Origin of the sequence: Rhizobium sp. Rhizsp82 (assembly GCF_047325115.1) — a bacterium.
GTDB lineage: Bacteria > Pseudomonadota > Alphaproteobacteria > Rhizobiales > Rhizobiaceae > Rhizobium.
Genome location: NZ_CP168570.1, coordinates 7,501 through 230,537 on the forward strand (window position 1 = coordinate 7,501; position 223,037 = coordinate 230,537).

Here is a 223,037-nt window from a genome sequence, read left to right on the forward strand (position 1 = left end):
GACCGCGCCAAGCCCGCCGCCGACAATGGCGGCAAGCGGGTGACCCTGCCCCGCGCGCTCTCCAAGCTCGGCTTCTGCTCGCGGACCCAGGCCGAACGGCTGATCGCCGAGGGCCGCGTCCTCGTTGATGGCCGCAAGATCACCGATGCCAGCGCCTGGGTGGATATCGCCACCGCGAAGATCTCGGTCGATGGCACGGCGATCGCCGCCGAGGACAAGATCTATCTGATGCTGAACAAGCCGCGCGGCCTGGTGACCACCCGTCACGACCCCGAGGGGCGCCCGACAGTCTATGACTGCCTAAAGGATTTCGACGTTCCGCACCTGTCGCCGGTCGGCCGCCTCGACAAGGCGAGCGAGGGCCTGCTGCTTTTTACCAATGACACCAAGTTCGCCCAGACCCTGCTCGATCCGATCACCCATGTCGCCAAGACCTATCATGTACAGGTCAACAGGATCATGGATGCAGAGCTGCTCGCCGAAATGACTTACGGCGTGCGCCACGACGGCGAGCTCCTGAAGGCGACCTCAGCGCGGCTGCTGCGCAACGGCGACCGCAATTCCTGGATCGAGGTCGAACTCGACGAGGGCCGCAACCGGCAAATCCGCCGCATGCTCGAAGCCCTCGATACCGAATGCCTGCGGCTGGTGCGCGTGGCGATCGGTGGCCTGGAACTCGGCGAACTGCCGAAGGGCGCCGTCCGCGCGCTCACAGAGACGGAGCTCCGCGATCTCAAGCGGCGCACCGGCATGGAAAAGACAAGACGGGATTGAACGGCATATGGAGATCGCTCCCCACGACTTCTGGCAGGAACTCCACCCGCCCGGCACCTACGAGACGGCTGGCGATTTCACGCATTTCTTTGTCGCCGAACTGGATGACGGCCGCCAGCTGCGCCTGCCGATCCGCGTTCTCGCCGATGGCGAACACGCTTTGGCATCGCTGATCGTCAACCAGGCGAGCTTTGCCGTTCTCGATGCGCTGGCGACAGCGCTTGCTGCCAGGCTGCAGCAGTTCAAGCCGGACGTGATCGCCGGTCTGCCGACGCTCGGCCTGACGCTTGCCGCCGCGGTTGCCCAGAAGCTCGGCCATATCAGATATGTGCCGCTCGGCACCTCGCGCAAATTCTGGTACCGCGACGACCTCTCGGTCGCGCTTTCCTCGATCACCACGCCGGACCAGCAGAAGCGTCTCTATATAGACCCGCGCATGCTGCCGCTGCTCGAAGGGCGCCGTGTCGCACTTGTCGACGACGTCATTTCCAGCGGCACGTCGATCGTCTCGGGCCTCGGCCTGCTCGATCAGTGCGGCATCGAACCGGTTGCGATCGGCGCCGCCATGCTGCAATCCGGGCGCTGGCGCGGCAAGCTCGCCGCCGCCGGTGGCCAGTGGCTGGACCGCACCACCGGCGTTTTCGCCACCCCGATCCTCGAAAAGACCGCGGAAGGCCGCTGGCGCGCACCGGCGCCATGAGCGCTGATGGCGGTCGGCTTCAAGCTGAGGATTGTGCGATCTTTCTTCCGCCTCTCTCTATACAGCCGCCGAGACGCCGCTACATTCGGCTGACGGTTGCAACGCGAGCCTGCCCATGAATGTCGAGCAAGCCTCCCTGCTGGTTCTCCTCGCGGCGATGCTCATCCTGTTTTCCCTCGATCGCTTCCGGATCGAGGTGGTGGCGATCGGCGGCCTTCTCGCCGGTTTCCTGCTGAAGCTCTATCCCGCCGACGCGGTCTTTTCCGGCTTCGCCAGCCCCGTCGTCATCACCGTCGTCGAAATCCTGCTGATCGTGCAGGTGCTGGCGCAGGCGAAGTTCTTCGATGGACTGGCGCAGCGGTTTCAATCGGCGAAATGGTCAAACCTCACTGTCATCGCCTCGCTGGCATCGATCACCGGCTTCATCTCCGTCTTCATGAACAATATCGGCGCCTTCGCCATCGTGCTGCCGGCAACGCTGAGGGTCGGCACCGTGCTGCAGATCCCGCGCCGCCAGCTGGTGATCCCGATCTCATTCGCCGCCCTGCTCGGCGGGCTGGTGTCGCTGATCGGAACGCCCGCCAACCTGCTCGTCTCCGACGCGCTGACAAAGGCAACAGGTCAAGGCTTCCGCTTCTTCGACTTCGCCTATGCCGGCCTGCCAGTCGCGGCAGCCGGCATCCTCTTGATCTCCTTCCTCGTCACCCGCCTGTTCCCTGAAGCAGACGAGGAAATTTCCGGCCCGGCGCCCGCCGCCCGCCGCATCGTCGCCGAGCGCGAGATCCCGTTCTCCTCGCCGCTGATCGGAACACGCCTGTCGGACTGTGCTGACAGTTTCGGGCTGCAGCCGCATGCGCTGATCCGCGACGGCAGCTTCGTGTTCGGCAGTCTCGCCAAATCGGTGATCGAACCCGGCGACACCCTGCTTGCCGAAGGCGCCGACAGCGTGTTTTCCGATCTCGAAGCCGGCGGCGCTCTACTGGCGCCCGCGCATCCGAACGGGTTGCAGACCGATTTCGCCCGCATCGAGGCCGTCGTCATGCCGGAGAGCACGCTGATCGGCTCGCGTATCCGCTCGCTCGAAGTCTTCCGCAATCGGGGCATCGCCGTCACCGCGATCTCCATGCGCTCGCCGCGCATCGAAGGCCGCTTCGAGGATCTGCAGCTGTCGATCGGCGATATCCTGGTGCTCGAAGGCACCCGCGATGCGATCGCCGAGGCGCTGGACGAATGCGAATGCCTGCCGCTTGCGACCCAGCCATCGGCGGGCAGCTCGAAAGGCTCATGGTATCCTTTCGCGATCTTCGCGGCCGGTGTGCTGCTCCCGGCCTTCGGCGTCCTGAGACCCGAGATCGCCTTCGCCATCGTCGTCTTTGCGCTCGCCGTCACCCGGTTCCTGAACATCCGCCAGGCGATGGCCGACATCAACTGGCCGATCGTCATCATGCTTGCGGCGATGATCCCGATCGGCACCGCCGTTCAGACGACGGGAACCGCCGAAGTCGTGGCGCGATGGCTGAGCCTCGTGGTGCCGATCTCGATGCCGCTCGCCGGAATGGCGGTGCTGCTCTTCGTCGCCATGGCGCTGACGCCCTTCGTCAACAATGCGACGGTGGCGATCGTGCTCAGCCCGATCGCTATCGAATTCGCAGAAGCCGCGCATCATCCGCCGGCAGCCTACCTGATCGTCGTCGCGGCCGGCGCCTCGCTCGATTTCCTGACGCCCTTCGGCCACCACAACAATACGCTCGCCATGAGCATCGGCAGCTACAGGGTTTCGGATTTCCTGCGCGCCGGTGGCCCGCTGGCGCTGCTTGGATATATAATGACAGTGCTGATTGTCGCGGCCGTCTGGCTTTGAACGCCATTTGCTTGACATCGCCCGCAATGAAACTAGAGCAGGGATAAACCTCTCCCACAAAGGAATGCTGAGCCCGTGCGAATCCTATCCGAAGCCCATTTCCCCGAATTGCCGAACTACTACCGCGGCAAGGTACGCGAGAATTACGATCTTCCGGATGGCAGCCGCATCATCATCAGCACCGACCGCCTCAGCGCTTTCGACCGTATCCTCACCTGCATTCCCTACAAGGGCCAGGTACTGACGCAGACCGCCCGCTACTGGTTCGAGGCGACCAAAGATATCTGCCCGAACCACGTCATCGCCTATCCCGATCCGAATGTCGTCGTCGGCAAGCGTCTCGACATCCTGCCGGTTGAAGTGGTCGTGCGCGGCTATCTCGCCGGCACCACGGGAACCTCGATCCTCACCCTTTATAAGAAGGGCGAGCGCCAGATGTACGGCATCACGCTGCCCGACGGCATGCGCGACAACCAGATCCTGCCGACGCCGATCATCACCCCGACCAGCAAGGAATTCGACGGCGGTCACGACGCGCCGCTGACGCCGGCCGAGATCACCGGCCGCGGACTGCTGACGCAGGAGCAGTGGGACACGCTCTCGAAATACGCGCTGGCGCTTTTCGCCCGCGGCCAGGAAATGGCGGCCAAGCGCGGCCTCATCCTCGTCGACACCAAATATGAGTTCGGCACCGATGCCGACGGCAACATCATTCTCGCCGACGAGATCCATACGCCAGACAGCAGCCGCTACTGGCTGGCCGACAGCTATCAGGCCGCCTTCGAAAGCGGCGGACGCCCCGTCAGCTTCGACAAGGATTTCGTCCGCGCCTGGGTCGCCGATCGCTGCGATCCCTATAAGGACGAGATCCCGGAAATCCCGGCCGACCTGATCGAGCAGACCTCCGCCGTCTATATCAAGGCGTTCGAGGCCATCACCGGCCAGGCCTTCATTGCCGATGACAGCGGCGAAACGCCTCTTGCCCGTGTGCGCCAGAATCTTGCGCCCTATTTCGCCTGACGATCGCCCGGCCGTACCCGCATTGCGTTTTGCACGCTTGCGGGCGCGGCCGCAGTCGCGTTAGCATTTCGGGAAATAAGGGGATGCCGGCAAAGACCGGCAGAGGGCTGAATGGCACGCAGGCCGAGACGGAAGGCCGAGGAAACGAGAGCCGACATCCTGTCGATGGCGGAGATCCTGTTTCGTCAACGCGGCTATGTGGCCGTGTCGATCGCCGATATCGCGACCGCGCTCGGCATGTCCCCCGCCAATATCTTCAAGCATTTTCATTCCAAGACGGCGCTGGTCGATGCCATCGCCGAAATTCACCTTGGCGCGGCGACCGAGCGCTTCGGCGCCGTCGATGGCGATCTGCCGGCCAAGGAGCAGCTGCAGCGCTTCGTCCTGCGCCTGCTCGATTCCCATCTACAGGACATCCAGGATAACCCCTATATCTTCGAAATGGTGCTGACGACGATCCAGGCCAAGCTCGATGCCGGCACCCGCTACCGGGAGCGGATCGAACATCGTCTGGAGCAGATCATCCGGCAGGGTGTCGCCGCCGGAAGCTATAAATGCAGCGATACCGGCCATGCCGCGGTCACCGTCGCCGACGTGCTGGCCTGCGTGCTCCATCCCGTGCTGATTGCCCGCGACGACAGGGACACGCTCGTTCACAAAGCACACGACATCGTCAGCTTTGTTGATGCCGCACTGCAAAATAGCGCTTGATAAGTGACGATTGCTGAATTACGTCACTTCAGAAAGCTTTTCTTAAATTCGGATGATGGCGTTTGATCCGGATCGCGTAGCGTCTTCCATGGCGCGTCCGGCTGTTTCCGGCTGATCCTTCATATGCCAACCGCACCAGGGAATTCAGAATGATACGGCGTGCTCTCCTCCTCTCCACGGCTCTGGTCTTCGGCGGCTTCCTGGTCGCCTGCAGCGACAGCGGCAACAAGCAGGCGGGCGCAGCAGGCGCTGGTGCCGGTGCTGCCCAGCAGGCCGCACCCGTCGGCGTCGTCGCTCTGACCAAGGACAATTATCCTGTTACGACGATCCTTCCGGGCCGCGCCGAAGCCTATCAGACGGCCGATATCCGCCCGCAGGTCAGCGGCATCATCCGCGAGATCACCTTCCGCGAAGGCGGTGAAGTGAAGAAGGGCGACGTGCTCTACCAGATCGAGGACGCGCCTTATGCCGCCGCGGTCGAACAGGCCAAGGCCGCGATCGCCAAGGCTGAGGCGAGCGTCCCGAGCGCCCAGAGCAATTTCGACCGCTACCAGCGCCTCGTCGGCAGCGGCGCGACGCAGATCGAATACGAAACCGCCAAGACGACGCTGCTGCAGGCTCAGGCGGAAGTCGAATCCGCCCGCGCGGCTCTCGCCTCGGCACAGATCGATCTTGATCACACCAAGATCCTCGCCCCCTTCGATGGCATCATCGACCAGACCGCCTACAATATCGGTAACGTCGTCGCCGCCAACCAGACGACGGCGCTGACGACGGTGCGCCAGCTCGACCCGATCTACATCTCGCTGACGGAATCGAGCACCAACCTGCTGCGTATTCGCGATGCCATGGCCGCTGGCGACATCAAGGACAAGGCGAATGTTGCCTTCCGGCTGATCCTCGAGAACGGCAAGGAATACAATCAGCAGGGCAAGCTCGACATGTCGAAGCAGATCGTCAGCGAGACGACCGGCACCTTCATCATCCGCGTGCTGTTCCCGAACCCCGATCGCGTCATCCTGCCCGGCATGTATGTCCGCGCCACGGTCGGGCTCGGCTCCGAGGACGCCTACGCGCTGCCGCAGCTGGCGACCAGCCGCGACGCCAACGGCCGCCTGACGGCGCAGTTCATTTCCGGCGACGGCAAGGTCGAGACGCGCGTCTTCGAAAATGCGACGCCCTCGAACAATTCGTGGCTCGTAAACCAGGGCGTCAGGGACGGCGACCAGCTGATCGTCAGCGGTCTGCAATCGATCGCGCCCGGCATGCCGGTGAAGCCGGTTCCCATGAAAATCAATGAAAACGGTGTGGTCGTGGCTGCCGAACAGCCTGCGGCCGGTGACGCTCAGAAGCCCGCCGCGAAGTAAGTCGCGACGACTCTCACAGTGATCCAAGCCGCACAGGAATAAAACTGATGGCCAAGTTCTTCATCCGACGCCCGATCTTTGCGTGGGTCATCGCGATCACCATCATGCTCGCGGGTCTGCTCGGCATCTACACACTGTCGATTTCGCAATATCCGGATATCGCTCCGACCACGGTGCGCATCAACGCCACCTATCGCGGCGCCAGCGCCGAAACCGTCGAGAAATCGGTGACGACGATCATCGAAAAGGGCATGACCGGTCTCGACGACCTGACCTACATGACCTCGACCTCGTCGACCGGTTCGGCCAGCATCTCGCTGACCTTTGGCAACAGCGTCGATGCCGACATCGCGCAGGTTCAGGTGCAGAACAAGCTGCAGCTGGTGCAGTCGCAGCTGCCGGGAGACGTCATCGACGCCGGCATCAGTGTCACCCGCTCGACGTCGAGCATCCTGCTCGTGGGATCGCTGGTCTCGACCGACGGCAAGCGCTCGTCCGTCGATCTCGGCAACATCATCTCGAACTCGATCGAAGATCAGGTGCAGCGCCTCGAAGGCGTCGGCAGCATCAACATCTTCGGCTCCGGCTACGCCATGCGCGTCTGGCTCGATCCCTACAAGCTGCAGAAGTTCCAGCTGACGCCAAGCGACGTCACTTCGGCGATCGAGGCGCAGAACACCCAGGTCTCCGTCGGCTCGCTCGGCGCCCAGCCGACGACGCAGGGCCAGCAGCTGAACGTGACGATCACCGCCCAGAGCCAGCTGACCACGGTCGACGACTTCGAGCACATCATCCTGAAGGTCGAGAAGGACGGTTCGACGGTGCGCCTCAGCGACGTCGCCCGCATCGAGATCGGCCAGGAAAGCTATGGCGGCGCCTCGCGCTATAACGGCCAACCGTCTTCCGGCTTCGCCGTCAACCTAGCGATCGGCGCCAACGCTATCGATACCGCCGAGCGCGTCCGCGCCTCGCTGGATACGATCGGCCGCTCGCTGCCTGAAGGCGTCGAGATCACCTATCCCTACGACACCACGCCCTTCGTCGAGCTGTCGATCGAGAAGGTCATCCACACGCTCATCGAGGCGATCGTGCTGGTCTTCGTCGTGCTCCTGATCTTCCTGCAGAACCTGCGCGCCACGCTGATCCCGACGATCGCCGTGCCCGTCGTGCTGCTCGGAACGTTCGGCATCCTCGCGGCGGCCGGCTATTCGATCAACACGCTGACGATGTTCGCCATGGTTCTGGCGATCGGCCTGCTCGTCGACGACGCCATCGTCGTCGTCGAAAACGTCGAGCGCATCATGTCTGAAGAGAAGCTCTCGCCGCTCGAAGCGACCGAGAAGTCGATGGGCGAAATCACCGGCGCCATCGTCGGCATCGCGCTCGTCCTGACCGCCGTCTTCATTCCGATGGCCTTCTTCGGCGGCTCGACCGGTATCATCTACCGTCAGTTCTCGATCACCATCGTCTCGGCGATGCTGCTCTCGGCGCTCGTCGCCATCGTGCTGACGCCAGCGCTCTGCGCCACGATGCTGAAGCCCGTCGACGGTCATAAGAAGAACCGCATCGGCGACTGGTTCAACCGCAACTTCACCCGCTCGACCAACGGCTATGTCCGCAGCATCGGCTATCTCCTGAAGCGGCCGATCCGCGTCATGCTCGTCTTCCTGCTGATCGGTGCCGGCTGCGCCTATCTCTTCGCACGCCTGCCGAGTTCCTTCCTGCCGCAGGAAGACCAGGGCGTGCTGCTGACCATCGTCACGACGCCGCCGGGCTCGACGACCCAGCAGACCCAGGCCGTCGTCGAGAAGGTCGAGAACTATTATCGTGAGAACGAGAAGGACGCAGTCGATTCCGTCTTCGGCGCCCTCGGCTTCGGCTTCAACGGCTCCGGCCAGAACAGCGCGATCGTCTTCACCAAGCTCAAGGACTTCTCGCTGCGTACCGACCCGAACCTGCATGCGCAGGCCGTCGTCAACCGCGCGCTGAAGAACTTCTTCGCCATCCGCGAAGCCCAAGTCTTCGCCCTCCTGCCGCCGGCCATTCAGGGCCTCGGCGTCTCGAGCGGCTTCTCGATGTATCTCGTCGATACCGGCGGCCACGGCACGCAGGCGCTCGACGCCGCCTCCAAGCGGCTGATCCAGATGGGCAACAGCAGCGGCAAGGTCGTGGCTCTGCGCTCCAACAACAAGGAAGTCGAGCCGCAGATGAAGATCATCGTCGATCAGGAAAAGATCGGTGCCATGGGCGTCGATATCGCCTCGGTCAATTCAATGCTGTCGATCATTTTCACCGGCCGCGACGTCAACGACTTCACGCTGAACGGCGAGATCAAGCCCGTCTACGTGCAGGGCGACGCGCCGTTCCGCATGCAGCCCAGCGATCTCGATCACTGGTATGCCCGCAATACGGCCGGCGAAATGGTCCCCTTCTCCGCCTTCACCAAGACGGAATGGGCGCAGGGCGCGCCGTCGCTCGCCCGCTTCAACGCCACCAGCGCCATCCCGCTCGACGGCGCCTCGGCGCCGGGCGTCAGCTCGGGTGACGCGATGAACGAGATGGAAGCGCTGACGGCGCAGCTCGGCGGCGGCTATACGGTGGCATGGCAGGGCATCTCCTACCAGGAGCGGCTCTCCGGCTCGCAGGCGCCGATGCTCTACGCGATCTCGGTCCTCGTCGTCTTCCTCTGCCTTGCAGCGCTCTATGAAAGCTGGTCGATCCCGTTCTCGGTCATCATGGCCGTGCCGGTCGGCGTGCTCGGCGCACTTGCGGCGGCAACGCTCTTCGGCCAGGCGAACGATGTCTATTTCAAGGTCGGCCTGCTCACGACAATAGGATTGGCGGCGAAGAACGCGATTCTCATCGTCGAGTTCGCCAAGGACCGCATGGAGACCGGGATGGGCCTTTTAGAGGCGACTCTCGAAGCGGCAAGGCTGCGCCTGCGCCCGATCATCATGACCTCGCTCGCCTTCATCCTCGGCGTCGTGCCGCTGGCGATCGCGACCGGCGCAGGCTCGGCAGCGCAGAATGCCATCGGTATCGGCGTTCTCGGCGGCATGCTGGCGGCGACCGCACTCGGGATCTTCTTCGTTCCGTCCTTCTTCGTGGTCATCCGCCGGGTGTTTTCGCGGCGCAAAAATGAGGCGGGAGTGTGATAAAAATACACTGCCCGAACGCCAGACTCATTGCTACATTGCGGCCGACTGCTTCGGCATGGTGTATCTCGTTGGCACGGAGCGCGGCCGATTGCGAAGCATGATGCTTCGGACAAGAAATTTAGGACTTGGTCGAGTTACAGGAAGAACATTGCATGGTATCTCTTCGTTATGCCACACCGGCGTTGATGCTTTTGTTGGCGGGCTGCGTAAGCGGCCCGGATCATGTACCGCCGGAAATGCCTTTGCCTGCGAAGTTTGGCGAAGGCGGGGTCAAGAGCAATGGTGATGTTGCGACCGCCCAGTGGTGGACGGCCTACCGCGACCAGCAGCTGAACTCGCTGGTCTCCCAGGGTATCGGCCAGAACCTCGACGTTCTGCAGGCCCTCGAGCGCATCAATTCGGCTGAAGCCCAGGTCACCGTTGCCGGTGCCGGCGCCCTGCCGAGCCTCGTCGTCGGTGCCTCGCACACCGTCAGCGGCCAGATGGGCAACCTGCGCAACACGCGCGGCGCCACCAACACCACGGCCGGCGAAGCCAATGTCTCCTGGCTGCTCGACCTCTTCGGCGAATACCGCCGTTCGAAGGAAAGCGCGCTGGCATCGCTGGATTCGGCTTACGCCACCGCCGACGTCGCAAAGCTGACCTTCCTCCAGGATCTGGTCAACAGCTACATCGACGCCCGCTACTATCAGGAGCGCATCGAACTCTCCAAGGGCGATCTGAAGTCTCGCCGCGAGACCTTCGATCTCACCAAGTTCCAGCTCGAAGCCGGTGCCGCCTCGCGCCTCGACGTCGTCCAGGCCGAAGGTCTGGTCCAGGCGACCCAGGCCGAAATCCCCGGCCTCGAAACCAGCTTCCGCGTTTCTGCGCACCACATCGCCACCCTGCTTGGCCTGCCGGCATCGTCGCTGATGGCCGAACTGCAGAAGGGCTCGCGCCAGCCGGTCTTCCGTGGCGGCCTGCAGGCCGGTATTCCGGCTGACCTGATCCGCAACCGTCCCGATATCCGCAAGGCCGAACGCGATCTCGCCGCCGCCACCGCCAATATCGGCGTTGCAGAAGCACAGCTCTATCCGTCGATCTCGCTGTCCGGCTCGATCTCGCCCTCCTACGTCCGCCCGGTTGGCGGCAATGGCGGCCTGACCACCTGGTCCTTCGGCCCGACGCTGAACCTGCCGATCTTCGACGGCGGCCGTCTGCGCGCCAATGTCGACATCACCAAGTCGGATGCCAAGGCTGCCTATCTCGCCTGGAAGTCGGCTGTTCTGAGCGCCGTCGAGCAGGTCGAGAACGCGCTGTCGGCCGTTCGCCGCGATGCCCAGACGGTGGAAGCCCTGCGTGCCCAGGTCAAGACGACCCAGGAATCGCTGGAACTGTCGACCGCCAGCTACAAGGACGGCGCATCCTCGCTGCTCGACGTTCTCGACTCACAGCGCAACGTCTCGACCGCCCAGGCAAGCCTGGCCGCTGCCGTCCAGCAGATGGCCAAGGACTATGTCTCGCTCAACGTCGCCATCGGCGGTGGCTATGCGCCCGCAGGGGCAAAGCCGGCTGCTGTAGCAAAGGTTGAGACCGTTTCGGTCAAGAAGAAGTAACGGTCGCTCCAAACGATCCGAGAAAAGCCCCGCTTTCGCGGGGCTTTTTTTATGTTCGCAACCTCTAATCCAGTGCGGAAAACCCGCATTGCGCTAAGATTCGATTCGACAACGCCACATGCTTCCTGTACACGCTGATTAAACGATTAATCAAACCGCACGGCAAACCATGGCTTCGTCACGCCCGGGACCGAATTTGAGCAGGATCGCGACGGCGCTCGGCGTCTCCGTAGCGACCGTTTCGAATGCCTTGTCGGGCAAGGGCCGCGTTTCCGAACAGCTGGCGGAAAAGATCCGCGAACATGCAGCCGAGCTCGGCTATATCCCCAGCCAGGCAGGCCGTGCGCTGCGCACCGGCCGCAGCGGTGTCCTTGGCCTCGTCCTGCCCGATATCGCCAACCCGCTCTTTCCGAAGATCGCCCAGGCCATCGAATTTGCGGCAAAGTCCGCCGATTACGGCGTGCTGATTGCCGACTCCCGCGGCGACGTGACGGCGCAGACCGAAGCGATCAACCGGCTGATCGAGCGCGGCGTCGACGGCATGGTCGTGGTGCCGCGCCGCGCCACACGCATTTCCGCCTCCAGCTGCCCGGTCGCCGTCATCGATACGGCATCGACCCCCGGCAATACCGTCGCCGCCGACCACTGGCAGGGCGGCCAGCAGATCGCCGCCCATCTCGCGAGCCTCGGCCACAAGCGGGTGCTCATCATCGGCAACAATCCGGAATCGAACGTCCAGAACGACCGCGCCGGCGGCATCCGCTCGGGCCTGACCGCAGGGATGAGCTCGGAAACGCTGTGGATCGAGAAGCTCGAGCAGACATCGGGAAGCGGCTGCCGGCTCGGCCTCGCCAAGAAGGCCGCCGAGGGCTTCACCGCCTTCGCCGCCCTCTCCGACCTTCAGGCGCTGCGCGCACTGACCGAGCTGCAACAGGACGGCATCAATGTTCCCACCGATGTCAGCGTCACCGGTTTCGATGATCTCATCTGGTCGCCGGTCGTCACCCCGGCGTTGACCACTGCGCGCATGGACATGGACCGGATCGCCGAGATCGCCATTTCAGCCCTGCTGAAGGTGATCATGGAGAACGGCACCCGCGAGGGGATCATCGTGACTGCGGAAACCGATCGGGTGCCCATGCAACTGATCGTCCGCCAATCCTCCGGGCCTGTGAGCCCGGCAAAACAAAACCTGACAGATGGAGAACTCCTGACATGAAGACCCTCATCGCATCGGTAGCGCTGCTGGCGCTCTCCCCGCTCGCCGCCTCGGCGCAGGAGCGTACGCTGACGATCTCCGTCTATGCCTTCGCTCAGGACGACTTCAAGACGATCGTCTACGGTCCCTTCGAGAAGCAGTGCGGCTGCAAGCTGGTCGTCGAGACCGGCAACAGCGTCGAGCGCCTCGCCAAGATGGAAGCCAACAAGGCAAATCCGGTCGTCGATATGGCCGTCGTTTCGATGGCCGACGCGCTCTCTGCCACCCGCAAGGATCTGATCGAGAAGATCGACATCTCCAAGCTCACCAATTTCGCCAAGCTCTACGACATCGCCAAGGATCCGAACGGCGACGGCATGAGCGTCGGCTACACTTTCTATGCCACCTCGATCGCCTACCGCTCCGACAAGATGAAGATCGAGTCCTGGGCTGATCTCCTGAAGCCGGAATATGTCGGCCACGTCGCCTTCCCGAACGTCACGACCAACCAGGGCCCGCCGGCGCTCTTCATGCTTGGCCAGGCGCTCGGCAAGGATACGCCCGACCTGAAGGGCGCCATCGAAGCCGTCGGCGAGAAGAAGGACGACATCGTCACCTTCTACGAAAAGTCCTCGCAGCTCGTGCAGCTGATGCAGCAGGAAGAGATCTGGGCAGCCCCGATCGGCCGCTTCTCCTGGGCGGGCTTCACCAAGCTCGACGTTCCCGTTGCCTGGGCAACCCCGAAGGAAGGCCAGACCGGCGGCATGAACGTCATGATCCTGACCAAGGGTTCCAAGAACCAGGATCTGGCGCTGCAGTTCATGGATTTCTGGCTCTCCACCGACATCCAGACCAAGCTCGCCGAAAAGCTCGTCGACAGCCCCGCCAACAAGGAAGTGAAGCTGTCGGAAGCCGCCGCCAACAATCTCACCTATGGCGAAGAAACGGCCAAGAGCCTGAAGCTCATTCCCTCGGCCGTGGCGCTCGACAACCGCGACACCTGGCTGAAGGCATGGAACAACACCGTCGGCCAGTAAGCCATCCATCGCCGGTCCCGGCCTGCCGGGACCGTTTCCTTCCCGCCTGAGAAAAGGCTCCCGATGTTTCAGAACCGAGCAGAAGCTTTGGCGCTTGCGCTGCCGGCGGCGATCTTCGCCGCCGTGGTCTTCCTGCTGCCCGTCGCCATTCTTCTCTCCGAAGGCTTTCATGCCGATGGCGCCTGGACGCTATCGGCCTATACCGGCTTCTTCTCCGAGCAGCTGAACCGCACGGTCTTCATCCGCACCTTCAAGCTCGGGCTCGAAGTCACCGCCGTCTCCGCCATCATCGGCTATGCCGCGGCCTTTGCGATCGTCAACCTGCCGCCGAAGGGCAAGGGCCGGATGATCGGCCTCGTCACGCTGCCGCTGATGATCTCGCCGGTCGCCCGCACCTATGCCTGGATCGTCATCCTCGGCCGCACCGGCATCGTCAACCAGGCGATCACCGGCCTCGGCTTCAGCGACGAGCCGCTGCGCCTGCTGTTCACCGAGACCGCCGTCTTCATCGGCCTCCTGCAGCTTTTCCTGCCCCTGATGATCCTGTCGCTGATCAGCGCGCTCGAGAACATGCCGAAGGATGCGATCCCGGCAGCCCGCGTGCTCGGCGCCAACTGGTTCCAGGTGTTCTGGAAGGTGATCCTGCCGCTGACCAAGGAAGGTCTCGTCGTTGGCGGCACCCTCGTCTTCACCGGCTCGCTGACCGCCTATATCACCCCCGCCGTCCTCGGCGGCTCCAAGGTGCTGATGCTGGAAACCCTGCTCTACCAGCAGGTGTCCGTCTCCAACAATTTCGTCTCGGCCAGCGTCATTGCCTTCATGCTGATCGTCATGAGCTTTGCCGCCAACATCCTCTTGAAACGCCTGGCGACCGCGAGGAACAAGCGATGACATCCCGCCTCTTCCCGCCCATCGTCCTCGGATTGCTCCTGACCTTCCTGATCGGCCCGTTCCTGATCATCATCGCCGCCTCGCTTTCGGCTGGCGATACGCTGGCCTTCCCGCCGCAGGGCCTGTCGCTGAAATGGGTCGCCAAGGTCTTCACCATCGACAGCTTCCGCGAGAGCTTCGCCATGTCGATGTTCCTCGCCGTCTTTGGCACGCTGTCGGCGCTCATCCTCGGCATTCCCGCCGCCTACGCCCTGTCGCGCTACAAGCTGCCTTTCGGCGAGACGGTGCGCACCATCGTTTCCCTGCCGATCATCGTCCCTGGCATCATCGTCGGCCTGGCGCTGCTGCGCTATCTCGTCGTGCCCTTCGGCTTCAACATCACGCTGGCGCTGTTCTTCGCCCACACCGCACTCGTGCTGCCCTATGCCGTGCGCGTCGTCTCGGCGAGCCTCAACAACCTGCGCTCGGATATCGAGGAAGCGGCCGTGCTGCTCGGCTCCTCGCGCACCGGCGCCTTCTTCCGTGTCGTCATGCCGAATATCCGCGGCGGCATTCTCGCCGCCTTCATCCTCGGTTTCGTTACCAGCTTCAATCAGGTGCCGGTCTCGCTGTTCCTTTCCGGCCCCGGTGTCCGCACCTTACCGATCGACATGCTGGGCTACATGGAAACCACCTACGATCCGTCGATCGCAGCGCTCTCCTCGCTGCTCGCCTTCCTGTCCATCGGCATCGTCTTCCTTGCCGAACGCTTCCTGGGATTCTCGCGTTATGTCTGATGCCTATCTTCAACTCGACAAGCTGACGCTGGCCTACGGCGATACGGTCGCGGTGAAGGACCTCGACCTCACGATCGAAAAGGGCGAACTCGTCGCCCTGCTCGGCCCCTCCGGCTGCGGCAAGACGACGACGATGCGCTCGATCGCCGGCCTGCTGACGCCCGCCGCCGGCCGCATCAATCTCGACGGCGACGACATCACCCGCGTTTCGGCCAACAAGCGCAATGTCGGCCTGGTCTTCCAGTCCTACGCCCTCTTCCCGCATCTGACCGTCTACGAAAACGTCGCCTTCGGCCTGCGCCTCAAGAGCGTCTCCGGTCAGGATCTCGACAAGCGGGTCACCTCCGGCCTGAAATCGGTCGGCCTTTCGAGCTTCGCCAGCCGCAAGCCCGCCGAACTCTCGGGCGGGCAGCAGCAGCGCGTGGCGCTCGCCCGCTCGATGGTGATGGAGCCGAAAGTGCTGCTGCTCGACGAGCCGCTGTCGAACCTCGACGCCCGCCTGCGCCTCGAAATGCGCGCCGAACTGCAGCGCGTCCAGAAGGAGACAGGCGTGACGATGATCTTCGTCACCCACGATCAGGTGGAAGCGCTGGCACTTGCCGACCGGATCGTCGTGATGCTGAACGGCGGCATCGAGCAGATCGGCACGCCTGAAGATATCTACAACCGCCCCGTCTCCGCCTTCGTCGCCGATTTCGTCGGCTTCGAGAACGTCTTCAAGCTCGAAAGCGGCAAGCTCGTTACACCAAACGGTCCAGTCGATTTGCCGGCTCCTGCGCCTCAGGCGGCAGGGCTGGCCTGGCGGCCGCGCACGGTCATCCTTGGTTCCGGTCCTTTCCAGGGAACTGTGCGCGGCACCTCCTATGCCGGCAACACGCGGGAATACCTGCTGGACACGCCGCTCGGGCCGATCAAGGCGGAGGTCGATGCAGGCCCCGCGGCCCATGCGATCGGCACCGCACTTTCCTTCGACCTGCCGCTCGCCGCGGCAGCCAGCCTCTCGCGTTTCGGGTGATATGATGGGTGTCTGGATCGATACCGACATGGGCTTTGACGATATCGCCGCCATTCTGGTGGTGGCGCAGTCGAAGCTTGACATAGACGGCATTTCGCTGGTCTTCGGCAACACGCCGCTGCCGCAGGTGAAGGTCAATGCAGCAGGCGCCGCACAGGCCTTCGGCTGGACTTTCCCCATCCACAGCGGCCGCGCCAATCCCGTGATCGGCAAGATCGAGACGGCCCAGGCGATCCTCGGCGATACCGGCATCCCGACGGCAGGCCGCACGCTGCCGCAAGGAGCGGCGCTGCCCGATAGCGACGCTTTCCTCGCCCTCTGCCGCTGGCTCGAAACGGATGGCCCGCATCGCATTCTGGCGCTCGGACCGCTGACCAATATCGCCGCTCTCGCGCTGGCCCGCCCCGATCTCGCCGCCCGCATCACCGAACTCACCTGGATGGGTGGCGGGGTAACGATCGGCAATCACACGGCCTCCGCCGAGTTCAACGCCCTTGCAGATCCCGAAGCGCTGGCAATCGTCATCAGCCACGGCCTGCCGCTGAAGATGATCGATCTCGATCTCTGCCGCAAAGTCCTGGCCCGCCCGGATGACGTCACGCCGATCCGGCAGGCAGGCGGCGCCAGCGCGGCGCTGATCGCCGACATGCTGGCGGGCTATATCGATATCGGCGTCAGCCGCGGCCGCGCCGCCATGGCGATCTACGATCCTTCGGCGGCCGTCGCGTTCGTGGCGCCGGAGCTCGTGACCTTCCGCGCCGCGCGCATCGATGTCGAGCTTGCCGGCCAGTTGACCCGCGGCCGCACTGTCGTCGAGACCCGCGCCACCCATGCCGCGCCCAATACCGAATTTGCCACGGATATCGACGTCAAAGCCGCGCGTGCCCTCATCCTAGGCGCGCTCGCAAGCGAGGCCGGCAGATGAGCTCTCCATTGCGACCGGAACCGGCCGATCTCAACGATCCCCAGCTGCGCGCCCGCGCCGTGGCCGCCGCCCGCGGCGACCTGCCGTTCGACGTGCTGATCACAGGCGGAAAGCTGCTCGACGCGGTCACCGGCCTGATCCGCGAAGCCGATATCGGTCTCACGGGACCGTTGATCTCCAGCGTCCACGCACCGGGAACCCGCGCCGACACGCTTGAGATGATCGACGCCACAGGTGCCGTCATCACGCCGGGCCTGATCGACACGCATATGCATGTCGAGAGCTCGATGGTGACGCCTGCCGAATATGCCCGGGCAGTGCTGCCGCGCGGCGTAACGACGATCCTCTGGGATCCGCATGAATTCGGCAATGTCCACGGCCTCGACGGCGTGCGCTGGGCGATCGAAGCATCGTCGGGCCTGCCGCTCCGGATGATCCTGCTGGCGCCCTCCTGCGTCCCCTCCGCACCCGGCCTCGAACGCGCCGGTGCGGATTTCGATGCATCCGTTATCACCGAAATGCTGCGCTCGCCCGCCGTCGGCGGCGTTGCGGAAGTCATGAACATGCGCGGCGTCATCGAAGGCGATACGCGCATGACGGCGATCGTCAATGCCGGTCTCGCATCCGGCAAGCTCGTCTGCGGCCATGCGCGCGGCCTCGAAGGCGCCGATCTCAACGCCTTCATGGCCTCCGGCATCACTTCCGACCACGAGCTGACCTCTGGCGCCGACCTCCTGCAGAAGCTTGCCGCCGGAATGACCATCGAGCTGCGCGGCTCGCATGATCACCTGCTGCGTGAATTCGTCGAAGCGCTCGATGGCATCGGCCACCTGCCGCCGACCGTGACGCTCTGCACCGACGACGTTTTCCCCGACGAACTGCTCGATGGCGGTGGCCTCGATGACGTGATCCGCCGCCTCGTGCGCTACGGTATGAAGCCGGAATGGGCGCTGCGCGCCGCCACCTTCAACGCCGCCCAGCGCCTGAAGCGCAGCGATCTCGGCCTCATCGCCGCCGGACGCCGCGCCGATATCGTGCTCTTCGACGATCTCACCGATTTCAGGGCCCGGCTTGTCATTGCCAACGGCCGCACGATCGCGCAGGACGGTGCGATGACCGTGCCGCTGAAGCCGCTCGACACCGCGCCGCTGATGAACTCGGTCAAGCTTCCAGCGCTCGGCGAAGACGATTTCAAGGTCCGCTCCGAGGGCAACCGCGTCCGCGTCGCCACCATCGACCGCCCGCGCTTCACGCAATGGGGCGAAGCGGAAACCGCCGTCGAGCATGGCTTCGTCGTGCCGCCTTCGGGCAGCACGATGATCTCCGTCGCCCACCGGCATGGCCTCGCCGCCCCCCGCCCGCGCACCGGCTTCCTGACCGGCTGGGGCGAATGGCACGGCGCCTTCTGCACGACCGTTTCGCATGACAGCCACAACCTCACCGTTTTCGGCGGCAACACCGCCGACATGGCGGCCGCCGCGAATGCGGTGATTGCAGCCGGCGGCGGCATGGCGGTCGCCAGGGATGGCGTCATTCTGGCGCTGTTGCCGCTGCCGCTCTCAGGATTGGTGACCGAGGCCTCGCTTGCCGAGACGGCAAAGGGTTTCCGCGATATCCGCCAGGCGATGGAAAAGATCGTCACCTGGCAGCCGCCCTACCTCGTCTTCAAGGCCTGCTTCGGCGCGACGCTCGCCTGCAATATCGGCCCGCATCAGACGGATATGGGGATTGCCGATGTGCTGACGGGGAAGGTGCTGGAGACGCCGGTGCTGGAGATATTGTCGTAGGGATTGCTTGGAGGATGTAGCCCCCTCATCCGCCCTTCGGGCACCTTCTCCCCGAGGGGAGAAGGGAAAACCGGAGCGGGCCGCACGTCCCTTCTCCCCAGCGGGGAGAAGGTGCCGGCAGGCGGATGAGGGGGCCACACTCACTGCTCTCGCCCACACGCGACCTAAGCCGCCAATTCCCGCTCCACCAGCTTCACCCAATAGGCCGCCCCAAACCCGAGCGCGCCGTCATTGAAATCATAAGCCGTATTGTGGTGCAGCGCCCCATCCACGGCCGGCCCGTTCCCGAGCCACACATAGCACCCCGGCGCATTCTGCCCGAAGAAGGCGAAGTCATCCCCCGCCGTCGAGGGCGGAAAGCTGGTGCGGACCTTCGCGCCGAACACTTCGCCAGCAGCGCCAAGCGCCCGCGCCGTCGCATCGGCATCGTTGACCACAGGCGGAATACGCCGCTCGAAACCGTAGTCGGCTGATATCCCGAACATCTGCGCGGTGCCCTGCGCCAGTCGGCCGATCTCTTCTTCCAGCTGATCGCGCACTTCGGGCGAATAGGCCCGCGCCGTGCCGCCGATCTCGACGGTATCGGGGATGACGTTCAGCGCCTTCGGATCCCCCGCCTGCAGCGAGCAGGCGCTGACGACGGCCGGCTGCAGCGGATCGACGACGCGGCCGACGATGGTCTGCAGCGAGGCGAGGAAGGTGCCCGCCGCGGTGATCGGGTCGCGCCCGAGATGCGGCTTGGCGCCATGCGTGCCGGTGCCGCGGAAGGTGACACGCCAGCTGTCCGATGAGGCAAGCTGCGGCCCCTCGACGACGGCGATCTCATCGACATCGAGCCCCGGCATGTTGTGCAGGCCATAGACGGCATCGCAGGGGAAGAGCTTGAACAGCCCCTCCTCGACCATCCGCCGCGCGCCGCCGCGTCCCTCTTCGGCCGGCTGGAAGATGAAATGCACCGTGCCCGAAAAGCCCTTGGTTTCAGCCAGATAGCGCGCGGCACCGAGCAGCATCGAAGTGTGGCCGTCATGGCCGCACGCGTGCATCTTGCCCTGAACCGTTGACTTGTACGGCCGCTCGGCAATCTCGGGCATCGCCAGCGCATCGATATCCGCCCTGAGGCCGATGCTGCGCGTACCATTGCCGACCTGCAGTGTGCCGACGACGCCGGTGGTGCCAAGCCCGCGATGAACCTTGATACCGGCCTCCTCCAGCAGCTTGGCGACGATGCCGCTGGTGCGCTCCTCTTCGAAGCCGAGCTCGGGATGCGCGTGAAGATCACGGCGAAGCGAGGTGAGGAAGGGTAGATCGTTCTTGATCCGGGCGGGAATGGTCATGAACCGGGATGTCCTGTGCATGCGAAAACGGGCGCCAGAACGGCGCCCGTCTCAGGTATCCCTTTGTTCTACAAAGAGGCAGTGAGTTCAACCCCTCACGTTTCCTCGACGAAGACCTCCTCGCGCTTCTTCTTCACGCTCGGCAGGAAGACGATGATGAGAACGGCAAGCGCGATGGCGAGCAGCGTGGCGCTGATCGGCCGGGTGACGAAGGTCGTCGGATCGCCGCGCGAGAGGATCATTGCGCGCCGCAGGTTCTCTTCGAGCAACGGCCCGAGCACGAAGCCGAGCAGCAGCGGCGCCGGCTCGCAGCGCAGCTTCGCCAGCACGTAACCGATCAGGCCGAAGAAGGCGACGGCATAGAGGTCGTAGACGTTGGAATTGACGCTGTAGACCCCGATCGAGCAGAAGGCCATGATGACGGGGAAGAGCACGTAATAGGGCACCATCAGCAGCTTCACCCAGAGGCCGATCAGCGGCAGGTTCAGGATGACGAGCATCAGGTTGCCGATCCACATCGAGGCGATGATGCCCCAGAACAGCGCCGGCTGTTCGGTCGCGACATTCGGCCCGGGCACGATGCCCTGGATGATCATCGCGCCGACCATCAGCGCCATGACCGGGTTGGCCGGAATGCCGAGGGTCAGGAGCGGAATGAACGAGGTCTGTGCGCCTGCATTGTTGGCCGATTCAGGACCGGCAACGCCTGCGACCGCACCATGCCCGAATTCCTCCGGCTTCTTCGACGAACGCTTCTCCACCGTATAGGAGGCGAAGGATGCGAGGATCGCGCCGCCGCCCGGCAGGATGCCGAGCGCCGAGCCGATCGCCGTGCCGCGAAGGACCGGCGCGATCATCTCCTTGAATTCCTGCTTCGAAGGCAGCAGGCCGGTCACCTTGTTCATCAGCACCGTGCGCGTCGACTCGCCTTCGAGATTGCGCAGGATTTCGGCGACGCCGAAGACACCGACGGCAAGCGCCACAAAGTTCAGCCCGTCGGCATATTCGCGGATGCCGAGCGTGAAGCGCGGCGTACCGGTATAGATATCGGTGCCGACGAGGCCGAGCAGCAGGCCGAGCGCCACCATCGCCAGCGCCTTGATGACCGAGCCATGCGCCAGCGCAATCGACGAGACCAGACCGACGATCATCAGCGAGAAATATTCCGGCGCGCCGAACTTCAGGGCGATCTCGGTCAGCGGCGGCGCGAAGATGGCGACGAGAAAGGTGGAAACCGTTCCTGCGAAGAACGAGCCGAGTGCTGCGATCGCAAGTGCCGCCCCGGCCCTCCCCTTGCGGGCCATCTGGTAGCCGTCGATGGCTGTCACCGCCGAGGAGGACTCACCCGGCATATTGATCAGGATCGCCGTCGTCGAGCCGCCATATTGCGCGCCGTAATAGATGCCGGCGAGCATGATCAGCGAGGAGACCGGCTCCAGCTGGAAGGTGATCGGCAGCAGCATGGCGATCGTCGCCGTGGCGCCGATGCCGGGGAGAACGCCGATCAGCGTGCCGAGAAGGACGCCGATGAGGCAGAAGAGCAGGTTTGCGGGCGTCGCCGCCGTTGCGAAACCGAGCGCGAGATTGCTGAAAAGTTCCATCGCCGTCTCCTTAGAACCGGGTCCACGGACCGAAGCGCTCGAACGGCAGGCCGAGGCCATAGCTGAACACCGCAACCGAGAACACCGTGAGCCCAAGCGACAGGATCAGCGCGTAGAAGACATTCATCTTCTGCGAGGCGAAACAGGCGACGAAGGCGGCGAGGAACAGCGACGGCGCAAAGCCGAGGCCGCGAACCGTGAGCCCAAACAGGATGGGTGCCGGAAGAATGAAGAGCATCCCGCGCCAGGCAAAGGGATCGATCGGCTCGCCCTCGACGCGCAGCGCCTGGATGAAGACGATACCGCCGAGGATGACCAGCACCACCGATAGCACCAGCGGAAAATAGCCTGGCCCCATGCGCAGCGCGGTGCCGAGTTCGAGCGTGAAGGACTGATAGGCGAAGAATGCGCCGGTCGCGACCAGAAGCGCGCCGCAGATCGCATTGGTGGTGTCGAATGTGACAGATTTCATGGTGTCTCCGTGGGGTTGGAGAGAGTTGGCGTCGAAGCGGGTAACCCCCCTCATCCGCCCTGACGGGCACCTTCTCCCCAAGGGGAGAAGGGAAGCCGCGTCCCCTCTCCCCAGCGGGGAGAGGGTTAGGGTGAGGGGGCTCCGCACTCGACGTTGGCGGCCAATCAGTCGGCGTATTCGCCGGCAGCCTCGATCACCGGCTTCCAGCGGGCGATTTCGGTCTCGAGCTTGGTCTTCAGCGCAGCCGGCGTCGCGTCGGCATCCGGCGACGGCGCGGTGCCGAGTTCGGCGAAGCGCTTGACGACGTTCTCGTCCTTCAGCGCCACCTGCAGCGACTTCGACAGGCGCTCGTTGATTTCGGCAGGCGTGCCCTTCGGGGTGTAGACGCCGTGCCAGATACCGACCTCGAAGCCCGGCAGACCGCCTTCGACAGCGGTCGGAACGTCCTTCAGAACGTCGAGGCGCTTCGGCGAGGTCACGGCGTAGGCCTTGATCGTGCCGCCCTGAATCTGCTTCGTGGTATTGGTGGTCTGGTCGCACATGATATCGACCTGGCCGCCGAGCAGATCCGTCATCGCCGGACCGGTGCCCTTGTAGGGAACGGTCGTCAGCGGCGTCTGGATGGCGCTCATGAACATCATGCCGCAGAGATGCGAGGCAGCGCCGATACCGGCATTGGCGTAGGTAACCTTGTCCTTGTTCGCCTTGACGTATTCGACGAGGCTCTTGAGGTCTGCCGGTTCGAAATCCTTGCGGGCAACGATCGTCATCGGAACGTCGGTGACGAGGCCGACATATTCGAAGGCGTTCAACGTGTCATAGGCGAGCTTGCGGTAGAGCGTGGCAGACGTTGCCATGCCGATGTGATGCAGCAGGATCGTGTAGCCATCCGGATCGGCAGCGGCAACGCGACCGGCGCCGAGCGTGCCGCCGGCACCTCCGACGTTTTCGACCACGATCTGCTGGCCTAGGTCCTTCGACATGGATTCGGCGACGAGGCGCGCGACGGTATCCGTCGGGCCGCCTGCTGCGAACGGCACGACCATGGTGATGGTGCGTTCAGGATAGCCCTGTGCGGATGCACCGGCGGCGAAAAGAGAGACGGCAGCGGCCGCCGTCATGCCAAGCATGGCCTTGAAGAGTTTCATCGTTTTCCTCCCTGATGAAAACAGGCTCCGCCGGCGCTTCCCATGCGCCGGTGAGATGCGGCCATTAACAGGTGGTAAACGCGCGGGCCGCAATCGGCCGGGCATGCCGCGAGGCATAGATTTCGCCTGCGTGCGCTGCAGCATGGGTCGATTTGGAAACAAAGGCGGATAGCGATGGGTGGAAATCCACCCATTCGGCCTATTCGGAAACCAGCAGCTTCTTGTCGAGCCCGTATTTCTGCATCTTCTCGTACAGCGTCTTGCGCGAAATCTGCAGCGACTCGTAGACCGGCTTGAGACTGCCGCCATGGGCAACCAGCGCGCTGGCGATGACGCCGCGCTCGAATTCCGCGACACGATCGGCGAGCCCCGTCGCCTCGCCATTCGGCCGCTCGCCGCCATCGAGACCAAGCACGAAACGGTCGGCGGCGTTGCGCAGTTCACGCACATTGCCCGGCCAGTCACGTTGGGCGATATCGGAGATCAGATCCGGCGAAACCGGCATGTCGTCCCGCCCGTATCGCGCGGCCGCCTCGCGCGCCAGCTGGAGAAAGAGCAGCGGAATATCCGGCCGCCGCTGCGCCAGCGCTGGCACATGCAGTGTCGCGACATTCAGCCGGTAGAAGAGATCGGCGCGGAAACGTCCGGCGGCAACCTCCTCCTCCAAGTCCACCTTGCTGGTAGCGATGAAGCGCACGTCGAGCGGCACGATCTCGTTGGAGCCGAGGCGCGAGATCACCCGCTCCTGCAGCACGCGCAGAAACTTCGCCTGCAGATCGAAGGGCATCGAGCCGATCTCGTCCAGCAGGATTGTCCCGCCGCGGCCATGTTCGAACTTGCCGTAGCGTGGGCGCACGGCGCCCGGAAAGGCGCCCGCCTCGTGGCCGAAAAGCTCGCTCTCGATCAGGTTTGCGGGAAGTGCGGCGCAATTGATGGCGATGAACGGGCGGCTTGCCCGCGCGCTGATATCGTGCAGCGCCCGCGCCACCACTTCCTTGCCGGCACCGGTCTCGCCGACGATCAGCGTATCGGCATCGCTCGCCCCGATCGCCCGGATGCGATAGCGCAGGTCGACCATCACCTGCGTGCGGCCCGGCAGCCGCGCCTCGATATCGTCTCGCTTGCCCGCAACCGCCTTCAGCAGCCGGTTTTCGAGCACGAGGCCGCGCCGCTCGAAGGCGCGCTTGATGACGCCCGCCAGCATCTGCGGCGTGAACGGCTTCTCGATGAAATCATAGGCGCCCTCGCGCATCGCCTTCACGGCGAGCTGCACGTCGCCATGGCCGGTGACGAGAATGACGGGCACTTCGGCATCGATCTCGCGGATCCGGCTCATCAGCGTCATGCCGTCGGTGCCGGGCATGCGGATATCGCTGACGACGACGCCCGGAAAGCTGTAGCCGATCAGCTCCAGCACATGATCGGCATTGGAGAAGGTCTCGACGCTGAAGCCCGAGAGTTCCAGCGCCTGCGCTGTCGAGCGGCGCAGTTCCTCCTCGTCGTCAACGAGCAGGATCTTCTGTTCACTCATTCCGCCGCCTCCGGCATGGCGCCTGCGGCCGATTGCAGCTCGATGCGGAACTCCGCCCCGCCATCCGGGTGATTGGCGACGGTCAGGCTGCCGCCGAAATCCTTGATGATGTTGTAGGAGATCGAAAGACCGAGGCCGAGCCCCTTGCCGACGCCCTTCGTCGTGAAGAACGGATCGAAGATGCGCTCGGCAATCGCCGCCGGCACGCCTGGGCCGAAGTCGCGAACCGTCAGCAAGACCCTGCCCGCTTCCTCCGAGGCCCGCACCTCGATGCGCCTGTCCTCCAGCCCCTCGACGGCATCGGCAGCATTCGAGATGACATTGACCAGCACCTGCTGCAGACGCACGGAACCGGCCCGCACGACAGGCGGATGCAGGCCGAGATCGAGCCGCAGATCGGCGTCAGCCGCCTTCAGCCTCCAGGCGATGATTTCCAGCGTATCGCGGATCGCCTCGTCGAGCGGCACCGGGCCGAGCTTCTCGTTGGGCTTGCGGGCAAAGTTGCGCAGATGCTTGCTGATCGACGCCATTCGGTCGATCAGCCCGCCGATCCGGCGGATATTGTCCTGCGCCTCGTCCGTGCGCCCGCGATCGAGCAGAACGGTGGCGCTATCGGTATAGGTTTTTGCGGCCGCCAGCGGCTGGTTGAATTCGTGAGAAAGTGCCGCCGACATCTGGCCGAGACCGGCGAGCTTGCCCGCCTGGATGAGATCCGCCTGCGTCTGGCGCAGCTGCTTTTCCGTCAGCCGGCGCTCGGCGATTTCCTCCTCGATGCGGCTGTTGACGCGAGCAAGATCGGCGGTGCGCTCCTCGACGCGCCGCTCCAGCTCGTTGCGCGCTTCGGCCTGCAGATGCATGCGCTCGTTCAGCCGCATGCGCCGCTGGCGCAGCACCGCGAAGGCGAGCCCGGCAATGCAGAGAAACAGAAAGACCGCGGCAAGCGCCGTGCGCGCCTGCGCCCGGACGGAGCCGGTGTCGAGCAACACGTTGACCGTCCAGTCCTCGGCCGTCATGTAGCTGGAGAGCACCAGATACTCCTTCTGCACGCCCTCCTCGACCAGCCCCATCAGATTGTGATCCTCGAAGCGGCTGCGGCTCAGCGGCAATGCAGCGAGCGTCGCATTGGCATAGCGCCGCGATGCCTCGGTGCGTTGCAGGCGATCGGTGGTCAGCGGCAGGATGCTGTTATAGAGCCATTCCGGCTTGCCGGACATGAAGATGATGCCCTCGGGGTCGGAGACGAAAATCCGGTATTCGCCGCCCGTCCACGAGGATTCGATCATATCGATATCGACCTTGAAGACGATCACCCCGCGGATGTCATCGCCCACCCTGATCGGCGAACCGAAATAATAGCCGCGCTTCAGCGATGTCGTGCCGAGCGCGTAGAAACGCGATTGCTTGCCGGCGATCGCCTCCTGGAAATAGGGCCGGTAGCTGAAATTCTCGCCGACGAAACTATCCGGCAGATCGAAATTGCTGGCCGCGATCGTCTCGCCGTCGGGGGTGATCACGTAGATGTCGGAGGATTTCAGGAGATGGTTGATCTCCTTGAGATAGAGGTTGGCGGCATCCCGCAACCCCTTGTCTTCGGGATGGGCGACCAGTTCCTTGATGTCGTCGTGATCGGCAATCAGCGCCGGCAGCGCCTCATAGCGGTTGAGATGGCCGCTGAGCGCCGAGACTGCGAGGCGCAGCGCCGTTCCCGCCTGGGCCGAAGCCTCGCCCATATAGGCGCGCGTCGCCACCGATCCGCCGTAGTAGAAAAAGGCGAATACGACGAAAGGCACTGAAAACAGCGCGAATATAAGCCTGTGCCTCTGAGACAGCGGCGGCTCCTCCCATTCTGCCTCCCTCCCCAGGAAGGCATCCCCGACAGCCTGATTGTAATGAGCACGGAGGAGGATTCCAAGAGGCGCGGCTGCCTTGACAGCTGCGGCTCCAGATTGTCCTATCGCTGCACTGCGAGAGGACGAGTGCCATGACCGACCAGCAGACCCCGGACGACAGCAAATTGACCGCCTCCAAGCGCCGCTGGGCCGCCGAAGGCAAGTTCCTGACCGGCCGCGTCGCCCGCCCGGAAACCGACCGCCTGCCGCCCGGCCAGCATCTGGTGAAGAACTGGCCGGTGCTCGATCTCGGTCAGCAGCCGTCGATTGCGCTCGACACATGGAAGCTGGAGGTCCGTGGCCTGGTGGAAACGCCGCTGACGCTTTCCTGGCGCGACTTCCAGGCGCTGGAGCAGAGCACCTTCGTCTCCGACATCCACTGCGTCACGACATGGTCGCGCTATGACAACAAATGGAAGGGCGTCGCGACGCGCGACCTGCTCGACCGCGCCATGCCCAAGGCGGAAGCAAACTATGTCATGCTGACGAGCTACGACGGCTACACGACCAACCTGCCGCTCGCCGATTTCGCCGCCGAAGACGCGATCCTCGCGACCGCCTGGGAAGGCCAGCCGCTGACGGCCGATCACGGCGGCCCGATGCGCCTCATCGTCCCGCATCTCTATTTCTGGAAAAGCGCCAAATGGCTGCGCCGCATCGACCTGATGCCCGCTGACCGGGCGGGCTTCTGGGAGATGAACGGCTATCACATGTTCGGCGATCCCTGGCGGGAACAGCGCTATTCCGAAGACTGAACCTTCAGCCACCGGCGCCCGGCAAGGAAGACGCCGAAGATTACGGCGAAAAACCCGGTCAGCGACGCCATGCTCGCCGTATGCAGCGGTATCTCGCTCCAGCGCGGCCGGATGATATCGGCCGTATTGAACGCCTCGCCGCTGAAGCGGCAGGTGATCAGCGATAGCCCGCGCCTGATCATATCGGCATCGGCCTCGGAGACGATCGCACTCGCCGCTTCGGCCTCCCGCGGCATCTCCCGCAGGGACATCAGCACCGCCTTGGTTGCCGCCAGATAGGCATGGGCGCATTCGTTGAACGGACTTTCCTCATCCGTCACGCTGCCGGGCATGCGGCCCCAGAAACAGTAGGAATATTGGATCTGCGCATAATTCAGCACCCGGCGGAACGGCTCATCGGTATCGGTGGCGGTGGATGCAAGCGCGATGATCCGGTCACGATAATCGGCCATCACGGCCATTTCGCCGTGGGAGATTTCGGGGACGGGGATGCCGGTATGGTTGGCAGCGGACGTGCGGCTGTGGGCCATGGCGGATGGCGCGACGGCAGACAGGGCAATAACGCAGATTGCAGAACGAAGAAGCGCGTTCATTCGCGGCACTCTCAACCCCTTATCAGGTCGGTTGCTTTTATTCGGGAACTATAGCGGCCACCGGAACCCGGAGCCCCCTCACCCTACCCTCTCCCCGCTGGGGAGAGGGGAAGTCGAAGCTAGAGGCGCCCCCGAGTTCCCTTCTCCCCAGCGGGGAGAAGGTGGCCCGTAGGGTCGGATGAGGGGGCCACGGGTGCGGCGTCTTCCCGATATCCCGAGGGGCTCTCCCCTCACCGAATATTCACCGAAACGCCGGACGCCCAACAGCACCCTGCGAGGCCAACCGCTTCTCGGCCAGCATCCCGAAGACGACGGCCAGCACCGACCAGAGCACGACATGCATGCCGAGCGAGGTGATGCGGAAGCGCCAGAGGACGATGGCCGAATAGTTTTCCGGCACCTCGTTGATCGGCGGCAGCAGGTACTGCACGAGGCCGATGAAGACGATGTAGGCAATGCCGGCGATGATCGCGCCGTTCCAGATGCCGAAGCGGTGAGCAAGGCTGCGCGCAAAGGCGATCGCCGCGATCAGCGCCGCGACGGAGACGACGATCATCAGGAAGAACAGCTCGGTGCGAACGCCGATCGTATCGCCATTGCCGACAGCCGGCGGATTGGCCGGGTACTTGATGCCGGGAACGAGGATGATGGCGACGAAGGCGGCAAGCGCGATGACGGCAGCGGTGCCGCGGGCGCTGAGCGTGCTGAACCGGCCATGCACGAAGGCAAAGGTCAGCGCGAAGAGACCGCCAACGGCGACGCCATAGGCCATGGCGCCGGTGAAGAGACCGATGCCGGCCTGCGTGGCGCGGCTGACGATCTCGGGCTCTGCGGCCTCGCCGGCTGCCTGTGCCGCGGCTTCCTCGAAAGCGATCGCCTGGTCGACGAGCGGCTCACCGAAGAAATGGGCGAAGACAAACACCAGGACGCCAGCAATCGCCCCCGCGATCATGCCGCGAAGTAGAAGGTTTCCAACCATGTCAGTCGTCCTTTAGTGGCAGGGGAAGCCGAGAAGGTGGCGGGCGTCATGCACGAATTCGTGGACGTAGCCGCCGGAGAACAGCGCCATGGCGCCCTCTTCCGTGCCGACGAAATAGATGGCGATGATCATCAGCAGGCCGCCGAAGATCGCCCAGGGCAGGATCTCGCCAACCGGAATCGGCTGCGGTGCTGCGATAGGCTTGAAAGTGATGTCAGACATGTATTCCTCCTGGAATGACGCGTTCAGTCGAAAGGATGTTGCGGCAAGGTCTGACTTCCAGTTCGCTTTCGCATCCTGGTCACAGTGGCGCGACCGCGCCGGATTTACACCGGCTTCCAAACCCGCAACGTGACCGTTATATCTCTAGGCTTCGAACTGTCAACGAAACTTCATCTGCCGAAGAGGCAGCCCGGAGGCTCTCCTGTGCATACCCGGCTGACCTGGATCTGCCACGGCCCGACAAGCGCCAACCGCGAAGGCCGTTTTCCGCTGAACGAGCCGCTCGAACAGAGCGCCGTCGCTGATACCGCAGCTCTCGCGGAGAGGCTTCAGCGTGCCGATCACGTCAAAAGCAGCCCGGCGCTCGCCGCGCTGCAGACCGCCGAAATCCTGAACCTGACGGCCGCAGCCGATCCAAAGCTCGCCGACATGGATTACGGCCGCTGGAAGGGCCGCCCGCTTGCCGACCTGCAGGCCAAGGAGCCGGATGCGCTGATCCAGTGGATGACCGATCCGGACGCCGCCCCGCATGGCGGCGAGAGCCTGTCGAAACTTCAGGCCCGCATTGCCGGCTGGATGGAGGAACAGCAGACATTCGACGGCCATATCGTCGCCATCGCCAACGCCACCGTTATCCGGGCCGCGATCCTGCATGTGATGAAGGCGCCATCGAGCTCTTTCTGGCTGGCGGATATCGAGCCGCTTGCCCTGCTGCGGATGAGTTTCGACGGCCGTCGATGGGCGCTGCGCTTCAGCCGCTGATTGCAGCAAGCGTCTGTTTTCACCGCATAATTTAGATAAGCCTTACGCAAGCAAGTTGCGCCATACCTATTGAACCCGGCATGCCGGGCTCTAAGTGCATGCCCCGTGGAGACCAACCATGACGTATGATTGGAGTGGGGAGCGGACGCGGCGTGTGCGCCTTCTGAAGGTGGCAACCGCCATTGTTCTCATAGCTATCGTCATCGGCATTCCGCTGCTGATGCGCTGAACGAAGGGCGAGCAGGATGACTGCTCGCCTTTTCTCGTTATTGCTGCGGAATCTGGATCACCGCGAAGAACAGGCCAAGCTGGCGGATCGCGTGGGCGAAGCCGTCATAATCGACGGGCTTGGTGATATAGACATTGGCGCCGAGATCGTAGCAGCGCTGGATTTCGCGCTCGTCATCGGTGGTCGTCAGGATGACGACAGGCATGCGCTTGGTATGCTCGTTGTTCTTGATCTGCTCGAGAATATCGATGCCCGACGTATCCGGCAGATTGAGATCGAGCAGCATCAGCAGATAGCGGTCCTTGCTGACAGTGCCGCTGCGGTCGGGGCCGAGGATGAAGTCGAGTGCGCTCTTGCCGTTGGTGAAGGGCACGATCTCGTTGTTGACGCCGGCCCGGCGCACGTTCTTCTCGATGAGGCGGGCATGCCCCTCGTCGTCCTCGATCATGACGATCGTGACTTCCTGGCCTGTGGCTTTCATGACTCTGTACCCTTTACGATGGTGGTGAGATCCGACGGCAGAAGCAGCGTGAAGGTGCTGCCGGTGCCCTCTGTCGAAGCGACAGTAATGTCACCTCCCAAATTTCGTATTAACGATCGCACATATGCGAGGCCGATGCCTTCACCCGGCTGATCCTGTTCGCCGGCGCGGCGGAAGAGTTCGAAAACGCGCTCGCGATCGGCAACTGCGATGCCGCGGCCATTGTCCTCGACATCAATCCTGATCCGGCCCTTGCCGGCCGGCATGGCCCGCACGGCGATCCTGACAGGACGGCCAAGATAGCGGTATTTGACCGCGTTGTCGAAAAGGTTGCCGAAGATCTGGTCCAGCGAGAAGCGGTCGGTGATCAGTCCGGGAACGCGGATATCCATCTCCACCTCCCCATCGGCCTCGGCGACCTGATGATGCACGTTCGCCGCAGCCGTCTCGAGCATGGCCTTGAGGTCGATCCTCTCCGGCACCAGCTTGCGGCGTCCGTCGCGGGAAATCTTCAGGATGGCGTTGATCAGCGAATCCATCTTGCGGGTCGACGAGCGGATGAAGCTCATCGCCTCCGGCAGGTCTTCCTCGACTGCGAGGCGCGCTTCCTTGATCTCGTCCTCGCTCGGCTTCTTCTCGTCAGCCATGACATAGGCCGTGACCGCCGTCAGGCTGGCTTCGAGCTCGCTGAGGAAGCCCATGATATTGACGAGCGGTGCCCTGAGATCGTGGGTGACGATATAGGCGAAGCGCTGGATTTCCTGGTTGGCCTGCATCAGGTCTTCGGTGCGCTCGTTGACGCGCTCCTCCAGGCCGAAATTCAGCGATTGCAGCTCCTCGCGCGCCCGCGACAGGTCGCGCACGTGCTGGACGATAATGAGGATTGCCCCGCCGACGACGATGGCAATCGCCAATGCGCCGCCGATCGTCACCCATTGCAGGTTGCTTGCCGCTTTGAGCTGTTCGCCGACGATTACCCGAAGGCGGTCATCGGTCTGGCTGATGAAGCCGACGAGAACGCCGCGGGCGTCGTCCATCAGCGCCTTGCCGCTATCGTTGCGCACGATCGCCAGCGCTTCCTGCATCCGGCCGGCCTTGGCGAGCGCGACCGTATTGTCGATCTCCGCCATCTTGCCATCGACCGCCTGATCCAGCACCGGCAGCCGCTCGGCATAGTCAGGATAGTTCTGCAGCACGTCTGCCAGCCGCTTGCGCCGCTCGGGCAAATTCTTCACCGCTTGAAAGTAGGGTGCCAGATAACTCTCGTCATTGGTCAGCAGAAAGCCGCGCTGCCCGGTTTCGGCATCCTGGAGCGCGGTCAGCAGATCGACCGAACCGGTGCGGATGCGGCGCATCTCGGCAACCGTATCGGAATAGATGCGGTTCGCGCTCGTCAGCCAGAGCGACGTTCCGACGATACCGGCCAGAAGCAGCACGCCGAGCCCGAGCATGAAAAGCGTCGAGCGGACAAAGACGGCGTTGGAAGAGGACATGAGGATTCTCTGAAAAGGATTTTCTTAAATACAAGTGACGGAAAAGATCCCTGCGATCAACCCAATGACCGCGGGGAACCACACGATCCCACGACTATAAATGGGATTTGCGTCAATGCTTGGTCGGCTCGCCGGGAACCGAGCTTCGCGTCACCGACACCGGATCGCTGGCCGGAAAGCTGTCCTCCAGCCCTTGGTCGAGCTGCTCTTCGAGCGCCGCGCGATCACCGGAAGCACGCGCGCTGCGATGTACGCTCATCTCGCCGCCTTCGCTCGCGTCGGCTGAGGCCATGGCGCTCATCAGCGACTGCGCCTTCATAATGGCGTTCTGCCGGTTTAGCCCTTCTTCGCCGCGCATCTGTACCGAAACGACGGCGCCGTCATCGCTGACGAATTCCACGGTAAACCCGTCCTTGCCGCCTCTCGCGGCAATGATCTGCGTGCCAACGACCTGCATCAGCCTTCCTCCATTTTCATCTCTTCATGATTTGAAACGGGGCTGCCGCCGCTTGGTTCCCGCTCAGTTGCGCGCCTGCGGCAGATAGGAAATCTTCAGTTCCAGCTGTAGGCTGACGATCGGCAGCCGCTCGGAATTCTGAACCTCGATCGACAACCGCCGCTCCGGCGCCGACGGCAACCCATCGAGCGCCATCTCCGCCAGCACATGCTTGGCCTCCTCGATCGCCGAAAACAGATCCGGAAATTCGAACGGCAGATCGGCCGCAGCCGTGCCGTCATTGTCTTGCGTCTTGAAATAAAAAGCGGACATCAGTTCCCACTCGCCTTTTGATGCATAAAGCGGGAAGTGCACTAATGGTTTCAATGCACACGGAAAAACTTGGGAGGGAGGTCAGGCGACGGCGATCTTTTCGGGATGCGAACGCGGAGCCGGATCGACATAGGCGCCCGGCTCGTTGACCGAGCGGTCGAGCAGTTTGCGGACAAGGCCGCCTGCCGCGGCCTCCGCCCCTTCGCGGCTGTAGAAATTGCCGCGCACCTGGATCGAGGCGGCAAGCAGCCGCATGAAGGCGGTGAGCAGGAGCGGCGACGGCGCCACCGGCCGGCTCCAGAACGCATCGAGCGGCTGGCGATCCGTCAGGCCATCGATGTCATAGACGGTCGAGCCCAGCACCTTGACCGGCCTGCCTGCCTGCAGCGCGTTCAGCGCCGCCGTGGAATTGACGGTCACCAGCCCGCTGCAGCCACGGATGAGCAAATCGAGATTTTGAGTTGTCGCCGCCAAGCCATTGCAAGATTCCTTTTGGAATCCTGCAAAGCACAATGAGCGCCCTACAACAAGCTGACCGTGCAATCAGATCCCAAAAAAATCACAGCTGCGTTATCTGTGCCATAAACCAGTAATTGCTTGGATAGACACACACAAGCTGGCCGGAAAATATCTACAAATTGAGTTAAAGGCGCTTTAAAACCCGCAGAGCGTGCGAAACCGTACGGAGATTGCAGCAAACAATCACTACCCGTTTTCAACGAACATTTCAGACTTCGATGATATTGCTATGTCTTATCAGGGGTGAGGAAATGTGAATGCCGGGGTTCTTTCGCAGCCGTGCCGGACGGCAGTGTCTATCGGTCATGATGCTCGGGGGCGTCCTCTGGCTCCTCGGAATCCTGTTGGAATTCGGCGATGGCCTCTCGGCCTTCGTGCAGATGTTCGATGATTACGGCGCCGAAAAGCTTGTGCTTGCCTTCGTCATCGCCGGCGCGATGAGCTTCATCTATTCGATCCTGCGCATTGCCGATCTTCGCCGCGAGATGGAGCTGCGCGCCGCCGCGCAGTTCAAGGCCGACTGGACCGCCACCCACGATCACCTGACCAAACTGCCGAACCGCTATGCCTTCGAGCGCAAGAAGCTCGCCCGCCCGGACGCTTCCGACGAGGAGCATAACGCGGCAGCTCGCAACGTCACGGTCTTCTCGGTCGATCTCGACGGCTTCAAGAAGGTCAATGATCTCGTCGGCCACAAGGGCGGCGATATCCTGCTGATCGAGGTGGCCAGACGCATCTGTTCGCTCGGCAATGCCGATTGCGTCTATCGCTTCGGCGGCGACGAGTTCGTCATCATCGGCGCCGGCATGACCGAGGAGCGCGAGAAGCATTTCGCCCGCGTGCTGATCCAGGCCGTCACAAGACCGATCAGCATCGAAGGCTTTGCCGTCGAAGTCGGCGCCAGTGTCGGCTACGAGCGCTGGACCGAAGGCAGCGAGCCGCTCGAAAATGCCGCCCACCGCGCCGATCTGGCGATGTATGAGGCGAAGTCACGCGGCCCGAACCATGCGCTCGCCTTCGAGGCATCGATGCAGGACAAGGTCGCCGAGCGCGCCTCTCTGGAGACGAAGCTGCGCGCCGCCATCCAGCAGAAGGCCATCCGCCCCTTCTACCAGCCGCTGATCGATCTAAAGACCGGCGATATCTGCGGCTTCGAGGCACTGGCCCGCTGGACCGACGATACCGGCGTCAATATCCCTCCCCCCGTCTTCATCGGCATTGCCGAGGAAACCGGAATGATCACCGAGCTCTTCGAGAACTTGCTGTCGCAGGCCTGCCGCGACGCGCTCGGCTGGCACGCCCATATCGTCCTCTCCTTCAATATCTCTCCGGTGCAGATGGAAGATCGGCTGCTCGCCTCGCGCATCCTGAAAGTGCTCGCGGCCTCCGGCCTGCCGCCTGAAAGGCTCGAGATCGAGATCACCGAGAATGCCCTCATCCAGGACCCGGCGATCGCCGCCGTCATCCTCGACGAGCTGCATGCGGCAGGCGTCCAGATCGCCCTCGACGATTTCGGCACCGGCTATTCCAGCCTTGCCCAGCTCGCCCGCTACCGCTTCGACAAGATCAAGATCGACAAGAGCTTCGTCGCCACCTACCAGGAAGACGAGCGCCAGGAAAAGATCGTCCGCGCCATGCTCGGCCTCGGCCACAGCCTGAATATCAAGACGACCGCAGAAGGCATCGAGGAACACAGCCAGCTCGGCTACCTGACGCGGCTCGGCTGCGACATCGGCCAGGGCTACCTGTTCGGCAAGGCAATGCCCGCGGATGAGGCTGCGACGTTTATCGAAGAGCGGATGCAGACGCTGTCGGCGGCGGGTTGAATCACTCGCCCTCAGGCCTATCTCGACTGGCATGGCGCTTGGAATAGCAATCGGCACCGCCATCGGGGCGGCAACCGGATCGATCCTCTTCGAAGATACCGCAATCGGCATCGCGCTTGGCGCTGCTGCCGGAGGCTTTATGCGAAGAGGCCGATAGGTAGACATAGCGAAACCGGTCGGTGCCAGCCGTCAATTCCAATAGCGTCTTTGATTGGAGAAAAATGGTAGCGGGGGGCGGAATTGAACCGCCGACCTCAGGGTTATGAATCCTGCGCTCTCACCAACTGAGCTACCCAGCCACAACTCGAACAAGCCATTCGCAAAGCGCTCGGCCCGTCGGTGAGCGGGTTATTAAGAGCGTCTCGGCTTTGTGTCAAGCACATGAAGGAGAAAAAGGCTGCACCGCAGCATCGCCTTTCCCAAGAAATTTATGCAGCCACCGGCTGGCTCAGAAGTGCCTTCAGCGAGGCCTCGGCGGCGGGCTCACGTTCGGAGCGCTCGATGAAGCCGCCGCCGAAAACGCGGGCGTCGTCGCCGGGCGCGGAATAGAGCGCGCAGGCCTGGCCGGGCGCGATGCCGGCTTCGCCGACGGTCAGATCGACATAGATGCCCGAGGCGTCGGCACGCAGAACGGCGGGCTCCGGCACGCGGGTGGAACGCACCTTGGCATAACAGGCAAAGCCTTCGCCGGAGGCCGCCTGGAGAAGCTCCTCATCGCCCAGCCAGTTGACGTCGCGCAGATAGACGCGGTGCGTTTCCAGCGCTTCCTTGGGGCCGACGATGACGCGGCGCGAGCGGGCGTCGAGATAAACCACATAGAGCGGCTCGCCGGTGGCAACGCCGATGCCGCGGCGCTGGCCGATCGTGTAATGCAGGATGCCGTCATGCTGGCCGAGCACGCGACCGTCGAGATGGACGATCTCGCCGGCCAGCGCCGCATTCGGCTTCAGCTTGTTGATGACATCGGAATACTTGCCCTGCGGCACGAAACAGATGTCCTGGCTGTCGGCCTTCTTGGCAACGACGAGGCCCATCTCTTCGGCGAGCTTGCGGGTTTCGGCCTTCGGCAGGCCGCCGAGCGGGAAGCGCAGATAATCGATCTGCTCCTGCGTCGTCGCAAACAGGAAGTAGCTCTGGTCACGATCGGCATCGGCCGGGCGGTAAAGCGCGCGGCGGCCGGGATTGCCGGGCGCCGGATTGGGCCGCGAGCGGATATAGTGGCCGGTCGCCAGCGCATCGGCGCCGAGTTCCTTGGCGGTCTCGAGCAGATCGGCGAACTTGACCGTCTGGTTGCAGGAGACGCAGGGGATCGGCGTCTCGCCGGCGACATAGCTTTCCATGAACGGATTGATGACCGTGTCGCGGAAGCGCTTTTCGTAATCGAGCACATAATGCGGAATGCCGAGCGTCTCGCAGACACGGCGCGCATCGTCGATATCCTGACCCGCGCAGCAGGAACCGGCGCGGTGGACGGCAGCGCCATGATCGTAGAGCTGCAGGGTGATGCCGAGCACATCGTAGCCCTGGTGTTTCAAAATCCCGGCCACGACGGAACTGTCCACGCCGCCGGACATGGCGACGACGACACGGGTGTCTTCGGGCTTCTTGTCAAAATCCAGTGTGTTCACGAGGTACTGCCAACTCTGCGCTCAGGAAATTCGATTGTAGCGATCCGTGCCTTGCCCTGCAAATGCCGCGGATTGCGCTGCGCCCGCGGGGTCGGCCGCCGGTCTTTCATTGGCGCTGGATATAGAAAGGAACGCCCCGTCACGCAAGGGGCGCGTAGAACGGCCTCACTCCGCCGCCTCCCTGCGCGGCACACCGTTGCCGCCATCCATCACCGCCCTCACCTGCGGCAGCGCATGCGGATAGTCCTGCTGGATGAAATCGATCAGCTTCTCGCGGATCTCGCAGCGCAGGTCGAAGGTACGGCCGGAATTGGAGGCCGATGCCAGGATGCGAATCTCCATCACGCTCTCCTTGAAATCGGTGACGGCGACATTGACCACCCGCTTGTCCCAGAGTTTCGAGGCGGCAAGGATCTCCTCCACCTTCCTGCGGATGACCGGCACCGGCACGCTGTAATCAAGATAAAGCATGACATTGCCGATCAGCGAGGCGCTCTCGCGGGTCCAGTTCTGGAACGGGTTCTCGATGAAATAGCTGAGCGGCAGGATCAGCCGCCGCCAGTCCCAGATCTTCACGACGACATAGGTGGAAGTGATCTCCTCGACATTGCCCCACTCGCCCTCGACCAGCAGCGCATCGTCAATGCGGATCGGCTGGGTGATCGCCAGCTGGATACCGGCAAACAGGTTCTTCAGCACCGGCTGCAGCGCCAGACCAACGACGATACCGGCGACACCGGCCGAAGCCAGCAGGCTGACGCCATATTGCTTGACCGCATCGAAGGTCATCAGGCAGGAGGCGATCGCCACCATGACGATCAGGAGGTCGGCGATCCGCTCGATGATGCGTGACTGCGTCACGTGCTTGCGGGCAAGGAGATTATCCTCGGCATCCAGCTTGAAGCGCCGGAGATAGACGGTCATCCAGATATGCTTGGCGGTCCGCGCCATCGCCGCAACGAGAATGATGAAGCCGATCAGCAGGATGTGGCGCAGCGTCGAGGCCTGGTATTCCGTCAGTGGCGAGACGGTGGCGGCAAAGGACAGCGCCGCGGTCAGGATCGCCAGCCGCGCCACCCGCTCCAGCCGCGACACAAGGGAGCGCCAGAAGAGATCCCGCTCGGCAACGATGCGTGTCAGCAGGCGGAAGGCGAGCCGGTGGATGAAGAGCGCCAGCGCCACGACGACGGCGAAGATGACGGTGCTTGCCAGCCAGTCCGGAAGCCAGAAGCCTTGGGCGCGAATTTCGTTCACAAGGTCGGTCATGCCCCGGGAGCTAGGGTGCAGCGCAGCATAGAAAAGAGCCGGAGATCAAAAAGACTGCTCCGGCTCCGTCCGGCCATTCAGTTGTCGAGGCAGGGATCTGCGAACAGGAAGCCCTTCAGCGCGCCCGACAGCGTCTTCAGGCTGACGACGATCCAGATCATCGCAAGAGCTGCAACGAGCGCTGCGCCAAGCCAGGTCAGCAGCGGAAAAGTGAGAAGCTGGCCAAGGCGCAGTGTAGCGACCGCATAGACCCCGATCGGAAAGGTAAAAGCCCACCAGCCGAGATTGAAAGGCAGTTGGCCGCCGCGGGCATGGCTTGCGGTGGTCGCAATGGCAATCGCCAGCCACCAGAGCCCGTAGCCCCAGAGAAGCACGGCACCGAGCAGGCTTGCACCGGCCATGGCCGAGGCGATGTCGCCGAGCCCTCTTGCCGCCAGCACGCCGCCGCTATTGGCGGCAAAAAGCGCGAGGCCGAAGGCGCCGGTGCCGATCGGGCCGAGAGCGAGAAACCCGGTCGCACCCATGCTGGCCGGCGGCAGCTTGTGCAGCGCCATGCGCAGGAAGAGGATGACGAGGATACCGAGCGCCAGCGGCACCGAGCATGCCCAGAGCACATAGCTGGTAAACAGCATGGTGAACTGCGCGCCATCCCCCGCAAGATGCGGGATCAGCAGCGCACCGCTGCCCGCGGTGACCTCCGAGGCAACGACCGGCAGCAGCCAGACGCCGGTCATCTCATGGATTGCGTGCTGCTGGCGCGTGAACATCGCAAAGGGGACCGAGAGGCCAGCGAGCACTGCCAGCACCGCATCGAGCCACCAGAGCGCTTGCGCGATCTCGATCGCCGTATCGCCCATCAGCGGCACGCCGAAGATGACGAAGCCGTTGATGATGGTGGCAAGCCCCATCGGAATGCAGCCGAAGAACATCGACAGAACCGGATGATTGAGGACGCGCCGGGCATCCGCGGGGTAGAGAATCCATTTCGCGGCATAGATCGCGGTCAGCGCCGCAAAGAGCAGGATGTTCAGGATCCAGAGCGCCTCGCCCACGCTGTAGAGCACGGGGACTGACGGAAACTGCGCCAGGCAGACGCCAAGGATCCCGGTGCCCATCGTCGCCGCAAACCAGTTGGGGGTGAAATGGCGGATGATCCGCAGGCCTTCGCCGGAGATACCGTCGGTTTCGATTTTCGTGAGAATGGTCATGCCGCTTGCCTCGTCTTTCTGGCATCACGAATAAACGTCTCAATTAATCGCTTCCAACGAATTGTAATTGTCATTTCATTCGATAAAATCGAACATATGACCTTGGAACAGCTCCGCATCTTCGTCGAAGTCGCCGCCCGCCAGCATGTGACGCGGGCCGCCGAACATCTGAACATGACCCAATCGGCCGTCAGCGCCGCGATCACCGCCCTAGAGACACGCCACGGCGTGACACTGTTCGATCGCGTCGGCCGCTCGATCGTTCTCAACCAGACCGGCCAGTTGTTCCTGAAAGAAGCGCAGCAGGTGCTGGCGAGCGCCCGGGCGGCGGAAGCGGCGCTGATGGATCTCTCGGGCCTGATGCATGGCGAGCTGTCGATCGCCACCAGCCAGACGGTCGCCGCCCATTGGCTGGGCCCGAAGCTCGCGGCCTATCGCAGCCGCTATCCCGGCATCAGGCTCAATGTCGGCATCGGCAACACGGCGGACACCGCCGATGCGGTGATGAACGGCAAGGCGGAGATCGGGCTGATCGAGTGGCGGGAGGAGAGGCGCGGCGTTTCGGCCCGGCAGGTAGCGATCGACGAGATGATCGTCATCGTCGGCCACGACCACCCCTGGGCAGATGGCAAGCCGCGCCGTGTGGAGGATTTCAGACAGACGTCCTGGGTGGTGCGCGAAGCCGGATCCGGCACGCGCCACGCCTTCGAGAGCATGATCGAGGCCAAGGGCATGACGCTTGCGGCGCTCGACGTGGCGCTGATGCTGCCCGCCAACGAGCCGATCATCGGCGCCGTCGAGGCGGGTTTGGGCGCGACGCTGATGTCGCGCAGCATCGCCGCGCCGTTTCTGAAGAGCGGATCGATCGCCGAAGTGGCGGTAACGCCGCTGCCGCGGCCATTCTTCCTGCTGCGGCATGAGGAGCGCTATCGCAGCAAGGCGGCGGATGCCTTCGATGCGATGATCTCAACCGTGGGCGGCGCGCTTTAGCGGCGCTTCGGCATCGATCAGCCGCTCGGCCTCGCGCTGCGGCATCGGCTTGCCGAGCAGATAGCCCTGCACCTCGGCAAAACCTTCCTGGCGCAACCTGTCCAGCTGCTCCTCGGTCTCGATGCCTTCGGCCAGCGTCACCGCGTTGAAGCCGGAGCCGATACCGGCGACGGCGCGGATGATGGCGAGATTGCCCGGATCGCTCTCCATGCCGGCAACGAAGCTGCGGTCGAGCTTGATCTTGTCGAAGGCGAAGGCGCGCAGATAGCTGAACGAGGAATAGCCGGTGCCGAAATCGTCGATGGCGATGCGGATGCCGAGTTCCTTCAGCGCCCTAAGCAGCGGCAGGCTCTGCTCGACGTCGGCGAGGAAGACGGATTCGGTGATCTCGATTTCCAGCCGCTGCGGCTGCAGGCCGCTGTCGCTGAGCGCCGAGACGACCGTTGCCAGCAGCGTGTTGTGGCGGAACTGGCAGACCGAGAGATTGACGGCGATCTTCAGATGCTCCGGCCAGGACGCAGCGGCCCGGCAGGCCTCGCGCAGTACCCACTCGCCGATCGGCACGATCAGCCCGGTATCCTCGGCAATCGGGATGAATTCCATCGGCGCCACGAGCCCGCGGACCGGATGGCGCCAGCGGATCAGCGCCTCGAACCCGGCAAGACGCCCGGTCGCGGCCTGGACGATCGGCTGGTAGTACAGCTCGAACTGATCCTTCTCCAGCGCGTCGCGCAGCTCCGCCGTCAGCTGGTGGCGCCGTTCCGCCTCCAGCCGCATCTCGGCCTCGTAGAAGCGATAGGTCGAGCGGCCGCTTTCCTTGGCGGCGTAAAGCGCCAGGTCGGCATGGCGCATCAGCACATCGGCATCGCCCGCCTGCTGCGGCGCGAGCGCCACGCCGATCGAGCAGGTCACATGCTCGTTGCTGCCATCGAGATCGAAGGGGGCGCTCAGAACGGCAAGCAGCTGCTCGGCAAACCGCTTGGTGCGGCCGCAATCGCCGCCCTTGAGTACAACGGCAAATTCATCACCGCCGAGCCGGGCGACGAGATCCCCATCCTCGACCAGCATCTGCAGCCGCTTCGCCACCTGGCAGAGCAGAGCATCGCCGGCCGCATGCCCCTTGCTGTCGTTGATGAGCTTGAAATGATCGACATCGAGATAAAGCAGCGCCACTGGCGCCTCGGCAGTGGCCGCAACCGCGTGGCTCTCGATGAAATCCGCGAAGGCAGCGCGGTTCGGCAGCCCGGTCAGCGCGTCATGCATGGCGAGATGCGCGAGCTTCGCCTCGAAAGCGCGCTCCTCGGTCACGTCCTGCGAGATGCCAAGCAGATAACGCCGCGCCCTGCCCTCCGCCGCCGGCAGCGCCAGCTTCACCGTCTTCAGCAGGCGGTGCCCGCCGCCGCGCTTCGGCACCGTTTCTTCGAAGGTCACGGTGATATCTTCGTCCAGCACTTGCCGGTCCTGCTCGCGGAAGAAGCCGGTCTTGTCGCGGAACACCATGCGATCGGTCTTGCCGACGATCTCGCGGCCCGGCATTTCGGCGATCGCCGCGCTCTGCCGGTTGAACAGCACGTAACGGCCGTCGTCTTCCATATCCTTGACGAAGACGCCGACCGGCAGGTTGTCGACGATGCTGTCGAGCAGCGAGCGGGTATCGGTGACCTGCCGCCGCGCGGCATTCACCTCGGTGCGGTCCTGAACGATGGCGAGAATGGCATCGCCGCCGTCGAACCGCACCTCGCGGCCATAGGTCAGAACCTCGAATGCCTCGCCGGTCGCCTTCAGATGCGTCCAGCGCTCGGCGCGCTCGATATCGGTACGCCCCTGAACGGCAGTCATCATCCGCTCGCGCTCGGCCGGCGGGCGGATGTCGAGCACGGTCATTTTCCGGAACTGCTCGGCCGAATAGCCGTAGAGATCATGGGCGGCATTGTTGACGATGAGGAAGCGCAGCGTCCGGGGATCATAGACCCACATCGGTGACGGATGGGTTTCGAACAACGACCGGAAGTCGTCGTTCGGAACTTGAAATTCATCGGTCTTCGTCGTGGTGGGGGCCATGAAGTCTTTTCGGATACAAACAGCGGACCGCGATGTTGTAACGAAAAAAGCTAAATAAAATCAAAATGATAGGATGCATAAACTTTGTGCGATCGCTTATTTAATAAGCAGCCTCGGATAGATTTATGCCGCCGGATCGCGCAAAAGATGCATAGAGGAAGTTCGATCTCTACGCCGCTTGGCACCCGGTCAATGTTGGTGATGCGTGCACTGGCCATGATCGGCAAGGATCTCGATCACCCGGCACTGATCGACGCGGCCGTGCCCGCAGCCCTCGACCATGACCTCGAGCTCCGCCTTCAGCGCCGTCAGGCTGCGGATGCGCTGCTCGACCTCCGCCAGCCGCGCCTTGGCAATCGCATCGGCGGAGGCGCAGGATTGATGCGGATCGTCCTGCAGCGTCAGCAGCGTCCTGATCGCATCGACCTCGAAGCCGAGTTCGCGCGCGTGGCGGATGAAGGCGAGGCGCCTGACGTCCTCGGGCTCATAGGAGCGCTGGTTGCCTTCGCTGCGAACTGGCGCGGCAAGCAACCCGATGCCCTCGTAGTACCGGATGGTCGGCACCTTGACGCCGCTCTGGCGCGCAGCATCTCCGATAGTGATTTTTTTCATGATCGCCTCTTGCACCTCTAGTCGCTAGAGGATGTAGGAAGAATACCGGTAGATGACAAGGAACCGGATCATGGCTGAAACATCCCAGGCAAAATACCGCGTCGGCGGCATGGATTGCGCCTCCTGCGCATCGAAGATCGACACGGCCGTTCGCCGCGTTCCCGGCGTCGAAGATGTTTCCGTATCCGTCACCGCGGGCACGATGACTGTCAGCCACGACGGCAGCAGCGATCTCGGCGCCATCGAGAAGCGGGTAACGGGGCTCGGCTATTCCGTCGTCCCCATGCCGCTCGGCAAGCAGAGCGCCCCTGCCCCGTCATCTCCCGCGCATCACGATCATGACCACGCCGGGCACGATCACGCCCACCATGACCACGACCACGCGGAAATCGAAGGGCTGCACGGCCACGACCATGCGCAGATGGATGGCCCATGGTGGAAAAGCCGGAAGGGCCAGCTCACCATCCTGTCCGGCATCGCTTTCGCGGTCGCCTATGCGGCCGGCCATCTCCTGCCACAGATCTCTGCCTATGCCTTCACTGTCGCCATGCTGATCGGCCTTATCCCGATCGCGCGGCGCGCGGTCATGGCAGCGCTTGCCGGCACGCCCTTCTCGATCGAGATGCTGATGACCATCGCCGCCGTCGGCGCCGTCATCATCAATGCCGCCGAAGAAGCCGCGGCCGTCGTCTTCCTCTTCCTCGTCGGTGAATTGCTCGAAGGTGTCGCGGCGGGCCGCGCCCGCGCCAGCATCCAGTCGCTGACGACGCTGGTCCCGAAGAGCGCATTGCTGGAGGAAAACGGCGCGACGCGCGAAGTTCCCGCCGAAGCGCTTGCCGTCGGCTCGATCATTCTCGTGCGCCCCGGCGATCGCATCTCCGCCGACGGCACCATCGTCTCCGGCGAAAGCGCCATCGATGAATCGCCGGTGACTGGCGAAAGCGTTCCCGTTCGCAAGGGACCCGACGATACGGTCTTCGCCGGCACCGTGAATGGCGACACGGCGCTCCGCATCCGCGTCACCGCAGCGGCCGCCGACAACACCATCGCGCGTGTCGTCAAGCTCGTCGAGGAAGCCCAGGAATCCAAGGCGCCGACGGAGCGCTTCATCGACCGTTTCTCGCGCTATTACACGCCTGGTGTCGTCGCTGTCGCCGCCCTCGTCGCCATCCTGCCGCCGCTCGTTGCCGGTGGTTCCTGGAGCGAATGGGTCTACAAGGGCCTCGCCATCCTGCTGATCGGCTGCCCCTGCGCGCTCGTTATCTCCACCCCCGCCGCCATCGCCGCCTCGCTCTCCTCTGGCGCCCGCCGCGGCCTGCTGCTGAAGGGTGGTGCGGTTCTGGAAGGTCTCGGCAAGATCACCGCCGTGGCGCTCGACAAGACCGGCACGCTGACTGAGGGAAAGCCGAAGGTCACAGACATCCTCGCCTTCGGCAGCTTCACCGGGGCGCAGGTCCTCTCGCGCGCCGCAGTGCTGGAGCGCAGCTCCAGCCACCCGCTGGCGCTGGCGATCCTCAACCGCGCGGCGGCAGACAAGGTGCCGGTGCCCCCGGCATTCGAAGTCGCCGCCATTGCCGGCAAGGGCATGACTGGCCGCGTCGGAGGCGAGCAGCTCGATCTCTTCTCTCCCGCCGCAGTCCGCGAACAACTGAGCCCGGAACAGGACAGCGCGATCCAGGCGCTGAACGATCAAGGCAAGACGGTCTCGATCCTGCTCGTCAACGGCGCGATCGCCGGCGTTATCGCCATGCGCGACGAGCCGCGCGACGATGCGGCAGCCGGGCTGAAGGCGCTGACGGCGCGTGGCGTCAAGGTGGTGATGCTGACCGGCGACAATGCCCGCACCGCAAAGGCGATCGGCGAGCAGCTCGGCATCGAGGTACGCGCCGAGCTGATGCCTGAAGACAAGCAGCGGATCGTCGGCGAACTGAAGCGCGAAGGCTTCACCGTCGCCAAGGTCGGCGACGGCATCAACGACGCCCCTGCCCTTGCGGCTGCCGATATCGGCATCGCCATGGGCGGCGGCACCGATGTGGCGCTGGAAACCGCCGATGCCGCGATCCTCCACGGTCGCGTCGGCGATGTCGCCGCCATGATCGCGCTCTCGCAGCGGACGATGCGCAACATCTTCCAGAACATCACCATTGCCCTCGGCCTGAAGGCCGTGTTCCTGGTCACCACGATCATCGGCATCACCGGCCTCTGGCCCGCGATCCTCGCCGACACCGGCGCGACGGTTCTGGTAACAATCAACGCGCTGCGTCTGTTGCGCCCGGCGCGTTGAAAAATCCGCACTCGCGGAACATTTTGGCCTGTCGCGCATTCACGCTCGCGGGCGGACTGCGCCCTGGCGATTTCAGCGGGAGGACACCATGGATCGCAAAAGTCTTATGGCATTGCTGGGCATTCTGGCCGTTGCGGGCTACCAGAACCGCGACAACATAACGGCGACGCTGCGCGAGATGACCGGCGGCGGGCAGCCGCAGGGCTCCGGGGCGCAACCCGGCGGCGCGGCTCCACAGGCCGATGGCGGCCTCGGTGGCCTGCTCGGCGGCATTCTCGGCGGCGGGGATAGTGGCGGTGCAGCACAATCCGGCGGCCTTGGTGGATTGGGCGGCCTGCTTGGCGGTCTCGCCAGCACCGGCCTTGGCGATCTGCTCAAGGGCAATTCCGCCGGCGGCATCCTGAGCGGCGGTCTTGGCGGGCTGCTCGATCACTTCCAGCAGAACGGCTTCGGCGACACGGCAAACTCCTGGGTTTCCTCGGGAGAGAACAAGCCGATCGACAACGGCCAGCTCTCCCAGGCGCTCGGCCCCGACATTCTGGACGAGCTCGCCAAGGCGACCGGCCTGAACAAGGACGACCTCCTCGCCCGGCTTTCGAAGACATTGCCGCAGGCCGTCGATGGGCTGACGCCGCAGGGCCGCGTGCCTGACGCGGGAAGCATCAGCGCCTGATCCCCAATCGCACGAAAAAGCCCGGCGCAGTCTCCCGCGCCGGGCTTTTCTATGTCTTCCTGGGAGGAAAATCAGTCGACTGCGAAGACCAGCGGCTTTGCCTGGCGGATCGCCGCATTGGCCGTCAGCTTCGCCAGAACTTCATCGCTCAGCGGACCATCGACATAGAGCAGCGCGATGGCATCGCCGCCCTGCTTGTCACGGCCGAGCTGGAAATTGGCGATGTTGACGCCGGCAGAGCCGAGCGTCGTGCCGATGAAGCCGATCATACCAGGGACGTCGGTATTGGTGATGTAGACCATGTGCGAACCGACATCGGCGTCGAGGTTGATGCCCTTGATCTGGATGAAGCGCGGCTTGCCATCCGAGAAGACGGTACCGGCAATCGAGCGCGTCATCGTGTCGGTCTTCACCGTCAGCTTGATATAACCGTCATAGACGCCGGTCTTGTCGCGCTTGACTTCGGAAAGGACGATGCCCTTTTCCTTGATCATGACGGGAGCCGAAACCATGTTCACGTCGGCAACCTGACTGCGGATCAGGCCGGCCAGCGTCGCAGAGGTGAGTGCCCGGGTGTTCATGCCGGCGGTGACGCCGTCATAGAGGATCTCGATTTCCTTGATCGGCTCGTCGGTGACCTGGCCGACAAAGGCGCCGAGAACGTCGGCGAGCTTGATGAACGGCTTGAGGATCGGCGCTTCTTCAGCGGTGATCGAGGGCATGTTGATGGCGTTCGAAACCGCACCCTTGACGAGGTAATCCGACATCTGCTCGGCAACCTGCAGAGCGACGTTTTCCTGCGCTTCCGTGGTCGAGGCGCCGAGATGCGGCGTGCAGACGACGTTCGGCAGGCCGAAGAGCGGGCTTTCCTTGGCTGGCTCGACTTCGAAGACGTCGAAACCGGCACCGGCAACGTGACCGGACTTGATGGCCTCAGCGAGTGCAGCTTCGTCGACGAGGCCGCCACGGGCGCAGTTGATGATGCGCACGCCGGGCTTGGTCTTGGCGAGATTTTCCTTGCCGAGAATGCCGCGGGTCTTGTCGGTCATCGGCACGTGCAGGGTGATGAAATCGGCCTGGGCCAGCAGCTCGTCGAGCTCGACCTTGGTGACGCCCATTTCCTGGGCGCGTTCGGCCGAGAGGAAGGGGTCATAGGCGAGGACATGCATGCCGAGGCCAATCGCCTTCTTGCAGACGATGCCACCGATATTGCCGGCGCCGATAACGCCGAGCGTCTTGCCGGTGATTTCGACACCCATGAACTTCGACTTTTCCCACTTGCCGGCCTGCGTCGAGGCATCGGCCTGCGGCAGCTGGCGGGCAACGGCAAACATCAGCGCGATGGCGTGTTCGGCCGTGGTGATCGAGTTGCCGAAAGGCGTGTTCATGACGATGATACCGCGGCGCGATGCAGCCGGGATATCAACATTGTCGACGCCGATGCCGGCGCGGCCGATGACCTTCAGGTTGGTCGCCGAAGCGATCAGCTTTTCGGTCGCCTTGGTGGCCGAACGGATGGCAAGACCATCATAGTTGCCGATGATTTCGGCGAGCTTGTCCTTGTCCTTGCCGAGCTGCGGCTGGAAATCGACTTCGACGCCGCGGTCACGGAAAATCTGGACGGCGGTTTCCGACAGTTCGTCGGATACGAGAACGCGAGGTGCCATTGGGGGCTTCCTTCAAAAAGTTCAGCGATGGATGAAATCAGGGATGCTGGGCTCCGCCATCAAGACGGAGCCTTATGCGATCAGCTCAGGCAGCAGCCTGGGAAAGCGTAGCTTTCTGCGTTTCGAAGGCCCAGGAGAGCCACGGCATCAGCTTCTGCATGTCGGATGCCTCGATCGTCGCACCGGCCCATATGCGCAGGCCCGACGGGGCATCGCGGTAGGCGCCGATATCATAGGCGACGCCTTCCTTTTCGAGGAGAGCGACGAGACCCTTGGCGAAATTCGCCTGGCCGTCCGCGTCGAGAGCGACGACATCCTTGTCGACGATCTTCAGGCAGATGGAGGTGTTGGAAGCCGTCTCGGCCTTGACCGCCAGGTTGGCGATCCAGTCATTGGCAGCGATGAAATCGGCGATGACCTTGGTATTGGCATCGGCACGCGCCATCAGCGCCTTCAGGCCTCCGAGCTTCTGAGCCCAGAGCAGCGCATCGATATAGTCCTCGACGCAGAGCATCGACGGCGTGTTGATCGTCTCGCCGGTGAAGATGCCCTCGATCAGCTTGCCGCCCGAGGTCATGCGGAAGATCTTCGGCAGCGGCCAGGCCGGCGCATAGGTCGTCAGGCGCTCGACGGCGCGCGGCGACAGGATGATGACGCCATGAGCGCCCTCGCCGCCGAGAACCTTCTGCCAGGAGAAGGTGACGACATCGAGCTTGGCGAAGTCCATGTCCTGGGCAAATGCCGAGGAGGTCGCGTCGCAGATCGTCAGGCCCTTGCGGTCGGCAGGAATGAAATCGGCGTTCGGAACGCGAACGCCCGAGGTGGTGCCGTTCCAGGTGAAGACAACGTCGCGGTCGAAATCGATGGTCGAGAGATCGGGCAGCTCGCCGTAACCGGCTTCGATCTTGCGCACGTCCTTCAGCTTCAGCTGCTTGACGACATCGGTGACCCAGCCGGCGCCAAAGCTTTCCCAGGCGACCATGTCGACGCCGCGCTCGCCGAGCAGCGACCAGAGCGCCATTTCGACGGCGCCGGTATCGGAGGCAGGAACGATGCCGATGCGGTAGTCCGCGGGCACTTCCAGAATTTCACGGGTAAGATCGATGGCCTGCTTCAGCTTCGTCTTGCCGACTTTCGCACGGTGCGAGCGGCCGAGAGGCGCGTCGGAGAGAGCATCGAGCGACCAACCGGGGCGCTTCGAGCAAGGGCCAGAAGAAAAATGGGTGTTATTCGGACGTACGTCCGGCTTTGCGGTGGCAGTGGCCATATGTATACCCTTCCAGGTAATTAGCCTCTCGTTGGGGAGAGGTGTCCCGCCGCCGTAGATACAGACGTCGCCCGTCATGGTCAACGGAGAAGTGTCGCAGCCTGAGGATTTTTTGACGCAGGCGCGACGGATGGCCACAAACGCAAAAAGCCGCCCGAAGGCGGCTTTCGCAAATCAGTCTCGATCCGATTACTTGTAAACCGGCTGCTGCAGCGGGATCGCCGGAGCGGGTTCATAGGCAACGGGCTCCTGGCAACCGCCGAAGAGGTAACGGGCACCGGCGCGGACTTCGTGGACGTTGAAGCCCTTGTCACGGCCCGGGCCGCCGTTTTCAGCGTAGCCGAACATGCTGCCGCCGTTGACATGCAGGAAGCGGTAGCCGAGGTCGGCCTTGACGTTGCAGCTGACGTCGATGGAGGTACCGGCCATCAGAGCGTAGCTGAAGCGCCAGTTGCCCTTGCCGTTATGCGTAACTTCGTCATCGCAACCGCCGCCGTCGTCCTGGCAGGCGACGTTGCGGAGGTTGTTCCACTTGACGTAGGAGCCACCGATACCGGCACCGGCGTAAGGCGTGAAGATGCCGTAGGTGCCGAGATCGACATAGGCGTTGGCCATCAGGTTCCAGGCGCTCAGCGACGAACGATCGCTCGACGTGCAAGGCTCGAGCGGCGAGCCGCACTCGCCCGTGGTCGAACCGTGGAAGTCAGCCTTGGTCAGGTAATCCAGCGTCAGATCGGTGCGCAGGTAGTTGTTGACCTGGTAACCGACACCGCCGCCGACGGTGAAGCTGTCGCGAAGATCGGCGCTGGTGAAATCAACTTCGTTGTCATTGCTGCCTTGGAAATAGCGGGCGCCGCGCAGATCGGTGAAGCCGTAGCCGACGTCACCGCGCAGATACCAGCCGGTCGTTTCCGTGACCGTGACTTCCGGCGGCATTTCCGGGACCGGCTCGACAGGAGCGAGATCGGCCGCCAGTGCATTCGATGTCATCAGCAGTGCGGCGAAGATGCCGGCCAAGCTTCTTTTCATGATCCACTCCAAAGAAGTTACATTGGCCCGGCACGCGCCTGCCAATCTGATACGCTTTGCATGGATAATGAACGGGAAACGTTAAAACCCGCTTAACTACGAATATTTACCGTGTTTCTTCAGAGATCGCTCACCATAGTCAGTGGCGCAAAGAAAAAGCCGGCGCTGAAAGCACCGGCTTCATGATTGGCTGGAACGTTAGTCTTAAGCCGCGCTGCGCACGTTCGAGATCGTGCCGATCAGGTCGTTGACGATGCGCTCGATCTGGGCGCGGTCGTCGCCTTCGGCCATCACGCGGATCAGCGGTTCGGTGCCGGAGGGGCGGATGACGAGGCGGCCGTTCTTGGCGAGCTCGGCTTCGGCATCGGCGATCGCCTTCTGCACCTGGATATCCTCGAGCGGCTTGCCGCCGGAGATGCGGACATTGCGCAGCAGCTGCGGCACCGGCTCGAACCGGCGGCAGATCTCGCTGACCGTCTTGCCGGTGCGCTTCACGGCCGCCAGGATCTGCAGGGCAGCCACGAGACCGTCGCCCGTCGTGCCGTAGTCGGACATGACGATATGGCCGGACTGTTCGCCGCCAACATTGTAATTGTGCTGGCGCATATGCTCGACGACATAGCGGTCGCCGACCTTGGTGCGGGCAAGGTTCATGCCTTTGTCTTCCAGGAAACGTTCCAGGCCGAGATTGGACATCACGGTGGCGACGATGCCATTGCCGCGCAGCTGCTGGCTGTCGGCCCAGCTTTCGGCGATGACGGCCATCAGCTGGTCGCCGTCGACGATTGCGCCGTTTTCATCGACGATGATCACGCGGTCCGCATCGCCATCGAGCGCGATGCCTATATCGGCGCGCACTTCATCGACCTTCTTCTGCAGGGCGACCGGGCTCGTCGAACCGCAATTGAGATTGATGTTCGTACCGTTCGGTTCGTTGCCGATCGTCACGACATCGGCGCCGAGTTCCCAGAGCGCGGCCGGAGCGACCTTGTAGGCGGCGCCATTGGCGCAGTCGATGGCGATCCTCAGGCCCTGTAGCGTCACGTCGCGCGGCAGCGTGCGCTTGGCATGCTCGATATAGCGGTCGTGAACGCCGTCGATGCGTTTGGCGCGGCCGATATCGTCAGACTTGGCAAGTTGGCCGGACAGGTCCTTCTCGAGCAGCTCTTCGATCTGCTGCTCGATGTCGTCGGAAAGCTTGTAGCCGTCAGGGCCGAAGAGCTTGATGCCGTTGTCTTCGTAAGGGTTGTGCGAGGCGGAGATCATCACGCCGATATCGGCGCGCAGCGAGCGCGTCAGCATGGCGACAGCGGGAGTCGGGATCGGGCCGAGAACGAAGGCGTCGATGCCGGCGGCGGTGAAGCCTGCGACCATCGCGTTCTCCAGCATGTAACCGGAAAGGCGGGTGTCCTTGCCGATGACGACGCGGTGGCGGTGGCTGCCGCGGCGGAAGATGGTGCCGACTGCGATGCCGACCCGCATCGCCAGATCCGGTGTCATCGGGAAGATGTTCGACTGGCCGCGAATGCCGTCCGTGCCGAAGTAACGTCTTTTCATATGTACCCCTATGCTTCCGGCGCGCCAAGAAGACGGCGCCATGTGCCAAGCAATTCCCGGCTGCGGGAACGAATCAAATCGCTCGAAATCCACTGATGCAGCCTGCTCATGATAGCGGCATGCCACAAAACGCAGGCGCCATCACGTCAATTACGACGAAAACCGATTATATCGCGTTACTGCACAGAAAAGGCCGGATTTCCTGGGGAAACCCGGCCTCTCTTAAGCTTAGTCCGTTGTACTTTCGGTCAATGCGGCTGCGGCTCGAGGCCACCTTCGGCCTCATCGCCCTTGGACGCCGGACGGGCGCCAGCCTTCGGAACAGCCGAACCACGGCTCGGCGGCGTATCGTCGCCAAGATCGCGCGCCGGCTTTTCGCCGCGGATAAGCGCCTTGATCTCTTCGCCGGTCAGCGTTTCGTATTCCAGCAGGCCCTCGGCAATCGCGACGAATTCGTCGTGGTTGTCGGTCAGGATCTGGCGGGCCTCGGTATAGGCGTCTTCGATCAGGCGGCGCACTTCGCTGTCGATCTTCTGGGCCGTCGCTTCGGAGACGTTCTTCGACTGCGAAACCGAATGGCCGAGGAAGACTTCCTGCTGGTTTTCACCATAGGCGACCTGGCCGAGCACGTCGGAGAAGCCCCACTGGGTGACCATGGCGCGGGCAAGCTTGGTGGCCTGCTCGATATCGGAGGACGCACCCGAGGTGATGTTCTCCTTGCCAAAGGTCAGTTCCTCAGCGATACGGCCGCCCATCATGATGACGAGACGCGAGACCATCCACTTATAGCTCATCGAGTAGCGGTCGCCCTCGGGAAGCTGCATGACCATGCCGAGAGCACGGCCGCGCGGGATGATCGTTGCCTTGTGCAGCGGATCGGCGACGGCAACCTTGAGCGCCGTGATCGCGTGACCGGCTTCGTGATAGGCCGTGAGCTTCTTTTCCGCCTCGGTCATCGCCGAAGAGCGGCGCTCGGCGCCCATCATGATCTTGTCCTTGGCGTCTTCGAATTCCTGCATGGTGACGACGCGCTTGTTGCGGCGTGCGGCCATCAGGGCAGCTTCGTTGACGAGGTTCATCAGGTCGGCACCCGAGAAACCGGGCGTACCGCGCGCCAGCGTCTTCAGATCGACATTCGGAGCCAGAGGAACATTGCGCGCATGAACCTTCAGGATACGTTCGCGGCCGACGATATCGGGGTTCGGAACCACGACCTGGCGGTCGAAACGGCCCGGACGCAGCAGCGCGGGATCGAGAACGTCAGGACGGTTGGTCGCAGCGATCAGGATGATGCCTTCATTGGCTTCGAAGCCGTCCATCTCGACGAGGAGCTGGTTGAGCGTCTGTTCGCGTTCATCGTTACCGCCACCGAGACCGGCGCCACGATGGCGGCCGACGGCGTCGATTTCGTCGATGAAGATGATGCAGGGCGCATTCTTCTTGGCCTGCTCGAACATGTCGCGGACACGGCTTGCACCGACGCCGACGAACATTTCGACGAAGTCGGAACCCGAGATCGTGAAGAACGGCACATTGGCTTCGCCCGCAACGGAGCGCGCCAGCAGCGTCTTACCGGTACCGGGAGGGCCGACGAGCAGAACGCCGCGCGGGATCTTGCCGCCGAGACGCTGGAACTTCTGCGGGTCACGCAGGAATTCGACGATTTCCTCAAGGTCCTGCTTGGCTTCGTCGACGCCAGCGACGTCTTCGAAAGTCACGCGGCCATGCGCTTCGGTCAGAAGCTTGGCCTTGGACTTGCCGAAGCCCATCGCGCCGCGCGAGCCACCCTGCATCTGGCGCATGAAGAACAGCCAGACGCCGAGGATCAAGAGCATCGGCAGCAGCGTGCCGAGATAGCTCAGGAAGCCGGAAGAGCCGTCGGTTTCCGGACGTGCCGAAACCAGGACGTTCTTGGTCTGCAGGCGGTCCAGCAGGCTGTCGTCGATTACAGGCGAATAGGTCTGGAAGGTGGTGCCATTTTCAACATAGCTTCCGGAGACACGGTTGCCCGTGACCACGACTTCCTTGACACGGCCCGCATCCACCTCACGCAGGAACTGCGAATAAGGGATTTCGCGCGAGCTGGTCTGTGCCGGCGTCGTCTGGAACATGCTGAAAAGGGCGATCAGCAGAAGCGCTATGATCGCCCACAAGGCGAAATTACGTAAGTTAGGGTTCATTGAACTCCCCAGCACTGGAACAGCCGCCGTTTGGCGGCCGTCTTATTTGAACTCTAACATAGGGTTGCGCTGTGCCGTTGCCAAGGCGATCCCCTGCGTCAGGTGGTTTTTCCGTCAATAAGTCCTAAAGGCAGCGTTGGATAGGGGCGTGTTCCAAATGCCGCCGTCAGGCGCCCGGCGAAAATGAAGTCGAATCGTGTCAAAAAGCGGTCGAACGGCGCAAAATACGGTTCGAGCGCCACGGTGCCCAAAAATGCTCCGGACACATTTGCGTCATCCGCTGGAAAGATCGCCGGCTGGGCGGCAAGGGCACGCTTCAACGCCGATTTCGGCAGGCGGCTTTCGGAGGGCGTTTCGGCAGCGATACCGCCGCTTTTTTCGATCCTGATCGGGAAGCTCGCGCCGTTGACGACGCGGAACCGCCCATCCCAGATGCCGCTCGCGCCGGGAGACAGAGAGAGTGGCAAGATGCCGCGGTCTTCGCGGCTGAGATAGAGGCCATCACGGCGCTTGTCGAAGACGACGCGGCCTGCCGTCACCCTCCCCGGCTCGCCGGTCCCAAGGAAAGTCAGAAGCCGCTGCAGCGACTGAGCCCCCATTGCGAAAGACTGCCCGCCGAAGACAGCGCCGAGACGGCCGAGTGCATAGGCGAATGCCGGATTACCGGCCGCGATGCCTTCGATTGCGATACGCCCGAGACCTGGGGCGCAAAGAGTGAAATGCTCCGTCAGCCAATCCGCCGCCGCATCTGCGAGCGCTGCGCGGCCTTCCGGCTGCGGCAATTGGCGAGCCACAGCATCGGCAGGCATCGCCGCCCGCGTTTGAACCCGCTCATACTTCATGTCGTCATTGCTGGGATCATCCGACCAGCCGACACCGCGAGACGTGAGAAAACGTCGGATATCGCCCCGCGTGCTCGCAAGCAGCGGCCGGGCGATCCAGATGGAGCGGGCGAACAGCACCGCATCAGCAATGCCCGTATCTAGGTCGCCGGCGGAACCGCGCTTGCCGCGCATGATCAGGGTTTCCCGCTGATCGTCGAGCGTATGGGCCGTGACGATGAGATCGGCGCCGAACTCGGCAGCGGTTTCGGCGAGCAGCGCATACCGCGCCTCGCGGGCGGCAGCCATGATGCCGGATTTCGGCTTGGCGCCACGCCAGACCAAGATCCGGTGCGGAATGGAGAGCGATTGGCAGAGAGCTGCGACATCGCGCGCCTCATCCGCCGATCCGGCGCGCAGATCGTGATCGACCGTTGCGGCGCAGAGGGAGAATTTCGAATGGAGATCGGCTTTGACGGCTTCAGCGAGCGCGACGAGAAGCCCGGTGGAATCGCTGCCCCCTGAAATCGCGACGAGAATGCGCGCGGGTTCGGCAAGCGATTGGAGAAAGCGGCTGACCGCTGCCTCGGGCGACAGGGGGATTTCCGGAGACAAGCCGGAAACCCTTAGCAGGCGAGACGCTTCTGTTCGCTCGCGACCTTGCTTATGACAGCGCGCGAAGCCTTCGGATAACGGCGGGTCACTTCCTTGAGCGTTGCGCAGGCCGTGTCGGTGTTATCAAGAGCGGCAAGCGACATGCCGAGCTTCAGAAGCATTTCCGGCGCCTTCTCGGAAGAACCGTATTTCTGATGCGCGTTCAGGAAGGTCTTGGCGGCCTCGTTGAACTTGCCCTGCGAATAAAGCGCTTCGCCAAGCCAGAAGTTGGCGTCGGCAGCGCGGGCGCTGCCTGGGTACTGGGCGATATACTGCGTGAATTCCTGTTCGGCCGTCGCATAGTCGCCGGAGAGAACATGGCCGTAAGCGGCCTTGTACTGGTCGTTCTCGCTGCCGAGCGATGCCGTCTGCTGCGACGAGGTACCGGCGCCCGGAGGCGGCAGCGGCGCAGAGCCGACTTCAGCGCCCGGATTGACCGTCCCGCCGACCGGGTTGCCGTTCTGGTCGAAATCCATCGAGCCGAGCTGCTGCGGCGGCTGGCCGAGACCGCTGTTCGACGGCACGTCGTTGGAGGGAGCCGTTTCGGCTCCCTGCGGTGCTTGGATGATCGTCGCGACATCATCGCCGCCCTGCCCCTGCGAACCGGCCTGCGCCTGGTTCGTCGATGCGGGAGGAACGTCTGCCTCGCTCTTCTTGGTGCCCTTGGTGCTGCCGCCCATCGAGCCGCCGCCACCACCGCCACCACCGCCCTTTTCGAGCTGCTGGAAGCGGAACTCGTTGTCTTCCTGCGTCTTGCGAAGCGATTCCTGCATCTGCAGGATCTGGTAGCTCATCTCTTCGATGCGGCCGTTCAGCTGACGCAGCTGGTCTTCGAGCTGCTGCACACGCATTTCCGTGCCGCTGCTCTGCACGTTGACGACAGGCGGCATCTGCGCCTGGGTCTGCGCGGGCTTGCCGCCAAGATTCAGACCGAGAAACGATGCGGAGTAAGCCGCTCGCTCGGTTCCCGTCACAGCCGCGAGGCAGAGCACCCCTGCCACGACATATTTCTTCATAGGTATCGTCCTGTCCCAGTGATTCTTCGCGCCCCGATGGCACGAACAGGAGATTTTGCCAATTGCTTTCAAAAAGCAACGGAGTCTGGCCAAAGTGTGTTCAAAAAGAAAAGGCGGCCCGCGAACGGACCGCCTTTCCAAAATGTAATGCGATATCCGCAGATTACATGCCAGCGCCGCCGAGAACGGTAACGGCGCGGCGGTTCTGCGACCAGCAGGAAATGTCGTCGCAGACGGCGACCGGACGTTCCTTGCCGTAGGAGATCGTCTTCATCCGCTGAGCCGGGACGCCGCGCGAAGCGAGGTAGTCCTTGGTGGCAGCCGCACGGCGCGCGCCGAGAGCAAGGTTGTATTCGCGGGTACCGCGTTCGTCGGCATGGCCTTCGACGGTGATCGCGTAGTTCGGGTAGCGGGCGAGCCACTGAGCCTGACGGTCGAGCGTCTGGGCAGCGTCTGCACGGATCGAGGTGGAGTCGGTATCGAAGAAGATACGGTCGCCGACGTTGACGGTGAAGTCCTGAGCCGAACCCGGGGTCGCCGCACCGGCGCCGAGGCCGAGATCGCCGGCGCTGTTGGCCATGTTCTTCTTGTTGGCGCAGCCAGCGAGAGCCAGACCAGCAACGAGAGCGATCATGACGGGATTGCGGGCGAGATTCTGCATGCGGCTCATAGCCGGGGTATGAATGCGGCTCATGGCCGGGTCTCCTTGCGACTTCATCAGGGTTGCCGGACTGTAACCGTACTCGGTTAACCGCCGCTCAATAAGTATGGTTAACGATTTACTGATTTGTCCCTACATTGCCCATTTTCAGGACTTTGCGGCGACATGAAGGCGTATTCCAGGCTCTCCACTACTCAAGCAGCGGCGACCATGCCGGGTCGGAAGCGTAGGTCGGAGTCTTGATGAGCTGCTCGTTGTAGCCCGTCAGGTCGATCGAATAGAGCTGCGGACCACCGGCACCCGCCGCCTGGCGGAAGAACATGATGACGCGGCCGTTCGGTGCCCAGGTCGGGCCTTCGTTGTGGAAGCCCGTCGTCAGGATACGCTCGCCCGAACCGTCCGGCTTCATCACGCCGATCGAGAACTTGCCGCCCGACTGCTTGGTGAAGGCGATGAGATCGCCACGCGGAGACCAGACCGGCGTCGAGTAGTTGCCGTCGCCGAAGGAGATGCGCGTCTGGCCGGAGCCGTCGGCATTCATCACGTAGATCTGCTGATGGCCGCCGCGGTCGCTTTCGAAGACGATGCGGTTGCCGTCAGGCGAATAGGACGGGGACGTATCGATCGCCGCCGTCGAGGTCAGGCGGGTCGTCGTGCGCGAACGCAGGTCCATCGTATAGATGTTGGCGTTGCCTTCCTGCTGCAGGCTCATGACGACCTTCTGGCCATCTGGCGAGAAGCGCGGCGAAAACGTCATGCCCGGGAAGTTGCCGACCACTTCGCGCTGTCCGGTCTCCAGCTGCAGCAGGTAGACGCGCGGCTGCTGGTTGGCGAACGACATGTAGGTCACTTCCTGGCGGTTCGGCGAGAAGCGCGGCGTCAAAACGAGGTCGCTGCCATCGGTCAGGGTGCGGACGTTGAAGCCGTCCTGGTCCATGATGGCGAGCTGGCGCTTGCGCTGCTGCTTCGTGCCGGATTCCGAGACGAAGACGACGCGGGTGTCGAAATAGCCTTCTTCGCCGGTGATCTGCTTGTAGATCGCGTCAGCGATGATGTGGGCGACGCGGCGCCAGTTTTCCGGCTGCGTGTAGAACTGCTGGCCGGTCATCTGCTGGCCGGCAAAGGTGTCCCAGAGGCGGAACTCGGCGCGAAGGCGGCCATCGGCCTCCTGCGTGACGCGACCGGTGACCAGTGCCTGCGCATTGATGACCTTCCAGTCCTCGAAGCGCGGAGCGGCATCGGGGTTCGAAATCTTCTCGATGAAGGCGTTCTTGTTGACGGGCGCGAAAAGGCCCGAGCGCTGCAGGTCGGCGGCAATCACCTGAGACACCTGGGCGCCCATGTCGCCCTGCAGGAAGTCGGTGACGGCGATCGGCAGCGGCTGAACGTTGCCCTTGTTGATGTTAATTTCGACGAGCGCGTTCGCAGGCGTCGTAAACGCACCCGCGGTGACGAGACCCGCCACCATCATCAAGGCGCGGAGAAGGGAAGACTTTCTCATATGACAGAGGCCTTTCAGCATTTAAATCCCTAGATCGCTGGGATCGAAGTTCACGACGACTTCGTTCCAGGCATCGTATTTATCTTTTGGAAGAGTGGAGAACGGCGCGGACTTCATGATCGCGCGATAGGCACCGCCTTCGAGAGCGCGGCGGGTCGCATCGTTGTCGCCACCGGTCGCCTCGACTTCGGGCTGGCCGATGATGTTGCCGTCTTCATCAAGCTTCATGTGCACCTTGATGCGCACTTCATTCATGCCTTCCATGCCCGGAATGACATTCCAGTTGCCGGCAATCGCGCTCTTCAGCGCATCCATTTCGCTCATCGACAGCTTCGAAGCACCCTGGGTAGCCTTCTTGGCGCCGAGCGAGGCTTCCTGCGTCGAGCGCTTGGTGCCGCCGGCGGAAGGATCGGTCTTGTTCAGGAGGGCGGCGATATCGTCGGCATTGAAGTCGCTCTTCATCGACGAAGCGGACTTGGCCACTTCGCGCTTCTGATCGTCCTTCTTCTTGTCGGTCGGCTTTTCAGCCGTCTTCGGCTGGTCCTGAGGCTTTTCCGGCGGCTTCTCGGCCTGCTTTTCCTCAGGCGGTTTCACCTGCGGCTTGGCAACCGGGGTCGGCACCTTGTCCGGCAGCGCTTCGGCGTCGGGCTTCGGCGCTTCCTCCGGCTTTGCTTCCTCGACCGGCTTTTCCTCCGGCTTCGGCGGCGTCGGCGCGACGTCAGGCTTGGTCTGCGGAATGGAAGCGACTTCCTTCGGCTGTCCGACCTCGGTCTCTTCCTTGTTGACTTCCTTCACCTCGTTCGGGATCGGATCGATCTTCTGCGCCGGCTTCTCGCTGGAATTGGCGGCAGCCGCATCCGTATTGCTCGGCTTGGCGTTCGGAACCGGAGGTGTCTTGAGGTCGACCTTGTTGTCGCCGACATTCTCGCCCTGGTCGGGCGTCGGCGGACGCGTCGTCGGCTTCGGCGCCGACGTTTCCTTCATCGGCGCCTTCTTGTCGCCCTGCTGCATCTGGGTGATCGATTCGACCGGCACCAGATCGACCGGCATCGCTTCGAAATCATCGACCTTGAAATGCTCGGGCGAGCCGATGCTGACCAGTGCCGCAGCGAGCACCAGTCCATGCAGAACAGCAGATGTGACGACGCTGGTCTTCATCTTGCTTTCTACTGGTCCTTCTTCTGCTGCGTGACGAGGCCGATATTCTTGAAGCCCGCACCCTGGATGCGTGCCATCACGTCGGCGATCACGCCGTAGGGCGCAGTTGCATCACCGCGCACGAAAATGCGCTCGTTGTAGCCGGTCGTGGCAATCGCTTCGAGTTTCGCAGCAACCTCGTCGACCGGGATCGGCGTTTCCTGAAGATAGACTTCGCCGCTGTTCTTGACCGAAATCGTGATCGGCTGCGTCTCGGAATTCAGTGCCTTCGCCTGCGTTTCCGGCAGGTCGATCGGCACACCAACCGTCATCATCGGTGCTGCGACCATGAAGATGATCAGCAACACGAGCATGACGTCGACAAGCGGCGTCACGTTGATTTCGGAAATTACGTTCTTGTTCCGGCCACCGCGGCGGCGGCGTCCGCCACCGCTTCCGGAATTGCCTCCAACAGCCATACCCATGGTCGTTACCCCGCCGTTCCGTTACTGCGCGGCCTGGCGCGGCTGCAGCTTCTCGTCGATCTGGCGCGAAAGGATGGCGGAGAATTCGTCCGCAAAGCCTTCCATGCGCGCCGAGAGCTTGCCGGCATCGGCGGAGAACTTGTTGTAGGCGATAACCGCCGGAATAGCGGCGACAAGGCCGATGGCGGTTGCGAGAAGCGCTTCGGCGATACCGGGAGCGACGACCGCGAGATTGGTGGATTTCGAACCGGCGATAGCCTGGAACGAGGTCATGATACCGACGACGGTACCGAACAGACCGATGAACGGACCGGCCGAGCCGATCGTCGCCAGCGAACCGAGACGGGCCGAGAGGCCTTCGGATTCGCGCGACAGCGTGACGTCCATGGCACGGTCGATACGCATCTGCAGACCGATCGGCGACCGGGCGCCGCGCTCGAAGGACTTCTTCCACTCGCGCATGGCCGCAACGAAGATCGCCGCGAGACCGGTATTGTTGCGCTCGGACAGCGTCCTGTAGAGCTCTTCCAGCGACTGGCCCGACCAGAACACCTGTTCGAACTTGTCGAACTGGCGACGGGCGCGGCCATAGGCCAGATATTTGTCGATGACGATCGCCCAGGTCCAGACCGAGGCTGCCAGCAACCCGAGCATGACCAGTTTTACGACGATGCCTGCCTGCATGAACAGCGACCAGAGGCTGACGTCGGCCGTTGCTGCTGCCAATCCTGCTTGTTCCATTGATCCAAAATCCCCGAATCCAAACGCCCGGTGCTTGACCGGGCGGCACAAAAAGTGATCTCGCAAGAAATGTCTGGCGACCGCCGCCTTAAGCCCTGGTCAAGCTCGAAGCTTTTCTTCCGCCTTCCTTGCCGTCAAATTTGGTCAAAGGAAGGCGTGCACCGCACAAACTCTGACTTTCAGAGTAAGACACTATTATGGTTAATAGTTCGTTAGTGTCCGAGTGCGGCGGCAAGCTTATTAAAGCTGATGTTTTTCTAGCCGGTTTTAACCTGATTCAACGGTTCCGGCGGCGGAGCACCGCGCATTTCCTGCAGCGCGGCAATTCCTTCACATGAAACTCATGTTTTTGCAAGGGCGCAATTCCGGCTTTTAAGCTGCCGGAATGCCCTGCTTTGCGGCTATTCCGTCTCGATCAGCATCTGCTTCGCCAATGCTTCCGGCAGACGGCGCGGGCGGCCCTTGGCGTTGATGACGGCGATGATGACCTTGGCGGCGATCAGCGGCGTTTCGCCGCGGCGGATTTCCTGCGACAGAACCATCTTCGCACCACCGGCTTTTTCGGTCCGCGTCACGATGGTCAGGATATCGTCCATCCGCGCCGGCGTCTTGAAGTCGATTTCCATGCGGTGGACGACGAAGACCAGCCCTTCCTCATCCGCGGTGATCAGCTCGCGCTGCTCGACGCCGAGGCAACGCAGGTAGTCGGTGCGGCCACGCTCGAGGAAATGCAGGTAGCGGGCGTGATAGACCAAGCCTGAGAAATCGGTGTCCTCGTAATAGACGCGCTGGATGAGCCGATGGCCCTCCTCCGTCAGCGCCCCGGCAATCAGAAAACCGTCTTCCACCATCATCGTCTCCAAATGGGCATGCCTCTTTGCCGCGGCCGCAGCAGCGGCCGGAGGCATTGAACAATCGTCATAATCTCTAAGTATTCCCGATAGTGGATGAGCACGCAGGAGGCAATGCGATGAAAATTGCAGTGATGGGCGGAGACGGATTCATTGGTTGGCCCACCTCGCTGCATCTCTCCGACGCGGGCCACGACATCCACATCCTCGACAATCTCTCGCGGCGGTGGATCGACACCGAACTCGGCGTGCAATCGCTGACCCCGATGGACTCCATTCAGGAGCGCACCCGTATCTGGCATGCCGAGACCGGCCGGCGCATCCATTTCAATCTCATCGACCTCTCGAAAGACTACGAGCTCCTGAAGAAATGGCTCGGCGAGAACCGCCCTGACGCCATCATCCATTTCGCCGAACAGCGCGCCGCGCCCTATTCGATGAAGAGCGACCGCCACAAGAACTACACCGTCAACAACAATGTCAGCGCCACCCATAACCTGTTGAATGCCATGGTCGAGCTGCAGCTCGATGCGCATCTGATCCATCTCGGCACGATGGGTGTCTATGGCTATTCGACGGTGGGCGCGGCAATTCCCGAGGGATATCTCTCCGTGGGCATCGAGACCTCGGCGGGCGAGACCGCAAGCCAGGAAATCCTCTACCCGTCCAATCCCGGCTCGATCTATCACATGACCAAGTGCCTGGATCAGCTGCTCTTCCAGTTCTACGCCAAGAACGATGCGCTCCGGATCACCGACCTGCATCAGGGCATCGTCTGGGGCACCCATACCGAGCAGACCCGCCGCCACCCGCAGCTGATCAACCGTTTCGACTATGACGGCGACTACGGCACCGTGCTGAACCGCTTCCTGATCCAGGCGGCGATCGGCTATCCCCTAACCGTCCACGGCACCGGTGGCCAAACCCGCGCCTTCATCCACATCCAGGATTCGGTCCGCTGCATCGAGCTAGCCCTGAAGAACCCGCCGGCGCGAGGATCCCGCGTCGAGATCTTCAATCAGATGACAGAGACCCACCGCGTGCGCGACCTCGCCGAGATGATCGCCAGGATGAGCGGCTCCGAAATCATCCGGCTGCCGAACCCGCGCAAGGAAGCGCCGGAAAACGAGCTCATCGTGAAAAACGAGAAGTTCCGCGCGCTCGGCCTCGACCCGATCACGCTCGAGGCCGGATTGCTGACCGAGATCGTCGACGTCGCCCGGAAATTCGCCTACCGCGTCGACCGCTCCCGGGTACCCGCAGTGTCAGCCTGGACGAAGGATATTGCCGCGACGATCAATCATGATCCCGAGGGTAAGCGGTTGAAGTCGGTGTCGTGACGGAGACGCTTGTGCTGCGCGGCCTCACCCTACACCTACAGAACGCCCGGCGGGGCCCGGAGCCCCCTCACCCTGCCCTCTCCCCGCGGGGGAGAGGGGGCGTCGGCGCAAGCTGCGGTGTTCCCTTCTCCCCCGCGGGGAGAAGGTGGCCCGAAGGGCCGGTTGAGGGGGCCACACGGCACACCGTCTCTTTCGTTTGCCCTGCAGCCACAGTAGCAGTCGAGCATCCTCGCAAGGCGTCGACCTCATGACCCAACCCGCGCGTCACGCCTACATCACCCTCGTCACCAACCCCGACTACGCCAAGGGCGCCACCGCCCTCGTCAACTCCCTGCACCAAACCGGCACGAAAGCCGACCTCGTCATCCTCCATACCGGCGCCGTCCCCCGCACCGATCTCGCCCCATTCCTGGACAAGAGCTGCCGCCTCATCGAAGTCGCCCATCTCCCGCTTTCGGACGCCTTCAATACGCGCCACGCTCGCGGCAACGTCCACACCACCGCCCCCTTCACCAAGGGCCGCAAGCCCGATTTCCACACGCCGCTCGACAATTTCTGCAAGCTGCGTCTCTGGGAACTGACCGAATACGACCGCGTGGTCTTCATCGACGCCGATGCCGTCGTGCTGCGCAATATCGACCGGCTCTTTTCCTATCCGGAATTCTCCGCCGCCCCGAATGTCTATGAATCGCTTGCCGATTTTCACCGGATGAACTCGGGTGTCTTCGTCGCCACCCCCTCGAAGGAGACCTTCGCCCGCATGCTGCAGGCGCTCGATGCGCCGGATACCTTTTGGCCGCGCACCGACCAGACCTTCCTGCAGCAGTTCTTCCCGGACTGGCACGGCCTGCCAGTCTATTTCAACATGCTACAATATGTATGGTTCACCATGCCCGCGCTTTGGGACTGGAACAGCATTTCGGTGCTGCATTACCAATATGAGAAACCGTGGGAGACCGATCATCCGAAGGCGGCACAATTGCAGCCGCTGATCGATCTCTGGCACGAACTCCATGCCGGTAAGGCGCTGCCGGATCTGGCGGCCATGAACAACCCGGAGGTGGCATGAAGGTACTGGTATCGGGCGGCACCGGTCTCGTCGGACGCTATATCGTCGAGGAACTGCTGAATGCCGGATACCAGGTCATCATCGGCGGACGCCACGCGCCGCTGCCGCGGCTGTTTTCCCGCCCCGTCGATTTCGCGCCGCTCTCGCTCGATCCTGATACGGACCATATCGAAGCCTTCGACGACGCCTATTTCTTCGTCCACGCCGCCTTCAGCCACGTGCCCAGGAAATACCGCGGCGGCGAGGGCGATGACCCCAAAGGTTTCAAGCGCCTCAATCTCGACGGCACGGTAAAACTCTTCGAGGCCGCTAGGCGCGCCGGAACCCGCCGCGGCATCTTCATCTCCAGCCGGGCGGTCTATGGCGATGCCGCTGCCTCTTACCTGCAGACCGAAGACCTGCTGCCGAAACCCGATACGCTCTATGGCGAGGTCAAGCTCGATTGCGAACGCGCGCTTGCCCATCTCGCCGGACCCGGCTTTGCCGCGGTGAGCCTCCGGGCAACCGGCGTCTATGGCGATCTCCTGCCCAACAAGTGGAGCGGACTGATCGACGACTATCTCGACGGCAGGCCCATCCCGGCACGGGCTGGAACTGAAGTCCACGGCCGAGATCTCGGCGCCGCCGTGCGGCTGATGCTCGAGATCGAGGCAGCGCGGATATCGGGCGCGGCCTTCAATGCCTCCGATATCACCGTCGATACGCGCGACATCCTTGCCCGGATACAGGCAGAAACGGGCTGTCCCCACACACTGCCACCGGCGGCAGACAAGACATCCCTCAACCGGATGGAAACTGCCAAGCTCGAAGGCCTCGGCTGGAAGCCGGGAGGCCTGCCGCTTTTTGCCGAAACCGTGAAGACGCTCGCCCGGCGATTAGTGCCAAGGCCCGCGCAAGCCTGAAGTTGCAGAAATCCCCTCATAGTATCGGGGGATATGATGCAGATCGCACAGTCGAATGCGCTGAACATTCTGCGCAGCACGCCGCAATCGCTTGCGGCATCGGGAACTTCGAGCAGCGATCCGCAGCTCAGAATGCTTCAGCGCGCCGACGAGGCGCTCAACGCCCTGCAGCAGGACAAGAAATCCTCCGCCGACCTCGCCAAGGAACGCGCCGCCCGCAAGCTCGCGGAACTCCAGCAGCAGGTGGAAATGCTGAAGAGCGGCGGCCTCTCGCCTGAGGCGACCGCCCGGCTCGCGGCACAGCTGTCGCAGAAGATCGCCTCCGCCGCAGCGCAATTCGCCTCCGCCGTCGCCGGTGCGGGCGTCACACCCGGCGCAGTCACCGCTGCCTCCACCGAAGCAAGCACGGCAGGAACAGCCGCCACGTCGTCATCGGTAGACGCAGCATCCGCGGAAGCCGATCCGGCGACCGCCGAGACCGAGCCCGTCGACACCGCGCAGGCCCGCAAGGCCTATCAGGACACTGCCGCCGACGGCGAGCAGCAGGTCACCGGCCTGTCTGACGAAGACCGCTCGACGCTGGAAAAATTGCAGTCGCTTCTGCGCGAAGTCCGCCAGGTCCTCAACAAGGCGATGGACGAGCTGCGCAACAGCAAGACCGGCGCGGACGCAACACAGGCAATGCCGATGCCGACGGCAGCCTCCGCCATCCCCTCCAGCATCGTCATCTAGCCCGATCGGCACAGCCAACGCCGCTTTCGCGCATTTGCATTGATCCGCAGCCGGTCTATGGTCGGCGCATGCAAACCATGTCCAAACAGCTGAAGGCCGACATGCGGGCCGAGCGGCTTTCGCTTCGCGACGCCATCCCGGCGGAAATGCGCATCGAAAAGGCGCTCTCCATGGCCGATCACGCCGGCGAGGCCGTCGCCTTCGATCCCGGCACGATCATCTCCGGCTTCCTGCCGATCCGCTCGGAAGCCGATATCCGCCCGCTGATGGCACGCTTTCAGGCGCGCGGCGCCCGGCTCTGCGTGCCGGCCATTCTCGACAAGCAGACCATCGTCTTCCGCGAATTGCTGCGCGATGCGCCACTGATTGCCACCGGCTTCGGCACCTCGGGTCCCGGTCCGGATGCGCCGGTTCTCGACCCCGATATCCTGCTCGTGCCGCTCTCGGCTTTCGATGCCCGTGGCCACCGGATCGGCTATGGCGCCGGTTATTATGACCGTGCCATTAGCCTTTTGCGGCAAAAAGGCCGCAAGCCAAGGCTGATCGGCATTGCATTCGACTGCCAGGAAGTGGCACATGTGCCCGACGAGCCGCATGACATAAGCCTGGATGCCATCCTGACAGAAAGCGGCCTTCGCTTTTTTGCTTCTTGGATCGGATAGAAATGCGGCTTCTTTTTCTGGGTGACATGGTCGGCAAGACGGGACGCACGGCGGTTTGGGACCGCCTGCCGGGGCTGGTTTCCGACCTGAAACTCGACTTCGTCGTCGTGAACGGCGAGAACGCCGCCGGCGGCTTCGGCATCACCGAAGACATCTTCCTCGAGACGATCAACGCCGGCGCCGATGTCGTTACCACCGGCAATCACGTCTGGGACCAGAAGGATGCGGTCGCCTTCGCCGGCCGCCACGACCAGTTCCTGCGCCCGGCCAACTATCCGCAGGGAACGCCCGGCCGCGGCTCCGGCCTCTTCTACGCCCGCAACGGCGCGCGCGTGCTGGTGGCCAACATCATGGGCCGCGTCTTCATGCATCCCGAGCTCGACGACCCCTTCAAGTCGGCCGAGGCGATCCTTTCCGCCTGCCCGCTGAAGGAACAGGCCGACGCGATCATCTTCGATTTCCATGCCGAGGCGACCAGCGAAAAGCAGTGCTTCGGCCATTTCGTCGACGGCCGCGCCAGCTTCGTCGTCGGCACCCATACGCATGTACCCACCGCCGACCACCAGATTCTGAACGGCGGCACCGCCTATATGTCCGACGCCGGCATGTGCGGCGACTATGACTCCTCGCTCGGCATGGACAAGGAAGAGCCGCTCAACCGGTTCATTTCCAAGATGCCGAAGGGGCGGATGGAGGCGGCAACCGGGCCGGCGACGATCTGCGGCGTTGGTGTCGAGATTTCGGATGCGACGGGACTTGCGGAGAAGATTGCGCCGCTGCGGCTCGGGCCGCGGCTGGCGGAGACGATTCCGGAGTTTTGGCGGTAGTCTTTGACGTCGGTGGGTGGCAGCCCCCCTCTGCCCTGCCGGGCATCTCCCCCACAAGTGGGGAGATTGGCTGGGCGCGCCCGCTCGCTGTGCCAATACCGTCCTAAGAGCCGCAGCGTTCATTTTTAAAGCGGAGAGCACGCCTCTTGTGATCTCCCCACCTGTGGGGGAGATGCCCGGCAGGGCAGAGGGGGGCTGCCACCCGCCGACGCAAAGAAAGGCGACCACCCCAACACGCAAACGTGAGCACCCCACATCTGGACCCCTGCGGCGCCTTGCCGCATCCTTCGGGCTACCGTGAAAGCGCCGGAGGGGTGGCATGAAGCCGCAATGTCTTGTCCTCGCGATCGCATGCCTTGCCTCGCTCGCCCTGCCGCAGGCGGCAAGCTCCCAGGAACAGCGCAAGAATGTCAGCCAGTGCCAGGCGATCGCGCAGGGAATTCCGAAAGCGCAGTTCGCAAGCTTCTCTCCGGGCACCCCCATCATCCCCGCCGTCTCCGAAGGCGAGGATGTCACCTTCACTTTCCTCGGACATTCGACCTTCGAGATCGACACGCCCGGCGGCATCGTCATCGCCACCGATTATAACGGCATCTATCAGCCCTCGGTGACCCCTGATGTCGTCACCATGAACAAGGCGCACCAGACGCATTACACGCTGACGCCGGATCCGGCGATCAAGCATGTGCTGCACGGCTGGAGCGATGTGCCCGGCGAAAAGGCCAAGGTCGATCTCGTCGTCGGCGACGCCTATATCCGCAACGTCACCACCGATATCCGCTTCAGCTACGGCCTCGGCGGATCGCAGCAGGACGGCAATTCGATCTTCATCTTCGAGATCGCCGGTCTCTGCATCGGCCATCTCGGCCACCTGCATTACGAACTGACCGACGCCCACTACACCGAGATAGGCCGCCTCGACATCGTCATGGTGCCGGTCGATGGCGGGCTGACAATGGGACCTGACAGCATGAGCCGGGTGATCAAGCGGCTGCGCTCCTCGATCGTGCTGCCGATGCACCGCCGCGGCCCGCCGGTCGAGCGTTTCCTGTCGATGATCGGCAAGGAATTCGAGATCGTCTATGCGCAGAACGATACGCTGACGGTGTCGCTCAGGACGCTGCCGCGGAAGCCGCAGATTTATGTGATGAAGGATGTGCAGTAGGGAGGTCTGCGCCGGGCGCCCCCTCACCCTACCCTCTCCCCGAGGGGAGAGGGAAATTGAACGTCGCGGCTCCAGCATCCCTTCTCCCCGGCGGGGAGAAGGTGCCCGAAGGGCGGATGAGGGGGGCCACACGGCACGACGCCTGCTATCAAGCAAACTGCAAATGCCGCTTGATCCCCACATCAGGCATCTTCTCGTCATCCAGATTGGCCTTGGCGATCTCCCAGCCGAATTTCAGCTTGCTTCCGGTCGAGACCCAAATCTCCGCGTCGTCGACATGCATGGCGAGCATCGTCAGCTTCGGGTCCTTCTTGCCGTTCTCGTACCAGGCGGCGACGATGGAATTCCAGTATTCCTCCACCTTGCCGGGATCGGCCTTGACCTCGATCTTGCCCGCGAGGCACGCATGGTAGTCGTGATCCTTGCCGACCACGCAGAAATGCGCGCGGGCGCCGGACTTGATGGCGCGGGCGATATCGGCATCGGATTTGGTGTAGAACCAGATCGTGTTGGTCTTCGGATCGGCATGCGGCGCCATGGGCTGCATATGCATATCGGCACCGTCGACGCCAAGCATCCCGGCGTGAATGCCGTTCACCTGCTCCCAGAGCTGCTGTGCCGGATGTTCGCGGGCTTCGCTGAAGCTTGCCATGGCCATTCCTTTCCGTTTGCGTTTCCCGCTCAAAACGTCAGGTCCACCGGCTTTGTTCCGATGATTTGCACAGCCTGTGCAGCAGGCCCGAAAGCTGCTTTCCGCTTGAATACGGCCCGTTTCGCTCTTATAAGGCGGCCCATTCCGAACAATGAGACGTGAACAGGGGTGCCATGGCTGGCCATTCACAGTTTAAAAACATCATGCATCGCAAGGGCCGTCAGGACGCCGTGCGGTCGAAAATGTTCTCCAAGCTGGCGCGCGAAATCACCGTTGCCGCCAAGGCCGGTCTGCCCGACCCGGCGATGAACGCGAGCCTGCGCCTGGCAATCCAGAACGCCAAGGCCCAGTCGATGCCGAAAGACAATATCGACCGTGCCATCAAGAAGGCAGCCGGCAGCGACGGCGAGAACTACGAGCAGATCCGCTACGAAGGCTACGGCCCGGGCGGCACCGCCGTCATCGTCGAGGCGCTGACCGACAACCGCAACCGCACCGCCTCGAATGTCCGCTCGATCTTCACCAAGGCCGGCGGCGCACTCGGCGAAACCGGCTCGGTCTCCTTCTCCTTCGATCACGTCGGCGAAATCACCTACAAGCTTTCGGCAGGCGATGCCGACAAGGTGATGGAAGCTGCGATCGAAGCCGGTGCCGACGACGTCGAGACCGACGAGGAAGGCCACTACATCACGACCGGTTTCGAAAGCCTCGGCGAAGTCGCCAAGGCGCTCGAAGCGACGCTCGGCGAAGCCGAAACCGTCAAGGCCGTCTGGCGCGCCCAGAACAACGTGCCCGTTGACGAGGAAAAGGCTCAGTCGCTGATCAAGATGATCGACAATCTCGAAGACGACGACGACGTTCAGAACGTCTATTCGAACTTCGAGGTCTCCGAGGAAGTGCTGGCCAAGCTTTCGGCTTGATCGCCCCTTTGGGACGGCATTCTAAAGGCGGGCTCAGGCCCGCCTTTTCCTTTGCGTCACATGCCGGCGGCCGCGCGCATGAAGCTTGCGCGGAAGGCGGCGAGGTCTCCGGCGCTGACATCCGACACCGCCCAGAACACCAACCCGTTGGCCGACCATTCGGCCATGTTGTAGCCGTCATGTTCGCTGTCCGTCTGCCTGCCCGCCGTCTGCGGCCAGACGAACAGGTTGATGACGTGACCGTTGCGCCTGTAGACGAGCGCCGCTACCACCCGGCCGCCGATATAATCGACACGCCCGCCGACCAGCGGGAAACCATCCTTGGCGAGATCATTGACCGGCGGCGAGAAATCGATGCGGCCGTTGAACCAGGGTTTGACCGTATGCTGGTTCGAGGTCTGCACATCGACGAGGTGATCGGCCAACATCGACTGGACATGGCTGGCGAGCAGCTGGTCCTGAATGCCGAGTTCTGGCGCCGGTGCGTTGACGAACAGCATGGCGCTCGCGGCCAGTGCCGCCAACGACGGCACGAAACTCCAGTCGCGCACGAAGCGGAAGAAGCGGCTCCATGGGGATGCCGTCTCGACGCGCCTTTGCGCCGGAATGCCCGCGGCCTGCTCCCGCGAAAGCGCCGTCAGCACCTGCGCGCGCACCTCTTCCGGCATCTTGAAGCGCACGCCATCCCGCCCGATTCGTTGCCGCACCCCACGCACCCTTTCCATCTCTGCCCGGCAATCCGGGCACCCCGCAAGATGAGCCTCCAGTTCCGCTGCGCGCACCAGATCGAGCTCGCCATCGGTGAAGGCATGCAGCACCGGTCCCCACTGGTCGCAGCCCTGTTTCGGCGTATCGCTCATGGCCCGACCCCGCCATTCTCGAACGCATCCCAGGCTTCGCCGAATTCGCGCCGCGCGCGGGCTATGCGCGACATGACGGTGCCGATCGGCACATCGATAACCTCTGCGATCTGCTTGTAGGAAAGCTCCTCCAACTCGCGCAGCACCAGGATCTCGCGCATCGCTTCCGGCAGCATGGCGATCACGTGGCGCACGCGCGAAGACTCGCTCTCGCGGATCATCGCCGTCTCCGCCGTATCGCCATCGGCAGCGATCTCGTGTGCCGGGCCTTCGCTTCCGGCATCGCCATCGAGCGGCGTCTCGAAACGCGCCTTGCGCCGACCCTGCTGCTGCCAGACGAGATGGCAGTTGCGGACGATCGAAAACACCCAGGCCCTGGGATCTCCGCCCCGATATGTCTCGAAGCTGCGATAGGCCCGCAGGAAGGCGTCCTGGACGATATCCTGCGCCGCATCTTGATCCCGGCTGAGGAAGCGCGCGAAATTATAGGCGGCGTCCATGTGCGGCAGGATGCTCTGCTGGAAGCGCAGCGTCTGGTCGGCCTGCAGCGGCTGGGCAGCCCGGGCGCGCACCTGATCGCGGGCCATCTCCATATAGCCGACGAGGACAGAGGCAGCCTCGACAAACAGCCGGCCGGCAAGCCCGGCCAGTGAGCGCGACCGGCACCGCCACCGCAGAACGGCTTCGGCCAGCTGGTCATCGAATGGCATGGGGTAGGCAATACTGACTTGGGTCATCACGTCCCCTGCGGCTGCAGCCCAGCCGACTTTAATCCTCAGGGCGCCCTGCAGGCAACGCGACCCTTTATCGACTAGATCGATGAAGGCCCCGTTTTATTCCTTCCCGCCCGCATTTTTTCGCACAATTTCCGCCGAGATAAAAATAGCCGATTTCTTTCAACGGCTTGATGAGAAAATTCCTGACCTCAGGGAATAAGCCCATGGCCACTCCGGTCTAGTTCTGCAGCGGGGACGTCGAACCTATCCCGATCCCGCTGAGACAACGGACAAGCCAGAGGAGGCATCCCCATGTTCGAAATGTCACGCCGTACGCTGCTCGGTTCGGCCGCCGCGGCAGCCGCATTCGGCCTCGCATCCAAACTCGAATTCGTACCCCCGACCTTCGCCGCATCGGCAGACGAACCGGCCACCGGTTTCTACCGCTACAAGGTCGGCGATATCGAAGTGACCGCCATCTACGACGGCATCTGGCGCAAGCCGCACGATCCCGCCTTCATCAAGGATGTCTCGGTCGACGAGACCAAGCAGGCGCTGGCCGCCGCCCATCTGCCGACCGATTTCATGCCGATCCCGCTGACGGTTGTCGTGCTGAAGGTCGGCGACCGGCTGATCATGATGGATGCCGGCTCCGGTGTCGGCCAGTGGCAGGCCAATGCCACAAACCTGCCCGGCAACATGGCGGCCGCCGGGATCGACTACCGTAAGATCGACACCGTGATGATCTCGCATTTCCATCCTGACCACGTCTGGGGCCTGATGGAAAAAGGATCGAACGCGCCGGTCTTCCCGAATGCCGAGCTCGTCGTTCATTCCGACGAATACAACTGGTGGACCGATCCCGGCCGGGTCGACAAGCTTCCCGAGGGACGCAAGGGCGCCGGAAAGCGCATCGCCGAAGTCTTCCCGAAATGGAAGAACTGGAAGCTGGTCGAGGACGGCGCGGAAGTGGCACCCGGCATCGAGCTGATTTCGGCGCCTGGCCATACGCCGGGACATTCGACCTATCTGGTCAATTCCGGAAACAGCCAGCTGCTGGTCTCGGCCGACATCATGTATGTGCCGGCACTGCTCGCCCCGCATCCGGAATGGCAGGGCAGCTACGATCAGGACGGGCCGCTCGCCATCACCAGCCGCCGCAAGCTGATCGATCGCGTCATCGCCGACAAGATCGCCATCTGCGGCTCGCACTTCCCCTTCCCCGGCTCCGGCAGCTTCGTCAAGGACGGAAACGCCTATGCCTTCACACCGACAAGCCAGGCCTGACGCCTGAGGAGATAACAGTCATGAAGCGCTCGTTCACCAGCTACGCCGTTCTCGGCGTCATGGGCTTCTGCGCCCTTTCCGCAGCCGGTTCCGCCATGTCGGCGCTGACCGCAATGCCCGCCTACGCCGTCGACAACATGGAGACCGGCGATGGCCCGGATCTCACCTCCGTCCGCGCCAAGATCGCCGCCAAGGACTATCAGGCGGCACTCACGGAACTCCGCGGCCTCGCCGAGGATAACCAGCAGGCCGACGTCTACAATCTGCTCGGCTACACACTGCGCATGACCGGCGATTACGACACGTCGCTGACCTACTACACCAAGGCACTCGAGCTGCAGCCGGATCACAAGGCGGCACACGAATATCTCGGCGAGCTCTACCTGCAGACCGGCAAACCGGACAAGGCGAACGAACAGCTCGCGTCGCTGAAGCAGCTTTGCCCGGCGGGATGCGAGGAGCTCGAAGACCTGCAAGAGGCGATCGCCGCACGGGGCGGCAACTGACGGCGATTGCCCCGGGGCGGGCGGCACTGCCGCTCGCCCTGCTCACCCAAGGAGATGATCATGGAACACTCCCTCACCCGATCCGCTGGCGCCAATACGGTGCTGCTTGCCGGACGCCTGCTGCTGTCAGGCATCTTCCTGCATGAAGGCGCAACACTGGCGCTCAATTTCAACGCCACGGCGGCCGCCTTCGCAAAGCTCGGCCTCGAACTGCCGGTCGCCATCGGCGTCATCCTGCTGCAGCTCGCGGCCGGTTTTTCGGTCGCGGCCGGGCTGGCGACGCGGCTGGGCGCCGCAGCCCTCGGCACTTTCTGCCTGCTGACGGCCCTGCTCTTCCACACGGATTTCACCAGCCAGAACGAACTCCTGCATTTCGAGAAAGACTTCGCCATCGCCGGCGGCATGTTCGTGCTGGCGATATCGGGCGCCGGAGCTCTGTCGATCGACGCCGTGCTGAAGCGAAACTGCGCGGCGCCGATTGCCGCGCTGCTGCGATCTGGATCAAAGCGGTTCACAGCTCCGTGAACCGCCGCCTGTTTTTAAGGAAGCGGTAACGCTGCCGCCCTTCAATGCCCCTGCCTCCAGCCGGTCTGTCTCAGGCCAGCGTCCTTCACACCATCGGCGGGGAAATGCCATGAAGAAACTTGCTCTCGTTCTCTCCTTTTCGTTGCTCGGCGCCTTCGCCGCACAAGCGCAGCCTTCGATGGTCAAGCGCTTCAACGATTGGGGCGTCTATTCCTACAAGGCCAACGGCCAGACCGTCTGCTACCTGCTGACGGTGCCGACCGGGCAGACGCCTGCAAACGTCAATCATGGCAACAACTTCTTCATGGTCGGTCCCGGCGCCTCGGGCCAGTTCGAGCCGCAGGCCCGCATGGGCTACGAGCTGAAGGACAGTTCCCGCGTCAAGGTCCGCATCGGCGATCATACCTTCTGGATGTTCACCCGCGAGAATGCCGCCTGGATGCAGCATGAGGAACGTGAGCCCGAGATGATCCGCGCCATGCGCGGCGGCAGCGAGATGGTTCTGGAGGCGACCTCCAGCCGCGGCACCGATACGAGCTACACCTATTCCCTCGACGGCATCACCGCCGCGCTGAAGCAGGTCAGCAAGTGCAACTAACGTGGGCATCCCCTTGCGTCTCGGCCGCACCAGCCGGCTTCTCGCCCTCGCCTGCTGCCTCCTTGCGCCGCTGATGGCCAGCGAGGCGTCCGCCATCCCCGACACTGCAGCGAAAGGCCGGGAGACCGGCCTGCCGGTTCCCCGCTTCGTCTCGCTGAAGACCGGCAACGCACGCATGCGCATCGGCCCGTCGCTCGATTACGGCACCAAGTGGATCTATGTGAAATCGGGCCTGCCGCTGGAGATCACCGCCGAATACGACAACTGGCGGCAGGTGCGCGATAGCGACGGCATCTCCGGCTGGATGCACCGCGCGCTGCTCTCGTCACGCCGGACCGCCGTCATCGGTCCGTGGCTGAAACAGCCGGCCAGCCTGCATAAAGCGGCGCGCCAAAGCGCGGCGGTTTCCGCCGAACTGATGGCCCGCGTCCTCGTTCATATCAAGAGCTGCGACGGAAGCTGGTGCGCCATCGATCTGCCGCACCAGGATCTTTCCGGCTTCCTCGAACAGACTGCCCTCTGGGGCGTCTATCCCGGCGAGACGGTCGCCGACTAGGCGGCCGCGCTCATGAAGCTGCCGAGGCCGGCGAAGAGCTCGACGGACTTCAACCTGGCCTCGATATCGTGGATCGGCATGGAGATGATCAGCTCGTCGGCCTCGGTTTCCTTCAGGAATTCCTTGAGCTTCGCCTCCGCCGTCTGCGGCGAACCGACGACGGCGTAACGGAGCGTATGCTCGACATTGAGCTTCTCCATCGGCGACCAGAAGCTCTCCATATCCTTCACCGGCTTCGGGAACTGGCCGCGCACATTGCGCCTCAGATTGACGAACTGCTGCTGCGCCGAAGTGAAGTGATACTCCGCCTCTTCGTCTGTCGGCGCCACCGAGCCCATGACGCCCGCCATCACATAAGGCTGATCGAGAACGGCCGACGGCTGGAACTTGCTGCGATAGATATCGATCGCATCGAGTAGCGAATCCGGCGCAAAATGCGAGGCAAAGGCATAGGGCAGACCGAGCATGGCGGCGAGCTGGGCGCTGTAGAGGCTGGACCCGAGCAGCCAGATCGGCACATGGCTCCGGTTGCCGGGAACGGCGAGGATCGCCTGGTTCTCGACCGGCTCTCCCAGCAGCTGCTGCAGCTCGACGACATCGTGCGGGAAGCTCTGCGCACCGGCCTCGAGATTGCGCCGCAGCGCCTGGGCGGTGCGCATATCCGTGCCCGGCGCGCGGCCGAGGCCAAGATCGACGCGGCCCGGGAACAGCGCTGCCAGCGTGCCAAACTGCTCGGCAATGACGAGCGGCGAATGGTTCGGCAGCATAATGCCGCCCGACCCGATGCGGATCGTCTTCGTCGCCGCACCGACATGGCCGATCACCACAGCGGTGGCGGCACTGGCGATACCCGGCATGCCGTGATGCTCGGCAAGCCAGAAGCGCTTGTAGCCATATTCCTCCGCCTTCTGCGCCATCCGCGCAGAGCCCGCGAGAGATTGGCTGACAGTCGTGCCTTCTGGAACGGGCGAGAGATCGAGAATGGAAAAGGGAATCATGAAAACCTGCCGGTCGGGAATGTGGGGCTACCGGCTATGTAGGTGGTAAAGCCGCCGCATCCAAACCCCGCGGCAAAGAAAAAGGATTGGTTGCTTGGTCAGCAAGGACGCTGAGGTGTCAGCAAGATCAGGGTCCCACATGTCTGCTGGCGGCCCATTGCAGTCGATGATGGGACGGTGGGGCATCGCTATCGAGCCAAGGAGTTCGTGCTCGTTGGCACAAGCACGAAATAGGCGTCCTCGACTGGATAGTCGCTTATGTAAGAAGATGCCTTGCATGCACTGGATGACAGATCGGCGGCGGACGGCGGAGACGAAGGATCATAGGACCAGTTGGCGTAGGCGTGGCTGTAATACTTTTCTGGCCCATTTAGGACGTCACCGCCTAGAATGATGTAGTTTGCGTCACGAAGCTGGCCAACAGCAGTGATAGCCTGCTCCTTGGTCAGGGCCCAGTTGTGGTGCTCGGGTCCCAGCCACGCGCCTGCCGAGAGAATTGCATCTGCTTCTGCGGAATAAACGATTGGCAACCCGGTTCCTCCTGCGGATGATGGATCGGTGTATAGTCGCGATCAGCGGCGTTCAGAGCGTCGCCTGCCTCGATTGGCGATCTGCTATCCAGGATTTACTGAACCACGCCGAAAGCATCGTTGTCGAAGTCAGTCGATCGTGAGCTGACGCCGCCCCCAGCCCGATGAATCAAATCTTCGATTTGATAGTCCACGCGTAGATACATCACAGAAGATCTATTGAGGCGGTCCTCGTCGACCGGCTTCGCCTCCGCCTCTGCATAACCCTGACATTGATCTGCCGCCAATCTCTCGGAGAGGCGTCTGAGCTCTCTAACGTTGTTCTCTTTCATTTTTGAGTAAGCCACTACGTCGCGCTCACATTGCTCGGTCGCATTCCATCCCAGTGAGCCGGAGGCGTCGAAGTGATAGCGCATCAGGCGAATATTTCTGGTTTCCTTTCCCAGAACCTCCGGCTCTCCCCAGTATTTGAGGATAGTGCGCTTCCACTTCCGGATGTTCGGAATAAGGTCGCCTTTAAATTGCGTCGATCTTCGGAGGGCATAGAGTTTTCCTCCAGTTGCCGGTGATGTGAAATACAGGCTGTAACTTTCGGAATTGTCGTATCCACCCGCTGCGTAAGATCTGTCCAAGAAAACAGCTCCTTCGAAGCTTTGTGCTTGGTCATCTGGAACTTTGTCTACGGGTTGAGCGGGGTCCAACGGGATACGGACGGCGTCGCGCTTCCATTCCTTGAAGTTCTTCGCGATTAGGCTCTCCACTTCAAACTTCGTCATACCAAGATGAAAATCCTCGGAGGGAACGAAACGGTGTACGAAGCGAAGATCATCGCTATCGTAATCGGAATCGAAAGCTTGGGCTGGGAGGTCTGTTGCAAGAATCGCTACGGTGAAAACAAGACATTTGACGATAATCGATCGCATAAGAATCTCGAAGAGAGGAACGCACAGAGGTTGCGCATCAGCTGATTTCTTGTCAACCGCCCGCCGAAGAGCTATCAGGCAGCACCGCGCATTGCCGTTCGATGATGGGGCGATGGGTCTGCTATCGGCCCTAAGCGGTCACTCCGTGAAACCGCGGATCAGCCCAAGTAAGCACCACCTACTATTACATATCTGCTTTGCATAATCGGAAGTAGGCGCTTACCCGATATGGGATCATAAGGAGCGCAGCTGATACACAAAGAGTTTTTAGTATGGATTGGGTCCCGGTAGTCTTCGTTACGTTCAAGGTTCTTGCGCTCGGAACGGCCATGTTCTTTGCCATCAAGTGGCATTACGATCGAGCGGAGAAGGGCGAGAGGCGTGCGGTACTGCGGACGGGCGGCATGATGGCTGCAGTCTTCGCGGTAGCGGTAATCGGCGTAGGGCTCGCCGCCTTCGTGCTGAGCAAGAAGCTCGGTCTGGACTTGAGCCTCTGATTATCAGGTGCGCGGCACCGGGTGCTCCCTGATGCCGGCGCTGCAAGCGACTCCAAATCCACATCCGCGGCAGGAGTCGCCTGACCTTTGCAGGCGTTACGAAGCCCGGCGATGCCGGAGCACATGTACTTCCGCGCTTTGCTGATGATGGCCCTGCGGCAGCGTGAAGTTGCCGAGCTGACGGTCCATCTCCAGCGCTTCGCTGGCGAGGCGATGGATCGCCGCCGTGCTTTCCTCGACCATCGCCGCATTCTGCTGCGTCATCGAATCCAGTTCGGCCACCGCGCTGTTGATCTGGCGCAGCGTGTCGGCCTCTTCGCGGGTCGATTCCATGATCTCGTGGATCTGGCCGTTGATCGCCTCGACATGGCTGCCGATGCCGGTGAGCGCGACGCCCGCCCGCTCGACCAGCGACACTCCGCTTTCGACCTCATGCGTCGATTTCTGCAGCAGGCTGGCGATTTCCTTGGCGGCACTCGACGAGCGCTGCGCCAGTTCGCGCACTTCCATGGCGACGACGGCGAAGCCCTTGCCTGACTCACCTGCGCGCGCAGCCTCGACGCCGGCATTCAGCGCCAGCAGGTTGGTCTGGAAGGCGATCTCGTCGATCACAGAGATGATCGAGTTGATCTGGCGCGATGAGGCCTGGATGGCTTCCATCGCCGCAATCGTCTCGCGCATGATGTCGCTGGAGCCCGAGGTTTCCTTCTTGGCGTCGCGGGCGATCCGCTCGGCCTGTTCGGCACGCTCGATCTGAATGCGGACCGACTGGGTGATCGCATCAATCGCATTGGCGGTCTCGGTGATCGAGGCAGCCTGACGCTCGGTGCGGCCGGCAAGATCGTCGGCGCCGTTGCGCATCTCTTCCGAGCCGGAGCGGACGGCCATCGAGTTTCCGCCGATCGCCGTCATCGTTTCGCTGAGCGTCGCAAGCGCCTCGTTGAAATTGACGCGCAGGCCTTCGAGCTCGCCCGGGAAACGGGTGTCGATCTGGTAGGCGAGATTGCCATGCGCCAGATGATGCAGGCCCTCGTCGAGCGCCTGGACGACATCCTGCAGGCTCTTCGCCTCGGCTTCGCGCTGCATCAGGTTTTCCTGACGCTCGCGCTCCGCCAGCGAACGGGTCTCCGCACTTGCGGCTTCCAGCTCGCGGCTGTCGAGCAGCGACTGCTTGAAGCGCGCCAGCGCCTTGGCCATCGTGCCGATCTCGTCATGGCGGTTCTGGCTGCCGATCTCGGTATCCAGCTTGCCGTCGGCGACATCGCGGGTATTGCCGGCAAGACGGGCGAGCGGCGAGAACAGCAGCTTGGTGATCAGGCCGGTGGCGATCGCCATGACGACGAGCGCGCCGAGGCCGATCATCGTCAGCAGCGTGGCAATCTCGATCGAGCCAGCATTCAGCTCGCTGAGGCGGACGCTCTCGACCACCAGGAAACGGTCGCCGTGATAATCGATACCGCGGACATAGGCACGCGCTGTGCCGTCGCTGCGGGCGAAATCATCGACCGTCATGCCCTGGCTGTTGGCAAGCGCATCCGGAATGAAGGTGAAGGCGGCGGTATCGAGCGTCGCAAGCTTGCCCTCGGCGTTGAGGCCGATCGCGGAACCATCCGACGAGATGATCGCGGCCTGCGCCGTGCTGCCGGAAACGATGCCCTTCGACAGGATGCTGGAGACGATATCGTCACGCACCTTGAAGAGAATGATGCCCTTGGCCTGGCCGAGCTTGACGATCGGCACGGCATAGAAGATCGCCGACTTGCCGGCATCGACCCGCAGGCCGGAGAAAGCCGTCGGTGCGGAATCGTCGGTTGCCTTCGCGGTATTCTCAACGGCCTTCGCATAGGCGAGACCTGCGCCAGTCGCCTTCCAGGCGTCAGCCTTCAGGTTTTCGGCGAAATTGTCGTCCTTCTTGTAGGAATAAAGAACGGAGCCATCCATGTCGGTGATCAGCAGATCGCTGAAGGCGGTGTTTTCAAGGTCGCGGGCGACTTCGCCCTGCGTCTTCTCATGGTTCGAATAGTAGAACCCGCTCGGACCCTCAGGCTTCAGCAGCTTCTCGCGCTGGTCGGCCGGGTTCGGGTTGTTGGTGATGAAGACCTTCTTCAGCTCGGCGCGGGCATCGCCCGAGGACTTCTCGATGGTCTTCCAGCCGCTCTTCAGGCTGGTGATCGACATCTGCAGCGCCTCGATGCGCGCAATCGAATTCGCCTGGTTTTCGAGCTGCTCCAGCTGATCCTGCAGCATGTCGCCGCGGAAGATGAGCACGCTCTCCTTCGCCTTCAGCGCCTGATCGTCAGAAATGCGGCTGCTGGCAAAATAGCCGAGCACGCTGATGGTGCTGACGGCAAGCGCCGTGAGCAGAATGAATGTCGCGATAACTTTAAAGGAAAGAGACTGAAATCTCTGCGCCATGAACTAGAACCCTTCCGGAGCGGTTTGCCTGGCTTTTCGCAGCTGGCTTGACCGAAAACAGAACATCGGGGGCCTTGATCTTCCGAAAAAGCGGCCCCTCTCACATTTGATGGATTAGATTTCAGACAACTGATTTAATTCGCAGTAAACAGCGCCACGCAAAACCTCAGATGTTTTTGTTTTGTTCACATATCGATGGCAGATATTTTGCAACTGCAATATGGTGAGCCATGCAAAACACGATTCGCATCATCGGCATCGATCCCGGCCTGCGCCGCACGGGATGGGGTGTTATCGACACGCTGGGCAATTCGCTGCGCTTCGTCGCCTCCGGCACGGTCACATCGGACGGCGACATGGACCTCGCGTCGCGCCTCTGCCAGCTGCATGACGGGCTCGCCGAAATCGTCCACAGCTACAAGCCGGATGAGGCCGCCGTCGAACAGACCTTCGTCAACAAGGACGCCGTCGCCACGCTAAAGCTCGGCCAGGCCCGCGGCATCGCCATGCTCGTCCCCGCCCGTGCCGGCCTGCCCGTCGCCGAATACGCCCCGAACGCCGTGAAGAAGGCCGTCATCGGCGTCGGCCACGGCGAGAAACAGCAGATCCACATGATGCTGAAGATTCTGATGCCGAAGGTGGAATTCAAGGGCAACGACGCCGCCGACGCACTCGCCATCGCCATCTGTCACGCCCACAACCGCGGCGGCACCCGGATGCGCATGGCGGCGCTGGCGGGATGATTTGTTCTTGACTTGTTCCGCATCCGCCTCTAGGTATTACTTGAGAGGTATTACCATGCGCGTGACGGAAAAAGGTCAGGTGACCATCCCGAAAGACATTCGCGACCACCTGGGCATCAGCCCAGGCTCGGAGGTCGAATTCATCGCCGGCGACAATGCCGCCACGCTCGTCAAGGTCAAGGGAAGTGAGCCCGATGCGCGCGGCTTCGATGAGTGGGCCGCCGATGTCGAAGGCACTCTTGATCTCGAAGGCATGACCACCGACGAATATATGGAATGGATCAGGGGGCCGCGTGACGATCTCGACCGTCATTGACACCAACGTCCTGATCGATGTTCTCGGACCGCAGACTGCCCTCAGACCCTGGTCGATCAAGGCACTCAAGCAATGTGCCGGTGAAGGCCCGCTGATACTGACACCGATCGTATGGGCCGAGCTGGCCGCGACGTCGGCTGCGGAAGAGAAGCTGTTGAGGGCGCTGTCCTGGCTGGGCCTCGTGCGGCAGGAACTGCCCTTCGAGGCGGCGTTTCGCGCGGGCAAGGCGCATCGACGCTATCGCGATGCCGGTGGACAGCGGGATCGAACCCTTCCTGATTTTCTGGTCGGAGCCCATGCGGAATGGGGCCGCCACCGGCTGCTGACACGTGACGGTGCTCGCTATCGCTCCTACTTCCCGGCGCTCGACCTCATCTCTCCCGAAACCCATCCCTAACGGACGTATCATGATCGGAAAGCTGAAAGGCACTGTTGAGGAAATCGGCGACGACTATGTGCTCGTCGATGTGCACGGCGTCTGCTACGTCGCCTATTGCTCCGGCCGCACGCTCTCGAAGATCGGCTCGGTCGGCGAGGCCTGCGTGCTCTTCATCGAGACCTATGTGCGCGAAGACCAGCTGAAGCTCTTCGGCTTCATGAGCGTGCTCGAGCGCGAGTGGTTCAACCTGCTGCAGAGCGTCCAGGGCGTCGGCGCCAAGGTGGCGCTGGCCGTACTTTCGACCCTGACGCCGGCCGAGCTCGCGAACGCTATTGCCTTGCAGGACAAGACCGCCGTCTCCCGCGCCCAGGGCGTCGGCCCCAAGGTGGCCGTCCGCATCGTCACCGAGCTTAAGAACAAGGGACCCGCCTATGCCGGCGAGGCGATCAACATGGGCCTCAAGCAGGAAATCGGCGAAGGCGTCGCCTCCGCCCCCGTCGCTGACGCCGTCTCCGCGCTCACCAATCTCGGCTACTCGCGCGATCAGGCGGCAAATGCCGTCGCTGCCGCGATGAAGACCGCGGGGGAAGGCGCCGACAGCGCCAAGCTGATCCGGTTGGGGCTGAAGGAATTGTCGCGATGAATTCCGACGTTTTTGATATTGGCGGAAAATTCCAGTATTGTCTGACGACTTGAATGGGAGTGGATGATGACCGTTTGGGAAGCGACGATATCGGCAAAAGGGCAAGTAACGATCCCGAAGGAGATGCGGGAAGCGCTTGATCTGCGGCCGGGCGACCAGCTCATTTACAGCGTCGTCGACGGTGAAGTGATCATCACGCCGAAGAACGTCGACTTCAAGGATCTCGCAGGCCTGCTGGGATCACCGCCAAACGGTCCCGCAACGCTGGATGAGATCGACGCTGCCGTCCTGAAGGCTGCCGGAACCAACGCTGCCGACACCAAAGACACTGACAGCTCCGACGTCGCCGCATGAAGAAGATCGGCCTCGACACCAATATCGTCATCCGGCTTTTGACCAATGACGACGAGCAACAGAGGCGCGCCGCCCTGCGCTTCGCTGAAGGCATGGGCCGGGATTTCGAAGGCTTCTTGCCGCTGGTCGCAGTGCTCGAATTGGATTGGGCCCTGCGCGCCAGGCTTGGCTTTCAGAAGCAGGACGCGGTCCTGGCCATTCGCAAGCTGCTGCAGACCCGCGGTCTCGTCGTCGAGCACCACGAACTCGTCGTCAAGGCGCTCCGCCTGGTTGCGAGCGAGAATGCCGACCTTGCCGATGCCCTCATTGCCGCCCGGTCTCTCGCAGCGGGCTGTGAATCGATCAAGACCTTCGATAAAAAGGCCGCATCGCGCGTCCCCGGAATGGAATTACTTGCATGAGTGAAGAAACCCGCCTGATATCGCCGGAGAAGCGGGGCGAAGACCTGGATGTGACGCTGCGCCCGCAGTCGCTGGACGAATTTACCGGCCAGGCGGAAGCGCGCGCCAATCTGAAAATCTTCATCGAGGCCGCCAAGAACCGTGGCGAGGCGCTGGATCACGTACTATTCGTCGGCCCGCCCGGCCTCGGCAAGACGACGCTGGCGCAGATCATGGCGAAGGAGCTCGGCGTCAACTTCCGCTCGACCTCAGGCCCTGTCATCGCCAAGGCTGGTGATCTCGCAGCGCTGCTCACCAATCTCGAAGAGCGCGACGTGCTCTTCATCGACGAAATCCACCGCCTCAACCCGGCCGTCGAGGAAATCCTCTATCCGGCGATGGAGGACTTCCAGCTCGACCTGATCATCGGCGAAGGCCCCGCCGCCCGCTCGGTGAAGATCGATCTGTCGAAATTCACGCTGGTTGCCGCCACCACCCGTCTCGGCCTGCTGACGACGCCGCTGCGCGACCGCTTCGGCATTCCCGTCCGCCTCTCCTTCTATACGGTCGAGGAGCTGGAACTGATCGTGCGCCGCGGCGCGCGGCTGATGAACCTGCCGATGACCGATGAGGGTGCCCGCGAAATCGCCCGGCGCGCCCGCGGTACGCCGCGTATCGCCGGCCGCCTGTTGCGCCGCGTGCGCGATTTCGCCGAAGTCGCCAAAGCCGAAGCTGTGACCCGCGAGATCGCCGATGAGGCGCTCACCCGCCTGCTCGTCGACAATGTCGGCCTCGACCAGCTCGACAAGCGCTATCTGAACATGATCGCCGTCAATTTCGGCGGTGGCCCGGTCGGCATCGAAACCATCGCCGCCGGTCTCTCCGAGCCGCGCGATGCGATCGAGGATATTATCGAGCCCTACATGATCCAGCAGGGCTTCATCCAGCGCACCCCGCGCGGCCGCGTCCTGACCGCGACGGCCTGGAAGCACCTTGGCATGCAGCCGCCGAAGGATCTCGAAGCGGCGCAATTCCGCCTCTTCCAGGGCGACGAGTGAGAGCACCATGCCCAAGAGAACGATGATCCGGCTGAATGGACCTGCCGGACGTTTCAACTACCGCATCGCCGGGCTCGCCTTTCGCGAGGGCCATGTGCTGGTCCACCGCGCCGTCCATGAGCCGTTCTGGACCTTTCCCGGCGGCCGCGCCGAGATCGGCGAGACGTCGGAGAAGACGCTGAAGCGCGAGATGGTCGAGGAGCTCGGCGTCTCGATCGAGGTCGGGCGCCTTCTCTGGATCGTCGAAAACTTCTTCCACTATGAGAAGCGCGACTGGCACGAGCTGGGCTTCTATTATCTGATGGAGGTCCCGGAAAGCTTCCCGTTCCGGCCCCATGACATCGTCCATCAGCTCGAAGACGGCAAGGACGTCCTTGAATTCAAGTGGGTACCCGCGACCAAGGAAGCGCTGAGGGCTCTCGACATTCCTCCCTATTTCGTCGCCGATGAGATCGAGCAGCTGCCGGCAACGACGCGGCACGTTGTCTGGCGCGACGGCGATCTCGATCGAGACATCTGAAGGAACCCTGTTCCGCCTGGCGCATTGCCACTCCGAAAGGAGATCGCCATGCAGAAATACCGGACTGGCGCGAGCGTCGAATGGAAGTGGGGCACGGGCACTGGAACCGGAAAGATCAGGCAGAGCTTTACCGATGACGTCGAGCGGACGATCGAAGGCGCCGTCATCAAGAGGAAGGCGAGCCCGGAGGAGCCGGCCTACCTGATCGAACAGGAGGATGGCGGCCGGGTGCTGAAGAGCCATTCCGAGCTGCATAGACACGGCTGACGGCGGCGCGCCCGCATGATCCAGCCATTAGGAGGACATGCCATGACCGGCTTCGACCCCTGCCGGGTGTTCCGCAAGCTTGCCTATAACAATGCGCTTGCCAATCTGCGGCTGAGCAATGCCTGCCTGCTGCTGCAGCCCGGTGAATTCGAGGCGCATCGCACCAGCTTCTTCCCGTCGATCCGGATGACCATGAACCATATCCTCACGGTCGACTGGTTCTATGTCGATGCGCTGGAAGGCGGAACGCTCGGGCCGAAGGCCTGGGAAGTGGAAGAGCCGTTCACGGCGCTGGAAGCGCTGATTTCGGAACAGCGCAAGGTCGACGGGCGCCTCGTCATCCTCTGCGAAAAGCTGACGCCGGACGCCTTGGCTGCCACTGTGCAGCTCCACCGGACAGGACGCATTCAGGAAGAGCGCGCAGACGATGTGCTGAGCCATCTCTTCCAGCACCAGACCCATCACAGGGGCCAGGTCCACGCCATGCTGGCGGGCTCCAGCGTCAAGCCACCGCAGCTCGATGAATTCATCGTCGATGACGATGCCCGCTTCCGGGACGGCGAGATCGCCGCCCTCGGCTGGAGTGAAGAGAAGCTGATGCGTTAATCGTTGAGGCGCGACTTCAGCGCATCGACGATCGTCTTGGTCAGCAGGTCGTAGTTCTCATCGAAGTGATGGTCGCCCGGCAGCTCGACCACGGAGGCACCGCTGTCCTTCAGATCGGGGCAGGCCACCTCGTCGTCATCGTCATTGCCGTAGATGCACTGCACGAGCTTCGGATCGACATCCTTGAGATCGGCAACGGGGTCGCCACCGGCGCCCTCGGTCTTCTGGCCGAGCCAGCCCATGACCGAGATCACGTAATCGACCTCATGCGAAAGCGACAGCAGCGAGATCTGCACGATCGAAGATTTCTCGGCCGGCTTCAGCAGCTTGTAGGTGGCGGGCACCACGTCGGCGCCGAAGGAATAGCCGATCAGCAGCACATGCTTGACGTTCCACTGCTTGCGGTAGAGGTCAATGATCTTGCCGAGATCGTCGGCCGTCTCCTGCGGCTTCCGCTCCGACCAGAAGTAATGCAGCGAGTCGATACCGACGACCGGGATGCCTTCCTTCTGCAGCTTGCTGCCGACTTCCTTGTCGATATCGCGCCAGCCGCCGTCACCGGAATAGATGACCGCCATCGTGTCCATCGCCGGCTTGGCGTCGAGAACCGAAAGCGGCAGGCCGAGCGGATTGTCGGAGCTTCCTGCTTCGTCCATCAGCTGGTCAAGCGTATCCGAGAGCGTCGTCTGCGCATCGTCGTCCGCGTCGCGGATATCGATCTTCGGATGGATCTTCTTCAGCTCTTCCACATGTTCGCGCCCGTCCTTCGGCGCTGCCGAGGTGAAGGCGGCGATGATCGGGTCGGGCAGGCTGCCGTCGGAGAGGCCGTAGATCATCCGGTCGCCGACCGTCTTCTTGCTGGCCGGGGTGCAAAGCTGCTGGGTGAGCGGGATACCGGCAACCGGATCGATCGCCAGCGTCTGGCCGATTGTCGCATCCGGGGTCTGCGCGGCAATCGCCAGCGCCAGCGCTCCGCCCTCGCCGATACCGGCAATGATAGGCAGATGATAGGCACTGTTGCCGGCGGCGCGCTGCACCTGCTGGCTGAGCGACTCGATATCCGAGACGAGATAGATGCAGCCATCGTTGTCGCTGACATCGTATTTACGCAGCGCATCGATATAGGAGGTGAAATCGACACCGATCACGACAGCGCCGGCATCCACCAGCTTGTCCGCTTCGGCCTTTTCGTTGTCGCCCCAGCCTGCGCCGTCCGAAATCAGCATCACGGCACCCTTCACATCGCCCTTCGGCAGGAAGATGTGCGGCGACGGAATGAGGCCGGTCTCGAAATCCTGGTTGGTTTCATCCGCGGCAAATGCCGGGAATGCCAGCGCCGTGGCGCAAGCAGCTGCGAGGAGATATTTTCTGATCATTTCCTGACGACTCCCTTCAATCCGCCGCCGATGAGAAAGGTCGCGTCCATCAACGCGATCATCGGATTGCCCCCTCCTGAAACCGCAAGATAGCGCGGTTGCCAGTGCGGATGAAACTTTGATTTGAATGCCCGAAGGCCTTTGAAATTGTAGAAGCGCTCGCCGTGCTCGAAGACGGTGCTGCCGATACGGTCCCAGACCGGGGCCGTTTCGCGCTTCGACATGCCCGAAAGCGGTGCCATGCCGAGGTTGAAGTGCTTGTAGCCCTCAGCTCTGAGATATTCCATGATCTGTACGAAGAGGAAGTCCATCGAGCCCTTCGGCGCTTCCGGCGAGAAGCGCATCAGGTCGATCGTGCCCTCGGACTTGGTTTCGGTAACGAGGATATTGGCGAAGGCGACGATCTTGCCGTCCTTCTTCAACACGCCGACCGGCTGCGAATTGACATAGTCGGGCTCGAAAGCGCCGAGCGAGAAGCCCTTCTCCTTGGCATTGTGGTCTTCGAGCCAGGAGCTGGAGACCGCTGAGAGATCCCCGAGAATGGCGGGCACCTCTTCCGCGGGAATGACCTCGAAGCTCAAACCATCGCGCTGGGCGCGGCTTGCCGTCTGGCGAAGGTTCGCCCACTTGCCCCCCTTCATCTCGAAGGCCCCGAGATCGGCAACGGCGAGTTCGCCGAGCTTGAAGGCGCGCAGGCCCGCATCGGCGCAGTGCGAGAGCAGCCCCGGAGAGATCTGATAGAACACCGCGCGGCAACCTGCGGCGCGCGCCGCCTCCACGAAGCTCCAGACGAGTTCCGGGATCGCATGCCGCTCGCCGACAGGATCGAACAGCGCGATCCAGGAGCGGCCCTGGCGGCCATACATGATGAAGGCATCGCCCTTTTCGGAAAACATGATGCTCTTGTCGGCCATGCGAACGAGATTGGCGTCGGCATAATCCTGCGCCTTGACGATATCGACGGCGCGCTGCAGCGCCTCTTCTGTCGCCGGTTCCGGCCGGAAGGTCGCCGGGCGCAGCAGGCTGAAGATCGCGATCGCCGAGGAGATGATCGTGATGCCGAGCACGGCGCGCAGGCCGCGCGGCGCTTCGGCGGCAAATTCGAACTGCCACCAGAGCTCGTTGCTGTACTCGACGTCGCGATAGACGAACAGCAGGATGACGACCGCGCCGACACAGATGACGGCAATCGCCATCAGCCAGGCCGCCGTCAGCGTCTGGTTGAGAAGCGAGGCATGGCGGGTAAACAACCGGCGGCTGACGAACAGGCTGAAGATCAGGATCGCCAGGAAGATCGCTTCGACAAGCGCGATCGCCTTCAGGAGCGACAGCGCCAGCGCCAGCACGGCCGAGACCACCGAGACCAGCCAGGCGCCGTCGAGACGCTGGCCAAGACCGCGGGCGGCGACAACGAGCGCCAGGCCGAACAGGCTCGACAGGAAATGCGCGCCTTCGACGATCGGCAGCGGCAGGTAGTTGGCCAGGAATTCCAGGTTCTCGTCAGGCGTCGGCGTGACGCTCGAGAAGATCAGCATGACGCCGAGGATCAGCGCGAAGGCCGACAACAGCTGCGGCGTCAGGCGTCCGCCGATGCGACGGATGCTCGATGCGGCCGGATGATCGACGAAGCGGCGAAGCTCGGTCAGCGACACCGCAAGCACCGCGATCAGCAGCGGCAGCACATGATAGATCAGGCGGTAGAGAACCAGCGAACCGAGAACCGCATCGATATTCACCGCGCTGCCGAGCGAGGCGATAATGACGGTTTCGAAAACGCCGAGACCGGCCGGAACGTGGCTGAGAACGCCGAGACCGACGGCAATCGCATAGACCGCCAGAAACACCGGCCAGCTGATCGCCGTCTGCGGCAGGAGAACGTAGAGAACGGTCGCCGACGCCGCGATATCGAATGCGGTGACGAGGAACTGGCGCGACCAGGTGCGCGAATCTGGCAGGCGGACAGCAATCGGGCCAAGATTGACGGCCCGGCCATCACGCCCGAGATAGACGACGAACCCGAGCCCCGCCAGGATCGCACCGGCGATAATCCGCAAAAGCAGCGCATTGGTATTGATCAGCGGCCCGATTTCATCGGCGATGATCATCAGCGCGATTGCCGCGACGCTGGCAAGACCGAGACCGAAGGACAGCGTCACGAAGGCGATGACGCGGCCGATATCTTCAGGCGTCAGGCCGAGGCGCGAATAGGCGCGGTAACGGATCGCGCCGCCGCTGAGCGCGCCGAAACCGGCAGTATTGCCAACCGCATAGGCGCTGAAGGCCGTCAGCGCCACATGCGGAAAGGGCAGCTTCTTGCCGATATAGTCGATGGCGTTGAGATCGTAAAAGATCAGCGCGAAGAAGCTGAGACCGGTGAAGAGAAGCGCGAGCAGGATCGAACTGACACGGGTATCGGCAAGCGCTTCGACGACGTCGTCATAGCGTACTTCATCCGTAAGCTGCATGATGGCATAGCCGACCATGCAGAACAGGACCAGCGTCGCGGCTGCCACGAGCTGCGTGCGATATCGCCGGAGAAAGCCGCGAAACCCACCGGCCTCTTCGCTTTCCATCTCTTCCAGACTGTTCTGACTCGCCATGTTACCCCTGCCGATCGCCAGCGTGGCGTGAATCGTTCGGCAAAGCACTAGCATATGCTGCAGGCAAGCTCTATCAGCCCCCGCAAGCTCTACCCAACCGCCGCCGAGCGCGCCTCATCGGCTTGAATTGGGGCAAAATTAGCGCCGCCAAACGCAAGGCGACATTGCGTTTTTGTAACATTCCGTCGCACCCCGGCAGCCGATCAGGCAGCCGGCTCGCCTCCCGCACGGGCCTGCGCCGCATAGCGCGCGGCGGCCGCCATCGCTTCCGGATCGCGCCCCTCACCCGCCACCTGGACGGTCGGAACGGCGAATTCGATGCCGTTTTCCTTGAAGGCGTTGCGGATCATCGCCAGCGCATTGCGGCGGATGACGAACTGTTCGCCGGGCTTCGTCATCATTGATAGGCGGATCTCGATCGCGAACTCGCCGAACTGCTCGACGCCCTTCATCTTCAGGGTCTCGATGATATGCGGCCCGAATTCCGGGTTTTCGAGCAGCGACTGGCCGATCTGCTTGATCACCTTCTTGGCCTTCACCAGATCGGTGTCATAGGTGACGTTCAGGCTGATCTTGTCGATCGTCCAGTCGCGGTTGAGGTTCTTGACGGCGCCGAGTTCGCCGAAGGGCACGGTGGTCAGTGGTCCGCGGTGATGGCGCAGCTTCACCGAGCGCAGGCTGAAGGCCTCGACGACGCCCTTGTGGCTGCCGCTCTCGATATATTCGCCGACGCGGAAGGCATCGTCCCACAGATAGAACATGCCGCTGATGACATCCTTGACGATCGTCTGCGCTCCGAAGCCGACGGCGACGCCGACGACACCGGCACCGGCAATCAGCGGCGCGATCTCGATACCAAGCCCCGACAGCACCATCAGGATGGCGATGACGGCAATGACGACGGCGATGATGTTGCGGAAGATCGGCAGCAGCGTCTGCAGACGTGCGCGTCTGGCCTTCTCCTCATCCGATGCAGCGCCATCCAGCGGCTGATCGAGAAGCTTGCCGTCGATATAGGCCTTGACCAGATGCCAGAGCAGATCGGCAGCGAGCAGCACGACGATGCCGCCGATGACGCCGCGGGCGATGCGATCGGTCATCGTTTCGCCGGCCGCCATCGTATCGGCGCCGACGCCCATGACCTTGCCGATCCAGATCGCCGCGGCGGCAATGATCAGCGCTCGGACGCCGCGATCGAGCAGCACGGTGGCGATGCGGCGATTGGCGAGGAACCCGGCCTCGGCCTGGTGCAGCGCGCGCACGGCAGCGGTCGCAACTGAAAGCACCTTCGGCAGCAGCAACGCGTAGATGCCGAGCCAGAGCAGCCAATTGAACCCGGTTACCCAGAGAACCCAGAGCGCCAGGAAATAGATCGTCAGAGCCCAGGCCACCGCAGTACTGTGGCGGGACCCATCCGACGGGCGCGACCAGACCGCTTCGACAGCGATCAGGAACAGGCCGATGCCGAGGATATAGGCGACGAAGTAGCGCGAACCCGGCGAGAAGCCGAGCGGCTCCATCACCTGAATGACGGCCCAGCCGAAGGCGAAATAGATGCCGAACACGGCAGCGCGGCGGAACCAGAATAGCGCCTTCGCCCGCGAGACGTCCCGCTCGCCGTCGGCCCGCGCCAGTGTCACCAGCACGACCAGCATGCGGCCGATCGAGATGGTGAACCGCGCCGCGATCAGCGCGACGGCAACGGCGATCGCCATCGACTGGCTGACCGGCGGCCAGTTGAAGGCGAGCAGCGGGATCATCGTTGCGATGGCAAAGACGATCGCCGGAATGACCCGGTAGAAGATATTGGCGCCCGCATGATGCAGTGCCGCCGGTTCTTCCGTATCGGCCCGGCGCACCCGCGGCCGCGGCGTCACCGCCCGGAACAGCAGTTCGGCAAGCGTACCGGCGAGAAGCAGCGTCAGCACCTCGACGACCACCCAACCGGCGCCGGCCGGCTCGACCTCGCGATCGACGATGCCATCGGCCGTCTCGATTTCCGCCGGCAGCTCCATCGCCGCATGCGAGACCATCTCGACATGGCGGCGCGCATGGCCGAGCAGGCCGGAGAGAACCGACATCTGCCCGTCGTCTGCCGCAGCCGTGCCCGCCGGTGCCGTCTTCATCTGCGACGCCATCCAGCTCTGCACTTCGGGCGCCTGCATCAGCTCCATCATCTGCCGCACCTTGTCCGGCGGCATAGGGGTGGTGGTGGCTGGCGGCTGCGCGGGGCTTTGGGCCTGGGTAGCGATTGGCCCGAGCGTCAGAAGCGCGAGCCAAAACAGCAGTCTGACGAACCTTGAACCAAACACCCGACGCCCTCCGGTATGACTGATGTCAACCATATCGTGTGCAATGCTTTAGGCAATGGGCACGAAAAAGCCCGCGCCTGGAAAGCGCGGGCTCTTAAACGAGAGTATGGGTCTATCAGCCCTTCGGCTTCTCGACGTGACCGCCGAAGCCGGCGCGCATCGCCGAGAGCACCTTGTTGGCGAACTCGTCCTGATCGCGCGAGGAGAAGCGGCCGTAAAGCGCGGCACTGAGCACCGGCGTCGGCACGCTTTCGTCGATCGCCGCCATGATCGTCCAGCGGCCTTCGCCAGAGTCCGAGACGCGGCCGGCATATTTGGCGAGCGCGGGATCGGCATGCAGCGCGTCCGACGTCAGATCGAGCAGCCAGGAGGTGATGACGCTGCCGCGGCGCCAGACTTCCGCGACATCCTGCAGATTGAAGTCGTAGCGGTAATATTCCGGATGGGCGAGCGGCGCTGTTTCGGCATCCGCCTCATGGGTGGCAGCGCCGATATTGGCGTTCTTCAGGATGTTGAAGCCCTCGGCATAGGCGGCCATCAGGCCGTATTCGATACCGTTATGGACCATCTTGACGAAGTGGCCGGCGCCATGCGGGCCGCAATGCAGGTAGCCCTGCTCGGCCGTGCTGTGCTCGGCTGCGGTACGGTTTTCCGACGGCTTCACGTCGCCGACCCCAGGTGCCAGCGAAGCGAAGATCGGCGACAGCGACTGGACGATACCCTTCTCGCCGCCGATCATCAGGCAATAGCCGCGCTCGAGGCCGAAGACACCGCCGCTGGTGCCGACGTCGACATAGTGGATGCCCTTGGTGATCAGCTCGGCGCCGCGGCGGATATCGTCGTGATAGTAGGAATTGCCGCCGTCGATGATGATGTCGTCATCGTGCAGCAGCGGCACGAGCTGGGCGATCACCTTGTCGGTGATGGCGGCCGGCAGCATCAGCCAGATGGCACGCGGCCGCGACAGCTTCGAAACGAACTCTTCGAGCGAGCTGCTGCCGACGGCGCCCTTGCCCGTAAGGTCGGCAACGCTTTCCGCTTTCGCATCATAGACCACGCATTCATGGCCATCCCGCATCAAGCGCTGGACCATGTAGCTGCCCATACGGCCCAAACCAACCATGCCAAGCTGCATCACACATTCTCCTGGGAATCTAATCGATATGATTCCGGAAACTAGCACTCACGCGGCAGCAGGCAAGCGAAGTCTCTGTCACATTCCAGAGATGCAAATGCTTCGTTCGGTCGCGGGGCATGGCCCGCATTTCGCTCAGGAGATGTAGCCGGTGCTAAAATCGGAGTGGAAAACTCAGTAAAAGCCACTGCCCCGGCGGGCCGCAGAAGGCATTCGGCAGTTGCATCTGGAGGTCTGGCAGTTACCGCCGGATGCTTTCAAACGCTCAATTCCTACAGTCACGAAAATTTTCTATGCCGGAAATAAAGCCGATTAATTCGTTTCTTTTCATATTCTTAACTTGGAGACCATCTTTGTCACAACACTGTCCCGCAAAATTTTGCACTTGAGAAGCAGTTGCCTTGCTGGAGGTCGGATGGTACTTTTTCATTAACAACTAAATAAAAAAACGACGGGGGAAGTGCCCTTCAATTTCGATCTATGATTTGTCAGTTCAGGATTGAAGAATATGAAGGCCACACCAATAAACATTCACCCAAAAGACGTACGAATACTGTCCGCTTCGCGGATTGCAGGGTATTTGTTCGCGTTCTTGCTACTCTTCACCATCGGCATGTCGATGGTGCCAAACCAGTTCTTCGTCGTCTCGCCGAAAGCTGTGATCAACGCCCCTGTGCAGATGATCGCCTCACCGATCTATGGCCGTGTCGACAAGATCGACCTGCAGGTCGGCCAGGTGGTCAATCTCGGCGACGTCACCGCCACCGTTTCCAATCCCAACCAGGACCAGACATCGCTGACCGGCCTCAGGCTCGAGAAGCTTGACCTGACGGAGAAGCTCAACAACACGATCAATGTCGTGGCCGAGCGCAACGACCAGCTGAGCAAGGTCAAGGCACAGATCGCCGACGTGAAGGACGGCGTCCTGAGCGAGCTCGGCGCCGTGATCGGCAACGCCCAGTCGAATGTCGAGATTTACGAAGCGCGGCTCGCCGAGCAGGATGCACTGCTGCAGCGCGCCACCACAATGCTGAAAAAGGGGTTGACCTCCGAGGCCAGCGTCGAGCCGCAGCGCCAGAAGCGCAATGCCGCCCAGGGCGAGCTCGATGCCGCCCGCGGCGAGCTGAAGCGCAACGAGATCGTCCAGTCGCTTGTCAGCCGTGACATCTACACCGGCGGCACGGTCGCCGCCAACCTGCTGACGCTGGAGATGCAGCGCACCAAGCTCGCCGGCGATATCGCCGAGGACAATATCGAGATCAACCAGATGACCGAGCGCAAGGCGCAGGTCGAAAAGCTGATCAACCGCGAGGAAGGCCGGCTCGGCAAGTCGGGTGCGGCCGAAGTCGTCGCCGATCATCACGGCCAGGTCGTCAGCGTCGACGCCTCCTTCGGCGATTTCGTCATGCAGGGCCAGGCGGTTGCCAAGTCGCTCGATTGCAACGAGGCTTTTGCCGCTGCCGTCTATCGCAGCCGGGATGTCTCCTCGCTGGATATCGGCACGCCCGCCATGGTCAATTTCCGCTCGCTCGGCGTCAAGAAAAGCGGGCATGTCTACAAGATCGTCCGCTATTTCGACAGCGGCCAGCAGAACCGCTACTTCGCCAAGTTCCCGAAGGCCGAAGGCGACGAGGTCTATGTCCTCGTCAAGGTCGACGACGATCCCGTCGAACTGACCGCTGCCGGACAGCCCAACAACGACAAGTTCTTTGGATGCCATGTCGGTGAGGACGTGATTGTCTCGCTTGGAGAGACCGTCGTCGCGCGCCTTACCCGCTACTCGAAAATGGCCGTCGACAAATTGGCAGCGGCGGACGGCCTGCTCTCCGCGTCGGCGCTTTTTGACAAGGGCCACAGATTGGCGAGCCTCCAGCAATAACTGAGCACTTTCGCTTCACTTTATCGACCGCGATAACAGGGAAGACCTGGATATGGTTTTGCGTACACTCATGATTGCGGCGGTGCTCGCTATCGCGGCACCTGCCTTCAGCACTGCGGCCATGGCAGACGCCAAACGCGCCGAACTCGCCTGCACCCTCTGCGATGGCCTTGCCGCGCTGATGACCGGCGAACCCGAACAGGCCTTCGTGTTCCGCAGCTTCGAACCCGCCAATGGCGGATCGAAACTGCACCCGGCGCTCGACAATACCGGCTTCACCTATGACAACGCACTGGCGATGATGGCGCTCTATGGCTGCGGCCGCGCCAGGGAGGCAAAACGCGTCGCCGATGCGCTGGTTCTGGCGCTGGAAACCGACCGCCACTACCACGACGGACGGCTGCGCAATGCCTATCGCTCCGGCCCGGTCATCCCGGGCAAGGACGGCATGCTGCTTCCCGGCTACTGGAGTACGGCAAACAATTCCTGGATCGAGGACGGCTATCAGGTCGGCAGCGCCACCGGCAGCATCGCCTGGGGCGCGCTCGGGCTGCTCGCCGCCTATTCCGAGACCGGCCAGACCGCCTATCTCGATGGCGCCCGCAAGATCATGGACTTCATCCACCGCTCGACCGCCGACCCCAAGAACCCCGGCTATTTCGGCGGCTTCTTCGGCCACGAACCGACACCCGATCGCATGACCTGGAAATCGACGGAGCACAATCTCGACATCTATGCCGCCGACCACTGGCTGGCGACGATCGACGAGGCCGGCGACTGGGAGCATGACGGCGAGAGCGCCAAAGACTTCCTCGATGCCATGTGGAACAAGGCCGAGGGCCGCTTCTATATCGGCAGCGTTCCCGACAGCAACGCGCCCAACGTCAACATGTCCGGTCTCGACGCCGAACTCTGGCCGCTGATCGCCGTCGAGGACTTCAAGGCGAAGGCACCGCAGGTGATGGAATGGACCGAAGTCAATCACGGCGTTCCCGGCGGCTTCGACTTTAACAATGACCGGGACGGCATCTGGCTGGAGGGCACGGCACAGGCGGCTCTCGTCTATCAGGTGGTCGGCGAGCCGCAGAAGGCCGAGCCGCTGTTTCAGACCATTTCGACGCAGATTTCTCCGGAGAAACTCATCTACGCCACCGTCGACGAACAATTGACCACAGGCCTGCAGGTCGGCCCGAATTCGGAACCCGGCGACTTCAAATATTACCGGCTGCCCCATGTCGGGGCGACGGGATGGGCCGTGCTTGCGGCGCTCGGCATCAATCCCTTCCGTGCAGATTCCTTTGCGGCAAAGAACGAGGAAAAGCCATGTCCCCAGAAGTAGTCACGCTTTCGGATGCCATCCTGTTCTCACTGATCACGCTGGCACTGATCCTCGCCTGCGCCCTGCTCCTCGACAGCCGCAAGGGCAAGGATCGCGTCGTCTTCGGCACGATCCTGATCCTGATGCTCGCCAACTACGTCTATTTCCGGCTGACGACAACGCTGCCGGATTTCGACTGGAGCGCCTACGCGATCTGGCCGCGCATCTATCTCGCCTTCGAGGCGGTGGTGATCCTCTATACGCTGCTGTCGATCGTCTTCTTCTTCCGCCGCACCGATCATACCGGTGCTGCCGACGCCAGCGAGGCGATGATCTCGGCGATGGGAAAGCCGCCGGCCGTCGACATCTTCATCTGCACCTACAATGAGGACGTCACCATTCTGGAGCGGACGATCCTCGCCGCCAAGGCGATCGACTACGGCAACTTCACCATCTGGATCCTCGACGACGGCCGCCGCCAGTGGCTGCGCGATTACTGCGCCGAGCTCGGTGTCCGCTATCTCACCCGCGACGACAACAAGGGCGCCAAGGGCGGCAATATCAACAATGCCATCCGCTGGTCGAAGCAGATCACCGACGCCCCCTTCATCCTGATCCTCGATGCCGACTTTGCGCCGCAGCGCGCCATCCTGAAACGCATCATCGGCCAGTTCATCGATCCCGAGATCGGCCTGATCCAGACGCCGCAATTCTATTACAACGCCGATCCGGTGCAGCACAACCTCCTGGCCTCCAAGGCCTGGGTCGACGACCAGCGCATCTTCTTCGACGTCATGCAGCCTTCGAAAGACGGCTGGGGTGCGGCCTTCTGCGTCGGCACCTCCTGCGTCGTGCGCCGCGATGCGCTGGAGCTGATCGGCGGCATGCCGGAGGAAACTGTCACCGAGGATATCCACCTCACCTACCGCCTGATGCAGAAGGGCCTGCGCACCCGCTGGCTGAACGAGCGCCTCAGCGTCGGCCTATCGGCGGAAAGCCTTTCCGGCTACATCACCCAGCGCTGCCGCTGGTGCCTCGGCACCATCCAGGTTGCGCTACTGCGCGACGGCCCGTTCTTCGGCCGTGGCTACACGGCGATGCAACGGCTGCATTATTTCCACGGCCTGCTCTTCTGGTTCTGCCGGCCGTTCATGCTGCTCTTGATGGCGGCGCCGATCCTCTTCTACTTCCTCGGCCTGCCCGCCATCCTGATGGAACCCGAAGCCTTCTTCCTTTACGCGCTGCCGATGGTCGGCGCCATGTGGACCTTCCATGCCTGGGTATCCGGCTGGCGCAGCCTGCCGCTTTTCACCGAGGTCTCGCAGATGGTCTCAGCGATCCCGATCACCATCGCCATCTGCCACGCGATCGCCCATCCCTTCGGGCGGCCCTTCAAGGTGACCGCCAAGGGCGAGGACCGCACCCGTGTCGACATCCTCTATCCAATCGCCACGACCTTCGCGCTGATCATCATCCTGACCTTCACGGGCATGCTGAACGGCCCGCTGCTGAGCAATTACAGCGGTCTCGACAGCTTCAGCGTCGCCTGGGGCATGGTGGTCATGGTCTATGCCTTCGTCTCGATGCTCGTTTGCATCGAGCTGCCGCGCGAGCCGCTGGATGCCATCCGCTTCCCGCTCGGCCGCAAGACGGCGATGACCTGCAACGGCCAGGCGTTCCCCTGCACCGTCGATACGCTGTCGCTGACGCAGGCCGAGATCAGCCTGCAGCAGAAGCGGATGACCGCCGACAGCCGCATCGGCGACCTGCTGCTGTTCTCGCCCTTCCCGGGCTTCGATGTCGCAGGCCGCATCGAACGCGTCGATCAGAACCGCTCGGTCTTTACCGTCTCGATCGTTGCGGTGAAGGAACGGCGCGAGAGCGAGGAAATCCATGCGCATCCGGCGATCGTGCGGCGCAAGATGATCCAGCGGCTCTATAGCGAGATGCCGGAGGCGATGCCCGGCCGCGCCTATCCACTCGCCGCCATGGGCGCCCTGTTCAACCGGATGTTCCAGAAGCCATCGGCCTATGCCGGAAAGACGCGAACGGCAGCCAATACGGTTGCCGTCCGCCGTTCGCGCTGGAGACCGTCACCGGGCGGCGTGATTGCCGGCGGCGCAAAGGCGCTACCTGCACCCGCCCGCGGGCTCATGCCACCAGCAGCCGAATAGTCGCCTGTCAGGCAGCCGGCGGCTCCCAGGTGCTCTCCTCGCGAACCATGTGAACGATGTTCGCGGGGTTGAGAATCCAGCCGCCACGGAAGCTCTCGCCGAGCGGCTCGATCGCGTCGCACCGGCGGATGCCGGACCGCTGCAGGTGATCGGCAGCCTTGTCGAAATCCGGCGTGAAAAGCTCCAGCCAGACTTCGGCCTGGCTCATTCCCGGCGCCTCGTCGATCCAGAGCCGGATCGGCCCGAGCTCGAAGCCGCGCGTGCCGTCATTGCCGATCTCCTTCAGCTTCACGACATCGCGGTAGAAATCCAGCACCTCGGCATATTGATGCGTCGGTACCTTCATGGCGACATCCACGCCTCCATACAAAAGTTCGCTCATGACAGCTTCTCATAATCCGGGGCTTCGGCCGGCACGCCTCGCATCTCGCTGAGAAACATGCCGTCACGCAGGTTGATACCGTATTCGACGAAGGCCTTCATGCAGCAGAGCATGTTGCTCCAGCCTTCACAGTTGAGATAGGTGCCGCGCCGGCCGGGATCGTCCTCTCGCCAGCCGTTCTCGGAAATCGTCACCATCGTCCCGCCATCGTCGAGCGCATCGAACTTCATTTCGACGGTCGTCTTGTAGCGGACATTGTCGGCATCGGTGCCGCCGTCCCAGCGCAACACGATCAGCTCGTCCTGCACGAGATCGATGACCTCGACGGGCGCATCCTTCCACCAGGTCACCGTCGTACCCTTCACCAGCGGCGCGCTCGCTCCACCAACCGTCGTGAAGTAGCTCGAAAGCTTCTTGGGATTGACGACGGCATCGAACACCTCAGCCGCAGGGCGGCCAACGCGGCCACCGACACGAATTGCGAGGGACATGACACCTACTCCTCTCTCATTGCCAATGGGGTCATTATGTTATAAAAATATAACATGTCAAGCGAATCGCAAAACGACCCGGTTTTCAAGGCCCTTGCCCATCATCGCCGCCGCGAGATTCTGGATCTGTTGAAGGATGGCCCGCGCACGACGGGCATGCTCTGCGAGAGCTTTCCCGAAATGGACCGCTGCACCGTGATGCAGCACCTGAAGGTTCTGGAAGAGGCTGATCTGGTGATGGCCAAGAAAGAAGGCCGCGAGCGCTGGAACCACCTCAACAGCCTGCCGATCAAGCAGATCTACGACCGCTGGATCAGCGCCTATGCCGGCCACTCGCTGTCGATCATCGATCGCCTCAGGACCGATCTCGAGGACTAACGAAAACGGACGCCGAGGCGCCCGTTTCATCATTCCATTTCTCGCAGATCAGGCTGCCTTCCGCAGCGGCCCGGCAACCGGTTGCGCCTCGCGGCGGTCGAGAGCGGCGCTCCGCAGCGTCAGGAGCAGCGCACCGGCAACCAGGATCGCGCCGACCCATGGCGTTGCCTGCAGGCCGAGGCGAGACTCGACGACCAGACCGCCGATCCAGGCACCAAGGGCGATACCGAGATTGAAGGCCGCGATGTTCATGGCCGAAGCGACGTCGACGGCGGCCGGGCGAACCTGCTTGGCGAGCTGGACGACATAGAGCTGTAGGCCAGGAACATTGGCGAAGGACAGGAAGCCGAGGGCAGCAAGCGTCGGGATCGTCAGCCAGGGCGACACAGCCGTAAAGCTGAAGAGCAGGAGCACGGCAGCCTGCGCCACGAACAGCCAGGTCAGCGCTGCCACCGGGTCGCGATTGGCAATCCGGCCGCCGACAATATTGCCCGCCGCGATCGCCAGGCCATAGAGCACCAGGATGAGGCTTACCGAGGAAGCCGAGAAGCCGGTGACTTCCTGCAGGATCGAGGCGAGGAAGGTGAAGGCAACGAAGGTGCCGCCATAGCCGAGCGCCGTCATGGCAAAGACGATCAGCAATCTACCACTACCAAGCACGCCGGCCTGTTGGCGCAGCGTCGCCGGTTCGGCCTTGCTGAGCGTTGACGGCAGGAGAACGGCGATCGCGGCAAAGGCGATGATGCCGAGACCGGCGACGGCAGCAAAGGTGGCGCGCCAGCCGAAAGTCTGGCCGATGAAGGTGCCGAGCGGAACGCCCGTGACGATCGCTACCGTCAGGCCCATGAACATCATGGCGATTGCCGATGCACGGCGGTTCTCCGGCACGAGATCTGCAGCGATGGTCGAGCCCACCGAGAAGAACACGCCATGGGCAAAGGCAGAGAGCACGCGGGCGACGAGCAGCGGCGCGTAGCCGGGGCTGAGCGCCGCCAGCGTGTTACCGACGATGAAGAGCGCCATCAGGCCGAGCAGCAGCGGCTTGCGCTCGATACGCCCGGTCAGCGCCGTCAGAATGGGCGCACCGAAGGTCACGCCGAGCGCATAGACGCTGACGATCAGGCCGGCGAGCGGCAGGGTGATGTGAAGGTCCTGCGCAACGGTCGGCAGCAGGCCGACGATCACGAATTCCGTTGTTCCGATCGCATAGGCCGCGACCGTGAGCGCAAAAAGAGCAAGGGGCATGATGAGAAATCCGATAGCTGTGGCGCCCGGATAAAACGGGCAGCCTTTCTTGTTCGGATCTCCATATGGATGATGGCGGCGCCCGGCATAATCGGGCGGCAGCGCCCAACACTTGTGAATTCAATTCATCAAACGGCATTAATTCGCAGCTATCAAGAATGCGCAGTTTGTAAGAATCGGAAACACATTGTGACTAAACCGTTGCAAAGGCAGGTATTTTCCGACTTGCGGCGCAGAGATACATAACGGATATTGCATACACTTTCGAGGACCCGTTGATGATCCGAATGATTCAAGACCCTGCGGAATTGGCCGGCGAAGACATCACCGGAAAATATATCCTGCGCAAACTGAACTATCACTGGTTCGCCTATGGCAAGGCGGCGATCGTGACCGAATGCAAGGGCACCATCCTGCATCTCGACCGCGAAGAGACCGTCTATTCCGAACGCTGGGGTCGCCGCGCCTATACCGGCACCGGAAAGCGCTATCCCGGCGGCATTTGCCCGATCTCGGCCGTTGCCTGCATCTGCGATACGCCCGATGACGTGAATGCCGTCATCCAGCTGGATGTCGATGCCCAGGAAGAGTTCTACCAGCTGATCGCCAAGGCCGAAGCCCGCGTCCAGGCGCTGGCTTCAGCCTCGCAGAACACGGTTTATCTGGCAGCCGCCGAATAGACCGTCAGCCGGCGGAAGCCGTCTCTTCAAGCAGCCACTGGCGGAACAGCGCGACGGAGGATTTCTCCAGCGCTCCCGCTGGATAGAGCATCGCATAGTTCAAAGCCGCCGGCTGCTGCTCGATGAAGCAGCGCTTCAGGGTGCCTGAAGCGAGACCCGAACCGGCAAGCGAACTGCGCACCAGCGCAAAGCCCTCCCCGCGCCCGCATGCCTCCAGCATCTCCTCGAACGTATCGAAGACCTTCGCCTCGCGAACCGCTGCGGTGATGTCGTAGCCGGCAAGCTCCGGCGCGTGGGGATCGCCGCCGATCTGCTCGAACCAGAGCTGCCAGTCGAGCACGGTATGGCGCATACCGCGATAAACAAGCAGCGGCGCCGCGCGGATCGCGCCTCTCTTCGGAAGCCGGGCGGAGACTTCGGGGGCGCAGACCACGAATTCATCGTCGAGCAGCAGCGGTTCCGTCACCACCTCCGGCCCACCGCGGCCAAGCCAGATCGCCAGATCGGCATTGGCAAAATCCGGCCGCTTGTAGCTGACCGCGATCTGCACCTCGATCTTCGGATAGCGGCGGCAGAAGCTCTCGAGCCGCGGCGCCAGCCACTGGCTGGAAAATTCCGGTGTCGTCGTGATCGCAAGCGACGGACTGGCACTTGCCGCCCGCGCTTGATGTAAGGACGTCTCAAGGCTCTGCAGCGCCGCAGCAATATCCGGGTGCAGCTTCAACCCCGCCGGAGACAACCGCGCACCGCGCCGTCCACGCTCGAAAAGCCGCTCGCCGAGCCATCGCTCGAGCTGGGCGATCTGGTGGCTGACCGCGGTTTGCGTCAGCCCCAGCCTTTCAGCCGCCCGCCCGAAGCCGCCGGTTTCGGCGATGGCGCAGAAGGCCTGCAGGGTCGATAGCGGTGGCAGCGGCCGGCTTGACATGAAAATCTCTCATGAAAGATCAGAGCGAGTTTCATTATACGCAAACAGGACGCCTGCATAAACTGGCCTCATGGGAGAAAAACCATGACGCTATCGATGAATATTCTGAATGCCTGGATCAAATCCGCCATCGCCGCATGTGTACCCGCAGGCAAACAGGCGCCGGCACCGCAAAAGGCGCAGGGACTGAGCAATCATTTGAAGGAAGACATCGGCATCGGCGATGCCTCGCCCCGCGCCGGAAAATGAAGTGCGATCCGCGGCAACCGATGGATGTTTACGATCCTGGGTGCCTACAAACGTAGGTGGGCGCCATATGTCCAAGCCCACGGGCCTGGTCAGGGACAGCTCCCTTTGGATCGAGTATGGCCCCAGGGATTGTGGTTCCTGTCGAGAGGCGCAGATCGCAGGCAATATATAAGGAGGTTCTGAGGACTGCGCCAGTGGCAGCGCGTGCTGTCCCGGCGAATTAATTCAGCTCGGCCGGCGCCCGGTTGTTGAGCTTTTCGGTGATGATGCGGATGTGGTTCGTCACCTCGCCGAGCGCCTGCGCCAGCGTTTCCTCGGTGCGCGCCGTCGCCGCAACCACGGTGTCGCGATTGCTGCGCAGACCTTCGAGCTCGGCCTCAAGACCCGCCACACGGCGCGTCAGCTCGGCAATCTCGTCCATCACCATGATACCGGCCATGACCGTGATCCGGAGATCGCCGATTTCGCCGAATTGGCCCTTGAGGTGGCCGACATAGCCGTCGAAGCGGTTGGCGAGATCCGTCAGGTGGCCTTCCTGGCCTTCCTCGCAGGCCATGCGATAGGCCTTGCCGTCGATCGTTACCGTCACCTGCGCCATATCGCTGCTTCCTTTATCGGTCCAGAACCGCGCGGATGGTTTCCATCGCCGTTACCAGGCGGCGGGAGACCTCGCGGTTGACCTCTTCCAGGCGGTTCGCACGGAATTCCGCCTGATCCAGCTCCTGCGCCAGCTTCGAACGGTCGGCATGGACCCGGCGCACTTCGCTCTCGATGTCGCCCTGCTCGCGCTGGCGTTCGATGCGCATGTCGACGGCATTCTCCAGGCCGGAGATGGCCTGTTTGAGCTCGCTCAGCGCGGTTTCCATGGCAGTGCCTGTGGGCGTCATGTCTTAAGTCCGGTGTTCCCGCAGAAGACCTGGCGAATCGGCAAAGGGTGCCGGTTCAGTGTTTTCAAGAGGATATGCAGCTAGCCAACTGCCCGTCAATAAACGGGATATGGGGATACACGGCCTATTCTGTGGATGACCGAAATTGAAGCAGTCTTCCCAACGGATTGGTCTTTTGTAAAATTTGATGGTCAAATGTTAAAAATCGTCGCACCCGGCCCGGATTCGGCCCGCAATTTATTGACTTGGCCGTTCCAACTGCTATGTGTCACCCCGCTCTCATCGATGGTCTTCAGAAGGCTCGAGGCCATCCCCCGACACCCGGAACCCGTGGAATAGCCATGACCTCTCCTGAACAACACGACCGGATGGCAAATGCGATCCGCTTCCTCGCCATGGATGCAGTCGAAAAGGCCAATTCCGGCCATCCGGGTATGCCGATGGGCATGGCTGATGTCGCCACCGTCCTCTTCAGCAAGTATCTCCGCTTCGACCCGAAGAAGCCGCATTGGCCGAACCGCGACCGTTTCGTCCTCTCCGCCGGCCACGGCTCGATGCTCCTCTACTCGCTCCTCTATTTGACCGGTTACCCGGACATGTCGATCGAGGACCTGAAGCAGTTCCGCCAGCTCGGCTCCAAGACCGCCGGTCACCCGGAATACGGCCACGCAACCGGCATCGAAACGACGACCGGCCCGCTCGGCCAGGGCATCGCAAACGCCGTCGGCATGGCGATCGCCGAGCGCAAGCTGCGCGAGGAATTCGGTTCCGACCTGCAGGACCACTACACCTACGTCATCAACGGCGACGGCTGCCTGATGGAAGGCATCAGCCATGAGGCGATCGCTCTTGCCGGTCACCTGAAGCTGAACAAGCTGATCCTCTTCTGGGACAACAACTCGATCACCATCGACGGCGCCGTGTCGCTGTCGGACTCGACCGACCAGATCATGCGCTTCAAGGCGGTTCACTGGAACACGATCGAAGTCGACGGTCACGACCAGGCTGCGATCGCCGCTGCGATCGAAGAAGCCCACAAGTCCGACCGCCCGACCTTCATCGCCTGCAAGACCGTCATCGGCTTCGGCGCTCCGAACAAGGCCGGCAGCCACAAGGTTCACGGTTCGCCGCTCGGCGCTGAAGAAATTGCTGCTACCCGCAAGGCACTGAACTGGGAAGCCGAACCCTTCGTCATTCCGTCTGACGTTCTCGACGCATGGCGCACCGCCGGTGCCCGCTCGGTCGATCTGGTCAAGTCCTGGGAAGCTGGCCTCGCTAAGTCGGCCCACAAGGCCGAGTTCAGCCGCCGCTTCGCCGGCGACCTGCCGGAAGGCTTCGACGCTGCGATCAGCGACCTGAAGAAGAAGATCGTTGAGACCAAGCCGACCGTCGCCACCCGCAAGGCTTCCGAGGACGTGCTCGAAGTCATCAACGGCCTGCTGCCGGAAACGCTCGGCGGCTCCGCCGACCTGACGCCTTCGAACAACACCAAGACCAGCCAGATGGTCTCGATCACCCCGACAGATTTCGCCGGCCGCTACATGCACTGGGGTATCCGCGAGCACGGTATGGCCTCTGCCATGAACGGTATCGCGCTGCACGGCGGTCTGATCCCCTACGGCGGCGGCTTCATGATCTTCTCGGACTATTGCCGCCCGCCGATCCGCCTCGCCGCCCTGATGGGCATCCGCGTCGTCCACGTTCTGACGCATGACTCGATCGGCGTCGGCGAAGACGGCCCGACCCATCAGCCGGTCGAACAGGTCCCGAGCCTGCGCGCCGTACCGAACCTGCTGGTCTTCCGTCCGGCAGACGTCACCGAGACGGCGGAAGCCTGGCAGATCGCGCTGAAGACCAAAAACCGCCCGACCGCTCTGGCGCTGACCCGTCAGAACCTGACGACAGTTCGCACCGAATATTCGGAAGAGAACCTGACGACCAAGGGCGCCTACACGCTGGCCGGCAAGGCCGACGCCAAGGTCACGATCTTCGCATCGGGCTCTGAAGTCGAACTCGCCGTTGCTGCCCGCGCCACGCTGGAAGCCAAGGGCGTTTCCGTCCGCGTCGTTTCGGTCCCCTGCACCGAGCTGTTCTTCGAGCAGCCGGACGCATACCGCAAGGAAGTGCTCGGCAACTCGCCGGTCAAGATCGCAGTCGAAGCCGCCGTTCGCGAAGGCTGGGATGCGTTCATCGGTCCGGAAGGCACCTTCATCGGCATGAAGAGCTTCGGCGCTTCCGGCCCGGCCAAGGACGTCTTCAAGCATTTCGGCATCACGGCCGACGCCGTCGTCGCTGCTGCAGAAGCCAAGCTTTAAGGGGAGCGCGCAAGCGCTCCTCCACCTTATCCGCAAGCCCCATGTCTAGGGAGTGAATGCACATGACTGTAAAGGTTGCCATCAACGGCTTCGGCCGCATCGGCCGCAACGTTCTCCGCGCTATCGTCGAATCCGGCCGCACCGACATCGAAGCCGTCGCGATCAACGACCTCGGTCCGGTCGAGACCAACGCTCACCTGCTGCGCTACGATTCCATCCACGGCAAGTTCCCGGCTGAGGTGAAGGTCGAAGGCGACACGATCACCGTTGGCGGCGGCAAGCCGATCAAGGTGACCGCCGTTCGTGATCCGGCACAGCTGCCGCACAAGGAACTCGGCGTCGACATCGCGATGGAATGCACCGGCATCTTCACCGCCCGCGACAAGGCCGCTGCCCACCTGACGGCCGGCGCCAAGCGCGTCATCGTTTCGGCTCCTGCCGACGGTGCCGACCTGACCGTCGTCTTCGGCGTCAACCACGACCAGCTGACCAAGGAACACCTGGTCATCTCCAACGCTTCCTGCACGACGAACTGCCTCGTGCCGGTCGTGAAGGTTCTCGACGACGCCGTCGGTATCGACCACGGCTTCATGACGACCATCCACTCCTACACGGGTGACCAGCCGACGCTCGACACCATGCACAAGGACCTGTATCGCGCCCGCGCTGCAGCCCTGTCCATGATCCCGACGTCCACGGGCGCTGCCAAGGCCGTCGGCCTCGTCATGCCGCACCTCAAGGGCAAGCTCGACGGCACGTCGATCCGCGTCCCGACCCCGAACGTCTCGGTCGTCGACTTCAAGTTCGTTTCCAAGAAGGCAACGACCGTCGGCGAAATCAACGAAGCCATCAAGGCTGCTTCGAACGGCAAGCTGAAGGGCATTCTCGGCTACACCGACGAGCCGCTGGTTTCCCGCGACCTTAACCATGACAGCCATTCGTCGATCTTCGCGACCGACCAGACCAAGGTCATGGAAGGCAACTTCGTTCGCGTCCTGTCCTGGTACGACAACGAATGGGGCTTCTCGAGCCGCATGTCGGACACCGCAGTCGCCTTCGCCAAGCTCATCTAAGCTTCGCTTTCGCGAAAAGCAGATCGAGAGAACGGCCCGGGAAACCGGGCCGTTTTGTTTTAGACGGCAGCAGAAAAGGGAGAGTGGCATCATGGTGGATCTCAGAATTCGAGAAGCGCGCGCGGCAGACGCCGATGAACTCACCCTGCTCCTCAACGAGATCATCGCCGCTGGCGGCACGACCGCCATGGAGGTTGCCCTTTCGCCCGCAGAATTCAGGGAATGGTTCATCGACGGACCATCCGTCTTTGCCTGCCATGTCGCCGAAGCTGACGGCCGCCTTGCCGGTTTCCAGGAGATCAGCCGCTACGGAGACCTGCCCGAGGGATGGGCCGACATCGGCACGTTTTCCCGCATACGCCCCAAGATCCCCGGCGTCGGCACCGCGCTGTTTGCGGCAACGCTTACGGCAGCCCGCTCGCTCGATATAGAGTTCATCAACGCGACGATCCGCGCCGACAATACCGGCGGTCTCGCCTATTACGGCAAGATCGGCTTCGAGACCTACAGCACCACGAAGGATGTGCCGCTGCGCGATGGGACGCCAGTCGACCGCATCAACAAGCGCTATCGGGTCGCCTCAGCGTAAGTGCCCGCACTTCTTTGACAAAAACGGCAAGCTTATTTGCTCCTGCCCTGCTCTCGCCCGATTTGCCTATACATTCTTTATAGAGAATCTCTCCCGTAGCATTCAGCGCGGTGATCCGTCCGGTTCATCGTTCAGCAGCATGACGCCGCAGGTAAGCAAGGTTAAGCCGCAAGGCCTACCCTTCCGGCCTGTTTTGCCGTTTACTGGCTGAAGGCAAGCAACGGACGAGGTTTGAGAGATGGCTGCGATTTCCGGGGGCGGATCGCAGCGCGGATGTGAAAGGGGATGGACGTGGAAGCATTCTATATCGTCGTGCTGGTTTCGACGGCGCTGGTGCTTCTTGCGGCCTTCTCCAGCCTGCTCGCCTTCCGTTTCGGCGCCCCCTTGCTGCTGCTCTTCCTGGCAATCGGCCTGCTCGCCGGCGTCGATGGCCTCGGCATCGAGTTCAGCAACAACTATCTCGCCTATATCCTCGGCTCCATCGCGCTCGCCGTCATTCTTTTCGATTCCGGTTTCGGCACGCCGATACAGGCCTTCAAGCTCGCGGCGATCCCGTCGCTGACGCTGGCCTCCGTCGGCGTCCTGATGACCGCCGCACTCGTCGGCTTTGCCGCCACCTGGCTGCTGAACTTCAGCTGGCTGGAAGGCATGCTGCTCGGCTCGATCGTCGCCTCGACCGATGCCGCCGCCGTCTTCTTCCTGCTGCGCATCGGCGGCATCAATATCCGCGACAAGGTGCGCTCGACGCTGGAAGTCGAATCCGGCACCAACGACCCGATGGCAATCTTCCTGACCATCGTTCTCGTCGAGCTGCTGGCCAGCGGCGAAGGCTATTCCGGCATCAACCTCTCCATGCTCGCCCTCTTCATCGAGGAGATGGGGCTCGGCGTCATTCTCGGTATGCTCGGCGGCATGATGATCGCCCAGGTCGTCAGCCGCCTCGACACCGATCGTGGCCTTACCCCGATCTTCGTCCTCGGTCTTGCAATGCTGGTCTTCGCCTTCACCGGCGCCGTCGGCGGCAGCGGCTTCCTCGCCGTCTATGTCGCCGGCATCTATGCCGGTAACCGCAAGCTTCCGGGCCTTGCCGCCATCAAACGCTTTCAGGACGGCATGACCTGGCTGGCGCAGATCATCATGTTCCTGGTGCTCGGCCTGCTCGCCACACCCTCGCAGTTTCCGGCCATCATCCTGCCCGCCGTGGCGCTCGCGCTGTTCCTGATCTTCATCGCCCGCCCGTTGGCGATCTGGCTGTCGCTGCTGCCCTTCGACTACACCCAGCAGGAGATCGGCTTCGTCGCCTGGGTCGGCCTGCGCGGCGCCGTCTCGATCCTGCTCGCCATCATGCCGATCCTCGGCGGCCTGCCGAACGGCCATGTCTATTTCAACGTCGCCTTCATCATCGTGCTCGTCTCGCTGCTGGTGCAGGGCTGGACGATCAAGCCGGTGGCGAAGAAACTCGGCCTCATCATTCCCCCGCGCATGGGCGCCGTTGACAAGGTCGAGATCGATCTGCCCGGCAGCGCCAATCACGAACTGCTCGCCTACCGCGTCATCAAGGACAGCCCGGTTCTGCGCGGCGAGCGCATCCCGCGCTGGGCAACACCCTCGCTCGTTATCCGCGACGGCAAGTCGCTGCGCTATCAATATGCGGGGCGCCTGCGCGAGAACGACCTCGTCTATCTCTTCATCGTGCCGAGCTACGCCCGCCTGCTCGACCGTCTCTTCGCCAGCAAGGCGCCGGTCGACGAGGACGATGCCGATTTCTTCGGCGCCTTCGCGCTCTCCCCCGTGCGCCCGGCGGCCGATCTCGACGCCGCCTACGGCCCAGGCCTGCTGAACGAATCCGAGAAGGGTCTGACGATCGCCGAGCTGATGCGGCAGCGTCTCGGCGGCAAGGCGGATTATGCCGATCGCGTCCGTCTCGGCTCGATCATCCTCATCGTTCGCGACCTCGACGACCAGGATCACATCACCTCGGTCGGCATGTCGCTTGAGGCCGTCGAACCGGCGATCACCCTGCCGATCTTCATCAATATGCGCGATATCATCCAGCGTGTTCGCGACAGGCTGAAGGGCCGTCACATGGCCGTTGCCGCGCATGGCGGATCGACCGCCGACAGCGACGAAAACGCACGCGAAAAGCACGGCTGAACACCTTGCGTCGCGGGGCGACCTTGCTATGGTCGGCCACCTTCCAAGGCACTAACGAACGGATAGTCCCATGCCAGCTTTCAAGACCCTCGACGACCTCAACGGCATTGCCGGCAAGCGCGTCCTCGTCCGCGTCGACCTCAACGTTCCCGTCAAGGACGGCAAGGTCACCGACGCGACCCGTATCGAGCGTGTGGCTCCGACGATCCTCGAACTTTCCGAAAAGGGTGCAAAGGTCATCCTGCTCGCCCATTTCGGCCGCCCGAAGGACGGCCCCTCGGCGGACCTGTCGCTGTCGCTGATCGCCCCTGACGTTTCCAAGGTGCTCGGCAAGCCGGTCGCGACCGCGACCGACTCCATCGGCGACGACGCTGCCGCTGCCGTTGCCAAGATGAAGGACGGCGACATCCTGCTTCTCGAGAACACCCGCTTCTACAAGGGCGAAGAGAAGAACGACGCCGATCACACCAAGGCGCTCGCCGCCAACGGCGACATCTTCGTCAACGACGCCTTCTCGGCCGCCCACCGCGCCCATTCCTCCACCGAGGGCCTCGCCCAGGTTCTGCCCGCCTATGCCGGCCGCACCATGCAGGCCGAGCTGGAAGCGCTGGAAAAGGGCCTCGGCAATCCGGCCCGTCCGGTCGTTGCTATCGTCGGCGGCGCCAAGGTCTCGACCAAGATCGACCTGTTGATGAACCTCGTGAAGAAGGTCGACGCCCTCGTCATCGGCGGCGGCATGGCCAACACCTTCATCGCCGCCCGCGGCACCAATGTCGGCAAGTCGCTCTGCGAACATGATCTCGCCGAGACCGCAAAGCAGATCATGATCGAAGCCGCCGCTGCCGGCTGCGCCATCATCCTGCCTGAGGACGGCGTCGTCGCCCGCGAATTCAAGGCAGGTGCGGCCAACGAGATCGTCGCCATCGACGCGATCCCGGCCGATGCCATGGTTCTCGACGTCGGCCCGAAGTCGGTCGAAGCCGTCAAGTCCTGGATCGAACGCGCCCAGACGCTGGTCTGGAACGGCCCGCTCGGCGCCTTCGAAATCGAGCCCTTCGACAAGGCGACCGTAGCGGCTGCGAAATACGCTGCCGAGCGCACCAAGGCCGGCAAGCTGACCTCCGTTGCCGGTGGTGGCGACACCGTTTCGGCACTGAACCACGCCGGCGTTGCCGACGACTTCAGCTACGTCTCGACGGCAGGCGGCGCCTTCCTTGAATGGATGGAAGGCAAGGTGCTTCCGGGCGTTGCCGTGCTCACCGGCAAGTAATCAGCAAACGCTGATTTGACAATTTTTACATGTGGATAGGACCGCGGAGGCACATCGCTTCCGCGGTCTTTTGCTCAGAGCGACTAAAACTGCCCAAACTTTCAAACGATTGAAACGAATTCAATCGTTTCAATGATTTAGCCTTCCATTCTCCCGTCCATAAACATCTGTTATCCGCGAATGACGGCCAGCGAGCCTTGAGGCGCGTAATGCGCAAACTTTGGGGATAGGAGCAGTATGGTAGACGCGAAGATGTTGAATAAGATGAGCTCTGCACCGGGCTTCATTGCAGCGCTGGACCAGAGCGGTGGCTCTACACCCAAGGCATTGCGTCTCTATGGCGTGAATGAATCCGATTACTCCGGCGACGACGAGATGTTTCGCCTGGTGCATGCCATGCGCGTCCGCATCATGAGCGCGCCCAGCTTTTCGGGCGACAAGGTCATCGGCGCGATCCTTTTCGAGCGCACCATGGATGGCGATGTCAACGGCCAGCCGGTTCCGTCCTACCTCTGGGAAAAGCGCGGCGTCGTCCCCTTCCTGAAGGTCGACAAGGGTCTCGAGGCTGAGGCAAACGGCGCTCAGGTGATGAAGCCGATGCCGGATCTCGACGCGCTGCTGATCCGCGCCCGGGAAAAGGGAATATTCGGCACGAAGATGCGCTCGGTCATCGCCCATGCCGATAAGGCAGGCATCGCCGCCGTCGTGAAGCAGCAGTTCGAAGTCGCGCGTCAGATCATCGGCCACGGCCTCGTCCCGATCATCGAGCCGGAAGTCTCGATCGACAGCCCGACGAAGCAGGAAGCAGAAGCCATCCTGCGCGACGAGATCCTCAAGGAACTGGACAAGCTTCCCGCAGGCGACAACGTCATGATCAAGCTGACGATCCCGACGGTTGCCGATTTCTATGCGCCGTTGATCGCCCACAAGTCGGTGATCCGCGTCGTCGCCCTTTCCGGCGGATACAACACCGAGGACGCCTGCGAAAAGCTCAGCCATAACCATGGCATGATCGCGAGCTTCTCGCGCGCACTCGCCGAAAATCTGCGCGTTTCGATGAGCGACGCGGAATTCGATGCGAGCCTGACCGCAACGATCGCCCAGATCTATGCGGCAAGCGTCGACAAGTCTCCGGCGCGCGAGAGCGCCCTCGTCTGACCAGCAATGGGCGGCCCGGGCCGCCCATTTTTCTTTGTCACGGCGACAAGTTTGCCCCTTCTGTCACAGGCGCTCCCGGCTAAACATCTGGGAAAGCCGAACGGGAGCCAGCCGTGCCCAATCTCTCCTACACAACACTCGACGTCTTCACCTCCACGCGTTTCGAAGGCAATCCGCTTGCCGTCATCACCGGCGCCGACGCGCTGGATACCGGCACGATGCAGAAGATCGCCGCAGAGTTCGGCTATTCCGAAATCACCTTCGTCCTGCCGCCGAAAGATCCGGCCAACACCGCGCATGTCCGCATCTTCACGCCGACCATGGAAGTGCCCTTCGCCGGCCACCCGAATGTCGGCACGGCCTATTTCATCGGGCAGCAGAGCGAGATCTTCGGCAAGCCCGTCGGCGATCGCCTGCGCTTCGAGGAGGCCGCGGGCATCGTCGAGGTCGATCTGCGCCGCAGCAACGGACAAGTGACCGCCGCGACCATCCGCGCACCGAAACCGCTGCAGACGGGCGCAACAGTCGCGGAAAGCGATATCGCCCGCTGCATCGCCATCCGGCCGGAGCAGATCGCCACTGCGCTCCACCGCCCGCTCTTCGTCTCCGTCGGCCTGGAATTTGCTGTTGCCGAGCTCGACAGTCTGGAGGCGCTTGCCGCAGCGGTGCCGAACCCTGCCCTGTTCCGCGAGGCCGCCGGCAACCGCAGCGAAAACAATCACGACTTCTCGCTGTTCCTCTATGTGCGCTCGAAGGAGAACCCCTGGCATCTTCGGGCGCGCATGTTTGCGCCGCTCGACAACGTCGCCGAAGACCCGGCGACCGGCAGCGCCTCGGCTGCCCTCTCGGCCTATCTGGCTTCCCGCGCGCCCGGAACCGACGGCCAGCAACGCGTCACCATAGAACAGGGTGTCGAGATGGGCCGCCGCAGCATCATCGAGGTTGATGTGACGAAAAACGGCGACACGGTCACCGATGTCCGGATCTCCGGCAGCTGCGTCTTCGTCATGCGCGGCGAGATCCTCGCCTAGCCGACGAACTCGCGGGCGATCAGCGCCACCGACCAGATCGCGAAAGCGACCAGCGCAATCTTCCAGAAGTCCATCCGGCGTCGCAAACCGGGCAGCCCCAGCGGCTTGATGATGTGTATGACCATGCCAAGGATGAGCAGCAATGCGAGCAGCTTGGTCATGGTTTTATTTTTCCAACATTATCAGAATGTCACAGGACGGACATTATTCCGCGCGAACACAAGATTTCTTCATGCCGTAACGGCATTCCGGGGCACAATCAACACCATAGGGGCTAGGCGGGACAGCGTCTCGTCTTATGTCTTTTCAACACAGAACTCTTCGAGAGTGGGGATATGAGAAGAAATCTGCTGTCCGTCGCCGCGCTGCTTTTCGGAACGCTTTTCCTCTTCATGGGCAACGGCCTGCAGGGCATCCTGCTTCCCGTCCGCGGCAATCTCGAGGGCTATGCCACAACCACGCTCGGCCTGCTCGGCACATCCTGGGCCGCGGGCTTTGTCGTCGGCTGCCTCGTGGCGCCGAACATGGTGCGCCGTGTCGGCCATGTGCGCGCCTTCTCCGGCTTCATCTCGATCATCGCCATCTCCGCCTTGTTCAGCGGCATCATCATCGATCCGTTCTGGTGGATCGCGCTGCGCGCCGTCACCGGCTTCTCCACCGCCGGCACCTCGATGATCATCGAAAGCTGGCTGAACGAGCGGGCGACCAATGAGAGCCGCGGCGCGATCTTCTCGCTCTATATCGCCATCACGCTCTTCGGCGTCGTCGGCGGCCAGATGATGATCCCGCTCGAAGATGTGCGCACGCCCGTTCTCTTCATGATCTGCGGCGTCTTCTATTGCGTCGCCATGCTGCCGACCACACTCTCGACGGCAGCCTCGCCGCAGCCGCTGAAGGCGGTCAGGCTCGACCTGCCGGCGCTCTATCGCAATTCGCCCGTCTCCTGCCTCGGCATCCTGCTCGTCGGCATCGCCAATGGTGCCTATGGTACGCTGGGCGCGGTCTTCGGCGCCGGTGCCGGCCTTTCCGATACCAGCATCGCCATCATGATGAGCGCCACGATCTTCGCCGGTGCCGTCATGCAGTTCCCGGCCGGCCGCCTCTCCGACCGTATCGACCGCCGCTATGTGCTCGCCGCCATGTCGGCGCTTGCCGCCCTCGCCGGCATCCTCATCGTCGTCTTCAGTCCGTCGGATCCCTTCTGGGTGATCGGCCTCGTCGTCTTCTACGGCGCGGTCGCCAACACGCTCTATCCGATCGCCGTCGCCCATGCGAACGACTTCGCCTCCTCCGAGGATTTCGTAAAGGTCTCGGGCGGTCTGCTGCTGCTCTATGGCATCGGCACGGTGATCGGCCCGACCATCGGCGGCCCGGTCATGTCCGTCGTCAGCCCGCACGCACTGTTCCTGGTGACTGCGATCGCGCATATCCTGATCGCCGCCTACGCGATCATCCGCAGCCGCCTGCGCGCCGCCATCCATCCAAGCGAACGCGACGCCTATACGACGATCCCGACGGCAACCTCGCCGATGATCACGCCCGAGAGCATGACCCTTGCCGACCGCGGTTCCAGCAAGGCTCCCGAAAGCGGCGATCCTGCTGTAAAGTACGGCTGAAAAGCCAACGCAGGAGGATTGCCCCATGAGCTTCTTTGACGAGGAACGGCCACAGAAGAAGACAGCGCACGAGATCGGCCAGGATCTGTCGCTGCTGTCCGTCGGCGAACTCAAGGAGCGCGTCGAGCTCCTGAAAAGCGAGATCGCAAGACTCGAAGCCGAGTCGGCGAAGAAGGCTTCCGGGCGCGCTGCGGCCGAAGGCCTGTTCCGCTCGTAAAAGCCCGAAAAAAGTCACAGGCAAGCGCAAAACGCGCCGCGGCAAGTCTCAATCAAGAACAGTATTAACATACAATTAAGCTTTACGAGCTATTACTTGACGCATCCAGATTTCGTCTGGATCTCAGACAGTTTTCCATGCGGTGAATTGGTCTGATTTTTCTCCCTGTTTTACCTTGAGAGCCGCTTTTGCGGCTCTTCTTTTTGCCTGCGCGGCCGTTCACCACGAATCTGTGGAAGTTAACCCTTTCTTAAGAAACGCCTTGCGCATTTAGGGTAATGATACCATCTTAAAGACATAAAGACCCGCCGCTGAAACTTTTACTTCCGGCTGGCGTTACCTGACCATATGTAGACGCGTGCAACAGGGACCATTGGAATGTCGGAACTTGGTTTGAATACGATCAGCTTCGCAGGACGCGCCGCAGCATCGTCGCAGTTCAAGACGCTTTATGCAGAAGGCATGTCGCTGGTCGAAGAAACCGCAGCCTACCTTGATGGTAACGGCCGCGCCGCTTCGAAGGTCCTGCCCCGTATGGCATCCGTCCTCTACGCAGCAGAATCCATGCGCCTCACCACCCGCCTGATGCAGATGGCATCCTGGCTGCTCCTGCAGCGCGCCGTCAACAACGGCGAGATGTCCCGCGATCAGGTTCTCGCTGAAAAGAACAAGGTTCGCCTCGACGGCTTCAACGTCGACCGCAACGCTCCGGGCTGGGGCGATCTGCCGGAATCCTTCCGCGATCTCGTCGAGCGCTCGCTGCGCCTGCAGAACCGCATCGCCCTGCTCGACCGCGAAATCTACCGTCCGTCGGAAGCACCGATCGTGCACGACAACCAGAACAGCGTCCAGGCACAGCTCAGCCTGCTGCAGACGGCGTTCGGCAACAACTAAGTTTCTACTGCCATACTTTAAAGACCGGCCGGCTGTGTTCCCTGCACAGTCGGCCTTTTCATTTGTGCCTCTCTGGCTCAGCCTTGAAGGAAAGGTGGTGCGCAATGGTGACCACTGCCATTAAATTCCAGAACCAGATTTACAGCCCAACCTTCCAACTGCTTAGGGATTTAGCGGCGACGCCACTTGTTATGGACCCCGATTCAAACAGCCTGCTTCACAGGCTCGAAGGACTTTGCATTCACACTAACCACTTTGGGGAGCGGAATAATCTTCCGATTAAGCGAGACCAGAAGCTGCAGGACATTGCCAACTCAGCAAAGCACTCACGGTCAAAGAATCCCGTGCATCTTAAAACCTTTGGTACATGGGAATACGCGGACGGCCTTTATCGATTTATCTCGCACGGCATCGAAGCAACATGGAATGATGGAGCGACAGCTGACGCTGTGGACTGCTTGATAAGGCATGTGAATGATCTTGGCCATAAACTTGGGGCGACGTTGCCACAGCTCAGTAAGATGGAGTCGCACTATGGCTTCTACACTTGGGCATTTGCCTATCATGTGCCGATGATCTCAGCTGGAACTCTATCTTCGCGGTTAAAGATCGTGAGAAGGGCAGCATCTGGCTACGCAGCTTTCAGCCCCACAGAAGTCAAGTTTGTTGCATTGGCGGAACATTTGATTGGCCAAGAACCGACAACGCACTTCCCGCAAGCCTGAACTAACACCATAAAATACAAAAAAGCCCGGTCGAAACCGGGCTCTTTTCAAATTCCGTAGTACCGCAGAAGCGATTAGAGGCCGAGGCCGCCGAAGCGCTTGTTGAACTTGGAAACGCGGCCACCGCGGTCCATGAGCTGCTGGTTGCCGCCCGTCCATGCCGGATGGGACTTGGAATCGATTTCGAGGTTCATGACGGCGCCTTCCGAACCCCAGGTCGAGCGGGTTTCGTATTCGGTACCGTCAGTCATGACCACCTTGATGACGTGGTAGTCGGGATGGATATCAGCCTTCATAACAATCTTCCTGCGATGCCAGGGTCCAATTTGACGCATGTCATTGCGGCAAGAGAACCGATTGAATAAATGAAGCCGCAGTCGCGAAGGCTACGGCTTCCCATTCGGATGCGGTGCCTATACATGAAGGCCATCCGGATAACAAGTGCCAACAAGCTGGTGATCAACGGTTTGAAGGCGATTGGAGATGATTTGACAGACGCAGTGCAGGGCGGGGAAAAGAAGTCGCGGTCGCTGAAGCCTCTCGGACGGTTGACGCCTTATATCATGCGCTATCGCGGCATGGTCGCCGGAGCTCTCGTCGCGCTCGCACTCGCCGCCGTCACCTCTCTTGCCCTGCCGCTCGCCGTCCGCCGGATGATCGATCACGGCTTCACCCAGCCTGACGGCACCTTCATCAACAGCTACTTCGCCATGCTGATGGGGATGGCCGTCGTGCTCGCGATCGCCAGCGCGCTGCGCTACTATTTCGTCATCACGCTCGGCGAGCGCATCGTCTCGGATCTGCGCCAGGATGTGTTCGCGCATGTCACTCGCCTCTCACCCTCCTTCTTCGATGTCAACCAGTCCGGCGAGATCGTCTCGCGGCTGACGGCCGATACGACGCAGATCAAGTCCGCCGTCGGCGCGACAGCCTCGGTGGCGCTGCGCAACCTGATCCTCTGTTTCGGCGCCATGGGCATGATGGTCGTGACATCGCCGAAGCTCGCGAGCCTGGCGCTCGGCGCCATCCCGCTGATCGTCTTCCCGCTCGTCGCCTTCGGCCGCTCGGTGCGCAAACGCTCGCGTGCCGCGCAGGACACGCTGGCGCAAGCCTCCGCCTTCGCCAACGAGACGATCGCCGCAACCCGCACCGTGCAGGCCTTCAACGGTGAAGACGCCGCTTCCAGCCGCTATGCTTCCGCCGTCGAATCCGCCTATCAGGCCGCGCGTTCCGCCATCCGTTCGCGGGCGCTCCTGACCGGTATCGCCATCACCCTGATCTTCGGCAGCGTCGTCGCCGTTCTCTGGGTCGGCGCTCACAACGTTCTGACCGGCACGCTGTCTGCCGGCACGCTCGGCCAGTTCCTGCTCTATTCGGTGATTGCCGCCGGCTCGCTCGGCGCGCTCTCGGAAGTCTGGGGCGAGCTCTCGCAGGCCGCCGGCGCCGCCGACCGCCTGACCGAGCTGCTGGACGAAGTCTCCCCTATCTCTGCCCCGGCCAAGCCAGAAACGCTGCCGATGCCCCCTCGTGGCAGGGTCGAATTTACCGATGTCCATTTCGCCTATCCCTCGCGGCCGGACAAATCCGCCCTGCACGGCCTGACCTTCAACGTCGTGCCCGGTGAAACCGTGGCGATCGTCGGTCCGTCCGGCGCCGGCAAGAGCACCGTCTTCTCGCTGCTGCTGCGTTTCTACGATCCGCAACTCGGCGGCATTAGCGTCGATGGTCTCGATGCCCGCAGCGTCTCGCCTGACGATCTGCGCGAGCGCATGGCGATCGTCCCGCAGGACGTGACGATCTTCGCCGCCTCGATCCACGACAACATCGCCTTCGGCCGCCCCGGCGCCAGCCGTGAAGAGGTGCGCGCCGCGGCGATCGCCGCACAGGCCGACGAGTTCATCGCCCGCCTTTCGAACGGTTACGACACCGAGGTCGGCGAACGCGGCATCACGCTCTCAGGCGGCCAGCGCCAGCGCATCGCCATTGCCCGCGCCATCCTGAAGAATGCCCCGATCCTGCTCCTCGACGAAGCGACATCGGCTCTCGATGCCGAAAGCGAAACGCTGGTCCAGAAGGCTCTCGACGGCCTGATGCAGGGCCGCACGACGCTGGTCATCGCCCACCGCCTCGCAACCGTCCTCAAGGCCGACCGCATCCTCGTCATGGACCAGGGCCGCGTCGTCGAGGAAGGCACCCACCAAACCCTCATCCGCCACGGCGGCATCTACGCCAAGCTTGCCAAGCTGCAATTCGATGCAGGGGCTGAAGAGTTTCTGGCGGCGGTGAAATAAGCTACCTCTGATTGTATTGACGTGTTCGATGCTTTAGCATTCCACCCAGGGGTGGGATGGCATGAGCATCGGTGGTTTCGATTGGGATGAAGGCAATTGGCCGAAATGCGGCAAGCATGGTCTAAGCCGGAGCGATATTGAGTTCATCTTCCGGGGCGACTTTGCGACGGTTGAGGACCCGCATGCCGCGACTACCGAAAAGCGGCAGCGCGCTACCGGTAAGACCAGCGCGGGGCGCTACGCATTTGTCGTATTTCGCCTGCGTCAACGAAACGGTGTAATATTGATCCGTCCGATCAGTGCCCGATATATGCACGGGAGCGAGGTCCAGCGTTTTGAGCAAGTTTGAAAACAAACCGCTACCGGAATTTGAAACCGACGAAGAAGCTGAGCGTTTCGTCGATGAGGCAGACCTCAGCCAATTCGACCTACGGACGAACCGGCGCATGGTCCGCTTTGATTTTGTCGAACAGGACGCCGCACGGTTTCAGATCTTCTTAGATCAAGACGGCAAATTTCGCTTCCGCCTTCGAGATGGAACCGGAAACATATTGTTGGTGTCTGAGGCATACCAAAGCAAGGAAGCCGCGATACAGGTCATCGAAGCCTTCAAGAGCGGTGTCGTTGACACCGAAACCGACAAGTCGACGCCTCCAAAAGTAGCATCGCGGAAGTAAGCCTCACCCCTCCGGAAAGGTGAAGACATCGACTGGCTCGCCGAGACCGCGCAGCGGGAAGGTGCCGACGGGTTTCAGTTCGGCGCCGCATTTGGCCATATCGACGAAGGCTTTCGAGATCAGAACCGGCTGGCCAACGTCCTTGGTCAGGGTTTCCAGCCGCGAGGCGACGTTGACGGCCGGGCCGATGACGGTGAAGTCGAGGCGTTTGCGCGAGCCGATATTGCCGTACATCACATCGCCGACATGGACGCCGACACCGTAGCGGAGCTCGACGACGCCGCGTTCGGCGTTGAACGTGTTGAGGTCGTTGATCGCCTTGCGGGCTTCCTTCAGCGACGTCAGCAGATTGCGGCAGGCATCGGGATTGCTGAGCGGAAAGATCGCCAACAGCCCGTCGCCCATGAATTTCAGGATCTCGCCGCCATGCCGCTCGATCGGCTCCGACATCGCGTCGAAATAGGCGTTGAGCAGCTCGATCACGTCGTCGCGCGGCCACATGTCCGAGATCGTCGTGAAGTCGCGCAGATCGCAGATCAGGATCGCCGCGCCGACAGTGCTGCCGCTGCCGCGGGTGGTGGCGCCTGCCAGGATCTGCTCGCTCGCATGCGGGCCGACATAGGTCTGCAGCAGGGTGCGCGCCAGGATATTCTTCACCCGGATTTCGCTCACCAGCGTCAGCGCCGGAAGAAGATCGCGCAGGAAAGCGATCTGATCGGCGGTGAAGCCACCGGCAACATTGCTGGAGAAGGTCACCACATGCCGCTTGCCGAGCGTGTGCTCCAGCGGCCAGGCGATGTAATCTGTCAGCCCCTCGCCGCGCAGTTCCTCGTAAAGCGCATAGTCGCTGCGGATCTCGCCTTCGAGGTCCTGGCGCACTTCCGAAGCGCCGCTGAAAATCTCGTTCATCGGGCTGCTGAGGAACTGCGGCGTGTTTTCGACACCATAGCCGAAGGTGGTGATTTTCGCGTCCTTCATGCCCGGCCGCCACAGAACCCGCGCACCCATCCATTGCGGATGCAGCGTACGGAAGTGCAGCGTAGCCCGGCCGAGCGGCACGCCCGCCTCGATCAGCCGCTCGTTCATCTCGACGAAGATATTGTCGATGAACCGTTCGCTGCGGGTTTCGTTGACGAGCCAGTCGAGGATACGGCGGCGGCGCAGCGGCCAGGCGCCGTCTTCGGCAGCAGTGGAGATGGAAAGAGCATCGGGGGACGGATGCATATCAAAACCTCATGAGGGCCACCCGCGGGGCGAGCGGCAGAAGACTTGCTTTATCCCTAGATGGTTATCGGAGGAGCAAATGTAATATCAATCCCCCATTCCAAGGCGACTAAAGTCGAATTCGCTTCGGCACCATCCGTGGTTGCCTTTAAAGCCCGCTGCCCTAACCTCCTCCTGCCCGGTCAGACGCAGCCGGGTGCATAGCTGTTGAATTCTGGGAGGAGAATCGAATGGCGCTTTTCAATTTCACCCGCCGGGCAAGCCTGGCGCTCGGCCTTGGGCTGTTTGCCACGCTCAGCGCCGGCACGGCGATGGCGGAAGGCTTTCCGGATCGCACGATCACGATGGTCGTGCCTTTCGCGGCAGGCGGATCGACCGACGTGGTGGCCCGCATCATCGCCGAGAAGATGTCTGCCGATCTCGGCCAGCAGGTGATCGTGCAGAACGTTGCCGGTGCCGGCGGCAATCTTGGCGCCGATAATGTCGCCCGCGCTGAACCGGATGGCTACACCATCCTGATGGGCACCGTTGCCACCCACGCGCTGAACCCGCTGATCCTGAAATCGACGCCCTATGACCCGCAGAAGGATTTCTCGCCAGTCTCGCTTCTCGTCATCGTGCCGAACGTGCTGGTCGTCAATCCGGAGCTGCCCGCCAAGAACGTGCAGGAACTGATCGCGCTGTTGAAAGCCGAGCCGGACAAGTGGAGCTACGCCTCTTCGGGTAACGGCACGCCGCTGCATCTCTCCGGCGAGCTCTTCAATTCCATGGCCGGCACCAAGATGCAGCACATCCCCTACAAGGGTGCCGGGCCGGCGCTGACCGATCTTCTCGGCAACCAGGTGTCGATCATGTTCGACAACCTCCCCTCCTCGTCCGGCCATATCAAGAGTGGCAAGCTTCGGGCGCTGGCGGTCACGACGGCCCAGCGCGCGCCCTCTTTCCCCGACATTCCAACGGTCGCTGAATCAGGTGTTCCGGGCTACGAGACCTATACCTGGAACGCGCTTTTCGCCCCGGCAAATACGCCGACCGATGTCGTCGCCAAGCTGAACGAGTCGGCCAACAAGGCGCTCAAGGATCCGGCTGTCGCAGGCCGCATGAAGGAGTTCAGTGCCACCATCGTCGGCTCGACGCCGGACGAGCTTGGCGCCCATGTGAAGGCCGAATTGGCGAAGTGGGAGCCAATCGTAAAAGGCGCAAATATCCAGATGGAATAGTCTCAACTTTTGCTCTAGATTATCGCCTGTTACCGGGGCAACTTCCTGATTTTGGGAGACATTCGATGTATAAGTTTGAAGTGTACAAAGACAAGGCCGGCGAATTCCGTTTCCGCTTCAAGGCGTCTAACGGCGAGCAGATGTTCGGCTCGGAAGGTTACAAGGCCAAGGCATCCGCGCTGAGCGCCATTGAATCCATCAAGAAGAATGCGCCCGGCGCAACAGTTGACGATCAGACCAAGCCCACGGCTTGATCCTGACAAAGGCGGCACCCGATAAGGTTGCCGCCTTTTCTCATACCGCTCGTCCGGCCACGCGGCCGGAAAAAATACAACCGCCGAGGAAGGTCCCTTCCAGCGCGTTGTAACCATGCATGCCGCCACCGCCGAAGCCGGCGACCTCGCCCGCTGCATAGAGACCAGGCACCGCATTTCCATCAGGACCGATTACCCGGGCCGACAAATCCGTTTCCAGCCCACCGAGCGACTTGCGCGTCAGGATGTGCAGCTTGACAGCAATCAGCGGACCCTTGGCAGGATCGAGCAACCTGTGCGGCCGCGCGGTTCTGAGCAGCTTGTCGCCGATATAGCCGCGAGCGCCGCGGATCGCCGTCACCTGCGCATCCTTGGAGAAGCTGTTTCCTATCTCGCGGTCGCGCGCCTCGATCTGATGGCGGATATGCGACACGTCGAGCAGCCGCTCGCCGGTCAGCGCATTCATGCCATCGACCAGCTGCTCCAGCGTGTTGCGGACGATGAAATCCTCGCCCTTGTCCATGAAGGCCTTCACCGGCCCCGGCGGCTCGCTGCCAAGGCGCTGCAACAGCAGCTTGATATCCTTGCCTGTCAGATCCGGGTTCTGCTCGGAGCCGGATAGCGCGAATTCTTTCTTGATGATCGCCTTGGTGAGGATGAACCAGCTGTAGTCGTAGCCGGTCTGTCTGATCGCCTTCAGCGTCCCCAACGTATCGAAGCCCGGCATGGCAGGGGCGGCAAACCGGTTGCCGCGCGCATCGCACCAGAAGGACGACGGCCCAGGCAGGATGCGGATGCCGTGGTTCGCCCAGACCGGATCCCAGTTCTTCAAGCCCTCGGTATAGTGCCACATGCGATCGCCATTGATGACCCGGGCGCCCGCCCGCTCGCCGATCTCCAGCATGCGGCCGTCGACATGCGCGGGCACGCCCGCGACCATGGAAGCCGGTGGAGGTCCGAGCCGCTGCTGCGGCCAGTTGCGCCGGACGAGATCGTGATTGCCGCCGATACCGCCGGAGGTGACGATGATCGCACCGGCCCGGATCTGGAAGGTGCCGGAGATCATCCGCGCCGTCGGCTTGCCGCGCGGCGCGCTGTCGGGCACCAGCACGGTGCCGAAGGCGCCGACGACAGTGCCGTTCTCGACGATCAGGTCGTCGACGCGATGGCGGAAGGCGAAGGTGATCTTTCCTTCTTCCTCTGCCGCGCGCACACGGCGAATGAACGGCTCCAGAACCGCCGGTCCCGTTCCCCAGGTCAGGTGAAAGCGCGGCACCGAATTGCCGTGACCATGCGCCATGCCGCCGCCACGCTCAGCCCAGCCGACCACGGGAAACCAGCGCATGCCCTGCTGATGCAGCCAGGACCGCTTCTCGCCCGCGGCAAATTCGAGATAGGCTTCGGCCCAAAGCCGCGGCCAGTAATCCTCCGGCCGGTCGAAACCTGCGGAGCCCGACCAGTCCTGCCGCGCCAGATCGATATTGTCGCGAATGCCCAGCCGGCGCTGCTCGGGACTGTTGACGAAGAAAAGCCCGCCGAGAGACCAGAAAGCCTGGCCCCCAAGGCTCTGCTCCCCTTCCTGATCGACGATGCAGACCTTGTGTCCGCGATCGGCAGCCTCGGCTGCCGCCACCAATCCCGCCAGGCCTGCGCCGATGACGAGCACATCACATTCCATCCCGAACGCCTCCCCCGCATTCACGAATCCAAGGTTATGCAGTGGCAGCGTCAGCTGCAACTGCTGGATTTCACTCTCTGAAATTTGGGGCGATGGCAGGGCGGCGAAACGCCACCCCACACTTATTTCTCGGTGAGCTTGAGCTCGATACGGCGGTTCGTCGCCCGCGCTTCTGGCGTGTCGCCCGGCGCGATCGGCTGGAACTCGCCGAAACCGGCGGCCACCAGGCGGTCGGCAGGAACACCCTGCGAGATCAGGTATTTGACGACCGAGATCGCGCGCGCCGAGGAGAGCTCCCAGTTGTCGCGGTAGCGGCCGCTGCCGGAGAGCGCGACATTATCCGTGTGGCCATCGACGCGCAGCACCCAGTTGATCTCCGGCGGAATTTCCTTGGCGAGATCGAGAAGTGCGGCGGCAAGCTTGCCCATCTCGGCCGTGCCGTCGGGGTTCAGATCCGAGCTGCCCGATGGGAACAGCACTTCCGATTGGAACACGAAACGGTCGCCGACGATGCGAATGTTTTCGCGGTCGGAGAGGATTTCGCGCAGGCGGCCGAAGAAGTCCGAACGATAGCGGTTGAGTTCCTGCACGCGCTGCGCCAGCGCGACGTTCAGGCGGCGGCCGAGATCAGCGATCTTCGTCTGCGAGGTCTGGTCCTTCTGCTCGGATGCCTGCAGGGCCGCTTCGACGGCGGCGATCTGGCTGCGCAGTGCCGAAATCTGCTGGTTGAGCAGCTCCACCTGGCTCATCGCCCGTTCGCTGACCTGTTTTTGCTCGTCGAGCTCCTTGGTCAGGCCGCCAATCTTCTGCTGCGCGGCGTCCTGCCCGCCGGAACCGGCGTCGAGCAGCGCCTGCAGCCGCGAGCGCTCACTCTCGGCTCCCGCAAGCGAAGCCTGCAGATTGGCAACGGAATCTTCGAGATCCTGCTTGCTGCCCTTCTCGAGCGCCAGAAGCTGCGTCAGCTCGTTGATCTGGCTGTTGAGGCGGTTCAGCACCTCGTCACGGCCGGAAATCTCGCGGCTGAGAATGAACTGGCCGACGACGAACACCGTCAGCAGGAACATGATGGCGATCAGCAGCGTCGACAGCGCGTCGACGAAACCCGGCCAATAATCGACCGTACGCTCGCGGCGGCGGTTCTTGGCAAGAGCCATGGCTTATTTGCCCTCGCTCTTTTCGGTCTGGCTGCTGCGGTAGCTGGTGCGCTCCTGGCCGCCGATGCGCTCGGCAAGCCTGTCGAGCGTGCGGCGCATCGCCTTCGCCTCGTCCTGCTGCGCCTCTATCCAGTCGCGCAGCATCTGCTGCTCGTTGCGCATGTTCTTGACGAGGCCCTGAATGCCTTCGGCGAGGCTCGCCATCGCGGCGACCGAGCGCTGGTTGCCCGCACCCCCTTCTTCCGAAACCTTCTTCAGATAATCGGAAAGCGCACGGACATCTTCGGACGATCCGGCAGGCGCATCGAGCGCGGCGGCAACGGGAACATCGGAGCCCACGTCGGTGACCGACGACAGTGCGTTTTCCAACTCCATATAGAAGCGGTTCTGCGCGCGGCCGGCCTGCAGGTCGAGGAAGCCAAGGATCAGCGAGCCGGAAAGGCCGAGCAACGAGGACGAGAAGGCCTGGCCCATGCCCGACAGCGGAGTCGACAGGCCTTCCTTCAGGGTGGCGAGAACATCGCCAGATCCGTTCGATCCGGCATCCAGCGACTGAATGACGTTGCTGATCGAGCCGATCGTGCCGATCAGGCCCCAGAAGGTGCCGAGCAGACCGAGGAAGACGAGCAGGCCGATGAGATAGCGCGAGGTGTCGCGTGATTCATCGAGGCGTGTGGCGATCGAATCGAGGATCGAGCGCAGCGCCGTCGTCGACAGCGTCGCCGTGGATTTGCGGTTACCGATCAGCGCCCGCATCGGCGCCAGCAGCCGCGGATTGCGGTTCACCTTGTCGGCGCTGCCTGCGGCGCGGAACGAATTGAACCAGCGCACTTCCGGGCGGAGCGCCAGAACATGATTGAAAACCAGAATGATGCCGACGGCGAGAACGCCGAGGATCAGCCCGTTGAGGCCGGGATTGTGCATGAAGGCCGTCTGCGTCTGCCTGAAAAGGATCGCGGCGATGAAGCCGACGATCACCAGGAACAGGAGCATCGTCCAGAGGAAGGACATCGGGCTGGAGAGTTTGTACGTATAGGTACCGCTCGGTTTTTCGGTCGAGCCGAACTCCGCCGCATTCACATTTTCCATGGTCTCGCAGCCTCCGGATTGCTAGCATCGGGAGACTAGAGCAACATTGTGCCGAATTGAAGTATGCCGGGACAGAAAACCGTGTGTTTACAACAGTCGGTTTTGATGAGGTCCTACTTCGAAGGGATAGGGCGCTTGATGACTTCCATAAGCGCTTTGTGGATGTACTCGTTGCCGGCGACGACTGCGCCACCTTCAACGACGTTTGCTCCACCATCCCAATCGGTTGCGTAGCCGCCTGCTTCGCGGATCAGCAGGATGCCGGCAGCGATATCCCAGGCCGAGAGACCGTTTTCCCAGAAGCCGTCGAAACGGCCGGCAGCGACGTAGGCGAGATCGAGCGAGGCCGAGCCCATGCGGCGCACGCCGGCAACTTCGCCCATCACATGGCGCAACTCGACGAGGAACTTGCCGTGATTGCCGCGGCCGAGATGCGGCACGCCACAGGCAACGACGGCATCCGACAAGACGCGGCGGGCGCCGACGCGCAGGCGGCGATCGTTGAGGAATGCGCCACCGCCACGCTCGGCGGTGTAGAGTTCGTCGGTCGCCGGATTGAAGACCACGCCTGCGACGATTTCGCCGTTGCGCTCAAGAGCGATCGAAACGGCAAACATCGGAATGCCGTGCAGGAAGTTGGTCGTGCCATCGAGCGGATCGACGATCCAGCGATGCGCGCCGTCGGTGCCCTTGATCTCTTCGCTTTCCTCGCCGAGGAAACCGTAGGTCGGGCGGGCCTTCAGAAGCTCGTCCTTGACGATCTTCTCGGCCTTGCGATCAGCGTTGGAAACGAAGTCGCCCGGTCCCTTGACCGAAACCTGCAGGTTCTGAACTTCCCCGAAATCACGCCCCAGCGACTTGCCTGCCTTGATGGCAGCCTGAACCATGACATTGAGAAGAGCAGAACGGGCCATGTTGGCAATTTCCTTGGAACTGGTACGGGGTCGCTGTCAGGGCGGGAAAGGTCCCTGATCGCCGGAAAAGGCAGCGCTTTATAAGATTGGCGGCCTCAAGACCACAAAATCACGGAAATTTCAAGGGGAGAGGCGCTGAGCGGCGCCAGCCAACGCCGGAGAGGTTAAAATTATTCTGGACAAATCAGTCCAGAAACCCTATCTGAGGGTCATGGCACGTCACAAGGAATTCGACCGGGACAAGGCTCTCGGCGCCGCTATCGGCATCTTCTCCCAGCACGGCTATGAGGGGAGCTCGACCGATGCGCTACTAACGGCGATGAAGATCAGCCGGCAAAGCATGTACGATACCTTCGGCGGCAAACGCAGCCTCTATCTGGAGGCGCTGAAGCGCTACAACACCGACAGTGTCGCGCGCATCGTTGATGACATGAAGGGGAACGGCTCTGCGCTCGACGCGTTGGAAGCCGCCCTCGTCGCCTTCGCCTCGCGTCCCACTGCCGAGGCATCGCTCGGCTGCATGGGCGTCAGCGCCGTCTGCGAGTTCGGCAGAACCGACAATGACGTCGCGACGCTGACAGACAGCGCTTCGGCCACTCTCGGCCGGGCAATCACCAGGCTGATCGAAGACGGCCTGGCAAGCGGCGAGATCGGCGCCGAGATCAATCCGGATGCCGCCGTACAATTTCTTGGCGCAACGCTATCCGGCATGAAGGTCAGCGCCCGCAACGGCGCCACACCGGACATCCTCAGAACAGTCGCCCGCCTCGCCATCCGCAGCCTTCGCTAACAAGAGGGTTGGCCGAGCGCGCCTTTGCATATCCAATTCTAGACTAAATAGTCCAAATAAGGAGACATGACATGACGAAACCTCTTGATGGAAAGACCGCACTGGTGACCGGCGGCTCCCGCGGCATCGGCGCAGCAATCGTCCGCCGTCTTGCCGAGGACGGCGCGGCGGTGGCCTTCACCTATGCAAGTTCGAAGGAGAAGGCCGAGGCTCTAACGGCCCGGATCGAGGCCGAGGGCGGCAAGGCAATCGCCATCCAGGCCGATAGCGCCGATGCGGCCGCACTGCAGGCGGCAATCGATCAGGCCGCCCGCCATTTCGGCGGGCTCGATATTCTGGTCAACAATGCCGGGATCCTGATGCGCAGCCCGATCGACAGCTTTTCGCTCGAGGATTTCGACCGCATGTTCGCCATCAACGTCAAAGCGGTCTTTGCCGGTACGCAGGCGGCTGCAAGGCACATGCAGAGCGGTGGCCGGATCATCACCGTCGGCAGCGTCACTGCCGAGCGCAGCGGCTTTCCCGGCGCATCGGTCTACAGCATGACGAAGGGTGCGGTCGCCGCCATGACCCGCGGCCTTGCCCGCGATCTCGGCCCTCGTGGCATCACCGTCAACGCCATCCAGCCCGGCCCGACGGCGACGGACATGAACTCGGATCCGGGTTCGCATGAGATGCTGCAGGGGCTGATGGCGCTCGGTCGTCTCGGCGAGGACCGCGAGATTGCAAGCCTCGCCGCCTATCTCGCCAGCCCCGATGCATCCTTCGTCACCGGCGCTAGCCTGACGATCGACGGCGGCTATCTCGCCTGAAAACAGAACCGGCGGCCAAGGCCGCCGGCTTTCCTAGAATTTCTGCTGTGTCAGAAGCACTTCGCGGGCGATCTGGTCGAGCGGCAGGATGCGGCTGACGCCGCCCTTGGCGATCGCTTCCTTCGGCATGCCGAAGACCACGCAGCTCGCTTCGTCCTGCGCCACCGTATAGGCGCCGGCCTGGTGCATTTCGAGCATGCCGCGGGCGCCATCGTCGCCCATCCCGGTCATGATGATGCCCATGGCGTTCGAGCCGGCAGCGCGCGCCGCCGAGCGGAAGAGCACGTCGACAGACGGGCGGTGGCGGGAAACCAGAGGCCCTGTCTTCACCGAGACATAGTAGCGAGCCCCCTGGCGCTCCAGCAGCATGTGCCGGTCGCCCGGCGCGATCAGCACGTGGCCGCGCAGAACAGCGTCGCCATCGGCGGCTTCCTTGACCTCGACTTCGCAGAGACCGTTGAGGCGCTTGGCGAAGGCGGCGGTGAACTTCTCCGGCATGTGCTGAACGATGACCATGCCTGGAGCATTCGCAGGCAATCCTTCCAGAAATTCGCGCAATGCTTCCGTTCCGCCCGTCGAGGCGCCGACGCAGACGACCATCTCGGTGGTCTTGGCCATGGCGCGACCCGTCGGCGGCGGCAGCATCGCATCGGCCGTCAGCTTCTTGGCCGGACCGTCGGCCGAGGCTGAACGCGCCGCACCCGCCACACGGCGAGCGGAGGGAAGGCGCGCATGAGCCGCACCCTTCACCACCTCGCGAATGCGGATCGCATCGTCGGCCAGACTGTCGGCCGCACCGATCTTCTGCTTGAGAATGATATCCACCGCACCGGCTTCCAGCGCCTGGATCAGCGTCTCGGAACCTGCTTCCGTCAGCGACGAGCACATGACGACCGGGATCGGATGCTGCGACATCAGCTTGCGCAGGAAGGTGATGCCATCCATGCGCGGCATCTCGACATCCAGCGTGATGACATCTGGAACGTCTTCCTGGAGCTTGCGGGCGGCCATGAAGGGATCTGTCGCCACCCCCATGACTTCAATATCGGGATCTTCCTCGAGAATGCGCACCAGCGTCTGACGAACGCTGGCGGAGTCATCGATGACGAGAACGCGAACCTTCTTTCCCATCTCTTTCCTGCTCTACTTCTTCTGGAACACCGTGTTGGAAACCTGCTTCAGCGGCAGGTCGAATCCGGTGATCGATTCCGAGTGGCCGATGAACATGTAGCCGCCATCGGCAAGGCAGTCGCAGAGCCGCGTCAGCACGGATTGCTGCGTCGGCTTGTCGAAATAGATCAGCACATTGCGGCAGAAGATGATCTGCATCGGTTCGCCGACCGGATATTTGTCGTCCATCAGGTTCATGCGCGCAAAGCCGATCTTGCTGCGCAGCTTCGGCGCGATGCGCACTTCGCGGCGCCCGGCCTGCTTGGCGGTCATCACATATTTGCGCTGCAAATCGTAAGGCACCGGCTGCACCAGATCCTGCGCATAGATGCCGCGGCGCGCCGTCTGCAGCACATCGGTGCTGAGGTCGGTCGCCAGCACGCTGTAGGAAAGACCGGCATTCTCTTCCACGAATTCGGAAAGCACCATCGCCATCGTATAGGGCTCGGCGCCCGTCGAGCAGGCCGAGCTCCAGGTGCGGATCTTGCGCACGCCGCTCGAAACCAGCGCCGGCAGCGCCGTCATCTGCATATACTCGAAATGCTTGGCTTCGCGGAAGAAGTCCGTCTTGTTGGTGGTAACGACGTCGATCAGATAGACCGTCTCCTGATCCAGGCCGCCTTCATCGAACAGGAAATCGCAATAGTCGTCGAATGTCGAATGGTTGGTGGCGCGAAGGCGGCGGCGCAGCCGGCCCTCCAGCATCGTCAGCTTCGACGGCGGCATCTTGATGCCGCTGTAGTCGTAGATGAACCGGGAAAGCTTGTCGAAATTGCGCTTGCTGATCCGGTCGCCCGGCAACTGGGCTTCCACTGCTGCCATACTCATAACTCAAAACCCCCAAAAGTCGGCAGCCTAAGCTGCCGATTGCAATGCCGAAGCGTCCTCGCGCGACAGGAGCCGCGCCAGGTCGACGATGACGACGAAGCCGTTTTCACGGCGCACGACGCCAGCGATGTAATCGGAACGCCAGCGGGTACCGATATCCGGCGCCGCCTCGATCTGGTCCTGCCGGAAGGGCGTCACCTCGAAGACCCGGTCGGCGACGAGGCCGAGCGTCAGCACCCGGCTTTCCATCGGTATGTCGAGAACGAGCACACGCGTATGCGGCGTGGGCACGGTCTTCGACATGCCGAGTTTCAGGCGCAGATCGATGGTCGGAACACCCTGGCCGCGCACGTCGCGAAGGCCGAGCAGATAGTCGGGACCGTTGGGAATCTTGAAAGCTTCCGCATAGTCCAGAATTTCCCGCACCACCTCCACCGGAACGGCGAAGATTTCATCGCCGAGGCTGAAGGTCACGAATTGAGCTTCCAGGGATGTCGAGGCCATGATTATGCGCTTTCCTTGAATTCGGCGTCACCGTCGTCGGGACCACCCATTGACATGTCCAGGGCAAAACCTTTCGCGCGGGCCTGCTGGCTGGCGACGCTGTTGGCTGCCGCAACCGCCTTGACGGGCTTGCGCGGCGAAGCGGCGGGGCGGGCGCTCATCCGGGCAGCTGTCGTGCGGGCGTGGCCCGAGGTTTCGACCTTGAAGAAGGCGATCGAGGCCTGCAGTTCCTCGGCCTGGGTGGCGAGCTCTTCCGAGGTTGCCGACATCTCTTCCGATGCGCCGGAATTCTGCTGGGTCACCTTGTCGAGCTGCTGGATCGCTTCGTTGATCTGGGCCGCACCGATATCCTGCTCGCGGCAGGCGGCGCTGATCTCGGAGACGAGTTCGGCGGTCTTGCGGATATCCGGCACCAGACGGCCGAGCATGTCGCCGGCATCCTGCGCTGCCTTGACTGTGTCGGTCGACATCGAGCTGATCTCGGCGGCAGCAGACTGGCTGCGTTCGGCAAGCTTGCGGACTTCCGATGCGACGACCGCGAAGCCCTTGCCATGTTCGCCGGCACGAGCGGCTTCGACGGCGGCGTTCAGAGCGAGAAGGTCGGTCTGACGGGCGATTTCCTGAACGATACCGATCTTCTGGGCGATGGTGCGCATGGCCTCCACAGCGCGTGCCACGGCCTCGCCGCTCGTTTCAGCATCCTTGGCGGACTGACGGGCGATCTTTTCCGTCTGGGCGGCGTTATCGGCGTTCTGCTTGATGTTGGCTGCCATCTCTTCCATCGAGGCAGACGCCTCTTCGGCCGATGCTGCCTGCTCGGTCGCGCCCTGCGAAACCTGCTCGGCGCTGGCCGAGAGTTCCTGGCTGCCGGAGGAAACGTTGTCGGCGGCCGAGAGAGCATCGGCAACGACGCCGCGCAGACGCTCGACCATGCTTTCCAGCGACAGTCCAAGCACGTCCTTGTCGGACAGCGGCTTCGGTGTGACGGTGAGATCGCCATTGGCGATCTTGTCGGCAATGCTTGCCGTATCGCGAAGATTGGCCGTCATGGTGTTCAGGGCATCGACGAGGTCGCGGACTTCATCGTTGGAATTGACGGTCGCAGTCGCCGAGACATCGCCGCGTGCGACGGCACTTGCGAGATCGGTGGCTGCCGAAAGGTTCCGCTTGATGGCGCGGGTCACGAAGATCACGACACCGATCGCGGCGAGCGTAATCAGCAGACCCATCGTCACGGTCATCTGGATCAGCGAGTGGAAGAGAGCAATGCCCTGCTCGCGCAGATCCTTGGCGGCCTTCAGCTGATATTCGGTCAGCTTGCTGATGCCGTCGGTCGTCGGGTCGATCGCAGGATAAAGGTCGTTCTTGGCGAATGTATCGAGCTTGGCGGTATCGCGCGTCTGGAGAATGTCCTGAAGCTCGGCGACCTTGACGTCGGAGCGCGCCATGTCGGACTTCACCTTCTCGGCGATCACGCTTTCTTCAGGCGTCAGCTGGGTGGCGAGATAGGCCGACCACTGATCGGAGATGACATGCTTGGCGCCTTCGATATTGGAGGCGGCCTGCTGCCAGTCGAGCTTTTCGGCATGCAGCTTGTGCGTCGTATCGACGATGCTGACGGCATAGGCGTCCGACACCAGCTTGAGCTGCTGCAGCGGAACGACGCGGTCGTCATAGATCGACTTCATCGATTCCGTCATGGCGTTCATGCCGTAATAGGCGCCGCCGCCGATGACGCTGGCGATAGCGATGCTGGACGAGATCTGGATTGCAAGAATTTTGGCGCCGATGGAACGGAAGATTCCCTTTTTGCGGCCGGTAGTCATGGGGGCATTCCTCGCTAGAGATGTTCTGGTTGATCCGGCTGAACGCGCGGCTTTCCGCGCCGCCCAAACGGCAGTCGTTCGAAATGTCTTGCTGGTTCCAAAATCATCGTCGCGTCACCGGCACCGTTTTGTACCGGCCTTTTCACGATCGGCAGCAAACCGCTGAGCGCCAGCCACGGATGCTTCTCCCTCGGAGAGCCTTCAAGCCGGTCCGCATCCTGCGGTGGCCTGGGCCGATCGACACCGGCGCATACACACGCCGGGCATTTCATGCCGCGGACTTCTCAGCCCGCGGCACTTGTTCATCTATCGATCAGGCGCTTTCGCGGAAGTCGTCGTCGTGCGAGTCCGGACCGCCCATCGACATGTCGAGTGCGAAGCCCTTGGCACGGGCCTGCTGGGCCGACACCGACTGGCTGCTATGGCTGAAGTGCGAGTGATCGCTGGCGGGCTTGCGAACCGGAGCCGAAGCCTTGACGACCTTGGTCACGGCCTTGACCGGCGTGCGCTGCGCGCTGGAGCGGGCCGCACCTGCGGTATCGACCTTGAAGAAGGCGATCGAGGCCTGCAGCTCTTCTGCCTGTGCAGCAAGCTCTTCCGACGTCGCCGACATTTCTTCCGATGCACCGGCGTTCTGCTGGGTCACCTTGTCGAGCTGCTGGATCGCTTCGTTGATCTGCGAGGCACCGATATCCTGTTCGCGGCAAGCAGCGCTGATCTCGGAGACGAGTTCGGCGGTCTTGCGGATATCCGGAACCAGGCGGCCGAGCATTTCGCCGGCGTCGCGGGCAGCCTTGACCGTATCGCTCGACATCGAGCTGATCTCGGCAGCGGCAGACTGGCTGCGTTCGGCAAGCTTGCGGACTTCCGAAGCAACGACCGCAAAGCCCTTGCCATGTTCGCCTGCACGGGCCGCTTCGACGGCGGCGTTCAGAGCGAGCAGGTCCGTCTGGCGGGCGATTTCCTGAACGATGCCGATCTTCTCGGCGATCGTGCGCATCGCATCGACAGCGCGGTTGACGGCATCGCCGGAAGCCTCGGCGTCCTTGGCGGACTGGCGGGCGATCTTTTCCGTCTGGGCGGCGTTATCGGCGTTCTGCTTGATATTGGCGGCCATCTCTTCCATCGAAGCGGATGCTTCTTCGGCAGATGCTGCCTGCTCGGTCGCGCCCTGCGAAACCTGCTCGGAGGAAGCCGAGAGTTCTTGGCTGCCCGAGGAGACGTTGTCGGCGGCCGAGAGAGCATCGGCAACGACGCCGCGCAGACGCTCGATCATCACGTTGACGTTGCCGAGCAGTTCGCCGATTTCGTCGCGGTTGGTGATTTCGGCGGTCTTCGTCAGGTCACCTTCGGAGACTTCGCGAACGACGGTGTTGGCGCGGGCGAGACCCTTGGAGATCGTGTTGGCGATCCAGAAAGCGGTAGCCGCGGCAATAAGGAATGCGGCTGCAGCAATCGCGATCATCGTGGTGCGGGTATTTGCATATTGAACGTCGGCGCTGTTGTCCGCATCGCTCATCTTCTGCTTTTCGATCTGCAGCATCTCATCGAGAGCGCCATCGATGGCATTTGCGGTCTGGCGTGCGTCACCGACGGAAACCGCGGTCGCACCATCCTTGTTGCCGGCCTGCAGCATCTGGCGGATCTGGTCGTCGGCATCGATGAAGCGCTTGGCGATACCATCGATTTCAGCCCAGCGGGCGCGGTTCTCGGGATCAGCGATCTTCTGAACGCCGCTCAGGGCGGTCGTCAGGTCTTCGCGGGCGGAATTGCCCTTTTCGATCGAGGACTGCATTTCCTTCGGATCGGAAGCCGCAAGCAGGTTCTTCTGCTGGCGAATGGTTTCAAGCTGCGCAATGTTGATGTTCTGCGTCAATTCCAGACGCGCGGCCGGGCCTGCGAGCAGGTTGCCGAGCGTGTCGTTGAGCGAACCCAGGCTCATGATGCCGTAACCGGCCGTGCCCACGAGCATTAATATGATGAAGGTGAACGCTGTCACCAATTTGGCTTTAATTGTCAGTCGCATCGTCCCAGCCCCCTAGCTGATATCAACGGCGTTTCAGTTTGAGTTGCCGGCGCTGTCGTGCCGGGCGGAGAAGATTGCCTGCAGATTGGGGATGATGATGAACTCCCCTCCCCGCTTGACGAGGCAATTGATGTAGTCGGCGCGCCAGCGCATGCCGACACTTGGCGGTGGTTCGCTCGCCGTCTTTGCGAGCGTGGTGACTTCATTCACCTTGTCCGTCCTGAGGCCAACGAGCGTACGCTCGCCCTGCAGGTCGATTTCGATAACGATGATGCGGCTGTCGATCGTCGCTTCCGTCGCCTCCATGCCGAAGGCGAGACGCAGGTCCGCCAGCGGAATGACCTTGCCGCGGAAATTGATGACGCTCGCCACATAGGACTGGGCGCCGGGCACAGCGGTCTCCGGCAGCAGGTCCAGGATTTCCTGAACCATGACCGCCTCGAGAGCGAAGGTTTCGCCGTTCATGTCGAAGGTCAGGACCTCGACTTCTTCGGCATAGGCCCAATGCTGGTCTACACGTTCGGCTACGGCGCTCATCCTGCGACCCTCATCTGCGCTTCCTGTTGCTGACCGGCGGCCACGAGATGGCCGACGTCGAGAATGAGGGCGACGCTGCCGTCGCCGAGAATGGTGGCGCCGGAGAAGGTCACCACGTCGTTGTGCAGCTTCGACATCGACTTGATGACCGTCTGGTGGTCGCCGATGATCTGATCGACGACGAGGCCGACGCGCTCCGTGCCGGTCGAGATGACCACGACCTTCTGATGCACATCCGGCTTGGTGCCGGTGCGGAAGAGATCGCGAAGGCGCAGGAACGGCACCAGGCTGTCACGCAGCGAGATGAAGCTGCGGCCGCGCGAACGCAGATCCTCTTCCAGCGACAGTTCGAGGCATTCCTCGACCGCCGAGAGCGGGATGACGTAGCGGCCGGAGCCGACGCGGACGAGAAGTCCGTCGATGATTGCCAGCGTCAGCGGGATGCGCAGCGAGACTTCCGAACCCTCGCCCGGACGGCTCTCGATATCGATGGCGCCACGCAGCGCCTCGACCGTCTTCTTGACGACATCCATGCCGACGCCGCGGCCGGAGAGATTGGTGATCGTCGCAGCCGTCGAAAAGCCCGGCGCGAAGATCAGCTGCAGTAGTTCTTGATCGGAAAGCTGCTGGCCGGGCGCGATGAGACCGGAGGATTCCGCCTTGGCGCGGACCCGTTCGCGGTTGATGCCGCGGCCGTCGTCCTTGATCGAGATGATCACTTCACCACCGGACTGGCGGGCGGACAGCGTCACGGTACCGGCTTCGCTCTTGCCGGCGGCGAGACGATCGGCCGGGGTTTCCAGGCCGTGGTCGATCGAGTTGCGGACAAGATGGACGAGCGGATCGGCAAGGCGCTCGATGACCGTCTTGTCGACTTCGGTGCTTTCGCCTTCCGTGATCAGTTCGATCGACTTGCCGGTTTCGCGGGCAAGATCGTGAACGAGGCGGCGGAAGCGCGAGAAGAGCGTGGCGACCGGCACCATGCGCAGCACCATCATCGTGTCGCGAAGCTCGCCCGACAGGCGCTCGATTTCTTCGGAGACGGAGCGCAGCGCGATATCCGAGCTTGAACTTGCCAGCTGGCTGAGGCGCGACTGGGCGATGACGAGCTCGCCGACGCGGTCCATCAGTTCGTCGAGGCGCTCGGCGGGAACACGAACGTTCTCCTGTGCCTTCGCCTGACGGCTGTCGACGGCCGCAGCGGCCGGCGCATCGCGCTTGACCGGAACGGCCTCGACCGGCTTGAAGGCCGGAGCGGCGGCAGCCTGCGGTGCGGCAACGGGCGCCGCGACCGGTGCGGGCTCGGCGGCCTTGACCGGCTCGGCTGCGACAGGCGCGGGAGCCGGGGCGGCGTCATCGATATCGACGACTTCGAGCTCCATGTCATCCATCACGAAGATGAAGACGTCGTCGATCGCCGAACGGTCCTGCTCGCTCTTCAGCGTCACTTCCCAGGAGATGTAGAGTTCGTTCGCCACGAATTCGCCAAGCGGCGGGATACCGGCCGTATTGGCGCGCACCGTGCATTCGCCGAGCTCGCGCAGCTCGTCGAGCAGGCCGAGCGGATTGGTGCCGTTGGCCATCGCATTGGACGGCAGGCTGAAGCGGATGCGCCAGTGATTGAGCTTCTTCTGCGGAGCAGGTACCGCAACGGCTGCAGGTACCGCTACAGCAGGTGCCGCTTCCTTCGGTGCCGCGGAACCGCCGACGGCGGCCTGCAGCTGGGCAAGCAGTTTCTGCCCGGTATCGCCGTGGTCGGCGTCGGGCTGATCGACGAGCGCGCGCATGTGATCCTGCGCCGCCAGTACCGCTGCCACCAGTTCGGCGGTTGCCGGAACTTCGCCCTTGCGGACGCGGTCGAATGCCGTCTCGCAGTGATGCGTGAAGGCTGCGAGCGCCTCGAAGCCGAACATCGCGCCGGAACCCTTGAGGGTGTGCAGGCCGCGGAAGACGGCATCGACGAGGCCCTTGTCGTCGAGCTGATGGGTGAGATCGAGAAGCCCGGCCTCGATTGCCTCGAGGCATTCGGCGGCTTCCGTGCGGAATACTGCGACCGGATCGAGCGTGCTCATCTGCCGAGAACTTTCTTGACGATCTTCACGAGGTTTTCAGGATCGAACGGCTTGGTCAGCCAGCCGGTGGCACCGGCCGCCTTGGCGCGGGCCTTGAGATCGGCATCGGACTCGGTGGTGAGGAAGATGATCGGCACGCCCGCCTGGCTCGGCAGCTTGCGCAGCTCCTCGATCATCGTCAGCCCGTCCATGACAGGCATGTTCAGATCGGTGACGATCAGGTCGAACTGCGCGGTCTGCGCGGTTGCCAGACCTTCGGCACCGTTGACCGCCTCGGTGATGGTATAGCCCGCATTGGTCAGCGTGACCTTGGTCGTCAGCCGGATGCTGGCGGAATCGTCAACTGTCAGGATATTGGCGCTCATGCTGTAACCTCTTCATGCAACCAGAACTTCGCGTCCTCGGCGGTGAAGGCTTCGACGAAGCCGGCGCGTTCGAGAACCTTGAGAATACGCTCGCCAACAGGGGACGAGAGCGTCAGGGTCTTGCCTTGCAGCTTGGCCTGGCGGCGCGCGGATTCCACGAGTTGCACGAAGCTCAGATCGGCCTCCGCACTCGATGGAATTTCCAGTATAATTCGATCTTTACTTTCGATTTCACTAGAAATTGTCGCGCTAAGATCCAATACATTCCTGATACTTAGAACTTCAGGCAATGATATAGAATCGCGATGCTGATTATCGCCGCTCAAGACAGCCCCCGAGGCATGAGAAATACTTTTATTCCTCTAAAGGACTCTCATGACAGGCTTAACGGGGAGTAAACTGTGGTTGTAACCGATCTACAATTGCCGCGAGTCCCGACTCCCAAATTCTTACCCAAGATAAGTTATAGTCGGCAATTTTTATGGGTATTTTTGATAAGCAAAATCATATGGTTAAATTAACATGAGAGCTTCCTAACGAGAAAGGCTCCGCATTTTTTACGCATCGTTAATCACAACGCAGGCGAGTCGGCGGCGTTTACCCCTCATTTCCATCCTGCCCGTAAAAATAGCATCAGTTTTGCAGAAGTAATAAGTAAAGGGAACAACGTGGCAAACGGGGCAGGATCGGCACAGGCGATAGAGTTGACCACCGGTACGGAGGTCAGTCAGACGCTCGAAACCGCGCGCAGCCAGGTCGAAGAACGCTTCCTGGAAGGCGGCACGGTGCTGCTGTCCGTCATGGACGTTCTCAACCGTTTGCTAAATTCTCTCGATAACATCACCAAGGCTCTCGACAACAATGAGTCGAGCAATGCCGACGCTGATCTGCGCGCCACCGTCGAAAGCCTGACCGCCCTGCCGGTCACCGAACAGGCGCGCCAGACGGCACTTGCGACGCTCGCCGAAACCGGCAGCGGCCTGCACAAGCATATCGCCGAGATGCAGGAGACCATGCGTTATCTCCGCACCTTCGCGGTGACGGTGAAGATCACCGGCGCCGGTCTCCCGGAATTCGCCGGCTTCGCCCAGGAAATTCTTGAGCGCATCTATTCCGGCACAGAGGAAGTCAATCGCTTTGCCGGCCACCTCGACAGCCTGCAGAAGGAAGTAAAGCTGGCGCTGAGTGTCGGCGCCAACCTGTCGAAGAGCTATTCGGAAACCGTGCCCGCCGTTGCCGGCGCGCTGCGCCAGGATGCGCAGAAGATCGCCGAACACCGCCAGAAGCTCGGCGTCATCGCCCGCGAAGTCGGCGCGATCGCCCGCGGCGTCCAGTCCAAGGTCGCCTCCACCCTTTCGGCCCTGCAGATCGGCGACATTACCCGTCAGCGCATCGAGCACGTCCAGAGCACCTTCTCGCTGCTCGACGAATTCCTCGATGGCGATGGCAAGGCACTGAATGCCGACCAGCGCGAGCGGCTGCGCAATGTCATCAATCATTTGACCGCGGCACAGATGGCGGAAATGTCCGCCGATTTCAGCCGCGACACGCAGAATGTCGTGCAGACAATCAAGAGCTTCGGCCACGACACGCACGAGATCATGAAACTGCGCGACCAGATGGCTGGCGGCGGCGAAGGCAATTTCATGCGCGCCCTGGAATCCAGCGTTTCGGCCGCCCACGAAATCGTCAAGCAGGTGGATGCCTCCAGCCGTCAGGCTGACCAGGTTAGCCAGTCGACGCTCGGCACCGCGGCCAAGCTTCTGGAAGCGATCGGCAACATCCGCGCCGTCAAGACCGACATCAACTACATGGCGCTGAATACCAACCTACGCTGCAGCCGTCTCGGTGAAGAGGGCAAGTCGATCAATGTCGTGACCGCCGAGCTTCGCATCTTCGCAGGCAAGCTCGACGATTCCGCCGATGCGATCGTCAACGGCCTGCCTGCGCTCGAAGCCGCAGCTGGCAACATGGGCCCTGCCGCAGGCGGCAATTCCGGCGGTCTCGCCGAGAGCCTGACGGCCGCTGTCGGCAGCATCCGCTCGGGCGCGGACATGATGGAAGAGGAACTGAAGGTTCTGGCCGAGCACGGCCGCGAGGTCGCCAGTAAGATCACCCTGATGATCGGCAAGCTCGACTTCGAACACGATCTCGGCGAAACGCTGGTGCGCTGCGCCACCGTTCTCGAAGACGTCGCCGGCATGGAAATCGCCAATATCGACGATATCGCCGAGTTGATCGCTCCGCTCGACCGCAAGATCTTCAAGCTCTACACGATGGTTCAGGAACGCAACGTCCACCGCGCCATCATTCCGGCCATCGAAGACGAAGCGGCACCGGCCGCTGCGGCAGCGCCGGCGGCTGCCGGTGACGACGAAGACCTCTTCGCCGACGCGCTGTTCTAGGACTTAAAGATTACGGAAGGCGGCGGAATTTGTTCGCCCGGTCGATGGCCGCCTTCTGCTGATCGTCCTCGATCCCCAGGAAGAAATCCTCGAGCTCAGGATCGGGCAGGCCGGCCCGGCGTGACAGCACATACCATTTGGCCGCCTCGATCGGATCGGGCTTGGTGCCGAGCGCGTAGATGTAGAGATGCGCGAGCTTGTTCTGCGCCACCACGTTGCCGCGGTTGGCGGCAAGCTGCATCCACTGGAAACCGTGCACGAAGTCACGCGGGCCGTTCTTGCCATTGACCATCCAGACGGCGAGATCGACCTGCGCGGTATCGAAACCGGCATGGGCAGCACGCGCCATCCAGGGCCGCGCAAGACGGCGCTTCTCGTCCGGAATATCGGGCATTGTCGAATAGAGTTCAGCTACCGCATACTGCGCATCGGCAATGCCCTGCTCCGCCGACTTCTCGTAATAGGGCAGCGCGAGCTTCAGTCCGTCCTGGCCGGGATGGTCGGAGGTGAGGATCTGGCCCCAGTTGAACTGCGCGGAAGAATTGCCGGCATCAGCCGATTTCTTCATATATTCGTCGGCCTTGGCCTTGTCGCGCGGCACGACTTCGCCGGCCATCAGCATCAGCGCATATTTGAACATCGCCGCGCCATCGCCGCCTTCGGCTGCCTTGCCGTACCAGAAAGCAGAGCTCTTCGGATCGCGGCGCACACCGAGACCGGCATACTGGATTTCGGCAACCAGCGTCTGCGCGGCGGGATCGCCTAGCTGGGCCCGCGGCAGCGCAAGCTGCATCGCGGTCAGATAATAGCCACGCTGATAGGCGCCATAGGCATCATCGACCGGCCCCTTGTAGTCCTTCTCAGGCGGCAGGTCGGGAAGCTTCGCGCCCATGCGATCGAGAACGCCGAGACCGGTCGAGGGCTGCACACCTTCCGGCGGACGTCCCTTCTTCAGCGGTTCGGCATCGCCGCCAACCGGCCGCGTCACCACATTGTCGATCGTCTGGGCCATTACCGCATAGGGAATGGCCGCGGAAAACGCGGCAGCGGCGAGAATCAGACGGCGAATGTGGACGGCGCGGATCGGCATAAGCGCGACTTCAATCCTCAAACCGTGGCGCTTTTTCGTCAAGAAGTGCGTTGACCTGCGCAACGATCGCCGGCGCCTGTGCCGGATCGGCAAAAACAGCCAGCCGCAACGCCACGAACTCGGCGCCGGATTCGGCGACCACGAGCGCCGAAGCAGGATCGGTTCCGCCCATCACCATGCAGGGAATTTCGATCATCGACGCCCACCATTCGCCGAGCGCGACGTTCTTCGGATGCGCTTCCGGCTTGATGTCGCCGTCGAGCTTGCCGAAGAAGATGTAGTCGGGACGTTCCTCGCCGATCTCCAGCGCATTGTGGCGATCGGTGGCATTACCGCCGCCGACGATCAGCTTGTCGGCATATTTGTCGATCGCTTCGGCGATCTCGGCAGCCGGGCCGGTCAGATGCAGGCCATCGGCCTTGGCGCGGCCGACGATGCGGCTGTCGCCGGCGATCAAGGCAGCCGCGCCCGCGTCCTGGATGATCGGCACCAGCTTTTCGGCGTGCTTCTGGAAAACGCCGTCGTCGAGGCCGTATTGCGGCACGATCACCGAGGCGACATCTCCGCCTTTCAGCGCATCGCCAACAATCTTCGCCCTCTCGTCGGCGTCTGCAATGTCAGGCGCGATCAGGACCAGGCGGCAGCGGTTTTCCGGTTCGGTGCTCATGAAGTCTTTCCATTTTCTGCCGATTCCGCCAGCAGGCGGTAAATCCGCACTCGTTTTGTGTGAGTAATTCCGATAGACGGGGCTGGCAAGGGGAGGACTTGAAAAGCATGCTGCCGGAACTGTCATTCTTTTATGCGGCAGTGCCCGCCGTGCTGCTCGTTGGCCTCGCGAAAGGCGGCATGGGAGATGCCCTTTCGCTGATCGGCGTCCCGTTCCTCGCCCTCGTCGTCTCGCCGGTCGAAGCGGCCGCCATCCTGTTGCCGATCCTCGTTTTCATGGACATCATCTCGCTGATCATCTGGCGCCAACATGGCGACTGGACGACGCTGAAGATCATGCTTCCTGGCGCGCTCTTCGGCATCGCGCTCGGCTGGGCGACATCCGCACTCATTCGCGGCAATGCGCTGCGCATCGTCATCGGCACGGTTACCGTGCTGTTCTGCCTGCGCTACTTCTGGAACAATTTCGGCCCCGGCGCCGGAAAAGTCGTGCCGCCGCGCGGCCAGCGCCCGATCCTTGCGAGCGCCTGGGGCACTCTGTCGGGATATGGCAGCTTCGTCGCCCATGCCGGCGGCGCGCCGTTCCAGATCTATGCCCTGCCGCTGAAGCTGCCGCCGCGCGAATTCACCGGCACCAGCGTCCGCTTCTTCGCCATCCTCAATGCCGTGAAGCTGATCCCCTATTTCGCGCTCGGGCAGCTCGACACCAAGAACCTGGTCACCTCGATGACCCTCCTGCCCTTCGCACCGCTGGCAACGATCGCCGGCGCCTGGTGCGTGCGCCGCATGAAGCCGGAGATTTTCTATCCGTTCATGTATGCCATGGCGATGATCGCCGCGTTCCTCATCATGCGCGAAGGTCTCGGTTTCTAGTCTTCCGATCGACCGGCATTGTCGCGGTCGCGTTCATAGCTGCGAACCCAGGGAAATGGCGGGAGCCACGCCTCTCGGCGGATCGTCCAGAGCTCGTAGGTCGGCTTGAATTGGCTGGGCTCATCGAGAGAACCGAGGTTCAGCTCGACCTCATCGCCGCTGCGGCCAAAGACCGGCGACCCGCAGCGCGGGCAGAAGAAGCGGCCGGCATAACTCCCCGTCTCGCCTTGAACCTCGACCGCGTCTTCAGGATAGATCGCCGAAGCATGAAACAAGGCGCCGTGATGCTTGCGGCAATCGAGACAATGGCAAATGCCGACGCGGTAGGGCGCTCCCGTCGCGGCAAAACGGACATTGCCGCAGAGGCAGCCACCGGTGAAGCGGTCCATCCTGCATCTCCTCGTCATCCAAGAGAGCTGACGGTTTACAACGAAGTCCGCCTTTACAGCAAATCCGGGCGTTCACCGGCAGGCAATCGAGTTTGGGTGCACCGCACAATTTCCTTGCCGGAAAGCGGTCTTTGACGTAGCGTTTCGGCATGTCGAACATCGACCCCTTCGCCGCGATATCAGATCCGAACCGGCGGTTCCTGCTGGAGCAGCTGAGACGCGCGCCGAAGACGGTCAATGAACTCGCCGAAACGCTTCCGATCAGCCGCCCGGCAGTTTCGCAACACCTGAAAGCGCTTCTGGATTCGAACCTCGTCTCCGTCACCTCCGAGGGCACGCGGCGGATCTACGCGGTCAACAACCGCGGTTTCGACAGGCTCAATCTGTGGCTGGACCAGTTCTGGGTTTAAAGCACGCGCTACAAATGAAAATGCGCCAGTCCAACTCCGCACTGAATGGACTGACGCACGATTTTGTAAAGCCACCGGGCCCTTGCTAAACCTATTTAAAGTTTGGATTTTTGTCCTTCAAGACTGCAAGTGATCGACCGGTGATCTCGAGTTATTCCATTAGTGAACGGAAGATTTCAGACGTTGGATTTCGTCCTTGATACGCAGCTTTCTGCGCTTGCACTCTGCAATGTCTGCATCGCGCTTAGAGGGAGATGTCATCAGCGCGTGCAGCTCCTCCTCAAGAGCTCCATGCTTCTTCTCAAGTGACTCAAGATGAGCTTGAACAGTCATTTGACCCTTCCTTCCTCTTGCCTTCCCCAGCCATCCATCGCTGGAGTTCTAGGCGTCAACCTTTCGACTGTGACATATTTTTGAAGGCTTGTCGAAGGCGAAAACGTGGTGCCTAGATGGCAAATTCATGATCAACACTAACTTCCCGTTACCGCTATTTGGTGATAGGAGCTTGCGGAAATCATCGGCAGAACGGACAAGGTCCGAGGACGGTAATGGGGAATGCAAATGGCCGATCAGGAACAGGCGGAAATCAGGCTCATAGCAGCTCGGCTGCGGCAGGAGCACGAGGATTATGACGCCGCGATCAACGCCATGATTGCTACCGGCTGCGATGCTCTGCGCGTACAGCGCATGAAGAAGAAGAAGCTTGTGATCAAGGACAAGCTGACGAAGATCGAGGATCAGATTATCCCGGATATCATCGCCTGAAGGGGACGTGCCGTTGACGATGACAGACAGACCACCCGTTGCCATCATCATGGGCAGCCAGTCCGACTGGGAAACCATGAAGAACGCCGCCGACACGCTCGAGGCGCTCGAAATTCCCTACGAGGCGCGCATCATCTCTGCGCACCGCACGCCGGATCGGATGGTCAACTTCGCCAAGAATGCGCGTGACGAAGGCTTCAAGGTGATCATCGCCGGCGCCGGTGGCGCAGCCCACCTTCCGGGCATGACGGCCGCCTTCACGCCGCTCCCGGTCTTCGGCGTCCCGGTTCAGTCGAAAACCATGTCCGGCCAGGACAGCCTTCTCTCGATCGTGCAGATGCCGGGCGGCATTCCCGTCGGCACGCTGGCAATCGGCAAAGCGGGCGCCATCAACGCGGCACTCCTCGCAGCCGCGGTTCTCGCCCTTTCCGATGAAGATATCGCCGACAGGCTCGACGAATGGCGCGAACGCCAGAGCGGCGCGATCGCCGAATACCCGATGGACGACAGATGACTGCAAAGACGATCGGCATCATTGGCGGCGGCCAGCTTGGCCGCATGCTTGCCATGGCCGCAGCCCGGCTGAACTTCCGCACCGTCATTCTGGAGCCACAAGCCGATTCTCCGGCCGCCCAGGTGGCCAACCGCCAGATCACCGCCGCTTATGACGACCCGGCAGCGCTTGCCGAGCTCGCCAAGCTCTGCGACGTCGTTACCTACGAATTCGAGAACGTGCCCGTTGCTGCCGCCGCAACGCTTGCCGCAAGCGTTCCGGTCTATCCGCCGCCGAAGGCACTGGAAGCCGCGCAGGACCGTCTGGTCGAAAAGCGCTTCATCAATGACTGCGGCATCCCGACCGCGAAATTCCATGCTGTCGACAGCCAGGAAGACCTGGAATCGGCGCTCAAGGATTTCGGTGGGCAGGGCGTGCTCAAGACCCGCCGCCTCGGCTACGACGGCAAGGGGCAGAAAGTGTTCCGCTCGCCTGCCGACAGCGCCGAGGGCGCCTATGCCGCGCTCGGCAGCGTGCCGCTGATTCTCGAAAGCTTCGTCGCCTTCGAGCGTGAAGTCTCTATCATTGCCGCCCGCTCGACCGACGGCACCGTCGTTGCCTTCGACCCGGCCGAGAATGTCCACAGGAATGGCATCCTCCATACCTCGACGATCCCGGCATCGATTTCGGACACCACCGCCGAGGCCGCCCGCGAGGCTGCCGAAAAGATTCTCTCCTCGCTCGGCTATGTCGGCGTCATCGGCATCGAGTTCTTCGTGCTCGCCGACGGCGGCCTGATTGCCAACGAGATGGCGCCGCGCGTCCACAATTCCGGCCATTGGACGGAGGCCGCCTGCGTGGTTTCTCAGTTCGAGCAGCACATTCGCGCTGTCGGCGGCCTGCCGCTCGGCGATGCCGGGCGCCATTCGGACTGTGTGATGCAGAACCTGATCGGCGACGACATCCTGACCGTACCGGACTGGCTGAAGCGCAAGGATGCCCTCGTCCATCTCTATGGCAAGACCGAGTCCCGGCCGGGCCGCAAGATGGGCCACGTGACGGTGCTGACGGCGAAAACCTAGGATTTTGCCGGATAAAAGGCCTTCATGTGGTTGACACAGGAATGCCATCGGGTTATCTGCCTGCCCAACCTAAAGGCGCGCCACGAGCGCGCTTTTGAATGTTTAAAGATACGGGCGAATGTGAAATTCCCCCACAGAGATCGCGGATCAGAAAAATGAAGATCAAGAATTCGCTCAAGTCGCTCAAGGCTCGTCACCGTGACAACCGTCTGGTTCGCCGCAAGGGCCGCATCTACATCATCAACAAGCTGAACCCGCGCTACAAGGCTCGTCAGGGCTGATCTAGCGTTCCGGAGCATCTGGGCGGCATTCGTGCCGCTGCCATGCTTTTCGGTGGGTCGCTGCGGTGATCACGTCAAATTTTCTTTGATCTTGTGCGTTGGCGGGCTACATTGTCCGCCATGCGCTTTTTTGCTTTGCTCTCCGCGGCCCTGCCGCTGACCCTTGGTCTCCTCGCTCCAATCGCTCCTGCCGCCGCTGCGGAAAAGGACGTTATTGTCGAGCAGCCGGATGCCAATGCCTCCCCCAAACAACGGCTCGACAATCTCTATGCGCAGCTGAAGCGCGAGCGTGATCCGGAGAAGGCGAACGGCATCGCCCAGGAGATCCGCATGGAATGGAACGATTCCGGTAGCGCCACCGTCAATCTCCTGATGCAATGGGCCGACAAGGCGATCGAGGACAAGCGCAGCGCCGCCGCCCTCGATTTCCTCGACGAGGCGATCGCGCTGAAGCCGACCTATGCAGAGAGCTGGAACCGCCGCGCCACTCTGAACTACGCTTCCGGCAACTATCGCAAGTCGATGTCCGATATCGAGCATGTGCTGGAACTCGACCCCCGCCATTTCGGCGCGCTGTCGGGAATGGCGGCCATCCTCAACGACACCGGCAACGATCAGCTGACGCTGAAGGCATGGGAACGCTTCCTCGACGTCTTCCCCGCCAACCGCACGGCGCAGGAGCAGGTGAACACCCTTTCGGAAAAACTCGCCGGCAGCCGGACCTGATCTTGACGGCGGCGCGCCGCACCCAATCTTAGGGATAAGTGATACACCTTCCCGGTCCGACCATGCTTGCCGAAGTTTCCGCCCTCCTCGCCCCCATTGCCGCCGCGATCGGTTACAGTTCCTACAAGGCCCGCCAGTTCGAACGCGCCTATCCCAATGTCGGTGAACTCATCGATGTCGGCGGCTATCGCCTGAACTCGCTGCATATCCCGCGCCCGGAGACTGCCGACCTGCCGCCCGTCGTCTTCATTCACGGCGCCAGCGGCAATCTGCTCGACCAGACCGGCGCCTTCCTGCGTCCGCTGCAGGGCCGCGCCGAAATGCTCTTCGTCGACCGGCCGGGTCACGGCTATTCCGAACGCGGCGGCCCGGAAAACGCGATCCCCTCCGGCCAGGCCGCTGCGATCGCCCGGCTGATGGAAAAGCGCGGGATCGAGAAGGCGATCATCGTCGGCCATTCCTTCGGCGGCGCCATTGCCGCCGCCTTCGGCGTCCATCATCCGGAAAAGACGGCGGGCCTGTTGTTTCTGGCGCCTGCCACCCATCCATGGCCCGGCGGTATCGACTGGTATTATCACGTCGCGACGGCACCCGTTCTCGGCTGGCTGTTCAATCACGCCCTCGTCGTGCCGATGGGTATGCGGCGTCTCGAACAGGGCACGCTGAACGTATTCCGCCCGAACCTCAGGCCATCGGACTATATCGCCAGCACCGGCCCGTCTCTCGTGCTGCGTCCCGATACCTTCTACAACAACGCCGCCGACTTCACCCGTCTCCATGCCTATCTTGAGGCGGAATCGCACCGCTACCCCGAGATTGCCGCGCCGACGGTGATCATAACAGGAGACAGCGACGATATCGTCTGGGAGCATCTTCATTCGCAGGGCCTTGCCCGCGATATCGCCGGCTCCGAGCTGGTGAAGATCCGCGGCGTCGGCCACAAGCCGGATTATCTCGCGACCGATGTAGCGATCGCCGCGCTCGAAAAGATCGCCGGTTTTTCGCGCGATCTGCAGGCCGCCGCACGCGCAGCGGAAGCGCGCCTTGCCGGAGAGATAGCGGCAGTTGCCGCCTGAAACCTTGCACCGGCAAAAAGCCGAACCATATCCACTCGATAATTTATCTTTTGGAGGGGATCTCATGGACCGGCTTCAGGCCAGAACCATTTCGCTTTTCACCGCTTTCGCTTTCTCTCTCAGCCCACTTTCCACCAGTTTCGCCGCCTCGCCCGCGCCCGTCGAAGGGCGGCATGGCATGGTGGTGACCGCCCAACATCTGGCGACAGATGTCGGCGTCGAGGTTCTGAAGAACGGCGGCAATGCCGTCGATGCCGCAGTCGCCGTCGGCTATGCGCTCGCTGTCGTCTATCCGACCGCCGGCAATATCGGCGGCGGCGGCTTCATGACCATCCGCATGAAGGACGGCAAGACCACCTTCCTCGATTTCCGCGAGCGCGCGCCGCTTGCCGCCACGAAGACCATGTATCTCGACGCCAAGGGCGATATCGTGCCGCGCGCCAGCCTCGATGGCTATCTCGCCGTCGGTGTCCCCGGCTCCGTCATGGGCTTCGAGACCGCCCGCGAGAAATACGGCACCAAGTCGCGCGCCGATCTTCTCGCACCTGCCATCGCCTTCGCCAAGGACGGCTTCACCTTCGAGCAGGGCGATGCCGCGATCCTCGCCGACAGCGCCAAGCGCCTCGCCAAGGACGAAGCTGCCGCCAAGATCTTCCTGAAGGACGGTAAGCCGCTGGCCGCCGGTGAAAAGCTTGTTCAGCCGGAGCTCGGTACCGTGCTCCAGGCAATCTCCGAGAAGGGCCCCGAGGCCTTCTACAAGGGCGCGCCGGCCGAGGCGATCGTCAAGGCCAGCCAATCGAAGGGCGGCATCCTCGCCAAGGAGGATTTCGAACAATATTCCGTCCGCGAGCTGAAGCCGATCGAGTGCAATTACCGCGGCTACGACATCGTCTCCTCGCCCCCGCCCTCATCCGGCGGCGTCATCATCTGCGAGATTCTCAATGTCCTCGAAGGCTACCCGCTCTCCTATCTCGGCTATGGCTCGGCCGAAACGGTGCATGCCATGGTGGAAGCCATGCGCTACGCCTATGTCGACCGCAACGCCGCGCTCGGCGACCCCGACTTCGTCGACAATCCGGTCAGCAAGCTGCTCGACAAGGGCTATGCCACCGAGATCCGCGAAAAGATCGATCCCTACAAGGCCGGCAAGTCGGCCGACCTGAAGCCGCTCGGCGGCAAGGAAAGCACCGAGACGACGCATTATTCGATCATCGACGACGAGGGCAATGCCGTCGCCGTCACCTATACGCTGAACGGCTCCTTCGGCGCCGGCGTCGTCGCACCCGGCACCGGCATCCTGCTCAATAACGAGATGGACGATTTCACCTCGAAACCCGGCGTGCCGAACCTTTATGGTCTCGTGCAGGGCGAGGCGAACGCCATCGCGCCGAAGAAGACGCCGCTCTCCTCGATGAGCCCGACGATCATCTCCAAGGACGGCAAGCCCTTCATGGTGATCGGCAGCCCCGGCGGCTCGCGCATCATCACCATCACGCTGGAAGCGATCCTCAACGTCATCGATTTCGGCATGGATATCAGCCAGGCCGTCAACGCGCCGCGCATTCATCATCAATGGCAGCCGGACAAGGTCTTCCTCGAGCCCTACGCGCTTTCGCCCGACACGGAAAAGACGCTCGCCGCCATGGGCTACACATTCGACGGCGGCAATGACGCGCCGGTCTGGGGCCAGGCAGCCGGCATCCTCGTCGGCGGCAAGAGCCTTGCCCATATCGAGAAGGGCGGCGGCGCGCGTTACTACGGCGCCATGGATAGCCGCGCCGTCGAGGGCGCTGCCAAAGGCTACTGATCAGCGGATCCGGGCGCGGACATAATCGCCCCGGATCGTCACCTGAGGCTTGGCACCCGGCACGCTCGGCTTCTCGGCATCGACAAGCGATGCCTTGGCCGTAACCGTGTAATCGACCGGCACGTCCGCTCCAAACCCAAGCGTGGCATCGAGCGAGGTCGCCTCGATGCCGATCTTCTCGTCCCTGGCGATGGACGCATAGGTGAGGTTCGCCCGCACAGCAGTGCCGGAAATATCGACCTCCGACGCATGACCGTCGAGGCTGATGTCGGCGGCATTGCCCGATGTGCGAAAGCTCGAGAAATTGCCGTCGAGCCGCGCCATAAAGGCATGCTGGTCGATCTTAACGGCAGCCCCCGCCGGTACGTTGGCGGAGACATCAGGCGCGCAATCGCCGATATCGCTCCAGGCCGAAACCGCGACATCGATCGTCATTGACGTCCCGTCGATCTGCACCCGGCTCTCATCCTTGCATGCGTTGAAGAACCAGTTCGAATACCAGGACGAGAACCAGCCGATGCGCCGCCCCGTCGTCACGGCCTCATAGGGCCTGCCGGCATCCGTGGTGATCCGGATCGAGCTGGAATCGCCGCGGATGACGATCGAGCGGATCGCGGTGATATCGAATGTCTCGCCCGGCGTGATCGAGCCGCCGAAGGCCGACAGCAGGGTCATGAAGAAAAGCGGAATGGAAAGGATGAGGCTCATCGGTTTGCTCCTTGAATAAGGCCGGCAGATCCGGCGAGACCAAGGTGCAATTCGTGCAGTTTTCCGGAGACCTAGATCGTGTTTCGGGTCGCCCGCAATTGCGATCGAGGCCATTCTCGTGCTCATATCCTCAAGGCAATCATCCGGACGCCGACCATGATCTTCGTGCCGCTACCCTTCGTCGTCGCACTGCTGCTGCTCATCCTGCTCGTCAGGATGCTGCGGACGGAGGAATGGAATGCGCCCGGCCGCCGGCTGTTTCTGGCGCTGATCGCCGCCTATGCCCTGCAATCCGTCCTCATCGGCTTTCGCTGGGGCTATGACACGCTCGCCATCATGCCGTTTCAGGCGGTGCTGGCGGCACTCGTCGCACCGCTTTCCTTCGCCAGCTTCGCCGACCTGACACTGGAGACGCCGCGTCCGTTGAAGCGCCAATGGCCGCATCTCCTGCCGGCGATCGGAGTGGCGCTCGCCTTCGCCTTTTGGCGCGATATCGTCGGTCTGAGCCTGATCCTGATCTTTCTCGGCTACGGCCTCAGCCTGCTCTGGATCTCCCGCAGCGGCGCCGACGGCCTCGTCGCCTCGCGGCTCGACGGCGCCTTCCTTTCCCATCGCTCCCTTATGGTAACGGCCGTCGCCTTGATCGCCTCTGCGCTCAGCGACGTCTTCATCAGCCTGGATTTCGACAATACCGGCGGCGCCCATGCCGGGCAGATCGTGGCGCTTGGCAATGTCATCGTGCTGCTGATCCTCGGCAGTGCGGCGACGATTGCCGGAACCAGCCAGCCGGAGCAACCGGCAACCGAAGCCGCGCCACCCCCGCCCAGCCTGCCGACCGAGGAGGATGGCGCCGTTGCCGCCCATCTCGACAGCCTGATGGAGACCAGGCAGATCTACCGCGATCCCGAACTCAATCTGAACCGCATCGCCCGCAAGCTCGGCCTGCCGGCCCGCAGTGTCTCGACGGCGGTCAACCGCATCCACGGCATGAGCGTCTCGCAATATGTCAACGAGTTCCGCATCCGCTTCGCATGCGATCAGCTCCTCCGCACCGAGCTGCCGGTCACCAGCGTCATGTTTGAGGCAGGCTTCATCAGCAAGTCTAACTTCAATCGCGAATTCCTGCGGGTGACAGGCGCGAGCCCGACCGAATACCGGCGGCGCGAGCAGGCCGGAACGGTCGCGAGCCCAAGCCGCGCCCCGGCATTCGTGTCACCGTGACAAAAACCGCCGTTCACAACGGCTTTGTCACATTCTATTCATGGCGCAGCACATCAGCCGAAAGAACATCCCATGGCATCCATTGAAATGATCGTTGCCGCCCGTGCCCGCCTGCGCGGGCATGCCAGGCGCACGCCGCTGCTCTCCTCACCGTTCCTCGATGAAATGGCCGGGCGGCGGGTCTTCGTGAAGGCCGAATGTCTGCAGCATACCGGCTCCTTCAAGTTCCGCGGTGGCTGGTCGGCGGTATCGGGGCTGGAGCCTGATGTCCGCAAGCGCGGCGTCATCGCCTTCTCCTCCGGTAACCATGCCCAGGGCGTGGCCCTTGCCGCCAAGCTGCACGGCGTTCCCTCGGTCATCATCATGCCCTCGGACGCGCCGAAGCTGAAGATCGACAACACCCGCGCCTTCGGCGCCGAAGTGGTGCTCTACGACCGCGCCAAGGAAGACCGCGACGCGATCGGCGACCGGCTCTCGGCCGAGCGCGGCCTGACGCTGGTCAAACCCTTCGACGAGCCGCTCGTCATCGCCGGACAGGGCACGACAGGTCTGGAGATCGCCGAGCAAGCGGAAGAGGAAGGCATCAAGGCGGCCGAGGTTTTGATCCCCTGCGGCGGTGGCGGCCTGAGCTCCGGCGTCGCCCTCGCGCTTGAGGCCAGCGCTCCGTCGTTCACGGTCCGCACCTGCGAACCGGAGAATTTCGACGATTACGCCCGCTCGCTGGCGTCAGGCGAAATCAAGCGCAATGCCGCGATGACCGGCTCGATTTGCGATGCGATCATCACGCCCGAGCCCGGCAAAATCACCTTCCCGATCCTGAAGCGCCTCGCCGGCGCCGGCATCGTCGTCACCGACGAGGAGGCGCTCCGTGCCATGGCGCTCGCCTTCAAGCGGCTGAAGATCATCGTCGAGCCGGGCGGCGCAGTGGCACTTGCCGCGGCACTGTTCCACGGCAAGGCATTGGAGAGCGACACCGTCATCGCCATCACCTCGGGCGGCAATGTCGATACCGATGTCTTCGCGACGGCGCTGGAGCGCTTCGGCTAACTCAGACGCCGTATCGGGCTGCAGGTACAGAGCGGGAAAGGTGCGGCATCATTGCCTGCCGCGCATCCTCATGGGCCTGCAACAGCGCTACGTCTTCGAGCGCGGGGATGGTCGCGAACTCGCCCTGGTCGAAGCCCTTGAGCGAGGCATCGACCATCGCTTCGGCGGACATGACGATTTCGCCCGGCAGGTGCTCGACCGGCATCCCGGCAATGCCCCAGAATTCCGTTGCGGTGGCGCCCGGCAAAACGGCCTGAACGCGGATATTCTTGTCCGTCAGCTCATGCTTCAGCGACTGGCTGAAGGCCAGCACGAAGGCTTTCGTGCCACCATAGACGCCGTTGAGGATCTCCGGCGCGATTGCCACGATCGAGGCGATATTGATGATCGCGCCGCCGCCGCGGGCAACGAAGCCCGGCACTGCGGCATAGGTCAACCGCATCAGCGCGGTGACGTTCAGGTCGATCATCTGCTGCATCTTGTCGACATCGGCCGAAAGCAGCGGCGCCGTGCCGCCGACACCGGCATTGTTGACCAAGAGCGTGATGTTGCGGTCGCCCTTCAGCACAGCTTCCACCTTGGCAAGATCAGCCTGCGCGCCGAGATCGGCAACGACAGTCTCGACCTTGCGGCCGGTCTCAGCGCCGATGCGGCTCGCGAGCGCCGAGAGGCGTTCGCCATTGCGCGCCACCAGAATGAGATCGTAGCCGCGCTTGGCAAGCCTGTCGGCATAGATCGCGCCAATGCCCGATGACGCACCGGTGACGAGCGCGATGCCCTTGTTCAAATCGCTCATGGTCTTTCTCCTTCAATTGCTTTGGCGGGTGCCATCGCTTGAGGGATGTTTTACGAGGGATTGCCGATGTCCTGAATGTCATATAAACCACCTTTTAGGACAAACGGAGTTTTCGGCCATGCAGCGCATCGGCTTTCTTGTCTATCCCGGCTTCCAGATCATGAGCCTCGCCGCCGTCTCGGCTTTCGAGTTCGCCAATATCCAGCTTGGCGAGCAGGCCTACGAGATCCGCTATGTCTCGGAAACCGGCGGTCCGGTGCCGAGCTCGCTGAGCATGATTATCCACACGGAGGCCTTCGGCGATCCCGCCTTCGATACGCTGATCGTTTCCGGTGCGCCCGATATCCGCCTGCCGACCGCGGGCGAGGCCGCGTTCATTCGTGAGGCGGCAGATGCCTCGCGGCGGCTCGCTTCGATCTGCACCGCCGCATTCCTGCTGGCCGACGCGGGTGTCCTCGACGGCCGCAGAGTCACCACCCACTGGCATCTCGCCCGCGAGCTGAAATCCCGCTATCCCGCCATCAAGCTCGATGAAGACCGCATCTTCATCGTCGATGGCTCGATCTGGACTTCGGCCGGCATGACTGCCGGTCTCGATCTGGCTTTGGCGATGGTCGAGAACGATCATGGCGCCGACGTCGCCCGCGCCGTTGCCCGCAAGCTGGTCGTCTACCACCGCCGCGCCGGTGGCCAGTCGCAATTCTCGACGCTGCTGGATCTCGAGCCGAAATCGGACCGCATCCAGAAGGCGCTCACTTATGCCAGAAGCAATCTGACGAGCGCGCTCTCCGTCGAGGAACTGGCCGACGCCGCGCATCTGAGCCCGCGCCAGTTCAGCCGCACATTCCGCTCCGAGACCGGCCAGTCCCCGGCAAAGGCCGTGGAAAACCTGCGGCTGGAAGCGGCGCGGCTGATGATGGAACAGGGCCGGCACCCAATCGATGTCGTGGCGCGCGAAACAGGCTTTGCCGACCGCGAGCGGATGCGCCGCGCCTTCCTGCGCGCTTTCGGCCAGCCGCCGGCCGCCATCCGCCGCAACGCCCAGAGCGAACTGGTCGCCTAGGCCCGCATCAGCATCTGTTGCGGCGAAAGACCGGCAAGCGCTTCCTGCGCCGCCTGCAGCACGATCGATGACAGCCGCGCGGTTGCCGCATCCGGATCTGCCTCGGCGCGATGCAGCATCAGGCCGAGCGACGGCAGAGCGGGCAAACCGGCAGCTTCAGGCGAAACCGGCTTCACCTTGAGGGGAAGACCGAGCGGCGTGCGGATGGTGATACCGAGCCCTGCCGCCGTCGCCGCCCAGAGGCCGCCGAGGCTTGGGCTGACGAAGGAAAGCCGCCAGGGAATATTGGCCCGGTCGAGCGCATCGATCGCCGCGGTCCTCAGCAAGCAGGGCGCTTCGAGCGAAGCCAGCGGCAGCGGCTCGCCGCTTTCGACCGTCCAGCCCTGCGGCCCCGAAGCCGGTCCGACCCACAGCATCGGCACCTCGCCCACCATCTCGCAATGCGCCGTCACATTGCCGTTGCTCCAGGCAAGCGCCAGATCGAGCTTGCCGGTCGTCACCCGCTCGATCAGTTCGGCATTGCGCACCACGCGCGCCTCGATCCGGACTTTCGGATGTGCCCTGGCAAAACGGCCGAGCACCTCCGGCAAGACGGTCTCGCCGAAATCCTCCTGCAGCCCGAGCCGCACCCAGCCTTCGAGCTCTACGCTCTGGATCGCCGCCACCGCCTCATCGTTGAGCTCCAGAAGCCGCCGGGAATAGGCAAGCATCGTCTCCCCGGCATCGGTCAGCGCCAGCCCGCGGCCGGACTTGCGGAAGATCGGCGTTCCCGCCTGTTCCTCCAGCTTCTTCAGTTGCGCGCTGACGGCCGATGTCGAGCGGCCGAGACGCTCGGACGCCTTGGCGAAATTGCCGAGCTCCATGCCGGTCACGAAGGTGCGGAGAACATCCAGATCGAAATTTGTCTTGCGCATCATCAATCCCATTTTTCAGGATCATACGTTCGATATATTCTGATTTTATGGATTAATTTGCCGTGCAATGGTCCTCCTGTCAAGATTTCAAACAAGGAGGCTCCCATGCCCTTCGTTCGCATTTCTCTCCTCAAAGGCAAGTCGCCGGAATATCTGCGCGCCCTCTCCGATGGCATCCACCGCGCCCTCGTCGAGGCCTTCGACGTGCCCCCGGCCGACCGTTTCCATGAGATCCAGCAGCATGAACCCGGCGAGCTGATCTTCGACCGCAACTATCTGGCCGGACCCCGCTCCGACGATTTCGTCCTGTTTGCCATCCGCGCCGGACGCCCCCGCAGCACGGAGACGCGCAAGGCCTTCTTCAAGCGCGCCGCCGAACTGCTGGGCGAGGCGCCGGGTCTGCGCAAGGAAGACATCATGATCACCATCGTCAGCTCGCAGCCCGATGAATGGTCCTTCGGCGACGGCGTGGCACAGATGGCCGACGACAACTGGCGTGCCCGCGCCATGGGAGAGCCGTCATGAGCGGCAATCCCACGGCCATGACGATCCGCCGTCCGGGAGGCGCCGTGCGCTCCCCCGATGGCATCGCATCCGAGCCTTTCTGGGTGGAGGCGCTGCTGGAAGGCAGTGCCGCCGGAGAGAATGCGGCGATGCGCGCCACGCTCGATCCCGGCACAATCACCAACTGGCACACGCATCCCCGCGGACAACTGCTCTATGCCCTCTCGGGCATAGGACGGGCGCAGCGCGACGGCGGCCCGGTCGAGGAAATCAGGCCCGGCGACGCCGTGTGGTTTGCGGCTGGCGAAAAGCACTGGCATGGCGCGGCCGAGGATGCGCCCTTCAGCTATGTCAGCATCCAGGCAACCGATGGGGAGCGCTTCGTCGACTGGCTGGAGCCCGTGGAGTTACCGCGATGATCGCCATGCAATACAGCTTCACCCTGCCTGCCGATTACGACATGGGCATCATCGACCGCCGCATGCGCGAACGCGGCCCGGGCACTGACGGCTTTCCGCATCTCGCCTTCAAGGCCTATCTCAGCGCCAGGAGAGGCGAATTCGGCGGCCAGGAAAACCTCTACGCCCCCTTCTACCTCTGGGAGCAGCCGGAGGGCGCGAGCAACTTCATCACCGGCCCGGGCTTCCAGGCGCTGACACAATCCTTCGGCCGGCCAAGCATCGAGCAGTGGATGGTGTGGCACGCCGAGGTGACCGCCGATCCTGGCAATGCCAAGTTCGCGACCGCCGAGCGTCTCCCGATCGAGCCGCACGCCGATCTCACGGCTCTCCGCTCGGAAGAAACCGAGCGTGCAAGGCAGACAGGCCGCAAGCGCGATGCGCTGGCCTCGATCTCCGGCTTCGAAGCCAGATCGTGGTCGCTTGTCCGCTTCATGCTCTACGCGGATATGCCGCTGATATCAGGCGACGGCCAGATCTACCGCGTCGGACATATGTCGCTGCCAGCCGCCGCTCAGGCCGCTGCCCGGCGGTAAAACGCGAGCGAGCCCGCAAGAGCCAGGAGCGCGCCCCCGCAGGCGCGCTCAAGCCATATGGCACCGCTCGTCTTGAGAAAGCGCGCCGCTTGCGAACCGAACACCGCGTAGCCGAACATGATGACGAAATCGAGCGCGGAGAAGACGAGCGCAAGCAGCAGGTACTGTGATGCCTGTGGCGATGTGGGATCGATAAACTGCGGCAAAAAGGCGGAAAAGAACAGGTAGCCCTTCGGATTGGTAACAGCCACCATGAAGCTCTTCAGCCCGATAGCAATCGCTGGCCGGGATCCGCCGCCCTGCTCCGCGAGCGCGACATCGAGAGATCCCTTCGATCGCAGCAGCATGACGCCGAGAAAGGCGAGATAGGCCGCACCGCAATATTTCAGCACAGAGAACCAGAATTCCGACGCGGCAAGCAAAGCACCGAGACCAACGGCAACCGCCCCGATCAGGACGAAATCCGAAAACACGGCGCCCAGCATGCCGGGAATCGCCCGCCTGACGCCGTAGCGCGAGCCATTGTTGAGCGCCAGCAGGACCGTCGGCCCAGGCGTCGCAATCCCAACGAAAGAAACTGCGGCAAAGGCGAGAATTGTAACGACGTCCATATCCACCTCCCGGATTTTTCAGGAGGCTCGCATGTCGCCATCGTCCGTTCAAGATTACGGCAAAAGAAAAACCCGCCGGTTTCCCGGCGGGCTATCGATACCAAGCCTCGAACTTGTCAGATGCCGCTGCGGCCATCCGAACCGATATAGGCGATGCGGATCATGTTGGTCGCGCCCGGCGTGCCGAGCGGAACACCGGCCGAGATGATGATGCGGTCGCCCGGCTTGCCGAAGCCTTCGTCTGCGACGATGCGGCAGGCGCGGTTGACCATGTCGTCGAGGTCGGTCGCGTCATGGGTGACGACGCAGTGCAGGCCCCAGACGATCGCCAGACGGCGGGCCGTCTTGATGATCGGCGACAGCGCCAGGATCGGAACTTGCGGGCGCTCGCGCGAGGCGCGCAGGCCCGTCGTGCCCGACGAGGTATAACAGACGATGGCCGAGAGCTTCAGCGTTTCGGCGATCTGGCGCGCTGCGAGCGAGATGGCATCGGCACCGGTTGCTTCAGGCTGGGCGCGCTGGGCGTAGATGATGCCCGGATAGTGCGGCTCGCGCTCGATGGCGCTGGCGATCGACGCCATGGTCGCGACTGCCTCGACCGGATAGTCACCGGAAGCGGACTCGGCCGACAGCATGACGGCATCCGCACCTTCGAACACGGCGGTCGCGACGTCGGAGACTTCAGCGCGGGTCGGAACCGGAGCGGTAATCATCGATTCCAGCATCTGCGTAGCAACGACCACCGGCTTGCCCGAACGGCGGCAGGCGCGGATCAGCTGCTTCTGGATACCGGGAACGGCTTCGAGCGGCATTTCGACGCCGAGGTCGCCACGGGCAACCATCAGCGCGTCCGAAAGCTCGATGATCTCTTCGATGCGCTCGATTGCCTGCGGCTTCTCGATCTTCGACATGATGCCAACGCGGCCCTTGGCGATCTTGCGCACTTCGGCGAGATCTTCCGGGCGCTGTACGAAGGAAAGCGCGACCCAGTCGACATCGTCGGTGGCCAGCACGGCGTCGAGATCGACGCGGTCCTTGTCCGTCAGAACGCCGACGGTGAGCAGCGTATCGGGAAGGCTAACGCCCTTGCGGTCGGAAATCTTGGTGCCGGAAATGACGGTGGTGACGATGCTCTTGCCGTCGCACTTCTCAGCGCGCAGCGCGAGCTTGCCGTCGTCGATCAGCAGGCGATGGCCCGGCTGCACCGATTCCAGGATTTCCGGATGCGGCAGGAAGACGCGGGTGGCGTCACCAGGGGCTTCGTTGTTGTCGAGCGTGAAGGTCTGGCCGGGTTTCAGGTCGACTTTGGTATCGGCGAACTTGCCGACGCGAAGCTTCGGGCCCTGCAGGTCGGCGAGAATACCGATCGGGCGGCCGGAGCGCGCTTCGACGGAGCGGATACGCTGGACCAGCGTGCGCATCAGGTCATGGCTCGCATGGCTCATGTTGATGCGGAAAACGTCGGCACCGGCCTGGTGCAGCTTCTCGATCATCGCTTCTTCGCTGGAGGCGGGGCCGAGCGTTGCGAGGATTTTTACTTTGCGGTTACGCTTCATCAATTCGGGCTTTCTTGCGTTCCGGGCGTATCGGAAAGTTGGACCATCCAGCTGCCCTGGCGGCCCGTATCATATTCCTTGAACCCCATCTTCTGGTAGCCACGGGCATAGCAGTCATTGACGCCCGTGATCTTGAACTCGTTTTCCGCTACGCACATCTGCACATCGCCCGTCCAACGGCCTCCCCGGGCGGCATCTTCTGCGTAGAGGTAATAGTATCGCGACTGCAGCTCTCCTTCGATCAGCGTCGCGCAGGTCGTTGCCGGGACCTGCCACCAGCCTTCGGTAATCCAGCCATCTTTGGCACGATAGCCGATGGCGACCCCGACCAGATTTTGCGTGCCATTGCAGACGCGGAAGTCCGCGCGGGCCGCGTTTGCGGCGAAGAATGGCATCATGGCTGCGAATGCGAACAATGCGAGGCGGGCAAGCGGCCCGGACCGGGTGAGGAAACTTGGTGCGGCTTGCATCAACACGGCTTCCGATTTGCTCCCACGGTTATTCGTTTTCCCGTGCCTTCTTGCGCCGCCATCCGGCGAATGTCAACGCGATGCTAATCGATTATATTCCTTTCATAACCTGCTTGTGACCATCGCGTTGCCGCAGATGCGCGATGATCCGGCTTGAACCTCCGGCACGTGCATGCGATCAGTGACCCCTCGCCCGAAATGACGAATGGCCATTCGCTGATGGAAGACTTCCAACCCTTCGAAATCCTACCCGGCAAACATGACAGCGGCATGGTGATCCTCGGCGATCACGCCATGAACCGTCTGCCCGAAAGCTACGGAAAGCTCGGCCTGCCGGAGACCGCCTTCGCCCGCCACATCGCCTACGACATCGGCATCGAGGGCCTGGTGCGCAGCCTGTCGGCAAGGCTCGGCGTACCCGCCGTTCTCGGCGGCTTCTCCCGCCTGCTGATCGATCCGAACCGCGGCGAGGACGATCCGACGCTGATCATGAAAATCTCCGACGGCGCGATCATTCCCGGCAATCACCCGATCTCCAAGGCCGAATGGCAGGGCCGCATCGAGCGCTTCCATCGCCCCTATCACGATGCCGTAGCGATGGAGATCACCAAGGTGGCCAGCGCCACCGGCAAGGCGCCGCTGGTCCTCTCGCTGCATTCCTATACGCCGGCATGGAAGGGCGTTCCCCGCCCTTGGCATGCCGCCGTACTCTGGGATAGCGATCACCGCGCCGTCGGCCCGCTGCTTGACATGCTGCGCCGCGATCCCGATCTGATAGTCGGCGACAACGAGCCCTATGACGGCGCGCTCAAGGGCGATACCATGTACCAGCACTGCATGGTGACGGGCATCCCCCACGCGCTCCTCGAGGTCCGCCAGGATCTGATCGGCGACGAGACCGGGATCGCCGAATGGGCCGAACGGCTAGCGCCGGTCTTTGCGGCGATGAATGCCGATCCGGCGCTGCACGAATACAAGGTGCACCCCTCGCGCACCGGCCCCTACGCATGAAGGAAGAGACGATGACGGAACTGACGAAGGAACAGCAGACCGAATTCGAGGCAGCCGCCTTCCGCCGGCTGGTCGCCCATCTGCGTGAGCGCACCGACGTCCAGAACATCGATCTCATGAACCTCGCCGGCTTCTGCCGCAACTGCCTGTCGAACTGGTACCGCGAGGCGGCCGAGGAAAACGGTGTGCCTGTCACCAAGGACCAGTCCCGCGAGATCGTCTATGGCATGCCCTATGACGAGTGGAAAAACCTCCACCAGAACGAGGCATCGGAAGCACAGAAGACGGCTTTTGCCGAAAACAATCCCCACAAATAACGTCATCGCCGCCGAAGGGACTTGACCGCGGCGCCGCTTCACGGCAGTCACTGCCCACGAATTCCAATCCGAAAAATCAGGAGAACACGGATGTCTGATGCTCATGGCGTCGCCCGCGATCAGCTTCGCGCTTTTGTCGAGCGTATCGAACGCCTGGAAGAAGAAAAGAAGACCATTGCCGACGACATCAAGGATGTCTACGGCGAAGCCAAGGGCATGGGCTTCGATACCAAGATCCTCAAGAAGGTCGTCGCTCTGCGCAAGAAGGACGAGCAGGAGCGCATGGAAGAAGATGCGATCCTCGACACCTACCTGCACGCGCTCGGCATGATCGAGGCTCCGCCGGAAGGCTGATCCCAGATACTCGCTTCAAAAGCCGCCAGGCCCCGCGCCTCGGCGGCTTTTTTATTGCCGTGACAGAACCCAAACAAAAAAGCCGCCGGATCGCTCCAGCGGCTTTTTCAATGAATTTGAAACCGGTCAGTTCGTGTTGAACTTCTTCACTTCCATGAAGTTGACGGCGGTACCGCTGAAGCGGCCGGGATCGATCGAAGCTGTCTTGACGTTGAAGCCTTCGGCATAGACGGCCGTCGGCTGGGCGCGGAGCGTCTGGCTGACGAAGCGCGGCGCCTTGACCGGCTTGGTGACCATTTCCATGCGGGAATTCGTCAGCGCCCACTGCGAGATCATCTTCTGCGTCAGCTTCGGCTCGGTGCGGATCGAAGCGCGGCCAGCATCGGCGGCAGCGGCAACGGCCTTGGTCGGACGGCCGCCCTTGGAAGGCGCGACCGGCGCGACATCGTCGCTGGCGCGCTGTTGCGGCATGTCGAAGCTGTCACCGAAGCTTGCGGTCTTGGCGGGCGCCAGAGCAGCGAGCTGGACGGGAGCCTTTTCAGCGGGCTTCGCCGAACCCGGCATCGCAGCGCTGATCGCCTGCTCGACGGTTGACGGCGCGAGAGCCGCGACCTGCTGGTTGGCGGCATCGCCATCCTTGGCGAGCTGCTGGGCAACGGCCGGCGAAAGCTGCTGTGCCTCGGCCTCGTCGCCTGCAGCATCCGGATCAGCGTCGGCAGCAGCGGCAAGCAGGTTCTCTGCAGCCACCGGACGATCGACCGGAGTTGGGACAGCCATCGACGGATCGATAGACGCAACTTCCGCATCACCCGGCTCGCGGCGCTGGCCAAGCAGCTCCGGAACAGGGACGCGATAGGTGCTGAGATCGGCAAACTGCTGCGGCTGGTCTTCCTGCGCCGTTGCGGCGGCAAGCGCCTGCTGGGCAGCATTGCCGGAATTGGCAGGCAGCATCGCATTGGCAACTTCGCCACCGCCGAGCTGGCCGGCAAAGGCCGGACGAACCTGCGGAACCGGCGCGTTGACCGCAGCCACCTGAACGTCTTCCGGCGCGGCAGGCTCAGCCGCGGCAGCCGGAGCTTCGGGCTTCGTCGGCGTTGCCTTGGCAACTGCGACCGGTGCGGAATCGTCCGAGCTATCCTCTTCCTCGTCCGCACCACCGCCGAACAGCGCCGCAAACAGCGTCTTCGGCTTCTTGGACGAAGCAAGGTTATCGCCGCCAACGGCAGCAACGAGCGTGTCGGAATTGACGCGGCGCTTGTAGTCGGCGAGTGCCTGCTGGTAGCCCGGAAGCGGCGTGCCGTCAGCCGGGATATGCAGGGTGTTGCCGTTCGGGAAAAGCCGGACCAGCTCGTCGCGGCTCATGCGCGGCCAGGCGCGAACGCCGCCGACATCCATGTGCACGAAGGGCGAACCGGACTTCGGATAGAAGCCGACGCCGCCGACCTGCATCTTCATGCCGATGGCGCGCAGCGTTGCGAGCTTCACATCGGGAATGAAGAAGTCCATCGCCTTGCCGAGCATGTGCTGGCTCTTTTCGGCAACGCCGGAATTGCGCGAACGCGCCTTCAGCATGGCGTTGGTGCCGGGCGAACGGAAACCGCAGACGACGTTGATGTAATCCTTCGAGCCGCTCTGGCGGTAGACTTCCCAGATCAGGTCGAACAGATGCGGGTCCATCTTCGTCGGCTGGTTCTTGCGCCAGTCGCGAAGGAATCGGTTCAGCTGCTCAAGACCCTTGGGATCGAACTTGCCGTTGCGTTTGTAAGTGATGACTGCCTTTTCACCCGTATGGATGAAATAGAGCTTAAGGCTGCGGGTTTCCCCCGCCGCCTCGGACGGCGTGCCGACCAATACCGGTGAGGACACCGCGAGCGCGAGAAGGGCGGCCATCGCCGTCCTAACCGCCTTTCCGCTAACGTTGGCGCAACGTGCACGCCAGCTCAAGCGCGAAGGCTTGGTATGCTCATTCAAATCCGGCAAACTCAATCCCCGTCAGACTGCCCTAATAGTCCGGCTGTCCCAATGACTGTCAAATGCGGTGACACGATGGCAAAAATGCCACACACGATCAACCTTTTCTTTACATAGTCAACGATCGACTAACAAGTGGTTTATAAACAGTAACCGGACATGCTTGCGGGAATGTTAACGCGGCAGCTGCTATGCCGCGTCTTTCTGGGGATTATCGGGGTCGATGCCGTAATCTTTCAGCTTCCTGTACAAAGTTGATCGCCCGATGCCGAGTTTCCTCGCAACTTGACTCATCTGGCCCCGATAGAATTTAAGGGCGAATCGGATCAACTCCTCTTCAACATCCGCAAGTTTACGCACTTCGCCCGCCGGGTTGACGCTGGCGATGGCGTTATCAGCCGTTTCGCCATGGCGGCCAGACGTGTCGATCATCGACGGCGGCGGAACGCTGTAATCGGCCGCTGCGAACTCGGCTTCGCGGTCACGGTGCGAGTTGTCGGCCACGAGCGCCAGATGATCGACGACATCGTATTCCGGCAGCTGTGCGGCGATCTGCGGGAAGTCCGATTCCGTCAGCTCAGGCCCTTCTGCAAGCACCACAGCGCGGAAGATCGCATTTTCCAGCTGGCGGATATTGCCCGGCCAGTCATAAGCGGTCAGCAGCGCCAGCGCGCCGGCGCTGACGGTCATGCGGTGACCGTTCTTCTGTTCCGAAGAGAAGCGGTCGGCAAAGACGCGCACCAGATGCGGGATGTCCTCCTTGCGCTTGCGCAGCGCCGGAATGGTGATCGGGAACACGTTGAGGCGATAGTAAAGGTCTTCGCGGAAGTGGCCGTTCTTGACCTCTTCGATCAGGTCCTTGTTGGTCGCCGAGATCAGCCGGACATTGACCTTATGGGCCGTACGGGCGCCGACCGTTTCGATCTCGCCCTGCTGCACGGCGCGCAAAAGCTTCACCTGAACCTCAAGCGGCAGATCACCGATCTCATCGAGGAAGATGGTACCGCCATCGGCTTCCATGAACTTGCCGATGTGGCGTTCGGTCGCGCCGGTGAACGCACCCTTCTCATGACCGAAGAGAATGCTTTCGACCAGATTGTGCGGGATCGCACCACAGTTGACGGTCACGAACGGCTTGCCGGAGCGATCACCGGCCGACTGGATGGCGCGGGCGACGAGTTCCTTGCCGACGCCGGACTCGCCTTCGAGAACGACCGGGATGTTCGACTGGGCGGCGCGCTGCGCCAGATCGATGACGCGGATCATCGCCGGGCTTGCCGAGACGATATCATCGAAACCGACGACGCCTGAGCGCGAGCGGCGGCCGGCACGGGCCTTCACTTCACGCTGGTCGAGCTTCATCGCGTTGGCGATCGACGTTGCGATACGTTCCGGGGAAACCGGCTTGACGACGAAATCGAAGGCGCCGGCGCGCATCGCCTGGACGACCGTTTCGATGCCGCCCTGGCCGGTCTGAACGATCACCGGGATCTGTGTGCCGAATTCGTGCACCGCCTCAAGAAACTCGAGACCGGTCATTTCCGGCATCATCAGATCGAGCACGATCACATTGAAGAGGCCAGCATCGCGCTTGACCATCTCCAGGCCGATGCGGCCGTTTTCTGCCTGATGGACGACGTGCCCGTGGCGCTCGATTGCGTTCTTCAACAGACGGCGCTGTACCGGGTCATCCTCGACCACGAGTATCTGCCCTGCCCCTTTGAGCTCATTGTAACCGGTCATTGTCGCCTCACTTCATGCGAAACCTAGGTTGCACTCTGCCCGAAAGGCTTGAACATCCAGTTTTGAGAAATAATCGCATTTTAACGATTGTGACGATGGCGATTCCGTGCCGAAGCGGGGCCTTTTGGCTGCTGAAAACCCCTTGATGCGGGGGCTTCTGGCGCATAGACAGTCAGACCTGTTTGAAAAGAGGAAGAGGAGCCCTGCCATGAATTTTGTGCTCAACGCCGCCGGTCTTAATTTTTCGGCAACATCTGCCGCCGGTGCATCCGACGCTGCGCTCGGCGATCTTCCGGTCTGGAAACTGCAGGATCTCTACCCTTCCGCAACCTCGACCGCCTTCACCAGCGACATGGAAAAGGCCGGCAAGAACTCGATCGCCTTCGAAGAGAAGTGGAAGGGCAAGCTGGCCGCCGCAGCCACCAAGACGGGTGCGGAAGGTATCGGCCAGGCGCTGAAGGAATATGAGGCGCTCGACGACATCATCGGCCGTCTCGGCTCCTTTGCCGGCCTCACCTATTTCTCCGATACGACGAGCCCGGTGAACGGCAAGCTCTATGGCGACGTCCAGGCGCGCATCACCGAATTCTCCGGCCACCTGCTGTTCTTCGCGCTCGAGCTCAACCGCATCGACGACGCGGTGATGGACGCCTGCATGGCGAACGATCCCGCCGCCGGCCACTACCGCCCGTGGCTGGTCGACCTGCGCAAGGACAAGCCGTACCAGCTCGACGACAAGCTGGAGCAGCTCTTCCTTGAGAAGTCGATGACATCGGCCGCTGCCTTCAATCGCCTGTTCGACGAGACGATGGCCGAGCTGCGCTACGAGATCGATGGCGAGAAGCTGCCGCTCGAAGTGGCGCTCAACATGCTGCAGGATCCGAACCCGGAAGCCCGCCACAAGGCGGCGATGGCTCTGGCGGAAACCTTCAAGGCCAATATCCGCACCTTCACGCTGATCACCAATACGCTCGCCAAGGACAAGGACATCGCCGACCGCTGGCGCGGCTTCGAAGACATCGCCGACTCCCGGCATCTCGCCAACCGCGTCGAGCGCGAAGTCGTCGATGCGCTGGCCGCCGCCGTCAAGGAAGCCTATCCGCGCCTCTCGCACCGCTACTATTCGATGAAGGCAAAGTGGCTCGGAATGGGCCAAATGAATTTCTGGGACCGCAACGCGCCGCTGCCGGAAACCTCGAACGCCGTCATTTCCTGGAACGAAGCAAAGGACACGGTCCTCTCCGCCTACGGCAATTTCGCACCGGAGATGGCCGCGATCGCCAAGCGCTTCTTCGATGAGGAATGGATCGACGCTCCGGTTCGCCCCGGTAAGGCGCCGGGCGCCTTCGCGCATCCGACCGTTCCCTCCGCGCATCCCTATGTACTCGTCAACTACATGGGCAAGCCGCGCGACGTCATGACCCTCGCCCACGAGCTCGGCCACGGCGTCCATCAGGTTCTGGCCGGTGGTCAGGGTGCGCTGATGTGCCAGACGCCGCTGACGCTGGCCGAGACCGCCTCGGTCTTCGGCGAAATGCTGACCTTCCGCGCGCTGCTCGACAAGACCAGCGACAAGCGCGAGCGCAAGGCGATGCTCGCCCAGAAGGTCGAGGACATGATCAACACGGTCGTGCGCCAGATCGCCTTCTACGAATTCGAACGCAAGGTGCACACCGCCCGCAAGGCCGGCGAGCTGACGTCGGATGATATCGGTGACCTCTGGCTCTCGGTGCAGTCCGAGAGCTTGGGACCGGCGATCAAGATCTCCGAGGGATACGAGACCTACTGGGCCTATATCCCGCACTTCATCCACTCGCCCTTCTACGTTTATGCCTACGCCTTCGGCGACTGCCTGGTGAACTCGCTCTATGCCGTCTACCAGAAGGCCGACAAGGGTTTTCAGGACAAGTATTTCGAGCTCCTCAAGGCCGGCGGCACCAAGCATCACTCCGAACTCCTGAAGCCTTTCGGCCTCGACGCCACCGATCCGTCGTTCTGGAGCAAGGGTCTGTCGATGATCGAAGGGCTGATCGACGAATTGGAAGCTTTGGATAAGGGCTGAAGTCGAAGGGCCGATGAGGGGACGCTTCGGCCTGTCAGGCGGGTATTAGGCCGTCCTTGTCGTTGGTCCATGAGAGAACGAATGACGCCAACCCAAACTCTCCCTCATTCCTGTGCCCTTAGGGCTGCGCCCACGGGATGTCACAGGAATCCAGCCACGGCGCGTCTGCGCCGTGAAGGGAGTCTTTCGCGCCCAAGGACTTGGGCGCGCTGGATTCCTGTAACGAGCACAGGAATGAGGGAGACGTAAGTGGACAACGTATCCTCCCCCTTCATCCTGTTCCGCGACGACACCACCGATCAGACTATGCTCTTCGCCGAGCCGTCCGAAATCATCATCGCAAACAACAGCACCGACTTCTTCTCCGCCCTGCAGCGCATGGAGGACGCCAAAGCCGCCGGCAAATGGCTTGCGGGCTACATCTCCTATGAAGCCGGCTACCTGTTCGAGGACAAGCTCGCTCCAAAACTCCCGGCCAATCGGCAATCCCCCCTCCTCTGCTTCGGCATCTTCGACAGTCCGACACCAGACAGTCACCCCCTCGCCCAGCCTGTCCGCCGCCGCGACAACGAAGAATTCCTCACCGCCCCAAAAGCCGGCTGGAATTTCGAAACCTATAGAGAGCGCTTTGACCGCCTCCACTGGCATCTGCGCCAGGGCGACTGCTATCAGGCGAACCTGACCATGCCCATCGAGGCGCGCTGGAGCGGCGATCCGCTGGCCGCCTTCTGGTCGCTGATCGAACGGCAGCCGGTGAAATACGGCGCCTATGCCGATCTCGGTGGTCCTATCATCCTGTCGCGCTCGCCGGAACTCTTCTTCCGCACCGACGAGGACGGCTGGATCGAGACGCATCCGATGAAGGGCACCGCCAAGCGCGGCGCCGATGCCACCGAGGACGAGGCGATCAAGGCGGCGATGCTCGCCGATATCAAGACGCAGGCCGAGAACCGGATGATCGTCGACCTGCTGCGCAACGATATCTCGCGGATCACGCAAGTCGGAACACTCGATGTCCCGAAACTCTTCGATATCGAGACCTATCCGACCGTGCACCAGATGGTGAGCCATGTGCAGGCGAAACTCCTGCCGGATCTGACGATCCGCGATATCTTCGCCGCCCTCTTCCCCTGCGGCTCGATCACCGGCGCCCCGAAGCTCAGCGCCATGCAGATCCTCGACGATCTCGAGGACCAGCCGCGCGACGTCTATTGCGGAGCGATCGGCATGATCGCTCCGACGGGCGCCATGCGCTTCTCCGTCGCCATCCGTACCATCAGCCTGTTCGACAACGACCGCGCGGTCTTCAATGTCGGCGGCGGCATCGTCTTCGATTCGACTGCCGAAGCCGAATACGAGGAATGCCTGCTGAAGGCCCGCTTCGCGATCGGCGACCAGGAGATTGCCCGATGAGCGATTTCTCCCTGATCGAGACCCTGCGCTTCGAACCCGGCATCGGCTTCACCCGCCTGCGGCTGCATCTCGCCCGGCTGGACCGTTCAGCCCGCCGCATCGGCTTCCCCACGCCGCTTCAGGCGAAGGACAGGCTGGAAGAGGCCGTCGCTGGTGCAACGACATCGCTGCGCGTCCGCCTGACGCTCGATGCTGCCGGGCGGATCGATGTGACGAGCGCGGCTTTCACGCCACTGGCGCCGGACACAATCTGGAAACTCCGCATCGCCTCGCAACGGCTCGACAGCGCCAACAAGCTGCTGCGCATCAAGACCACGCGACGAGAGGTCTACGAAGCCGCCCGCGCAGAATATCCGGCGAGTGAAGCGGACGAAGTCCTGATGCTCAACGAGAATGACGAGATCTGCGAAGGCACGATCACCTCGGTCTTTCTCGACGACGGCTCGGGCCTGTTGCGCACTCCGCCAATCTCCTGCGGCCTGCTGGCAGGCGTCTTACGCACCGAACTCATCTGCCAGCGCAAAGCCCACGTCGGCAGGATCAGCCTCGCCGATATTGCCGGGGGCAAGCTCTACATGGGCAATTCGCTGCGCGGCTTGATCCCCGCGGTGCTTGCCTAGGCTGCGATCTTCAGCCGGTCGCGGCCGCTCTGCTTGGCTATATAGAGCGCCTCGTCGGCCCGCGCATAGAGCTGCTGCACCGTGTCTCCGGGCTTGAGCTCTGCAAGGCCCGCCGAACACGTATAGGAAAAGCCCGGCAGGGCGGGAAGCGGATGGGCAATGCGCACCAGCTCCAGCACGCGGTCTATGATCCGCTCGCCCTGCTCCAGCGTCGTATCCGGAAACACCAGCATGAATTCCTCGCCGCCGATCCGGCCGAAACTGTCGCGGCGCCTGATCACCGGCTGCACCCGCCGGGCGAAATCGATCAGCACCTGATCACCGACCTGATGGCCGAAATTGTCGTTGATGCGCTTGAAGAAATCGAGATCGACGATGCAAATGCAGCCGCTGAGCGCCGATGTTTCCTGGCGGGCGATCATGTTCTCCAGCGCAGCCATCATGAAGCGGCGGTTGGAGATACAGGTCAGCTCGTCGGTCTGCGATGCCCTCAGCGCGAAATCGCGATCCTGGCGCAGATCACGCTGGCTGGCTTTCATATGGGTGATGTCGCTCGCCATGCACAGCATCCAGCCGTCGCGCTGCACCGTCTCCGTCATCCAGAACCAGCGCCCGTCGACGACATCCATCTCGAAGGCCCGGAACGGCAGCTTGCCGCGGCGGGACTGGGCAGACATCAGCCATGCCTCGAAATCCGTGGTGCGAATGATGGTGCCGCGCCCCGCCTTGGTGTTGCGGCGCATCAGCTCTGCCCATGTGGGCGTTTCGTCCGGCTCAAGCGCGAAGGTGGAGCGAAAGGCGGCATTTGTATATTGCACGCGGTCGTCCTGATCGTAGAGGACGATCATGACGGCGCTTTCCTCCTGCAACTCCGCAAGCCGCTCCGATATATTGGTCATGCGACGGTTCCGGGCGTACTAATGGCGATGTGTGGCACAATGCTTCAAAACTATAAAAAGAAAATGGATAAGGCAGTACAATTTCTGTTATCAACAGCCCCAAAACGGCACAACCCCCGGGATCAAAGATGTTCATACTTTCCCTCACTTATGTGAAGCCCAACGAAGAGGCCGACAAGCACATGGAGCCGCATATGGCTTGGGTGAAGGAAGGCTATGCGAAGGGCTGGTTCCTGGCCTCCGGCCGCAAGGTCCCCCGCACCGGCGGCGTCATCCTCGCCACCGGCGACCGCGCCGAGATCGAAGCCTATGTCTCCGCCGATCCGTTTACGGTGCATGGGGTGGCGGAGTATCAGGTGACCGAAGTGGCCCTGACGACGGTCAATGAGGGACTGGAAGCTTTGAAGGGGTAATTAGTCACCCGGCTTCAGATCGGTGCGCGGGGCGTGCCGTCTACCATCAAAGACTTCGATGATCTCGATGTCCTGATCGGAAATCCGGTAGATGATCGAATAGACGGACCCCGCAACAATCAACCGCCGCACATGATCTCTGTGTGTTGCCAGACCGAGTTCAGGCTGCTCGCGCAACAAGTTTGCTGAACGCAGAATCTTGTCCGCAATAGCCTTGGCAGCACCCGGATGATGCTCAGCAATATAGCGGCGGATGGCCAGCAGATCGTCTCGTGCGAGCGCGGCCCATAGAAGCTTCATCGCCGGGCTTTGACAACGTCGATCTTGGGCGGCGATTTCTCTTCGGCGCTGCCCCATGATTCAAGCCACTCCGACATCGCGTCGTGCGAAACAAACTGACCGTCATCTGCAGAACGCAGGGCTTCGTCGATCACCGCGGCCTGCTCGTCTTGCCGCTGCAGGTAGTCCGCAAGCGCTTCGCGCACGAGCGTGGATGCATCGCGTTTAGTCATGCGCGAAAGCTGATCGAGCTTACGCTTCATCGGATCGGGAATATCAAAGGAGACCGTGTTGCTTGCCAAGAAGCTTTCCTTTTCGCTCTTGCATCAAGCCTAGCAAACCGGCAGTTTCCTGACAATGAAACTTCCCGCTTACACACCCTATGATGGATCGTCCAAGCCGTTCACCATCGGCCTGATGCCGCTCGATCTCGCAAGGTGGATCGAGCCGGATGCGGATCTGCCGCGCTATCTTGCGGAAAAGCGCAGCCTCGCCGGTTCGCGTCGCGCCGATGTTTTCGTCGCCGAGGACGATATGCTGGCCGCGCAGGAGGAATGTCTGCAGCTGCTCGCGGATTATCTCTGTTCCACACATCCGAACCTCTACAAACGCCATGGCAGCCTCATCGATGCAGCCGGAACCACCGTCGATCTCGCTGACCCTGCCCTGCCGCCGCTGATGAAGGCAGGACTCCTTGTCGAGGACGACATCGTCATCATGCGGCGCAAGGACGATGGGTGGCATCTGGTCGCAGGCCATGTCTCCTTTCCGTCGTCCTGGTCGCTACAGGAAAAGTTCGGCCGGCCGATGCAGGCAATCCATGCCGATGTTCCGGGCTTCAGCGAAGGCACGCGCAACGCGGCGCTGATCACCCGCATCTTCGACAACCTGCTGGTCGCCCAGCCGGTCGAGCGTATGAACTGGTCGGTCAACACGACGGGCGATCTCTTCCTGCCGATGTCCAAGCACCGCCGCCCGCCGTCTTCCGAGGATTTCACGCTTGCCGAGCGCTTCGCCCGCGTCGAGCGGCAGACGCTGCGCAAGCTTCCTGTTTCCGGCGACATCGTCTTCACGATCCGCGTCTATGTCGATCCGATCGCCGCGATCGAGCATCACCCGCGCGCCGCCGAACTCGCGTCGAGCTTCGCCACGCAGCTTGCCGCGCTTGACGAACAGCAGACGGCCTACAAGGGATTGACGCTGCAGAAAGCCGAGCTCGTGCAGAAGCTGCACAGCCTTGCACAACAGCTCGCACCCGCCTGATATTAGATTTCCCGGCCGAACGCTCTTTATTGTGACGCCATTTTGTGGTTAGAGCCGGTCACTTCGCGAATTTTCAGCCCATTTTGAAGAATTCTTCAGGCAGATCGCCTTCGTCGCCTTCCACAGGAGAAAAGAATGACGGAACAGAACCACCCGGTATATGCCGAAATTACCGGCCCGATCGTGATGATCGGCTTCGGCTCCATCGGCCGCGGCACGCTGCCGCTGATCGAGCGCCACTTCAAGTTCGACAAGAACCGGTTGGTTGTCATCGACCCGCGCGAAGAGCCGGGCGACATGGAAATCCTCAAGAAGCACGGCGTCCGTCACATCAAGGAATATGTGACCAAGGACAACTACAAGGACCTCCTGAAGCCGCTGCTGACGGAAGGTGAAGGCCAGGGCTTCTGCGTCAACCTTTCGGTTGATACCGGCTCGCTCGACCTGATGAAGCTCTGCCGCAAGCTCGACGTTCTCTACATCGATACCGTCGTCGAGCCGTGGCTCGGCTTCTATTTCGACAAGAACATGAAGAATGCCGACCGCACCAACTATGCGCTGCGCGAAACCGTACGCAAGGAAAAGGAAAAGAACCCGGGCGGCGCGACGGCCGTTTCCACCTGCGGTGCAAACCCGGGCATGGTTTCCTGGTTCGTCAAGCAGGCGCTGGTCAACCTCGCCAATGACACGGGCCTGAAGTTCGAAGAGCCGGATCAGCACGACCGCGAAGGCTGGGCGAAGCTGATGAAGAAGCTCGGCGTCAAGGGCGTCCACATTGCCGAGCGCGACACGCAGCTCACCAAGAACCCGAAGCCGCTCAACGTCTTCTGGAACACCTGGTCCGTCGAAGGCTTCATCTCGGAAGGTCTGCAGCCGGCCGAACTCGGCTGGGGCACCCACGAAAACTGGATGCCGAAGAACGCCAAGAAGCACAAGAAGGGCTGCAAGGCCGCGATCTACCTCGAGCAGCCGGGCGCCAACACCCGCGTTCGCACCTGGTGCCCGACGCCGGGTCCGCAGTACGGCTTCCTCGTCACCCACAACGAGTCCATCTCGATCGCCGATTACTTCACGGTGCGCGACAAGGACGGCGAAGTGACCTTCCGCCCGACCTGCCACTATGCCTACCATCCGGCGAACGACGCCGTTCTGTCGCTGCATGAAATGTTCGGCAACGGCGGCAACTCGCAGCCCGTTCACCACGTCCTCGACGAGGACGAACTGGTCGAAGGCATCGACGAACTCGGCGTGCTGCTCTACGGCCACGAGAAGAACGCCTACTGGTTCGGCTCGCGCCTGTCGCTCGAAGAAACCCGCCGCATCGCGCCGTACCAGAACGCCACCGGCCTGCAGGTCACGTCGGCCGTTCTGGCCGGCATGGTCTATGCCCTCGAAAACCCGAAGGCCGGCATCGTTGAAGCCGACGAGATCGACTACAAGCGCTGCCTCGAAGTGCAGCTGCCCTACCTCGGCCCGGTCGAAGGTCACTACACCGACTGGACCCCGCTGGACGGCCGCCCGGGCCTGTTCCCGGAAGATCTCGACACCAAGGATCCGTGGCAGTTCAAAAACATCCTGGTTCGCTCGTAACCGCGAACCGGTGAAAACCAAGATGCCCGCCGCAAGGCGGGCATTTTTGTAACGCCTGCTGTGTAAATTCGCTTCGGCGTTGCAGAAGACTTGCCTTGGCGGCCGCCCCGCGCCATGTTTTTTCCGAACTCTTGCGGATAAAGTCCGCCGTCAATTGCCGGAGAAGCTTATGAAGTTGAGAAATATTGCCGCGCTGGCGGCTGCCGCAGCAGCGCTCGCCGCCTGTGTTTCCTCTGATCCCCGCCCGATGCCTGTCGCCACAAGCGCCGCTCCGGCCGGTGTCGAAGGCGCATGGCGCGATCCGAACGGCATCGTCTCGACTTTCCAGGCCGGTACCTTCACCACCCGCACGACCGACAGCAACCAGCTGCTCGCCTCCGGTACCTATGTGAACACCGGGCCGTCTCTGGTCGAGATCAACATGACCTCGCTGGTGCGCAAGACGCAGTCGAAGGTCAATTGCGCCCTCGTCAACCCGACCCAGTTGAATTGCACCGCCGATTCCGGCTCGCAGTTCACGCTGACGCGCAGCATGTAACTGCGCTCGAAATCCGGACGATGAAAAGCTCCCCTTCGCGGGAGCTTTTTTGTTTACCGCTACTTGGAAAGCGCCGGGACTGGCACAGCTTTTCGCTTGCGGTTGCGCAGGCTTGATGAAAACATCCGGCGCGCCGGGTAACACGGCTTAGAGGGATCGGCGGAACAGCCAGGGGTAAGCGCTGCCGCCGGAAAATCAGGAGAACAGGATGACGAAATCCTTTAATTTCGGCCTGCTGACGGCGTCCATGCTGGCGCTCAGCACGAGCGCCGCCTTTGCGGACTACCAGCTCAATATTCTTCACATTAACGATTTCCATTCGCGCATTGAATCGATCAACAAGTTCGATTCCACCTGCTCTGCCGAGGAAGAAGGCAAGAAGGAATGCTTCGGCGGCGCCGCCCGCCTGAAGACCGCGATCGACCAGCGCCGCCAGGCTCTGACGGGCCAGAACGTGCTGCTGCTCAATGCCGGCGACAATTTCCAGGGCTCGCTCTTCTACACGACCTACAAGGGCGCGGCCGAAGCCGAAGTGCTGAACGCCATGAAGTTCGACGTCATGACCGTCGGCAACCATGAATTCGACGACAGCGAAGACGGCCTCGCCACCTTCCTCGACAAGGTTCAGTTCCCGGTCATCTCCGCCAACGTTCTCGCCGGTGACGGCTCCAAGCTCGGCGACCGCATCAAGCCGTCGCTGGTTCTCGATGTCGGCGGCCAGAAGATCGGCGTCGTCGGCGCCGTGACCAACGACACGGAAGAGCTTTCCTCCCCCGGCCCGAAGGTACTGATCGCCGACGACGTCGCCTCGATCACCGCAGCCGTTCAGGACCTGAAGGCACAGGGCATCAACAAGATCATCGCGCTGACCCATGTCGGCTACCCGCGTGATCTCGCCTTCATCGCCAAGATCCCGGATGTCGACGTCGTTGTCGGCGGCCACTCGCACAGCCTGCTGTCGAACACCGATCCGAAGGCCGAAGGCCCCTATCCGACGATGGTCGACAATCCCGGCGGCTACAAGGTTCCGGTCGTGCAGGCCGCATCCTACAGCAAGTATCTCGGTGATCTCGTCGTCGACTTCGACGATAACGGCGTCGTCAAGAGCGCCAAGGGCGATCCGATCCTGATCGACTCCTCCTTCACGCCCGATCCGGCGCTGACGGCACGCATTGCCGAGCTCGCCAAGCCGATCGAAGACCTCCGCAAGAAGGTCATCGGCGCCTCGGAAGGACCGATCGAGGGCGACCGCACCATTTGCCGCGTCAAGGAATGCTCGATGGGCAACCTCGTCGCCGATGCGATGCTCGACCGCACCAAGAGCCAGGGCGTCCAGATCGCCATCCAGAACGGCGGCGGCCTGCGTGCCTCGATCGATGGCGGCGACGTCACCCAGGGCGAAGTCATCACCGTCCTGCCCTTCCAGAACACGCTGGCAACCTTCCAGCTGACCGGTGCCGACGTCGTCAAGGCGCTGGAAAACGGCGTCAGCCAGATCGACCAAGGCGCCGGCCGCTTCGCGCAGGTTGCGGGTCTCAAGTATACCTTCGATCAGTCGAAGCCCGTCGGCAGCCGCGTCAGCGACGTTCAGGTGAAGACTGGCGATGCCTTCGCACCGATCGACCCGGCCAAGACCTATGGCGTTGCCACCAACAACTTCATGCGCGCGGGCGGTGACGGCTACTCGATCTTCGATACCGCCGGCAAGAACGCCTATGACTTCGGCCCCGACCTTGCCGACGTCACTGTCGAGTATCTGACCGCGCACAACCCCTACAAGCCCTACACCGATGGCCGCGTCACCGAGATCGCTGCAACCGGCACCGCTGCTGCCCCGGCCGCTCCTGCGGCACCCGCTGCTCCGGCGGCACCCGCTGCTCCGGCGGCACCCGCCGCTCCTGCAGCATCGGCACCGTCTGCCGAACCGGCTGCACCGGCCGCTTCCGCACCGGCCGCCGCAACGCCGTCCAGCCACGTCATTGCCGCCGGCGACACGCTCTGGGATCTCGCCAAGCAGTTCTACGGCAACGGCGAACTCTGGAAGAAGATCTCCGAAGCCAACGGTAGCCCGAACCCGCGCCGCCTCATGGTCGGCGAGGAGCTGAAGCTTCCCGCCAAGTAAGACGATTTGTCCCGATCTTCGAAGCCGGTCCGGGGTTCCCCGGGCCGGCTTTTCTACTTATAGGGTTGAACCAACCGAACCCGGCTGCGTATGAACGGGGCGAAGACATCATGAGCGTTGGGGCCAGTATGACTGCTGAAATTTCGAACCGCCCGGCGGACCATCCGCCCGTCAGCTTTGGCAAGGTGGGCGTGCTGCTCGTCAATCTCGGCACGCCCGATGGCACCGACTACAATTCGATGCGCCGCTATCTCCGGGAGTTCCTGACCGATAAGCGCGTCATCGAATGGTCGCCCTGGAAGTGGTACCCGATCCTCTTCGGCATCGTCCTCAACACCCGCCCCCAGAAAGTCGGCAAGGCCTATGAGACGATCTGGAACAGGGACAAGAACGAGAGCTACCTGCGCACCTACACCCGCAACCAGGCAGAACTGATGGCTGCGCGGCTGAAGGACCTGCCAAATGTCGTCGTCGACTGGGCGATGCGCTACGGCAACCCCTCCATCGCCTCGAAAATCGACAGCCTGAAGGCTGCGGGCTGCGACCGCATCGTGCTCTTCCCGCTCTATCCGCAATATGCGGCAGCGACGACGGCGACCGTCAACGACAAGGCCTTCCAGAAGCTGCTCACCATGCGCTGGCAGCCGGCGGTGCGCACCGTCCCTGAGTATCACGACGACGAGACCTATATCGAAGCGCTCGCCAACTCCGTGCAGCAGCACCTCGCGACCCTCGACTGGGAGCCGGACATGGTGCTCGCCTCCTTCCACGGCATCCCGATGTCGTACTTCAAGCAGGGCGATCCCTATTACTGCCAGTGCCAGAAGACCGGACGGCTGCTGCGCGAGCGCCTGGGCCTGCCGAAGGAAAAATTCATGGTCACCTTCCAGTCCCGCTTCGGGCCGGAAGAATGGCTCCAGCCCTATACCGACAAGACCGTCGAGAAGCTGGCGCAGGACGGCGTCAAGAAGATCGCCGTCCTCAACCCTGGCTTCGTTTCCGACTGTCTGGAAACGCTGGAAGAAATCGCCGAACAGGCGGCCCATTCCTTCCATGAGAATGGCGGCGAGAAATTCACCCATATCCCCTGTCTGAACGACAGCGAGGACGGCATGCGCGTGCTCGAAAAGGTGGTCCGCCGGGAGCTGCTCGGCTGGGTCTGATCCAGCCAGCGGCTTTTTGTTGCGGATCGTTGCAAATAACGGGATAAGTCTCCACGTTTGATGTGTGCCGGATTTTCCGGCAACAACCGGTGGAGGAATTTCATGGTCCTGGGCGGCTTCGACATCGTCGTCATCGCACTCGTCATCTTCGTCATCCTGGTGCTGTTCGCCGGCATCAAGACGGTGCCGCAGGGCTATCGCTACACGATCGAGCGTTTCGGCCGCTATACGCGCACGCTGGAGCCCGGCCTCAACCTGATCACACCCTTCATCGAGCGCGTCGGCGCGAAGATGAATGTGATGGAGCAGGTGCTGAATGTGCCGACCCAAGAAGTGATCACCAAGGACAACGCCTCGGTCTCCGCCGATGCCGTGTCCTTCTATCAGGTGCTGAACGCCGCGCAGGCCGCCTATCAGGTCTCGAATCTCGAAAACGCCATTCTCAACCTGACCATGACCAACATCCGCTCGGTCATGGGCTCGATGGACCTCGACGAACTGCTTTCGAACCGCGACGCCATCAACGACCGCCTGCTGCGCGTCGTCGACGAGGCCGTGCATCCCTGGGGCATCAAGGTCACCCGCGTCGAGATCAAGGACATCCCGCCGCCCCGCGACCTCGTCGATGCCATGGCCCGCCAGATGAAGGCCGAGCGCGAGAAGCGCGCCCAGGTTCTCGAAGCGGAAGGCTCGCGAAACGCCCAGATCCTGCGCGCCGAAGGCGCCAAGCAGTCGGCCATCCTGCAGGCCGAGGGACAGCGCGAGGCAGCCTTCCGCAACGCCGAAGCCCGCGAGCGCCTGGCCGAAGCCGAAGCCAAGGCAACGAAGATGGTTTCCGAGGCGATCGCCGCCGGTGACGTCCAGGCGATCAACTACTTCGTGGCGCAGAAATACACCGAAGCGCTGACCTCCATCGGCTCGGCATCCAATTCCAAGGTCGTGCTGATGCCGATCGAGGCATCGTCGATTCTCGGCTCGCTGAGCGGCATCGGCGCCATCGCCAAGGAAGTCTTCGGCGACGGCAGCACCCCGCCTGCGCCGCAGCCGCCCCGGCAGGTAGCGCAGCGCAGCACGCCGCCCGTCAACCCCTTCAACCAGAACCCGGAGCGCTGACGCATGCTGGCACGCATCGTTGCAGAGCTCGGGCCCTGGACCTGGTGGGTAGCCGGCCTCGTGCTGCTGGCCGCCGAAATGATCGTGCCCGGCTTCTTCCTCGTCTGGATCGGGTTGGCGGCGCTTGCCGTCGGCATCCTGTCGCTGCTGCTCTGGGATGCCGGCTTCTGGGTCTGGGAAGTGCAGCTCATCCTGTTCGCGGCGCTCTCGGTCGCCGCGACCTTCATCGGCCGCCGCCTGACGCTGCGCCACGATGCGACCGACGAGCCCTTCCTCAATCAGCGCGGCGCGAGCCTGGTCGGGCGCACAGCCACGCTGGCGGAGCCGATCACTGAAGGCCGCGGCCGGATAAAGCTGGATGATACGATCTGGCAGGTGATGGGACCGGACCTGCCGGCCGGCACCCGCGTTAGGGTCGTCGCCAGCACCGGGCGCGACCTGACGGTGGAAGCCGCCTGATCAGGCGACGCCGATCCGCAAGAGATCGTGGAAATGGACGAGGCCGACGGGTCGGTTGTCGTCGTCGACGACGATCAGCGCGCCGATGTGATATTCCTCGAGCAAGGCAAGCGCAGCCGTCGCAAGCACCTTCGGCTTCACCACCTTCGGCGTCCGGGTCATGATGTCGTCGACGGCCAGTTCGGCAAGATTGCGCGACAGGTTGCGTGCCATATCGCCTTCGGTGACGATGCCGCAAAGCTTCCCGTCGCCGTCGAGAACGCCGACGCAGCCGAAATGCTTGCTCGACAGAACCTTGATCGCATCCTGCATCGGCGTACCCTCCGCCACCAGCGGCAGACGGTCACCCTTGTGCATGATGTCGGAGACGTGGGTCAGGCTCGCGCCCAGCTTGCCACCCGGATGGAAGACGTGGAAGTCGCGGGCCGTGAAGCCGCGCGCATCGAGCAACGCCATGGCGAGCGCATCGCCAATCGCCAGCTGCATCATCGCCGATGTCGTCGGCGCCAGACCGTGCGGACAAGCCTCCATCTCTTTCGGCAGCTTCAACACGATATCGGCCGCCTCGCCCAGAACGGACTTCTCATCGCAGGTAATGGCGATCAGCGGGATCGAGAAGCGGCGGGAGTAGTTCAGGATCGCCTTCAGTTCCGGCGCTTGGCCGCTCCAGGAAACCGCAATGATCGCGTCCTGATCACCGATCATACCGAGATCGCCATGGTTGGCCTCGGCGGCATGGACGAAGAAGGCAGGCGTGCCCGTTGAAGCGAATGTCGCCGCGAGCTTGACGCCGATATGGCCGCTCTTGCCAACGCCGGTTACCACGAGGCGCCCCTTGATGGCGCTGATCGTCTCGACGGCCTGACTGAAGGGTCCGGAGAGACCATCGTCGAGCGCCCGCTCAAGGGCTTCAAGGCCGCGCCGCTCGATGCTGATGGTCCGCCGCGCGGACTCCAGCACGCTGTTTTCGATCAGATTGACGACTTTTCTCATCATGTGCCTGCGTTACCGCTTTTCACTGTGGCTGTCCATCGTTGTCGCGCTCGCAAGCACAGGCCGCCTCGGTCGTCCTAAACGAATGATTAACTATGACACTTTACTTTCGGGTAACGAGTTGAAGCATGCCACACGCGGATTCTGAATGGGCAAGGAACGTGATACGAGCAGTTTGACGCCGCTCCGTGCGACGCGCTTTGCCGTGTCTGCCGTTCTTCTCACCGCAGCGCTGCCGCAGATCGCCTTCGCGCAGTCGGCGCAGACCTACGGCAGCGGCACATCCGCCTATCAATCATCGTCCCAATATTCTTCCGGCGGCAACGCCGGCGATCAGCAGGCGCAAACCGTTGATCTTGATGGCGACGGCGTCCCGGATCCCGGCCAGCCCGGCGTTCCCTCCCCCGATGGCACGGCGACCCAGACCGGCACCACGCAGCAGACCGGCACGGTATCCACCACGGCAAGCGGAGACCAGCAGCCGAGCGACGAAACAACCGGCTCGATCCTCGACGAGGACATCCGCCGCCTGAACACCCGCGAACCGGCGATCGATGAGCGCCGCCTGCCGCGCAAGGCCGACGATACGCTGACCGAGAAGGACACCGACGGCATCCGCGTCGGCACCTTCATCCTGCGCCCGTCGATCACCCAGTCGATCAATACCGAGACGACCAAGGATAACGGCATCAAGGAAAGCCGCGGCTTCCTGCAGACCGACGGCAATGCGACGCTGACCTCCGATTGGGGCCTGCATCAGCTGACAGTCACCAGCGAGGGCAGCTGGCAGCAGAACATCAGCGGCGAAGGCGAGGAACAGCCGTCCTTCCAGATCGATGGCGACCTGCGCCTCGATCTGCCCGAGGACACCACAGCCCATCTCAAGGGCGGCTACCGCTTCTACCGCGAAGACACCGACGATCCGAACGCCATCTCCGACGCCGACGAGCAGTCGAACGTCCAGGAATTCAGCACCGGCGCCTCGATCGAGCGTGACTTCGGCGTCTTGCGCGGCACGACGGAAATCGGTGTCGTCCGGACGATCTATTCCGACGTGACGCTGGCGAACGGCACGACTGTTTCCCTCAGCGACCGCGACCAGACCGCCGGGAATTTCCGCGCCCGCATCGGCTACGAGCTCTCCCCGGCGCTCATCCCCTTCATCGAAGGCACCGTCGGCAAGACCGTCTATGACGAGACGCGCGACAGTTCAGGCTATGCGCGCTCCGGCAACAGCTACGGCGCCAAGGCCGGTGTTCAGATCGATCTCGGCGAGAAATTGAAGGGCGAAGTCAGCGCCGGTTACGAGACGGCCAATTTCGATGACGACCGTCTGTCGTCGATCGATACGGCAACCGTCGATGCCAATATCGTCTGGTCGCCGCTGCGCGGCACCAATGTCGGCTTCGACCTGCAGACCAGCATTCAGCCTTCCACCACGCCGGGGCTGAGCGGTTACGTCTCGCATGCCCTGTCGACAACGATCACGCATCAGCTGCGCGACAATCTGCAGGCAACGGTTCTGGGTGGAGTGACGCTCCGCGACTATCCGGCCGGAGCGAGCAGCGATGAGACCGTTTACACGACGAGCGCCGGTCTGATCTGGAACATCAACCGCTATCTCGATCTGACGAGCACTGTCGGCTACGAGCTGACGACGCGGGATGAAGGCACCGACTCGCAGCAATGGCGAGCCGGTGTCGGTTTGCGGTTGAAGCGCTAGACCTCAGAGACCCTTCAGCAGAGCCTTGAAGCCTTCCTCGACGGTCGGGCGGATATCCGCACGGTCGAGCGCGAAGGCGACGTTGGCGAGGATGAAGCCATCCTTGGCGCCGCAGTCATAGGTCGTGCCGCGGAAGTGGTAGCCGGCGAAAGCCTGATCCTTCAGCAGCTTCAGCATGCCGTCGGTCAGCTGGATCTCGTTGCCGGCGCCGCGTTCCTGGGTTTCCAGGATCTTGAAGATCTCAGGCTGCAGGATGTAGCGGCCGTTGATGAAGAAGTTCGAGGGCGCCGTGCCCTTGGCAGGCTTTTCGACCATGCCGGTGATGCGGAAGCCGTCGCCGATCGCATCGCCAACGCCGACGATACCGTATTTGTGAGCCTGATCCGGAGCGCATTCCTCGACGGCGATGATGTTGCCGCCGCTCTGGCCGTAAAGGTCGATCATGCCCTTCATGCAGCCCTTGCCTTCAGCCTTCATGATCATGTCGGGGAGAAGCAGCGCGAAGGGCTCGTCGCCGACGATCTCACGGGCGCACCAGACGGCGTGGCCGAGACCAAGCGGTTCCTGCTGGCGGGTGAAGCTGACGGTGCCGGCCTTCGGCAGCTGCGCTTCGAGCAGCGTCATTTCGGCCTTCTTGCTGCGCTCGCGCAGCGTCTGCTCCAGTTCGAAATGGATATCGAAATAGTCTTCGATGATGTGCTTGTTGCGGCCGGTGACGAAAACGAAATGTTCGATACCGGCTTCCAGAGCCTCGTCGACCACGTACTGAATGATCGGTTTATCGACGACGGTCAGCATTTCCTTCGGAACGGCCTTCGTCGCTGGAAGGAACCGGGTTCCAAGACCTGCGACCGGGAATACCGCTTTACGAACTTTTTTCTGCTGCGTCACGTAGAACCTCCTGGGGGGTTTATCGCTTTGAACTCAAGCTATTTGGGGTGAATTAAGCTAAATTCGCTACTGTTTTACAAATGATGACGGGAAGACGTTGTCATGGTAAAGAATTTGTTGACTTCCTTCCGGTAGTCTCCGGTCCGGACGGAATGCCCCTCCGCCGCACTTGTAACAGAGATGACGGATACGGACTGCCGATGACCAAAAATCACAAATACTCCCTTCGTGGTCTTGCCCTCGCCCTCGTTGTGACCGCGTCCGCCGGTTTGGCACCCCATAACGCGGCTGCCGACCAGCGGTTCCAGAAGTGGATCGCGGATTTTTATCAAACTGCCGCGCAAAATGGCATCAGCAAGGCAACCTATCGGAAAGCCTTCTCCGGTGTGAGCGAACCCGACCCTACAGTCCTTGAAAAGGCGGCCTTTCAGCCGGAATTCACAACCAAGATTTGGGACTATGTGGATTCCCGCGTGAACCCCTACACGGTCGAGATCGGCCGCAAAATGGCCGCAAAGCACGCCTCGACTCTGAACGCCATCGAGCGCCATTTCGGCGTCGACAAGACGATCATCCTGGCGATCTGGTCGATGGAATCGAACTACGGCGCCGTTCTCGAAAAGGACGATCGCCTGCATTACGTGCCGCGCGCACTTGCGACGCTGGCCTATGCCGACGAGCGCCGGGCGAAATTCGCCAAGAAGCAGCTGATCGCAGCCCTCAAGATTCTGCAGAACGGCGACATCTCCGCCGATGGCATGACCGGCTCCTGGGCCGGCGCCATGGGCCACACGCAGTTCATTCCGACCAGCTACCTGCTCTACGCGGTCGATGCCGACGGCAACGGCCACCGCGACATCTGGAATTCGGTTCCCGATGCGCTCGCCACCTCCGCCAACCTGCTTGCCAAGAACGGCTGGCAGACCGGCAAGACCTGGGGCTACGAGGTGAGCGTTCCGGCGTCCGCCGCCAAGCAGGCGGGCAAGACGCACACGCTGGCCCAGTGGGCGGCGATGGGGCTGACGCGTCCGAACGGCAAGAGCTTCAAGGACGCCGGCACCAAGGCGATCCTGAAGATGCCGGGCGGCGCTGGTGGCCCTGGCTTCCTGATGACCTCCAACTTCTTCACCATCAAGAAGTACAACGCCTCCGACAGCTACGCGCTTGCCGTTGGCCTGCTCGCCGACGAGATCGCCGGCTATGGCGGCATGAAGCAGCGCTGGCCGCGGCCGGACGGCACGCTCGATGTGAAGGAAAAGTTCGAGCTGCAGACGCGCCTGAAGACGCTCGGCTATTACAACGGCGAAGTGGACGGCAATTTCGGCTCCGGCTCGAAAGCCGCCATCTCGGCCGTGCAGGAGCGCCTGGGGATGCAGGCCGACGGCGAGCCCTCGCTTCCGCTGCTCAACGCGCTGCGCCGCTAGACGGTAAGATTTCGCGACATAAATCCTATCCGGAGTGGACGCTCGCGCCCACTCCATGCGAAAATGCCGCGAGATGCGGGACATGACCATGCGACCACAGGGCAACAAGCGTAAATCCGGCTGGCGGACGGCGACGATCGCGCTGTTGGCCCTGTCTTTCGGCGTAACCGCGCCCGTTCATTTTGCCGATGCGCAGGAGCGCTACGAGCGCCGCTCGATTCTCGATTTCTTCTTCGGCCGCCGCACCTATGTCGACGACTATCCGCCGCCGCCGGATGTGGAGCGCCCCCGCCCGCAGCGCAAGCGCCCTCCGGCCAAGCCGAAGGCGGTAACATCCGCGCCGAAGCCCGCACCTGTCGTTCCGCAAGAGGAGACGGTCCAGAAGCTCGAAAACGCCCAGAAGATCCTGATCGTCGGCGACTTCCTGGCCAGCGGCCTCGGCGATGGCATGACCGATGCGTTCAAGACCTCGCCGGGCGTCGTCATCGATGCGCGCGGGAACGTCTCCTCCGGCCTGGTGCGCGACGATTATTACAATTGGCCCGAGCAACTCCTGAAGATGATGGACGAGGTGAAGCCCGCCATCGTCGTCGTCATGATCGGCGCCAACGACCGCCAGCAGATGGCGATTAACGGCGACAAGGAGAAATTCCGCACCGAGGCCTGGTACGCCGAATATCAAAAGCGCGTGCTGAATTTCGGCAAGGAAGTGACCAACCGCAAGATCCCGCTGCTCTGGGTCGGCCTGCCCGCCTTCGGCTCCGATTCGATGACCTCGGACGCAGTGCAGATGAACCAGCTCTACCGCAAGCAGGTGGAAAGCGTCGGCGGCGAGTTCGTCGACATCTGGGACGGCTTCGTCGACGAAGGCGGCCAGTTCATCGTCACCGGTTCCGATATCAACGGTCAGCAGGTGCGCCTGCGCACCTCCGACGGCATCAACCTGACGCAGGCCGGCCGCCGCAAGGTCGCCTTCTATGTCGAAAAGCCCGCCCGCCGCATCCTCGGCACGCAGGCGAGCCCGGACCTCGTGCGCCTCGACACCAGCAACCTGCCGAGCCTCGGCCTGCCGGAGCCGAACGTGCCGCATACGCAGCCGATCAGTCTCTCCGATCCCAACCTCGACGGCGGCTCCGAACTGCTCGGCGCCAAGGCACCGCCGGTCTCGCTCACCAAGTCGCCGCGCGACCTGCTGGTGCAGGACGGCATGGTCGAAGAGGCTCCCGCCGGGCGCGTCGACGACTACCGCCTTCCGGCCAAGGAACCGAAGCAGGTTTCGGCGAAGTAACGGCTAACCGGCAGAGCGGATGTAGATGAAATTCTCGTGCTGCTCTCCCTCGAACTCGAAATAGGTCGAGCCGCCCCGCCGAAGCCCCTGCTTCTCATAAAAACGGATTGCCGGCAGGTTCTGATGGTTGACCCCAAGCCAGGCATGACGCTTGCCGTGCGCTGACAGCACGCGGTCAGCCTCTTCCAGGAGCTTCGCGCCAAGACCCTTTCCTAGAAAATGCTCCTGCACATAGAGCGTGACGATCTCGGTATCGATATCAGGCTCATCAGGGCATGGCGCCTCGAAATCCAGCCGCAGATAGCCGACGAGATGGCCTTCGCTTTCGCAGAGGATGAAATATTGCGGATCCGAGGCGATCTGCCGCCGGAAATTTTCCTCGGTGAACTGCTGGAGAACGTAGTCCGCGATCGCCCGGCGAATACCGGTCTTGGCATAGGTATGCAGCCAGACCTGGATCGCCAGAGCCGCAACGTTGGCGGCGTCCTCAGGCACGGCTTTTCGAAACGAGAAGGTCATGGCGGACATAAATAAGCCGCCTGCGATTTCTCGCAAGCGGCTTGTCTGCAACCGGACAGACCGGCAGATCAGCGCGGCAGAACCGTCGAGCCCATCAGCGCTTCGTCGATGGCGCGGGCGGCTTGGCGGCCTTCGCGGATCGCCCAGACGACCAGCGACTGACCGCGGCGCACGTCGCCGGCGGTCCAGAGCTTGTCGACCGAGGTCTTATAGTCGCTGTCGTTGGCAACGACGTTGGTCGAACCGCGGCGATCGGTATTCAGTGTCAGCTTGCCTTCGAGATCCTTCAGCACGCTATCGGTGAACGGGCCGCGGAAGCCGATGGCGATGAAGGCGAGATCGGCCTTGATGATGAACTCCGTGCCGGGAACCGGCTTGCGGCGCTCGTCGACTTCGCAGCACTTGACGCCGGTGAGCTGGCCGTCTTCGCCGATGAACTCCAGCGTCGCGACCTGAAACTCGCGTACGGCGCCTTCGGCCTGCGAGGAGGAGGTACGCATCTTCGTGGCCCAGAACGGCCAGACGGCGAGCTTGTCTTCCTTCTCCGGCGGCTGCGGGCGGATGTCGAGCTGGGTGACCTTCACGGCGCCCTGACGGAAAGCCGTGCCGACGCAGTCCGACGCGGTATCGCCACCACCGACGACGACGACGTGCTTGGCACCGGCGAGGATCGGATCTGCCTGCCAGCCGACGCTGTCGATATTTTCGCGGCCGACGCGCTTGTTCTGCTGCACGAGGTAAGGCATCGCATCGTGAACGCCGGCGAAATCCGTGCCCGGAATGCCTGCCTCACGCGGCGTTTCCGAACCGCCGCAATAAAGAACGGCGTCGTAATCGGCGAGCAGCTGCTCCATCTTCACATCGACGCCGACATTGACGCCACAGTGGAAGGTCACGCCTTCGCCCTTCATCTGCTCGACGCGGCGATCGATGAAGTTCTTCTCCATCTTGAAGTCAGGAATACCGTAGCGCAGCAGGCCGCCGGGCTTCGACTCGCGCTCGTAGAGGTGAACCTCGTGACCGGCGCGGCCGAGCTGCTGGGCAGCCGCCATGCCGGCAGGACCGGAGCCGATGATCGCAACCTTCTTGCCGGTATGAACCGTCGCCGGCTGCGGCCGGATGAAGCCGAGCTCATAGGCCTTGTCGGCAATCGCCTGTTCGACCGTCTTGATCGCGACCGGCGTATCTTCGAGGTTCAGCGTGCAGGCTTCCTCGCAGGGCGCCGGGCAGACGCGGCCGGTGAACTCCGGGAAGTTGTTGGTGGAATGCAGGTTCTGGATCGCTGCTTCCCAGTTGTTGTTGTAGACGAGGTCGTTCCAGTCAGGGATCTGGTTATGCACCGGGCAGCCGGTCGGACCGTGGCAATAGGGGATGCCACAGTCCATGCAGCGGGCAGCCTGCTTCTGCACTTCCGGGTCCGACATCGGGATCGTGAATTCGCGGAAATGCCGGATACGATCGGACGCCGGCTGATACTTCGCAACCTGCCGGTCGATTTCCAGAAAGCCTGTAACCTTACCCATATTTTCGTCCCTTACACTCATGACCGCCTCGCCTGCGGCCAGTTGTCCATCATCAGCCTCAACTTCGGAGGCAGGTTGCTTCTTTCGACCGTCATCAGCACTTATCCCCTGAGATCCATCCGCGCGGACCAGCAGCAGGATGCTGCCGCCGATCGGCGCGGGTCATTTGAAGATAGTCCGGTCATCCGCCATGCACCGGCACGGCGGACTTCTCTGCAAGTTATTCGGCAGCAATCCCCATCCGGGCGCGCTCCATTTCCTCAAGCGCACGGCGGTACTCGACCGGCATGACCTTGCGGAATTTCGGGCGGTAGTCGGCCCAGGCGTCCAGGATCTGCTTGGCGCGGGTGGAGCCCGTGTAGTGCAGATGGTTGGAGATCAGCTGGTAGAGGCGCTCCTCGTCGTGACGCGTCATGTCGCCGGAGACGTCGACACGTCCCTTGTGCGCCAGATCGCCGCCGTGATGATGCAGCTTCTCCATCATGTCGTCCTCTTCCGGAACCGGCTCGAGTTCGACCATGGCCATGTTGCAGCGCTTGGCGAAGTCGCCGCTCTCGTCGAGAACGTAGGCCACACCGCCGGACATGCCAGCCGCGAAGTTGCGGCCCGTTGCGCCGAGCACGACGACCACGCCGCCCGTCATGTATTCGCAGCCGTGATCGCCCACGCCTTCGACGACAGCGATGGCGCCGGAGTTACGAACCGCGAAGCGCTCGCCCGCGACACCGCGGAAGTAGCACTCGCCTTCGGTCGCGCCGTAGAGAACGGTGTTGCCAACGATGATCGAGTCTTCGGCGACGATCTTCGAATTCTCAGGCGGACGAACGATGATCTTGCCGCCCGAGAGACCCTTGCCGACATAGTCGTTGCCGTCGCCGATCAGGTTGAAGGTGACGCCGCGGGCAAGGAACGCGCCGAAGCTCTGGCCAGCCGTACCCTTGAGGGTAACGTTGATCGTGTCTTCCTTCAGACCACGGTGATTGTAGCGCTTGGCCACCTCACCCGACAGCATGGCACCGGCCGAACGGTCGACATTCTTGATGTCGACTTCGAAGGCAACCGGGGTCTTCGACGTAAGAGCCGGCTGCGCCTGCTCGATCATCTTGCGGTCGAGAATGTCGTCGATCGGATGCTTCTGGCGGGTCGTCCAGTAGGTCGCTTCTTTCTCAGCCTCGACCTTGTGGAAGATGCGGCTGAAATCGAGACCCTTGGCCTTCCAGTGCGCCAGCATTTCGTCCTTCTCGAGCAGCTCCGAAGCGCCGATGATGTCATCGAGCTTGGTGAAGCCGAGCGAGGCCAGGATTTCGCGCACTTCGTTGGCGACGAAGAAGAAGTAGTTGATGACGTGCTCTGCCGTCCCCTTGAAGCGCTTGCGCAGGACCGGATCCTGCGTCGCGACACCCACCGGACAGGTGTTCAGGTGGCACTTGCGCATCATGATGCAGCCCGCCGCGATCAGCGGAGCCGTCGCAAAGCCGAATTCGTCAGCACCGAGCAGCGCCCCGATGATGACGTCGCGGCCGGTCTTCAGACCGCCATCGACCTGCAGCGCGATGCGCGAACGAAGGCCGTTCAGCACCAGCGTCTGCTGCGTCTCGGCAAGGCCGATTTCCCAGGGCGAACCGGCATGCTTCAGCGACGTCAGCGGCGATGCGCCGGTACCGCCGTCGAAGCCGGAGACCGTGATATGGTCGGCGCGCGCCTTGGCAACGCCGGCGGCAACCGTGCCGACGCCGACTTCCGAAACGAGCTTGACCGAGACGTCAGACGTCGGGTTGACGTTCTTCAGGTCGTAGATCAGCTGCGCCAGATCTTCGATCGAGTAGATGTCGTGGTGCGGCGGCGGCGAAATCAGGCCGACGCCCGGAGTGGAGTGACGGGTCTTGGCGACGGTCGCATCGACCTTGTGGCCGGGCAGCTGACCGCCTTCGCCGGGCTTGGCGCCCTGCGCGACCTTGATCTGCAGCATGTCGGCATTGACGAGATATTCGGTGGTCACACCAAAGCGTCCCGACGCGATCTGCTTGATCGCCGAGCGTTCCGGGTTGGACGAACCATCCGGCAGCGGCATGTAGCGGTCGCTCTCTTCGCCGCCTTCGCCGGTGTTCGACTTGCCGCCGATCCTGTTCATGGCGATTGCCAGCGTCGTATGCGCCTCACGGCTGATCGAGCCGAAGGACATGGCGCCCGTCGAGAAGCGCTTGACGATATCGGCAGCAGCCTCGACCTCGTCGATGGAGACCGGCTTGCGGCCGAGCTGCTCGGCGCTCTTGATGTTGAAGAGGCCGCGGATCGTGTTCATCCGCAGCGCCGAGGTGTTCACCATCTCGGCGAATTCACGGTAGCGGTCCTCGGCATTGCCGCGAACGGCGTGCTGCAGGGTCGCAACGGCATCCGGCGTCCAGGCATGGCTTTCGCCGCGCATGCGGTAGGCATATTCGCCGCCGATATCGAGGGTCGTGGCGAGCAGCGGATCCTTGCCGAAAGCCGAGTTGTGGCGGGCAACGGTTTCCTCGGCGATCGCCGCGAGATCGACGCCTTCGATCATCGTCGCAGTACCGAAGAAATACTTGTCGACCAGTTCCTGCTGCAGGCCGATCGCATCGAAGATCTGCGCGCCGCAATAGGACTGATAGGTCGAAATGCCCATCTTGGACATGACCTTCAGGATGCCCTTACCGACAGCCTTGATATAGCGGTAGACGACTTCCGAGGCATCGACTTCCTTCGGGAACTCGCCCTTGGCATGCATGTCGAGCAGCGTGTCGAAGGCGAGATACGGGTTGATCGCTTCGGCGCCGTAGCCGGCCAGCAGGCAGAAGTGATGCACTTCGCGTGGTTCGCCGGTTTCGACGACGATGCCGACGGACGTGCGCAGACCCTTGCGGATCAGGTGATGGTGGACGGCAGCGGTCGCCAGCAGCGCCGGGATGGCGATACGGTCCGGGCCGAGCTGACGGTCCGAGAGAACGATGATGTTGTAGCCGCCCTTGACCGCAGCTTCGGCGCGCTCACAGAGGCGATCGAGCATCTCGGGCATGCCTTCGGCGCCGCGCTCGACGTCATAGGTGAAGTCGAGCGTCTTGGTGTCGAAGCGGTCTTCGGTGTGACCGATGGAGCGGATCTTTTCGAGATCGCCATTGGTCAGGATCGGCTGGCGCACTTCCAGGCGCTTGGCATTCGCCATGCCGGTATGGTCGAGCAGGTTCGGACGCGGGCCGATGAACGACACGAGGCTCATGACCAGCTCTTCGCGGATCGGATCGATCGGCGGGTTGGTGACCTGCGCGAAGTTTTGCTTGAAATAGGTGTAGAGCAGCTTCGACTTCTCGGACATCGCCGAGATCGGCGTATCCGTGCCCATCGAGCCGACGGCTTCCTGGCCCGTCGTCGCCATCGGCGACATCAGGATGCGGGTGTCTTCGGTCGTGTAGCCGAAGGCCTGCTGGCGGTTCAAGAGCGACACGTCGCGGCGAAGCGCGCGGGGTTCCACCGGCTTCAGGTCTTCGAGGATGAGCTGGGTACGGTCGAGCCAGCTGCGATAGGGATGCTTGGTCGCAAGCTCGGACTTCACCTCTTCGTCCGAGATGATGCGGCCCTTTTCCATGTCGATCAGCAGCATTTTGCCCGGCTGCAGGCGCCACTTCTGGACGATATCCTCTTCGGCAACCGGCAGCGTGCCAGCTTCGGAGGCGAGGATGATGCGGTCGTCGTTGGTGACGAGATAGCGGGCCGGACGCAGGCCGTTACGGTCGAGCGTCGCGCCGATCTGCTTGCCGTCGGTGAAGGCAACGGCCGCCGGGCCATCCCACGGCTCCATCAGAGCGGCGTGATACTCGTAGAATGCCTTGCGTTCGGCAGCCATCGACTGGTTGCCGGCCCAGGCTTCCGGGATCAGCATCATCACGGCGTGCGCCATGGAATAACCGCCGCGCACGAGGAACTCGAGCGCGTTGTCGAAACAGGCCGTATCCGACTGACCCTCATAGGAGATCGGCCAGAGCTTGGAGATATCCTCACCGAAGAGCGGCGAGGAAACCGAAGCCTGACGCGCCGCCATCCAGTTGACGTTGCCGCGCAGCGTGTTGATTTCGCCGTTGTGGGCGACCATGCGGTACGGATGCGCCAGCTTCCAGGACGGGAAGGTGTTGGTCGAGAAGCGCTGGTGCACGAGGGCGACCGCGGATTCGAAGCGCGGGTCCGCCAGGTCCTTGTAGTAGTCACCGACCTGATAGGCCAGGAACATGCCCTTGTAGACGACGGTCGCCGATGACAGTGACACCGGATAGAAGTTGCTCTCCTCGCCGTCGAACTCGTCATAGATACGGTTGGAGATCACCTTGCGGAGCGTGAAGAGGCGGCGCTCGAACTCGTCGTTGGTCGCGGCATCCTTACCAGCGCCGATGAAGACCTGAACGTGATGCGGCTCGGTGGCGGCGATCTCGGGCGCCTTGGAGAGCGAGGAGTTATCGACGGGCACATCGCGGAAGCCGAGGAAGACCTGGCCTTCTTCGACGATGACGTCCTTGATGACCTTCTTGAAATGCTCGATCTGCTTCTCGTCGCGCGGCATGAAGATATGGCCCATGCCATACTCGCCGAACTTCGGCAGGGTAATGCCCTGCTTCGCCATCTCCTCGCGGAAGAAGCGGTCGGGGATCTGCACGAGAATGCCGGCGCCATCGCCCATCAGCGGATCGGCGCCGACGGCACCGCGATGCGTCAGGTTCTCGAGAATGAAGAGACCGTCCTTGACGATCTGATGCGACTTCTGGCCCTTCATATGGGCAACGAAGCCGACGCCGCAGGCATCATGCTCGTTGCGCGGATCGTAGAGGCCCTGCTTGGCAGGCAGACCGGAAGCGAATTTGCGCGTTTTGGCCGTTGCGCGCGCATCGGCTGCAGCAATCTGGTCAAAACTCGTGGATGGCGTCTTCTTCGTCATCGTCTTCGCTCCTGTCAAAGCCCGCGGGGACTGCGGGCGGCCTTTCGTCATGCACCGTCCCCGATCTTAGGTTCGGCGCGTGACAGCGCTGTTGCATTGTGAAGATCCGGCCGCATGCGTCCGCCAAAAGCGATCCGCCGCGCTCCGCGCCTGCCAGCCGCCTCCGCTTGGGCCGATTGCCCGCGCTCCTGGCGACTATAACGTGAAAGCCTGAAAACGTCAGGACTCTCGGCGCCTCTTCGGCCATAAAGGCCAAAATAGGACAGCAACCCTGCCCTAATTCACTAGTTCTATGACAGAAGGCTGGGGCGCCCGCAAGACCATCAAATTAAAAAAACATGAACTTCCGAATGAAAATTACAATCTGTATTTTTGGTACGCAATAAAATTACACAGTTTTGCATTATTTTGTTTGTTGATTGCCGAAATCAGATTTCGTGATGGATCGGCCAGCGGCCCCTTGTCGCTCACTGCAATGGCGCCTTGATCGCTCACCGCAATGGCGTAATGTCCCTGCCGGGATTTGCCCCGCCTTTTCATTTGATAAACGGTTTCCTCATGTTCTTCGCATCCGATAACTGGGCCGGCGCTCACGAAGCCATTGCCCAGCGCCTGCTTTCCGCTTCCACCGGCTTTGCCGCCGCCTATGGCAACAGCGACCTCGACAAAAAGGTCCAGGCCCGCTTTTCCGAAGTCTTCGAGCGCGATGTCGCCGTGTTCTTCGTCTCGACCGGCACAGCTGCCAATTCGCTGTCGCTTGCCAGCGTCCAGCGCCCCGGCGGCATCACCTTCTGCCATTCGGAAGCCCATGTGATCGAAGATGAATGCGGCGCCCCGGAGTTCTTTTCCAACGCCTCGCGCCTCGTTGCCGTCAGCGGCGAGTTCGGAAAGATCGATCCCGCGCAACTTTCGGCAAAGATCGCCGGTTACCCTGAGGACGCCGTGCATCACGGCCGCGCCAGCGCCGTCACCATCACCCAGGCGACCGAGATCGGCACCGTCTATTCGCTGCCGGAGATCGGCGAGATTTCCTCGATCGCCAGGAAGCGCAATCTGCCGCTCCATATGGATGGCGCCCGTTTTGCCAATGCGCTCGTGGCGCTTGGCGCCACACCCGCCGACATGACCTGGAAGCGCGGCGTCGACATTCTCTCTTTCGGCGGCACCAAGAACGGCTGCTGGTGTGCGGAGGCAATCGTCTTCTTCGATCCGGATCAGGCAAAGGAAATGCCGTTCATCCGCAAGCGCGCCGCCCAGCTCTTCTCCAAGTCGCGCTTCATTGCCGCGCAGTTCGATGCCTATTTTGAGGAAGAGCTCTGGCTTGGCCTCGCCCGCCATTCGAATGGGATGGCCGATCACCTGCGCGCCGGCATCGGCGCCAGCAACTCTGCCCGCCTTGCCTGGCCGACGGCATCGAACGAGGTCTTCGCGGTGATCACCAAGAGTGCTGCAAAGACGGCCGAAAGCCGCGGCGCGAAATTTTATGAATGGCCGATCCCGGTTTCCATGCCGGAACTTGTTGGCGACAACGAAACGCTGATCCGCCTGGTGACCAGCTTCGCGACGACGGAAGCCGATGTCGACGGCTTCCTGAAATGCCTGGCGGCATAAGACAGCATCAATTCTGATGCCCGAAGACGGCGGATTGGGGCGCTCCCTGATCCGCCTTTTCTGCTTCGTGGCCGATCACCACGATCATCATCACGCAGGCAACCAGCCCGGATATGAACACTGCACCATAAATCATCGGTCCGTTCTCCCTTGCCCCGAACGACGACCTTTACCTGGTGCTAAATTACGAACCGAAATCTGACCAAACGCCTAAGCGACAGGGTTGAGACCTGCTTAAAATAGTAAGCAGGGCGTTAACTTTTGCGTGAAGATACAAACAAAAGCAAAGTGTTGCGGAACTTTACCCTCGCCTCAGGACTTTACAGGCGAAAGGTGAAAAATCATGAAAAAGCTCGCAATCGTACTCGTCTCGCTTGTAACCGGTTTTACAGGCATCGCCCCCGCTCAGGCCTTCCCGGTCATGGCAATCCAGAGGCCCGACATCACATCGCCCGGCATTGCCTCGGATGTACAACAGGTCCGCGACCGCCGCTGGATCCGCCATGGGTGGCACGGCAACAACAGGCGCTACTACAACAACCGCTACTATCGCGGCCGCTACTACCATCACCACCACCACAACAATGCCGGTGCGATCATCGGCGGTCTCGCAGCAGGCGCGATCATCGGTGGTGCGCTGAGCGCTGCCACGCAGCCGCGCTACTACGGCGGCAACTCGCATACCCGCTGGTGCTACAGCCGCTATCGCTCCTACAGGGCATCGGACAACACGTTCCAGCCCTATAACGGTCCCCGCCAGCAGTGCGTCGGCCCCTATTGATTGAAGAGAAGCCCCGCTCCGGCGGGGTTTTTCTTGTCAGCCGCCGGAGCGAAGGCTGCGAACCTTCCCGAGAATATCGTCCGACAGAGCAGACACCAGCGCCCGGTCCGCCCCCTTACGCGGCACCAGCACGAATTCCACATCTTCGAGAACAGGCAACCGCCCGGGCGCGATCTCCTTTAATCCCGCCGGCGCCATGCTGCGCGGCTGAACCAGCACGCCCATCCCGGCGCGGGCCGCCGCCGTCAGGCCGCTCAGGCTGCCGCAGGTGCAGACGATCCGCCAGGCCACCTGCGTCCGCCCCAGCGCCTCCAGCGCGATGCTGCGCGTGACACTCGGCGCCGGAAAGGCGATCAGCGGCAGTGGACTCTGCTGCAGAACATGCTCGGGATCGCGCGCCAGCCAGATCAGCGGCTCGCGATAGACGAGCTTGCCGCGCGCATCGCCGAGCCTGCGCTTGGCGAGAACCAGATCGATCTCGCCATTGTCCTGCATCTCATAGAGCGCACCCGAGAGCGCGACGGTCAGCTCGAGATCGACAGACGGATGCGAGCGCACGAAATCTTCAAGCACGGCCGGCAGCTGGCTGGTCACGAAATCCTCGGAAACGCCGAGCCGCAGCTTGCCGCGCAGGCTGTTTCCCCGAAACAGCGACTGCACCTGCCCCTCGATTGAAAGCATCGCGCGGGCATGCGACAGCAACGCCTCGCCATCGCCTGTAAGCACCACCTTATGCGTATCGCGGGCGAGGAGCTTCCGGCCGACCGAGCTTTCAAGTCGTTGAATATGCTGGCTGACGGTCGATTGTCCAAGCCCGAGCCGCTCCGCCGCAAGGGTAAAGCTGCCCATCTGCTCGACGGCGACGAAACTGCGCAATTGGGTCAGATCAAGCATGACGATCCCATTTCGTGATAACTGTTATTCCTTGCATCCTGAATCATAATGGATGACAAGACAATGAACTTGTTATTGCCCGGGACCACGCCATGCGCCGCTTTCTGCCAGATACTTTCACGATCCTGCTCGTCTGCACGGTCATTCTTGCATCGTTCTTTCCAGCCGACGGCGCCTTTGCGGATTACTTCAGCGTCGCGACGGATCTGGCGATCGCCCTTCTCTTCTTCCTGCACGGCGCCCGCCTGTCGCGCGATGTGGTGATCGCCGGCGTGCTGCACTGGCGCCTGCATCTGGCGATCCTGCTGACGACCTTCGCGCTCTTCCCGCTGCTTGGCCTCGCAATCGGCTTCATTCCCGACTCGATCCTGCCGCAACCGCTCTATCTTGGCATCCTCTTCCTCTGCGTCCTGCCCTCGACCGTGCAGTCGTCGATCGCCTTTACCTCGATGGCCGGCGGCAACGTTCCGGCAGCCATCTGCTCGGCCTCGGCATCGAATATCTTCGGCATGTTCCTGACGCCGCTGCTCGTCGGTCTGCTCTTCTCGGTCGGCGGCCATGGCGGCTTTTCCTGGGATGCGCTCGAACAGATCATGCTGCAGCTGCTTCTGCCCTTCGTGCTCGGCCAGGTGCTGCAGCCCTGGATCGGCGACTGGATCCGCTCCAAGAAGAAGATCCTGATGCCCGTCGACCGCGGCTCGATCCTGATGGTCGTCTACGCAGCCTTCAGCAAGGCGGTTATCGAGGGCCTCTGGCACCAGTTCTCGATCGGCGACATCGCCGCCGTCATCATCGTCGATATGCTGCTGCTCGGTTTCGTGCTGCTCTTCACCATGTTCGGCAGCCGCCTGCTCGGCTTCAACAAGGCCGACGAGATCACCATCACCTTCTGCGGCTCCAAGAAGAGCCTGGCGAGCGGCGTGCCGATGGCAAACGTCATCTTCGTCGGCCAGCCGATCGGCGCCATCGTTCTGCCGCTCATGCTGTTCCACCAGATCCAGCTGATGGCCTGCGCCGTCATCGCCCAGAAATATGCAGCCGCCGCCAAGAAGCGGGCGACTGCCAAGGAAATCGAACAGGCCGCAAGCCCGGCCTGATCCCCTTAGATATAGCGCAATAAAAAAGCGGCGCTCCAACGGAGCGCCGCCTGCCTTTTCCTATTCCTGGGAGGAATTGGTTAGCTGTTGACCTGAGCCTCGATCGCCTTCGGCGCGCTCACCGGCTCGGCGGCAATCGCGATCTTGCGGGGCTTCATGGCCTCGGGAATGCTGCGAAGAAGGTCGATATGCAGGAGACCGTTCTTCAGCGAAGCGGCGGTGACCTCGACATGGTCGGCCAGCTGGAAGCGGCGCTCGAAAGTGCGCTTGGCGATGCCGCGATAGAGGAATTCGCTGCCTTCGGCATTGTCTTCGCTCTTTTCACCCTTGACGTTCAGAGCGTGAGCCTGGGCTTCGATCGAGATCTCGGTTTCGTCGAAACCGGCGACGGCCATGGTGATACGGTAGGTGTTCTCACCGGTGCGCTCGATATTGTAGGGCGGATAGGTCTGGCCCTGATCCGGCTGAGCGAGGCTGTCGAGCATCGTGAAGAGACGGTCGAAACCGACGGTGGAACGGTAGAGGGGAGAGAAATCGACGTGACGCATAGTGTCCTCCTTGGGAAGCGACGAGTTGCGATAAAGATGCCCCTGAAACCCCATATTCGGCAGCTTCGGGACGGTTTCGCAGGCCCTTCCGGCGCCTGCAGAATTCAGATGGTGATGGTTTTTGGCGAGTTCAAGCCCCGCCGTTAACACCCGTGAACCACGCATGAACGCCTGGTTCGGCATGCGTTCAGCCGCACTGCCTTAGGAATTGGATCGTCGGGTGATCAAACTGGCCCGATGGCTGAAGTGCATCGTCCCTTCTTCTTCAGTCCGATTATGGACCGGCGCCGGGCATCCCTCTCGCCCCGCCGGTCTCTTTTTTCTCCACTGCTCTTGGCGGGTGGCGATCTTTAAGAGTTGATTTCACGCCCTCGTGCATTATCCCCTAGACTGGAAGCTCAGCGAACGATGGCAATGCTCATGGATCAGGTTCTCATCTCGACACCAGACAATCCGGCGCCCGACAACCGGACCGAAGGCTATTTCGAGACGTTCGACGGTCAGAAGCTGCGCTATGCCGTCTTTCGCTCCAACGCCTCCGTTGCCAAGGGCACCGTCGTCCTGCTGCAGGGGCGCAACGAATATATCGAGAAATATTTCGAGACGATCCGCGACCTGACCGCCCGGGGTCTCTGGGTCGCCACCTTCGATCTGCGCGGCCAGGGCGGCTCGCCGCGCCTCGTCAAGAAGCGCCAGCATGGCCATGTCCGCCGCTTTTCAGATTACGAGCGCGATCTCGATATCTTCCTCGAGAAGGTCGTGCTGCCCGATACCCGCCTGCCCTTCTATATCCTGGCGCATTCGACTGGCGCGCTGATCGCCCTTTCCGCCGCCCCCTATCTCGCCACCCGTATCGAGCGCATGGTGCTTTCGGCGCCATTCATCGGCCTGATCGGCCAAGCGGCCTCCGCCTCGACGATCAGGAGACTGGCATCGACCGCCTGCGCCATCGGGCTCGGCTCCATGCCGCTGACCGGCAAGCTGCGCGAACCAGAATTCCGCGACAATCCACTGACCTCGGATGAGGTGCGCTTCGAGCGCAACGTTTCGATGATGCGCGACCATCCCGAGCTGACGCTCGGGCCGCCGACGGCCCGCTGGCTGGTCGAATCCTTCAAGACGATCGACAAGGTGATGACGCCGAACCACCTGTTCTCGATCACCATCCCGACGGTGGTGATCGCCCCCACCCGCGATGGCGTCGTGCCCTATATCGCCCAGGAGCGGCTGTCGCGCTATTTCCGCGCCGGCCAGCTGGTGCCGATCAACGGCGCCCGTCACGAGATCTTCCAGGAGCGTGACGCCTATCGCGCCGCCGCGCTCGCCGCCTTCCACGCCTTCATCCCCGGCAGCGATGCCGAGGCTGAGCAGGAGGTCGAAGGAATCGGCGTCTGACGCCCGCGCCCTTTAGCGCTGCAGAATGGCAATCGCCTGCTCATAAACGGCGCGGCTGCCGGCAGCGATGATCGAACCGCCATTTTCCGGCCGTCCGCCATCCCATGTCGTCATGATCCCGCCGGCCTTCTCGATGACCGGGATGATGCCGCCGACATCATAGGGCTTCAGGCTGTTTTCGATCACCAGATCGATATGGCCGGCCGCGAGCAGCGCATAGGCGTAGCAATCGCAGCCGTAACGGAAGAGCCGTACCTGGCTTTCGATCTCGCGATACTTGTCCATCTCGCTGCCGGTAAAGAGATGCGGCGAGGTGGTGAACAGGATGGCGTTGGAAAGGCTGCCGCAATCGCGCACCTGAAGCCGCCGCTCGCCCTCGGGACCCGTATAGATCGCGCCGTTCTCGTCGGCGAAATAGCGCTCGCCGGTGAACGGCTGCTCGATCATCCCCATGACGGCCCGGCCGTTCTTCTGCAGGCCGATCAGCGTGCCCCAGACCGGAACGCCCGAAATGAAGGCGCGAGTGCCGTCGATCGGATCGATCACCCAGACATATTCGCGATCCAGACCGACGCTGCCATGCTCTTCGCCAAGAATACCATGCTCGGGATAATGCTCCTCGATCAGCCGGCGGATCGCGACTTCTGCCGCCTGATCACCCTCGGTGACCGGGTCGAAGCCGCTGGCGAGCTTGTTGACGACGCTGAGGCCGGAGCGGAAACGCGGCAAAGTCTCAGCCTTGGCGGCTTCCGCCAGGCGATTGAAGAACGAGCGGTCGGGGAGCATGGCGGATCCGTTTTTAGCCTCGGGAATGGCGCTTTTCATAGCGAAACTGCGTTAAAATGCAAACACTTCAGGCAATCGCTCTTTATCTGCCTAAATATTTCGCACTGCAATATTTTGCTTGACTATTGTGCAATGCAATAGTAGCTTCTTCTTACAGTCTTCTGACTGTAAATACCCTCCTTGGGTGTTTCCTCCCTAGACTTAGCCGCGCTGCAGAGCGCGGTTTTTTTTGACCTGGAGGAAGGAATTATTCTGCGGCAAGCGCCGTATCGTCGGCGAAACGCTGCACATAATCGGCCATCTGCCGCATGAAGCTGGTCACCGCATTGGCAATGACGGGGAAATCGGCCCGCTTCTCCAGCGTCACCTCATCGACATAGATCGAACGGTTGACTTCGATCTGCAGCGCATGCAGCCCGCGCGAGGGGCGGCCGTAATGCTCGGTGATGAAGCCGCCGGCATAGGGCTTGTTGCGGATGGCGTTGAAGCCCATTTCTTCGAAAATGCTGATCGCAGTGCGCGACAGCTCCGCCGAGGCCGACGTCCCGTAGCGGTCGCCGATAATGAAATCTGGCCGCTGGTTGCTGCCCGCGATGCGAATGTTGCCCGGCATCGAGTGGCAGTCGATCAGCACGCCGAAGCCGAACTGGACATGCGTGCGGGCAATCAGCCGCCGCAGCGCCGCATGGTAGGGCTTATAGACGCTCTCGACGCGGTAGAGCCCCTCCTGGACCGGGATCCGGTGAGAGTAGATCTCCATGTTCTCGGCAACGATGCGCGGGATCGTCCCGAGACCGCCGGCAACCCGCAGCGAATTGACGTTGGCATAGGACGGCAGCATGCCGTCGAACATTCGCGGATCGAGTTCGTACGGTTCACGGTTAACGTCGAGATAGGCGCGCGGGAAGTTTGCAAACAGCAGCGGCGCACCGAGCATGCTCGCCGCCGAGAACAGCTCTTCGACATAATGATCCTCCGAGCGGCGGATCGAAATGCCCTGCAAACGCGACTGAGCGATAAATTCCGGTGGATAAATACGGCCGCTATGGGGGGAATTGTAAACGAAGGGAATGGTCTGCGACACGGGCTCACGTATCTCAAAAAGCTCGTATTCGCGGATTTCCGGCACCTTCTGCCCTCTTAACCATGTCGTTCGAGGCTGACTTGGCCTATGTTGCCAGTTGCCCGGCCTCAAGTCCATACTATGTACAGGGGATGACAGCCTTGGGCCGTCACTTCACCGGTTGTTTACTGGGGAAGGACTAGTGTAATGGCTGGAGCCTTCCATAAAAATTCATCTCACCAGCGGTCTGGATAATGACTCAGAAGATACTGCTTGCAGAAGACGACAATGACATGCGCCGCTTCCTTGTGAAGGCGCTCGAAAAGGCCGGCTACAAGGTTCTGTCCTACGACAACGGCGCAAGCGCCTACGACCGGCTCCGCGAAGAACCCTTTTCCCTCCTCCTGACCGATATCGTCATGCCTGAAATGGACGGCATCGAGCTGGCGCGCCGCGCCACCGAACTCGATCCGGACCTGAAGGTCATGTTCATCACCGGTTTCGCAGCCGTCGCGCTGAACCCCGATTCGAAGGCACCGAAGGACGCCAAGGTCCTCTCCAAGCCCTTCCACCTCCGCGACCTGGTCGATGAAGTGAATAAAATGCTTGCCGCATAAGGCTTCCAGGCGTCGCGTCACAAAACTTCAAAAAAGCCTATTGACGGCCCCAAAGGTTTTGTGATCTATGCGCCGCCATCGGATGGGCGTGTAGCTCAGCGGGAGAGCACTACGTTGACATCGTAGGGGTCACAGGTTCAATCCCTGTCACGCCCACCATCCGAAATCTCCACAAAGTCAAAGACTTAGAGAAGCGGTTCGCAAAGCGAAGAACGGTTCGCTTTGTCGCGCGGAGAAGCCTGCCGCACGGCAAGGCTTGGCGATGGCAGCGATCGCCGCTCAGTTTCGCGGCCTCACGGCAGCAAGCTCCGCGGCCCTTCCTCGGCTCCTCAGAACGTTCGATATCGCGCATTTCAGCGTGCCAGGCACAATACCGGGCTCGATCCACAAATTCGATCGCGCCGCATCACATAAGCGCTTGCCAAGGCGCCAAAGGCTCGCTATCAAGCGCGCCGTTAAGGGCATGAATTCGCGACGGATTTATTGCCCATCGGATGGGCGTGTAGCTCAGCGGGAGAGCACTACGTTGACATCGTAGGGGTCACAGGTTCAATCCCTGTCACGCCCACCATCCGATCTCACATCATCGACAATTCGCCTCGACGTCACGCGATGATCGCCGGTTAGCGCCGCGAATCGAAATCTATCTCCCAAAAAGAAAAAGGGCCCGCAAGATTGCGGACCCGATTTCGATCAACACTGATGGCGCGCACTACCCTGTCTGGCGGTCAGACAGCATTGTAGGCCGCGATCACTGCCGCAAGCTGGTCGTTGGTCATCGCCTCGACCTGCTGCGTCGTGAACGCATTTGCATGCGCACTGTCGAGCTTCGAGATGTCATCGACGGAGAGGCCGGCAATGGCGCCGACGCTGATCGCCGAGATTTCGTCGATGGCGAACTTTGCCACATCTTCGGGCGCCATTGCGGCGATCTGCTCGGCGGTCAGCTTCGCCGTCTGCGACAGCGTCAGACCCTCGATCTGGGCAGGCGTCATGGCAGCGATCTGGCTGGGCTTCAGGCCGGTGATGGCGGCATCGCTGAGCTTGCCGATCTGCGCCGGCGTCAGATTGGTGATCTGAGCGGTGGTCAATGCCCCCACCTGTGTGGGCAGCAGCGCGCCGAGCTGCGCATCGGTGAACTTGGCGAGCTGGTCCGAGGTGAAGTGCGTCATCTGCAGCGCGGTGACCGCCTTGAGCTGATCCGCGCTGAGCTTGCCGATCTGGCTGTCGTTCAGCGACGCGATGATCTCGTCCTTCAGGCCCATCATCGCCCGGGGGCTAATGGCACCGAAGGCCTCGTCACTCATCTTGGCGATATTGGCAAGCGTGAGACCCGCGACCTGCAGCGCCGTCAGCGCGCCCACCTGTGCCACCGTCAGGCCTGCGACCTGATCGGCGGACATGGCCGTGATCTGGCTCGCCTTCAGGCCGCTCGTGGCCGTGGGGCTGAGCTTGCCGATCTGGGCGGCAGAGAGGCTCGATATCTGCGTATTGGTCAGCGCCCCGGCCTGCGTCGCCGACAGGGCACCGATCTGCTCATCAGTGAAATTGCCAAGCTGCGCCGTCGTGAAGCCCGGAATCTGCGTAGGCTGCAGCCCGGCGATCTGCTCCTTGCTGAGGCTCGCGACCTGCTCGGTGCTGAGAGCCGCGATCGTGGCATTCGTCATGCCGGCAATCGCGGTGGCGCTGATCGCGCCGATTTCATCGGCGGAGAACTTGGCGATAGCCTCGGGGCTCAATGCGCCGACCTGGGCCGCCGTCAGTGCCGCCGTCTGGGCCGCGCTCAGACCTTCAAGCTGCGCTGCCGACATGGCGGCGATCACCGAAGGCTTGAGACCGGCAACCGCGGCGCTGCTCAGCTGGCCGATCTGAGCCGCGCTGAGGCTGCCGACCTGCGTCTCGGTCAGACCGGCCGTCTGCGCCGCCGACAGCGCACCGATCTGCTCCTCGGTGAACTTGCCGAGCTGACCGGCCGTAAAGCCGGCCATCTGCTGGGCGTTCAGTCCCTTGATCTTGTCGGGGCCGAGCGAAGCGAGCTCGTTGTCGCTGAGACCCGCGAGCACTTCAGGCTTGAGCCCGCCGATCGCGCTGGGGCTGATCGCGGCAAATGCCTCGTCGCTCATCTTGGCGATGTTGGCGGCCGTGAAGCCGGCGACCTGGGCGGCCGTCAGCAGCGCGATCTTGTCAGCGCCGAGGGCATCCACCTGGTCTGCCGACATGGCAGAGATCTGTGCCGCCGTCAGGCCGGCAATCGCCGCGCTGCTGAGCTGGCTGATCTGCGCCGGTGTCAGCGCCCCGATCTGCGCCCCGGTGAGCGCGCCGGTCTGCGCCGCCGTCAGCGCGCCGATCTGCGCCTCGCTGAACTGAGCGATCTGCGCAGCGGTAAAGCCTGGGATCTGCTTTGTCGCGATCGCCTTGACCTGATCCGTGCTGAGCTCGCCGATTTGGCTGCTGGTCAGCGCGGCAACCGCCTCATTCGGCAAGCCGGCGATCGCGGCAGGCGTGAGAGCGGCAACGGCTTCGTCGCTGAGCTTGGCGACATTCGCCGCCGTGAAACCGGCCGTCTGCGCCGCGGTCAGCACAGCCGCCTGGGCGGGCGTGAAGCCTGCCACCTGGTCAGCCGTCATGCCGGTGATCTGCGATGCCTTGAGACCGGCAGCGGCCGCATTGCTGAGCTGACCGATCTGACCGGCGGACAGGCCATCGATCTGCGTATCCGTCAGCGCTCCGGCCTGTGCCGCCGACAGCGCGCCGATCTGTTCGTCGGTGAAGCGGGCGACCTGGGCAGGCTTGATGCTGGCAATCTGGGCCGGCAGCAGACCGGCGATCTGCTCCGGCGTCAGGTTGCCGATCTGGCTGTCGCTCAGAGCAGCGATGACTTCGCTCTTAAGGCCGGCAAGTGCCTTGGGGCTGATCGCTGCCAGTTCCTCGTCGGTGAACCGGGCAAGATCCGCCGCCGTCATCGCACCAAGCTGCGCGGCTGTCAGCGCACCGGCCTGAGCAACGCTCAAGCCCTCGAGCTGCGCATCGCTCATCGCGTCGATCTGCGCCGGCTTCAATCCGGCGACCGCCGCATTGCTGAACTGGCCGATCTGGGCGGCGGAGAGACCGGCGATCTGGTCGTTGGTCAAGGCACCAGCCTGAACGCCCGACAGCGCCGCGATCTGATCGCCGCTGAACTTGCCGAGCTGGGACGGCGTGAAGCTTGCGATCTGCTGCGCGCTGAGGCCCTTGATCTGATCCGGGCTCAGGCTGGCGATCTGGCTGTCGGTGAGCGCCGCGATCGCCTCGCCCTTCAGACCGGCGATCGCCTTGGGGCTGATCGCGGCAATCGCGTCATCCGACAGCTTGGTGACATTAATAGCGGTGAACCCGGCCAGCTGCGCTGCCGTCAGGACGGCAAGCTGAGCCGCGGTCAGGCCCGCAACCTGGGCCGGCGTCATGGCGGCGATCTGCGCGGCCTTCAGACCTGTCACGGCCGAATTGGTAAGCTCTCCGATCTGCTCGCCGGACAGCCCGCCGATCTGCGGGGCCGTCAGCGAACCGGTCTGCGCTGCAGACAGCGCCTTCATCTGCTCGTCGGTGAAGGTGCCGAGCTGCGTGTCGGTGAAGGCGGTGATCTGCGTTGCGGTGAAGGCCTTGAGCTGATTTGCGCTCAGCATCGAGACCTGATCATTGCTGAGCTTGGCAATCGCCTCATTCTTCAGGCCACTGATGGCCTTGGTGCTGAGGGCTGCGACGGCATCGTCCGCCAACTTGACGATATTGGTCGCGGTAAATCCGGCGGCCTGAGCCGCCGACATCACCGCGGTCTGCGCCGCCGTAAAGCCGGCCACCTGATCCGCCGTCATGCCCGAAATCTGTGTGGCCTTCAGACCGCTAACGGCAACGTTGGTAAGCTCGCCGATCTGGGCTGCGGAAAGCGTGGCGATCTGCGCGCTGGTGAGAGACCCTGCCTGCGCCGCCGTCAGCCCCTTGAGCTGCGTATCGGTGAACTTGCTGAACTGCTCGGGCGTGAAAGCGGCGATCTGCTTGGTTGTGAGAGCCTTGATTTGGTCGGCGCTGAGATGGCCGACCTGGCTTTCGCTGAGCTTGGCGATCGCATCATTCGTCAGGCCGCTGATGGCCTTGGTGCTGATGGCCGCAATCTCGTCGTCCGTGAAGGTGGCGATATCTTCCGGCGTCAGCCCGGCGATCTGCGCTGCCGTCATCGCCGCGACCTGCGCCACGCTGAGCCCTTCGAGCTGCGTCGCGCTCATCGATGCGATCTGCGTTGCCTTCAGGCCGACAACACCCGAGTTGCTGAGCTGGCCGATCTGGGCCGCACTAAGCCCGGCAATCTGCGTATTGCTCAGCGATCCGACCTGGACCGCCGACAGGGCCTTCATCTGCGTTTCGGAAAACAGGCCGAGCTGTTCCGGCGTGAAGCTCATCATCTGCCTTGAGGTCAGGCCCTTGACCTGGTCGGCGCTGAGCTTGGCAATCTGCGCATCGGTGAGAGCGGCAACCGCCTCACCCTTCAGGCTGCCGATGACCTTTGCAGGAGTGGCGGCGAATGCCTCCGGGCTCAGTTTGGCAATGTTGCCAGCGCCGAAGCCGGCGATCTGCGAGACCGTGAGAAAGCCGATCTGGCTGGCCGTCAGCCCGGCGATCTGATCGCCCGTCATCGCCGCGATCTGCGTCGCCTTCAGGCCGCTGAAGGCGGCATTGCTCAGCTGGCCGATCTGGGTGGCACTAAGGCCGCCGATCTGCGCGGTGGTCAGCGCCGCCGCCTGCGCGGCCGACAGGATCTTAATCTGTGTCTCGGACAGCAATCCGATCTGGGCCGGCGTGAAACCTGCGATCTGCTTCGGTGTCAGCGCCTTGATCTGATCCGTGCTCAACCGGCTCAAGACCGCATCACTAAAGACGGGCATCACCTCGCCCTTCAGGCCACTGATGGCCTTGGAGCCGATAGCCACGACAGCATCATCGGACAGCTTGGCGAAGTTTGCAGCGGTGAAGCCGGCAACCTGGACAGCCGTCAGGACGGCGGTCTGCGCGGCCGAGAAACCGGAGACCTGATCGGCCGTCATCGCGGTGATCTGGGTCGCCTTGAGACCGGCAAGCGCCGTGGTGCTGAGCTGGCCGATCTGCGCGGCGCTGAGGCCGGCGATCTGTGCGTTGGTCAGGGCGCCGACCTGCACAGCCGTCATCGCGCTCATCTGCGCCGGGGAGAAGCCTGCGAGCTTATCGGCCGAGAACATCACGATCTGCTTCGACGCCAGACCCTTGATCTGGTCAGGGCTCAGCTTGGCAATCTGTTCGGCGCTGAGCGCGGCCACGGCTTCCGGCTTCAGACTGCCGATGACTTTGGCACCGATGGCACCGATTTCGTCCGGCGTGAACTTCTCGATATCTGCGACTGTCAGGGCCGCCACCTGCGCCGCCGTCAACGCGGCCGCCTGAGCCACGTTAAGGCCCTCAAGCTGCGTTTCCGTCATCGCCGCGATCTGCGTTGCCTTGAGGCCGGCAATCGCCGCCGTGCTGAGCTGGCCGATCTGGCTGCCGCTGAAGCCGACGATCTGCAGCGTGCTCAATGCGCCGACCTGTGTCGCCGTCAGGGCGCCCATCTGCACGGCCGAGAAGGTGCCGAGCTGGGCAGCACTGAAACCTGGCATCTGCTGCGCCGTCAGCGCCTTGATCTGGTCGGCGCTCAGCTTGGCGATCTGCTCGTCGCTCAGCGCTGCGATCGTCTCGCGCTTCAGGCCGCTGATCGCCTGAGGCGTGATGGCGGCGACCTCATCGGGCGTGAACTTGATGATATCGTCAGGGCCGATCGACGCGATCTGCGTGGCGCTCAGCCCCTTGATCTGGTCGACCGTCAGGCCTTCGATCTGATCGGGGGTAAGGGATGCAATCTGGGTGGCGCTGAATGCCGCCAGCTGATCCTTGCCGAGGCTTGCGATCTTTGCCGCATCGAGCACTGCGAGCAGTTCCGGCTTCAGCCCGGCGATCGCGCTCGTCGAGATCGCGCCCAGCTGGGTGGAGCTGAGCGCCTGGATATCCTCGACCTCAAGAGCCGCCACCTGATCCTTGCTGAGGTTCTTGAGCTGCTCGGGCGAAAGCCCTGCAATATCCTCTGCCGAGAGTTCCCGGATCGTCTTCGGCGACAGGGATTTGATCTGGCTGCTGGTAAAGGAGGAGATGATCGACGTCATGAAATTGCCCTGCCCCGGCGTTGGCGATTACATTTCTCTGCCTCTCGCATCCCTGAAGCCGCAGTCCGCGCGCTCCAGCCACGACCGGAGCCTTCGCGCACCGCGCGTTGCTACATGAGGGAATGGTTCGACAGACTGCTTTGGAAGACATCGCTCGAAGGAGCCGATGCCAGGACAGTGCACATAGAGCCGAGCCACGGTCCCCCAACCACGGCCTCGGCACGGCAATCGCAACATCGTTGCGCTCGAAGCCTCAATTTGCGAACTGCAAATCCAGGCGCACATACAACCAGCAATTACAACTTAATGTGCCGTTGTCCTGCTGGGATATGTGTCGCACTAAGCTTGCGCGAGGATGGAGAAACAACGCCCGATTCGTAGCGGCAAAAAATGCACAACCTAAGCGTACGGCCGACAGCTGTCGTCCAGCTTCTGGCAGCTTGTTTTGTCTTGATTATTAGCGGGATGAGAAACGCGCTGAAACCTAGCCGGCAAAGCTTGGATAAAAATCGGCAGCGCGGTGATGGGAAGGTTTCGCAGCAAAGTCAGGCGGCCCGGCCGCAACTCCTGAAACCACGACAAAGCAATAAAAGCTCTGTCCCACAGGGAAGCGTATCATTTACGCCACCACCCTGTACAAAGGCTTGCCCCCAAGCCTGCCCTCTTCGCCCAACTCACTTCGTAAGCGATGCGTCTTCGGTTATCGTCGTTGCTGCGGTTTGCAGATACGGGGTCTCAGGAATGGATGCGATGAAAAACATCGTAAACGCATAGACTGAGAACAGCGTCAGAGCCGCGGTCAATCGAATCATGCACTATCTCCTTATTCACAAGGAGGAGTGTGCGCCACTTTGCGTCTTTCCCAAACAGTTTTCTGAACGGCAGATGAACAAAAACTTGTTATGGGCAATTTTAACGATATTTTTACAACATTAGTGATGACGATTTTAGCCGTCAGCTGGCATCCAGAAGCCCTGAATTTGCTAGCTTTTTCAGGTGTTCATCGACAATGCCGCGGTCGTTGCAGGTGTGATAGCGCCCGCCGCAGGCCTCACTCAGTTCATTCAGGTTTCTGAATTTCGGCGAGATCGGCAGCCCCGTGGCGTTCAGAATTCGGGCCATGACGAAGGCGATGTCCTCCGCCTGATCGAGTTTTGCATAGTCGATAGCGACGCCGTAGCCCCTCACCGCGAAGTAGGTTTCGTAAACGGGCGAGCGGAAATCGGCGAACATGTTCTTCGCGGGATCGAGCGCCAGCGCGTAGCCGAGCGTCGCTTCGGACTGGTGATCGCCGAAATCGACGGCGACGCTGCGCCGCTCCGGCGCCTCTTCGGCACGTCGATCCAGAAACGCCTGCAAATCGGCGCGGGCAAGCGTCACGCGCCTGGCATATTCATTGACCTTCCGGTCATCGGCAAAGCTCTCGGCGGGCACGAGAGCCTGCGGCACCATTTCCTTGTCGTAGGGCGCATGGGCAAACATCGTCTCCATCGCCAGAAACAGCGGCCGCGTGTCGGTCTTGCGGTGCTCGGCAATCAGCTTTTCGGCAAAGTCGAAGTAGAGTTTGTCCCTCACACCCCATTCCGGCAGCGCCAGATCGGCGGCATCGAAGACCTCCTGGAAGCCGATCGAGCGCAGGAACGGCCCTTCGTTTACCGCATTATATTTCATCGGCATGATCGCCACGGTGCGATAGCCGCAGCGCGCCAGCATCTCCGGCAGCGCGCCCTTGATCTTGCCTTCGAGCAGCTGGTTCACATAGGGCGCCTGCCAGCTGAAATCGGCGCTGGAAAGTCCCGTGAGCATCGAGAAATTGCTCATCCAGGTGCCGCCGCCAAAGGTTTCGACGAACATCGGCTTGATCGTACCGTCGCCGGAGCGGAACGTGTCGGCGATCTCGGGCGGGAAGCTGATCTCGGGAAACCGCATCGGCGACGCGTGGCTCTCCGACAGCACAAGATAGAGGTCGGCCCTTCCCACCTCCGGCCCGCATTCGACCGTATCCGCAAGCGCACCCTGCGTCTGGACGGCCCGCAGCTTGGCGGCCAGCGGCGGTTCACCGATCAGGCTCGGAATATGCCAGAAGGACATGAAGAGCGACGAGGCGTTGAAGCCGAAGATGAACGGCGGATCGCCCGGCCGCGCCGTCGGATGTGCGCCGATCGAGACGCCGACGGTCAGAAGCAGCGCCGGCAACCGGACGAGTACCGGCGCATTCCATGGCTTCTCAGCGCGGAACAGCGCCCAGAGGAATGCGCCGGTCGCAACGAGTGCCAGCACCGCCCCAACCACCAGCGGCGTATAATACTTGATGAGGAACGCGAGGATCGCCGTATCGGTGCTGGTGAAGATGAAATCGAAGACGTGCAGCGAATAGCCCTTGAGCTTGAACTTCACGATCGACGCCGCCGTCTGCAACAGTACGATCGCCGCCGCGCCATAGAACGAAAAGACGGGGCGCCGCGAAAACAGGAAGAAGATCGCCGCAATCACCAGCGTCACGGCGAATGTATAGGGCAGGAACCGCCAGCGGGTATCGAGGTAACGGATCAGCGCGAAAAACAATATCGCGGCAATGCAAACACATGCCGGATGCAACAATATCCGGATGATCTTCGATACGACCTTGCCCATCACGCCCTCTTACAACCCATAAAAATCTATAGTTGGCGTAACAGCACACATCCATCACAAGATGCTAATAAGGTTAAATTCGCACTGGATTAAACAGATAGAAGTTGCACTGGCGCATCACCGAATGCGTCAAGGCTTTTTCGTGATTAATCCTGTGAATAACGGGGATGAGTTCGGCTTTTGTGGACATTAGCAAAGGGAAATGTTTCCTTGAACGGGTCGGCTGAGGGGCCGGTGGTTGAGGGCACGCATATGGAAATCGAAGAGCTGCTGAATATGCAGGAGCGGGGCATTCGCGATCGCATCCTGGGATGCCGGCTGAGTGACAACCCTATGTCGCACCCGGAATTCATGCCCATCTGGGACGCTGCAGCCCTCGAAACTTGGTACGCGCGTTATGAGGCTTGGCGTTTTGGCTGGTCGATGGAAGACGCCAACCGCCAGCACTGAAGAGATAAAGAGGGCGGCTGCCGCCAAGGCGCCCCCGCTTCCTGGAACGGGCCGCGATCCCCTGTAGCGGCCCGTTTCATTTTTGCCTGCCATCTATCTTTGCGGGTCTCGAAGGCTTGAACAAAGCAAAATTCCGACACACAAACATGCCAGTCACAGATCAGACGAGCAGCATGACAGGATTTGCAACCTTATGAGACGACTGATTACCGCCGCGGCAGCCCTCTCCGCAGCCACCATTTCCGCCTTTGCCTTTGCCGATTCGGCCTCCGCCCAATCCCAGAACTTTCCGAGCGCAGGCGTCACCACGCTGGCCGGCCGATGCTCCAAGCTTGTCGTAGGCAAGCTCGATGTTTCCAAGCCCTGCAAGAACGAGATCGCGGCCGTGGCGCTGCCAAACGGCGACGTGACCTTCATCTTCACGGCACAGGGCAAGATGCTGGGCTTCCAGGGCGACGGCAAGGCGATCAAGCCGGCCTCGAACGGCAATGCCCGGATCCCGCTGACGCTGGTGACCACGGGCGTCGGACAGAAGATGACCGGCGAAGTGAAGGTTGCCGGCAGCTGCACCTTCGGCAATCCCTACGGCGGCAAGCCGGTGGCGATCGAATGCACCGCCGAGAGCAAGGACAGCACCTTCGCTGCCAATTTCCAGACCAACGGCAAGGCGCCGGTTCAGCCGAAGGCGCCCGCCGCAGCAGCAGCGCCGACGCCCGAGGCCAAACCCGCCAAGAAATAATCAGATCAGGCGCACCAGGCGCCGCCGGCGCCTGGCTTGCGTGCCAGCCCCTCGTTCGTGAGCTGCGCCCCAAGCGAACCGCCGTCGCGGGAAATCACCCGCGGGGCGCCGTTATTGCCGCCCTTGCCGGCCGTATTCATGGTGAAGGGTCCGGCATTCAGGAACTTGAAGACACGCGATTTGGCGGCAAAGCCGAGACGCCGCTCGTTTTCGCAGCGCGCGTTGGTGACATCTGGCACCAGCGCATCGGCAACAACGATCTTCTCGCCCTTGTACCAGAACACCCCGCCATCACCGACGCAGTTCACATGCTCGCCCTGGCCGCAATAGCCGAAGGCGGCCTTGCCGCTTAGCGTATCGGCCGGCGATGCCTTGACCGGCTGGGCGGCGGGCACGGGCACATCGGCCGGCGGCAGCGGACGCTGCGGCTGAGCGAGAGCAACGGCCGGCTTCGGCTCGGCAGTCCTCGTTTCCGCAGTCTTGGGCGCTGTGGCCTTGGGAGCATCCGGCTTAATTGCAGCCGTGATCGTCGAGACATCGGGTGCGCGGGCCAGCATCGGCTTCACGCTTTTCCAGTTGTCATGCGCATAGATGCCGCCGAAGGTCAGAATGCCGATAGCCGCCCAGGGCAGGATGCCGCTGCCGCTGCTCTTGCTGCGTCCCGATGATTTGCGGCTACGGCCGCGAGTCGCTGTCTTCGCCATTGTCCCGAATCCCGTGAGTGGCCGGATTATTGGACGGCAATCCTTTCCGAAAGGTTGGCGAGCGGCATGGCTATGCACAGGCTTCTGCCGAGGCTGGACAACGAAGCGGAACAAGGTCTATCTGAGAATAATATACGTGCGGTCTGGCATCCGTCACATTGAGCCCCCATTTGGGTGGCTAGTCGCGCGCAAAGCAACCGGTGTCTGATGCGTTATCTGTCCTTCATAGCCTGGCCCGCGGGCGCCATCCTCGGATTGGCGGCCCTTGTCGGCGCGCATGCGGCACTCGGGCAGGCGACCGGCAATTTCCATGAAGTGATTGCCGGAGAGCTCTACCGCTCAGCGCAGCCGAGCGGCGCCGATGTCAACGCCTACGCGAAGAACCACGGCATCCGCACCATCCTGAACCTGCGCAACGAAAAGCGCACGGAATGGTACACCGACGAACAGAAGGCGGCGGCCGACAACGGCATCACCCTGATCGACTTTCCGATGTCTTCGTCGCGCGAATTGCCGATCGCGGAAGCGCAGAAGCTGGCAAAGATCATGGCCGATGCGCCGAAGCCGCTTCTCATCCACTGCGAACACGGCGCCAACCGGACCGGCCTTGCCTCGGCAATCTATGTCGGCGCCGTCGAGAAGATGAGCGAGACCGCCGCCGAATTCCAGCTCAGCCCCTATTACGGCAATTTCGCCATCAAGGGCCTTGGCCGCTACGCCATGTACAGCTCCTGGGACAAATACGAAGAGACGATCGGTTTCTGAAGCCGAACAAAGGTGACCTGCCGGCGTTAGTCAGCGAAGAATTCTTCGCTGGAGAACTGAAGCCATGGACCTTGTCTTTGCCGACATGTTTCCCGAGTCGCGCATCCACTATCCTGTTATCTTCGCCCGCCTGATCGGCGCGGTCATCCTTGGCGGCCTGATCGGCATCGAGCGCGAGGCCCGTGATCACCCGGCGGGCTTTCGAACGCATATCCTGATCAGCCTCGCCGCCGCCCTCTTCGGCATCATCTCGATCGAGGCCGTGCATATGCCTGGCATTGCCGACGACCAGCAGGTCCGCATCGATCCGCTCCGCGTCATCGAAGCGGTGACGGCCGGCGTGGCGTTTCTGGCTGCGGGAATGATCGTCTTTGCCCGTGGCCGGGTGAAGGGACTGACGACAGGGGCAGGCATGTGGCTGTCCGGCGCGATCGGTCTCGCCATGGGCTTCGGCTACTGGCCGATCGCCTTCTTCGCCACCGTGGCGGCCGTCTGCGTTCTCTATGCCTTCGGCAAGATGGAAAAGCGCCTCTCTGCTTCCGACGAGAGAGATCACCGCTAAAAGAAAAAGCCCGGCTGGACCGGGCTCATCTGCATCAATTGCGGATCGATCTTTCCTGATCGAGGGATGGCGAAGCCTTCGGTTTCGCCTTGATGCCTTTCCAGGCAACGCTGCCTCTGCGCTCATCCTTGCCGCTGTCTTCGGCCGTGCGGATCATCCGCCATTCTTCTTCATGCTGGAGATAGATGTCCTGCGGCACAAGACGAGTGTCCATTCGCATATCACCTTTCATAGTAGCTACTGGCTCAGCGCTTGTTCTTGATGGCATCGGCGGCAATATCCGGGCCGCCCTTGGAAAGGTCACTGCCGCTCACATGTGCCGGCACATGCACATCATGCACAGGCGACTGTGGCAGGGTGAGATCCACCTGATGCGGCGGCAGCACCTGTGCCTTCTGCATGCGGTTCGGGCGTGCCCGCTTCATGCGGTCGGCTGCCTCGGTTCTCTTGTCGGGGGAGTGGGTCGAAGTCTGCATCATCGGCCTCCTTATCATCGCACCCGCGATGCATCGCATCGCTCAACCTCATTCAAACGGCCGGGGCTGCGTAAGGTTCCAAAGAAAATCGTGCTGGGATCAGACGTCTTCCCTCTTGACTGCCTGTATAAGTTGATTACCTAAGCGCTGATCTGTCGCCGCAGAGATGTGCATGGTTGCCCCCCATGCGAAAAACATCGGCGATGGATAAACACTGGTGCCGGGCCCCTCTGGCGAGAGTTTTTACGGCGCTCTCGTGATGTCGGTACCGCCTGCAGAGAGCCGGCGGATTTTCAATCGATGAACAAGTTCACCATGCCTTTCGCGCATGCCCGTTCTGGCATGCCGCGTTCCTCCACGACACCCAATGTCAGAAACGATGTTCGCACCAATGAGGTGCGGCCATGAACCAGGCACAAAGCCATAAGTCGACCCTCGGATATTTCCGCTGGTCCTTCATCATCACCGCAGTCGGCCTGGCGCTCGGCGCCATTCTCGGCTGGCAATCGACTGGCACGATCGGCGGCATGGCGACCGTCTTCTTCATCTGTGCCGTGCTGGCGGTTCTAGAGATCTCGCTCTCCTTCGACAACGCCATCGTCAACGCCAACAAGCTGAAAGAGATGACGCCGGAGTGGCAGCATCGCTTCCTGACCTGGGGTATCGTCATCGCCGTCTTCGGCATGCGTATCGTCTTCCCGCTGGCCATCGTCGTCATCGCCGCCGGCATCGGCCCGATCGACGCGATCATCCTCGCGGCCCGCGAACCGGCCGAATATGCCCGCATCATGAACGACGCACATCTGCCGATCGCAGCCTTCGGCGGCACCTTCCTGATGATGGTCGGCCTCTCCTACTTCTTCAACCACGAGAAGGACATCCACTGGATTTCCTCGCTGGAGCGGATGATGTCGCGCGGTGCGGCGATCAAGGGCATCGAGATCGCGGTCGTTCTCCTGCTCATCCTGCTCTTCTCGTCGCTTCTGGAAGGCGAGGAAGCCACCACCTTCGTCTATAGCGCGATCTATGGCCTAGTCACCTTCCTGGCTGTCGAAGTCATCGGCGGCCTGCTGGATGCCTCGCAGAGGGCGATGAGCGAAGCCGCCCGCGGCGGTCTCGGCGCCTTCATCTATCTGGAAGTGCTAGATGCCAGCTTCTCGTTCGACGGCGTCATCGGCGCCTTCGCCCTGACGCAGAACCTCTTCATCATCGCCATCGGCCTTGGCATCGGCGCCATGTACGTTCGCTCGATGACGATCATGCTGGTCGAAAAGGGAACGCTGACGGAATACCGCTACCTGGAACACGGCGCCTTCTACGCGATCCTGATCCTGGCGGTGATCATGTATGTCCAGACGCTCTACCACATTCCGGAGGTGATCACCGGTCTCGGCGGCGCGACGCTGATCGGCATCTCGCTCTGGTCCTCGATCCGTCATAACCGTAAGGAAGCGGCCGAAGGCCTGGCGCACGGCCATCACGCCAAGAGCGTGGAAGCCTGATAACGAGACTGCGGCGGGGCATCAGCCGCAGTCACCAAGACAAAAATAAAGCCCGCGACCAACCGGTTGCGGGCTATTTTCATGCGTAGGTTTCAGCGGCGCTTAGCGGCGGATGTGATCGAACACATCGGCGTCGATGCCGAGCGTCTTCAGATGGCGGCCCTGCGGACGGCGGCCTGCATCGACTGCGGCGCTGACTGCATTTGCGGCACCGATGACGGCGAAGGCGCGGCCAAGGAAACCTTCACGGATGGACTTAACGTAGGACATTGTCTTCTCGCTTTAGCTTCATTATTCACTGCTCACATATGGTGCATCGCAACATCTACCACAAGTCGCGGAAATTCAGCGCTGCCATGCAAAAACGCCGATGCGGCGGCCGAAATGCAAAAGCCCGGCCACATGAGAGCCGGGCTTCGATCGCGTTCAGGCTGTGGTGAAACTTAGAATTCCGACCATTCCTGCTTCAGTGCCGCGTTGCCCGAAGTTGCGTAGCGCGCCGTACGCGGAGCCGACCCGCTGACCGCCCTTGCGGCAGGCGCAGCCGCCTGCTTCTGGCCGAGCCTGAACCTGCCGATCAGGTCGCGCAACCGGCCGCTCTCGGTGGCAAGTGTGGCACCGGCCGCACTTGTCTCCTCGACCATCGCGGCATTTTGCTGGGTCACCTGGTCCATCTGGTTGACGGCAGCGTTGACCTCGTTGAGGCCGAGAGACTGCTCGCGCGACGACGTGGCGATTGCCTCCATGTGGCGGTTGATCACGGCAACATGCTCGCCGATCGCCGTCAGCGCATCGCCGGTCTCGCGCACCAGCCGCACGCCCGCTTCGACCTCGCCTGTCGAGGCGCCGATCAGCGACTTGATCTCGCGTGCCGCCTGGGCGGATCGCTGCGCCAGCTCGCGCACCTCCTGCGCAACAACGGCAAAGCCCTTGCCCGCCTCGCCGGCACGCGCAGCCTCGACACCGGCGTTCAGCGCCAGCAGGTTGGTCTGGAAGGCGATATCGTCGATGACGCCGATGATGTTGGAAATCTGGCTCGACGACTGCTCGATGCGCTCCATCGCCCGGACCGCATCGGAGACGACGGCGCCAGACTTTGCGGCACTCTCATTCGCCTGAACGGCAACGACCTTCGCCTCTTCGGCACGCTTCGACGAATTGGCAACGTTCGCCGTGATCTCGTCGAGTGCCGCCGCCGTCTCCTCCAGCGAGGAGGCCTGACGCTCGGTGCGCTGCGACAGGTCGTCGGCGCTCTGGCTGATCTCGCGGCTGCCGCTGTCGATCGACGAGGCGCTGGCGGAAACGGCGCGCAGAACCTCAGCAAGCTGTGTCACCGAGCCGTTGAAATCGGCACGAAGGGATTCGAAATCTTCCGCGAAAGGCTGGTCGAGCTGGAAGGACAGGTCGCCGGATGCCAGATGCTTGAGACCATTTCCAAGGCCTGACGTCGCCTGGCGCATCTGCTCGGCCCTGATGCGATCGCTTTCGGCCGTGCGAAGCCGCTGCTCTTCGGTGAGATGGCGCTGCTCGGCCCCTTCCCGCTCCAGCCGCTTGTTGGCGACTGAATTGGCACGGAACACCTCGACCGCCGCCGCCATGTCGCCGATCTCGTCGGTACGCCCGGCAAAGGGAATCGCCGCCTCGTCATTGCCGCCGGCAAGTACGCGCATCGATGCCGTGATCGCCTCGATCGGCCGCGCAATACCGGCAATCGCAAAGACCACCGAGGCAATCAGGATGGCAAGGCATCCGGCAATCAGGCTGCAGGCGAATACCAGCGTCGACCGGAACACGTCAGCACCCTGCTGATGGATTTTCTCGGAGCTCGCCGTGTTGAAGTCGAGCAGTTCGTTCAGATGGGCGCTGGCATTGTTCATCGCCGTGCGCATCTCGCCGGAAAGCGAAGCCTTGGCCTCCGCATCCTTGCCCGCCGAGGAAAGCTCGACCATGTGTTCGGACGCCTTGCGATAGGCATCGATGCTGTCTTCGATAGACTTGATCAAGTCTGCGCCCTTCGGCGTCGAGATCAGCGGATGATAGGTCTCCAGCTGCTTCTGAAGCGCGCCGTTCCGCTCGGCAATCAGCGCCTCGGCAGATTTCATCTCCTCAGGCGTCGAAGCCAGGATGTGCTGCGAATAGGCGTTGTCGAGCTGGTAGAAGGCGCTCTCGATGCTTTTGCCCGTCGAGATCTTCGGGATCCAGTTCGTGGCGATCACCTCGGTCTGGCCGTGCAGCATGCTCATGCTGCTGATCGCCATCCATCCAAGCAATGCAAACATGATCGCGACAGCGACGAAAATGACAGACAATAACATCTTGATGCGGGGGCGCTTCATCGAATGATCCTAAAATTAAAATATGAAATCATATGACATCCTCAATAGAAATACGAAGATGCGACATCATATACGATTCTCATGAAAGTAATGCCTGAGGGATTAAAACAGAATTAACTCTAACCAGCAGCCAATACCGCAAATTTCACTAGTGAAGTTTATGGAATACACGGCGGACCGTCCAACCATCTTGCGGTCAAAACGAAAAACCGGCCCGCTTGCGCGGGCCGGCTCACAGGTAGGGGTTGGATGCCGTCTTTTTGTTAGTCTTCGTTTGCAGCGAGCTGGGAAAGGACCTGCCCGCGCCCGCGCAACCGAAGGATCAACGGAATGATGAAGGCCGCTGCCGCAACGAGCAGAAGGCCTGCCGCTATCGGCGACATCACCAGCGTCGTCAGGTCGCCCTGGCTGATCGACAGCGCACGGCGCAGCTGCTGTTCGGCAAGCGGTCCGAGGATCAAGCCGACCACGACGGGCGCAATCGGATAGCCGAAGAGACGCATGATGTAGCCGAGCACGCCAAAGGCGAGCAGCATGCCGAGTTCGAAGACCGACGGGTTGGCGCCGATGGTGCCGAGCGTCGCAAACAGCAGGATGCCGGCGTAGAGCCACGGCTTCGGGATGGTCAGCAGACGCACCCAGAGGCCGATCAGCGGCAGGTTCAGAACCAGCAGCATAGCGTTGGCGAGCAGCAGCGAGGCGATCAGGCCCCAGACGAGCTGCGGATTGGTCGCAAACAGCAGCGGACCGGGCTGCAGGCCGTATTGCTGGAAGCCGGCGAGCATGATCGCAGCCGTTGCCGAGGTCGGCAGGCCGAGCGTCAGCAGCGGCACGAGCGTACCGGCAGCCGATGCATTGTTCGCAGCCTCGGGACCGGCAACGCCTTCGATGGCACCCTTGCCGAATTCCTCAGGGTTCTTCGACAGACGCTTCTCGGTGGCGTAGGAGAGGAACGTGCCGATTTCGGCACCACCGGCCGGCATCGCGCCGATCGGGAAACCGATGACCGTTCCGCGCAGCCACGCCTTCCAGGAGCGGCTCCAGTCCTGCGCCGTCATCCAGAGCGAACCCTTCACGGCCTCGATCTTGTCGGCAACCAGATTGCCCTGGGCAGCGATGTAAAGCGTCTCGCCGATCGCGAACATCGCAACGGCAAGCGTCGTCACTTCGATGCCGTCAAGCAGATCGGGAATGCCGAAAGAGAGACGCGCCTGGCCGGTCTGCTGGTCGATACCGACCATGGCCAGCGCAAAGCCGATGAACAGCGACGTCAGACCGCGCAGCGCCGAGTCGCCGAAAGCAGACGATACCGTGACGAAGGCAAGGATCATCAGCGCGAAATATTCGCGCGGACCGAAGACCAGCGCCAGCTTGACGATGTAAGGCGCGATGAAGGCGAGGCCGAGCGTCGCGATCAGCCCCGCGACGAAGGAGCCGATGGCAGCCGTCGCAAGTGCCGGTCCGCCGCGTCCGGCGCGAGCCATCTTGTTGCCCTCGAGCGCGGTGACGATCGACGAGCTTTCGCCCGGAGTGTTCAAGAGGATCGAGGTCGTCGACCCGCCATACATGCCGCCGTAATAGATGCCCGCGAACATGATCAGCGAGCCGCCCGGATCGAGCTTGTAGGTGGCAGGCAGCAGCAGAGCGACTGTCAGCGCCGGACCGATGCCCGGGAGAACGCCGACAGCGGTGCCGAGCATGACGCCGATGAAGGCGAAGAGCAGGTTCATCGGCTGGAATGCAACCGCGAGACCCTGAAGAAGGAATTCGAAAGTGCTCATGGGGGCTGCACCTTAGAAGAACAGATGTTCAAGCCAGCCGGCAGGCAGCGTCAGCTGCAGCAGCTTGGAGAAGATCATCCAGACAATGAAACTGAAGACGATACCGACCGGGATCGAGATCCACAGCTGGCGCTTGCCGAAGCCGCGCGCCGTCAGGCCGAAGAGCAGGCCGGTAGCGATCGAGAAACCTGCGGTGCGCAGGAAAATCATCTGACAGGCCAGACCAGCGACCACCCAGAGAACTGGCGGAACTTCCTGGCGCTCGCGCTCCGGGAACTCGCCACGCCAGGCTTCCGCGACGGTCCACAGACCGAGAGCGGCAAGACCGAAGGCAACGAACTCCGGCACTGTCGCCGGACCGACGCGGTCGTACTGCGCAATCGCGCTCAGGTGAGACGCATCCCAGAATATCACGCCCGAGATTGCGAACAGAAAGACGGCAATAGCCAGCGCCGCCCAATCAGGGCGGCGCTTCGTTGCCGAGGGGGTGTTACCCTCGCTCATTTTACCAGTCCGATCTCTTTGAGAATGCCTTCGGTCGCCGAAACGTCCTTCTCGAGCTGAGCCTTGAACTCGTCGCCCGCGAGATAGGTGTCAGCCCAGCCCTTGGTCTTCAGCGTTTCCTGCCAGCCGGCAGACTTGTGCAGCTTTTCGACGTCGGCAGCGATAACCTTGACTTCCTCGTCCGTCAGGCCGGGAGCGGCTGCAACCATGCGCCAGTTCTGAATCGACACATCGGTGCCGGCTTCCTTCAGGGTCGGTGCATCGATGCCTTCGAGACGAGCGTCGCTCGAGACGGCGAGAAGGCGCAGCGTGCCGGCCTTAACCTGCGATTCGAACTCGCTGTAGCTGGAGATGCCGGCCGTGACCTGGCCGCCGAGAATAGCGGCAAGCGCTTCGCCGCCGCCGGAGAAGGCGATGTAGTTGACCTTGGTCGGGTCGACACCCGAAGCCTTGGCGATCAGGCCGGCCGTGATGTGGTCGGTACCGCCGGCAGAGCCGCCGCCCCAGGAGACCGAGCCCGGATCGGACTTCAGCTTGGCAACGAGATCGGCCATGGTCTTGATGTCGGACGATGCGGGAACGACGACCGCTTCGTATTCGCCGGTGAGGCGGGCGATCGGCGTAACGTTGGCGAGCGTGATCGGCGCCTTGTTGGTCAGGATCGCGCCGACCATGACGTAGCCGCCGACGATCAGCGTGTTCGGGTTGCCGGCGCTCTGGTTGGCGAACTGTGCGAGGCCGATGGTGCCGCCGGCGCCCGGTACGTTCTGAACCTGAACGTTGCTGGAAATGCCTTCCTGCTGCATCACCGACTGCAGCGAACGGGCCGTCTGGTCCCAGCCGCCGCCCGGCGCTGCCGGAGCGATGATGGTGTAATCGGCCGCAACGGCCGGCAGCGCGATGGCGGCTGCAAAGAGAGTGGCGATAAATGTATGTTTCAAGACGTGTCCTCCTTGAGCGCGGGCTTAATGCCGCGTCATTGCTGTCAGGGATCGGGGGAAGCACGGCCGCCGGCGAAAGAGCGATCAATCGCAAATGAACGGCAAGTCCTCCCGAAACTTCCTCCGCCTCCACGGAGAAGAAGTGTCCGAAAGCACCACAAGAAGCTGTCATTTAGCTGACATCGCCCACCTATCCAGTGTCCGTTGACACTTTTTTGCCGCAATTCTTTCGCCCAGGCACCCAAACGGCAACGGCCGGCCCGCCTTTCAGCGGACCGGCCGTTCGATCGAATTGCGATCTGTTTTCAGAAGGTTGGAATTAGAATTCCGACCATTCCTGCTGCACGGCGGCGTTGCCGTGGCTGCGATAGACCGGTGCAGCGGCCTTCGGCGCGCTGCGGGCCATTGCAGAGGCCGTGCGGCGCAGAGCCTCTGCATCGGAAGCACCCTGATGGTGATCGCCGGCCAGCTTGAAGTTGGCGATCAGGTCGCGCAGGCGGACTGCTTCGGAGGCGAGCGTCGCGCTGGCGGCATTGGTTTCTTCCACCATCGCGGCGTTCTGCTGGGTTACCTGGTCCATCTGGTTGACGGCGCTGTTGACCTCGGAGAGACCGGTCGACTGCTCACGGGACGAAGTGGCGATCGCATCCATGTGCTGGTTGATCGAGACGATCAGCCCCTCGATGGTCTTCAGCGCATCGCCGGTTTCACGCACCAGCTGGACGCCGCCCTGCACTTCGACGGACGAGTTGCGGATCAGGTCCTTGATCTGCTTGGCGGCTTCCGCCGAGCGCTGAGCAAGCTCACGCACTTCCTGGGCGACGACGGCAAAGCCCTTACCGGCTTCACCGGCACGCGCGGCTTCGACACCGGCATTGAGGGCCAGGAGATTGGTCTGGAAGGCGATTTCGTCGATGACGCCGATAATGCTGGAGATCTGGTTCGACGACTGCTCGATCTTCTGCATCGCGTTGACGGCGTTGGAGACGACCTGGCCGGAGCGGGCAGCGCTTTCATTTGCCTGGATCGCCACCTGGCGGGCCTCGTCGGCACGCTTGGAAGAGTTCGAGACGTTGACGGTGATCTCATCGAGCGCGGCTGCAGTTTCCTCGAGCGAAGCGGCCTGCTGTTCCGTGCGCTTCGAGAGATCGTCAGCACCGCTGCCGATTTCGCGGGTACCGGTGCCGATCGCGCCTGCCGAAGAGGAGATCGCCTTCATCGTGTTTGCAAGCTGCATGACGGCGCCGTTCAGGTCCTGGCGCAGTGGCTCGAAATCGGGCGCGAAGGCTTCGTTGAGCTGGAAGCTGAGATCACCATTGGCAAGGCGCTTCAGGCCAGCGGCAAGACCGGCGGTCGCTTCGCTGAGGCGTGCCTGGGCAGCGCTTTCGGCGTCACGCGTCAGCCGTTCGCGGTCGGCCTCGGCCTGGGCGCGGTTGGCTTCCGCATCGGCCTGCAGGCGCTGATTGTCGATCGCAGCCTGGCGAAACACTTCGACGGCCTTTGCCATCTCGCCGATCTCGTCGCCGCGATGGGCGTCGGCAACCGTCATATGCGTATCGCCATTGGCAAGGGCGCGCATCGAACCGGTGATCCGGCCGATCGCATTGGCAATGCCGGCAATGCCGAAATAGGCTGCACCGCAGACGAGCAGCGCGCTCATGCCGAGAATGACGCTGAGCAACAGCAGTGTGCGGCTGAATTCCGAACGGTTTTCGGCGGCAGCACTGGCAGCCAGTGCCTGGTTCGACTTCACGACCTTGTCGACGCTGGCGGCGAGCTCGTCGGCGATCGGGCCGAGATCCTTGTCGAAGGCATCGATCGCCTTCTGCTTTTCGCCGGCCTGGACGAGCGCAATCAGATTGTCGCCCGCGGAGACATATTTGGAGGACGTATCGTCGATCGAGGTGAAGG

Annotated in this window: 211 protein-coding genes, 3 tRNA genes, 1 other RNA gene, 5 pseudogenes and 1 riboswitch (2 of these 221 only partly in view); of the genes and pseudogenes, 114 read left to right on the forward strand and 106 right to left on the reverse strand. The window is 62.3% G+C overall.

Features of this window, described 5'->3' with window-relative positions; genetic code table 11:
• The 15 genes from ACEN84_RS04810 to ACEN84_RS04880 form a co-directional block, all read left to right on the forward strand.
• Nucleotides 1-774, forward strand: partial view of a pseudouridine synthase gene (locus ACEN84_RS04810; protein ID WP_203428131.1) — the 3' portion only. 33 nt of this gene lie to the left of the window's left edge; only the last 774 of its 807 coding nucleotides appear in the window; the start codon falls outside the window, past its left edge; its stop codon occupies nucleotides 772-774.
• 13 nt (nucleotides 775-787) lie between these two features.
• On the forward strand, nucleotides 788-1,474 hold the full coding sequence (locus tag ACEN84_RS04815) for a phosphoribosyltransferase (RefSeq protein ID WP_413711262.1): 687 nt from the start codon (nucleotides 788-790) through the stop codon (nucleotides 1,472-1,474).
• Between the two features lie 115 nt (nucleotides 1,475-1,589).
• A complete protein-coding gene (locus ACEN84_RS04820) occupies nucleotides 1,590-3,335 on the forward strand; it encodes an SLC13 family permease (RefSeq protein WP_413710163.1) in 1,746 nt (581 codons plus the stop codon).
• A 75-nt stretch (nucleotides 3,336-3,410) separates the two neighbouring features.
• Entirely contained in the window at nucleotides 3,411-4,355 is a 945-nt protein-coding gene (locus ACEN84_RS04825) for a phosphoribosylaminoimidazolesuccinocarboxamide synthase (RefSeq protein ID WP_130284644.1), read from the forward strand.
• Nucleotides 4,356-4,466: 111 nt separating this feature from the next.
• A complete protein-coding gene (locus tag ACEN84_RS04830; RefSeq protein ID WP_413710164.1) occupies nucleotides 4,467-5,066 on the forward strand; it encodes a TetR family transcriptional regulator in 600 nt (199 codons plus the stop codon).
• Between the two features lie 149 nt (nucleotides 5,067-5,215).
• Nucleotides 5,216-6,433 carry an efflux RND transporter periplasmic adaptor subunit gene (locus ACEN84_RS04835; RefSeq protein ID WP_413710165.1) on the forward strand — a complete coding sequence of 406 codons (1,218 nt, stop codon included), beginning with the start codon at nucleotides 5,216-5,218 and terminating at the stop codon, nucleotides 6,431-6,433.
• Nucleotides 6,434-6,480: 47 nt separating this feature from the next.
• Nucleotides 6,481-9,588, forward strand: coding sequence for an efflux RND transporter permease subunit (locus ACEN84_RS04840; protein WP_413710166.1), 3,108 nt, complete (start codon nucleotides 6,481-6,483; stop codon nucleotides 9,586-9,588).
• A 155-nt stretch (nucleotides 9,589-9,743) separates the two neighbouring features.
• Nucleotides 9,744-11,186: an efflux transporter outer membrane subunit gene (locus ACEN84_RS04845; RefSeq protein ID WP_413710167.1), complete on the forward strand. Its 1,443-nt coding sequence runs from the start codon at nucleotides 9,744-9,746 to the stop codon at nucleotides 11,184-11,186.
• Nucleotides 11,187-11,355: 169 nt separating this feature from the next.
• Nucleotides 11,356-12,405, forward strand: a complete 1,050-nt coding sequence (locus tag ACEN84_RS04850) for a LacI family DNA-binding transcriptional regulator (protein ID WP_413710168.1) — start codon at nucleotides 11,356-11,358, stop codon at nucleotides 12,403-12,405.
• Entirely contained in the window at nucleotides 12,402-13,421 is a 1,020-nt protein-coding gene (locus tag ACEN84_RS04855) for an ABC transporter substrate-binding protein (RefSeq protein ID WP_413710169.1), read from the forward strand. The genes ACEN84_RS04850 and ACEN84_RS04855 overlap by 4 nt, the downstream gene beginning before the upstream one ends.
• Nucleotides 13,422-13,484: 63 nt before the next feature.
• Nucleotides 13,485-14,312: an ABC transporter permease gene (locus ACEN84_RS04860; RefSeq protein WP_413710170.1), complete on the forward strand. Its 828-nt coding sequence runs from the start codon at nucleotides 13,485-13,487 to the stop codon at nucleotides 14,310-14,312.
• Nucleotides 14,309-15,088, forward strand: coding sequence for an ABC transporter permease (locus ACEN84_RS04865; protein WP_112718903.1), 780 nt, complete (start codon nucleotides 14,309-14,311; stop codon nucleotides 15,086-15,088). The genes ACEN84_RS04860 and ACEN84_RS04865 overlap by 4 nt, the downstream gene beginning before the upstream one ends.
• The gene (locus tag ACEN84_RS04870; protein ID WP_413710171.1) at nucleotides 15,081-16,103 is read left to right on the forward strand and encodes an ABC transporter ATP-binding protein; all 1,023 of its coding nucleotides are present in this window, start codon (nucleotides 15,081-15,083) and stop codon (nucleotides 16,101-16,103) included. The genes ACEN84_RS04865 and ACEN84_RS04870 overlap by 8 nt, the downstream gene beginning before the upstream one ends.
• Before the next feature lie 4 nt (nucleotides 16,104-16,107).
• Nucleotides 16,108-17,028, forward strand: coding sequence for a nucleoside hydrolase (locus tag ACEN84_RS04875; protein WP_413710172.1), 921 nt, complete (start codon nucleotides 16,108-16,110; stop codon nucleotides 17,026-17,028).
• A complete protein-coding gene (locus tag ACEN84_RS04880; RefSeq protein WP_413710173.1) occupies nucleotides 17,025-18,815 on the forward strand; it encodes an adenine deaminase in 1,791 nt (596 codons plus the stop codon). The genes ACEN84_RS04875 and ACEN84_RS04880 overlap by 4 nt, the downstream gene beginning before the upstream one ends.
• Nucleotides 18,816-18,979: 164 nt before the next feature.
• Here ACEN84_RS04880 and ACEN84_RS04885 read toward each other — a convergent pair whose 3' ends face one another.
• From ACEN84_RS04885 to ACEN84_RS04910, 6 genes and pseudogenes are all read right to left on the reverse strand, one after another.
• Complete coding sequence (locus tag ACEN84_RS04885) at nucleotides 18,980-20,149, reverse strand: M20 aminoacylase family protein (RefSeq protein ID WP_413710174.1); 1,170 nt, start codon at nucleotides 20,147-20,149, stop codon at nucleotides 18,980-18,982.
• 95 nt (nucleotides 20,150-20,244) lie between these two features.
• Nucleotides 20,245-21,750, reverse strand: a complete 1,506-nt coding sequence (locus tag ACEN84_RS04890) for a tripartite tricarboxylate transporter permease (protein ID WP_413710175.1) — start codon at nucleotides 21,748-21,750, stop codon at nucleotides 20,245-20,247.
• Between the two features lie 10 nt (nucleotides 21,751-21,760).
• Nucleotides 21,761-22,222 carry a tripartite tricarboxylate transporter TctB family protein gene (locus ACEN84_RS04895; RefSeq protein ID WP_413710176.1) on the reverse strand — a complete coding sequence of 154 codons (462 nt, stop codon included), beginning with the start codon at nucleotides 22,220-22,222 and terminating at the stop codon, nucleotides 21,761-21,763.
• 164 nt (nucleotides 22,223-22,386) lie between these two features.
• A complete protein-coding gene (locus tag ACEN84_RS04900) occupies nucleotides 22,387-23,370 on the reverse strand; it encodes a tripartite tricarboxylate transporter substrate binding protein BugD (RefSeq protein WP_112718897.1) in 984 nt (327 codons plus the stop codon).
• A gap of 199 nt (nucleotides 23,371-23,569) precedes the next feature.
• A complete protein-coding gene (locus ACEN84_RS04905) occupies nucleotides 23,570-24,901 on the reverse strand; it encodes a sigma-54-dependent transcriptional regulator (protein WP_413710177.1) in 1,332 nt (443 codons plus the stop codon).
• Nucleotides 24,898-26,771: pseudogene (locus tag ACEN84_RS04910) on the reverse strand (sensor histidine kinase). The gene ACEN84_RS04905 and the pseudogene ACEN84_RS04910 overlap by 4 nt, the downstream one beginning before the upstream one ends.
• Before the next feature lie 111 nt (nucleotides 26,772-26,882).
• Here ACEN84_RS04910 and ACEN84_RS04915 point away from each other — a divergent pair.
• Complete coding sequence (locus tag ACEN84_RS04915; RefSeq protein WP_413710178.1) at nucleotides 26,883-27,545, forward strand: sulfite oxidase-like oxidoreductase; 663 nt, start codon at nucleotides 26,883-26,885, stop codon at nucleotides 27,543-27,545.
• Here the strand turns inward: ACEN84_RS04915 and ACEN84_RS04920 are convergent.
• The 3 genes from ACEN84_RS04920 to ACEN84_RS04930 form a co-directional block, all read right to left on the reverse strand.
• Nucleotides 27,530-28,153, reverse strand: a complete 624-nt coding sequence (locus ACEN84_RS04920) for a hypothetical protein (protein WP_413710179.1) — start codon at nucleotides 28,151-28,153, stop codon at nucleotides 27,530-27,532. The two genes, ACEN84_RS04915 and ACEN84_RS04920, sit on opposite strands and share 16 nt — an antisense overlap.
• A 226-nt stretch (nucleotides 28,154-28,379) precedes the next feature.
• A complete protein-coding gene (locus ACEN84_RS04925) occupies nucleotides 28,380-29,117 on the reverse strand; it encodes a CbtA family protein (RefSeq protein WP_413710180.1) in 738 nt (245 codons plus the stop codon).
• Nucleotides 29,118-29,129: 12 nt separating this feature from the next.
• A complete protein-coding gene (locus ACEN84_RS04930) occupies nucleotides 29,130-29,339 on the reverse strand; it encodes a CbtB domain-containing protein (RefSeq protein WP_112718892.1) in 210 nt (69 codons plus the stop codon).
• A 24-nt stretch (nucleotides 29,340-29,363) separates the two neighbouring features.
• Nucleotides 29,364-29,492, reverse strand: a riboswitch (cobalamin riboswitch).
• A 51-nt stretch (nucleotides 29,493-29,543) separates the two neighbouring features.
• Here ACEN84_RS04930 and ACEN84_RS04935 point away from each other — a divergent pair.
• Nucleotides 29,544-30,101, forward strand: coding sequence for a histidine phosphatase family protein (locus ACEN84_RS04935; RefSeq protein WP_413710181.1), 558 nt, complete (start codon nucleotides 29,544-29,546; stop codon nucleotides 30,099-30,101).
• 266 nt (nucleotides 30,102-30,367) lie between these two features.
• On the opposite strand, the gene ACEN84_RS04940 is transcribed toward ACEN84_RS04935, so the two are convergent.
• From ACEN84_RS04940 to ACEN84_RS04960, 5 genes are all read right to left on the reverse strand, one after another.
• A complete protein-coding gene (locus tag ACEN84_RS04940; RefSeq protein WP_112718890.1) occupies nucleotides 30,368-30,811 on the reverse strand; it encodes a response regulator in 444 nt (147 codons plus the stop codon).
• Complete coding sequence (locus ACEN84_RS04945; RefSeq protein ID WP_246777443.1) at nucleotides 30,808-32,304, reverse strand: sensor histidine kinase; 1,497 nt, start codon at nucleotides 32,302-32,304, stop codon at nucleotides 30,808-30,810. The genes ACEN84_RS04940 and ACEN84_RS04945 overlap by 4 nt, the downstream gene beginning before the upstream one ends.
• A gap of 112 nt (nucleotides 32,305-32,416) precedes the next feature.
• On the reverse strand, nucleotides 32,417-32,761 hold the full coding sequence (locus ACEN84_RS04950) for a hypothetical protein (protein ID WP_413710182.1): 345 nt from the start codon (nucleotides 32,759-32,761) through the stop codon (nucleotides 32,417-32,419).
• A gap of 63 nt (nucleotides 32,762-32,824) precedes the next feature.
• Nucleotides 32,825-33,073, reverse strand: a complete 249-nt coding sequence (locus ACEN84_RS04955) for a DUF6894 family protein (protein WP_112718888.1) — start codon at nucleotides 33,071-33,073, stop codon at nucleotides 32,825-32,827.
• Nucleotides 33,074-33,154: 81 nt separating this feature from the next.
• Nucleotides 33,155-33,616 (reverse strand): hypothetical protein, encoded by a 462-nt coding sequence (locus ACEN84_RS04960; protein ID WP_413710183.1) that lies wholly within the window; start codon nucleotides 33,614-33,616, stop codon nucleotides 33,155-33,157.
• Nucleotides 33,617-33,849: 233 nt separating this feature from the next.
• On the opposite strand from ACEN84_RS04960, the gene ACEN84_RS04965 reads away from it, so the two are divergent.
• Nucleotides 33,850-35,418: a putative bifunctional diguanylate cyclase/phosphodiesterase gene (locus ACEN84_RS04965; RefSeq protein ID WP_413710184.1), complete on the forward strand. Its 1,569-nt coding sequence runs from the start codon at nucleotides 33,850-33,852 to the stop codon at nucleotides 35,416-35,418.
• Nucleotides 35,419-35,640: 222 nt separating this feature from the next.
• Here the strand turns inward: ACEN84_RS04965 and ACEN84_RS04970 are convergent.
• The 4 genes from ACEN84_RS04970 to ACEN84_RS04985 all read right to left on the reverse strand — a co-directional run bounded on the left by ACEN84_RS04970 (nucleotide 35,641) and on the right by ACEN84_RS04985 (nucleotide 39,520).
• A tRNA-Met gene (locus ACEN84_RS04970) sits at nucleotides 35,641-35,717 on the reverse strand.
• A 129-nt stretch (nucleotides 35,718-35,846) separates the two neighbouring features.
• Nucleotides 35,847-37,046: a tRNA 2-thiouridine(34) synthase MnmA gene (gene mnmA / locus ACEN84_RS04975; RefSeq protein ID WP_413710185.1), complete on the reverse strand. Its 1,200-nt coding sequence runs from the start codon at nucleotides 37,044-37,046 to the stop codon at nucleotides 35,847-35,849.
• Nucleotides 37,047-37,211: 165 nt separating this feature from the next.
• Nucleotides 37,212-38,312 (reverse strand): mechanosensitive ion channel family protein, encoded by a 1,101-nt coding sequence (locus tag ACEN84_RS04980; protein WP_413710186.1) that lies wholly within the window; start codon nucleotides 38,310-38,312, stop codon nucleotides 37,212-37,214.
• A 77-nt stretch (nucleotides 38,313-38,389) separates the two neighbouring features.
• Nucleotides 38,390-39,520: a TDT family transporter gene (locus tag ACEN84_RS04985; RefSeq protein WP_413710187.1), complete on the reverse strand. Its 1,131-nt coding sequence runs from the start codon at nucleotides 39,518-39,520 to the stop codon at nucleotides 38,390-38,392.
• A 96-nt stretch (nucleotides 39,521-39,616) separates the two neighbouring features.
• On the opposite strand from ACEN84_RS04985, the gene ACEN84_RS04990 reads away from it, so the two are divergent.
• Nucleotides 39,617-40,510, forward strand: a complete 894-nt coding sequence (locus tag ACEN84_RS04990) for a LysR family transcriptional regulator (RefSeq protein WP_413710188.1) — start codon at nucleotides 39,617-39,619, stop codon at nucleotides 40,508-40,510.
• Here ACEN84_RS04990 and ACEN84_RS04995 read toward each other — a convergent pair.
• Complete coding sequence (locus tag ACEN84_RS04995; RefSeq protein ID WP_413710189.1) at nucleotides 40,487-42,571, reverse strand: putative bifunctional diguanylate cyclase/phosphodiesterase; 2,085 nt, start codon at nucleotides 42,569-42,571, stop codon at nucleotides 40,487-40,489. The genes ACEN84_RS04990 and ACEN84_RS04995 overlap by 24 nt on opposite strands.
• 189 nt (nucleotides 42,572-42,760) lie before the next feature.
• Complete coding sequence (locus tag ACEN84_RS05000; RefSeq protein WP_112718876.1) at nucleotides 42,761-43,183, reverse strand: MerR family transcriptional regulator; 423 nt, start codon at nucleotides 43,181-43,183, stop codon at nucleotides 42,761-42,763.
• Nucleotides 43,184-43,253: 70 nt separating this feature from the next.
• On the opposite strand from ACEN84_RS05000, the gene ACEN84_RS05005 reads away from it, so the two are divergent.
• The gene (locus ACEN84_RS05005) at nucleotides 43,254-45,467 is read left to right on the forward strand and encodes a heavy metal translocating P-type ATPase (RefSeq protein WP_413710190.1); all 2,214 of its coding nucleotides are present in this window, start codon (nucleotides 43,254-43,256) and stop codon (nucleotides 45,465-45,467) included.
• A gap of 88 nt (nucleotides 45,468-45,555) precedes the next feature.
• Nucleotides 45,556-46,140 carry a YidB family protein gene (locus ACEN84_RS05010; protein WP_413710191.1) on the forward strand — a complete coding sequence of 195 codons (585 nt, stop codon included), beginning with the start codon at nucleotides 45,556-45,558 and terminating at the stop codon, nucleotides 46,138-46,140.
• 71 nt (nucleotides 46,141-46,211) lie between these two features.
• Here ACEN84_RS05010 and serA read toward each other — a convergent pair whose 3' ends face one another.
• The 13 genes from serA to ybgC form a co-directional block, all read right to left on the reverse strand.
• Entirely contained in the window at nucleotides 46,212-47,807 is a 1,596-nt protein-coding gene (gene serA / locus ACEN84_RS05015) for a phosphoglycerate dehydrogenase (protein ID WP_112718873.1), read from the reverse strand.
• Between the two features lie 85 nt (nucleotides 47,808-47,892).
• Nucleotides 47,893-49,074, reverse strand: coding sequence for a phosphoserine transaminase (locus ACEN84_RS05020; protein ID WP_130281936.1), 1,182 nt, complete (start codon nucleotides 49,072-49,074; stop codon nucleotides 47,893-47,895).
• Between the two features lie 189 nt (nucleotides 49,075-49,263).
• On the reverse strand, nucleotides 49,264-50,103 hold the full coding sequence (locus tag ACEN84_RS05025) for an outer membrane protein (protein ID WP_413710192.1): 840 nt from the start codon (nucleotides 50,101-50,103) through the stop codon (nucleotides 49,264-49,266).
• A 204-nt stretch (nucleotides 50,104-50,307) separates the two neighbouring features.
• On the reverse strand, nucleotides 50,308-51,660 hold the full coding sequence (gene glmM / locus ACEN84_RS05030; protein ID WP_112718870.1) for a phosphoglucosamine mutase: 1,353 nt from the start codon (nucleotides 51,658-51,660) through the stop codon (nucleotides 50,308-50,310).
• Between the two features lie 248 nt (nucleotides 51,661-51,908).
• Nucleotides 51,909-53,840 carry an ATP-dependent zinc metalloprotease FtsH gene (gene ftsH, locus ACEN84_RS05035; protein ID WP_112718869.1) on the reverse strand — a complete coding sequence of 644 codons (1,932 nt, stop codon included), beginning with the start codon at nucleotides 53,838-53,840 and terminating at the stop codon, nucleotides 51,909-51,911.
• A gap of 98 nt (nucleotides 53,841-53,938) precedes the next feature.
• Nucleotides 53,939-55,276, reverse strand: a complete 1,338-nt coding sequence (gene tilS, locus ACEN84_RS05040; protein ID WP_413710193.1) for a tRNA lysidine(34) synthetase TilS — start codon at nucleotides 55,274-55,276, stop codon at nucleotides 53,939-53,941.
• 11 nt (nucleotides 55,277-55,287) lie between these two features.
• Nucleotides 55,288-56,331: a tol-pal system protein YbgF gene (gene ybgF, locus ACEN84_RS05045; protein ID WP_203428100.1), complete on the reverse strand. Its 1,044-nt coding sequence runs from the start codon at nucleotides 56,329-56,331 to the stop codon at nucleotides 55,288-55,290.
• A gap of 163 nt (nucleotides 56,332-56,494) precedes the next feature.
• Nucleotides 56,495-57,025: a peptidoglycan-associated lipoprotein Pal gene (pal, locus tag ACEN84_RS05050; protein WP_112718866.1), complete on the reverse strand. Its 531-nt coding sequence runs from the start codon at nucleotides 57,023-57,025 to the stop codon at nucleotides 56,495-56,497.
• A gap of 157 nt (nucleotides 57,026-57,182) precedes the next feature.
• Nucleotides 57,183-58,493 carry a Tol-Pal system beta propeller repeat protein TolB gene (gene tolB, locus ACEN84_RS05055; protein ID WP_112718865.1) on the reverse strand — a complete coding sequence of 437 codons (1,311 nt, stop codon included), beginning with the start codon at nucleotides 58,491-58,493 and terminating at the stop codon, nucleotides 57,183-57,185.
• A gap of 21 nt (nucleotides 58,494-58,514) precedes the next feature.
• The gene (locus ACEN84_RS05060) at nucleotides 58,515-59,651 is read right to left on the reverse strand and encodes a hypothetical protein (RefSeq protein ID WP_413710194.1); all 1,137 of its coding nucleotides are present in this window, start codon (nucleotides 59,649-59,651) and stop codon (nucleotides 58,515-58,517) included.
• Nucleotides 59,652-59,659: 8 nt separating this feature from the next.
• A complete protein-coding gene (gene tolR, locus ACEN84_RS05065; protein WP_112718863.1) occupies nucleotides 59,660-60,115 on the reverse strand; it encodes a protein TolR in 456 nt (151 codons plus the stop codon).
• A 21-nt stretch (nucleotides 60,116-60,136) separates the two neighbouring features.
• Nucleotides 60,137-60,856: a protein TolQ gene (gene tolQ / locus ACEN84_RS05070; RefSeq protein WP_112718862.1), complete on the reverse strand. Its 720-nt coding sequence runs from the start codon at nucleotides 60,854-60,856 to the stop codon at nucleotides 60,137-60,139.
• A 401-nt stretch (nucleotides 60,857-61,257) separates the two neighbouring features.
• Nucleotides 61,258-61,707: a tol-pal system-associated acyl-CoA thioesterase gene (gene ybgC, locus ACEN84_RS05075; RefSeq protein WP_112718909.1), complete on the reverse strand. Its 450-nt coding sequence runs from the start codon at nucleotides 61,705-61,707 to the stop codon at nucleotides 61,258-61,260.
• A 119-nt stretch (nucleotides 61,708-61,826) separates the two neighbouring features.
• Between ybgC and ACEN84_RS05080 the strand changes: the two genes are divergently transcribed.
• From ACEN84_RS05080 to ACEN84_RS05110, 7 genes are all read left to right on the forward strand, one after another.
• Nucleotides 61,827-63,047 (forward strand): NAD-dependent epimerase/dehydratase family protein, encoded by a 1,221-nt coding sequence (locus ACEN84_RS05080; RefSeq protein ID WP_413710195.1) that lies wholly within the window; start codon nucleotides 61,827-61,829, stop codon nucleotides 63,045-63,047.
• Between the two features lie 247 nt (nucleotides 63,048-63,294).
• The gene (locus ACEN84_RS05085) at nucleotides 63,295-64,116 is read left to right on the forward strand and encodes a glycosyltransferase (RefSeq protein ID WP_413710196.1); all 822 of its coding nucleotides are present in this window, start codon (nucleotides 63,295-63,297) and stop codon (nucleotides 64,114-64,116) included.
• On the forward strand, nucleotides 64,113-65,018 hold the full coding sequence (locus tag ACEN84_RS05090) for an NAD-dependent epimerase/dehydratase family protein (protein WP_413710197.1): 906 nt from the start codon (nucleotides 64,113-64,115) through the stop codon (nucleotides 65,016-65,018). Before ACEN84_RS05085 ends, ACEN84_RS05090 begins: the two co-directional genes overlap by 4 nt.
• A 36-nt stretch (nucleotides 65,019-65,054) precedes the next feature.
• Nucleotides 65,055-65,750, forward strand: coding sequence for a hypothetical protein (locus ACEN84_RS05095; protein ID WP_413710198.1), 696 nt, complete (start codon nucleotides 65,055-65,057; stop codon nucleotides 65,748-65,750).
• Nucleotides 65,751-65,827: 77 nt separating this feature from the next.
• Nucleotides 65,828-66,412, forward strand: coding sequence for a 5-formyltetrahydrofolate cyclo-ligase (locus tag ACEN84_RS05100; protein WP_413710199.1), 585 nt, complete (start codon nucleotides 65,828-65,830; stop codon nucleotides 66,410-66,412).
• Between the two features lie 2 nt (nucleotides 66,413-66,414).
• Nucleotides 66,415-67,239 (forward strand): TIGR00282 family metallophosphoesterase, encoded by an 825-nt coding sequence (locus ACEN84_RS05105; protein WP_112718855.1) that lies wholly within the window; start codon nucleotides 66,415-66,417, stop codon nucleotides 67,237-67,239.
• A 319-nt stretch (nucleotides 67,240-67,558) separates the two neighbouring features.
• Nucleotides 67,559-68,404 carry an MBL fold metallo-hydrolase gene (locus tag ACEN84_RS05110; RefSeq protein WP_413710200.1) on the forward strand — a complete coding sequence of 282 codons (846 nt, stop codon included), beginning with the start codon at nucleotides 67,559-67,561 and terminating at the stop codon, nucleotides 68,402-68,404.
• A 148-nt stretch (nucleotides 68,405-68,552) separates the two neighbouring features.
• Here the strand turns inward: ACEN84_RS05110 and ACEN84_RS05115 are convergent, their stop codons facing one another.
• The gene (locus ACEN84_RS05115) at nucleotides 68,553-69,056 is read right to left on the reverse strand and encodes a pyridoxamine 5'-phosphate oxidase family protein (RefSeq protein ID WP_413710201.1); all 504 of its coding nucleotides are present in this window, start codon (nucleotides 69,054-69,056) and stop codon (nucleotides 68,553-68,555) included.
• 173 nt (nucleotides 69,057-69,229) lie between these two features.
• Here ACEN84_RS05115 and ACEN84_RS05120 point away from each other — a divergent pair, with 173 nt between their 5' ends.
• Complete coding sequence (locus tag ACEN84_RS05120; RefSeq protein ID WP_112718853.1) at nucleotides 69,230-69,976, forward strand: YebC/PmpR family DNA-binding transcriptional regulator; 747 nt, start codon at nucleotides 69,230-69,232, stop codon at nucleotides 69,974-69,976.
• Between the two features lie 56 nt (nucleotides 69,977-70,032).
• Here ACEN84_RS05120 and ACEN84_RS05125 read toward each other — a convergent pair whose 3' ends face one another.
• Both ACEN84_RS05125 and ACEN84_RS05130 read right to left on the reverse strand, forming a co-directional pair.
• Nucleotides 70,033-70,836, reverse strand: a complete 804-nt coding sequence (locus ACEN84_RS05125; RefSeq protein ID WP_413710202.1) for an anti-sigma factor family protein — start codon at nucleotides 70,834-70,836, stop codon at nucleotides 70,033-70,035.
• Nucleotides 70,833-71,576 carry a sigma-70 family RNA polymerase sigma factor gene (locus tag ACEN84_RS05130; RefSeq protein ID WP_413710203.1) on the reverse strand — a complete coding sequence of 248 codons (744 nt, stop codon included), beginning with the start codon at nucleotides 71,574-71,576 and terminating at the stop codon, nucleotides 70,833-70,835. The genes ACEN84_RS05125 and ACEN84_RS05130 overlap by 4 nt, the downstream gene beginning before the upstream one ends.
• A 288-nt stretch (nucleotides 71,577-71,864) precedes the next feature.
• Here ACEN84_RS05130 and ACEN84_RS05135 point away from each other — a divergent pair, with 288 nt between their 5' ends.
• From ACEN84_RS05135 to ACEN84_RS05155, 5 genes are all read left to right on the forward strand, one after another.
• Complete coding sequence (locus ACEN84_RS05135) at nucleotides 71,865-72,839, forward strand: MBL fold metallo-hydrolase (protein WP_413710204.1); 975 nt, start codon at nucleotides 71,865-71,867, stop codon at nucleotides 72,837-72,839.
• 20 nt (nucleotides 72,840-72,859) lie between these two features.
• The gene (locus ACEN84_RS05140; RefSeq protein WP_199629922.1) at nucleotides 72,860-73,345 is read left to right on the forward strand and encodes a tetratricopeptide repeat protein; all 486 of its coding nucleotides are present in this window, start codon (nucleotides 72,860-72,862) and stop codon (nucleotides 73,343-73,345) included.
• 60 nt (nucleotides 73,346-73,405) lie between these two features.
• A complete protein-coding gene (locus ACEN84_RS05145; protein ID WP_413710205.1) occupies nucleotides 73,406-73,870 on the forward strand; it encodes a DoxX family protein in 465 nt (154 codons plus the stop codon).
• Nucleotides 73,871-73,979: 109 nt separating this feature from the next.
• Complete coding sequence (locus tag ACEN84_RS05150; RefSeq protein ID WP_413710206.1) at nucleotides 73,980-74,468, forward strand: invasion associated locus B family protein; 489 nt, start codon at nucleotides 73,980-73,982, stop codon at nucleotides 74,466-74,468.
• A 1-nt stretch (nucleotide 74,469) separates the two neighbouring features.
• Nucleotides 74,470-75,024, forward strand: coding sequence for an SH3 domain-containing protein (locus ACEN84_RS05155; RefSeq protein ID WP_413710207.1), 555 nt, complete (start codon nucleotides 74,470-74,472; stop codon nucleotides 75,022-75,024).
• Here ACEN84_RS05155 and ACEN84_RS05160 read toward each other — a convergent pair.
• Together ACEN84_RS05160 and ACEN84_RS05165 are read right to left on the reverse strand one after the other, a co-directional pair.
• Nucleotides 75,021-76,022 (reverse strand): LLM class flavin-dependent oxidoreductase, encoded by a 1,002-nt coding sequence (locus tag ACEN84_RS05160; RefSeq protein WP_112718846.1) that lies wholly within the window; start codon nucleotides 76,020-76,022, stop codon nucleotides 75,021-75,023. The two genes, ACEN84_RS05155 and ACEN84_RS05160, sit on opposite strands and share 4 nt — an antisense overlap.
• A 625-nt stretch (nucleotides 76,023-76,647) precedes the next feature.
• Nucleotides 76,648-77,475 carry a hypothetical protein gene (locus tag ACEN84_RS05165; protein ID WP_199629918.1) on the reverse strand — a complete coding sequence of 276 codons (828 nt, stop codon included), beginning with the start codon at nucleotides 77,473-77,475 and terminating at the stop codon, nucleotides 76,648-76,650.
• Between the two features lie 272 nt (nucleotides 77,476-77,747).
• On the opposite strand from ACEN84_RS05165, the gene ACEN84_RS05170 reads away from it, so the two are divergent.
• Nucleotides 77,748-77,972, forward strand: coding sequence for a hypothetical protein (locus ACEN84_RS05170; protein ID WP_130281979.1), 225 nt, complete (start codon nucleotides 77,748-77,750; stop codon nucleotides 77,970-77,972).
• Nucleotides 77,973-78,068: 96 nt separating this feature from the next.
• Here the strand turns inward: ACEN84_RS05170 and ACEN84_RS05175 are convergent, their stop codons facing one another.
• The gene (locus tag ACEN84_RS05175; RefSeq protein WP_413710208.1) at nucleotides 78,069-80,387 is read right to left on the reverse strand and encodes a methyl-accepting chemotaxis protein; all 2,319 of its coding nucleotides are present in this window, start codon (nucleotides 80,385-80,387) and stop codon (nucleotides 78,069-78,071) included.
• A gap of 230 nt (nucleotides 80,388-80,617) precedes the next feature.
• Between ACEN84_RS05175 and ruvC the strand changes: the two genes are divergently transcribed.
• The 10 genes from ruvC (at nucleotide 80,618) to ACEN84_RS05225 (ending at nucleotide 85,653) form a co-directional block, all read left to right on the forward strand.
• Nucleotides 80,618-81,130 carry a crossover junction endodeoxyribonuclease RuvC gene (ruvC, locus tag ACEN84_RS05180; RefSeq protein ID WP_025555429.1) on the forward strand — a complete coding sequence of 171 codons (513 nt, stop codon included), beginning with the start codon at nucleotides 80,618-80,620 and terminating at the stop codon, nucleotides 81,128-81,130.
• A 55-nt stretch (nucleotides 81,131-81,185) separates the two neighbouring features.
• Entirely contained in the window at nucleotides 81,186-81,446 is a 261-nt protein-coding gene (locus ACEN84_RS05185) for an AbrB/MazE/SpoVT family DNA-binding domain-containing protein (RefSeq protein WP_025555430.1), read from the forward strand.
• A complete protein-coding gene (locus ACEN84_RS05190) occupies nucleotides 81,424-81,843 on the forward strand; it encodes a type II toxin-antitoxin system VapC family toxin (RefSeq protein ID WP_413710209.1) in 420 nt (139 codons plus the stop codon). The genes ACEN84_RS05185 and ACEN84_RS05190 overlap by 23 nt, the downstream gene beginning before the upstream one ends.
• A 10-nt stretch (nucleotides 81,844-81,853) precedes the next feature.
• Complete coding sequence (gene ruvA / locus ACEN84_RS05195; protein WP_413710210.1) at nucleotides 81,854-82,468, forward strand: Holliday junction branch migration protein RuvA; 615 nt, start codon at nucleotides 81,854-81,856, stop codon at nucleotides 82,466-82,468.
• Between the two features lie 66 nt (nucleotides 82,469-82,534).
• Entirely contained in the window at nucleotides 82,535-82,822 is a 288-nt protein-coding gene (locus ACEN84_RS05200; protein WP_413710211.1) for an AbrB/MazE/SpoVT family DNA-binding domain-containing protein, read from the forward strand.
• Nucleotides 82,819-83,223: a PIN domain-containing protein gene (locus ACEN84_RS05205; RefSeq protein ID WP_199629912.1), complete on the forward strand. Its 405-nt coding sequence runs from the start codon at nucleotides 82,819-82,821 to the stop codon at nucleotides 83,221-83,223. Before ACEN84_RS05200 ends, ACEN84_RS05205 begins: the two co-directional genes overlap by 4 nt.
• A complete protein-coding gene (ruvB, locus tag ACEN84_RS05210; RefSeq protein ID WP_130281989.1) occupies nucleotides 83,220-84,260 on the forward strand; it encodes a Holliday junction branch migration DNA helicase RuvB in 1,041 nt (346 codons plus the stop codon). Before ACEN84_RS05205 ends, ruvB begins: the two co-directional genes overlap by 4 nt.
• 7 nt (nucleotides 84,261-84,267) lie before the next feature.
• Nucleotides 84,268-84,780 (forward strand): NUDIX hydrolase, encoded by a 513-nt coding sequence (locus tag ACEN84_RS05215; protein WP_413710212.1) that lies wholly within the window; start codon nucleotides 84,268-84,270, stop codon nucleotides 84,778-84,780.
• Nucleotides 84,781-84,828: 48 nt separating this feature from the next.
• A complete protein-coding gene (locus ACEN84_RS05220; RefSeq protein WP_413710213.1) occupies nucleotides 84,829-85,047 on the forward strand; it encodes a DUF2945 domain-containing protein in 219 nt (72 codons plus the stop codon).
• Nucleotides 85,048-85,089: 42 nt separating this feature from the next.
• Nucleotides 85,090-85,653 (forward strand): DinB family protein, encoded by a 564-nt coding sequence (locus ACEN84_RS05225; protein WP_413710214.1) that lies wholly within the window; start codon nucleotides 85,090-85,092, stop codon nucleotides 85,651-85,653.
• Here ACEN84_RS05225 and ACEN84_RS05230 read toward each other — a convergent pair.
• The 4 genes from ACEN84_RS05230 to gnd form a co-directional block, all read right to left on the reverse strand.
• A complete protein-coding gene (locus ACEN84_RS05230) occupies nucleotides 85,650-87,029 on the reverse strand; it encodes a virulence factor family protein (protein WP_025555438.1) in 1,380 nt (459 codons plus the stop codon). The genes ACEN84_RS05225 and ACEN84_RS05230 overlap by 4 nt on opposite strands.
• Entirely contained in the window at nucleotides 87,026-89,629 is a 2,604-nt protein-coding gene (gene mprF, locus ACEN84_RS05235; protein ID WP_413710215.1) for a bifunctional lysylphosphatidylglycerol flippase/synthetase MprF, read from the reverse strand. The genes ACEN84_RS05230 and mprF overlap by 4 nt, the downstream gene beginning before the upstream one ends.
• Nucleotides 89,630-89,832: 203 nt before the next feature.
• Nucleotides 89,833-91,974 carry a mechanosensitive ion channel family protein gene (locus tag ACEN84_RS05240; RefSeq protein WP_413710216.1) on the reverse strand — a complete coding sequence of 714 codons (2,142 nt, stop codon included), beginning with the start codon at nucleotides 91,972-91,974 and terminating at the stop codon, nucleotides 89,833-89,835.
• Between the two features lie 82 nt (nucleotides 91,975-92,056).
• Nucleotides 92,057-93,076 carry a phosphogluconate dehydrogenase (NAD(+)-dependent, decarboxylating) gene (gene gnd / locus ACEN84_RS05245; RefSeq protein ID WP_199629056.1) on the reverse strand — a complete coding sequence of 340 codons (1,020 nt, stop codon included), beginning with the start codon at nucleotides 93,074-93,076 and terminating at the stop codon, nucleotides 92,057-92,059.
• Between the two features lie 580 nt (nucleotides 93,077-93,656).
• On the opposite strand from gnd, the gene ACEN84_RS05250 reads away from it, so the two are divergent.
• From ACEN84_RS05250 to ACEN84_RS05260, 3 genes are read left to right on the forward strand one after another with little or no spacing between them, the layout of a single operon-like run.
• Complete coding sequence (locus ACEN84_RS05250; RefSeq protein ID WP_246777439.1) at nucleotides 93,657-94,955, forward strand: hypothetical protein; 1,299 nt, start codon at nucleotides 93,657-93,659, stop codon at nucleotides 94,953-94,955.
• Between the two features lie 52 nt (nucleotides 94,956-95,007).
• The gene (locus ACEN84_RS05255) at nucleotides 95,008-96,294 is read left to right on the forward strand and encodes a hypothetical protein (RefSeq protein ID WP_413710217.1); all 1,287 of its coding nucleotides are present in this window, start codon (nucleotides 95,008-95,010) and stop codon (nucleotides 96,292-96,294) included.
• Nucleotides 96,279-98,447, forward strand: a complete 2,169-nt coding sequence (locus ACEN84_RS05260; RefSeq protein WP_413710218.1) for a glycosyltransferase family 2 protein — start codon at nucleotides 96,279-96,281, stop codon at nucleotides 98,445-98,447. The genes ACEN84_RS05255 and ACEN84_RS05260 overlap by 16 nt, the downstream gene beginning before the upstream one ends.
• Nucleotides 98,448-98,454: 7 nt before the next feature.
• On the opposite strand, the gene ACEN84_RS05265 is transcribed toward ACEN84_RS05260, so the two are convergent.
• Nucleotides 98,455-98,829 carry a hypothetical protein gene (locus ACEN84_RS05265; protein ID WP_112719861.1) on the reverse strand — a complete coding sequence of 125 codons (375 nt, stop codon included), beginning with the start codon at nucleotides 98,827-98,829 and terminating at the stop codon, nucleotides 98,455-98,457.
• Nucleotides 98,826-99,320, reverse strand: a complete 495-nt coding sequence (locus ACEN84_RS05270; RefSeq protein ID WP_199629053.1) for an SRPBCC domain-containing protein — start codon at nucleotides 99,318-99,320, stop codon at nucleotides 98,826-98,828. Before ACEN84_RS05270 ends, ACEN84_RS05265 begins: the two co-directional genes overlap by 4 nt.
• 54 nt (nucleotides 99,321-99,374) lie before the next feature.
• On the opposite strand from ACEN84_RS05270, the gene ACEN84_RS05275 reads away from it, so the two are divergent.
• On the forward strand, nucleotides 99,375-99,698 hold the full coding sequence (locus ACEN84_RS05275) for an ArsR/SmtB family transcription factor (RefSeq protein ID WP_130282013.1): 324 nt from the start codon (nucleotides 99,375-99,377) through the stop codon (nucleotides 99,696-99,698).
• A 48-nt stretch (nucleotides 99,699-99,746) separates the two neighbouring features.
• Here ACEN84_RS05275 and ACEN84_RS05280 read toward each other — a convergent pair whose 3' ends face one another.
• Nucleotides 99,747-100,943 (reverse strand): MFS transporter, encoded by a 1,197-nt coding sequence (locus ACEN84_RS05280; protein ID WP_413710219.1) that lies wholly within the window; start codon nucleotides 100,941-100,943, stop codon nucleotides 99,747-99,749.
• Nucleotides 100,944-101,221: 278 nt separating this feature from the next.
• Here ACEN84_RS05280 and ACEN84_RS05285 point away from each other — a divergent pair, with 278 nt between their 5' ends.
• Nucleotides 101,222-101,623, forward strand: a complete 402-nt coding sequence (locus ACEN84_RS05285; protein ID WP_112719865.1) for a hypothetical protein — start codon at nucleotides 101,222-101,224, stop codon at nucleotides 101,621-101,623.
• 4 nt (nucleotides 101,624-101,627) lie between these two features.
• On the opposite strand, the gene ACEN84_RS05290 is transcribed toward ACEN84_RS05285, so the two are convergent.
• Complete coding sequence (locus ACEN84_RS05290; RefSeq protein WP_413710220.1) at nucleotides 101,628-102,548, reverse strand: LysR family transcriptional regulator; 921 nt, start codon at nucleotides 102,546-102,548, stop codon at nucleotides 101,628-101,630.
• Nucleotides 102,549-102,632: 84 nt separating this feature from the next.
• Here ACEN84_RS05290 and ACEN84_RS05295 point away from each other — a divergent pair, with 84 nt between their 5' ends.
• Nucleotides 102,633-102,797: a hypothetical protein gene (locus tag ACEN84_RS05295; RefSeq protein WP_413710221.1), complete on the forward strand. Its 165-nt coding sequence runs from the start codon at nucleotides 102,633-102,635 to the stop codon at nucleotides 102,795-102,797.
• Nucleotide 102,798: 1 nt separating this feature from the next.
• On the opposite strand, the gene ssrS is transcribed toward ACEN84_RS05295, so the two are convergent.
• The 3 genes from ssrS to ACEN84_RS05310 form a co-directional block, all read right to left on the reverse strand.
• A non-coding RNA gene (gene ssrS / locus ACEN84_RS05300) (6S RNA) lies at nucleotides 102,799-102,957 on the reverse strand.
• Between the two features lie 60 nt (nucleotides 102,958-103,017).
• A complete protein-coding gene (locus tag ACEN84_RS05305; RefSeq protein WP_112719867.1) occupies nucleotides 103,018-103,395 on the reverse strand; it encodes a cell division protein ZapA in 378 nt (125 codons plus the stop codon).
• A gap of 13 nt (nucleotides 103,396-103,408) precedes the next feature.
• Nucleotides 103,409-103,684 (reverse strand): DUF4164 domain-containing protein, encoded by a 276-nt coding sequence (locus ACEN84_RS05310; protein ID WP_112719868.1) that lies wholly within the window; start codon nucleotides 103,682-103,684, stop codon nucleotides 103,409-103,411.
• Between the two features lie 341 nt (nucleotides 103,685-104,025).
• Here ACEN84_RS05310 and tkt point away from each other — a divergent pair, with 341 nt between their 5' ends.
• The 7 genes from tkt to ACEN84_RS05345 all read left to right on the forward strand — a co-directional run bounded on the left by tkt (nucleotide 104,026) and on the right by ACEN84_RS05345 (nucleotide 113,274).
• On the forward strand, nucleotides 104,026-105,999 hold the full coding sequence (gene tkt, locus ACEN84_RS05315; RefSeq protein ID WP_112719869.1) for a transketolase: 1,974 nt from the start codon (nucleotides 104,026-104,028) through the stop codon (nucleotides 105,997-105,999).
• Between the two features lie 62 nt (nucleotides 106,000-106,061).
• Complete coding sequence (gene gap, locus ACEN84_RS05320; protein WP_413710222.1) at nucleotides 106,062-107,072, forward strand: type I glyceraldehyde-3-phosphate dehydrogenase; 1,011 nt, start codon at nucleotides 106,062-106,064, stop codon at nucleotides 107,070-107,072.
• Nucleotides 107,073-107,163: 91 nt separating this feature from the next.
• Nucleotides 107,164-107,661 carry an N-acetyltransferase family protein gene (locus tag ACEN84_RS05325; RefSeq protein WP_413710223.1) on the forward strand — a complete coding sequence of 166 codons (498 nt, stop codon included), beginning with the start codon at nucleotides 107,164-107,166 and terminating at the stop codon, nucleotides 107,659-107,661.
• 285 nt (nucleotides 107,662-107,946) lie between these two features.
• The gene (locus tag ACEN84_RS05330) at nucleotides 107,947-109,815 is read left to right on the forward strand and encodes a potassium/proton antiporter (protein ID WP_413710224.1); all 1,869 of its coding nucleotides are present in this window, start codon (nucleotides 107,947-107,949) and stop codon (nucleotides 109,813-109,815) included.
• A gap of 70 nt (nucleotides 109,816-109,885) precedes the next feature.
• Nucleotides 109,886-111,085, forward strand: coding sequence for a phosphoglycerate kinase (locus ACEN84_RS05335; RefSeq protein WP_112719872.1), 1,200 nt, complete (start codon nucleotides 109,886-109,888; stop codon nucleotides 111,083-111,085).
• A 237-nt stretch (nucleotides 111,086-111,322) separates the two neighbouring features.
• Nucleotides 111,323-112,243 (forward strand): fructose bisphosphate aldolase, encoded by a 921-nt coding sequence (locus tag ACEN84_RS05340; protein ID WP_199629047.1) that lies wholly within the window; start codon nucleotides 111,323-111,325, stop codon nucleotides 112,241-112,243.
• A 113-nt stretch (nucleotides 112,244-112,356) separates the two neighbouring features.
• Nucleotides 112,357-113,274 carry a PhzF family phenazine biosynthesis protein gene (locus ACEN84_RS05345; RefSeq protein ID WP_413710225.1) on the forward strand — a complete coding sequence of 306 codons (918 nt, stop codon included), beginning with the start codon at nucleotides 112,357-112,359 and terminating at the stop codon, nucleotides 113,272-113,274.
• Here ACEN84_RS05345 and ACEN84_RS05350 read toward each other — a convergent pair.
• Nucleotides 113,271-113,435, reverse strand: a complete 165-nt coding sequence (locus ACEN84_RS05350; RefSeq protein WP_165402722.1) for a hypothetical protein — start codon at nucleotides 113,433-113,435, stop codon at nucleotides 113,271-113,273. The two genes, ACEN84_RS05345 and ACEN84_RS05350, sit on opposite strands and share 4 nt — an antisense overlap.
• A gap of 174 nt (nucleotides 113,436-113,609) precedes the next feature.
• Here ACEN84_RS05350 and ACEN84_RS05355 point away from each other — a divergent pair, with 174 nt between their 5' ends.
• From ACEN84_RS05355 to ACEN84_RS05370, 4 genes are all read left to right on the forward strand, one after another.
• Nucleotides 113,610-114,890 (forward strand): MFS transporter, encoded by a 1,281-nt coding sequence (locus tag ACEN84_RS05355; RefSeq protein ID WP_203428067.1) that lies wholly within the window; start codon nucleotides 113,610-113,612, stop codon nucleotides 114,888-114,890.
• A 25-nt stretch (nucleotides 114,891-114,915) separates the two neighbouring features.
• Nucleotides 114,916-115,107, forward strand: coding sequence for a DUF1192 domain-containing protein (locus ACEN84_RS05360; protein ID WP_112719876.1), 192 nt, complete (start codon nucleotides 114,916-114,918; stop codon nucleotides 115,105-115,107).
• A gap of 378 nt (nucleotides 115,108-115,485) precedes the next feature.
• Nucleotides 115,486-116,001: a DUF1465 family protein gene (locus ACEN84_RS05365; RefSeq protein WP_112719877.1), complete on the forward strand. Its 516-nt coding sequence runs from the start codon at nucleotides 115,486-115,488 to the stop codon at nucleotides 115,999-116,001.
• A gap of 104 nt (nucleotides 116,002-116,105) precedes the next feature.
• Nucleotides 116,106-116,726, forward strand: a complete 621-nt coding sequence (locus ACEN84_RS05370; RefSeq protein WP_413710226.1) for a hypothetical protein — start codon at nucleotides 116,106-116,108, stop codon at nucleotides 116,724-116,726.
• 74 nt (nucleotides 116,727-116,800) lie between these two features.
• On the opposite strand, the gene rpmE is transcribed toward ACEN84_RS05370, so the two are convergent.
• The gene (rpmE, locus tag ACEN84_RS05375; protein WP_027508080.1) at nucleotides 116,801-117,022 is read right to left on the reverse strand and encodes a 50S ribosomal protein L31; all 222 of its coding nucleotides are present in this window, start codon (nucleotides 117,020-117,022) and stop codon (nucleotides 116,801-116,803) included.
• Between the two features lie 123 nt (nucleotides 117,023-117,145).
• Between rpmE and ACEN84_RS05380 the strand changes: the two genes are divergently transcribed.
• The 3 genes from ACEN84_RS05380 (at nucleotide 117,146) to ACEN84_RS05390 (ending at nucleotide 119,694) form a co-directional block, all read left to right on the forward strand.
• Complete coding sequence (locus ACEN84_RS05380) at nucleotides 117,146-119,017, forward strand: ABC transporter transmembrane domain-containing protein (protein WP_413710227.1); 1,872 nt, start codon at nucleotides 117,146-117,148, stop codon at nucleotides 119,015-119,017.
• A gap of 61 nt (nucleotides 119,018-119,078) precedes the next feature.
• Nucleotides 119,079-119,366 carry a BrnT family toxin gene (locus tag ACEN84_RS05385; RefSeq protein ID WP_413710228.1) on the forward strand — a complete coding sequence of 96 codons (288 nt, stop codon included), beginning with the start codon at nucleotides 119,079-119,081 and terminating at the stop codon, nucleotides 119,364-119,366.
• Nucleotides 119,353-119,694 carry a DUF1508 domain-containing protein gene (locus ACEN84_RS05390; protein WP_207225195.1) on the forward strand — a complete coding sequence of 114 codons (342 nt, stop codon included), beginning with the start codon at nucleotides 119,353-119,355 and terminating at the stop codon, nucleotides 119,692-119,694. Before ACEN84_RS05385 ends, ACEN84_RS05390 begins: the two co-directional genes overlap by 14 nt.
• A gap of 3 nt (nucleotides 119,695-119,697) precedes the next feature.
• Here the strand turns inward: ACEN84_RS05390 and ACEN84_RS05395 are convergent, their stop codons facing one another.
• On the reverse strand, nucleotides 119,698-120,918 hold the full coding sequence (locus tag ACEN84_RS05395; RefSeq protein WP_413710229.1) for an adenylate/guanylate cyclase domain-containing protein: 1,221 nt from the start codon (nucleotides 120,916-120,918) through the stop codon (nucleotides 119,698-119,700).
• Nucleotides 120,919-121,148: 230 nt separating this feature from the next.
• Between ACEN84_RS05395 and ACEN84_RS05400 the strand changes: the two genes are divergently transcribed.
• A complete protein-coding gene (locus ACEN84_RS05400) occupies nucleotides 121,149-122,138 on the forward strand; it encodes a Bug family tripartite tricarboxylate transporter substrate binding protein (protein ID WP_413710230.1) in 990 nt (329 codons plus the stop codon).
• A gap of 65 nt (nucleotides 122,139-122,203) precedes the next feature.
• Nucleotides 122,204-122,392: a YegP family protein gene (locus ACEN84_RS05405; RefSeq protein WP_112385480.1), complete on the forward strand. Its 189-nt coding sequence runs from the start codon at nucleotides 122,204-122,206 to the stop codon at nucleotides 122,390-122,392.
• Nucleotides 122,393-122,432: 40 nt separating this feature from the next.
• Here ACEN84_RS05405 and ACEN84_RS05410 read toward each other — a convergent pair whose 3' ends face one another.
• From ACEN84_RS05410 to ACEN84_RS05425, 4 genes are all read right to left on the reverse strand, one after another.
• Nucleotides 122,433-124,070 (reverse strand): FAD-binding dehydrogenase, encoded by a 1,638-nt coding sequence (locus tag ACEN84_RS05410; RefSeq protein WP_413710231.1) that lies wholly within the window; start codon nucleotides 124,068-124,070, stop codon nucleotides 122,433-122,435.
• 122 nt (nucleotides 124,071-124,192) lie between these two features.
• Nucleotides 124,193-125,224: a peptidoglycan -binding protein gene (locus tag ACEN84_RS05415; protein ID WP_112719884.1), complete on the reverse strand. Its 1,032-nt coding sequence runs from the start codon at nucleotides 125,222-125,224 to the stop codon at nucleotides 124,193-124,195.
• Between the two features lie 3 nt (nucleotides 125,225-125,227).
• Nucleotides 125,228-126,313 carry a MotA/TolQ/ExbB proton channel family protein gene (locus tag ACEN84_RS05420; protein WP_112719885.1) on the reverse strand — a complete coding sequence of 362 codons (1,086 nt, stop codon included), beginning with the start codon at nucleotides 126,311-126,313 and terminating at the stop codon, nucleotides 125,228-125,230.
• 113 nt (nucleotides 126,314-126,426) lie between these two features.
• Nucleotides 126,427-127,227, reverse strand: coding sequence for an inositol monophosphatase family protein (locus ACEN84_RS05425; protein ID WP_112719886.1), 801 nt, complete (start codon nucleotides 127,225-127,227; stop codon nucleotides 126,427-126,429).
• A 211-nt stretch (nucleotides 127,228-127,438) separates the two neighbouring features.
• Between ACEN84_RS05425 and ACEN84_RS05430 the strand changes: the two genes are divergently transcribed.
• Together ACEN84_RS05430 and ACEN84_RS05435 are read left to right on the forward strand one after the other, a co-directional pair.
• Nucleotides 127,439-128,017, forward strand: a complete 579-nt coding sequence (locus tag ACEN84_RS05430) for a TetR/AcrR family transcriptional regulator (RefSeq protein WP_413710232.1) — start codon at nucleotides 127,439-127,441, stop codon at nucleotides 128,015-128,017.
• 71 nt (nucleotides 128,018-128,088) lie between these two features.
• Nucleotides 128,089-128,829 (forward strand): 3-oxoacyl-ACP reductase family protein, encoded by a 741-nt coding sequence (locus ACEN84_RS05435; protein WP_413710233.1) that lies wholly within the window; start codon nucleotides 128,089-128,091, stop codon nucleotides 128,827-128,829.
• 33 nt (nucleotides 128,830-128,862) lie between these two features.
• On the opposite strand, the gene ACEN84_RS05440 is transcribed toward ACEN84_RS05435, so the two are convergent.
• The 10 genes and pseudogenes from ACEN84_RS05440 to ACEN84_RS05485 all read right to left on the reverse strand — a co-directional run bounded on the left by ACEN84_RS05440 (nucleotide 128,863) and on the right by ACEN84_RS05485 (nucleotide 138,483).
• Complete coding sequence (locus tag ACEN84_RS05440; protein ID WP_130282046.1) at nucleotides 128,863-129,960, reverse strand: protein-glutamate methylesterase/protein-glutamine glutaminase; 1,098 nt, start codon at nucleotides 129,958-129,960, stop codon at nucleotides 128,863-128,865.
• Nucleotides 129,961-129,972: 12 nt separating this feature from the next.
• Nucleotides 129,973-130,827, reverse strand: a complete 855-nt coding sequence (locus ACEN84_RS05445) for a CheR family methyltransferase (protein WP_413710234.1) — start codon at nucleotides 130,825-130,827, stop codon at nucleotides 129,973-129,975.
• Nucleotides 130,828-130,854: 27 nt separating this feature from the next.
• Complete coding sequence (locus ACEN84_RS05450) at nucleotides 130,855-131,331, reverse strand: chemotaxis protein CheW (protein WP_112719891.1); 477 nt, start codon at nucleotides 131,329-131,331, stop codon at nucleotides 130,855-130,857.
• A gap of 2 nt (nucleotides 131,332-131,333) precedes the next feature.
• Nucleotides 131,334-132,470, reverse strand: a pseudogene (locus ACEN84_RS05455) (methyl-accepting chemotaxis protein); the annotation flags it as partial.
• A 135-nt stretch (nucleotides 132,471-132,605) separates the two neighbouring features.
• A pseudogene (locus ACEN84_RS05460) lies at nucleotides 132,606-133,157 on the reverse strand (MCP four helix bundle domain-containing protein); the annotation flags it as partial.
• Nucleotides 133,158-133,470: 313 nt separating this feature from the next.
• Nucleotides 133,471-135,183: a methyl-accepting chemotaxis protein gene (locus tag ACEN84_RS05465; RefSeq protein ID WP_413710235.1), complete on the reverse strand. Its 1,713-nt coding sequence runs from the start codon at nucleotides 135,181-135,183 to the stop codon at nucleotides 133,471-133,473.
• A gap of 33 nt (nucleotides 135,184-135,216) precedes the next feature.
• Nucleotides 135,217-135,720, reverse strand: coding sequence for a chemotaxis protein CheW (locus ACEN84_RS05470; protein WP_112719894.1), 504 nt, complete (start codon nucleotides 135,718-135,720; stop codon nucleotides 135,217-135,219).
• A complete protein-coding gene (locus tag ACEN84_RS05475; RefSeq protein ID WP_413710236.1) occupies nucleotides 135,717-137,792 on the reverse strand; it encodes a chemotaxis protein CheA in 2,076 nt (691 codons plus the stop codon). The genes ACEN84_RS05470 and ACEN84_RS05475 overlap by 4 nt, the downstream gene beginning before the upstream one ends.
• Nucleotides 137,789-138,157, reverse strand: a complete 369-nt coding sequence (locus tag ACEN84_RS05480) for a response regulator (RefSeq protein WP_112719896.1) — start codon at nucleotides 138,155-138,157, stop codon at nucleotides 137,789-137,791. Before ACEN84_RS05480 ends, ACEN84_RS05475 begins: the two co-directional genes overlap by 4 nt.
• A complete protein-coding gene (locus ACEN84_RS05485) occupies nucleotides 138,154-138,483 on the reverse strand; it encodes an STAS domain-containing protein (RefSeq protein WP_413710237.1) in 330 nt (109 codons plus the stop codon). The genes ACEN84_RS05480 and ACEN84_RS05485 overlap by 4 nt, the downstream gene beginning before the upstream one ends.
• A 342-nt stretch (nucleotides 138,484-138,825) precedes the next feature.
• Between ACEN84_RS05485 and ACEN84_RS05490 the strand changes: the two genes are divergently transcribed.
• Nucleotides 138,826-140,562, forward strand: coding sequence for a chemotaxis protein (locus ACEN84_RS05490; RefSeq protein ID WP_413710238.1), 1,737 nt, complete (start codon nucleotides 138,826-138,828; stop codon nucleotides 140,560-140,562).
• Nucleotides 140,563-140,572: 10 nt separating this feature from the next.
• Here ACEN84_RS05490 and ACEN84_RS05495 read toward each other — a convergent pair whose 3' ends face one another.
• Both ACEN84_RS05495 and ACEN84_RS05500 read right to left on the reverse strand, forming a co-directional pair.
• Nucleotides 140,573-141,652 (reverse strand): tetratricopeptide repeat protein, encoded by a 1,080-nt coding sequence (locus tag ACEN84_RS05495; RefSeq protein ID WP_413710239.1) that lies wholly within the window; start codon nucleotides 141,650-141,652, stop codon nucleotides 140,573-140,575.
• Nucleotides 141,653-141,662: 10 nt separating this feature from the next.
• Nucleotides 141,663-142,319 (reverse strand): thiamine phosphate synthase, encoded by a 657-nt coding sequence (locus tag ACEN84_RS05500; RefSeq protein WP_112719900.1) that lies wholly within the window; start codon nucleotides 142,317-142,319, stop codon nucleotides 141,663-141,665.
• A gap of 107 nt (nucleotides 142,320-142,426) precedes the next feature.
• On the opposite strand from ACEN84_RS05500, the gene ACEN84_RS05505 reads away from it, so the two are divergent.
• Nucleotides 142,427-143,191 carry a sulfite exporter TauE/SafE family protein gene (locus ACEN84_RS05505; RefSeq protein ID WP_413711263.1) on the forward strand — a complete coding sequence of 255 codons (765 nt, stop codon included), beginning with the start codon at nucleotides 142,427-142,429 and terminating at the stop codon, nucleotides 143,189-143,191.
• On the opposite strand, the gene ACEN84_RS05510 is transcribed toward ACEN84_RS05505, so the two are convergent.
• Nucleotides 143,188-143,580 (reverse strand): GFA family protein, encoded by a 393-nt coding sequence (locus ACEN84_RS05510; RefSeq protein WP_413710240.1) that lies wholly within the window; start codon nucleotides 143,578-143,580, stop codon nucleotides 143,188-143,190. The two genes, ACEN84_RS05505 and ACEN84_RS05510, sit on opposite strands and share 4 nt — an antisense overlap.
• A 149-nt stretch (nucleotides 143,581-143,729) precedes the next feature.
• Here ACEN84_RS05510 and ACEN84_RS05515 point away from each other — a divergent pair, with 149 nt between their 5' ends.
• Nucleotides 143,730-143,990 carry an ArsR/SmtB family transcription factor gene (locus ACEN84_RS05515; RefSeq protein WP_413710241.1) on the forward strand — a complete coding sequence of 87 codons (261 nt, stop codon included), beginning with the start codon at nucleotides 143,730-143,732 and terminating at the stop codon, nucleotides 143,988-143,990.
• A gap of 159 nt (nucleotides 143,991-144,149) precedes the next feature.
• Here ACEN84_RS05515 and ACEN84_RS05520 read toward each other — a convergent pair whose 3' ends face one another.
• On the reverse strand, nucleotides 144,150-144,323 hold the full coding sequence (locus ACEN84_RS05520) for a YdcH family protein (RefSeq protein WP_112719904.1): 174 nt from the start codon (nucleotides 144,321-144,323) through the stop codon (nucleotides 144,150-144,152).
• Nucleotides 144,324-144,551: 228 nt separating this feature from the next.
• On the opposite strand from ACEN84_RS05520, the gene ACEN84_RS05525 reads away from it, so the two are divergent.
• The 7 genes from ACEN84_RS05525 (at nucleotide 144,552) to ggt (ending at nucleotide 150,220) form a co-directional block, all read left to right on the forward strand.
• Nucleotides 144,552-144,755 carry a YdcH family protein gene (locus ACEN84_RS05525; RefSeq protein ID WP_130282062.1) on the forward strand — a complete coding sequence of 68 codons (204 nt, stop codon included), beginning with the start codon at nucleotides 144,552-144,554 and terminating at the stop codon, nucleotides 144,753-144,755.
• 19 nt (nucleotides 144,756-144,774) lie between these two features.
• Nucleotides 144,775-145,269, forward strand: coding sequence for a 5-(carboxyamino)imidazole ribonucleotide mutase (gene purE / locus ACEN84_RS05530; protein WP_112719906.1), 495 nt, complete (start codon nucleotides 144,775-144,777; stop codon nucleotides 145,267-145,269).
• On the forward strand, nucleotides 145,266-146,330 hold the full coding sequence (locus ACEN84_RS05535; protein ID WP_413710242.1) for a 5-(carboxyamino)imidazole ribonucleotide synthase: 1,065 nt from the start codon (nucleotides 145,266-145,268) through the stop codon (nucleotides 146,328-146,330). The genes purE and ACEN84_RS05535 overlap by 4 nt, the downstream gene beginning before the upstream one ends.
• A 155-nt stretch (nucleotides 146,331-146,485) precedes the next feature.
• A complete protein-coding gene (ykgO, locus tag ACEN84_RS05540; RefSeq protein WP_003582204.1) occupies nucleotides 146,486-146,611 on the forward strand; it encodes a type B 50S ribosomal protein L36 in 126 nt (41 codons plus the stop codon).
• Nucleotides 146,612-146,722: 111 nt separating this feature from the next.
• Nucleotides 146,723-147,337 carry a hypothetical protein gene (locus ACEN84_RS05545; RefSeq protein WP_112719908.1) on the forward strand — a complete coding sequence of 205 codons (615 nt, stop codon included), beginning with the start codon at nucleotides 146,723-146,725 and terminating at the stop codon, nucleotides 147,335-147,337.
• Nucleotides 147,338-147,399: 62 nt separating this feature from the next.
• The gene (locus ACEN84_RS05550; RefSeq protein ID WP_413710243.1) at nucleotides 147,400-148,413 is read left to right on the forward strand and encodes an alpha/beta fold hydrolase; all 1,014 of its coding nucleotides are present in this window, start codon (nucleotides 147,400-147,402) and stop codon (nucleotides 148,411-148,413) included.
• Nucleotides 148,414-148,477: 64 nt separating this feature from the next.
• A complete protein-coding gene (gene ggt, locus ACEN84_RS05555; RefSeq protein WP_413710244.1) occupies nucleotides 148,478-150,220 on the forward strand; it encodes a gamma-glutamyltransferase in 1,743 nt (580 codons plus the stop codon).
• Here the strand turns inward: ggt and ACEN84_RS05560 are convergent, their stop codons facing one another.
• The gene (locus tag ACEN84_RS05560; protein ID WP_413710245.1) at nucleotides 150,221-150,928 is read right to left on the reverse strand and encodes a hypothetical protein; all 708 of its coding nucleotides are present in this window, start codon (nucleotides 150,926-150,928) and stop codon (nucleotides 150,221-150,223) included.
• Nucleotides 150,929-151,084: 156 nt separating this feature from the next.
• Between ACEN84_RS05560 and ACEN84_RS05565 the strand changes: the two genes are divergently transcribed.
• Nucleotides 151,085-152,149, forward strand: coding sequence for a helix-turn-helix domain-containing protein (locus ACEN84_RS05565; RefSeq protein WP_413710246.1), 1,065 nt, complete (start codon nucleotides 151,085-151,087; stop codon nucleotides 152,147-152,149).
• A gap of 72 nt (nucleotides 152,150-152,221) precedes the next feature.
• On the forward strand, nucleotides 152,222-153,196 hold the full coding sequence (locus tag ACEN84_RS05570) for a threonine/serine dehydratase (protein ID WP_413710247.1): 975 nt from the start codon (nucleotides 152,222-152,224) through the stop codon (nucleotides 153,194-153,196).
• Between the two features lies 1 nt (nucleotide 153,197).
• Here the strand turns inward: ACEN84_RS05570 and ACEN84_RS05575 are convergent, their stop codons facing one another.
• A complete protein-coding gene (locus ACEN84_RS05575; protein WP_413710248.1) occupies nucleotides 153,198-153,992 on the reverse strand; it encodes an SDR family NAD(P)-dependent oxidoreductase in 795 nt (264 codons plus the stop codon).
• Between the two features lie 118 nt (nucleotides 153,993-154,110).
• Between ACEN84_RS05575 and ACEN84_RS05580 the strand changes: the two genes are divergently transcribed.
• Nucleotides 154,111-155,055 (forward strand): GlxA family transcriptional regulator, encoded by a 945-nt coding sequence (locus ACEN84_RS05580; protein ID WP_413710249.1) that lies wholly within the window; start codon nucleotides 154,111-154,113, stop codon nucleotides 155,053-155,055.
• Here the strand turns inward: ACEN84_RS05580 and ACEN84_RS05585 are convergent.
• Nucleotides 155,052-155,969, reverse strand: coding sequence for a LysR substrate-binding domain-containing protein (locus ACEN84_RS05585; RefSeq protein WP_413711264.1), 918 nt, complete (start codon nucleotides 155,967-155,969; stop codon nucleotides 155,052-155,054). The genes ACEN84_RS05580 and ACEN84_RS05585 overlap by 4 nt on opposite strands.
• 105 nt (nucleotides 155,970-156,074) lie before the next feature.
• Here ACEN84_RS05585 and ACEN84_RS05590 point away from each other — a divergent pair, with 105 nt between their 5' ends.
• From ACEN84_RS05590 to ACEN84_RS05600, 3 genes are read left to right on the forward strand one after another with little or no spacing between them, the layout of a single operon-like run.
• A complete protein-coding gene (locus ACEN84_RS05590) occupies nucleotides 156,075-156,494 on the forward strand; it encodes a tautomerase family protein (protein WP_413710250.1) in 420 nt (139 codons plus the stop codon).
• Nucleotides 156,491-156,892: a cupin domain-containing protein gene (locus tag ACEN84_RS05595; protein ID WP_112719917.1), complete on the forward strand. Its 402-nt coding sequence runs from the start codon at nucleotides 156,491-156,493 to the stop codon at nucleotides 156,890-156,892. The genes ACEN84_RS05590 and ACEN84_RS05595 overlap by 4 nt, the downstream gene beginning before the upstream one ends.
• Nucleotides 156,889-157,467 carry a DUF4865 family protein gene (locus ACEN84_RS05600; RefSeq protein WP_413710251.1) on the forward strand — a complete coding sequence of 193 codons (579 nt, stop codon included), beginning with the start codon at nucleotides 156,889-156,891 and terminating at the stop codon, nucleotides 157,465-157,467. Before ACEN84_RS05595 ends, ACEN84_RS05600 begins: the two co-directional genes overlap by 4 nt.
• On the opposite strand, the gene ACEN84_RS05605 is transcribed toward ACEN84_RS05600, so the two are convergent.
• The 3 genes from ACEN84_RS05605 to ACEN84_RS05615 form a co-directional block, all read right to left on the reverse strand.
• Complete coding sequence (locus tag ACEN84_RS05605; protein ID WP_413710252.1) at nucleotides 157,446-158,078, reverse strand: LysE family translocator; 633 nt, start codon at nucleotides 158,076-158,078, stop codon at nucleotides 157,446-157,448. The two genes, ACEN84_RS05600 and ACEN84_RS05605, sit on opposite strands and share 22 nt — an antisense overlap.
• A 116-nt stretch (nucleotides 158,079-158,194) precedes the next feature.
• Nucleotides 158,195-159,634 (reverse strand): pyruvate kinase, encoded by a 1,440-nt coding sequence (gene pyk / locus ACEN84_RS05610; RefSeq protein ID WP_112719920.1) that lies wholly within the window; start codon nucleotides 159,632-159,634, stop codon nucleotides 158,195-158,197.
• Nucleotides 159,634-160,104: a DUF1036 domain-containing protein gene (locus tag ACEN84_RS05615; protein WP_112385515.1), complete on the reverse strand. Its 471-nt coding sequence runs from the start codon at nucleotides 160,102-160,104 to the stop codon at nucleotides 159,634-159,636. Before ACEN84_RS05615 ends, pyk begins: the two co-directional genes overlap by 1 nt.
• Before the next feature lie 219 nt (nucleotides 160,105-160,323).
• Between ACEN84_RS05615 and ACEN84_RS05620 the strand changes: the two genes are divergently transcribed.
• The 3 genes from ACEN84_RS05620 (at nucleotide 160,324) to ACEN84_RS05630 (ending at nucleotide 161,786) form a co-directional block, all read left to right on the forward strand.
• Nucleotides 160,324-161,115, forward strand: coding sequence for an N-formylglutamate amidohydrolase (locus ACEN84_RS05620; RefSeq protein WP_413711265.1), 792 nt, complete (start codon nucleotides 160,324-160,326; stop codon nucleotides 161,113-161,115).
• Between the two features lie 11 nt (nucleotides 161,116-161,126).
• Nucleotides 161,127-161,432, forward strand: a complete 306-nt coding sequence (locus ACEN84_RS05625) for a DUF1244 domain-containing protein (protein ID WP_199629020.1) — start codon at nucleotides 161,127-161,129, stop codon at nucleotides 161,430-161,432.
• Nucleotides 161,433-161,522: 90 nt separating this feature from the next.
• Nucleotides 161,523-161,786: a DUF2312 domain-containing protein gene (locus ACEN84_RS05630; protein ID WP_007527482.1), complete on the forward strand. Its 264-nt coding sequence runs from the start codon at nucleotides 161,523-161,525 to the stop codon at nucleotides 161,784-161,786.
• Between the two features lie 126 nt (nucleotides 161,787-161,912).
• Here the strand turns inward: ACEN84_RS05630 and ACEN84_RS05635 are convergent, their stop codons facing one another.
• The 3 genes and pseudogenes from ACEN84_RS05635 to ACEN84_RS05645 form a co-directional block, all read right to left on the reverse strand.
• Nucleotides 161,913-163,766, reverse strand: a complete 1,854-nt coding sequence (locus tag ACEN84_RS05635; protein WP_413710253.1) for a DUF882 domain-containing protein — start codon at nucleotides 163,764-163,766, stop codon at nucleotides 161,913-161,915.
• Between the two features lie 180 nt (nucleotides 163,767-163,946).
• Nucleotides 163,947-164,156: pseudogene (locus tag ACEN84_RS05640) on the reverse strand (helix-turn-helix domain-containing protein); the annotation flags it as partial.
• An 86-nt stretch (nucleotides 164,157-164,242) separates the two neighbouring features.
• Nucleotides 164,243-165,500: pseudogene (locus ACEN84_RS05645) on the reverse strand (sigma-54-dependent transcriptional regulator); the annotation flags it as partial.
• Between the two features lie 208 nt (nucleotides 165,501-165,708).
• On the opposite strand from ACEN84_RS05645, the gene ACEN84_RS05650 reads away from it, so the two are divergent.
• The 3 genes from ACEN84_RS05650 (at nucleotide 165,709) to ACEN84_RS05660 (ending at nucleotide 169,595) form a co-directional block, all read left to right on the forward strand.
• Complete coding sequence (locus tag ACEN84_RS05650) at nucleotides 165,709-167,562, forward strand: M3 family oligoendopeptidase (RefSeq protein WP_413710254.1); 1,854 nt, start codon at nucleotides 165,709-165,711, stop codon at nucleotides 167,560-167,562.
• A gap of 306 nt (nucleotides 167,563-167,868) precedes the next feature.
• Nucleotides 167,869-168,975 (forward strand): aminodeoxychorismate synthase component I, encoded by a 1,107-nt coding sequence (locus ACEN84_RS05655; RefSeq protein ID WP_413711266.1) that lies wholly within the window; start codon nucleotides 167,869-167,871, stop codon nucleotides 168,973-168,975.
• Entirely contained in the window at nucleotides 168,972-169,595 is a 624-nt protein-coding gene (locus ACEN84_RS05660) for an aminotransferase class IV family protein (RefSeq protein WP_413710255.1), read from the forward strand. The genes ACEN84_RS05655 and ACEN84_RS05660 overlap by 4 nt, the downstream gene beginning before the upstream one ends.
• Here ACEN84_RS05660 and ACEN84_RS05665 read toward each other — a convergent pair.
• The gene (locus ACEN84_RS05665) at nucleotides 169,592-170,494 is read right to left on the reverse strand and encodes a diguanylate cyclase domain-containing protein (RefSeq protein ID WP_413710256.1); all 903 of its coding nucleotides are present in this window, start codon (nucleotides 170,492-170,494) and stop codon (nucleotides 169,592-169,594) included. The two genes, ACEN84_RS05660 and ACEN84_RS05665, sit on opposite strands and share 4 nt — an antisense overlap.
• A gap of 128 nt (nucleotides 170,495-170,622) precedes the next feature.
• Between ACEN84_RS05665 and ACEN84_RS05670 the strand changes: the two genes are divergently transcribed.
• Complete coding sequence (locus ACEN84_RS05670; RefSeq protein WP_413710257.1) at nucleotides 170,623-170,907, forward strand: YciI family protein; 285 nt, start codon at nucleotides 170,623-170,625, stop codon at nucleotides 170,905-170,907.
• On the opposite strand, the gene ACEN84_RS05675 is transcribed toward ACEN84_RS05670, so the two are convergent.
• Both ACEN84_RS05675 and ACEN84_RS05680 read right to left on the reverse strand, forming a co-directional pair.
• Entirely contained in the window at nucleotides 170,908-171,207 is a 300-nt protein-coding gene (locus tag ACEN84_RS05675; RefSeq protein ID WP_413710258.1) for a type II toxin-antitoxin system RelE/ParE family toxin, read from the reverse strand.
• Complete coding sequence (locus ACEN84_RS05680; protein WP_413710259.1) at nucleotides 171,204-171,488, reverse strand: CopG family ribbon-helix-helix protein; 285 nt, start codon at nucleotides 171,486-171,488, stop codon at nucleotides 171,204-171,206. The genes ACEN84_RS05675 and ACEN84_RS05680 overlap by 4 nt, the downstream gene beginning before the upstream one ends.
• 55 nt (nucleotides 171,489-171,543) lie before the next feature.
• Here ACEN84_RS05680 and ACEN84_RS05685 point away from each other — a divergent pair, with 55 nt between their 5' ends.
• From ACEN84_RS05685 to ACEN84_RS05715, 7 genes are all read left to right on the forward strand, one after another.
• On the forward strand, nucleotides 171,544-172,449 hold the full coding sequence (locus ACEN84_RS05685) for a heme-dependent oxidative N-demethylase family protein (RefSeq protein WP_413710260.1): 906 nt from the start codon (nucleotides 171,544-171,546) through the stop codon (nucleotides 172,447-172,449).
• Between the two features lie 135 nt (nucleotides 172,450-172,584).
• Nucleotides 172,585-174,039 carry a homospermidine synthase gene (locus ACEN84_RS05690; RefSeq protein WP_112719943.1) on the forward strand — a complete coding sequence of 485 codons (1,455 nt, stop codon included), beginning with the start codon at nucleotides 172,585-172,587 and terminating at the stop codon, nucleotides 174,037-174,039.
• Between the two features lie 169 nt (nucleotides 174,040-174,208).
• Nucleotides 174,209-174,577, forward strand: coding sequence for an outer membrane lipoprotein Omp10 (gene omp10, locus ACEN84_RS05695; protein WP_112719944.1), 369 nt, complete (start codon nucleotides 174,209-174,211; stop codon nucleotides 174,575-174,577).
• Between the two features lie 208 nt (nucleotides 174,578-174,785).
• Complete coding sequence (locus tag ACEN84_RS05700) at nucleotides 174,786-176,699, forward strand: 5'-nucleotidase C-terminal domain-containing protein (protein ID WP_413710261.1); 1,914 nt, start codon at nucleotides 174,786-174,788, stop codon at nucleotides 176,697-176,699.
• Between the two features lie 128 nt (nucleotides 176,700-176,827).
• The gene (gene hemH / locus ACEN84_RS05705; protein WP_413710262.1) at nucleotides 176,828-177,862 is read left to right on the forward strand and encodes a ferrochelatase; all 1,035 of its coding nucleotides are present in this window, start codon (nucleotides 176,828-176,830) and stop codon (nucleotides 177,860-177,862) included.
• Nucleotides 177,863-177,964: 102 nt separating this feature from the next.
• The gene (locus ACEN84_RS05710) at nucleotides 177,965-178,975 is read left to right on the forward strand and encodes an SPFH domain-containing protein (protein WP_413710263.1); all 1,011 of its coding nucleotides are present in this window, start codon (nucleotides 177,965-177,967) and stop codon (nucleotides 178,973-178,975) included.
• A gap of 3 nt (nucleotides 178,976-178,978) precedes the next feature.
• Entirely contained in the window at nucleotides 178,979-179,434 is a 456-nt protein-coding gene (locus ACEN84_RS05715) for an NfeD family protein (protein ID WP_203428033.1), read from the forward strand.
• Here the strand turns inward: ACEN84_RS05715 and ACEN84_RS05720 are convergent, their stop codons facing one another.
• Nucleotides 179,435-180,430, reverse strand: a complete 996-nt coding sequence (locus tag ACEN84_RS05720; RefSeq protein ID WP_112719949.1) for a KpsF/GutQ family sugar-phosphate isomerase — start codon at nucleotides 180,428-180,430, stop codon at nucleotides 179,435-179,437. It lies immediately after the preceding gene.
• Between the two features lie 145 nt (nucleotides 180,431-180,575).
• Here ACEN84_RS05720 and ACEN84_RS05725 point away from each other — a divergent pair, with 145 nt between their 5' ends.
• Nucleotides 180,576-182,150 (forward strand): outer membrane beta-barrel protein, encoded by a 1,575-nt coding sequence (locus tag ACEN84_RS05725; RefSeq protein WP_413710264.1) that lies wholly within the window; start codon nucleotides 180,576-180,578, stop codon nucleotides 182,148-182,150.
• A 3-nt stretch (nucleotides 182,151-182,153) separates the two neighbouring features.
• Here ACEN84_RS05725 and galU read toward each other — a convergent pair whose 3' ends face one another.
• Nucleotides 182,154-183,041, reverse strand: a complete 888-nt coding sequence (galU, locus tag ACEN84_RS05730; protein ID WP_112719951.1) for a UTP--glucose-1-phosphate uridylyltransferase GalU — start codon at nucleotides 183,039-183,041, stop codon at nucleotides 182,154-182,156.
• Between the two features lie 200 nt (nucleotides 183,042-183,241).
• Here galU and ACEN84_RS05735 point away from each other — a divergent pair, with 200 nt between their 5' ends.
• Both ACEN84_RS05735 and ACEN84_RS05740 read left to right on the forward strand, forming a co-directional pair.
• Complete coding sequence (locus ACEN84_RS05735) at nucleotides 183,242-184,465, forward strand: lytic murein transglycosylase (RefSeq protein WP_112719952.1); 1,224 nt, start codon at nucleotides 183,242-183,244, stop codon at nucleotides 184,463-184,465.
• 82 nt (nucleotides 184,466-184,547) lie between these two features.
• Nucleotides 184,548-185,753 (forward strand): DUF459 domain-containing protein, encoded by a 1,206-nt coding sequence (locus tag ACEN84_RS05740; RefSeq protein WP_413710265.1) that lies wholly within the window; start codon nucleotides 184,548-184,550, stop codon nucleotides 185,751-185,753.
• A 3-nt stretch (nucleotides 185,754-185,756) separates the two neighbouring features.
• On the opposite strand, the gene ACEN84_RS05745 is transcribed toward ACEN84_RS05740, so the two are convergent.
• The 4 genes from ACEN84_RS05745 to ACEN84_RS05760 form a co-directional block, all read right to left on the reverse strand.
• The gene (locus ACEN84_RS05745; protein ID WP_413710266.1) at nucleotides 185,757-186,281 is read right to left on the reverse strand and encodes an N-acetyltransferase family protein; all 525 of its coding nucleotides are present in this window, start codon (nucleotides 186,279-186,281) and stop codon (nucleotides 185,757-185,759) included.
• Between the two features lie 59 nt (nucleotides 186,282-186,340).
• Nucleotides 186,341-187,795 (reverse strand): glutamate synthase subunit beta, encoded by a 1,455-nt coding sequence (locus ACEN84_RS05750; RefSeq protein WP_413710267.1) that lies wholly within the window; start codon nucleotides 187,793-187,795, stop codon nucleotides 186,341-186,343.
• A 220-nt stretch (nucleotides 187,796-188,015) separates the two neighbouring features.
• Complete coding sequence (gltB, locus tag ACEN84_RS05755) at nucleotides 188,016-192,740, reverse strand: glutamate synthase large subunit (RefSeq protein WP_199629005.1); 4,725 nt, start codon at nucleotides 192,738-192,740, stop codon at nucleotides 188,016-188,018.
• A 357-nt stretch (nucleotides 192,741-193,097) separates the two neighbouring features.
• The gene (locus ACEN84_RS05760; RefSeq protein WP_148194694.1) at nucleotides 193,098-193,280 is read right to left on the reverse strand and encodes a hypothetical protein; all 183 of its coding nucleotides are present in this window, start codon (nucleotides 193,278-193,280) and stop codon (nucleotides 193,098-193,100) included.
• Nucleotides 193,281-193,298: 18 nt separating this feature from the next.
• On the opposite strand from ACEN84_RS05760, the gene ACEN84_RS05765 reads away from it, so the two are divergent.
• Nucleotides 193,299-194,351, forward strand: coding sequence for a threonine aldolase family protein (locus tag ACEN84_RS05765; RefSeq protein WP_413710268.1), 1,053 nt, complete (start codon nucleotides 193,299-193,301; stop codon nucleotides 194,349-194,351).
• A 7-nt stretch (nucleotides 194,352-194,358) separates the two neighbouring features.
• Here the strand turns inward: ACEN84_RS05765 and ACEN84_RS05770 are convergent, their stop codons facing one another.
• On the reverse strand, nucleotides 194,359-194,487 hold the full coding sequence (locus ACEN84_RS05770; protein ID WP_281438203.1) for a hypothetical protein: 129 nt from the start codon (nucleotides 194,485-194,487) through the stop codon (nucleotides 194,359-194,361).
• Nucleotides 194,488-194,694: 207 nt separating this feature from the next.
• On the opposite strand from ACEN84_RS05770, the gene ACEN84_RS05775 reads away from it, so the two are divergent.
• Nucleotides 194,695-195,132 (forward strand): BA14K family protein, encoded by a 438-nt coding sequence (locus tag ACEN84_RS05775; protein ID WP_199629003.1) that lies wholly within the window; start codon nucleotides 194,695-194,697, stop codon nucleotides 195,130-195,132.
• Nucleotides 195,133-195,168: 36 nt separating this feature from the next.
• Here the strand turns inward: ACEN84_RS05775 and ACEN84_RS05780 are convergent, their stop codons facing one another.
• The gene (locus ACEN84_RS05780; protein WP_112719958.1) at nucleotides 195,169-196,026 is read right to left on the reverse strand and encodes a LysR substrate-binding domain-containing protein; all 858 of its coding nucleotides are present in this window, start codon (nucleotides 196,024-196,026) and stop codon (nucleotides 195,169-195,171) included.
• Between the two features lie 92 nt (nucleotides 196,027-196,118).
• On the opposite strand from ACEN84_RS05780, the gene ACEN84_RS05785 reads away from it, so the two are divergent.
• Nucleotides 196,119-197,123 carry a bile acid:sodium symporter family protein gene (locus ACEN84_RS05785; RefSeq protein ID WP_199629002.1) on the forward strand — a complete coding sequence of 335 codons (1,005 nt, stop codon included), beginning with the start codon at nucleotides 196,119-196,121 and terminating at the stop codon, nucleotides 197,121-197,123.
• An 80-nt stretch (nucleotides 197,124-197,203) separates the two neighbouring features.
• On the opposite strand, the gene ACEN84_RS05790 is transcribed toward ACEN84_RS05785, so the two are convergent.
• A complete protein-coding gene (locus tag ACEN84_RS05790; RefSeq protein WP_112719960.1) occupies nucleotides 197,204-197,671 on the reverse strand; it encodes an Hsp20 family protein in 468 nt (155 codons plus the stop codon).
• Nucleotides 197,672-198,091: 420 nt separating this feature from the next.
• Between ACEN84_RS05790 and ACEN84_RS05795 the strand changes: the two genes are divergently transcribed.
• The gene (locus ACEN84_RS05795; RefSeq protein ID WP_112719964.1) at nucleotides 198,092-199,066 is read left to right on the forward strand and encodes an alpha/beta fold hydrolase; all 975 of its coding nucleotides are present in this window, start codon (nucleotides 198,092-198,094) and stop codon (nucleotides 199,064-199,066) included.
• Nucleotides 199,067-199,078: 12 nt separating this feature from the next.
• Here ACEN84_RS05795 and hisN read toward each other — a convergent pair whose 3' ends face one another.
• Together hisN and ACEN84_RS05805 are read right to left on the reverse strand one after the other, a co-directional pair.
• On the reverse strand, nucleotides 199,079-199,852 hold the full coding sequence (gene hisN, locus ACEN84_RS05800; protein WP_199629001.1) for a histidinol-phosphatase: 774 nt from the start codon (nucleotides 199,850-199,852) through the stop codon (nucleotides 199,079-199,081).
• Between the two features lie 247 nt (nucleotides 199,853-200,099).
• On the reverse strand, nucleotides 200,100-200,981 hold the full coding sequence (locus ACEN84_RS05805) for an N-formylglutamate amidohydrolase (RefSeq protein WP_413710269.1): 882 nt from the start codon (nucleotides 200,979-200,981) through the stop codon (nucleotides 200,100-200,102).
• 188 nt (nucleotides 200,982-201,169) lie between these two features.
• Between ACEN84_RS05805 and cpdR1 the strand changes: the two genes are divergently transcribed.
• From cpdR1 to ACEN84_RS05820, 3 genes are all read left to right on the forward strand, one after another.
• Entirely contained in the window at nucleotides 201,170-201,532 is a 363-nt protein-coding gene (gene cpdR1 / locus ACEN84_RS05810) for a response regulator CpdR1 (protein WP_003542883.1), read from the forward strand.
• Nucleotides 201,533-201,616: 84 nt separating this feature from the next.
• Nucleotides 201,617-201,691 (forward strand) — tRNA-Val (locus ACEN84_RS05815).
• Nucleotides 201,692-202,028: 337 nt separating this feature from the next.
• A tRNA-Val gene (locus ACEN84_RS05820) sits at nucleotides 202,029-202,103 on the forward strand.
• A gap of 157 nt (nucleotides 202,104-202,260) precedes the next feature.
• Here the strand turns inward: ACEN84_RS05820 and ACEN84_RS05825 are convergent.
• The 3 genes from ACEN84_RS05825 to ACEN84_RS05835 form a co-directional block, all read right to left on the reverse strand.
• Nucleotides 202,261-207,732, reverse strand: a complete 5,472-nt coding sequence (locus tag ACEN84_RS05825) for a hypothetical protein (protein WP_413710270.1) — start codon at nucleotides 207,730-207,732, stop codon at nucleotides 202,261-202,263.
• 674 nt (nucleotides 207,733-208,406) lie between these two features.
• The gene (locus ACEN84_RS05830) at nucleotides 208,407-208,544 is read right to left on the reverse strand and encodes a hypothetical protein (RefSeq protein WP_199628999.1); all 138 of its coding nucleotides are present in this window, start codon (nucleotides 208,542-208,544) and stop codon (nucleotides 208,407-208,409) included.
• A 142-nt stretch (nucleotides 208,545-208,686) separates the two neighbouring features.
• Nucleotides 208,687-210,366, reverse strand: a complete 1,680-nt coding sequence (locus tag ACEN84_RS05835) for a sulfatase-like hydrolase/transferase (RefSeq protein ID WP_413710271.1) — start codon at nucleotides 210,364-210,366, stop codon at nucleotides 208,687-208,689.
• Nucleotides 210,367-210,618: 252 nt separating this feature from the next.
• On the opposite strand from ACEN84_RS05835, the gene ACEN84_RS05840 reads away from it, so the two are divergent.
• Nucleotides 210,619-210,816 (forward strand): CrpP-related protein, encoded by a 198-nt coding sequence (locus tag ACEN84_RS05840; protein ID WP_130282132.1) that lies wholly within the window; start codon nucleotides 210,619-210,621, stop codon nucleotides 210,814-210,816.
• 193 nt (nucleotides 210,817-211,009) lie between these two features.
• Complete coding sequence (locus ACEN84_RS05845) at nucleotides 211,010-211,555, forward strand: hypothetical protein (RefSeq protein WP_413710272.1); 546 nt, start codon at nucleotides 211,010-211,012, stop codon at nucleotides 211,553-211,555.
• Nucleotides 211,556-211,560: 5 nt separating this feature from the next.
• Here the strand turns inward: ACEN84_RS05845 and ACEN84_RS05850 are convergent, their stop codons facing one another.
• Entirely contained in the window at nucleotides 211,561-212,259 is a 699-nt protein-coding gene (locus ACEN84_RS05850) for a hypothetical protein (protein ID WP_413710273.1), read from the reverse strand.
• 207 nt (nucleotides 212,260-212,466) lie between these two features.
• On the opposite strand from ACEN84_RS05850, the gene ACEN84_RS05855 reads away from it, so the two are divergent.
• On the forward strand, nucleotides 212,467-213,024 hold the full coding sequence (locus ACEN84_RS05855) for a fused DSP-PTPase phosphatase/NAD kinase-like protein (RefSeq protein WP_199628995.1): 558 nt from the start codon (nucleotides 212,467-212,469) through the stop codon (nucleotides 213,022-213,024).
• Between the two features lie 64 nt (nucleotides 213,025-213,088).
• Nucleotides 213,089-213,586, forward strand: coding sequence for an MgtC/SapB family protein (locus ACEN84_RS05860; protein WP_413710274.1), 498 nt, complete (start codon nucleotides 213,089-213,091; stop codon nucleotides 213,584-213,586).
• Between the two features lie 34 nt (nucleotides 213,587-213,620).
• On the opposite strand, the gene ACEN84_RS05865 is transcribed toward ACEN84_RS05860, so the two are convergent.
• Complete coding sequence (locus ACEN84_RS05865) at nucleotides 213,621-213,800, reverse strand: hypothetical protein (RefSeq protein ID WP_203428021.1); 180 nt, start codon at nucleotides 213,798-213,800, stop codon at nucleotides 213,621-213,623.
• Nucleotides 213,801-213,831: 31 nt separating this feature from the next.
• On the reverse strand, nucleotides 213,832-214,065 hold the full coding sequence (locus tag ACEN84_RS05870) for a hypothetical protein (protein WP_203428020.1): 234 nt from the start codon (nucleotides 214,063-214,065) through the stop codon (nucleotides 213,832-213,834).
• Nucleotides 214,066-214,466: 401 nt separating this feature from the next.
• Between ACEN84_RS05870 and ACEN84_RS05875 the strand changes: the two genes are divergently transcribed.
• Nucleotides 214,467-215,564, forward strand: coding sequence for a DUF475 domain-containing protein (locus ACEN84_RS05875; RefSeq protein WP_199628991.1), 1,098 nt, complete (start codon nucleotides 214,467-214,469; stop codon nucleotides 215,562-215,564).
• A gap of 102 nt (nucleotides 215,565-215,666) precedes the next feature.
• Here the strand turns inward: ACEN84_RS05875 and ACEN84_RS05880 are convergent, their stop codons facing one another.
• The 6 genes from ACEN84_RS05880 to ACEN84_RS05905 form a co-directional block, all read right to left on the reverse strand.
• Nucleotides 215,667-215,834 carry a hypothetical protein gene (locus tag ACEN84_RS05880; RefSeq protein ID WP_165402725.1) on the reverse strand — a complete coding sequence of 56 codons (168 nt, stop codon included), beginning with the start codon at nucleotides 215,832-215,834 and terminating at the stop codon, nucleotides 215,667-215,669.
• 173 nt (nucleotides 215,835-216,007) lie between these two features.
• Entirely contained in the window at nucleotides 216,008-217,900 is a 1,893-nt protein-coding gene (locus ACEN84_RS05885; protein WP_413710275.1) for a methyl-accepting chemotaxis protein, read from the reverse strand.
• Between the two features lie 263 nt (nucleotides 217,901-218,163).
• Entirely contained in the window at nucleotides 218,164-219,681 is a 1,518-nt protein-coding gene (locus tag ACEN84_RS05890) for a tripartite tricarboxylate transporter permease (protein ID WP_112719699.1), read from the reverse strand.
• A gap of 12 nt (nucleotides 219,682-219,693) precedes the next feature.
• The gene (locus ACEN84_RS05895) at nucleotides 219,694-220,185 is read right to left on the reverse strand and encodes a tripartite tricarboxylate transporter TctB family protein (protein WP_112719700.1); all 492 of its coding nucleotides are present in this window, start codon (nucleotides 220,183-220,185) and stop codon (nucleotides 219,694-219,696) included.
• Nucleotides 220,182-221,126 (reverse strand): Bug family tripartite tricarboxylate transporter substrate binding protein, encoded by a 945-nt coding sequence (locus ACEN84_RS05900; RefSeq protein WP_112719701.1) that lies wholly within the window; start codon nucleotides 221,124-221,126, stop codon nucleotides 220,182-220,184. The genes ACEN84_RS05895 and ACEN84_RS05900 overlap by 4 nt, the downstream gene beginning before the upstream one ends.
• 319 nt (nucleotides 221,127-221,445) lie before the next feature.
• On the reverse strand, nucleotides 221,446-223,037 hold the 3' portion of the coding sequence (locus ACEN84_RS05905) for a methyl-accepting chemotaxis protein (protein WP_199628988.1). It continues 334 nt past the right edge of the window; only the last 1,592 of its 1,926 coding nucleotides appear in the window; its start codon lies beyond the right edge, outside the window; it ends in the stop codon at nucleotides 221,446-221,448.

Excerpts from the sequence above, each read along its gene's own strand:
- ACEN84_RS05000 (WP_112718876.1), bottom strand. The coding sequence starts at position 43,183 with ATGAAAAAAATCACTATCGGAGATGCTGCGCGCCAGAGCGGCGTCAAG.
- ACEN84_RS04855 (WP_413710169.1), top strand. The coding sequence starts at position 12,402 with ATGAAGACCCTCATCGCATCGGTAGCGCTGCTGGCGCTCTCCCCGCTC.
- ACEN84_RS05060 (WP_413710194.1), bottom strand. The coding sequence starts at position 59,651 with ATGAAGACCAGCGTCGTCACATCTGCTGTTCTGCATGGACTGGTGCTC.
- tolQ (WP_112718862.1), bottom strand. The coding sequence starts at position 60,856 with ATGGAACAAGCAGGATTGGCAGCAGCAACGGCCGACGTCAGCCTCTGG.
- ACEN84_RS05615 (WP_112385515.1), bottom strand. The coding sequence starts at position 160,104 with ATGCAAGCCGCACCAAGTTTCCTCACCCGGTCCGGGCCGCTTGCCCGC.
- hemH (WP_413710262.1), top strand. The coding sequence starts at position 176,828 with ATGACTGCTGAAATTTCGAACCGCCCGGCGGACCATCCGCCCGTCAGC.
- ACEN84_RS05355 (WP_203428067.1), top strand. The coding sequence starts at position 113,610 with ATGAGAAGAAATCTGCTGTCCGTCGCCGCGCTGCTTTTCGGAACGCTT.
- ACEN84_RS05220 (WP_413710213.1), top strand. The coding sequence starts at position 84,829 with ATGCAGAAATACCGGACTGGCGCGAGCGTCGAATGGAAGTGGGGCACG.
- ACEN84_RS05760 (WP_148194694.1), bottom strand. The coding sequence starts at position 193,280 with ATGAAAAGGCGGGGCAAATCCCGGCAGGGACATTACGCCATTGCGGTG.
- ACEN84_RS05110 (WP_413710200.1), top strand. The coding sequence starts at position 67,559 with ATGAAGCCGCAATGTCTTGTCCTCGCGATCGCATGCCTTGCCTCGCTC.
- ACEN84_RS05145 (WP_413710205.1), top strand. The coding sequence starts at position 73,406 with ATGGAACACTCCCTCACCCGATCCGCTGGCGCCAATACGGTGCTGCTT.
- omp10 (WP_112719944.1), top strand. The coding sequence starts at position 174,209 with ATGAAGTTGAGAAATATTGCCGCGCTGGCGGCTGCCGCAGCAGCGCTC.
- ACEN84_RS05670 (WP_413710257.1), top strand. The coding sequence starts at position 170,623 with ATGTTCATACTTTCCCTCACTTATGTGAAGCCCAACGAAGAGGCCGAC.
- ACEN84_RS05845 (WP_413710272.1), top strand. The coding sequence starts at position 211,010 with ATGAGACGACTGATTACCGCCGCGGCAGCCCTCTCCGCAGCCACCATT.
- ACEN84_RS05660 (WP_413710255.1), top strand. The coding sequence starts at position 168,972 with ATGAGCGATTTCTCCCTGATCGAGACCCTGCGCTTCGAACCCGGCATC.
- ftsH (WP_112718869.1), bottom strand. The coding sequence starts at position 53,840 with ATGAACCCTAACTTACGTAATTTCGCCTTGTGGGCGATCATAGCGCTT.
- ACEN84_RS04965 (WP_413710184.1), top strand. The coding sequence starts at position 33,850 with ATGCCGGGGTTCTTTCGCAGCCGTGCCGGACGGCAGTGTCTATCGGTC.
- ACEN84_RS05270 (WP_199629053.1), bottom strand. The coding sequence starts at position 99,320 with ATGTCCCTCGCAATTCGTGTCGGTGGCCGCGTTGGCCGCCCTGCGGCT.
- ACEN84_RS05020 (WP_130281936.1), bottom strand. The coding sequence starts at position 49,074 with ATGGCCACTGCCACCGCAAAGCCGGACGTACGTCCGAATAACACCCAT.
- ykgO (WP_003582204.1), top strand. The coding sequence starts at position 146,486 with ATGAAGATCAAGAATTCGCTCAAGTCGCTCAAGGCTCGTCACCGTGAC.
- hisN (WP_199629001.1), bottom strand. The coding sequence starts at position 199,852 with ATGCTCCCCGACCGCTCGTTCTTCAATCGCCTGGCGGAAGCCGCCAAG.
- ACEN84_RS05895 (WP_112719700.1), bottom strand. The coding sequence starts at position 220,185 with ATGAGCGAGGGTAACACCCCCTCGGCAACGAAGCGCCGCCCTGATTGG.
- ACEN84_RS05450 (WP_112719891.1), bottom strand. The coding sequence starts at position 131,331 with ATGGCCTCGACATCCCTGGAAGCTCAATTCGTGACCTTCAGCCTCGGC.
- gap (WP_413710222.1), top strand. The coding sequence starts at position 106,062 with ATGACTGTAAAGGTTGCCATCAACGGCTTCGGCCGCATCGGCCGCAAC.
- ACEN84_RS05465 (WP_413710235.1), bottom strand. The coding sequence starts at position 135,183 with ATGCGACTGACAATTAAAGCCAAATTGGTGACAGCGTTCACCTTCATC.
- ACEN84_RS05440 (WP_130282046.1), bottom strand. The coding sequence starts at position 129,960 with ATGGGAAAGAAGGTTCGCGTTCTCGTCATCGATGACTCCGCCAGCGTT.
- ACEN84_RS05515 (WP_413710241.1), top strand. The coding sequence starts at position 143,730 with ATGTCGAACATCGACCCCTTCGCCGCGATATCAGATCCGAACCGGCGG.
- ACEN84_RS04955 (WP_112718888.1), bottom strand. The coding sequence starts at position 33,073 with ATGTCCGCTTTTTATTTCAAGACGCAAGACAATGACGGCACGGCTGCG.
- pyk (WP_112719920.1), bottom strand. The coding sequence starts at position 159,634 with ATGAAGCGTAACCGCAAAGTAAAAATCCTCGCAACGCTCGGCCCCGCC.
- ACEN84_RS05410 (WP_413710231.1), bottom strand. The coding sequence starts at position 124,070 with ATGGAATGTGATGTGCTCGTCATCGGCGCAGGCCTGGCGGGATTGGTG.
- ACEN84_RS05590 (WP_413710250.1), top strand. The coding sequence starts at position 156,075 with ATGCCCTTCGTTCGCATTTCTCTCCTCAAAGGCAAGTCGCCGGAATAT.
- ACEN84_RS05850 (WP_413710273.1), bottom strand. The coding sequence starts at position 212,259 with ATGGCGAAGACAGCGACTCGCGGCCGTAGCCGCAAATCATCGGGACGC.
- gnd (WP_199629056.1), bottom strand. The coding sequence starts at position 93,076 with ATGCAGCTTGGCATGGTTGGTTTGGGCCGTATGGGCAGCTACATGGTC.
- ACEN84_RS05225 (WP_413710214.1), top strand. The coding sequence starts at position 85,090 with ATGACCGGCTTCGACCCCTGCCGGGTGTTCCGCAAGCTTGCCTATAAC.
- ACEN84_RS05510 (WP_413710240.1), bottom strand. The coding sequence starts at position 143,580 with ATGGACCGCTTCACCGGTGGCTGCCTCTGCGGCAATGTCCGTTTTGCC.
- ACEN84_RS05100 (WP_413710199.1), top strand. The coding sequence starts at position 65,828 with ATGTCCAAACAGCTGAAGGCCGACATGCGGGCCGAGCGGCTTTCGCTT.
- ACEN84_RS04945 (WP_246777443.1), bottom strand. The coding sequence starts at position 32,304 with ATGTCCTCTTCCAACGCCGTCTTTGTCCGCTCGACGCTTTTCATGCTC.
- ACEN84_RS05340 (WP_199629047.1), top strand. The coding sequence starts at position 111,323 with ATGGTAGACGCGAAGATGTTGAATAAGATGAGCTCTGCACCGGGCTTC.
- ACEN84_RS05420 (WP_112719885.1), bottom strand. The coding sequence starts at position 126,313 with ATGGAAAATGTGAATGCGGCGGAGTTCGGCTCGACCGAAAAACCGAGC.
- ggt (WP_413710244.1), top strand. The coding sequence starts at position 148,478 with ATGGACCGGCTTCAGGCCAGAACCATTTCGCTTTTCACCGCTTTCGCT.
- ruvB (WP_130281989.1), top strand. The coding sequence starts at position 83,220 with ATGAGTGAAGAAACCCGCCTGATATCGCCGGAGAAGCGGGGCGAAGAC.
- ACEN84_RS05230 (WP_025555438.1), bottom strand. The coding sequence starts at position 87,029 with ATGATCAGAAAATATCTCCTCGCAGCTGCTTGCGCCACGGCGCTGGCA.
- ruvA (WP_413710210.1), top strand. The coding sequence starts at position 81,854 with ATGATCGGAAAGCTGAAAGGCACTGTTGAGGAAATCGGCGACGACTAT.
- ACEN84_RS05295 (WP_413710221.1), top strand. The coding sequence starts at position 102,633 with ATGACGCTATCGATGAATATTCTGAATGCCTGGATCAAATCCGCCATC.
- ACEN84_RS04830 (WP_413710164.1), top strand. The coding sequence starts at position 4,467 with ATGGCACGCAGGCCGAGACGGAAGGCCGAGGAAACGAGAGCCGACATC.
- ACEN84_RS05385 (WP_413710228.1), top strand. The coding sequence starts at position 119,079 with ATGAGCATCGGTGGTTTCGATTGGGATGAAGGCAATTGGCCGAAATGC.
- ACEN84_RS05795 (WP_112719964.1), top strand. The coding sequence starts at position 198,092 with ATGGATCAGGTTCTCATCTCGACACCAGACAATCCGGCGCCCGACAAC.
- ACEN84_RS05175 (WP_413710208.1), bottom strand. The coding sequence starts at position 80,387 with ATGGCGCAGAGATTTCAGTCTCTTTCCTTTAAAGTTATCGCGACATTC.
- ACEN84_RS05380 (WP_413710227.1), top strand. The coding sequence starts at position 117,146 with ATGAAGGCCATCCGGATAACAAGTGCCAACAAGCTGGTGATCAACGGT.
- ACEN84_RS05575 (WP_413710248.1), bottom strand. The coding sequence starts at position 153,992 with ATGAGCGATTTGAACAAGGGCATCGCGCTCGTCACCGGTGCGTCATCG.
- ACEN84_RS04820 (WP_413710163.1), top strand. The coding sequence starts at position 1,590 with ATGAATGTCGAGCAAGCCTCCCTGCTGGTTCTCCTCGCGGCGATGCTC.
- ACEN84_RS04995 (WP_413710189.1), bottom strand. The coding sequence starts at position 42,571 with ATGGCCCCCACCACGACGAAGACCGATGAATTTCAAGTTCCGAACGAC.
- ACEN84_RS05170 (WP_130281979.1), top strand. The coding sequence starts at position 77,748 with ATGGATTGGGTCCCGGTAGTCTTCGTTACGTTCAAGGTTCTTGCGCTC.
- ACEN84_RS05090 (WP_413710197.1), top strand. The coding sequence starts at position 64,113 with ATGAAGGTACTGGTATCGGGCGGCACCGGTCTCGTCGGACGCTATATC.
- purE (WP_112719906.1), top strand. The coding sequence starts at position 144,775 with ATGACAGACAGACCACCCGTTGCCATCATCATGGGCAGCCAGTCCGAC.
- ACEN84_RS05855 (WP_199628995.1), top strand. The coding sequence starts at position 212,467 with ATGCGTTATCTGTCCTTCATAGCCTGGCCCGCGGGCGCCATCCTCGGA.
- ACEN84_RS05335 (WP_112719872.1), top strand. The coding sequence starts at position 109,886 with ATGCCAGCTTTCAAGACCCTCGACGACCTCAACGGCATTGCCGGCAAG.
- ACEN84_RS05095 (WP_413710198.1), top strand. The coding sequence starts at position 65,055 with ATGCAGATCGCACAGTCGAATGCGCTGAACATTCTGCGCAGCACGCCG.
- ACEN84_RS05780 (WP_112719958.1), bottom strand. The coding sequence starts at position 196,026 with ATGCTTGATCTGACCCAATTGCGCAGTTTCGTCGCCGTCGAGCAGATG.
- ACEN84_RS05135 (WP_413710204.1), top strand. The coding sequence starts at position 71,865 with ATGTTCGAAATGTCACGCCGTACGCTGCTCGGTTCGGCCGCCGCGGCA.
- ACEN84_RS04865 (WP_112718903.1), top strand. The coding sequence starts at position 14,309 with ATGACATCCCGCCTCTTCCCGCCCATCGTCCTCGGATTGCTCCTGACC.
- ACEN84_RS05580 (WP_413710249.1), top strand. The coding sequence starts at position 154,111 with ATGCAGCGCATCGGCTTTCTTGTCTATCCCGGCTTCCAGATCATGAGC.
- ACEN84_RS05495 (WP_413710239.1), bottom strand. The coding sequence starts at position 141,652 with ATGCCGATCCGCGCCGTCCACATTCGCCGTCTGATTCTCGCCGCTGCC.
- ACEN84_RS04940 (WP_112718890.1), bottom strand. The coding sequence starts at position 30,811 with ATGAAAGCCACAGGCCAGGAAGTCACGATCGTCATGATCGAGGACGAC.
- ACEN84_RS05360 (WP_112719876.1), top strand. The coding sequence starts at position 114,916 with ATGAGCTTCTTTGACGAGGAACGGCCACAGAAGAAGACAGCGCACGAG.
- ACEN84_RS05350 (WP_165402722.1), bottom strand. The coding sequence starts at position 113,435 with ATGACCAAGCTGCTCGCATTGCTGCTCATCCTTGGCATGGTCATACAC.
- ACEN84_RS05415 (WP_112719884.1), bottom strand. The coding sequence starts at position 125,224 with ATGGCTCTTGCCAAGAACCGCCGCCGCGAGCGTACGGTCGATTATTGG.
- ACEN84_RS04895 (WP_413710176.1), bottom strand. The coding sequence starts at position 22,222 with ATGAAATCTGTCACATTCGACACCACCAATGCGATCTGCGGCGCGCTT.
- ACEN84_RS05665 (WP_413710256.1), bottom strand. The coding sequence starts at position 170,494 with ATGACCAATATATCGGAGCGGCTTGCGGAGTTGCAGGAGGAAAGCGCC.
- tolR (WP_112718863.1), bottom strand. The coding sequence starts at position 60,115 with ATGGGTATGGCTGTTGGAGGCAATTCCGGAAGCGGTGGCGGACGCCGC.
- ybgC (WP_112718909.1), bottom strand. The coding sequence starts at position 61,707 with ATGGTGGAAGACGGTTTTCTGATTGCCGGGGCGCTGACGGAGGAGGGC.
- ACEN84_RS05505 (WP_413711263.1), top strand. The coding sequence starts at position 142,427 with ATGCTGCCGGAACTGTCATTCTTTTATGCGGCAGTGCCCGCCGTGCTG.
- ACEN84_RS05160 (WP_112718846.1), bottom strand. The coding sequence starts at position 76,022 with ATGATTCCCTTTTCCATTCTCGATCTCTCGCCCGTTCCAGAAGGCACG.
- ACEN84_RS05605 (WP_413710252.1), bottom strand. The coding sequence starts at position 158,078 with ATGGACGTCGTTACAATTCTCGCCTTTGCCGCAGTTTCTTTCGTTGGG.
- ACEN84_RS05710 (WP_413710263.1), top strand. The coding sequence starts at position 177,965 with ATGGTCCTGGGCGGCTTCGACATCGTCGTCATCGCACTCGTCATCTTC.
- ACEN84_RS05830 (WP_199628999.1), bottom strand. The coding sequence starts at position 208,544 with ATGATTCGATTGACCGCGGCTCTGACGCTGTTCTCAGTCTATGCGTTT.
- ACEN84_RS04885 (WP_413710174.1), bottom strand. The coding sequence starts at position 20,149 with ATGACCATTCCCGCCCGGATCAAGAACGATCTACCCTTCCTCACCTCG.
- ACEN84_RS05500 (WP_112719900.1), bottom strand. The coding sequence starts at position 142,319 with ATGAGCACCGAACCGGAAAACCGCTGCCGCCTGGTCCTGATCGCGCCT.
- ACEN84_RS05005 (WP_413710190.1), top strand. The coding sequence starts at position 43,254 with ATGGCTGAAACATCCCAGGCAAAATACCGCGTCGGCGGCATGGATTGC.
- ACEN84_RS05395 (WP_413710229.1), bottom strand. The coding sequence starts at position 120,918 with ATGCATCCGTCCCCCGATGCTCTTTCCATCTCCACTGCTGCCGAAGAC.
- ACEN84_RS05675 (WP_413710258.1), bottom strand. The coding sequence starts at position 171,207 with ATGAAGCTTCTATGGGCCGCGCTCGCACGAGACGATCTGCTGGCCATC.
- cpdR1 (WP_003542883.1), top strand. The coding sequence starts at position 201,170 with ATGACTCAGAAGATACTGCTTGCAGAAGACGACAATGACATGCGCCGC.
- ACEN84_RS05325 (WP_413710223.1), top strand. The coding sequence starts at position 107,164 with ATGGTGGATCTCAGAATTCGAGAAGCGCGCGCGGCAGACGCCGATGAA.
- ACEN84_RS05305 (WP_112719867.1), bottom strand. The coding sequence starts at position 103,395 with ATGGCGCAGGTGACGGTAACGATCGACGGCAAGGCCTATCGCATGGCC.
- ACEN84_RS05265 (WP_112719861.1), bottom strand. The coding sequence starts at position 98,829 with ATGAGCGAACTTTTGTATGGAGGCGTGGATGTCGCCATGAAGGTACCG.
- ACEN84_RS05890 (WP_112719699.1), bottom strand. The coding sequence starts at position 219,681 with ATGAGCACTTTCGAATTCCTTCTTCAGGGTCTCGCGGTTGCATTCCAG.
- ACEN84_RS05080 (WP_413710195.1), top strand. The coding sequence starts at position 61,827 with ATGAAAATTGCAGTGATGGGCGGAGACGGATTCATTGGTTGGCCCACC.
- ACEN84_RS04860 (WP_413710170.1), top strand. The coding sequence starts at position 13,485 with ATGTTTCAGAACCGAGCAGAAGCTTTGGCGCTTGCGCTGCCGGCGGCG.
- ACEN84_RS05750 (WP_413710267.1), bottom strand. The coding sequence starts at position 187,795 with ATGGGTAAGGTTACAGGCTTTCTGGAAATCGACCGGCAGGTTGCGAAG.
- ACEN84_RS04900 (WP_112718897.1), bottom strand. The coding sequence starts at position 23,370 with ATGAAACTCTTCAAGGCCATGCTTGGCATGACGGCGGCCGCTGCCGTC.
- ACEN84_RS05425 (WP_112719886.1), bottom strand. The coding sequence starts at position 127,227 with ATGGCCCGTTCTGCTCTTCTCAATGTCATGGTTCAGGCTGCCATCAAG.
- ACEN84_RS05725 (WP_413710264.1), top strand. The coding sequence starts at position 180,576 with ATGGGCAAGGAACGTGATACGAGCAGTTTGACGCCGCTCCGTGCGACG.
- ACEN84_RS05010 (WP_413710191.1), top strand. The coding sequence starts at position 45,556 with ATGGATCGCAAAAGTCTTATGGCATTGCTGGGCATTCTGGCCGTTGCG.
- gltB (WP_199629005.1), bottom strand. The coding sequence starts at position 192,740 with ATGACGAAGAAGACGCCATCCACGAGTTTTGACCAGATTGCTGCAGCC.
- ACEN84_RS04840 (WP_413710166.1), top strand. The coding sequence starts at position 6,481 with ATGGCCAAGTTCTTCATCCGACGCCCGATCTTTGCGTGGGTCATCGCG.
- ACEN84_RS05365 (WP_112719877.1), top strand. The coding sequence starts at position 115,486 with ATGTCGGAACTTGGTTTGAATACGATCAGCTTCGCAGGACGCGCCGCA.
- ACEN84_RS05630 (WP_007527482.1), top strand. The coding sequence starts at position 161,523 with ATGTCTGATGCTCATGGCGTCGCCCGCGATCAGCTTCGCGCTTTTGTC.
- ACEN84_RS05650 (WP_413710254.1), top strand. The coding sequence starts at position 165,709 with ATGAATTTTGTGCTCAACGCCGCCGGTCTTAATTTTTCGGCAACATCT.
- ACEN84_RS05885 (WP_413710275.1), bottom strand. The coding sequence starts at position 217,900 with ATGAAGCGCCCCCGCATCAAGATGTTATTGTCTGTCATTTTCGTCGCT.
- ACEN84_RS05330 (WP_413710224.1), top strand. The coding sequence starts at position 107,947 with ATGGACGTGGAAGCATTCTATATCGTCGTGCTGGTTTCGACGGCGCTG.
- ACEN84_RS04990 (WP_413710188.1), top strand. The coding sequence starts at position 39,617 with ATGACCTTGGAACAGCTCCGCATCTTCGTCGAAGTCGCCGCCCGCCAG.
- glmM (WP_112718870.1), bottom strand. The coding sequence starts at position 51,660 with ATGAAAAGACGTTACTTCGGCACGGACGGCATTCGCGGCCAGTCGAAC.
- ACEN84_RS05370 (WP_413710226.1), top strand. The coding sequence starts at position 116,106 with ATGGTGACCACTGCCATTAAATTCCAGAACCAGATTTACAGCCCAACC.
- ACEN84_RS04905 (WP_413710177.1), bottom strand. The coding sequence starts at position 24,901 with ATGAGTGAACAGAAGATCCTGCTCGTTGACGACGAGGAGGAACTGCGC.
- ACEN84_RS05115 (WP_413710201.1), bottom strand. The coding sequence starts at position 69,056 with ATGGCAAGCTTCAGCGAAGCCCGCGAACATCCGGCACAGCAGCTCTGG.
- ACEN84_RS05600 (WP_413710251.1), top strand. The coding sequence starts at position 156,889 with ATGATCGCCATGCAATACAGCTTCACCCTGCCTGCCGATTACGACATG.
- ACEN84_RS05105 (WP_112718855.1), top strand. The coding sequence starts at position 66,415 with ATGCGGCTTCTTTTTCTGGGTGACATGGTCGGCAAGACGGGACGCACG.
- ACEN84_RS05290 (WP_413710220.1), bottom strand. The coding sequence starts at position 102,548 with ATGTCAAGCCGGCCGCTGCCACCGCTATCGACCCTGCAGGCCTTCTGC.
- ACEN84_RS05185 (WP_025555430.1), top strand. The coding sequence starts at position 81,186 with ATGCGCGTGACGGAAAAAGGTCAGGTGACCATCCCGAAAGACATTCGC.
- ACEN84_RS05690 (WP_112719943.1), top strand. The coding sequence starts at position 172,585 with ATGACGGAACAGAACCACCCGGTATATGCCGAAATTACCGGCCCGATC.
- ACEN84_RS04880 (WP_413710173.1), top strand. The coding sequence starts at position 17,025 with ATGAGCTCTCCATTGCGACCGGAACCGGCCGATCTCAACGATCCCCAG.
- ACEN84_RS05765 (WP_413710268.1), top strand. The coding sequence starts at position 193,299 with ATGTTCTTCGCATCCGATAACTGGGCCGGCGCTCACGAAGCCATTGCC.
- ACEN84_RS04870 (WP_413710171.1), top strand. The coding sequence starts at position 15,081 with ATGTCTGATGCCTATCTTCAACTCGACAAGCTGACGCTGGCCTACGGC.
- ACEN84_RS05585 (WP_413711264.1), bottom strand. The coding sequence starts at position 155,969 with ATGCGCAAGACAAATTTCGATCTGGATGTTCTCCGCACCTTCGTGACC.
- ACEN84_RS05205 (WP_199629912.1), top strand. The coding sequence starts at position 82,819 with ATGAAGAAGATCGGCCTCGACACCAATATCGTCATCCGGCTTTTGACC.
- ACEN84_RS04915 (WP_413710178.1), top strand. The coding sequence starts at position 26,883 with ATGACCGACCAGCAGACCCCGGACGACAGCAAATTGACCGCCTCCAAG.
- ACEN84_RS05445 (WP_413710234.1), bottom strand. The coding sequence starts at position 130,827 with ATGAGTATGGCAGCAGTGGAAGCCCAGTTGCCGGGCGACCGGATCAGC.
- ACEN84_RS05700 (WP_413710261.1), top strand. The coding sequence starts at position 174,786 with ATGACGAAATCCTTTAATTTCGGCCTGCTGACGGCGTCCATGCTGGCG.
- ACEN84_RS05860 (WP_413710274.1), top strand. The coding sequence starts at position 213,089 with ATGGACCTTGTCTTTGCCGACATGTTTCCCGAGTCGCGCATCCACTAT.
- ACEN84_RS05520 (WP_112719904.1), bottom strand. The coding sequence starts at position 144,323 with ATGACTGTTCAAGCTCATCTTGAGTCACTTGAGAAGAAGCATGGAGCT.
- ACEN84_RS05430 (WP_413710232.1), top strand. The coding sequence starts at position 127,439 with ATGGCACGTCACAAGGAATTCGACCGGGACAAGGCTCTCGGCGCCGCT.
- pal (WP_112718866.1), bottom strand. The coding sequence starts at position 57,025 with ATGAGCCGCATTCATACCCCGGCTATGAGCCGCATGCAGAATCTCGCC.
- ACEN84_RS05825 (WP_413710270.1), bottom strand. The coding sequence starts at position 207,732 with ATGACGTCGATCATCTCCTCCTTTACCAGCAGCCAGATCAAATCCCTG.
- ACEN84_RS05595 (WP_112719917.1), top strand. The coding sequence starts at position 156,491 with ATGAGCGGCAATCCCACGGCCATGACGATCCGCCGTCCGGGAGGCGCC.
- serA (WP_112718873.1), bottom strand. The coding sequence starts at position 47,807 with ATGGCACCTCGCGTTCTCGTATCCGACGAACTGTCGGAAACCGCCGTC.
- ACEN84_RS05785 (WP_199629002.1), top strand. The coding sequence starts at position 196,119 with ATGCGCCGCTTTCTGCCAGATACTTTCACGATCCTGCTCGTCTGCACG.
- ACEN84_RS05470 (WP_112719894.1), bottom strand. The coding sequence starts at position 135,720 with ATGAGCGCCGTAGCCGAACGTGTAGACCAGCATTGGGCCTATGCCGAA.
- ACEN84_RS05285 (WP_112719865.1), top strand. The coding sequence starts at position 101,222 with ATGATCCGAATGATTCAAGACCCTGCGGAATTGGCCGGCGAAGACATC.
- ACEN84_RS05745 (WP_413710266.1), bottom strand. The coding sequence starts at position 186,281 with ATGTCCGCCATGACCTTCTCGTTTCGAAAAGCCGTGCCTGAGGACGCC.
- ACEN84_RS05535 (WP_413710242.1), top strand. The coding sequence starts at position 145,266 with ATGACTGCAAAGACGATCGGCATCATTGGCGGCGGCCAGCTTGGCCGC.
- ACEN84_RS05085 (WP_413710196.1), top strand. The coding sequence starts at position 63,295 with ATGACCCAACCCGCGCGTCACGCCTACATCACCCTCGTCACCAACCCC.
- ACEN84_RS05550 (WP_413710243.1), top strand. The coding sequence starts at position 147,400 with ATGCTTGCCGAAGTTTCCGCCCTCCTCGCCCCCATTGCCGCCGCGATC.
- ACEN84_RS05685 (WP_413710260.1), top strand. The coding sequence starts at position 171,544 with ATGAAACTTCCCGCTTACACACCCTATGATGGATCGTCCAAGCCGTTC.
- ACEN84_RS05655 (WP_413711266.1), top strand. The coding sequence starts at position 167,869 with ATGCTCTTCGCCGAGCCGTCCGAAATCATCATCGCAAACAACAGCACC.
- ACEN84_RS05840 (WP_130282132.1), top strand. The coding sequence starts at position 210,619 with ATGGAAATCGAAGAGCTGCTGAATATGCAGGAGCGGGGCATTCGCGAT.
- ACEN84_RS05790 (WP_112719960.1), bottom strand. The coding sequence starts at position 197,671 with ATGCGTCACGTCGATTTCTCTCCCCTCTACCGTTCCACCGTCGGTTTC.
- ACEN84_RS05310 (WP_112719868.1), bottom strand. The coding sequence starts at position 103,684 with ATGACGCCCACAGGCACTGCCATGGAAACCGCGCTGAGCGAGCTCAAA.
- ACEN84_RS05740 (WP_413710265.1), top strand. The coding sequence starts at position 184,548 with ATGACCATGCGACCACAGGGCAACAAGCGTAAATCCGGCTGGCGGACG.
- ACEN84_RS05570 (WP_413710247.1), top strand. The coding sequence starts at position 152,222 with ATGGCATCCATTGAAATGATCGTTGCCGCCCGTGCCCGCCTGCGCGGG.
- ACEN84_RS05400 (WP_413710230.1), top strand. The coding sequence starts at position 121,149 with ATGGCGCTTTTCAATTTCACCCGCCGGGCAAGCCTGGCGCTCGGCCTT.
- ACEN84_RS05475 (WP_413710236.1), bottom strand. The coding sequence starts at position 137,792 with ATGAGCACGCTCGATCCGGTCGCAGTATTCCGCACGGAAGCCGCCGAA.
- ACEN84_RS05715 (WP_203428033.1), top strand. The coding sequence starts at position 178,979 with ATGCTGGCACGCATCGTTGCAGAGCTCGGGCCCTGGACCTGGTGGGTA.
- ACEN84_RS04980 (WP_413710186.1), bottom strand. The coding sequence starts at position 38,312 with ATGACCGACCTTGTGAACGAAATTCGCGCCCAAGGCTTCTGGCTTCCG.
- ACEN84_RS05120 (WP_112718853.1), top strand. The coding sequence starts at position 69,230 with ATGGCTGGCCATTCACAGTTTAAAAACATCATGCATCGCAAGGGCCGT.
- ACEN84_RS05875 (WP_199628991.1), top strand. The coding sequence starts at position 214,467 with ATGAACCAGGCACAAAGCCATAAGTCGACCCTCGGATATTTCCGCTGG.
- ACEN84_RS04890 (WP_413710175.1), bottom strand. The coding sequence starts at position 21,750 with ATGGAACTTTTCAGCAATCTCGCGCTCGGTTTCGCAACGGCGGCGACG.
- ACEN84_RS05880 (WP_165402725.1), bottom strand. The coding sequence starts at position 215,834 with ATGTCCTACGTTAAGTCCATCCGTGAAGGTTTCCTTGGCCGCGCCTTC.
- ACEN84_RS05255 (WP_413710217.1), top strand. The coding sequence starts at position 95,008 with ATGGTTTTGCGTACACTCATGATTGCGGCGGTGCTCGCTATCGCGGCA.
- ACEN84_RS05150 (WP_413710206.1), top strand. The coding sequence starts at position 73,980 with ATGAAGAAACTTGCTCTCGTTCTCTCCTTTTCGTTGCTCGGCGCCTTC.
- ACEN84_RS05280 (WP_413710219.1), bottom strand. The coding sequence starts at position 100,943 with ATGCCCCTTGCTCTTTTTGCGCTCACGGTCGCGGCCTATGCGATCGGA.
- ACEN84_RS05165 (WP_199629918.1), bottom strand. The coding sequence starts at position 77,475 with ATGCGATCGATTATCGTCAAATGTCTTGTTTTCACCGTAGCGATTCTT.
- ACEN84_RS04845 (WP_413710167.1), top strand. The coding sequence starts at position 9,744 with ATGGTATCTCTTCGTTATGCCACACCGGCGTTGATGCTTTTGTTGGCG.
- ACEN84_RS05405 (WP_112385480.1), top strand. The coding sequence starts at position 122,204 with ATGTATAAGTTTGAAGTGTACAAAGACAAGGCCGGCGAATTCCGTTTC.
- ACEN84_RS05770 (WP_281438203.1), bottom strand. The coding sequence starts at position 194,487 with ATGATTTATGGTGCAGTGTTCATATCCGGGCTGGTTGCCTGCGTGATG.
- ACEN84_RS05125 (WP_413710202.1), bottom strand. The coding sequence starts at position 70,836 with ATGAGCGATACGCCGAAACAGGGCTGCGACCAGTGGGGACCGGTGCTG.
- ACEN84_RS05720 (WP_112719949.1), bottom strand. The coding sequence starts at position 180,430 with ATGATGAGAAAAGTCGTCAATCTGATCGAAAACAGCGTGCTGGAGTCC.
- ACEN84_RS05140 (WP_199629922.1), top strand. The coding sequence starts at position 72,860 with ATGAAGCGCTCGTTCACCAGCTACGCCGTTCTCGGCGTCATGGGCTTC.
- ACEN84_RS04930 (WP_112718892.1), bottom strand. The coding sequence starts at position 29,339 with ATGTCTGACATCACTTTCAAGCCTATCGCAGCACCGCAGCCGATTCCG.
- ACEN84_RS05240 (WP_413710216.1), bottom strand. The coding sequence starts at position 91,974 with ATGGTTGACATCAGTCATACCGGAGGGCGTCGGGTGTTTGGTTCAAGG.
- ACEN84_RS04850 (WP_413710168.1), top strand. The coding sequence starts at position 11,356 with ATGGCTTCGTCACGCCCGGGACCGAATTTGAGCAGGATCGCGACGGCG.
- ACEN84_RS04835 (WP_413710165.1), top strand. The coding sequence starts at position 5,216 with ATGATACGGCGTGCTCTCCTCCTCTCCACGGCTCTGGTCTTCGGCGGC.
- ACEN84_RS05260 (WP_413710218.1), top strand. The coding sequence starts at position 96,279 with ATGTCCCCAGAAGTAGTCACGCTTTCGGATGCCATCCTGTTCTCACTG.
- ACEN84_RS05775 (WP_199629003.1), top strand. The coding sequence starts at position 194,695 with ATGAAAAAGCTCGCAATCGTACTCGTCTCGCTTGTAACCGGTTTTACA.
- tolB (WP_112718865.1), bottom strand. The coding sequence starts at position 58,493 with ATGAGAAAGTCTTCCCTTCTCCGCGCCTTGATGATGGTGGCGGGTCTC.
- ACEN84_RS04925 (WP_413710180.1), bottom strand. The coding sequence starts at position 29,117 with ATGGTTGGAAACCTTCTACTTCGCGGCATGATCGCGGGGGCGATTGCT.
- ACEN84_RS04875 (WP_413710172.1), top strand. The coding sequence starts at position 16,108 with ATGGGTGTCTGGATCGATACCGACATGGGCTTTGACGATATCGCCGCC.
- ACEN84_RS05200 (WP_413710211.1), top strand. The coding sequence starts at position 82,535 with ATGACCGTTTGGGAAGCGACGATATCGGCAAAAGGGCAAGTAACGATC.
- tkt (WP_112719869.1), top strand. The coding sequence starts at position 104,026 with ATGACCTCTCCTGAACAACACGACCGGATGGCAAATGCGATCCGCTTC.
- ACEN84_RS05620 (WP_413711265.1), top strand. The coding sequence starts at position 160,324 with ATGGAAGACTTCCAACCCTTCGAAATCCTACCCGGCAAACATGACAGC.
- ACEN84_RS05480 (WP_112719896.1), bottom strand. The coding sequence starts at position 138,157 with ATGAGCGCCAATATCCTGACAGTTGACGATTCCGCCAGCATCCGGCTG.
- ACEN84_RS05525 (WP_130282062.1), top strand. The coding sequence starts at position 144,552 with ATGGCCGATCAGGAACAGGCGGAAATCAGGCTCATAGCAGCTCGGCTG.
- ACEN84_RS05560 (WP_413710245.1), bottom strand. The coding sequence starts at position 150,928 with ATGAGCCTCATCCTTTCCATTCCGCTTTTCTTCATGACCCTGCTGTCG.
- ACEN84_RS04985 (WP_413710187.1), bottom strand. The coding sequence starts at position 39,520 with ATGACCATTCTCACGAAAATCGAAACCGACGGTATCTCCGGCGAAGGC.
- ACEN84_RS05565 (WP_413710246.1), top strand. The coding sequence starts at position 151,085 with ATGATCTTCGTGCCGCTACCCTTCGTCGTCGCACTGCTGCTGCTCATC.
- ruvC (WP_025555429.1), top strand. The coding sequence starts at position 80,618 with ATGCAAAACACGATTCGCATCATCGGCATCGATCCCGGCCTGCGCCGC.
- ACEN84_RS04950 (WP_413710182.1), bottom strand. The coding sequence starts at position 32,761 with ATGCAGGTCGTTGGCACGCAGATCATTGCCGCGAGAGGCGGCAAGGAC.
- ACEN84_RS05865 (WP_203428021.1), bottom strand. The coding sequence starts at position 213,800 with ATGGACACTCGTCTTGTGCCGCAGGACATCTATCTCCAGCATGAAGAA.
- ACEN84_RS05435 (WP_413710233.1), top strand. The coding sequence starts at position 128,089 with ATGACGAAACCTCTTGATGGAAAGACCGCACTGGTGACCGGCGGCTCC.
- mprF (WP_413710215.1), bottom strand. The coding sequence starts at position 89,629 with ATGGCGAGTCAGAACAGTCTGGAAGAGATGGAAAGCGAAGAGGCCGGT.
- ACEN84_RS05870 (WP_203428020.1), bottom strand. The coding sequence starts at position 214,065 with ATGATGCAGACTTCGACCCACTCCCCCGACAAGAGAACCGAGGCAGCC.
- ACEN84_RS05275 (WP_130282013.1), top strand. The coding sequence starts at position 99,375 with ATGTCAAGCGAATCGCAAAACGACCCGGTTTTCAAGGCCCTTGCCCAT.
- ACEN84_RS05735 (WP_112719952.1), top strand. The coding sequence starts at position 183,242 with ATGACCAAAAATCACAAATACTCCCTTCGTGGTCTTGCCCTCGCCCTC.
- ACEN84_RS05835 (WP_413710271.1), bottom strand. The coding sequence starts at position 210,366 with ATGGGCAAGGTCGTATCGAAGATCATCCGGATATTGTTGCATCCGGCA.
- ACEN84_RS05625 (WP_199629020.1), top strand. The coding sequence starts at position 161,127 with ATGACGGAACTGACGAAGGAACAGCAGACCGAATTCGAGGCAGCCGCC.
- ACEN84_RS05025 (WP_413710192.1), bottom strand. The coding sequence starts at position 50,103 with ATGAAAAGAAGCTTGGCCGGCATCTTCGCCGCACTGCTGATGACATCG.
- ACEN84_RS05215 (WP_413710212.1), top strand. The coding sequence starts at position 84,268 with ATGCCCAAGAGAACGATGATCCGGCTGAATGGACCTGCCGGACGTTTC.
- ybgF (WP_203428100.1), bottom strand. The coding sequence starts at position 56,331 with ATGAAGAAATATGTCGTGGCAGGGGTGCTCTGCCTCGCGGCTGTGACG.
- rpmE (WP_027508080.1), bottom strand. The coding sequence starts at position 117,022 with ATGAAGGCTGATATCCATCCCGACTACCACGTCATCAAGGTGGTCATG.